The organism is Taibaiella koreensis, from assembly GCF_003545715.1.
GTDB lineage: Bacteria > Bacteroidota > Bacteroidia > Chitinophagales > Chitinophagaceae > Taibaiella > Taibaiella koreensis.
The window spans coordinates 57,672-288,357 of record NZ_QVNU01000001.1 but is presented as its reverse complement, the minus strand read 5'-3'; the positions used below and the strand labels follow the sequence as shown (position 1 = coordinate 288,357).

Below are 230,686 nucleotides of genomic sequence, written 5' to 3'. Positions count from 1 at the left end.
GCAGTGCTGGCCTACCTCGCCAGGCGTTACCTGCAATGGGAAAGCAGGAAAGAAAAGGAACGGTTGCTGGTGCAGCAGAACCTGCTGCAACTGGAACAGCTCGCATTGCAGGGACAAATGAATGCGCACTTTATTTTCAATTGTATTACAGCGATACGGCAGCACTACAATAAAGGCGACCTGGCCAGGGCCAACCGTTTTGTCGATGCCTTCTCTGCGCTCATCCGCACCGCCTTCGAAATGGTGAACCAAACCTTCACTTCCCTGGACAAAGAGTTACGATACCTGGGTCAGTACCTCAGGGTAGAGCAGGAACGCTTCAATCATAGTTTCAGCTTCACCATAAAAACAGAGCTGGCGATACGGGCCTCGCAAGTACCCGTGCCCACCATGCTGCTACAGCCACTTGTAGAAAATGCCATCAAACACGGCGTCAGAAGTCTGCCAGACGGTTTAGGCGCCATACAGATAGGCATTAAGCAGCAGGAGGGATGGATCAGCATTACCATTGAGGACAATGGCCCCGGCCGAAAACGCAACCAGCATATAGATGAGACCGGCCGGCCCATTATTTCGATCACCAGCACCACCGTCAATCAGAAACGTATTGATATTCTAAACCAGCTTTTCGACGGTCTCATCAGCATGCAGACCACCGACATCCCAGACCCGGAAGGCCATATAGCAGGCACCCGGGTTACCTTAACTTACCCCCTTAACATCTATGAACTTACCGTATAACAGCTTTACCGCTATCATTGTGGAAGATGAGATACCAAGCCAGGAATACCTGACAGACCTGCTTGCGACACATTTCCCTGTCATCAAAGTACTTTCGGTCGCAGCATCCGTAAGACAGGCGATCGCCGACATCGACCGGCATAAGCCGGACATTGCCTTCCTCGACATTGCGATCAAAGAGGGCAACAGCTTTGAAGTGCTGGAACAGATCGTGCACAAGCCCGGGCATATTATTTTCACCACAGCCTACGATCAATATGCCATTGATGCTTTCCGCCATCATGCCATGGATTACCTGCTAAAGCCACTGGAAGCCGACAGGGTGATCGAGACTGTACATCGCTGTATAGGCGTATTGAAAAGCCGGCAACAGCAGCAGGGAATTGACCAGCTGCTGCAACATTTCAGACAGCCGGCGCGGCTACCGCGCATACCGGTAAGCACTATGTACGGTATGGAATTTGTCGAGGTAGCAGATATCCTTTATGTGGAGGCCGAAGGCAATTATTCCAAACTGAAGCTAAAAGGCGGCAAAAGCTTCCTGCTTTCCAAAAAAATAGGGGAATTGGAGGAACAGCTAGGAGGACCTGAATTTATCCGCATTCACCATTCTTACCTGGTCAACATTCGTTATATCCGTAAATACTTCAAGGGACGTGGTGGCTATATCACCCTGGACGACGACTCGTCTATTCCGGTAGCCCGGTCTAAAAAAGAGGATTTTTTAAAACGCTTTGACGAAAAAATATAATCTCAAATCCATTTTTCCTCCACAGGCTCTGGCAAACGATAATCTGCCGGGGCCTTTTTAATACAGTAAAACGCCAAATGGTACAAAGGAATGGCGCCACGCGCATGCCCGGGCTTATTTTAGCAGCAGTAAGTGCCTGATTCATTAACCAATAAAACATGTTAACATGAAAAAACAAAAGATCAGACTGGACAAAAAGATCGTCCTTAAGAAATCAATCGTTGCAAACCTGAATAACAACGACCAAAACGGGATCGCAGGCGGAAGTAATGGCTGTCCTTTTGAGGCTACCGGTGTCGCCAGTTGTTCCCCAAACTGCTATTCGCCCGACCCGGCCCAGACGAACAACGGCGGTACTTTATGCGGCGGCTCTATGAACATGACTGTAGACCAGATGGGTTGCATGACCTATGCTGTAAAACCGTTTATATGCCTGTAACCGGATAGCATAGCGCCTCCAAATTGAGAACCAAAGGGTTGTTCTGTTATAGAGCAACCCTTTCTTCGTTTGTTTATCCAAGGCATCCGGAAAATTTTATAGCTGCTCCCAAAGTACCGTACCCGTATGTCAAAGGGTCGCCGGTCGCGACGAGTAGGAGAACCATACCTTGCAGCTGTTGTTGACAGAAGTGTAGTTATAACTTACGAATTAATAAAGGACCGACCAAAAATCGTGGCCGGTCCTTCGTATTGCAGCCGCCTGGGCACTATGCCCGACCGCCACACAAGCTTTTACCATCAACGCTTGCACACCTGGAGCCGTCCCCCGTTCCAACAGTAGGCATATCACAGCCCTTTCCCCTGGTGCATATTGCTAAACTAGTAGCAACAATTGTGGGACACACTACCATAGAACCAACCACGACAATAGTAAGAGACTCATTTTCTCCACCAGTGACCTGCTGTGCATTCAAATTTGTGATCAGGTTTTTCTTGAGTAATAGTCCTCCGACATTTTTTTTCTTCATTAATAAAGGATTAAATAGTGTTTGTGCGCACAATATAAAAAAATTTGTTAGGCTAGTCCTTATTGTTTTAGTTCATAATTTCTCCATAAAAATATAATTAAAAATAATATTGCATTTTTAAAGAAAAAAGGTCCAATTTTGCAATTGAAAATAAAAATAACACTACATTATTATTTATTTTAATTTGTTTGAATTCTTTAATCTTTAACCCCATTTTATGTCCTCATTCCGTTTTGAGTCGATCGAGAATGTTGATGCGCACAGCAAGATGCAGATCAACAGCTACAATGGCAAAAAAGTGACTGCCATTTTTGGTTCCAATGTCTTTACCGGTGCAGCGCTGCGACAATATCTTACCGATGAAGCCTACAAAAGTCTGACCAAATCGATCCAGGGCGGCACCAAGATCGAGCGTAAAATGGCCGAGCAGATTGCCGCAGGTTTGAAAACCTGGGCCGAGGAACGCGGCGCTACCCACTTCTCACACTGGTTCCAGCCACTTACCGGCACCACAGCAGAAAAGCACGATTCCTTTTTTACCCTGAAAGCAGACGGTACGGCGATCGAAACCTTCGACGGCGACGCGCTCATTCAGCAGGAACCAGATGCCTCCAGCTTCCCCAACGGCGGCATCCGCGCTACCTTTGAGGCCCGTGGCTATACCGCCTGGGATCCGGCTTCTCCGGCTTTCATTATCGAAACGGCACAAGGAAAGACCCTCTGCATACCCACTATTTTCATCGCCTACAATGGCGAGTCCCTGGATTACAAAGCGCCATTGCTCAAATCCATAGAAGTGCTGGATAAGGCTTCTGTTGATGTGTGCCATTATTTCGACAAAAATGTATCCAAAGTAACCGCTACCCTTGGCTGGGAACAGGAATATTTCGTGATCGACGAGTCGATCGCCAATGCCCGTCCCGATCTCCTGATGTGTGGCAGAACGCTTATCGGCCACACACCGGCTAAAGGACAGCAGCTCGAGGATCATTACTTCGGCTCTATTCCCGAGCGTGTGTTTGCCTTCATGCAGGATTACGAACAGGAGGCATATAAGCTGGGCATTCCGCTCCGCACCCGCCACAACGAGGTTGCTCCGGCACAGTTTGAATGCGCGCCTATATTTGAAGAGGTGAACATCGCGGTGGACCACAATACCCTGCTGATGGACGTGATGAACAAAGTGGCCAAACGCCATAAGCTGAAAGTGCTGTTCCACGAAAAGCCCTTCGCCGGCGTGAACGGCAGCGGTAAGCACAACAACTGGAGCCTGGCTACCGACACCGGCATCAACCTGCTGGGACCCGGTAAAACGCCACGTACCAATCTGTTGTTCCTCACCTTCTTTGTCAACGCGATCAAGGCTGTACACGACCATGCCGACCTGCTGCGCGCTGCTATCGCCTCGGCCAGCAACGATCATCGTCTGGGCGCCAACGAAGCGCCGCCCGCGATCATGTCGGTATTCATCGGCACTTACCTCACCAGTGTGCTGGACGAAATCGAAGAAAGAGTGAATGGCAAGTTCAGCGAACAGGACGAAGTGATCCTGAAGCTGGATATCCACAAGCACATTCCCGAGCTGATGATGGACAATACCGACCGTAACCGTACCAGTCCCTTCGCCTTTACCGGCAACAAGTTTGAGTTCCGCGCGGTAGGTTCTTCGGCCAATTGCGCCTCTTCTATGTCGACCCTGAACACCATCATGGCTTCCACGCTGAAGAAATTCAAAATCGAGGTAGACGCCAAGATCGAAAAAGGAGAGAAAAAAGAGATAGCGATCCTGCAGGTATTGCGTGATTACATTAAAGCGTCCCGGAATATCCTGTTTGAAGGTGATAACTATAGCGAAGCCTGGGCCAAAGAGGCGGAAAAACGCGGACTGAGCAATTTCAAAACGACACCCGAAGCGCTCGAAGTACTGGTAAAGGAAGATACGCTGAAGCTATTTACCGGCATGGGTATCTATAGCGAGCGCGAGCTGCATGCCCGTTATGAGATCGTAATGGAAGAATATGTAAAAAAAGTGCAGATCGAGGCCCGTATCCTGGGTTATCTCTGTACCAACCATGTATTGCCGGCTGCGATCCAGTACCAGAATGTCTTGATCGAGAATGTACGCGGCCTGAAAGAAGTGGGCCTGAAGCCAGCCTCCTATAAGGCTCAGATGAACCTGCTGGAAGTGGTATCGAATCATATCCAGGAGATCAACGATAACGTGGAGGCTATGATCGGAGAACGCAAAAAAGCCAACAAGATCGAGCATGCCCGCGACCGCGCGTTTGCTTATTGCAACAATGTCAAGACGCTGTTCGAAAAGATCCGCTACCACGCTGATAAACTCGAGCTCATCATTGACGATAAACTTTGGCCCATGCCGAAATACAGGGAACTGCTGTTTTTACGCTAACACACTGTTGCTTCCGTTGAGGACAAACCAGCCCTCAACGTGATTACTTCAAGCATCTCCTCACGAATAGTATAGTAAACCAGAAGGCAGCTGCATGAGCAGCTGCCTTCTTTCATTTGCATTGTTTTAGCAAGTCGGTCCCGTAGTAATGCAGTACAGGCCGGTACAGGGTCCGGTCTGGGTAGCGGGACATTGCACCTCGTACGAGAGGCGGAAGACCTCGATCGTCGTGCAGCGTTGCCAGTCAACTGTTGTCGTCGGCTTGGGGGCTTCCACCAGGTCTCCACCGGCCAGCAGTTGCTGACTGGCGGCATCCAGACTGCCAATAGTGCTTTTGTTCAGGAAGAGCTTGCGGCCCAGTGCCATGGGTTTCTTTTTCATGTGTTTGGTGTTTTAATTGTTTACAATGCCACCAAAATAATCAAAAAAGAACGATGTGTTGCCAAGCTTATACGAAACGTTCGTTTTCTGCGACGGAACGCCGGAATTTTTCTATTATCCGCATTACCGTCTATTGTCGCGGCGGGCATCGCGTCGGCGCTTCAGCCGCTCTTCCCGCAGCATTTTCAGGGTACGCGTAGCGGTTCCGTTTTCGTCCGTATGCCCCTTGCCCGCAGCCATACGCTGCGCGCCATAAATACCGTTGTGCCCGCTGAAATAATAGGCCGTAAAGCAGGCGATCCCATAATACAGGACCGAGCCACCGCCAAACAGCTCCACCGCCATTAAGGTGCAGGCCAGCGGCGTATTGGTGGCTCCGGCAAATACGGCGACAAAGCCCAGGCCTGCCATAAGGTCGACAGGCGCGCCCGTCAATATGCCAAAAGTGTTGCCCAGCGCGGCCCCGATAAAGAACAAGGGTGTCACTTCCCCGCCCTTAAAGCCTGTACCGAGCGTAATGGCCGTGAACAGTAGTTTCCAGAACCAACTCAAAGCAGCTGCGCCGCCGGGATGGAAGCAGCTTTGTATGGTCACGGCCCCGGGATCGGGGTTAGTTACGCCCAGGCCCAGGTAATCTGTACCCAGGAATAAGGTCAGCAGGATAACGGCGGCACCTCCACCCAGGGGAATAAGCCAGGGAACCGGCGCCAGCCGCTGGCTAAGCTCCTTTACCCTGTGTGTCGCTTCCGCAAAAAAGGCGCCCACCAACCCGAAGCAGGCGCCCGCCAGAATGACCTTCAGCAGTAACGGCAGATCGAAAGGAAGAAAGGAAAAGCTATCCGGAAAATGCTCCCGGAATGAAAGCGCGTAAGCAGTATGATGAATGCCCCATATCTGGCAAACCTTGTCGGCCAGCACAGCAGCGATAAGGCAGGGCAGCAAAGCCTTATACTGCATACGGCCTATATAAACCACTTCCAGCGCAAACACGGCGCCAGCTAGCGGCGTTCCAAACACAGCGCCGAAGCCGGCAGCGATGCCCGTGTACAGGACGATGCGCATATCCCCCCGGCTTAACCGTAGCTGCTTGCCCACCCATCCCGATAGACTGCCACCAATTTGCACAGCTGTTCCTTCCCTTCCTGCAGAGCCGCCGAACAGGTGGGTAAGGATCGTTGTCAGCAATACCAGCGGCGCCATCCGGAGCGGTACGCCGCCCCCGGGCTCGTGGATTTCTTCCAGGATAAGGTTGTTGCCGCTTTCGGCATTTTTGCCGGCCAGGCGGTAGAGCCACCAGATCAGCACACCGGCAGCAGGCAGCAAGTAAAGCAGCCAGCCATGAGCATACCGCAACGAAGTAACATAGTCAAGCGCAGCTAAAAAGAGCGCAACTACCGATCCTGTAAAGCCTGCAACGGGCAATGCGATCAGGCTCCAGCGCAGCAAATGCAATACGATCTTGTAATGGGAATAAAAAGGATGATCTTGTCTCATATACCTGCAACAATTTTTAGGGACCATAGTCCCGGTCAATTCCTATTGCAGGCGTCATCATCCCTCAGCGGGCGGTTCAGTAGGTGGAGCACCATCACCTTGATACCACAAAGGTAGGATGGTCTGCCGCATTTACAAAATATACATTCCGGCATACCGGCATTTTCGATTAGGGCTCCTAAATGCATTATCTTTGCGCCTCATCAGTACCGTTACCATTTTGACAAAGATTGAGCTTACGGCCTTTGAGCAGCAACTGTTTGAAAAAATAGCGCATGCGGCGCATCGCATCGGCGTACCGGCCTATGCTATCGGTGGTTTTGTGCGGGACAAGATACTTGGCCGGCCCAGCAAAGATATCGATGTCGTCTGCGTGGGCGACGGCATTGCCCTGGCGCATGAGGTCGCAACCTCGTTCAAGCCCAAACCCAAGGTCAGTTTTTTTAAAACTTACGGTACGGCGCAGCTCAAACTGCCCGGCGTGGAGCTGGAATTTGTGGGCGCGCGGCAGGAATCATACGAAAGAGGTTCCCGCAACCCCAAAGTAAGCACCGGCACGCTGGAGGACGATCAGAACCGGCGCGATTTCACCATCAATGCCATGGCGATCAGCCTTAATGAAACGGATTTCGGCCAGTTGATCGATCCCTTCGAAGGTCTCAGAGATATCGAAGACAAGATCATTCGCACGCCTCTCGCGCCTGACCAAACTTTCAGCGACGATCCGTTACGCATGATGCGGGCCATCCGGTTTGCCACACAGCTGCAGTTTCATATCGAGACCCATTGCTTTGACAGCATACGGCAGCAAGCCGAACGGATCGATATCATTTCCAAAGAACGTATCGCCGACGAGCTGAATAAGATCATGATGAGCGCAAAGCCTTCCACAGGCCTCGACCTGCTGTACCGCAGCGGTCTGCTCGCCCGCATTTTACCGCAGCTTACCGCGCTGGCCGGCACCGAATATGTAGACAATAAAGGTCACAAAGACAATTTTTACCATACCCTGCAAGTGGTCGACAATATTGCCCGGCACACCGATAACCTGTGGCTGCGCTGGGCAGCCTTGTTACACGACATAGGGAAGGCACCGACCAAAAAGTTTGAACCCGGCCACGGGTGGACCTTCCATGGCCACGAGGTGGTAAGCGGCCGGCTGGTACCCAAAATATTCAACAACCTGCGCCTGCCGCTCAACGACAGGATGCAATATGTCAAAAAGCTGATCGAGCTCCACCACAGGCCCGTATCGCTGACAAAAGAGAATATTACTGATTCTGCCATCCGCCGCCTGCTCTTCGATGCGGGCGACGATATCGACGACCTGATGACCTTGTGCGAAGCCGATATTACCTCCAAGAACAAGGAAAAAGTAGTGCGCTACCTGGAAAACTTCGAGCTGGTGCGCGTACGCCTTAAAGAGGTTGAAGAGAAAGATAAGATCAGGAACTGGCAGCCGCCCGTATCGGGCGAGGAGATCATGGCTACCTTCGGTCTTTCGCCTTCCCGCGAAGTGGGCACCATCAAGACGGCCATACGCGAAGCCATACTCGACGGCATTATCCCTAACGAGCATGAAGCCGCACAGCATTTCATGCTGGCGTTTGCGGCCACGCTCAACATTTCTCCGGTTGCCTGAATATCAGGAGAAATTACAGGAAAGCAGGTATGCCCTGCGCTCTCCTTAGTAGGTACATTGCAGGCAGGATAGTATTTTAATGTCTCCCTGCTGTCATCGACCGATGAAACCACCAACTATTGTCACCACAGGACGCGCCCTGCCTTACCTGATAACCGGGTTAATGCTCCTTTACGCCTGCCTGACCGCAAACGCCCAGCCTCCTGCTAAAACAGTCCGGGCATTGGAACACTACGACCGCTATCATGCGCCGGAATCGTTGTACCTCCACCTGGACAAAACCACTTATCTACCGGAAGAGTCGATCTGGTTTACGGCATATTCCCTGGAGCCGGCCGATAGCAACCGGAATACCCTTTTTGTGCTGCTGCAGCATATCGCAACAGACAGCATACTGACTTCTGCAAGATTTGTACTAGAACAAGGGATCGCCAAAGGGCATCTTTACCTGCCGTCCCGCCTGCCGGAGGGCGCCTACCGCCTGATCAGCTATACCAACAACCAGCTTTCCTACCCCGACAAAATACTTTCGGAACGGTGGATCCGCGTCTTGAAGACAAAAGGGCGGGAATGGCAGCTCAAAGAGCGGGACGGTATGCCGGCAACACGCGGCAACAGGCATTTTCAGCTGATCCAGCCGGACCTGAGCACGGCAGCCGGCAAAACATTGCACTACCGCCTGATGCAAGGCAACCGGCTGCGCCAGCAAGGCACCCGCAAAACAACGGCAACGGGCGACCTGATACTTGAATTGCCGGATAGCTTGCTGGAAGAGCCGTTACAGCTAGAAGCTATCCTGAAGACAGGCAAGGAGACCTCTTATCTGAGCACAACAGTAAACCTGCCTATCCCGCTCATCACATGTTATCCCGAGAGCGGCAACCTGCTCGAAGGGCATGATTGTAAGGTGGCCTTCGAGATCGGAGGCAATATTTCTCCGGCGACACCGCAACATGGTGAAGTAAGAGAAAACGGGAAACCGGTTGCCCGCCTGCATTTCATTACCGGTAACAGCGGCAGCTTTCACCTGGCACCTAAATACGGGGCAACCTATACGATCCATACCGATGCGGGCCTGGACTACAAGGTTCAGTTCCCTCCGGTCGGCAAAGAGGGCTATGCACTCCATACCGGCAACAGCACAGCAGGGGATAGCCTCGAGCTGAAGATATATGCGGCCGGTACCGCTAATGATCTTTATGTGGTGCTGCACAACTTCAAGGATATTCTTTACAGCACCGGCATCCGCTTTTCCGGAAGGGAAGGCCGTATGACTATTCCGTTGCAGCACATGGCGCCGGGCCTGGTTGCAGCTACATTGACCGACCTCCAGGGCAACCCGCTCGCGGAGCGCTGTATTTACATACCGCCGGAACAACAGGACCTGGCAATCATAGGCACCGACAGTACGGTATACCAATCCCGCTCGGCAATAAAAATAAAAGTCAGACTAACCGATAACCTGGGATTACCGGCTAAAGGCTACTTTTCTCTTGGCGTCGTCAGCAGCCCGCTTTACGACAGCCTGCTGGCGCCATCGCTACCGGACTATTACTACGCCGGCCGGCATTTTCCTTCGGCCGTATTATCATCCCTCGCAAATTTGGATAACGAACGGCGCGACCTTGCGTTGCTGACTTGTTTCCGGAGCCATTCCTGGTGGCAGGATAATCCGGCAGCCCACACAGCACCCGCCGGCATGGCACAGGGCATCAGCGGTAAAGTCCTTTATGAAATGAGGCCGCCAAAGGTACCGCTGGATTACCTTATCGCCGCCGATACGCAGGTGCGCTTGCGTCGCACCGATTCATCGGGCCATTTTTTCCTGGGCTATGCTGACCTTACCGGCCCTTATGGGTCATTCTTGTACCTTTCGCCTATACAACGAAAAAAATATAGCTATATCCATGGCTTCCGGCTCAGTACAGATGCCGATGCCCTGGAACAGTTTAACCACAATATGGCCGCCCGGGCGCACACTTTCCCGCCTTTACGTGATATGCAGACCAGCCCATTGACCGACCAGGGCTATCGCCTTTACCTGGACAAGATGATCCAATTGCAGGAAGTAGAGATCACCGGCCGGCGGCACTCAGATCCTATTGATGCGCTGAAAGAACAATACAGGATGGTAGGCGACAATATTTTTATTGGCGACTGCGGCAGGGATTATATCTGTATGTTCCATTTCGATGAGAGCCGGGAAGGGCTGAACATTCCCTGGATCAATTGTGCGCACGGAACAGGGCTCCGGCCGGTAGACGGCGAGTATTACTTCTATCCCGGCCCTCCGCTGCCCTACCGAAAAGCAGGCCTGGTCAAATATATCGGCTGCCCCGACACCACCAGGGGCAAGTTCCTGGCGCTGCTCCGGGCTACCTGGCAAGACAGGGCCTTCTACAGCGCAACACCTGAAATGCAGGCTGTGCCTGGTTATATTCCGGTCACTACTTTGCTCTGGGAGCATCTTGTAATGACCGACGACCGGGGCGAAGCCGAGATCCGTTGCTTTGCCAACGATATTTCCGGCCGGTTCCTTATCCACCTGCAGGGCTTTACCAGTCACGGGCCGGTATCGGGCCAACAATATTTTTATGTAAACAATGCCCGATAAATCGCTTACTCACCGGGAGCATGGCTATTTTTTCAGTAACATAAAAAGGAAATCTTATTTTTGCATCCCTGAAAAAATAGAATTTAATTCCAAAAACAATGCGAACAAAGATCAAAGCAATTCTGCACAACGAACAAACGGATTATGAGGTAACCATTAAAGGCTGGGTGCGGTCGTTCCGCAACAACCAGTTCATCGCGCTTAACGATGGCTCTACCCTGAATAATCTGCAGGTCGTAATTGACTTTGAGCATATGGACGAAAGCCTGCTGAAACGCATCACTACCGGCGCATCGCTTGAGATAACGGGTACGGTGATCGCCTCGCAAGGCAAGGGCCAGCGTGTGGAAGTAAAAGCGGCAGCGGTAACCGTATTGGGCGAATGCAGCGGCGAGGAATATCCTTTGCAACTGAAGAACCGCCCCTCGCTGGAGTACCTCCGGGAGATCGCACACCTGCGTTTCCGCACCAATACCTTCGGCGCGGTATTCAGGGTAAGGCATACCCTGGCTTATGCCATCCATAAATTCTACAACGAAAAAGGCTTTGTATACCTGCATACGCCCATTATTACCGCCTCCGACGCCGAAGGCGCCGGCGAAATGTTCCGGGTAAGCACCCTGTCGCCCGAAAATCCGCCGAGGAATGAGGATGGCGGTATCGACTATAAGGAAGATTTCTTCGGAAGGGCTACCAATCTTACCGTAAGCGGGCAATTGGAAGCCGAGCTGGGTGCTATGGCGCTGGGCGAGGTCTATACCTTCGGCCCTACCTTCCGTGCGGAGAATTCGAATACGGCAAGACATTTGGCAGAGTTCTGGATGGTGGAACCTGAAGTAGCCTTCAACGATCTCAACGACAACATGGACCTGGCTGAGGAATTCATCCAGTACATTATCGGTTATGCGCTGGAGCACAACCGGGAAGATCTCGAATTCCTGTCGCAGCGCCTGACTGAAGAGGAGAAAGCCAAACCCCAGGCCGAGCGCAGCGAAATGGGCCTTATCGAGAAATTGGAGTTTGTGCTGAACAATAAATTTGAGCGGATCACCTATACCGAGGCGATCGATATCCTGCTGCAATCCAAACCGTACAAGAAAAAACAATTTCAGTACGACATACAGTGGGGCACCGATCTGCAGAGCGAGCATGAGCGCTACCTGGTGGAAAAACATTTCAAGAAGCCGGTAATCGTCACCAATTATCCTAAAGACATCAAGTCTTTCTACATGCGCCTCAACGACGACGGAAAAACCGTAGCTGCTATGGACATCCTGGCGCCGGGCATCGGTGAGATCGTCGGTGGCTCACAAAGGGAAGAAAGACTCGATAAGCTGCAGCAGCGCATGGAGGAGATGCATATCCCCAAAGAAGAAATGTACTGGTACCTCGATAGCCGCCGTTTTGGCACCGCGCCGCATGCCGGCTTCGGACTGGGTTTTGAGCGAATGGTGCTTTTCGTTACGGGCATGACCAATATAAGAGATGTGATCCCTTTCCCCCGCACGCCGAAGAACGCCGATTTCTAAAGCGATGTACGACTTTACTTATTGCTACCGGGAAAATCTTGCAGAAGGTTTTCCCGGTATGTTTTATAGCAAGTGCACGGCCTACATCAATTTGAATCCTTTGCCTTGCAGCACGGAGATATTGATTTCGAGCAGCACGCCGTGCCGTCCATAACCGGGAAACAATGTTTTATCACGAAGGAGGAAATTGTGCAGATAGTATAGCCGCAACAAGCCTGTGGCCAGGGAGAAACCCGCTTTGGGCGTGAGCATGATGGCCGATTGCCTGAAATCGGTGAGCAGACCTGCATCCAGCCCTACATTGAAGCAAAGCAGTTCTTCATGATCGATGGGGAACAGCGAGGCCTGGAGGTCCAGTTTAGGCATCACCATCGTATGCCGCCCGATATAAGTCATCACGCTGATGTTGGCATCATAGTAGTGCGACTTCGACTTATCGGGAATGTAGCTGTAGCCGATCAAGCCTATGTCGACCAGAAAATTCCGGGACATACCCAGCCCCAACTTAGGCAACAGCTGGAAGCCGGCGCTCGAAGCCGGCTTGACATTTGTAGTATCAGGAACCACGGTTTTCGCGCTATCCCGCTGCTCCTGTGCCGGAGCCGGGATACCGGAAAGTAAACCTAAGGCAAGTAACGTTCCGAACAAAAGGCGCATAAACAGCATTATAATACCGATGACAAACAAGAAGCCGAAAAGTTGCCCCGCCTTAAAGCCACACCGATAAAATATATTTGCTCTTCAAAATACTCCTATATGCCCCTGCTCAACTATAATGGCGTGATCTGCTCCGACGAGGAGCTCCTGATCACCGTCCGGAACCGCGCCTTGCGGTATGGAGAAGGCCTCATCGAAACCATGCTCTGGCAGGATGGCAACATAAGGCGCTTGCAGCTGCATGAAAAAAGAGCCGCGGATAGCCTGGCGCTGCTTGGCTTTCCTGCCATCGAACCGGAGGTATGGCATAAGGCATTGCACCGGACGCTGCTCGCTCATCAGGACGTTAAGACGGGCATTCTCAGGACCCAATTTTTCCGGGACGACTCTTTACAAACATTACAATATATGATCGAGCTACTGCCTTTACCAACTGCTCACGGCGCATGGCCCGAAAGAGGGCTGTACACCGGCATTTGCAGAACGGCCGTCAAGGCCTCCGATCAGATATCACATTTAAAAACGACATCGCGGCTCTGCTATATTGTTGCCGGCAGGGAAGCGGCACAACAGGGATGGGACGATGCGTTCCTCTTGAATCCCGCAGGCCGTATCGCCGAGAGTACGATCTCAAATATATGGATCATTAAAGACGGCGCTGCGATCACACCTCCTTTGAGCGAAGGTTGCATTGCCGGGGTATTCCGCACCGCCTTGCTGAAAAACGAAAGCATTGGCGGCATAACCTTAAGGCAAGGTATGCTCACGGAACAGGACTTACAGGAGGCAGATGAAATATTCCTGACCAATACCATACGGGGCATACAACCGGTAAGCCGGTTTAACGGCCGGGAATATTCCAGCACGCTCACCCGTAATCTTTTTGAACAATCTGACGCTGCCCTATGAAAACAGCTGTATTCTGGTTCCGGCGCGACCTGCGCCTGGACGATAACGCCGGCCTTTATCACGCTTTAAAGGGCGACCTTTCCGTACTCCCCATATTTATCTTCGACACTGCGATCTTAGATGAGCTGGAAGAAAAAGCAGACAAGAGGGTCGTATTTATTCATGAGCAGATCCTGGCACTGGACAGACAGTTGCAAAAATGGGGGTCGGCAATGCAGGTATTTCACGGCACGCCTGTAGAAGCATTCCAGGAGCTGATCAAAGCTCACGATATTGCTGCGGTATACACCAACAGGGACTATGAGCCCTATGCTACCCAGCGGGACAGCACCATCGCCGGCCTTTTAAAAAAAGAGGGTATTTCTTTTCATACATTTAAAGACCAGGTCATTTTTGACCGCTCTGAGGTGGTCAAGGACGATGGTACGTCTTATACCGTCTTTACGCCCTATAGTAAGAAATGGCTGGCGCGGCTGGAAGACGATCACCTGAAACCCTATCCCATTCAAAAGTACAAGCATAACTTTTTCCCTTCAAAGAAGACCGTGATACCGTCGTTGAAGCAACTGGGATTCGTTGCCGGCAAAGAGCCGTTCCCATCCTCCACACCCGACGAAGCACTGATCAGGCATTATGATAAAACCCGCGACATTCCTACTATTGAAGGCACCACCAGGTTGGGCATCCACCTGCGTTTCGGCACCATCAGCATCAGGGTACTGGCCAGTCATGCAAGACAATGGAACGATACGTTTCTTAAAGAACTGATCTGGCGCGAGTTTTTCATGATGATCCTGTGGCATTTTCCACGAGTGGTCAATACTGCCTTCCGCGAAGAGTACGACCGCATTGTATGGCGCAATAAGGAGACGGAGTTCGAGCGCTGGTGTAGGGGGCAAACCGGGTATCCTATCGTCGATGCCGGAATGCGCCAGCTCAATGCTACAGGTTTTATGCATAACCGCGTACGTATGGTCGCCGCCAGCTTTCTTACCAAGCATCTGCTTATCGACTGGCGTTGGGGGGAGGCTTATTTTGCCCAAAAGCTACTCGATTACGACCTCGCCGCCAACAATGGCAACTGGCAATGGTCGGCCGGCTGCGGCTGCGACGCTGCGCCTTATTTTCGTATCTTCAACCCGCAAAGGCAAACCGAAAAGTTCGATCCTGACGGCAAGTACCTGGCGCAATGGGTTCCCGAATGGGGCAGCGATGCTTACCCGGAACCCATGGTAGACCATGCTACCGCCCGGGACCGTTGCCTTGCAGCTTACAAAAAGGCTTTGCAGCGATAAACCTATACCCGTTTATATTTATGAAAGACCTGATCCTGCTTCATGGCGCGCTGGGCCACACACAGCAGTTTGACCCTTATCTAAGCGTATTGCAGCAACATTTCCACGTGCATACCTTCCTTTTTGCCGGCCACGGCGGTAGTGCTATACCCGGACGAGACCTGTGCATGACCGATTATATTGATCAGTTGGAGCAATTTTGCAAGGAAAAACAATTGCAAACCTTTGACGTATTTGGTTACAGCATGGGCGGCTATGTGGCGCTTGGCTACGCCCTGCGTCATCCGGGACAAATTACTTCCCTGCTTACCCTGGCTACAAAGTTGCAATGGACCGTTGAAGGCGCCACCCGGGAAAGTCAGATGCTACAGCCGGACAAGATCGCGGAGAAAGTACCGAAGTATGCGGCGCAGCTCGCCGCGTGGCATGGTGAGGAGGAATGGAAAGTATTGCTACCTGCTATTGCTGGTATGATGAATGATCTTGGTGCGCACCCTTTGCTGGGCAGCCATAATTATCCGGATATACAAACCAGGGTACAACTGATGGTGGGTGATAAAGATGCGATGGTAAGCCGTGAAGAAACGATGGAAGCCACCGGATTGATCCCAGGCGCCCGCCTCGCCATACTGCCCGATACCAAACATCCATTGGAACAGGTACGCCCCGGCTTGCTCCTAGCCCTGATGAAAGATTTCTGGAACCTGTAGCTGAAGAAAGTGTCATAAAAGCATCAAGCCTGTTTACATTAGCGAGGCATTATGTAAACAGGCTTGAGATATCATTTCCTTTCAAAGGATGTAGTACAGAAAAAGCGCGAACGAGCTAACGGTACGGCTGGCCGGCAATCCAGCCTACGATGGATTTACGGTTACCCGAAGTGACCGGTAACACCCTATGAATGGCATAGGAAGGAAAGATAATAGCAGTTCCTTTGGTCTTCGGTGCGCTCACGGCGTTATGATTGATCATGAACTGCAGATCGCCGCCTTCATACTCTTCGGGATCGGAAAGCTGCACGGTAATGCTGAGCTTACGATTGGAAACGTCGCCGGCGCCATAGTCCATATGCCATTCAAAGAAATCCTTCTCGCCATAACTGGCCAGCTGCAATTGCGTCTGGAAACCGGTAATGTCGAATTTAAAACGGTTGGTATTGACCTGCAGGCAGGCGGTAGCCAGCTTATCGTAGATCCAGTCTGTTTCCTTCCCGGTATTGATAAACATAACCCTTGACTTGCGCAGATCCTCGTTGTGGTGATTGTCGCCCGACTTATTGACGCCGGCGGCTATGATCTGCTCCTCATCCCAGAGCTGCCGTATCTTTTCCACTTCCGCATCGGTGAAATAGTTGGTGAGCCATACATAATCGACCAGGTCATTATTGAAATCTTTTCTTTTGATATTCTGTACCTGCCGGAAAGGTTTGATCACTGCCATGGTATATTCTCGCTTGGGTTGATGACTAAATTTTCAAGGTGGAAATTAAAACAAAAAAACAAAAGCATCGTTATCATCCCTGGCTTACTGCAGGATCATCAGCTTGGCATAGGCCAGCATGATCTTTTTGTCGCCACCACCACCGGGAAAGTTGATGGTCGCTATACGGTTGTGTGCGCCGCCTTCCAGCCTCTTAATCGTACCAACACCAAATTTCTGGTGTTCTACGCGCGTGCCCTCTTCCATATCTTCCGGATCACTCGACACAAAATTGGCGGAAGGAATATGCGTGGTCACTTGTGCCTGGGCCTGTTTTTGCGCCATCACGCGGGCGGCATCGCTGGTACCGGTTTGGGCCCCGCGCACCGGCTGCTGCTGTGTTTTCTCCCTGGGGTTAAAGGTGCGCTGCTGTGCGCTTGCGTTACGGGCTACAGCACCAGTGCGGGCGCCGGCCAGTCCGGCAAAGCTCCTGTCCATATACTCCTGTGGCACCTCGTCGATAAAACGGCTCGGCTCGTTCTGCACGAGTGAACCGAACCGGTAGCGGCTATTGGCAAAGCTAAGCCACAGACGATGCTTTGCCCTGGTGATCACTACGTAAAACAGGCGGCGTTCCTCTTCCAGGTCTTCCCGGTCGTAAAGGCTCATTGCCGAAGGGAAAATATTCTCTTCCAGGCCTACAGCAAACACACAAGGGAATTCAAGCCCTTTAGCAGCATGTATGGTCATCAGCTTCACCACGTCCTGGTCCTCTTCGCCGTTCTTATCCGCATCGGTCAGCAGCGTGATATTCTGCAGGTAAGTGCCGAGGCTTTTGTCAGTCAATTCACCTTCCTCATCGGGTGTTTCGGTATATTCCTTGATCGCGTTCAACAGCTCCTGTACGTTCTCGTAACGGGCAAGGCCTTCAACCGACTTATCATTATACAGCTCTTTTACCAGATTGGTATGCTTTCCTACGGCAAAGGCCACTTCATAGGCATCAGACTTGGAGAGCGTGGACTGAAAGCTCCTGATCATGATCACGAATTGTTCGATCGCAGCAGCAGCAGCGCCTTTCAGGCCTGCCAGCTGGGGCTGCTGCAGCGCTTCCCATAGCGTAATATCTCTTTCGTTGGCGACAATAATGGTGCGCTCAAGGCTGGTTTTACCAATGCCCCTTACTGGGTAGTTGATAATCCTTTTCAGGGCTTCCTCATCCTGTGGATTCACCACCACACGCAGGTAGGCGATAAAATCCTTGATCTCCTTACGCTGGTAAAACGACAGACCGCCGAAAATGCGGTAAGGAATATTGAGCCGGCGCAGGCTTTCCTCGAAAGAGCGGCTCTGCGCATTGGTCCGGTACAGGATCGCAAAATCCTTATTGTAATAATGGTTCCGCAGTTTTTGCTCGGCAATAGCATCGGCCACAAAACGGCCCTCGTCATTATCCGTAAGCGTGCGTACGAGCTTCAGCTTTTCACCTTCACCATTATCTGTCCACAGGTTCTTGGGGATCTGGTTCTTGTTAAGCCCGATCACTTTGTTGGCTACATTGAGGATATTCTGTGTGCTGCGGTAATTCTGTTCGAGCTTCACCACCTTAGCGCCTTCGTAATCCTTCTGGAATTTCAGGATGTTCTCGATCGTCGCGCCGCGGAACGAATAAATACTCTGCGCATCATCGCCTACCACGCAAATATTTTCGTGCACAGCGCCCAGCATCTTGATGATCTGGTACTGTGCGATATTGGTATCCTGGTACTCGTCGATAAGAATGTAGCGGAACTTATGCTGGTATTTGGCCAGCACATCGGGATGCTTCACCAGCAGTTCATACATTTTGAACAGCAGGTCGTCAAAGTCCATAGCGCCGTTGCGGAAGCACCGGGCGGCATACTGTGCATATAGCTGTCCCAGCAGGGGCCGTCCGCTGCGGGCATCTTCCTGCTGGATAAAATGGTCCTGCATGTATTCTATCGGCCCCATCAGGTTGTTCTTCGCTGCAGAAATGCGACCGTACACATACTGTGGCTTATAGAGCTTATCATCCAGGTTATTTTCATTGATCACGCTCTTCAGCAGGCTCTTGGCATCGTCCGAATCGTAGATCGTAAAGCTGTTGGGATAGCCTATCTTATGCGCTTCGGCACGCAGGATACGGGCAAATACGGAGTGGAAAGTACCGATATACAGGTTCCGGGCCTCATTGTTGCCCAGTATTTTCTCGATACGCTCCTTCATCTCGGCGGCAGCCTTATTGGTAAAAGTAAGCGCCAGTATGTTGAATGCATCTACCCCCTGCTTCATCAGGTGAGCAATGCGGGTGGTGAGCACTTTCGTCTTGCCGCTGCCCGCGCCGGCCACGATCATCAGCGGGCCTTCCATATGCGACGCAGCTTCCCTTTGCTTGTCATTCAGTTCTTTTAAATAATCCTGCATAGTGCGCGAAGTTACGTAGGAAATTCTGCATCAGCAGGGCGGGTTATCCCCATATAGAGAACACACATATCGATTTAAAGCCATACAAATACAATGCGTTCAGCATACCTAACTTTACTGCAAAAATACCGGTGCCCCATCCCGGAATAAACCAAATCGGATGACACAAAAGAGAACAGCCCGGCAACTGATCGGGCAATGGGTAGCGGCTTTCAACCGCGCCGATGCAGATACCCTGGAAAGCCTTTATGCCGAACATGCAGTTAACCATCAGATGCCCCATGAGCCGGTGAACGGCAAAGCGGCCATAGGCCGGATGTTTCGCGACGAGTTTGCCGCAGCGCCGGATATGCATTGCATACCCTTACAGATCATTGAAGAAGACGACTGGGCCGTGCTGGAATGGCGCGATCCGAAAGGTTTTGGCGGCTGCGGCTTTTTTGAAGTGAAAGAAGGTCTTATCCATACCCAAAGGGGTTATTGGGACAAGCTCACCTTTAACAAGCTGTACCATTTATAAATACGTTCAAAAAAACAGAGGCCGTCGCGCGACGGCCTCTGTTTTTAAAGGATAATATAAGCTTTCCGGAATAGCTTAAGCAGGTTCTCCTTCATGATCGCTATCAGAAGGATAGGCCATCGTTACTTCATCAGAATCGGTCGGATATTTTCCGGTTGTAAATTCGTCGCTGTCCGAAGGATGCTTCAGGGTCACATAAGGATTATCGCCGCCCTGCAGCGTTTCTTTTTTTACCTGGCTCTCCAGGAAAAGGGAAAAGAAAGGCTTGCCACTTTGTTGCTTCTTCATATAAAGTCGATTTAAGGGTAGAACACAAATTTAGCGAGGGCCACTGCAGAAAACATGCAGTGACCTTCCTTAGCCCCAGATGCTTCAGATTACAAAATTTGATCCTAATTTCGGGCCGTAACCGGCCTTGCCAGCTTGCACCAAAACCATTCCGGATGAATAAGCTTCTCTTTCTTTTCCTGCTGCTCCTTGCGCAGCATACCTTTGCCCAGAACACGGCCACTACCCGCCCCTTTACTATTGGCGTGATCGACTCACTGCCATCAAAGCTGCTTGGCGAAACACGCACCCTCAACATTTACCTGCCTGCAGGCTATGGCCAGGATCCCAAGGTTACCTACCCGGTGATCTACCTTCTTGACGGCGGCGCCGACGAGGATTTCATCCATATCGCCGGCCTGGTACAGTATTTCAACTTCCCCTGGATCAACCGCTTCCCCGAATCGATCGTCGTTGGTATTGCCAATACCAACCGCAAGCGCGACTTCACCTATGCCGTTCCCAACCTGGATTTCCTGAAACCAATGGGTTTCGATAAATCTACCTTCCCTGCTTACGGCGGCTCTGCCACCTTTATTAATTTTATCGAAAAGGAGCTGCAGCCCTATATCGCCGGCCATTACCACATTGCTCCCGGTAAAACCCTCATTGGCCAATCCCTGGGCGGCCTGCTCGCTACAGAGATCCTGCTCAAAAAGACCAGCCTGTTTGATACCTATATTCTCATAAGCCCCAGTCTTTGGTGGGGCAATGAATCGTTGCTGCGGCAGAAACCGCAAGCCGGCAAGCCCAAAGTGTACCTGGCCATCGGCAACGAAGGCACGCCTATGGTGCCCGATGCCAAACAGCTGGCTGCCTGGCTGAAACAGAACAACATTCCTGTCGTATTCGATTACCTGGGCAACGAAGACCATGCTACTATAGGTCACCAGGCCGTTATGAACGCCTTCAGGCAACTGTATCCCGCACCTAAACAATAGCCTTCATCATGCGATGGATCATTCTTTTGCTCAGCCTTTTTAATGGCTTGTTCATGCTTGGCGATGGCATATATGTCCTATGCAACGGCAAATATATAGGCCCGGAAAAGCCGGGCCCCTGGGCCTTATTGTTCTATCGCCTGCATATCGATGTATTCCGGCTGGGGCCGCTGTTCATTGTTTACGGATTACTGTGGCTGCTGTTCGTATACAGCTTTGGACGCAAAAAAAGCCGGGCATACCCGATGGGCATCGTCGTGGCCCTGTCTACGCTATGGTACCTGCCTGTGGGCGCCCTATTTTCGCTTATCGTGCTGATCCTGCTCCTGCTTCTCAGGAAAAGGAGCAGGATATAGTCGCAGGCTGTACCTTTGTTACAGTTAATCTATGCCGCTATACCATACCCTTCAGATCGGCGCATTCCATACCCTTCATTGCGACGACTACCTCATCAGTGAACATATCGGTCATCAAAAGCTGCTCTGCGCCGTCATGGACGGCTGCACTATGGGCGAGGACAGCTATTTTGCCGCCACCCTCACCGGTAAGCTGCTCCGCAAGATTGCCAGGGAACGTTTTTTCCTGGAGCCACATCTGCCCGCGACGGCCGTTTCCACCGAAGACCTGCTCCGGCAGGTATTGCAGGAGCTGTTTGCCGCATTGCGCCAACTAAAGAACCAACTGCTGCTCGACACACGCGAGCTGCTCACCACGCTCATCCTGCTGATTGCGGATAAAGCTTCGCAAACCGGAGCGGTCCTGGTACTGGGTGATGGTGTCGTCGGCATCAATGGCCATACTTATGTGTTTGACCAGGACAACCGCCCCGATTACCTCGGCTTTCATCTTGATGAAGATTTTGATCAGTGGTATGCCCGCCAGGAACAAAAGATAAGCTTCGATACAATGGAAGACATCGGCATCGCCAGCGACGGCATTTTATTGTTCCGGCAGCTTAAGGCCGGCTATTGGCCCGCTGCCGATCCGGTAGCTTACCTGCTGCAGGACCGGGACCTGTCTGAAAAAGAGGATATGCTTGAGCTGAAGCTGAAAAAGCTGGAGCATGGCTTTGGTCTGCAGCCTACCGACGATCTGGCGATCATCAGGCTCATCAATGCTTAAAGCGCTCCTTGTCGGGCAGCAACCCCATATTGTCGCAATCACACCCGCAGGAACGATACGCGGCGGATTACTTTTGTATGGTCAAACCATTCCAAAATCTAAAAAGCAAAAAAACATGAACGTCTTCGGAAACAGTACGCAAAAGATCGCCACCTTTTTATGGTTCAACAACGAGGCCGAAGAGGCCATGAATTTCTATACCAGCCTGTTCGACAATTCCAGGATCGTTTCTGTAAAACGCACGGGCGACCAGGTGCTGGCCGGCACCTTTGAGCTGGCAGGGCAGCAATTTATCGCGCTCAACGGCGGCCCGCAATTTCCCTTTACCGAGGCCGTATCCCTGTTCGTCAAATGCGACAGCCAGGAAGAAGTGGATTTCTTCTGGAACAAGCTGACTGCCGATGGCGGCCAGGAAAGCCGTTGCGGCTGGCTGAAGGATAAATTCGGCTTGTCGTGGCAGATCGTGCCCACGCGCATGGGCGAGCTGCTGGGCGATCCCGATCCTGCCAGGGCCGGCAGGGCCATGGAGGCTATGATGCAGATGGGTAAACTCGACATTGCCGAACTGGAAAAGGCGGCTAACGAAGCATAATCCCTACTATCTGTTAAACAGGGTACCTTGTCGCCGGAAACGGCCGGCCAGGGCACCCTGTTTTGGCATTATGGAATTTTCTCTATTTTTATTCTAAATTCAACATCATATGGGTATCGGTTCCTGGATCATTTTCGGCCTGCTGGCCGGTTTTATTGCCAAGCTGATCATGCCGGGCAAAAATCCGCAGGGTTGCATCATTACCATCATCCTGGGTGTGCTGGGCGCTATGGTGGGCGGTTTTATCGGCACCCGCATCGGCTGGGGTACGGTAAGGGGTTTCGACCTGCGCAGCTTCGGACTGGCCGTAGGCGGCGCCTTATTGTTGCTTTTCGTCTACCAGGGCTTCCGCAGCAAATAGACGCTGATCGCGCCATAAGTGAAAACCGTTTCCTTTTTGCCCAAAAAGGATTAATTTTGCAGTAACAATTGTCTTTAAGATGAAAGAAAATAACAATCTCCGGATTATTATCCTTTGTGCTGCATTGATCCTGATCGCGGCGATTTCCCGTATCATCAATGCAGAAACCCATTGGTACAATTTCGGTCCTTTGGTGGCGATCAGCCTTTTCAGCGGTGCTATCCTGAAAAACAAGACGGCGGCTTACCTGATGCCATTGGCTGCCTATTTTCTTTCTGACCTTTACTTGCAGCTGGTACACCACAATGGTTTTTATGGTATCAGTCAGTTCTTTGTGTACGGCGGCATGGTGCTGGTTGTTTTCCTGGGTACCCTGATGAAAAAGGTCAATGCGCTTAAGGTGCTGGGCTTTTCGATCAGCGGTTCTCTACTGTTCTGGGTTATTTCCAATTTCGGTGTATTCCTGAGCGGTTATTATGGCCCCGGCTTCAGCGGCTTATCCGCTACTTACCTGGCTGCTATTCCTTTCTACAACAAGGACGGCGTGAGCACGGAACTGTTTTTTAATGCCCTGATTGGCGACCTTATTTTCAGCGGTCTTTTGTTTGGCGCCTATGCCCTTCTGAAGAACAAAGTAGCTGCTCCCAGGGCTATTGCCGGTTAATTTATCTATTACAATTGAGTACCTTATAACAACGACGCAGATTGTTTTCCCTGAAAATGATCTGCGTTATGCTTAAAAGGCCTGTCGTGGCCTGTAAATGATCCATAGTGAAATCAGTAGCGTTCCATACACTAGGCTGTAAGCTGAACTTTTCCGAAACCTCCACATTAAGCAGAACGCTGGAGGCGGAAGGTTTTTTAAAGAAAGAATTTGAAGAGGAAGCCGATGTATACGTCATCAACACCTGCTCGGTAACCGAAAATGCCGATAAAGAATGCCGGCAACTGGTGCGCCGTATCCAGCGCCGGGCACCGGAATCACTGGTAGTGATCACGGGCTGCTATGCCCAGCTCAAACCCCAGGAGATTGCCTCAATACCCGGTGTAGACCTGGTATTGGGCGCAGCGGAAAAATTCAATATCGCAGAACACCTGCGCGAGCTCTCCAAAGGGGACAGCGCTAAGATATGCAGCTGCGAGATCGAAGATGTGGAGGGCTTTCATGCCTCCTACTCCGTCAACGACCGTACCCGTACTTTCCTGAAGGTACAGGACGGCTGCGATTACAACTGCAGCTTCTGCACCATACCCCTTGCCCGCGGGCATAGCCGCAGCGACAGCATCGAAGGTGTGCTGGAAAATATAAAGGAGCTATCACAGGCAGGCACCCGCGAGGTCGTATTGACCGGCATTAACCTGGGCGACTTTGGCAAAGGCACCCATGGTGGCAAAAAACGCGAGGAGACTTTCTTTGAGCTAATACAAGAGCTGGACGCCGCCGAAGGCATAGACCGTTACCGCATTTCTTCCATAGAGCCCAATCTCCTGAGCAACGAGATCATCGATTTCGTGGCGCAGAGCAAACGATTCATGCCCCATTTCCACATTCCACTACAGAGCGGTAGCAACGAAATATTGGGACAGATGCGCCGCCGCTACCGCCGCGAACTGTACGCCGATCGCATAGCCCATATCAAAGCGCTGATGCCGCATTGCTGCATCGGTGTGGATGTGATCGTAGGTTTCCCTGGTGAGACGGAGGAACTATTCCGGGAAACTTTCGATTTCCTGCACGAGCTCGATGTTTCCTATTTTCACGTCTTTACCTATTCCGAAAGAGCCAACACACTGGCTATAGATATGCCCGGCGCGGTGCCCATGCATTTGCGCCACGAGCGTAACAAGATGCTACGCAACCTTTCCTATCAGAAAATGCAGTATTTCACAGAGCAGCAATTGGGCAACAAACGGAAAGTACTGTTTGAAAGCGCCGAGAAAAGCGGCATGATGGAAGGCTTTACCGACAACTATATCAAGGTCAAAACGCCTTTTCGCGAGGAGTGGGTGAATGAGATCGTGGATTGGGAGCTGAAGTAGTTGGCAATTGTTGAGTTGGCAGTTGGGGAGTTGGCAGTTTATGAGTTGGCAATTTATGAGTTGGCAGTTGACAGTCCAGAAATCGCTTTACTGACTATTGCTTTTTGTCAATTGCCAACTATTTTTTTGCCAACTATTCCTTGACAACTAGCCTTTGGCGTTCAGACTACTTTGGCGTTCAGACCGACGAGATCGTTAACGCGCTCTTTCCTGTAAATCGCTCTTTGCCAATTGCCAACTATTTTTTGCCAACTAATAGCCTTTGTCGTTCTGACCGCTTTCGTGCTCAGACCGACGAAACCGCTTTCATGTTCCGACCGGCGGGATCATCAACGCTTTCCGACCGGCAGTTTCCATCACCTTATTTGAACACCTGGTACACCAGCAAGGCCGCCAGGTAAGCCATACCGGTCATATAGGCCAGTTGCACCAGGGGCCATTTCCAGCTTCTTGTTTCCCTTTTTACGATAGCGATCGTGCTCATGCATTGCATGGCAAAGGCGTAAAAGATCATCAGGGAAAGGCCGGTGGCCAATGTGTACACTTTGGTGCCATCGGGCCGGCGCGCATTGGCCATTTTCTGTCGTAGCGGTACGCTGGTCTCATCGGCGCTACCCACACTGTACAAAGTAGCCATGGTACCCACAAATACTTCTCTTGCCGCAAAAGAGGAGATGAGCGCGATCCCCATTTTCCAATCATAGCCCAGGGGCCTGATCGCCGGCTCAATCGCTTTGCCCAGCATACCGGCATAGGATTGCTCCAGCTTATCTGTTGCTTTCTGCTCTTCCTGCTCCACGCTGAGCTTACCGCCATGGGCCAGGCCAAGCGCAGCATAGCGCTCTTCAACAACTTTCATTTTACCGGAAGGGCCGTAGGTCGCCAGCGCCCACAGTACCAGTGCGATCACCAGGATCACCTTACCGGCATCGGTCACGAAGATCCGGGCTTTCTCGTACATGGTAATCAGCGCGTTCTTCCAACGCGGCGCCCGGTATACCGGCAGCTCCATTAAAAAAATGCTGTGTTCGCGGTTCTTCATGATCAGGCTCATTACTTTCGCTACGATGAGCGCCATAAAGAAACCCAGCAGGTACAATCCCATCATGACCAGGGCCTGCAGCTTGAACACACCCAGCAACATCGTATCGGGGATCACCAGGGCAATCAGGATCACATAGATCGGTAACCGGGCCGAGCAGCTCATCAGCGGCGTGACCAATATTGTAATGAGGCGTTCCTTACGGTTCTCGATAGTACGCGCGGCCATTACCGCCGGTATCGCGCAGGCCATACCACTGATGAGCGGCATTACAGAGCGGCCGTTGAGACCGGCTGAGCGCATCAGGCGATCGGTAAGGAAGCTGATGCGGGCCATATAGCCGCTGTCTTCCAGCAAGGTGATAATACCGAAGAGCAAAGCGATCTGTGGCACAAATACCGCAATGCCACCGATGCCGGCGATAAGCCCGTTGACCAGCAGATCGCTCCACCAGGCTTCCGGCAGCCATTTGGCCATACTGCCCTGCAGCCAGGCAAACCCACCTTCGATCCAGCCCATGGGAAATTCGGCCAGCCAGAATACGCACTGGAACATGAGGAACAGGATCACCAGCAGGATCACATTGCCCCATACGCGATGCAGCAATACTTTATCCAGCCGCTCGGTGAATAGCTGCTTCTTGAGCGGGCTCTCCTCTACTACTGTACGCTGCATGATACGGCCGATGCGCTCGTAACGCAGCATCACTTCTTCGGCCTGTATTTTCCCTTTATGAAATTCGTGCTGGCTAAGCGTCAAGCGTATCTGCGCCTGCTGCCCGTTATTGAGAAATTCTATTTTATCTACACCGAAGGCGAGGTGTAGTGCGCCGTAATCGCTCTCCACACCGGACAGCTCTTTTACTGCCTTAATGGCCCTGGTCGCCAATGTCGCTACGGGTACAAAGTCGTTCTGTGGCTGGAAGGCACTTTGCTGTACTTGTGCAATTACTTTTTTCAGATGTGTCAGCCCTTTATTTTTCCGGGGATTGACTACTACCACCGGCACCCCCATTTCCCGTTCCAGCCCCTTGACATCTATAGTCGTGCCCCTTTGCCGCGCAAGATCCATCATGGTGAGCACGATAATGACCGGTAGCTTGAGGTCGATGATCTGGGAGCAAAAAAGCAGGTTACGTTTCAGGTTGGAAGCATCGGCCACTACCAATGTCAGATCAGGACGGTCTTTCCCGGCAGGATTCAGCAACACTTCATAAGCAACATATTCATCCGCACTTTTGGGATAAAGGCTGTAGGTACCCGGGAGATCGATAATACGGGCCTGTAGCTCCGGTGCAATGAGTGCCCGGCCGGTCTTCTTATCTACGGTAACGCCAGGAAAGTTGCCGACCTTCTGATTCAGGCCCGTGAGGGCATTGAACAAAGAACTTTTCCCGCTGTTGGGATTTCCGGCTAATGCTATCTTATACGTTCCTGTCATGAAGATGTGGGGCGCAAAGGTACTAAATAGATGAGGCCAAAACCCGGCAACGATACAGAAATGACAATTGTGTGATAAAAGCCGGTGGTCCCGGCAATAAAACCATTATACGGTGACCGACCAAGCAAAATCGGCTTCGATACCGCCGTGGAGATCGATTTGCACCGAAGGCTCTTCGCGCAGGAATTCCATTTTCATGACAGCTCCTTTGCCCTCGACTTGCATGTCGCGTATGGGCATATGCCGTATAAAATCGACAGCGCCCAGGCCATAGCGCTTGAAAGCGGCCTCCTTTGCCGCCCAGGCCAGGGTAATGCGCGCGGCATGGTTGTTGCAGAGCGCCTGCTCTTCCGGCGACAGGAATTTGTATTGGATGCGTACGATCTTTTCCTGTAGCGTTTGCACGTCGATACCTACTGCCTGCGGCGCAACAGCTACGCCCACAAAGGGAAACGAATGGGATATGGAAAAACAAGGGCCGTTACCAGGGAAATAAGGCTTCCCCAGGTGGCTTACCTCGATATGATCCAATGACATTTCCGGCAGGAGATACTGCAGGAGAAAGCGGCCAGCCAGGTGTTCCAGGCGGCGCACAGCGCTTTTTTTATCGGTTTGCAGACCCGTCTGCGCTTCAAAAAAGGATTCCGGCTCTTCGACCTTCCAAATGGCGACCCGGGTATTTTTCCCAGGCTGCCATTCCTGATACATGGGCATGCGCAAAGATACTATATTGCCGTCTCATGGCGACTGCAACAGGATGAAACAGCACACCCGTATAGGCGGCAGGCTATCAATTTCTTCTCTTATCCTATCATAATATGTTTTGTTGCGGAAAATTTGCATTCCGTACCTTCGCAGTTCAAATACTATAATTATGTTGAAAACCGGAAGCACTATCGTAAGCATATATACCGAAATGACGCCTAACCCGGAGACCATGAAGTTTGTGGCCAATAAGCTCCTTTATCCCGGCAAAAGCATCGACTTTCCCGAGGAAAAAGACGCCACACCTTCGCCCCTGGCCCAGGAGCTCTTCGGCTTTCCTTTCGTACGTGGTGTCTTTATCGCCAGCAATTTTGTAACGCTGACAAAAACACAGGAAACCCTTTGGGAAGAGGTGATCCCTTCGATCCGCCAATTCCTTAAAAATTACCTGGAAGAAGGTAAAGCAGTGATCAACGAAGAGCTGGTACCCATCAAAGAACCGGACTATGCGGTGAGCGCCGATGATAAGGAAGTAGTTGAACGCATTAAGGAAATGCTGGAAAATTATGTGAAGCCCGCAGTAGAGATGGACGGCGGTGCGATCAGTTTCCGCGGTTACGACGACGGAGTGGTAAAGCTGATGCTGCAAGGTAGCTGCTCGGGCTGTCCTTCGTCTATGATCACGCTGAAGTCGGGTATTGAAGGTATGATGAAAAGGATGATCCCTGAAGTGAAGGAAGTAGTAGCTGAAGCCGAATAAGCACAACAATCTGACAAAACGATAATAGAAAAAGAAGGTTCCCGTTTACGCGGGAACCTTCTTTTATTCTGCCGCTACTTTAGCGGCCCACATCATCTCAAATACTTTTTGCTTCAACCCGGCTACATCATCGACGGCAAAGCCGTCTACCGGGACCTCGGGCAGGAAGATCGCCCGGTTGACGCCGGGCCGCCACTGCCAGAAGCCGCTGTAATGCCAGCGCTTGACGGCGTCGGGGAAGACTACGGGCAGAATGGGCGTACGGGTACGCAAGGCCAGCCGGAAAGCCCCGTCGTAGAAGGACTTAAGGGGATCGGTAGTTTCATTAAAGGTTCCTTCGGGAAAAATAAAGATGCTGCCTTCCCGCTGCAGGGTACGGCGCAGCATATGTACGCTCCTGAATTTACTTTGCGCATCGCTGCGGTCAACCAGCACTGCCATTTGCTTATACAGGAATCCAAAAAGCGGGATACGGGCCAGCTCTATTTTGGCCAGGGGCCGCACAAAGAAAGGAATGCTGCGAAAGATGAGCGGCGTATCGATATAAGAAGCGTGATTGGCTACTACTATATACGGCTTACCTTTTACCGGCTTCTGCTTATAGATCCGCCGTACCGGCATGCCAATGAGGAAAAACCACACATAGCTCCATCCCCGGATCAGCTGCCATATAGCTTTCCGGCCCCAGCCTCCGAAAAGACTAAGCAATAAGAAGAAAGGGAATAAGCACAGGAAAAGGGCGACAAACCAGAGCATCGCCCAGATCACATAAAGATAACGCATGCCTCAGCTTTACTTTTAAGCGCCGGCGCCAGGCATCCAGCCGCGGCCCAGGGCTTCGCGGAAAGGCCAGGGGATCGTAGCGAGGATCAGGATAAGGGCGATAAGGAAACACCAAAAGGCCTTATTGAATTTTTTCTGATCGCTTGCAGCCTTCTTGGTGGCCGAATAACCGATATGTACCAGGATAACGCTGATGAGCATGCCAATAAGGTGTTCCACAGCAAAGAAACGCAGGGCCTTATCGTGCATCACTATGCCCATATCATTGTTCTTAAGGCTGGCAAAACCCCATACCGGACTGCTAAAATACAAGTACAGGCCTATCAGCAGCTGCAGGTCCATAGTGATCAGGAAGAACAGTGCCGGGCGTTTGTCGGCAGCGGTGAAGGCTTTGCCGCCTTTCCGGCCCGACGCCATTTTAACGATCGCCCATATGGCTACGATCAATACGATCCAGCGCAGAATAGCGTGCAGGTGTAACATTCCGGTATGCATAAGCCAATGCGTTTTAGAAATTTGAAAGGGGTATTTACAAAATCAGCATAAAAAGTATGCGTACATCCTCTTTATGCTGAAATTGATATAAGTCAAAAAAGATTATCCTACCAGGGCTTCATACGCTTTGGCATCCAGCAATGCAGCAACATCGGCGGGATTGCTTACCTGCATTTTGATCATCCATCCGGCGCCATAGGGATCCTGGTTCACCGATTCCGGCGCACCGCTCAACCCGCTGTTCACCTCGGTGATCTTACCGCTTACCGGCAGGTAAAGGTCGGATACGGTCTTTACAGCTTCTACTGAACCGAATACGTCGCCTGCATTCAGCGACTGGCCTACCGTTTCGATCTCTACGTAAACGATATCGCCCAGCTCGCGCTGTGCAAATTCAGTAACGCCTACGGTAGCGACATCTCCTTCGAGCAGCACCCATTCGTGTTCTTTGGTGTATTTCAGATTTTCAGGAAAATTCATTTCGGTTCAATTTTTATGAGGCGAAAATAAGTGAAAAAAATAACAAAGCGACAAAATCGTCTCTTCAAAATATTACGCATCCACACTCCTGCGCAGCTCTTTGGTAGAGGTGAGCCTGCTGATGGTAAGCCCTTGCACGATGATGGAAAACAGAACAATAAAATAGGTGATCGCCAGGAACAGATTCTTGTTCAGGTCGTCGTCGATCGACAATGCCAACGCAATCGATACGCCGCCGCGCAGGCCGCCCCACACCAGGATGGTGATCGTCTTACGGTCAAACTTGTTGCTGCGGAAAGGGATGATCTTTGAGGGTATCCAGATAGAAAAAAAGCGCGCCGCCAGTACAATGGCAATGCAGAACAAACCGATCTTCCAATACAAGGTAAGATCGGGGATCACCAGCAGTTCGAAGCCAATAATGAGGAACAGCAGGGCATTGAGCACCTCGTCGATGAGCTCCCAGAACTTATCCAGGTAATCTTTGGACACCTCGCTCATGGCCTTGGTACGGCCGTAGTTACCCACCACAAGGCCCGCCGCTACCATGGCCAGCGGTCCCGACATGTGCAAACCATGCACGATAAGATAGCCGCCCATAACGATCGCTAGCGTAATGAGCACATCGACTTTGTAGTTATCAATCCGCTTCATCATGCTCGATCCCAGGAAGCCCAGGAGCAAACCGATGGCCAGCCCGCCCAGGGCCTCTTTGGCGAGCAACAGCGATATACTGACGAAAGACAGGTCCACCTCTTTACCCTGTGCTACCTGCAGTAAGGTAACAAACACTACCACGGCAACGCCGTCGTTGAACAGCGACTCCCCCGCAACTTTGGTCTCCAGCGTTTTGGGTACGCCGGCCTGCTTCAATATGCCTAACACAGCCACCGGATCCGTAGGCGAGATCAGGGCGCCGAATACCAGGCACTGGATCAGCGGCACTTCGAAGTGCAGCCAATGTAAGGCATAATAAGACAGAACACCGACAAAGAAGGTGGAGATGATCACACTTACGGTAGAGAAGACCACCACCGGTATCCGCTGTTCTTTAAGGTCGCTCATATTGATGTGAATGGCGCCGGCAAACAGCAGGAAGTTGAGCATAGCGCCCATCAGGATATCTGCAAAATCGAAATCGTTGAGCAGGCGGGACAGGCGGTCGAAGGTATGGGGAAAAATATTATTGGTTGCAAAGAGGCCGATAGATACCATCAATGCGATGAGCATGATGCCAATAGTTGCAGGGAGCTTCAGAAAGCGGGCATTGATGTAGGCAAAAATAGCGGAGAGCACAATAAGCACAGAGAAAGAATAGTATAGTTCCATAAGTCAAAAAGCCGGTTTAGTAAACAATGCGATCTGGCCGAAGATACGGAATCTATATCTTTGTTTCCATGAACGAACCAGGAACGGCACCCGCCATTGAGCTCATTAACGTGTCTAAAAGCTACGACAGGCCTGTATTGCACAATATTAACCTGACGATCCCCCAGGGACAAGTGACCGGCTACATTGGCGCCAATGGCGCTGGAAAATCCACTACAGTAAAGATCCTCACCGGCCTCATTACCGCTTATGAGGGGCAGGTTAATATTATGGGCAAAGACTTCCGGCAGCATACGCAGGAGCAGAAAGCGCTCATAGGTTATATACCCGAGAACGCCGTGCTGTACGAAATGCTGACGCCTGTAGAATACCTTCAGTTTATCGGCGGCTTGTACAATATGCAGGAAGCGGTGATCGAAGACCGCGGACGCCGCATGCTGGATATGTTTGGCCTGTCTGATGCGCTGCACCAACGTATGGACGGCTTTTCCAAAGGCATGAAGCAAAAGGTGCTTATCACCTCAGCGCTGCTGCACGACCCGCAGATCATACTCATGGACGAACCCCTGTCGGGCCTGGACGCCAATGCGGTGATCCTGCTGAAGGAGATCATCGGCGGCCTCAAGAAAGCCGGGAAGACGATCCTTTACTGTTCTCACATTATGGATGTGGTCGAAAAAGTATCGGACAGGATCGTGCTCATCCGCGACGGGTATATTATGGCAGACGGCACCATGAGCGAGCTGCGTGCGCAAGCCGGTACCGAAAGCCTGGAAGATATCTTTGCGCTGCTCACCGGCCGCGATCGCAGTCACGACCATGGCAGCGATTTTATTTCGATCTTTAACAAAGAAGGAGGGATCAAATAAATGGACCGTATTTTCCTGTCGCTGATAAGCATACTGGCTCCTTTATGGCGCCTGGCCGGCGCCGACAGCCGGCAACTGCTGCATATCCTGAGGCTGAAGACGACCCTGTCCAACCGGGCGCCGGTATCGTTGCGGTCGGGGAGCAAAAAACAGTACAATTTTCCGCCCCTGGTACGGTCATTGCTGAACATGCTGCTGCCGGCCTTGCTGGGCATTACCTATGTTCCCATGCTGCTGCTGGTCCCCGACAAAGAGGTGGGCCTGCTGCTGGTAACCTTTTCTTATTTCCTGTTTGCGACACTACTGCTGGTAATGACCTTTTCCAGCCAGCTTACCGACACCGCCGATAATGTGATCCTGCTGCCCCGGCCGGTCAACAGCAGGACCATGATCCTGTACCGTCTGCTGTTCATGGCGTACAAGTTCCTGGCAAGCGCTATCCCGCTATCATTCGCGCCGGCTATTGCGCTCGGCATCAGGGACGGCTGGATGCGGGGCTTATATTACCTCGCGCTCACGCTGCCGGGCCTTACGATCGTCTTTGCAGCCATACAGCTGTTGCTCATTGTAGTGCTGCGATTTGTTTCGGGACAACGGTTCAAAAAACTGGTTTATTGGTTGCAGATCATCTTTATCGGCTGGGTCTACCTTTGCATGCAACGCTCATTTCTTGACAAGCTGGAGCGTACCGACCTGTCGGTCGTGTTGCAGCATACGACATTATTGTCATGGATGCCGCAATACTGGATCACCGAGGCCTGGATGCATACAGCGCCCTGGTGGATGTACCTGGCGCTTTGGGGCGGCCCCGTCATCTGCTTCCTTTTCATCGTCAGAATACTGGCGCCTAAGTTTTCGGAGCGCCTGAGCGAAATGGGATCAGGTTTCGAAACTGCCTCCAGGAGCAGCATCAGAAAAGCCCGGCGGGCAACAGGACAGAAGAGCTATTTGTTGCTGAAGCATCCGGCTGCCAAAGCCGGATTCCAGTTTGTGCGTAAGTTTACCGGCCGGGTTACCGAATACAAAATGATGGTGCTGCCCGCCTATGCTTACGTTATTTTCACCGCTTTTCCCCTGCTCTCCGATATTTGGAAATTGCTGAGCACCGGAGCGGGCCACATTAAGGCAAGCAGGTGTCTCTTCCCGGTATATATGTTGATGTATCCCATTACCACGGCGCTGATGAACCTCAAAGCCTCACCTCAATATAAAGCAGCCTGGGTATATGAAGTGGCGCCGGGATCGTACAGAGGCTACGTAAGGCAGGGGGCAGGTTGGGGTTTATTTACCCGGTACTACATCCCGGCCTTCCTGATCTGGTCGGTGATTTTGCTGGCGGCCACCAAAGGGGCGCTCTGGAGCGACCTCGTGCTTACCGGCTGTACCTGTACAGCCATTTATCTGCTGCAGGTTTTATTACTCTTCAAAGAAATGCCCGCTTCGATACCCGCAGAGGACCTTAAGGCGCAGAAGAGCCAGCGCTTTTTCGTCACGCTGCTTATAATGCTCCTGAGTGTGGTTGCCGGCATGGTACATGCTTTCCTCATCGTCCCGCTGTACTGGTGGATCCATTTGCTCCTCGCTGCCATGAGCCTGGCTGCGGCCTGGTTGCTATGGGACAAAATCGCCAGGAAAGCATAGAGATGCAACCCAAACACATTCAAAATGTTACCATAATACATAAACACGCTCAATGGTTGAATAGCACCCGGCTAATGGTGCATATTATTTATTCTTTGTAGCTTTGCGGCGCAAAACTATGCATATGCAAATACAGGTAATGAAGTCGAAGCTGCACCGGGTGGTCGTAACGGAAGCGGATCTGAATTACATCGGCAGCGTGACCATTGATGAGGACCTGATGGATGCCGCTAACTTTATCGAGCATGAAAAGGTACAGATCGTCAACCTGAATAATGGTGAACGATTGGAGACCTATATTATCAAAGGCATAAGAGGCAGCGGCAAGATATGCCTGAATGGTCCGGCGGCGCGTAAGGTGAGTCCCGGAGATATGGTGATCATCATCTCTTATGCGTTGATGGATTTTGAGGAAGCCAAATCATTCAAGCCTACGGTGATCTTCCCGAAAGAAGGCAACAAATTGTAATTTAACCCCCCTCTTGTGGAAATCAGAAATTGAAATTTGATTTTTGATTTTTGATTTCCATTTTATTACCGTCTCAACCGGTACCTTTACGCTTAACCCTCCAGCATAATAATGACCAAAAAGACCGTATCGACCACATTGCAGCTGATCATTTTCCTGGGACTGGGCATAGGATTGATCGTATGGCGGTACAATGCCATGAACGAGGAGGAGAAAGAGGCAATGTTCGCTGCCTTTCGACATGTGCGCTGGGGATATGCGCTGCCGATCTTTATTATCGGCTTTCTTTCCCATTTTTTCAGAGCGCTTCGCTGGAAGCTGATCCTGCAACCATTGGATATTTATCCTTCTACGGCCAACACTACCTTTTCGGTGCTGATCGGCTACCTGGCCAATACCCTGGTACCTCGCCTGGGAGAGGTGGCCAAGTGCACTGTTCTCGCCAAATATGAAAAGGTCCCGGCCGATAAGCTCGTAGGCACCATTATAGCCGAACGGGCTTTCGATATGGTATGCCTTATCGCGATCGTGCTGCTGACCCTGGGCGTGCAATACGATGTGATCTACCCCATAGCCAGAGACCTTTACCTGAAGCTGTTCACGGATGCCGGCGGCCAATTCATCTGGGCGCGGATACTGATCGCATTGGGTGTATTATTGGCCGGCATTATCGTACTTGTCCTGCTCTACCGTAAGATCAAAAATTCCAAGATAGGGCATGTCATTAAGGGCATCGGCGAAGGCCTGAAGGCTATCGCACTGGTGCGGAAAAAAGGATTATTCCTGCTGTACACCTTGCTGATCTGGACTTGCTATACCGGTGCGATCGTGGTCGGCTACCAGGCCCTGCCCGAAACAGAAAGCCTGCCGCTGCTATCGGGCCTCGCTGTTATTTCCTTTGGCAGCGTGGGCATGATCGCTACCCCGGGCGGCATCGGCGCTTATCCTGTCATTGTAGCGCAGGTACTGATGCTGTACGGCCTCAGCGAAGGCATAGGCCTGGCCTATGGCTGGGTGAGCTGGGCCGCGCAAACGGCCATCGTACTAGTGCTGGGTATGATCGCTTTGATCGCCCTACCTTTATACAATCGCAAACAACATGAAGCTGTCCAAGAAAGAGTCCGTACAAGCTAAGATCATGAGTCGTGAGGACCTGGCGCACCTTTGCGCAGGCTGGCGGGTCAAGGGCTATAAGATCGTATTTACCAACGGCTGCTTTGATGTGCTCCACCAGGGCCATATACAGCTGCTGCTGGCGGCGGCGGAAGAGGGCAATAAGCTGGTGCTGGGATTGAATACCGATGCCTCTGTAAAGCGGCTAAAAGGTGAAGACCGCCCGCTCAACGACGAGCATTCCCGTGCGCTGGTCATGGCAGCACAATTGTTCGTCGATGCTGTTTGCCTGTTTGATGAAGACACGCCGCTTCAGCTGATTGAAGCGATCCGTCCCGACGTGATCGTAAAAGGCGGCGATTATACCCCCGAAACGGTAGTGGGTAACGATTTTGTTACTGGTTACGGCGGACGTACTGTCATTGTTCCTACGCTGGAAGGCTTTTCCACAACTTCCCTCATCAACAGGATGAAGCAATAAGCAGATCGGCTATTTCAATGTTACCCCGCCCCGATTTATCTTATATTTGTAATTGAATGACCACCGAAAAACTATCTATTCCGCAGGTGTACGCCTGGCTGGCGGAGATATCCGATCCTGAAATACCTGCCGTGTCCATCCTGGACCTGGGTATTGTACGGGACGTGATCCTTGTCGATGATGGCCGGGAAGTTTCGGTGACTATAACCCCCACCTACAGCGGCTGCCCGGCAATGGATATCATCAGCATGCAGATACGGATGGCCCTGTTGGGGCGCGGTGTAGCCAAAGTGACTGTAGAATTGCAGCTGGCGCCTGCCTGGACTACCGACTGGATCACTGAGGAAGGTAAGGCCAAAATGCTGGCTTACGGCATCGCTCCTCCCCAGCGCCGTGCACAGGAGGCTTTGGACTTGTTTGAAGAAGAAGAGATCGAATGTCCCCGTTGTCATTCTCATCATACCGAAATGGTTAGCCAGTTTGGTGCTACCAGCTGTAAGTCCATGTATCGCTGCCTGGATTGCAAAGAGCCTTTTGAGCATTTCAAATGCCATTAGAAGTCTTATATTTTTCTGATTCCTTTAGAAATCCTGCCTTAAACAAAGGGTTGACCGAAAAATAACATACCACATTTCACAATTTATTAATCCTTTATTACGTTTGCAGCCCAAATCATAATCCATGTTTTTGCGCCACTGGCTGCTCTCCCTGTCCGCCCTTTTTATCTTTTCTTTTTCTTCTGCTCAAAATAAAGCCGCCATTTATGTGGTAGCACACCCCGACGATTGGCAGCTGTTTATGGGCAATGACGCCTATAGCGACATACAGGATACCAGCAACCGGGTCATCTTTATCCTCACTACTTCGGGTGATGCCACCGCCAACCGCCCTAAAGCCAATCTTCGCCTTGCCCGCTCGCGCGAAAGAGGTGTGCTGAATTCAGTACGTTTCAGTGCCGATATGAAGACGGTAGTTGACTCCGCCTGTCAGACCCGTCATGTTACGATCAATGGCCACGACATGCTTTGCTATCCCTACAAACATGTACGCACTTATTTCCTTCGTCTTCCCGATGGTTGCTTCAGCTCGGGCTATATGGGGCAAAGCCTGGAATACCTGCACGACGGCCGCATCGACCGCATCACGGCCCTGGACAGCTCTACTACGTATGAGGGCTGGCATGACCTCGTGCATACCATCAGGGCCATTATGGAAAAAGAGACAGCCGGCTATTCCAATATCACGCTGAGCTACCAGGATCACGATAAAACGATCAACCTGCGGGACCATCCTGACCACACCTTCAGCGGATTGGCTGCGGCTCAGGCGGGCGCTACGCTTCCCTTGCTACAGCATACCGGTTACCTGGACTATTGCATCGTCGATAAACCGGCCAATATAGGCGCAGAGGATATCGCCGTAAAAGCTGCCGTATTCGCGTTGGCCGATTTCGGTATTACGGAGCAGGGCGACGGCAGTTCGTTTAACCGGGCCCATCTCGCTTTCCTGACCCGCACCTATTCCCGTAAATTGCCCATGGTCGACTCCGCAGGCAACCCTAATTTCAGCAATCGTATTACGATATATCCCAACCCCGCGAGTGGCAGCACGGTCCAGATCCGCTATACCTTAAGCGCCCCGGAAGTGATTCAGCTGACACTGACTGATATAAACGGTAATTCCCGCTGGAGCAATGTCAATATCCCTTCGCTGACCGGTGACAACGAATACACCATCCCTCTGACCGGCATCGCCCCCGGCATCTATTTCGTATCGCTGCACACCGCTGCCGGCACCGAGCTGGTCAAGCTAATACGGTTTTGATATAAGCTGAAGCAATCTACTCTCTATAAGCCTGGCAAGGCATTCCTGCTCCTGAGCTATCGAAAGGCACAAGCGCAGTGACGTGCTTCGACAAGTTCAGTAACCGTGTTGGTAAACAAACCAATCTCACGTTTCTAATATTCAGGCATCCCGACAAACGGAAATGAACTATCGAAGGGTTGGTCTTGTTTTCACATGGGCCGCCCTGTTCATTGTCGCATGCGCCCCCTCATTTTGCCCTATTGGCACAGCAGGATACAGAGAGAGAGCAGCGATCTTTGTGAAGCAAAACAAACGTTATGAACAGAGCGTTTCAATGGGTCGGCAATAACCGACGACAGATATGGGACATATCGGCGCTTACCGGCCAGGTGGCTCCAATGATAGGTGGGCCACTTGAATCCGTACAAAACTAAATCAGATCTCTCCAACATTAAAATCGATATATTATGGAAGCGTTATTGCAGCAATCGGTCCGGAATACGTTCAATGACCTTACCGGCCTCCTCTCGGGTCTCGACCAGGAACAAATCGATCGCCTGCCTACACAGGGCTGGTCGGCAGGACAGGTAACCGAACATATTATCAAAGCTTCGTCAGGCATGAGCGGCTTGTTTAACGGCCCTTGTGAACCCGCCCGGCGGCAACCGGACGAACAAGTACAGCCCTTGCGCGAACTTTTTCTTAACCGGGACATAAAAATGCAATCACCCGATTTTATCCTGCCTACAGACAAAGACCATCCCAAAGAAAGAATAATCGCTTCACTGAAGGACATCAGCCTTGAGCTCGACGGACTAGCCGGCAGTATGGATCTCGACTGGGTCTGCAGTCAACCGGAATTCCCGGGCTTCGGACAGCTTACGCGGCGGGAGTGGCTCAATTTTGTGCTATTCCACACACAGCGGCACACCGAACAGATAAGGGATATTGTACAACAACCGGCCTGATGATGAACCAGCAAAAAGGAACGAAGCGCACCTGCCCGCAAGGCCACGTCTACTATAAAAGCAGCGATTGTCCCACTTGTCCTGTATGTGAGCGCGAAAGCCGTCCGGAGGAAGGATTCCTGGCTTTGCTGGGCGCACCTGCGCGCAGGGCATTGGAACACGCGGATATTACAAGCCTGAAGAAATTGGCAACGTATACACAGAAAGCAATACTGAAGCTGCATGGCATGGGACCGGCCAGCATACCTGCTTTGAAGAAAGCATTACAGGACGCAGGACTGGATTTCAAACCAGCGGATTAAGAAGAGCATATCCTTTAGCAAAACACTTTCCAAAATAAATGTCATCCGGTTAACCGCAAAGACCGCCAAGCTATGCGCGAAGGACGCAAAGAAGATGGTGTAACATGCTAAATCGAGAAACATTTCCTCATTAGGAAATACGCCGCCGGCGAACAGGTACCGTCCTTATTCACCAAGCGACATCGGGTTGAGAAGATAAAAAATGACCTCTTATAATAACCTACCATTCTTTAATTCTAAAACGAAACGATTATGACACCTAAAATGATATGGGCCAACCTGACGGTAAGCGACCTGGACCGGACCACCCGGTTTTATACACAACTCGGGTTCAGGTCCAACGGCTCTTCCAAAGACCTGACTAGCTTTTTCTTCGGAGAGAACAATCTCATCATACACTTTTTTCTGAAGGAGGTGCTGCAAACGAATATGAAGATCGAAATAGCCGATGCACAAAAAGCAAGCGAAGTGATGTTCTCCCTTTCAACCGATAGCAGAGAGCAGGTGGATAGCTGGGCAAAAGAAGTAGAAGCAGCCGGCGGCCAGATCATTTCCCCACCGGAAGCTTTTGGCGGAAGCTTTTATGGCTTCACCTTTGCCGATCCGGATGGCCATAAGTTCAATGTCCTGCTCATGTAAGGTCCTGAAGGAACGGCGGAGAGCGATGACCGGTAGTTATGCCTTGCAAGCAATCGGAAGCGAGCCTCGACTGTACGACATCTTCTATGATAATAAAATGCTCCGGCGCCAAGCACCGGAGCATTTATATATTGATACCGCGAAGATTAAAGCTCAATACAAACATTTTTGGGTTCGGTAAAGAAGCGCAGGGCCTCCCAGCCGCCTTCACGGCCCACACCGCTGTTTTTGAAGCCGCCAAAGGGAGTGCGCAGATCGCGCAGCAACCAGCAGTTGACCCATATGATGCCGCTATGCACCATGGCAGCCACGCGATGAGCGCGCGTTACGTTTTCGGTCCAGATGGTAGCGGCCAGACCGTAGTCGCTGGCATTGGCCAGGCGTAACGCTTCCTCTTCCGTTTTGAAAGATTGCAGGGTCACAACAGGGCCGAATATTTCTTCCATATTAGTGCGGCTATCGGGGCCAAGACCTTCAATAATGGTGGGCTCGATAAAATAGCCATTGGCACAGCGCCCTTCGGGCTCAACCGCCTTGCCGCCCAGCAGTATGGTTCCACCTTCCTCGCGGGCCAGCGCTATACAGCCCAGCACTTTATCAAAATGAAGCTTGCTCACTATTGCACCTTGCTTTGATGTGGGTTCCAGCGGATCGCCGGGATGCAGGGCCCGTACTTTTTCGACAAACTCCGATTTGAATTTTTCATAAATGCTTTCTTCTACCAGGATACGGCTGCCGCAAAGACATATCTGCCCCTGGTTGGCGAATGAAGACTGCAACGTAGTCCGCATCATCTTTTCCCAGTCACAATCGGCGAAGATGATATTGGGATTCTTTCCGCCCAGCTCCAGCGACAGCTTCTTGAACATAGGCGCCGCTGTGGCCGCAATGTCTTTGCCGGCACGGGTGCTGCCGGTAAACGATATCGCTTTGATGCCGGGATGGGCTACAATAGCCGATCCGCAGCGGGGACCACCGCCATGAACGATATTGAGCACACCGGCCGGCAGCCCGGCTTGCTGTGCGATCTCGCAAAGCAGGTAAGCTGTCATAGGTGTTACTTCGGAAGGCTTGGCCACCACACAATTGCCTGCCGCCAGGGCTGGCGCTATTTTCCAGGTAAACAAGTAGAGCGGCAGGTTCCAGGGAGAGATGCAACCCACTACACCAATAGGGCTGCGTAGCGTATAGTTGATTGCCTTATCCTGCATGCTGTGGCTTTCCGAGGCAAAATGCATCAATCCGGTAGCAAAGAACCGGAAATTGTCGGAGGCCCTGGGAATATCTACTTTCTTGCTGAGCCAAAGCGGCTTGCCGTTATCATTCGTTTCTGCCAGGGCAAAGTCGTCGAGGTTAGTCTCGATCAGTTCGGCTATACGGTTGAGTATCTTAAACCGGAATTCGGGTGTAGCAGTGCTCCAGGCAGGAAAAGCCTTTTGCGCAGCGTCAACAGCCAGTTGCACGTCCTCTTCATCGCTATCCGGGGTTTGGCTGTATACCTCACCTGTAGCGGGATTGACGTTGTCCATGAATTGTCCTTTTTCAGGATCGCAAAATTCACCGCCTATATAGTTGAGTATCTGTTTGGGTGCTGCTATTTTCATGGTACAAAGATAAAATACAAAAGGGAGGAAAAAACCATCCCTTTTGCATTTGTCTTCAGGGCAGGGCATATAGGAGCCGCTGTGCCAAGAGATGGCCGGCAACGGGGCAGCCGGGCCACCGCTAGTTCTGGGCTGGTTTGGGGGAGAATAAGATCGGGAACACAGGCAGGGGACGGACCGGCGCATTGGCGCGTCGTACGGTTGCAGTGAGTGCGGCACTGCTCCGGCTATCCAACAAAGGTCGGGTATATCGTACACCTCAGTCTGGCCGGTTCCGTCAGCTGCTGTTTACTGTTTATGGGTTAGTTTCAGGCACGGTGTCAGCAAATCGTTCCTGATGATAACCATTTTAAGCGTACAGCTGGTTGGCCGTACCGGAATGAATGCGATTATTGTGTTGCCGGAAGGCAGCTACCAACATTAAAACGGTAGGATGTGCGTGTAGTTGTCGTTTCATCATGCAGGTTCAGGGTTTAAAACGGGTAATACAAAGTTGGCAAGAAAGAGCTTATTCTGCAATAGGGATTCCTGCGGTAATCTATGGGTATATATACCTATTCCCGGCCGGTTCTCCCGTACCTGTTTATACTTTATTCTATTCCGTTCTTGATAGCATATTTTACCAATCCTATAGTCGATTTGCAATTGGTTTTTTCCAGCAGGTGCGCCCGGTGATTATCTACTGTTTTCTTGCTGATGAACAGCTGTGCTGCAATTTCCTCACTGGTATGCTCCTTGACGATGAGCGCCAGTATTTCCTTCTCACGCTGTGAAAGATGGTCCAACGCCTCCTCTTGCTGCTTTTCCTTCTGATACTGCCCGTAGATGATCGGTAAGATATCCTGGGTAAAATAAGTGCCACCATCGGAGATGCGATGCAGGGCCTTGAGGAACTCCGTCTTACCGGTATTTTTCAGGATATAGCCATCTGCTTCGGCAGCGACCGCTTCTTTTACGACTGAGACACTATTGTACATCGACACGATCAGCACCTTGATACCGGGATAGCTTTGCTTCACCCTACGGCAAAGCGCCACACCCGATAGCAGAGGCATGTTGACATCGGTAATCAGCAAGCGGAATTGGCCGGAGGTAGCGGTGATCAGATCCCAGGCCTGCTCCCCGTCATTGGCCTCGGCCGCAATATGGTACTGTGGCTCTGAAACCAGCATACTCTTGAGCCCGTCGATCACCAGCTGGTGGTCATCGGCAATCAGGATCGGCATTCTTTCTTCGTCGTGCATAAGGGTATGACAATGGTTATTTGTGTTCCGTTTGTTTGCTCCGATTGAATGGCCATGCGGCCATTCAGCAGCTGTACCCGGGCCCGGATATTCTTCCAGCCCAGCCCACGGGCATCTTTCAACATATTAGTATCGAACCCGATTCCGTTATCTGCCACAATAAGCATCAGCGTATCTTCTTTCTGCGTCAGGCTTAACTGTATCTGTTTGGCCCGGGCATGCTTCAGCATATTGGCCAGCAGCTCCTGTACGATGCGATAAAGAGAAAGAGCAAATGGCTTGTCCCATTCCTGGCTCCCTATATCGTCAGGGAGATCCAGCTTTATCCGTGTTTCGCCGGCCTCATTGATCTTCCGGCACAGCTCTTCCAAAGCATTGGCAATACCAAAATCCAGCTCTTCGGGTATGAGGTTATGCGAAATATGCCGCACCTCCTGTATGGTACGATCGACGATGGCCAGTGTGTTTGCGGTAGCTGCCTGCTCATCCGGCGGCGCCTGGTAGTGTATATTGGAAACATTCATCTTTACCACTGATAACATTTGCCCAATGCTGTCGTGCAGATCTCTGGCAATACGCATCCGTTCCCTTTGCTCGGCCTCCAGCATAGAGCGAAACCGTTCCTTTTGCTGGCCGGCCTTATAGCGCTGAACATAGATGAGGCCGCCGGCGCCGATGAGCACAATAAGGCCTGATAGACTGAACAAGGTTACCTGGGCCCTATCGCGCTGGTGCTGGATGACGAGGTTCTGACGTGTGATCTCCCTTTCCTTTTTGTCCGTTTCGTACCAGGCCTCCCGGTCGGCCAGCTCCTCTTCCAGGTTCTTCCTGTAAACGGAATCTTTTATTGCCAGGTGCTCTTCATAGGTACGGGCCAGCTTTTCATAATCCTTACTCCGGGCGTAGATCGTTTCGAAGGAGGTATAGATCATCGGCAACTTGGCGCGGATATCGTACCTGCGGGCAATCATCATCGCTTCGTTAGCAGCGGCAAGGGCCTCATTGGTACGGCCCATACTCGCATAAATATTGGAGAGAATGCACAGGTCGGAAAGTACATAATAAGGGTCCTTCAGCATTTTACGCAGTGTAATGGTCTGTTTCAGCAAGGTTATCGCTTCCGGGTACCGGCCTTCCGCCATAACGATGTTGGCTTTGATCACCAGGGAATTGGCCTCAGAGGTAAAATCCTCATATTGCATTGAGAAGGCGAGGGCTTCTTCTACATAGCGATGCGCCGAATCGCTTATGCTCAGGGCGCCGTAGCAGGAAGCCAGGTTGCTGTATACCGGGCAAAAGTTGTTGGCGCGCGCCAGCCGTCGCGGCACAGCGAGCGCTTTGCGAAACCATTTGATCGCCTCTTCATACTGCACCATTTCCATATACACCCAGCCTATGCCATTCAAGGCCCTGATCTGCAAGGCCTCACTCCGGCTTCTTTCGGCCTGGCTCAATACGGTAAAGAAATCATCAAGCGCCAGCTTAAGATCATTCTTACGCAAATGAATACTCCCGTGCAGCAACCCGAAGATCATCTGCAGCCGTACCGGGATCCTGCCCCCGAAACCGGCAAGGGCCCTTAACCCTTTGTCAACAACCGCCTGGGCCGAATCGGTCTTGCCCATACGCAAGTAATAATACGCTCTGGCCTCTCCGATCTCCAGCGCTGCCTCAGGCGTATGCGGCCGGATGCCATCCGCCTGGGCGACGTAGCTATACAAAGTATCCAGGTTAAGCGAACGTTGCGACTGAAGCGCTTCCAGCAGCATCTGCTTTTTAAGAGCAGGAGCAGCAGCACTGTAGATTTTACTACGCATACTGTCTATAGCCCTGGTTTGAGAAAAGATGGCTGTTACCGGCAGGCAGAGCAATATGACGAGCAGGCATCCTTTCATAGGGCTCCAATTAGGTTTAATGGCTTCCTATAAAAGTATAAAAACAAAGTACAATTTAAAATACCCGTCTACAGTGATTTTAAGGGACAGAATATACCTAAAAAGGGGACATTATGTACCTAAAAAAAGCCGGTGAGAACACCGGCTGCGGCAAAAAAACCTTGCGATATGGTTCTTGCCTGAGACTACTACCCTCTTTAGGAATTGCCGCTTGCGGCCCTGTTCTTTTCTTCCTCCGCACCGCCACCACGCTTTCGCACCGGTGAAACGGTATTTTTCCCGAAACGATAAATAAAAGCGATATTGGCTACCCGTGTCTCCCGTTCCGCTACGAAATCTTCGCGATAGCCGGTATAAACCGAAGTCGCCCTGGGATAACCCGTAAAAAATATATCCTGGATATTGAGCTTGATCGTGGCCCGTTTCCTCAGCAGATGCTTCTGAATACCTGCATTCAGCATCCATAAAGGTTGCACATCCATATAACCATATATCTGTCGTGCCTGGTAAAAAAAGCCCAGCTCGGCAGAGAAGTCACCCGGCAACAGGAAAGTATTGTTGGTGTTCAGGTCGAAGGTAGGGCTGCCGTTACGCAAGGGCGTGTTGGCAATATTACCCTCGTAAAGGGCGTAATAAATATTAAAATTGGTCACGTTGCTCCACCAGCGGGTAAGCTGAAAAGGATAGGCTCCGCTTAATCCCACGAAGGTCATCTGCCTCAGGTTCTTATTGGTTTGCACCGTAACAGAATCTTCCGTTTCGCTAGGTTGGATTACCTCGGTGATCACCCCTTTATTGATACCGAACGTAAAGGTGGTTACAAAGCGTTGATTGAAGGTATGCGACAGCTCGACAGAGTAGAACGAGGCCGGCTGCAGATAAGGATAGCCCTCCCGGTAGGTCGTTTTATCGATAAAGTATTTAAAGGGATTCAGCTGCTGGTAATTAGGTCTTTCGATCCTGCGGCTGAAGGTAATGCCCAGGTCATGCTTTGCGTGGAGGTGATACTGTAGCGCCAGGCTGGGGAACAACTGCGTATAGCTGGTATCATATTGCTGGCTTGTGGTGCGCTGCTCCCATTGCGCATTGGTATTTTCCACCCTCAGCCCCAGCTGCATACTCCATTTAGACCAGTCTTTACTGGCATTCACATAACCGGCATTGATATTTTCCTGGTATATAAAATGATTGCTCCTTTTGGTATCCAATGTATAGTCGCCGTTGACCATCTCATAGAAAAGCGGTTCATTGTCGGCTTGCGCAAAGCTGGCTTTCAGCCCGGCTTCCAATCGCAGCCCATGATCCAGGGGATGAACATAGTCGGCTTTAAGCGACTGGATGCGAGTTACGCCTTCCAGGTCGCTCTTGAGATAATAGTCGGGTTGATAAACGCTGCCATCGGGATTGCGGTAAGTAGTTACAAAGTACTGGTTGCTCTGGTTTTCAAAAGCGGCGTAATCTGCATCAATGCTCAGCTCCCTGCCGCTGCTGTCGAAACTATGGCGCAGGTTGATGTTGGCAGCATAGTTGTAATAAAAATTGGTATGCCGTCCGGTCGTATTGAAATTGTACAGCAGCCTGTTGCTACCATCCAGGGCCTGCGAAACATTGTCGGCCTTGGGATCAAAGCTGTTGCTGCTGAAGCTTAACGCCGCACCCACCGTAGTCTGGGGACCTATACTATAGTCAACTCCGGCACTGGCGATATGGTTGCTGAAATTATACAAAGAATAGTTATCCTGGTTGTAGCGGAATAGCTGGCGACTATCGCCGGTGGTGTCCAGGAATTTGCGGTCCAGCATCAGGTGATTGAACCAGTAACGGTAGGCATAATTATAGTTGGCATACACATTCAGCTTTTTGTTGCGGTAGTTGAGATTAATTCCTGCACCGTATTTGGGATATTGACCTTGCCCGTAACTCAAGGTAGCCGTCCCGTTCAGGCCCAGCCGTTTGTCCTTCTTTGTTTTGATATTGATGATGCCGCCGCTGCCCGCCGCATCAAACCGTGCGCCGGGATTGGCGATGATCTCGATCTTATCTACCGAACCGGCAGGCATGGCACGCAACACCGTAGCCAGATCGGCGCCTTGCATGGGAGAAGGCTTACCATCGATCCATATCACAACACCAACCTTCCCCTTCAAGGATATATTGTCGTTGTTGTCCACATTAACACCGGGCGAACGTTGCAGCACATCCATAACGGAAGAACCGGCGCTAACGATGCTGTTCTCTACATTGACCACAATTTTATCTGCTCTTACCTCTATAAAGGGTTTCTGGGCCTGTATCGTGACTTCCCGGAGCTGACCGCCTTGCTCTTTCAGCAGGATATCGGGCAAGATAAGGTTTGCTTGTAGCATTACAGGTGTCGATGTATAGGGCTCAAAACCTACGGAGGAAGCCTTTACGGTATAAGTGCCTTGAGGCAGCGCTTCCAGGATGAACCCGCCGCCGGCATCGGAAATAGCCGTCCTGAGCAGAACCGTATCACGAAAGAGCATCAGCGAAGCACCGGGCAAAGGCTCGCCCTTTGTGTCTTTGAGCTTGCCGGAAAGGGAGCAGGTGGACTGCGCAAAGGAAACGCTACCGCATAAAGAAAAGAGACAGCTAAGGAGTAGGGTTAATTTCATAGGGAGCGGTTTAGGGTCTAAAGGTAAGCGGAAGCGACTTCCACTACCATAACCCCAACCGGGTGAAATGCTTTACCATAGCGCTTTTCGACGTCACCCCAAAGGGGTGATTTTCATAATCGCCTTATAAAAAAGCCCGGCTGTTCGGCCGGGCGTTCCAATTATTTTTCGCTTTTTTCTGTTTATAGTTCCACTTCCTTCACCTGATCCGATATCCGCAGTCTTCCGGCTGTCTTTGCCTTGATCTCATCGAGGCTCACACCCGGCGCATACTCCGTACACAGGAAGCCCTCCGGCGTGATCTCAAACACACCCAGGTCTGTCACAACTTTCTTCACACACTTCAGACCGGTAATGGGCAGTGTACACTCCGCCAGTAATTTGGAATTGCCTGCCTTGTCGGTATGCTGCATCGCAACGATAATATTCTTGGCAGACGCGACAAGATCCATTGCACCGCCCATGCCTTTCACCATCTTACCCGGCACCTTCCAGTTGGCGATATCGCCATTATCGGCTATTTCCATGGCGCCCAGCACCGTAATATCTACTTTACCCGCCCTGATCATACCAAAGCTTAATGCGCTATCGAAATAGCTACCGCCGGTACGCAGGGTTACCGTTTGCTTTCCTGCATTGATAAGGTCGGCGTCTACTTCCTCTTCAGTAGGAAAAGGACCTATGCCCAGCATGCCATTTTCGCTTTGCAGCTCGATCTCGATATCTTCCGGTACAAAATTCGCCACCAATGTAGGAATACCAATGCCCAGGTTGACATACATTCCATCTTTCAGTTCCCTGGATATCCTTTTTGCGATCTGATTTTTATCTAGAGCCATATAATCTGTTTACAGCATTGTAATTTTTATGCCGCACAAAGTAAGGAAATTTCCCCCAATTGCTTTTCACCGCAACAATTTAATATTAGGCATATACCGTTCAAAAAAATTTGCTTTCCTTGTCCAAATGCTTATATTGTGTTTTCAATTGCTCATCACTTAAAACATTCCTACTTCATGCTGGTAATAGGTGTATTGAAAGAGCCCGAATACGACCCGCGCGTATCGCTCGTACCGGATATAGCAGCAATTTTTGTCAAAAATAAGCTTACCGTACTTACAGAATATGGCGCCGGCGCCAGGGCCTTTTATGCTGACCAGCAATACGAGCAGGCAGGCGCGCAGCTGGCCGACAGGGCTGCAATTCTTTCCCGCGCCGACATCCTGCTGAGCATTAATGAACCGGCAGCGCAGGAGATCGCGGCGTTACGCGCAGGCTGTATTCTGCTGGGCGTTTATCAACCTCTGTTTGCGGCAGCAAAGATGAAGGATTGGGCAGCAAAAGGTCTTACCGTCTTCAGTATGGACACCTTGCCCCGTACCACCAGGGCCCAGGCCATGGATGTGCTCAGCTCCCAGGCCAATATTGCCGGCTATAAGGCCGTGCTACTGGCCGCCAATGTTTATCCACGCTACTTTCCTATGTTCATGACCGCTGCCGGGAGCATCCCTCCCGCCAAGGTACTGATATTGGGCGCCGGAGTAGCCGGTCTGCAAGCCATTGCTACAGCCCGGAGATTGGGCGCTGTGGTTGAGGTGTTTGATACCCGGCCGGCAGTTAAAGAAGAAGTGATGAGCCTGGGCGCGAAGTTTGTGGAAGTGGAAGGCGCAGCGGATGCGAGTAAAGCCGGTGGCTACGCAGTAGAACAATCGGATGATTTCAAGCAAAAGCAAAAGGCCAAAATTGCCGAGCATGCGGCGAAAGCAGACGTGATCATTACAACGGCGCAGATACCTGGCAGAACAGCTCCCATACTGATCACCAAAGAAATGATCGCGGCCATGAAAGGCGGTTCTGTGATCATTGATCTCGCGGCCGTAACCGGTGGCAATACGGAATATACCAAAAACAATGAAACCGTAACCGAACACGGGGTTACCATTATCGGACATTCCGCCTTACATACAACTGCTCCGGCAGATGCGAGCAAGCTGTACAGTAAAAACATCCAGAATTTTATGAAGCTGATCCTAGATAATGAAGGGCAGCTGAACCTGAATTTCCAGGACGACCTGGTGCAGGGCTGCTGCATTACCCACGATGGCAAGATCGTCAACGAAAGGGTAGCCCAGCTGATTGCCGGATAAATTGCCTCATTTAAGATTAAACATTCACTTATATGGATCAGATCATTGCTTTCTTTAGTGAACATTATGACAAGATCACCATCGTGATCCTTTCTATTTTCCTGGGTGTGGAGATCATCGGCCGGGTGCCGTCGGTGCTGCATACACCGCTGATGAGTGGGGCCAACGCCATACATGGCGTGGTCGTGATTGGCGCCATTATTATTATGGGACAGGCCGAAGCCGACAATTACCTGGCGCTCGTCCTTGGGTTCCTCGCCGTAGTGCTGGGCACATTAAATGTAGTGGGCGGCTTTGTGGTTACCGACAGGATGCTGGAGATGTTCCGGAAAAAGAAAACGAGATAACTCGTAGGTATTAGACACTAGACACTAGACATTAGACATTAGACATTAGACGTTAGATATTAGACATTAGACATTAGACATTAGACATTAGATATTAGACGTTAGATATCAAATTGGATATAGCAGACCCGTCTTTATCTTAATTGTAATTGGAACAGATAATTATAATTTTTGCGTTCTTCTTCTATTTCCCAATTACGAATCACGGTTCATATTTACTTTGTTTTTGATTTTTGCATTTTGATTTTTTCATTGCGTTAATGAGAATTTATCTTTCAAACATAGGTCTTTAAATCCCGGACTAGAAACATGAATGCCCTTCTTTTACTTTCCTACCTGGTTGGCTCTGTTACCTTCATCATAGGCCTGAAGATGCTGTCGCATCCCGACTCTGCACGCAAAGGCAACCTGGTGGCGGCTTTCGGTATGACCATGGCGATCATTGCCACTATATTCCTGTACCATGGCGATTCGGGTCAGCCCTTGCGCAACTATGGCTGGATCTTTGGAGGATTAGCCATAGGTACTGTTTTGGGCACGCTTGCGGCAAAGAAAGTAAAGATGACGGCTATGCCCGAAATGGTGAGCCTGTTCAATGGTATGGGCGGCGCCTGCGCCATGCTCATTTCCGTAGTGGAATTCAATCACCTGCTGCATGGCGGCACAGAAAACATCGGGAAAGGCATCTTGCTGATCATTATCCTGGGCCTGATTATCGGCACCGTATCTTTTGCCGGCAGTATTATCGCCTGGGGCAAGCTCAACGGCGGCATCAAGGACCGCCGTATTCCCGGCGGACAGGTACTGAATTTCATCTTACTGGGCGGTATTGTTGTTCTGGCAATCTTATTGCTCCTGGGAGGCGGAATTAACCCTCATATGCTATTCTACGCGACACTAGTGCTGGCCGCCTTATACGGTATCCTTTTCGTGATGCCGATCGGTGGCGCCGATATGCCGGTGGTGATCTCCCTGCTCAACTCCTTCACCGGTGTAGCAGCGGCCTGTGGCGGCTTCCTGTACGATAACCCCGTAATGCTGACCGGCGGTATCCTTGTAGGATCGGCGGGTACCATTCTCACTATTATGATGTGTAAGGCAATGAACCGTTCGTTGAAGAATGTGCTCATCGGGGCTATGGGCGGCAATAAGACGGCAAGTGCCGGCGACAGCAAAGAGCAAGGTAATTATAAAGAAATATCCATAAACGACTCAGCTGTATTGATGGCCTATGCCCGCAAGGTATTCATCATACCTGGCTATGGCCTTGCCGTAGCGCAGGCGCAGCACGCGTGTCATGAGTTGGAGAAGCTGCTGGAAGAAAAAGGCGTCGAAGTAAAATATGGTATCCACCCGGTAGCAGGCCGTATGCCCGGGCATATGAACGTATTGCTGGCCGAGGCCGATGTGCCCTATGAAAAGTTGATGGAAATGGAAGAAGCCAACCAGGAATTTCCGACAACCAATGTCGTGCTCATCCTGGGCGCCAACGACGTGGTAAACCCTGCTGCCAAAGAAGATCCTTCAAGCCCCATATACGGCATGCCTATTCTCGAGGTAGAGCAAGCCGAGCACATTATCGTCAACAAACGCAGTATGAAGCCCGGCTATGCGGGGATCGAGAACGATCTGTTTTTCAAGCCCAAGACCTCGATGCTGTTTGGTGATGCTAAAAAAGTGCTCCAGGAGCTGATCAGCGAACTGAAGAACCTGTAACCGGGGCATAGTGAAAAGATCGCGGCTACTGATTTTCCTCCACAAGCTTAAAGCCGAAGCCGCGGATATTGACGATAGAGAGGGCCGGGTCGTGCTTTAGGTATTTGCGCAGCTTGGCAATGTACACGTCCATGGTACGGCTATGAAAAAAACTATCGTCGCCCCATAGCTGCAACAATATTTCCTTGCGGGGCATCAGTGAATTCTTGTAGGCGATGAGCGCATTGAGCAGCTCCGATTCCTTGAACGACAACTTAAATGTTTCCTCATCTGAACGCAGTATCTGGGTGACGGGACTAAAGCTGTATTTACCGATCTGGTAATGTTCCGATGTTTGGGTCGTCGCCGGCTGGCTGTTGCGCCGCAGCAACTCTTTAATACGCAACATCAGCTCTTCGAGGCTGAACGGTTTTTTCAGGTAATCGTTGCCCCCTACTTCAAATCCTCTTACCACATCATCTGTTTCCGAACGGGCTGTAAGAAAAAGCAAGGGAATATCTTTCGATAAAGTACGTATCATTTCGGCCAGTACAAATCCATTGATAGCGGGCATCATTACATCCAGGATGCATAGATCGGGCTGCCTGCTGCAAAACAGGTCATAGGCTTCCTGCCCGTCCTTTGCCCACAACACCTCAAAGGACTTGCGTTCCAGGGCTTCCTTGACCAGCTTGCCCAGTATTACCTCATCTTCTGCCAGCAATATTGTCGCCATATGTTTTAATCATTTTCGGGTAAGGTAATTGTAAATGTAGTGCCTCTCTTCAGCTCGCTGTCCATCACGATATCGCCATGATGCAGCCTCACAATAGCGCAGGCATAGCTGAGGCCCAGGCCATAGCCTTTGATCTCATGCTCATCGCCGGTAGGCACCCTGAAAAACTTATCGAAGATGCGGTCCTGGTACTGCTCCGGAATTCCCTTTCCGTTATCCTTTACCTGCAGGTACATTTTACCATTGCGCCTACCGGCAATGACCTCGATATTGAGCCGCGGCTTGTTCTTGTCGGCGTATTTGATCGCATTCTCCAGCAGATTTTGCAACACGCTGCTCAGTTGTTGTTTGTCGGCATCAAACTCCAGGGTCTCCGGGTATATTGCAATACGGAAATGAGCCTGGTTGGCCTCGGCCAACGGCCTTACCGAATGCATCACGGTATCGACCCATTCCTTGACTTCAAAGGTTTGCCTGCTGATCTTGATCTGTGTTCTTTCGAAGGCCGACATCCGCAGTACCTTATCGATGAGCCCCGACAACCGTCCTAGCTCATTGCCCGCTATGCTGAAATATTCATCCTTCACTTCATCCGAAACGGTAACCGAATGGTCCTGGAGCAATTCCAACGCTACGGAGATAGAAGCAATAGGCGTCTTCAGCTCATGCGTCATATTGTTCATGAAGTCGGTCCGTATCTCCGCCTCCTTCTTTTGCTTATAGAACAAAGCTACCATGTAGGAAAAGGAAAAGGCGCATACACCGATGAAGCAAAGTGAGAGCACCAGCACTACCCACATACCTTTGAGGAGGTAAAAGCCAGCCTTGGGAAACGCCAGCTGCATACGGCCTTCCAGCCTGGGGCCGAGTGTTACCGGTATCGCCGAGGTCAGTTCTGTTTTTAACCCTGACCGCTCAAAGTTTTCCCTGGTACCAGTATGGGCAACGATCCCGCCGTTGCCATCGACAAGCGCCAGTTCGAAAGGCGCATCAAGTCCCAATTGCCTCAGGCTTTGTTCCAGCTGCTCTTTATAACCAGAGAGGGTGTAGCTTTTGTGGTCGGCATTGTCCACATCAAATACCTCTTTAATGCGCTGCTTGATCTCGGCCCTGCCTGCGATCAGTGTTTCGGGCAGGATATTGCTCACTGAATGATGCTCCATGCCCCGCAGCACTATGGTGTCCTTATCCGTACCTTTCGGATCCAGCTTATCCAGCATATCCGTAGCCAATGATTGTATGGACCGGTTCAGACTTGCATTGACACCTGTCCTGATATGGGTCTGCAGCATCACGGCGTTGGCGGCGCTTAGCAGCTTTTCCTCCTGCTCCTCATAAGCCCGGAACAACCAGAAGACCTGCAAGGCGACAATGCCCAGCAGCGCAATACACGTAATCCAGACCAGCCGGGTAAGCTTCAGTTGCATCCAATACAGTTTTCAACCAACCAAAGATACCTGAATGTCAATCCTTTTTCATATGGCTTAGCACTAATTAACAAAAGAGTCCAGATTTTTGTCTGGTTTATGCTCCAGGTTATTTTTTTTTGCTAAAAATTTAACCGACATGAAGAAAATAATATCCGGATTACTGCTGGTTGCTGCCGGGCATGCAGCAACAGCACAAATCGGACAAGGCGGCGTGCCCCTTACGCCGCGCCAGGCAGATCGTTATGTGCCTACATCGCAATATGCCTTACCAGACTGGCAGACAACCTTGAAAAAGGCGGAACTGGAAGAGACGGCCGGAAAGCCGCGACCTTATCTCGTTGGTTTATTCACTCCCTCCGACATATCCTTTCCCGGATCGGGCACATTGCTTACGCAGGATGACGGCAGCATCATCTGGCAGGCGCAGATCAGCATCGCCGGCGCGCCCGCCATCGGCCTGTACTACGATAAATTTGAGCTACCCAAAGGTGTAAAATACTATGTGACCAATGCCGCTAAAACCCAGATGCTGGGGGCCTATACTGCCGACAACAATGCTCCTTCAGGGTACTTTGCCAATGAAGCTGTACAAGGCAACATAGTCAACCTGCAGATGGAGATCGAGCCTGGCGTCGACCTCAACAACATTCGTTTTCACATCGACCGGTCGGCTGTTTACTTCAGGAATATTGCTTACCTGGCCGGCTTTGCTATTGATCCCGGTCAATTGCACGAGATCGACCAGGTCGACAACCAGCTTGCCGGCAGGTCTTCGGCCTGTATGATCAATGCCGTCTGTCCCCTGGGCGCCAACTACCAGATACAACGCAAAGCCATCTTGCAGACCGTAATACCCATAGGCAACCAGGGCGTCGGGCTCTGCAGCGCTACTATGGTTAATAATACGGGCAATACAACCGCCAGTTGCAAGCACTACGTCCTTACGGCGACGCATTGTGACCAGGAGAATAGCACCGCCTCTTCCCATTTTGACCAACTGCTCTTGCGCTTCAATTTTGAGCAGCCTACCTGTACCGGCACGGCCATACCCGAATCCAATACCCTTACCGGCGCCAATTTCGTTGCCAGGGCCAATTATAACGCCTCAGCTTCTGCCAACGATATCAAAGGCGACTTCTTGCTGCTGGAGCTGAGGAGCAACCTGCCTTCAGGCTGGAATGTAAACCTGGCCGGCTGGAACAATAACCCCAATCTTCCCTCTACCGTAGCTGCCCCAAAAAAATATATCGGTTTTCATCATCCCAACGGCGATGTTAAAAAAGTATCTTCCGCACAAAGCATAGAATCCACGCCTTTGCAGCCCAGCGCTCCGGAAGATACCCATTGGGCCATGCAGCTCGATTCGGGCCTGGTGTCCTCCGGCTCTTCGGGTAGCGGACTCTTCGACGGCGACGGTTACCTGGTGGGTATTGCTTCTGTAGCCGGCGACTACGGCGTACCGGCCAATTGTAAGAAAAATGCCGCCGGCGTAGCAGTGACCGGTACAGCCAATGTGATCTTCTACAGCAAGTTTGCCTACGATTGGGATTATACCGTCGACGGCAGCGCCACCAATCGCAAGCTGAAGCCCTGGCTCGATCCTGTCAATACCGGCGCCGTAAGGCTCGAACCGGTAAAATCGGATTGCTCTTCCCTGGGCACCAATCCACCGCCTATGGGTATCGGTGGTACAGGCGAAACATTGAGCAGCGCGATCGGCATTTATCCCAATCCCAGCCGGGATGGTAAGGTAACTGTTCAGATCAACCTGCCTGCTGCTGTCGATATGACCATGGATCTTTATGAGGTGAATGGTAAAAAAATACGTAGCTACCAGCTCAAACAGGTGCGTTCGGGCCTGTACCCGCTCAACCTCGACGGGCTCAGCAATGGCATATACCTGCTGCAATGCTCCGATGGCCAATCGCTGACTGGCAAAAAGATCATGATCGCGCGCTAAACCGTCTGAAAATATCATTTTAAAGAGGTTGCTCCATTTATGGGGCAACCTCTTTTTTATTAGTGGCTACGCAGAGCCGGTTCGGGCAGCATTGCCGGTGAACAAAAAAACGCCCAGGTTGTTAAAACAGATATGAAAAAGCTATATAGTTTATTTTTCATCGCCTTTATCACTACCTCATTTTGCCAGGCACAGCAGCGGCAGCAGGTAGTGCTTACTGCAGAAGATTCGGTACGCAACCTGATCGAGGCGCTGCCGGAAGTGAGGGAAAAAGATCATGTATATGATTCCCTGACCAACAGAAGGCAAAACATTATTATCCGGATCACGCCTCCCGATTCGGCGGTGGCCATGTACCATGTGGAGGCCGGCTACCAGGGCAATAACCGTTTCCAGCCTCATTTCTACTTTTACGTAGACCTCGCCAATAACATGATCTATATCGAAGATCTGGAGCGTGGCGACCGTACCACGCTCGAGGAATGGCGCGCCAGGCGCAGCCGGGCGAAAGACCAAAAATAGTTTCCCACGTTATGCACACCCTGTGTAAATCTTCGATGCATTTTTCTTTTTTTCAGAACCATCTTTGTACAAGTGTTAGGTTGATTTGTTTTCACATCGTTTTTGATGAAAACGTCTCATTAAAAGGGAAGTCCGGTGCAGTGCCGGCGCTGTCCCCGCAGCTGTAAGTAGCTCCTGAACGGGATGATCGTTTTGCATAGGCCACTGATATTTTTTAGAACGGGAAGGCGCAAAAAGAAAGAACTACAAGCCAGAAGACCTGCCTCAACACTCACATCAATCATTTTTGCTTTCGGAGGAAAAGCGGTGCTTTGTCGTCTTCCTGTCTTTGGTTTAAAAAACAGGAACGTTTTGCCGACCCCGCGATTTTCCAGAAGCTTATAGCCGGTTAAAAAAAATCAATGCAAATGCAGATCGAACCTATACTCGAAGACAATAAAGACCGTTTTGTCATTTTTCCTATCAAGCACGATGATATCTGGCAATTTTACAAGAAGGCGGAAGCCAGCTTCTGGACAGCAGAAGAAGTAGACCTGTCGCCCGACCTCAACGACTGGAACAATAAGCTCAATGCCGATGAACGCTATTTCATTTCGCATATCCTGGCCTTTTTCGCGGCCAGCGATGGCATTGTAAACGAAAACCTGGCCATTAACTTCCTGCAGGAGGTACAATATCCCGAAGCCCGCTGTTTCTACGGCTTTCAGATCATGATCGAGAATATCCACTCGGAAATGTATTCCCTGCTTATCGATACCTATATCAAAGACGCCCCGGAAAAGGACCGCCTCCTGCGCGCTGTGGACACGATCCCCTGCGTACAGAAGAAAGCCGAATGGGCCCTGCGCTGGATACAGCAGGGTACCTTTGCCGAGCGCCTGATCGCCTTTGCTGCCGTGGAAGGCATCTTCTTCTCCGGTAGCTTCTGCTCTATCTTCTGGCTGAAAAAACGCGGCCTTATGCCTGGTCTCACTTTCTCCAACGAACTCATTAGCCGGGACGAAGGCCTGCATTGCGATTTTGCCTGCCTGCTGTACCAAAGCCACATCATCAATCCGCTGCCCGAAGCCACGGTGAAAGATATCATCCGGAATGCCGTTGAGATAGAAAAAGAGTTTGTAAGCGATGCGCTCCCGGTAAGGCTTATCGGTATGAACGCAGAGCTTATGTGCCAGTATATTGAATTTGTGGCCGACCGGCTGCTCCTTGCACTCGGTTGCTCCAAGATATGGAATGCCGTTAATCCTTTTGACTTCATGGAGCTGATCTCCCTGCAAGGCAAAACCAATTTCTTTGAACGGCGCGTGGGCGAATACCAAAAAAGTGGTGTGGCCAACAAAGACAAAGGCTCCGCTTCTTTTTCCCTGGATGAAGATTTTTGATGCTTATGTTAAAGTATTAGGTATTGCGTATTAGGTATTAGGTATTGAGTACTGTGTACTATGAAAGATGTATTCCATACCTTATCTAAAACAAAAAGTCTATGCATCAGTACAAGAAATTAGATGTATGGCAAAATGCCGTTGATTTTGCCGTTGAGATTTACCTAATTACCAAAAATTCCCCATCAGAAGAAAAATTTGGACTAACGACACAATTAAGACGGGCAGCTATTTCGGTAGCTTCCAACATTGCAGAAGGAGCATGCAGGAATACAGCAAAGGAATTTTATCATTTTCTGGGCATTTCTTCCGGTTCAATTGCCGAAGTGGAAACCCAGCTAATCATCGCCAGCCGCTTAGGTATGATACCAGAAGAAGCATCGAATAACTTATCGGAGAAGGCAACTGCGATACTGAACAAATTATGGAAACTAAAAGTATCCCTGACCTAATACCTAATACCTAACAAACCCTATCCAAAAACCCCAATCGACTAAAATACCTCCAATATATGTTTGTAATTAAACGCAGCGGCAAGCCGGAAGCCGTACACTTCGACAAGATCACCTCCCGGATCATGAAACTGAGCTATGGCCTCCAGGTGAGCTCCGACGATATTATCGAGATCGCGAAAAAGGTGATCCAGGGTATTTATAATAACGTCACGACCACCGAGCTGGACAACCTCGCTGCGGAAACTTCAGCATCGTTCACGACGCTGCATCCCGACTTTGCCGTGCTGGCCGCCCGTATTGCTGTAAGCAACCTCCATAAAAACACCCGGAAATCATTTTCCGAGGTAGCCGACATCCTGTATAACTATATCGATCCGAAAACAAACGAAAAAGCACCGCTGTACTCCGATGAAGTGTATGAGATCGTGAAGGAGAATGCCGACCGGATCGACTCCGCTGTCATTTACGAAAGAGATTACCACTTCGATTATTTCGGCTTCAAGACCCTCGAGCGCTCTTACCTGCTGCGCACCGATGGCCAGATCACGGAACGCCCCCAGCATATGTTTATGCGTGTTGCTATCGGCATCCATAAGAACGATATCGACGCCGCTATCGAGACATACAACCTGATGAGTGAAAAGTGGTTTGTGCATGCCACACCGACTTTGTTTAACGCAGGCACCCCTAAGGCGCAGATGTCTTCCTGCTTCCTGCTGAGCATGAAAGAGGATAGTATCGACGGCATTTTTGAAACATTGAAACGTTGTGCGGTGATCTCACAGAGCGCCGGCGGCATTGGCCTCAACATCCACAATATCCGCGCTACCGGCAGCTATATCAAAGGTACCAACGGCGTGAGCAATGGTATTATCCCCATGCTGCGCGTATTCAACGATACCGCTCGTTATGTAGACCAGGGCGGTGGCAAGCGTAAAGGCGCCTTTGCCATTTACCTGGAGACCTGGCATGCCGATATCCTCGACTTCCTCGAGCTGCGTAAGAACCATGGCAAAGAAGAAATGCGCGCCAGGGACCTTTTCCCTGCCCTGTGGGTTTCCGACCTGTTTATGAGGCGTGTGGAAGAGAATGGCGAGTGGGCCCTTTTCTGCCCCAATGAAGCGCAAGGCCTGGAAGAGTTGTACGGCTCCGCCTTTGAAGAACGCTATATCCAATATGAGCAAGAAGGTCGAGCCAGGAAAACCCTGCCCGCCCGTGAGCTTTGGAACGCCATACTGGAAGCGCAGATCGAGACCGGAACCCCTTATATCCTGTATAAGGATGCTGCCAACCAGAAGTCCAACCAGAAGAACCTGGGTACCATCAAATGCTCCAATCTCTGCACCGAGATCATCGAGTATACAGCGCCCGACGAAGTAGCGGTATGTAACCTGGCTTCGATCTCCCTGCCCCGCTTTGTCGATGGCAAATCCTTCGACTTTAAAAAGCTGTACGAGATCGCTAAGATCGTAACCCGGAACCTGAACAAGGTGATCGATGGCAATTACTATCCTTTGGCCGAGGCCGAAAACTCCAACAAGCGCCACCGACCCGTCGGTATTGGTGTACAGGGCCTGGCAGATGCCTTTATGCTATTGCGCCTGCCTTTTGAAAGTGATGAAGCCGCGCTGCTGAACCGTGATATTTTTGAGACCATCTATTTCGGCGCTATGGAAGCGTCTATGGAACTGGCTAAGGAAGACGGCGCTTATGAAACGTTCAAAGGCTCTCCGCTGAGTGAAGGTCAATTCCAGTTTGACCTGTGGAATGTAACGCCTACTGACCGCTGGGATTGGGAAGGTCTGCGTAAGGATGTCATGCAATACGGTGTACGCAACTCCCTGCTGCTGGCGCCTATGCCTACCGCTTCCACCTCGCAGATCCTGGGCAACAACGAGTGCTTTGAACCTTATACCAGCAATGTTTATAACCGCCGCGTGCTCTCCGGTGAATTTGCCGTAGTGAACAAGCACCTGCTGAAAGACCTGATCGGTCTTGGCTTATGGAACGACAGCATGAAGAACAGGCTGATCGCCGAGAACGGCTCTGTACAAAACATCGCCGAAGTGCCCCAGGAACTGAAAGATATTTACAAAACCGTTTGGGAGATCAAGCAACGTTCTATTATCGATATGGCTGCCGACAGGGGCGCTTACATCTGCCAGTCGCAGTCGCTGAACCTGTTTGTAGACCAGCCCAATTTTGCCAAACTGACCTCTATGCATTTCCACGCATGGCGCAGGGGCCTCAAGACCGGTATGTATTACCTGCGTACCAAAGCAGCAGCCGACGCGATCAAGTTTACCGTCGACGTAGCCGCCTTAAACCGTCCGCAGGTAGAAGCCCAGGCCCAGCAGCAAAGCGACATCGCTTGCTCGCTCGACAACCGCGACGAGTGCCTGGCTTGCGGAAGCTGAGTTTTTTGATTTGTTATAAGGACGACCTAAGGTCATCCGAAAGTCCCCGGCCATGTACCGGGGACTTTCTTTTTGCCAGACAGAACAGCAGCGACGATATGGAAGCGGCTCAGGTTTGCTGCAGCTCTTTTTTAAAGGAAGCCAATATGGCTTTCAGTCGATGATCGTAGCCAGCGGCAACGTCTATACCGGCAACCGTTATAGAATGGGCAAAAGTCATAAAGTCAGCGGGATGCTCGCGCCGCTTGCCAGACTGTATATCCACTGGAATGAATCTTGTCCAGAGCAATGATTTCAGCTGTGCCCGCGCAGCATCCGTCATCATCATCTCCACCAGCAGACTATTGGCGTCTGCACCGATAAGCATGCTGCTGATGCATACCCGCTCACGGTAGGCGGCGGGCTTCAGATAGCTGACCTGGTGACCACCGACAACCCAACTGAGCCCCTTTTTGTAGTGATCAGCCAGGTTCAGCTGGTAAGCCTGCTCCAGGTGTTCCTCGCGGGCATGCAAAAAATAATCGAGGTAGCGTGCATTGTTCAGGTGACCAAAAGGATCACAATCGGCAAAGCGGATAACATAAGCGGAAGAAGGATGCTTATCCATAAGAAATAATTTAAAAAAGACCGATCGGTCTAATATTGAATAAAAAAAATTACACCATAAAACGTTGCTTTACTTCCCGTCCTAAATGCTTCAACAGCTTGTTCAGGACACCTGGCTGGTCAGAAAGCTTGCTCATCATAATACCGCCTTCGATAATACTGTAGATGAGCATCGCCTCTTCTTCTGCATGCAACCGGTTATCGAATTCGCCGGTGTCGATCCCCTTTTGAATGATATACTGCAGCGATTGCAGCATTTCCTGCATAGCAGCTGCCGCCTTCCGTTTAAGAAAGGGCAGCTGATCGTCTGTCTCCACTGCGGTATTGAGCACAGGGCAACCGCCGGGGAAGAGGGAGTTGACCGTATAGTTATGATAAAACTTAAATATTGCCTGCAACTTGCCGGCAGCAGTCCTTTCGGCCATCACCCTGGCCCTTACCGCTGTCAGCACCATCTGGTAGGAATAGTCGAAGGCGGCCGCGGCGATATCGTCTTTGCTTTCAAAATTACCGTAGATCCCACCTTTGGCCAGACCGGTTGCTTCCAGGATGTCGCTCATCGAGGTGCCGGCATAGCCTTTACGGTTAAATACCGGTGCAGCACGTTCGATGATCAATTGTCTTGTCCGTTCTGATTTGGTCAGCATGGACACAAATATAAACCGATCGGTCTTATTTTCAAAAAAATATTGGGCGTTGAGTATTGGGTATTGAGATTTGAGTATTGAGATTTGGACCTTGGAGTTTAATATTTGAAATTGCCGACTACCCGATTGCCCATTGCGCACCAGACAGATAACCGCAAAGGGCGCTAAGCTGTGCGCAAAGAGCACAAAGAATCAGCGTGAAATGCCTCGCTTAGAAGCATTTTCCCGCTAAAGGGACATGCCGGTAGCCAACAACCGACCTTGATCATTTGCACCTTTCGGATCAGTGTCTTCAATTGTTCAAAGGTACTGAGATGCTTCGGTGGCGCCCGCAGACCTCGGCATGACAATGCGATGTTTTTGCTTAGTATCCGATCTCGTAAGCGCTCCATTGCCATCCTGATACAGTCATTAGAAAATGACATGCTGGTAACCCAACGTTAAACTGCTCCTTTAACCTTCGACTTCGCTCAGGGTGACCATCGATATAAAGCATTTGTGTTGTGGTGTTCCTCCTCGAACTTGCGATCAAATTTTTGTCAGGCTGAGCGGAGTCGAAGCCCGGCAAAAATTTCTGCAAAAAATTACTGCCTCTTAAATAGTTATCATTAGCATCCGACGCTTGCGCAGCTTGCGATTGAAGGACCTCTTTCTGTTGAGAAAGGACATTGGCATACTTTAAATGAACGCTATTTCTTTAACTTAAGAGTTTGCCTTCGCAGGACGAAATTTTGAAATATTGTAGATAACTTCTTTCTTAAAAAACGACATTGGTCTTTGACTTTTGATTTTTGAATTTTGATTTTTATCACCCACATTGTTTTCGCTTTCTTCCTATATTTGCCCCGTTGCTCCGGCAATACAGTTCTTATTTTTTTTCTCATAGCCTGGTGCCCTTTGGTAAAGCAATTACCTGAAGGACTTAAAAAGGAACCGTGTGTAATTCACGGGCTGTCGCGCAACTGTAATCCCAAAAGGAGAGCCAGATACTTGCCTGCTATGTTATGGTTCATGCTTTCGCGATCTGAAGCTATGGCGCCGACGAAAATAAAGCCAGGCATACGCCTGTCCGCAGGCGTTGTTCCCGCTGTTGCTTTTTCCGTCTTCCCCATGCTCCGCTTCGCAAAGCTTATTACAGCAAGTTCATCATTTTTTAAACGCAATAGCAGCACCATGTTGCAATCGCATTACCTGCCGTTAACCTGTTACGCCTAACCACTTACCTTTGCATCAGTATGCCTTGTCATGAAACCAAATCCTGCCCGCGCTGCAATGCTCCCTTCGAATGTAAGGTGGGCACTGTAAACGAGTGCCAATGCAGCGGTATCAGCTTCAACGAGGCGGAAAAAGACTATATCGCGCAAAGCTATGCCGATTGCCTCTGCCGTAAGTGCCTGCTGGAGATCCGGCATGAAATGCGGGTAAAGGCCTTTAATGAAAAAGTAAACCAGATTATTCCTCCTATACAAAAGCAATGACCTTAGAACAACGTATCCAGGACTCAGAAACCCGTATTTTCAAAGCCGTTTTCCCCAACAATACCAATCATTACGACACCCTGTTCGGCGGTACCGCTATGCAGCTGATGGATGAGGTGGCTTTTATCGCCGCTACACGGTTTACCCGTAAAAAGGTGGTGACTGTATCTTCAGATAAGATTGATTTTAAAATGCCGATCCCCGGCGGTACCATTATCGAGCTGATTGGCCGCGTAACCTATATTGGCACCACCAGCCTCAAGGTGAAGGTGGATATCTTTATCGAGGAAATGTATTCGACAACCCGCGAAAAAGCGATCACCGGCACATTCACTTTCGTCGCCATAGACGAAAACAAACGGCCGGTGAGCATTGCCTGACAAGGCAGGTATATCTAGAAATCGAAGTTGATCCTGGCACGGATGCCCAGGTCGGAGATATAAGGATGATCCAGGTAAGACAAGCGTTTTACCAGGTCGACCCGGAACAGGTTGAGGATATTTTCAACCCCTACACTGACCTCCATATAGGGCTCTTTCTCGAGCGAATAAGTTGTGGTGCGGCCATACTGGTCTACCGGGAAGCGGAACAGGGTTGGATCGTTCGTGGGGCGGTTCTCAGCCCGTACGCCGCCATACAGCAGCTTGAAAGTTGCTACCTCACGCAGCTTCAGCTTCTTGAACAAGGGTATCTTGTTAAAGATGAAGCCATACATGTGATAGTCGATATTCAGGTTTACGTAGCGGTCGCTTACAAACTCAAGGAAGTTCATCAGCGAGTAAGCCTGCAGCTGGTAAGCATAGGTCTGGTTAGCTTTGGCTATATCCAGCAACGGATAAGGCACCTTGCCAAAGATATAGCCGCCGCCCACGATCACATCGGCAAGTCCGAGCTGAGAGAGATAGAACCGCTTATAGATATTTCCCCTGATGGCCTGGTAGTTGTATTCGCCACCCAGGAAGCCTTTCACACCGGCATTGAACCGCACCGTAATGATCGGATAAGGATTGGGAATAGGCGTACGGTACAGCTTGCGCTGGAAGAATTGCTCATGCGGCGCCCAGCGCCATTCCACGCCGAATTCTGAATTGCGGAACGACCGTACGGTATCCTTCAGCGCCGCATCGGAATAAATGAAGTCAAGACCGCCGGCAGCCTCCTGCTTCTGGTTCTTGTACTGCGCCCTTACACTCATGTGATCGCCGAACTCGTACACGTATTCCAGGCGCAGGATGTCGTTGTACATCCACTTATCGTTGATTCCGCGTTTGAAGGAAAGCAGCAGGTTGTCTTCCTGCACAAATTGCAGGTCCTGGCCGGGAATGCTCGTTTCCCGCTGGAAGCTGGCCCTGAAATAACTCAGCGGATAGGTATAAATACTTTTGTTGTTGATTGAATAGGTACCGCCGAGGTAAAATTTCCAGCGTTCGTCTTTGAAGCCGTAGGCGCCATAAGCCTCGGTGTAAAAACGCTTGCTGAACTGCGTTGTGGTACGGCCGCCAAAACGCAGCCGGAAACCTTCGACCGGATTAAAGCTGTAAAAGGTACTCAACGGACCTATTTCCACGGGACCGTTCACATTATAGCCAGCCAGGAAAGTAGTACCGATCCACATCAGTGTCTTGAACGACTTCATGTTGTTCAGGCTATCCATATTGCGGTACGTATTCGCTTCCACAGCCGTAAGCGAATCGGGGCGGTTCTGCAGCCAGTAATCGTTGGTATGGTTAAGCGAGCTGTCGGCCCTTACTGTTTCCTGTCCTTTGAATACGCTATCTGCAATACGATCGGTCATATTGAAGTTTCGGATCGTAACGGAGCGCTCGCCAAAAAGGCCTTTCTTGCCTTGGAACAGGCCAAAATTCACCAGCAGATTGCTTTTGGAAGGGTGGTAGCGGCCGTCGGCGCTGCGTTCAAAATCCAGTGTAAGATCCAGGCTGGTAACCCAGTTGAGGTTCACATCTTTGCTCACACCCAATACCGCTTTCTGTACCGCATAGTTGCCATCGAGCGTGATATACAGCTTACCCTGGAAGAGCAGATCGTTCTTGTTGCGGGGGAACAGGGACAGCTCTACCAGCTTGATCCCGTCGGCAGAAACGGTATCGGTGATATAGAATTTGTAAAAGGTAGGCGACATGTCGGCAATGGGACTCAGGAACGAGTTCGTCACCACATACACATTGTTCTCGTAAAGGTCCACATCCTGGTACAGGTGCTTCAGGTAAGTGGTAATACTTTCATTATTGATGTAACGCTCGTCGAAATTGATCCGCTTGGTCGCCGTTACGATCACCTTTTTCTTTTCCGGGCTTTTACGGAAATATTTCTGGGAGATATTTTCTTCGAGATAAACCGGGAGCAATGCCTTGCCGGCGATCTTGGTGGTATCGACATTGTCGAGTACAAACTTATATTTCCGGAACAAGAAGTTCTTCTTGATCGCTTCGGGCGTGTTGTTGATGGCCACCTGCATCTTTTCATACTCCTGGTAAGAAACGTAATCGTAATGTTCCATACGGTTCTGCTTCTTATGCTCAATCACCCTGCGAATCAGCTCTACTGCGGGGTTGTTCTTATTGCGGTATTTTTCCTTTTTCGGTTTGATCACCACCTCATCCAGGGTCTTGTTGCTTTCTTTGAGCGATATATTGATCGTCTGCGTCTGGCCGATGGCTATCTCACGGGTCTCGGTAAGATAGCCCAGGAAAGTAAATTGTATTTTGCCGGCCTGTTCGGTGGTCTGCAGCTCGTAATTGCCCTGCACATCGGTAGTCGTGCCGGAGGTAGTTCCTTTGATCGCCACACTCACGAACGGCATCGGATCGCCTGAAACAGCATCCTTTACCGTACCCCGTACTATGGTTTGCGCCCAGCCCGGTACCTGTACGGCAATAAGCAGTACCAATACCAGCCCCAGCCATCTACTTATTTTAAGCCCCATGCTCCTGCTGCTTTCTGAAAACGAAAAATTTCTGAAGTACATAATTATAACCTATGCCTACGAGTAAGGATATGATGATCTTGGATATCCAGTCCTCTAGTTTGATGATTTCGGTGAACACGTACACTCCGCCGGCATTAAGCAGGAGATTACCGGCCCATACGACAATGTATTTTAACGCCTGCCAGCCTGCCTTGTTTGTCTTAGACGAAAAAACCCAGTTCCTGCCTAGCAAGAAATTGGTAATTCCGCCACAGATATTGCCGATCACGCTGGCGGCAAAGAACCACCCGAGTAGTTGCTTGCAGATAAAAGTGACCCCAAAATCGACTCCCGTTGCTATCAGGGAGGAGGCCTGTGCTTTTAAAAAAGTACGCATTCCCGAGATAACCGGTTGTCCGGGATGTTTAAAAACAACAATTATTAAAAAGAACGACGATGACCTGCAGGATGATATTGGCATACACGCCAGCCAACACATCGTCGAGCATCACACCCCAACCGCCTTTGAATGCTTCCATCCTGCGGATAAACAGCGGCTTGGCGATATCAAAAAAGCGGAACAGGACAAAGCCGATGAGCAGCCACCGCCAATCCACAGGGATAAACAGCACACTGATGAACATACCGGCCACTTCGTCGATCACGACACGGTAGCTGTCTTTGCCCCAGTCTTTCTCGACTACATTGCCGGCCCATACGCCCAGCAGGGTAGTGGCCACGGTAAGCGCTATTTGCCATGCCCATAAGGCGCCATGGTCACGGAACAGGAGCCACCATATAAATGCAGCAAAGGCGGCAGCAACAGTACCACCGCCTTTGCGTATATATCCTATTCCAAAAATAGATGCGATCCATTTCATTGATGAAGCGGGTTGTGCTATCACCTTGGTTACAGCGCCTCTACCAGGTCCTGGTAGTAGTCGAGGCCCAGGTGCGTGATGAGGTCTTCACCCATAATGTGACGCAGCGTATTCTGCAGCTTGATCAATTGCTTGAAAATGTCATGTTCCGGCTTCAGGCCTTCGGCGGTCTGCGGCGACTTGAAGTAGAATGACAGCCATTCCTGGATACCGCTCATATTGGCGCGCTGGGCCAGGTCCATGAACAGGGCCAGGTCAAGCACAATAGGCGCTGCCAGGATAGAATCGCGGCACAGGAAGTTGATCTTGATCTGCATAGGATAACCCATCCATCCGAAGATGTCGATGTTGTCCCAGCTTTCCTTATTGTCGCCGTGAGGGGGATAATAGTTGATGCGCACCTTGTGGTACAGCTCGCCATACAATTCGGGATTCTGCTCCGGCTGGAAAATTTCTTCCAGTACGCTCAGCTTGGATACCTCTTTGGTCTTGAAGTTGTCGGGATCGTCCAGCACCAGGCCGTCGCGGTTACCCAGGATATTGCTGGAGAACCAGCCGTTCACGCCCAGGGCGCGTGCCGCCAGACCGGGAGCCACGATGGTCTTCATCAGGGTCTGCCCGGTTTTGAAGTCTTTACCGGCAATAGCCACATTCAGCTCTTTGGACAGCTCTACCAGGGCGGGAATATCACAGGAGAGATTGGGAGCGCCATTGGCAAAAGGAACGCCCATCTTGATCGCAGCATAGGCATAGACCATGCTGGGTGCGATACGCGGGTCATCGTTCTTCATGGCTTCTTCAAACAAGGCGATATCGTTATGGATATCAGTTGGCTCGATATATTTCTCGGTAGAAGCACACCAAACCATCACCAGGCGTTCGCAATTGTTCTGCTCCTTAAAGTTGCGGATATCTTCCATCAAAGCCAGGGCCCAGTTGTATTTGGTATCCTTTGCCTTGATATGGGTGCCATCCAGGTTTTTCACGTATTCATGGTCGAATACCGCCGGCATCGGCTTGATCTGCTCCAGCTCAGCTTTGATCGCATCCAGCTGGTGCTGCTGCAATACTTTGGCATTCGAAGCGGCTTCATAAACATTATCATTGTATACGTCCCATCCGCCAAAAACGATGTCTTCCAGACCTGCCAGGGGTACAAAGTCTTTGATCTTGGGATAACGGTTCTCGGTACGCTTGCCCAGGCGGATATTACCCAGCTGGGTCAGGGAGCCAATCGGCTTGGCAATACCTTTTTTTGTCGCTTCCACACCGGCAATAAAGGTAGTGGCTACAGCGCCCATACCGGGTATCAGCACACCCAGCTTACCTTTTGCTGCTTCGATTTGATAATCCATTGTATTCTGTTTTGTATGTAAAATTGTAGAAATGCTTGACTAAAATGCAACTTAATGCCGCAAAGATAGTAACAATTAAGTAATTTAAACAAACGTTTAATTAATTTTTTCAATTGGTTCATTTTCGTTCGTTGCCAGTCTCAACGATTTCATTGGCTCACAACCATTTCTGCTCACGATACCAGGCCAGGCTTTGCGTCAATCCCTCCTCAAGGAAGTACCGGGGTATATAACCCAGGTGGGCCCGCGCTTTTTCAATGCTCACATTCCAGTTCGGCGCCGTGATCTCGCCTACCCGCTCCGGATACAGCAGGGGCAACCGGGCGCTGTTGCGGTACAACCGCTCTATAAGGACAGCCAGGGCTCTCACTACCCCTACAGGCACATAGAACCGGAAGGTCTTGCGATCCAGTATTTTTTTAATGATCTGCGCGACTTCTTCCCTGGCATATACGTTTCCGTCGCTGATATTGCAGGTGATACCAGGCTCCGTTTCTTGCGACAGTACATCAAGGCAAAGGTTCACCAGGTCGGTCACATAAACAAAGCTCAGCCATTGGCAGCGCCGTCCTATATAAGGCTCCCAGCCCTTCGACAGGCTGCGTAGCATCACAAAAAAATCCTTTTCGCGGGGTCCGTACACGACAGTAGGCCTCAGGGTCACCAGGGGCAACTCTTTTATTTCCGACAGGTATTGCTCGGCCAGCAACTTGCTGCGGCCGTAAGCCGTAATGGGTTCCGATAGCTTCTCTTCCGTAATGGGTACCGGGCTATCATACGCTACAGGGCCAACGACGGCCAGGCTGCTGAGGAAAACAAATTTTTTCAAAGGAATGCCCGACTGCAGCGCCGCAAGCGCCAGGTTGCGGGTCAGTTCGGCATTGATACGGTTAAACGCTTCCTGATCCCTGGCGCGTATGGCGCCTGCCAGATGAATGATATAGTCGTATTGCCCCGCCACCAGCTCTTGCCGCAAAGCGGCAATATCGTTGAAATCGGGATAAATGTAGCGCACCGGGAAGCCTTCCAGGTGGCTTACCTGGCTGCTCCTGCGTATAGCGGCCACCACTTCAAAGCCCCTGGCCACTGCTTGGGCGACCAGGTGATAGCCAATGAAGCCGGAGGCTCCGGTCAGGAAGATTTTGCCCTGTTTTGCCAATCGTTTTCTGTTTGGTTTCTCTTCTTACGGCACAAGCGCCCTGCCGGGAACGGCCATTAAGACAATTGCTTATCAAAAATCCGGTAGGTTTTATACCGCACGCCATGCATATGCTCTATCGCCCTATTCATAAGATCGTTATGCTCCAGCATCCAGGAGGCTTCGGCCATGTTGAATCCTTTTTCCCTACCCTTCTTCATAATGGTCGCATAGAAGCAGGCCTCGATCCCCATTTTACGATAGGGTTCCAGTACGCCCAAGGCCAGGATACGCAGCGCATTGATCTTTTTACGGCCCAAGAGGAAGTGGAATACACCAGTGGGAAACAGGCGGCCTCTTTTGATCTTCTTCAGCACCTGGTTAATATCGGGCAGGCAAAGCGCTATACCCACCACTTCGCCATTGTGCTCGGCAGCCAGGCAAAAGTCGGTATCGGCAATCAGCTTCATGTCTTTTCCCATAAAGTCGAATTCCGCCTTGGTCATCGGTACAAAGCCCATATTCTTGTCCCAGGCAGCATTATAGACTTTGCCAAACTGCTCCAGCTCCCGCTTAAAGTTATGCTTGAGGTCGAAAGGACGAATGGTAATGCCTTTAGTTGCCAAACGTGCCGTCAAGGCTTCCTGCAGGCGCACCGGCTTGTCGCCCAGGTCGGTATCGTACAGGGCATAGGCCACCAGATCCACCTGCTTGGCGAGCCCGTATTGCTCCAGCAATTTTTTATAGTAGGGCGGGTTATACGGCATCAGGATCATGGGCGCGCTGTCGAAACCGTCTACCAGCAGGCCACAAGCCTCGTTGGTAGAGGGGTTGACCGGTCCTATCATCGTAGAGAGCCCCTGGTCGCGCAGCCAGCCTTCAGCCGCCTGCAGCAAGGCATTGGCCACCTCCTGATCGTCGACGCAATCGAAGAAGCCGAAAAAACCGTCGTTGCTTTTATTGAAGGTGTTGTGGTTACCGTTAAAAATAGCTGCTACGCGTCCCGACAGCTTGCCATCTTTGTAGGCCAGGAACAGCTGCATGCGTCCATGCTCAAAGAAGGGGTGCTTGGCAGGATTCAGCAGGTCGCGCTGGGCCATAAAAAGCTCCGGCACGTAGTACGGATCGTCCCGGTGCAGATCGTGGGGAAAATCAATAAAGACCCTTAGGTCCTTTCCTTTGGATGGGATGGCAGCTACTTTGATCATAGGGTGCGTATGGTAAGCGCGTTAATCAATGGTTGGTTAATTGGTATGGTTGCAGACCGGGACGGTCCTAAAAAAACAGAACGCCGTCATGGATCATTTCAGCGTTCTGTTCTTAATTATCATCATCTGCAAAGCAGCAAATTATACTCTTTCTTTTACCGTAGCAATATTCAGCTCCTTGGCCAGCTTGGTAAGCTTACCCAGCGCTTCTTCGATCTGGGCAAAAGTATGGGTGGCCATCAGTGAGAAGCGGATCAGGGTGCTGTCGGGCGGTACGGCAGGCGATACCACGGGGTTTACAAACACGCCTTGTTCCTGCAGACCACAGGTAAGGTTAAAGGTCTTGATATTGTCCCGCACGTAAATGGGGATGATGGGTGTTTCTGTAGGACCAAGGTCAAAGCCTTCGTCCAGCAGCAGCTTGGTAGCATAGTGGGTATTGGCCCACAACCGCTCGATACGCTCGGGCTCCGACTCGATAATATCGAGTGCTGCCAGTACGCTGGCGGCGGAAGCCGGCGTCATGCTGGCACTGAAGATCAGGGAACGGGCGTGATGCTTCAGGAATTCGATCACAGCCTTATCGGCAGCCAGGAAGCCGCCGAGAGAAGCCAGCGATTTGCTGAAAGTACCGGAAATAATATCGACTCTGTCGGTAAGGCCGAAGTGCGATGCCGTACCGGCGCCTTTTTCACCAATGACACCGAAGCTATGCGCATCATCCAGCATAATGCTGGCGCCAAATTCATCGGCGATATCGACCATTTCGGGTAGCTTCACGATATCCCCTTCCATGCTAAAAATACCATCTACTACGATCAGCTTTACCGCATCTTCCGGAAGCTGGCTCAGCTTCTTGCGCAGGTCGGCCATATCGTTATGGGCGTATTTGATGACTTTGGAGAAGGAAAGACGGCTACCGTCGATAATAGAAGCGTGATCGTATTCGTCGAGGATCAGGTAATCGTTGCGGCCGGTGAGGCAGGAAAGGGCGCCCAGGTTGACCTGGAAGCCGGTACTGAATATAACAGCGGCCTCTTTGCCTACATAGGCAGCCAGGCGGCGTTCAAGCTCTTCGTGTATATCGAGTGTTCCGTTGAGAAAGCGGGAGCCGGCACATCCTGTACCGTATTTGCGGGTGGCTGCGATCGCTGCCTCGGTTATTTTGGGGTGATTGGTCAAACCCAGATAAGAGTTGGAACCGAACATTAACACCCTTTTACCGTTAATATAAACTTCTGTGTCCTGTCCCGAGGATATTGGTCTGAAATAAGGGTAGATACCTTGCTCACGAGCTTGCGCCGGTGCGGTATACTTTGCTGCTTTCTGTTGTAACCGTTTCTGCATGTAAGGCCAATTGAAGGTGCTAAATTAATATAAATTTAATTTAGTGTTCCCTTTTTGTTTTGGGAAGTAGGGCCGGCGTTTTTTCCATTTTCTACACCAATACATTAGGTGCCGGTTTCCCAAAACTAATTAAAAAATTAAGTACAAAAATAAATTAAACACTTGTTTAAAGGCAAAAAAGCGCATTAAGAATTTACTAAACGGAAGTTAATGAAGAAAATTTAATGCTTTTGAATTCCATTTCTTTCCTATGCTTCCGTCCTTTCCATGTAAAAATTACCAATCTTTTCTTCTATATAATTTCTTCTCTGCCAATCGCTTCTTCATTTCCAACCGCTTTTCAAGCACCGCTTTAGAGGGCTTTGAGGCCAGCCGCTTTTTAGGCTTCTGTATACTCTGGTTGACCAGGAGCAACATTTTTTCCACAGCCCTTCTTTTATTGGCGAGCTGGGTACGCGCCTCGCTCGATCTTACCATAAGCCAATCTTCACCGTTGATCCTGGCAGCCAGCTTTTCGCGGATCATCATTTGCTGCTCCGGTGTAAAGAAAGCAGTGCTGCCGATCTCCCAAAGCGCCTCCGCCATGGTCTCCACCTTGTTCACGTTCTGGCCGCCTTTCCCGCCGCTGCGGGCCGTACGGAAAGCTATTTCCTTCGAAAAATCGATCATGACCCTCTCTATTAATAGGCAAAAGCCACCAGACTCCGGTAGCTTTTGCACTGTTTTGTTTCTTTTTTTCGAGGACCAGAACGGATAGCTACTGTCCAAAACAAGCTAATCGTCAAGCGATTAAGCTTTCATTGTCTTGGCATACTTGTTGCGTTCGATCTCGTCCAGTAAGATTTTACGTAGACGGATGCTCTGCGGTGTTACCTCAATGCATTCGTCCTGTTGGATGTATTCCATACATTCTTCCAGGCTCATCTGAATTTTTGGTGCAATATTGGCGGCACCATCTGTTCCGCTCGCACGCATATTGGTCAGTTTTTTGCCTTCCACCACGTTTACCACCAGGTCGCCTGGCTTGATATGCTCGGCAACAATCTGGCCGGCGTATACTTCTTCACCCGGATCGATGAAGAAAGAGCCACGATCCTGCAGCTTATCCAGGGAATACCCGGTACTGGAACCGCCTTGTTTGGCGATCAGCACACCGTTGTTACGACCGGGAATAGCGCCTTTCCAGGGCTTATAGGATGCAAAATTATGCGCCATTACCGCTTCACCCGCTGTAGCGGTCAGCATTTGCGAACGCAGGCCGATCAGACCGCGGGAAGGCATATCGAATTCGAGGTGCTGCATTTCGCCCTTAGACTCCATGATCAGCATTTCGCCTTTACGTATCGTTACCAGGTTGATCACTTTGCTGGCAAATTCTTCCGGTACATCTACCACAAGGGTTTCAAACGGCTCGCATTTCTGTCCGTCAATCTCTTTGGTAATTACCTGCGGTTGTCCGACAGTCAGCTCATAACCTTCGCGACGCATAGTTTCCACCAATACGGAAAGGTGAAGGATGCCACGGCCGTAGACCAGGAATTTATCTGCATCGTCGGTATCCTTTACACGAAGGGCCAGGTTTTTTTCCAGCTCCTTGGTCAAACGGTCGCGCAGGTTACGGCTGGTAACGAATTTACCTTCACGGCCGAAGAAAGGTGAGTTGTTGATGCTGAACTGCATGTTCATCGTGGGCTCGTCAATATGGATAACGGCCAATGGCTCGGGGTTTTCGAAATCGGCAATAGTCTCACCGATCTGGAAATCTTCGATACCCACCACAGCGCAAATATCGCCGGCAGCTACTTCAGATACTTTTTTCTTGCCCATACCTTCGAAAGTATAGAGCTCCTTTACTTTATTACGCACCATGCTGCCGTCCAGCTTGCACAGTTGTATATTTTGACCTTCTTTGATGGTACCGCGGGCTACACGGCCTACTGCGATACGGCCCAGGAACGAAGAGTAATCGAGGGAAGTGATCTGCATTTGCAGGTTGCCCTCTGTTACTACCGGCTCGGGTACTTTTTCCAGCACAGCGTCCAGTACGGCATTAATATTGTCGGTGGGCGTGAGGGAGGTATTGTACCAGCCTTGCTTGGCCGAGCCGTACAGGGTGGGAAAATCGAGCTGCTCTTCGGTAGCATCGAGCTGGAAGAACAGGTCAAATACTTTATCGTGCACTTCATCGGGGCGGCAGTTGGGCTTATCCACCTTGTTGATCACCACGATGGGGCGCAGGCCCAGGCCCAGCGCTTTTTGCAATACGAAACGGGTTTGCGGCATGGGGCCTTCAAAGGCGTCGACCAGCAGCAGCACACCATCCGCCATTTTAAGCACGCGTTCCACTTCGCCACCGAAGTCGGCGTGGCCTGGAGTATCGATCACATTGATCTTTACTCCTTTATAAGTTACCGAAATATTTTTGCTCAGAATGGTGATGCCCCGCTCACGTTCCAGGTCATTGCTGTCCATGATCAGCTCACCGGTTTCCTGGTTGTCGCGGAATACCTGTGTGGCATGAATGATCTTGTCTACCAATGTTGTTTTGCCGTGGTCAACGTGGGCGATGATGGCAATGTTGCGAATGTTCATATGTGCAAAATAAAACAGAGAAGAGACATTCCCGGCTGTGCCGGGTGTTAAGATGTCTTTACTTTTTTCCTCTTGTATTGTATCTAAAAAGTGCGCAAAGGTAAGGAAAATAGTTGAGAGCATTACGAATTATACTATTGTGGCATCTGCAAAAACACAATCAGCTAACCGTCATCGCGATCCGGACAAAAACGCATAATATGCATATTTTATCTCGCCATAGTTCGTTTTACATAAGCTGACTACGCTGATATAGGAAACATTGGTCAAATTCGTCTTGATAACGGTTGCGGGACCCATCGAAGCGCCCATTTATAGCTATCCCCTCGATGTGCTCAAGGATCGGAGATTATTTTGTTTCCTACATCGGGAATAGTCAGTAAGAATTATTGATCGCCTTCTTTTTTAATACCCTTAAATAAGGCAAACAAGGCCATAGCATGCCCATGGCCCAGCGCATAATCCTCTTTAAGCCATTGCACGATCTCCCCTGCTTTGATACTGGCGGCCAGCTTGCCGGCCTTCAGGAAGCCCTTTTGCTCGGCCAGCTGCTTAAAATTGGAAGGGCTCTTGCCCGTCTTGGCCTGTATGTTGTCGAGATAAGCTTGAAAAGACATGATCTGTAATATTTTTAAGGATGAATGGATTGCTGTACAAAAATACCGGCCTCCGGTGAGCATTACCGCGGCTTATGGCGACAAATAAAGGGGCTGATACGTCAATATAGAGAGACCGGAAAATGGATAAACACGTGTAAAAACTTGATACCTTTGCGCCCATGTTACCCAATCCGGAGAAGATACGCGCGTATGCCGTTCAAACCATACAAAGCGAGATCGCTGCCCTGCAGCGCATGAACGATTTTATCGACGGTGATTTTGTACAGGCCGTAACGCTGATGCATGAAGCCAAGGGACGCGTGGTGATCACCGGCATCGGCAAAAGCGCCATTATCGCGCAAAAGATCGTTGCCACTATGAACTCGACCGGAACGCCGGCTCTGTTCATGCATGCAGCCGATGCCATCCATGGCGACCTGGGTATGATACAGCCCGACGACGTGGTGATCGTGATCTCCAAAAGCGGTGAAAGCCCCGAGATCAAGGCCCTCCTGCCTTTTGTAAAAAACTTTGGCAATAAAGTGATCGCCATCTGTGGCAATAAGGATAGCTACCTGGCCACACATGCCGACTATTTTATCAATACAACCATCGATGCGGAAGCCTGCCCCAACAACCTGGCACCAACCACCAGCACTACAGCGCAGCTGGTGATGGGCGATGCCCTGGCGGTAAGCCTGCTGCAGCTGAAAGGCTTCAGCGACCGCGATTTTGCCCGTTTTCATCCCGGCGGCGCGCTGGGCAAACGGCTTTACCTTACTGTGCAGGACCTGAGCAGCCGCAACGCGCAGCCCAAAGTAACTGCAGACGCGTCGCTCAGGGAAGTCATTATCGAGATATCGGGCAAGTTCCTCGGCGCCACAGCGGTTATGGAAGATGAGCAGCTCATCGGGGTGATCACCGATGGCGATCTCCGCCGTATGCTCGAAAACAATACCGATACTTCACAGCTTACCGCTAAGGATATTTGTACGCGGAATCCCAAAAGCATCGAGGACAGCGAACTGGCGGTACAAGCACTGGAGCTGATGCGACAGCATGATATAACCCAACTGATCGTAACGCACGATGGCAGCTACGCCGGTATGGTACACCTGCACGACCTGGTACGCGAAGGCTTAATCTAGGCTGTTGTCTCAAAAAAACAAGGCCGCAAATAAGTCGCAATAAAAGCTATAAAAATTAAAGGCAAATAAATATTTCATTTTCACAAACGGCATTAAACCTTTGGGAAAATAATCGTTCCAATATGTGGTTCGATTATGCAAATTGGTTCAAATGAGGGCCCGGCAATCTTTTGCCGGGTTTCTTTTTGCCCGCTTTTCCCACGGTCTTTTGCCGGCTGTGCTTTTAGTACAAAGCAGCGCCGCCAAACCAGGAGATAGTTCTTATTTTTGCGCGAACAGATTGCGTGCCGTTGTCTATAGAAACGATTTTAGATACACCTGTCGAATTCCTGAAGGGCATAGGGCCGTTCAGGGGCGAGCTCCTGCGCAAAGAGCTGGACATCCATACTTTTGGCGACCTGCTGCAGCACTTTCCCCTGCGTTACCTCGACAGCGCCCGGGTACAGCATATCGGCGACCTGTCGCCCGAACAGGACTATGTGCAGCTGAGAGGGGCCATCATAAACCTGAGCGAAGAGGGCCGGTCTTTTAAGAAGCGGCTTTCAGCCACCCTGTATGATAAAACAGGCCGGGTAGAACTTATCTGGTTTCAGGGCATCAGCTATGTACAGAAAAGCATACAGCCCAACGCTACCTATAGTGTCTTTGGCAAGCTCACTTATTTTAACGGTCTTCCTACCATCAGCCATCCCGAGGTCGAGCTATACCAGCCCAATGCCCAGGAGATAGCCGGTATGCAGCCGGTATACTCCACCACCGAGAAGCTGAAGGCCAAAGGTCTGAGCAACCGGGCGTTCGCTAAAGTGCTTCAAGGCCTGTGGGAGCGCCTTTCCCCAAAAGACATTCCCGAGATATTGCCCGAAGCCCTGCGACAGCAGTACCAGCTGCTACCCCGCTTCGAAGCCTATCGTCAGATCCATTTCCCGGCCAGCGAAGCCCATCGCCGCCATGCCGAACGCCGCCTGAAATGGGAGGAATTGCTGGTGACCCAGCTACGCATCCTGCGGCTGAAGCTGAACCACCACCAGCAAGCCGGTTTTGTATTTCCTACAGTGGGCGATCATTTCAACCATTTCTTTGAACGGCATCTTCCTTTTGCCCTTACCGGAGCACAAAAAAGAGTGCTTCGGGAAATCAGGCAGGATACCTTTTCCGGCAAGCAGATGAACCGGCTGGTCCAGGGCGATGTAGGCAGCGGCAAAACGATAGTGGCCCTAATGGCCATGCTGCTGGCGCTCGACAACGGTTTCCAGGCCAGCCTGATGGCGCCTACCGAGATACTGGCCCAGCAACATTATCAGGGCATTAAAGAGCTGCTGGAACCCATGCAGATCCCTGTGGCGCTGCTCACAGGTTCGGTAAAGGGCAAGGAACGCAAGCAGGTGCTGGAAGGCCTGGCCAAGGGATTGATCCCGGTAGTGATCGGCACGCATGCACTGGTAGAGGACAGCGTCCGCTTCCACAACCTGGGCCTGGCGGTGATCGACGAGCAGCACCGCTTCGGCGTAACGCAACGCGCCAAGCTGTGGACCAAGAACGAACGGCCGCCCCATGTGCTGGTGATGACGGCCACGCCTATTCCCCGTACCCTGGCGATGACGGTATACGGCGACCTGGACGTATCGGTAATCGATGAGCTGCCGCCTGGCCGTAAACCCATCGAAACGATCCACCGCAGCGAGAACTTCAGGCCCAAAGTGATGCAGTTCCTGAAGCATGAGATCGAAAAGGGCCGCCAGGTATATATTGTGTATCCGTTGATCGAAGAATCGGAAAAGCTGGACTATGAAAGCCTGACAGCCGGCTATGAGCAGGTACGGGCCTGGTTTCCCGATCCGCAATACCGGGTGGCTATGGTACATGGCCGGCAGCCGCTGGATGAAAGGGGACGCAATATGGAACGCTTTGTGAACGGACACGCACACATATTGGTTGCTACTACAGTGATCGAAGTAGGTGTGAATGTGCCCAATGCCTCGGTAATGGTGATCGAGAGCGCCGAGCGGTTTGGCCTGTCCCAGCTACACCAGTTGCGGGGCCGTGTGGGCCGCGGCAGCGAGAAAAGCTATTGCATCCTGCTTACCGGCCACGAGCTGAGCAAAGAAAGCCGGCAGCGCATGCACATTATGACGCAGACCAACGACGGCTTCCTGATCGCGGAAGAGGACCTGAAAATGCGCGGCCCCGGCGATATTTATGGCACCAGACAAAGCGGTGCGCTGGACTTCAAGATCGCCGACATTATCCATGATGCCGACATTATGGAAGAAACCAAGGTCGCCGCGCAGGAGATCCTGTCGGCCGATCCCCACCTGGAGCTGCCGCAGCACCAGCAGCTGAAAACGGATATCCACAAAAGCCGGAATCAACAGGTGCAGCAGTGGAGCAAGATCAGCTAAGCACTTTTTTCCCGCAAAGCAATAAACCGGTTCATACCATTTCATTCGGGCAGAGCCTTCGGTAGCAACATAGCATCTTTCGATCAGGACCCAAAACATTTCATTGTAGCGGCATAACATGCGAGGCCGCTGCAGGGAAATACCAAAAATATTTTGGCCCGATAGTTGTTCTTTTCAAAAATATCAATTTACTTTGTCTTTCAAAGTGCTTTTATGGACACTGAACAAAAAGAGACATCCCTGGAAACCCTGCAGGAGATCCGCAATATTATGGAACGTTCGTCCCGGTTCCTGTCGCTCAGCGGCTGGAGCGGGATATGGGCCGGCATGGTGGCGTTGGCGGGATCGGGTCTTGCCTATCTCTTGTTAGAGCAGTATAATAGCTATGGAATACGGGCAGGTAACTATAGCGAGCGTTATACCGAAGGTCCTGTTGTCGCTTATCCCTTTGATCTACTGGGTCTGGGCATTGCGATCTTCATCGTTGCCTTCCTGGGTGGCTTTTATTTTACTTATCGTAAGAACCGGAAGGCAGGCATCAAAATGTGGAATACTGCCTCACGCAAGATGGTGATCAATCTCGCCATTCCTCTGGCTGCCGGCGCCTTGATGACGCTGGCGTTTATCGCGCAGGGCGATTGGATCTATATTGCCCCTGGCTGCCTTGTGTTCTATGGCCTTGCCTTGATCAACGGCAGCAAGTATACGGTATCCGACATCAAGTACCTGGGGCTTACCGAGGTGATCCTGGGTTGTGCAGGATTATTTCTTTCGCCCGGATATGGGCTTTATCTTTGGGCTTTTGGTTTTGGCGTGCTGCACATTGTCTATGGCATTATCATGTGGCGGAAATATGATCAGTAAATGAGGAAAGAACTCGAACAGCTCAACAAGGTATTCGACAGCCGGCTCCGTATCGGCATCATGAGCGCCCTGATGGTGAATGAAGACATCAACTTCAACGACCTTAAGGCGCTGGTCGATGCTACAGACGGCAACCTGGCCACGCACCTGAAGACCCTTGAAGAGCATAAGTATATCAAGGTGGAAAAAGGATTTATCGGTCGCAAGACCAATACCGTGTATTCGATTACCCGCGCCGGCGAAAAAGCATTCCGCCAGCACCTCGATGCGCTCGAAAAGATCATTAAAACCATCAATTAGCCTACTGCACCAGCCCGGTATTTAAGATTCCCGGTGATTGTGCAGTTTTATTTTTCTCTTTTCACTTTGAAAAACAAAGCACTTTTACATGAATACAAAATGGGTACCTGTCACTGCTATCAGCGTTACCTGCTATCTCCTGTTTGCCTTGGCCGGCATCAACTTATTGCATCAGGGCGCCGGCGCCACGGGTATACTGGTGCTGGTAGCAGGCATACCCGGTGGTATGATCTGCTTCCTGATTGCACGATGGCTGCAAAGGACCGTGAGCCGGCTACGGAAGAACCGTCCAGGGGATTGGGCCGTTTTGTCGGCGGGAATCACCTACCTGGCTATATTCCTGGGTTTTCTGGCCTTCATTGCGACACTGATTGTGCTGCTTGCAGGGAGCGCAATGGAAAACCTCCGGTTTTGATCCTGGCATGACTTATTTCTCCCTATAATCCGCAAAACATGTTTACACCATGAAAGCAAGATGTACAGCAGGAATTGCAATCGCGGCCGCCTGCTTCCTCCTGTTTATGATCGGCAGCCTTATTCTTATGGGGCGGGATACCGGGCTGGCCGGTATGCTGGTAGTACCGGCCGGGATTGCCGGTGCCATCTGTTGCTTCCTGCTCGTACTGCTGTTGCAAGGCGCCGGACGCTGGTTACGACAATACTTGCCCGGCACATGGTCCCTGGTTATGGCCGGTGCCACCATACTGGCCATTTTTCTGGGCATCGCCGGCACCATTGCCATCCTGTACTACCTGGTTGCGGGATACTGCATGAGCGGCTTACAGCTGTAGGCCGCCCGGAATCAGAACACCTTCTTCATACTTCTAAAAACATACTTCTTATGAAAATACAGCTTAACCACATCCGTAAACGGCTATTGGTATATCTCGCGCATGAGGTTGCTCTCCCCTATTTCAAACTGGTCCGGAAGGGCTATCATTTCCCTTATTCGCTGAAGCAATTACAGCACTTGCCCGATGGCACCGTGGGCAGGGCATTGTATCGCTTTTTCAACGATAACGACATCCATCTGCTGCCCCATTATGAGAAGCACGATATCAAGCATGTAGTGCTGGGCTATCCGCCAACAGAAGAAGGCGAAGTAAGTCTGCAATGCTTTATGCTGGCCAATGGCCGTATTACGGCGCCGGTACTGTTCAGCGTGGCGGTAGGCCTGCTCATCATGCCCGATAAGTGGCGCAGCTTCCGGCAGGCCTGGAACAGGGGAAGACAAACGCCTTCATTGAACCGGCTCAATTGGTTTGACCTGGTACCGCAACAACTACAGGAAGTACGCCATGAACTCTTCAGCGCAAAAGCCCAGGATTTATGAAAAGACTGTTTGATATATTGTTTTCCCTGATCGCACTGGCTGTTTTTTTCCTACCCGCTATTATCATTGCGGCTATACTGCTGTTGAAAGAACGTCATGCTGTTTTCTTCCTGCAGCAAAGGACCGGCAGAAACAAGAAAACCTTCCGCATATTCAAGTTCCGCACGATGACCCGGCAGGTCCCTACGGCAACGGGCAGGCTACTGCGCAAGACCGGCCTGGACGAGTTGCCGCAATTTATTAATGTGCTCAAAGGCGATATGAGCATCGTTGGCCCCAGGGCTTTAACCCCGGAAGATATTGAACGACTCCGGTGGCACGATACCTATCATGCCCTCCGATGGCAGGTGAAGCCGGGTATTACCGGCTACGCCCAGCTGTATGGCGGCCAGCACCGCAAAACATCCTGGTTCTGGGACCGGTACTATATCAGGAACCATAACGTCGTCGCCGATGCCGGCGTGGTTGTCGTATCCTTCTTGATGAATGTATTCGGGAAGACCAGGGTGCGCCGCATCCTTTTCCAAAAAAACAACCTGAAGTAACATGAAAGTCAAAATGATATTGCCCGCGCTTACCGAAGCGGAAAGCCCTTTCTGGCGGCCCATTAAGTATTCCCTGTTTCCTCCATTGGGTCTGGCCACGCTTGCCGCCTACCTGTCGCCCGATGATGAAGTAGACCTGCAGGACCAGCATGTGGAAACGTTGTACCTGGAAGATGAGCCGGACCTTGTGGTGATCCAGGTATATATTACCAATGCTTACCGGGCTTACCGCATTGCCGATCATTACAGGAGCCGGGGCGCTTATGTGATCCTGGGTGGCCTGCACGTGACCTCGTTGCCCGATGAGGCTGCAGAACATGCGGATACCATTTTCCTGGGACCGGGAGAGGAAACCTTTCCGCGCTTTTTGAAGGATTTCAGGAATAAAATACCGCAGAAGCGCTACAGCTCTGCGATAAGAACACTGGAGCATATACCCCCGTTACGACGCGACCTCATCAAAAGGAACCGTTACCTCGTGCCGAATTCTATTGTGGTCACCAGGGGATGCCCCCATCATTGCAACTTCTGCTATAAGGACGCTTTTTTTGAAGGGGGTAAAAGCTTTTATACCCAGGCTGTAGACGATGCTCTGTCCGAGATTGACCGTCTTGAAGGCAGACACCTCTATTTTCTTGACGACCACCTGTTGGGCAATACCCGCTTTGCCTCAGCGCTTTTTGAAGGCATGAAAGGCATGAACCGGGTATTCCAGGCTGCAGGTACGGTCGATTCCATATTGCGGGGCGACCTGATCGAGAAAGCAGCCGCAGCCGGGCTTCGAAGCCTGTTCGTGGGTTTCGAGACGTTTTCACCCACCAACCTGAAACAAAGCAATAAGAAGCAGAATCTTGCCAAGGATTACCGGGAAGCCGTGAACAGGCTCCATTCGCTGGGTATTATGATCAACGGGAGCTTTGTGTTTGGCCTGGACGATGACGACAGCGATGTATTTAAAAGAACGGTGGACTGGGGCGTCAACAATGCGATCACTACGGCCACTTATCATATCCTGACACCCTACCCGGGCACACGCCTGTACAAAGACATGGAGCAACAGGGACGCATACTGACGTACGACTGGGATCAATATGATACGCGGAATGTCGTGTACCAAACCGCCAGGATTGATGCGGCAACATTAAAAAAGGGATATGACTGGGCTTACAGATCCTTTTACAGCTGGAGCAATATCGTTAAAGCCAGCCTGCAGCACGATACACACAAGCACAAGCTGAAACACTTCTTTTATGCCGGCGGCTGGAAAAAATTTGAAGCGGTATGGAATTTCCTGATCAAGACCCGCAACCTGAACAATATGCTGCCCGTTCTGGAATCAGTCCTGGCCAAAGTAAAGAAAGGAACCGGCCGACAGGAACATCCGGTAGCGACGCAGCAACAGGACACCTCGGCGGCAGCCTGTTCAACCGGTCTGGCAAAACAACTTTAAACGTACAGGGCTGTTAACAGGAGGTACTATTGACAGAACGCATGAGATCGGTTTATAAGCTCCTTCACAGCTTCCATTATGCCTTCCAGGGCTTGTCTACCCTGGTCCGTTCAGAAAGGAATATACAGCTGCATTTGCTGGCGACAGTGGTGATACTCTTACTGGGCTGGCTAAAAGGGCTTACCTATATGCGCTGGTGGCTGCTGCTGTTGGCGATCGCATTGGTATGGATCACGGAGGCGCTCAATACTGCACTGGAACGGCTTTGTAATAAGGTGAGCACGGAACGCCATCCCCTGATCAAAGAAGTAAAGGACATTGGTGCGGCGGCAGTACTCATCGCAGCGCTGTTTGCCTTGCTTACCGGCATCATCGTCTTCTTCTTTCCCCTACACTAGGCCACTTGCTGGTAATAGCTCCTCATGAATCTGCTGAAAGCTTTGCTCTTCAGCAATACACTGCGGAAAAGTGCGATTCCGATGGTAGCGCAAAGAATGCCTACCAGAACATCGATCAGATAATGGTGATCGGTGTATAGCGCCGCAAACCAGGTACCCAGGCAAACGATGGTGAGGAATATTTTCCAGCCCGTAGCCACATTCTTCCTATACGCATAATATACGGAAACCAATGCATACGCCGCATGCAGCGAGGGCATGGCGGCAAATACGTTGGAGCTCTTGGCATATAGCCCATGGAAGATCTGCACACCAAAGAAATGATCGAAACCTGCCAGGCCGGCGACATTGCCCGGGGTAGCCGGGTTGAATACCATTCCGTGCTCGTGGATATACCATGGCGGCGCGGCAGGATAGCCGTAATAGCCTATGAATCCTACGAAATTGGTCAGCAGGAAGGTAAGACAGAATTCGATGGCCGCTTTACGGTCTTTAAAGAACAGGTAGCCGGCAAATGAGATAGGCACCGGCATCCAGCAGAGATAGAAAAAACCGTTCAGTACATCGAGCAAGGTGCTGCGGTTTAATGCCCAAAATTCGTTGATGGTATGTATGGTCCCCCGGTAATTGAACCCGAAATACTCTTTTTCCAAAGCGTACAGATCGCCCACATGCACCGTATTGAAGCGGTAATTGGGGAAAGCCTTCATATAGTCGAAGATCACCCAAAAAACGATGAACGGCATCAGGGTAAGCAGGAAGTTGCGCGTCTTCTTGGAAACGGTGTACAGCACGAAGAACAAGCCGGAAATAAAGATCTGCTCGGGCCGGAAACCGATCAGGAAACAGGAAAGGATCAGGTACGCGACGCTGATACCTCCCGCAAGCAGCAACCGCCGGTGTACGGGCATAGGATTGATGCGGGAAATATTGGTTATTGTAGTCGAACTCATTAGCTTTTCTTCTTCGGGAAGCCGGAACTGAGCACCTTATCCCACAGTTCGGAACTCACGCCAAAGCCTTTGCTTGAATCGGAGTAGTGATGCAGCATATGGTGCTTCTTGATCTTTTTCCAGACCTCACCTTTAAAATTGAAATGATGAAGGGCATAGTGCATGGTATCGTAGATGATATAGCCCAGCACAAATGCAGAAAAGAAGGGATAGAGGTATACAGATGGCAAAAAGGCATATAAAGCAAAATAGACGCCGAACGCCAGCGGAATGCTCACCGATGGCGGCATAACAAGCCTTTTCATATCATTGGGATAATCGTGGTGTACCCCATGGAAAATGAAATGCAGGCGGAGGGCCCATTTGGGCTTTGGTACATAGTGGAATATCCAGCGATGCAGCACATATTCAAACAGTGTCCAGGAGATTAGCCCCACTGCGAACATGCCAAGGAATACCAGCCCGGGCGTATGCGCAACAAACAGACCCAGGTAAGCGAATACCAGCACTACCGGGATATACAGGATCATAGGCACAGTCCAGTGGACCTTCGAGAAGGTCTCCAGGAAATTGCTTTTGAACATACGTATGGATTCGGGAGAGTTGGAAACGTAATTCTTTTTCATTGTCTTGTTTTTTTCTCGACGGGAACCGGGCAATCGTTATTGCTTAGGGGGCTTCCATTTGGGGTTTATTCTTTTGATCACCTCTTTTCCGCTCGCCACTTCAGTCCCTTTGAACTCCACGTATTTTACATTAGGCGACCAGAAAGTGCCACCGGGATCAATACGGATATACAATCTTCTCAGTACAACCATTTTCCCGTCGAGCTCTACATAAGTATGATAGATGCCGGCGGAAGACTTCATCAGGTAAAAGGGAATCTTGTCGTATGCAGCGAAGAGCAACTTGAATTTTTCATCAGCGATCTTCGACGTTTTGACACCGTAGGCAAATTTACGCTGAATATATGATAATTCCTGTGTCCCGCCACCGTCTGCATACCTTATCCAGTATACATGGATGGGATTATCTTCGTTTAGCTCGCCGTTCTTCAGGTTTAGCTCATACATGATCGTATTGGTATTGGGCGTACGCTGCACATAGAACTGGGTTTTGGCCGTGAATTTGGGCACGGGAAAAGTATCTACCGCCTCAGTAAAGGTCGCCCGGCCATCGTCGATACGGGCATGCGTGGCAGTGGGCAGGCCAAGCAGCGCAGCACCTAACAACAGCACAGCGGCCATGTTAGCGGAGGAAATTTTTTTCGCTTTTTCTGCGTCGATCTTATCCAGGGCCTTTTTGGCATCAACAAGTCGCTTGAACGCAGTGATATTGGTTAAAACAGCCATTATTGCTATAGGGATTGTAAAAATGCTCATTAACTCGAATACATGAAACCGGATACCCGGTATGAATACTTTGCCGTCGCCCTCTACGAAGGCGCCTGCCACGCCGGTGGTAATGGCCGACAGGGCGATCAGGATCACCCGCTCGGGCCGCTGCATCAAGCCGCCCTTATTTTCAATGCCCAGCCCTTCGCTGCGGGCCCGGGTATAGCTTACCATCATCGAGCCGATCATGGCGATGAAGGCAAAGAGCGAACTGAGAAAATAGTGGTGGGAGATAAGGTAGTAGCAAATGCCAAGGAAAAGGATAAGCTCGCTGTAGCGGTCCAGTACCGAGTCGTACAAGGCGCCAAAGGTCGAAGACATTTTGCCCAGCCGTGCTACTTGTCCGTCCAGCATATCGAAAAGACCGGCAAACAGGATGAGGCCGCCGGCCCAGCCTACGTAACCCAGCTCGCCACGGTTCCCTTTTTCGGCGCCGATGATAAAGATCACCGCCACACCCACATTCAGCAACAACCCTATAGTCGTTACTGCATTGGGCGTAAGCCCCAGCCGGATCAGAAAACGTACAAAAGGATTGATAACCTTATAAATTCCCTTTTGCGCTTTTTCCCTGAAAGAAACATCACTCATACACCAGTTAGTTGTCACTTGTTTTCAGATGCAAAATTAACCAATTCCAGAAATTAAACAAACGTTTAATTAAATTTTCTTTGGTTACGCTTGCTCATTGCGGCCAGGCTTGCGCCAAAATCGCGGGCAAAGGTCGTAATTGTTCACAGAAATACGCACCAAAATATTATTGAGAATATTTATAACAGGTCAGAAAGATTCCTTTGGTTGTTCCCGGATGCCCGCAGGCAGGGTTTTGCAGGCCCTGCAAGCTGAAAAAGAAATGCGGATATTCATTTAATCCGTAACTTTCCCCGCAAATGATGAAGTGGAAAGATCTCAGAACGCGCGTGCGTTATTATGGGCAGTATTTTCCGTTAACCCTTAATGCCTTTGTAGTCGCCCTGGCGCTTTGGCTGTGTTTCAGGATCGTAAGGCCCACAGAGCCGGTAAAAGGAGAGGAAGTGTCTTCTTTTAAGCCCCTGATCCAGTTGATGGGCAAAACGGCGCTATGGTTCATCGTAGCGCTGATCGGTTTTTCTGTCCTTACCACTTTCCTTTGCTGGCTGCACTACCTGCTGCTGCGCCGGCATAACCGGTACCAGCTGGAGTTTGATTTCAAACCGGACGGGCAGCATAAAGGTTTATGGATAGAGACCCTGCTGCGAAAAGCCCGGCGCCCCTTCCTCGGCTTCATCAAGGGCAGGCTTTTTTACGACGATCGCAGGCTGACGGATAAGTTCCCCATGGCCTCCGACAAGCGAAAGGCACGGCAATTCTGGCGCGAGGGCGTATCGGGCAAAAGCAGGATATTGCTTCCCGACATTAAAGAATATGCGATCAATGGCGGCGCCGTCTACTTCGAGGATATGCTGCAACTGTTCTCTCTCCCCGTCATCCAAAGGGTTAAAGGTCATTTTTACCAGGCGCCCGGCCAGGTGTCTTTGCATGAACAGGAGGCCTTGCCCCGCAGGGCCGAACAGACAGAAACCCGGATCGACCAGTTGCGAAAGGTTGAAGGAGAATACCTCAATTATAAGGGCTTTGAAGGCGGCGACGATGTACGGCGTATCGTATGGAAGGTCTATGCAAAGAGCCGTGAGCTCGTGGTAAGGGTTCCGGAAATATTTGATCCGTATGCTTCTCATATCTATTTCTATGCCAGCTTTCATACCAATCTGAAAACCGCCCAGCGTCACAACGATTTTGCCGCGGAGATGCTGAATTACTATAAGGAACGCGTGTGGACGGCCTACGAGATCCTGGCCGGCAAGGAATGGGAAGTAAAGTACCTGCCCGACCAGCAGCTGCAGATACCGGAACAGCTCAATGGAGCGGCTTTTGTACAAAGGGTGATCAGCAACAGCACCTGGCATAAGGACCGCGAGTTGACCAGCTACTTTGAGCCCCGTTATGGTTCGGTGCTTTGCATTTCTTCTTTCAACGATCCTTCGGAAGTAGCGCAACTGCTCGACCAATGCAGCGCCGAGACGGTAGTTTATTATGTAAAGCTTTCCGATACGTTCCGCAGCTTTCTTCCCTGGACCTGGCTGAAGCGGCTTTTCCTGCTGCGACCGGAAGACCGCCTGAAGCGTATCAGGGGACGCTGGCTGCTCAGTCCGCTCCGCCTGCAGTTGATCCGGCGCGAGAAGGAGATCGAAAAGGCATTGCAGAACAGCAATGTCACCGTAGGCAATATTTAAATCTCTCCCTGCTTAACCTTATTTGCTAAGCCAGGCGGTTGCGCTTCCTGAGCTCAGCGGTCATGCGCTGTGTTCCCGGCAGATATACTATCGTTTTGCCCCTGTCTACTGTTATGCTATCCGGCCACTCACCCGGTCGCCAAGTATGCCAGGTCGTCTGCAGATAACCGGCATTATACGGCTGTACAAAGGGGAGCATCATGCATAAAATAATTTATGATTTATCACCAGGTAATTGTATTTTGGGAAATGGCATTTCTTTAGCCTTGATTACCAATAAACCAATTGCATTGTTTTTAGCTAACCTCAAAACATGATGATGATGACCAAATTATTTACACGGTACACTTTCCTAAACCAACTATTCAGGCAAACTTCCTGTGGCATTACGAGGACATTTCAGGGTTTGTTTATTTTGCTTGCGTTACTGAGCATTCAGGGTAACGTATCGGCCCAGACGTATTGCGCGGTCACGAGCAATACCAATACCGGCATTTATTATATCGCCAGCGTAACCACTACCGGCGGCTCTACCAACATCAACAATACCGGCACGGTAGCCTCTACCAATGGCTATGCCGACTATACCAGCATGGTCGTCACCTCGATCGCCGGGGGGAGCTTCACGGTCAACGCCAGCTCCGACGCGTTATTTACCTATAAATGGGCGATATGGATCGATTGGAACCACGATGGCGACTTCGACGATACGGGGGAAACAGTGTATTCACTTTTAACCACCACCGGTGTTTCGACAATCACCGCACCAGTTACTGTTCCTGCTGCCGCGACTACCGGCAATACCAGGATGCGGGTAAGGATCCTCCGGGATTGGGCTACCGATCCGCTGCTCCCCTGTACCAATAATCTGTATGGAGAAGTAGAAGACTATACTGTAAATGTGCTGCCTTCTACCTGCAGCGGTACACCGGCCGGTGGTACCGCCAATGCTGCCGCTGCTACCGTAGCCTGTAATGCGACCACATCGTTAAGTCTTACAGGCAGCACTTCCGGGGCCGGCATCACCTATCAATGGCAATACAATAGCAGCGGCACCTGGGTTAACTTCGGCGCCAACACTGCTACACAGACCACACCTCCGATAACACAACCGACACAATTCCGCTGCCGGATCACCTGTACCAATCCCGGCGGCAGCAGTAGCAATTCAGCTCCGGTTACCGTAAGTGTAACGGCCATAGCCGTCAACCTGGGCAACGATACCACCATTTGTCCCGGTGTCACCTACACCCTTGATGCCGGCAATACCGGTGCTACCTATGCCTGGAATACCGGCGCTGCGACCAAAACGATCAATGTAAATACCGCCGGCACTTATTCTGTGTCGGTAACACTGCCCAGCGGCTGCAGTGGTTCCGACGCCATTACCATTACTCCCGGCGTGGTCCCGGTAAATGTGCTTCCCGCCACGACCGATCTGTGCGCAGGTGAAACCGCAACGCTGAACGCGGGCAATGCCGGCAGCACCTACAGCTGGACGCCAGGCAGCGCCACTACGCAAACGATCAATACGACCACCGGCGGTATCTATACCGCAAGTATAAAAAGTGTGCATGGCTGCGTTATCCACAGCAGCACCAATGTGGTGATAAGGCCACTGCCTGTACTGGACCTTGGCAACGATACGGCGATCTGTAAAGGGGATGTGATCCCGGTAGATGCCGGTAATCCCGGCTATAGCTATACCTGGAACACAGGCGCAACCACACGGGTAATCTCCGCTACCGATTCGGGCGATTATACCGTGACCGTGACTACGCCTTATTCTTGTGTGGCTACCGACAGCAAACATATCGCTTACCTTCCCTCGCCCGTTGTGGAAGGCTTCAATTTTGTTCCTTTATTTTATGAAGACCTGGGAAAGGTAAAATTTGCGGCGCTCCGTCCGCGGGATGTACAAGCCTATGAATGGGATTTTGGCGACGGCAGCCCGCACAGTACAGACCCTGAGCCGCTGCATGTGTATTCGGGCACCAGCTATTATAACGTAACGCTGAAAGTATTCAACGGCTGCGGCGATTTCTCGATCAGCCAGGTGATTAATGTGGACCTGGCCACCGGCATTGTTACCCTTAGCGCAACGCAGGCCGATATGATACTCTACCCCAACCCGGCAAAAGACCAGGTTATCATTGACAACAGGAGCAAGGACATACAGATGCAACAGGTTACCGTATTCAATATATTGGGCGCCGTGGTATACGACCATAAGGCAAGCGAAGGCCGGCAGCATCAATTGTCCGTATCCGGTATGGCCCCGGGCATGTATACGGTACGTATTCTTACCGATAAAGGCTTCGTGATCCGTAAATTTGAAATCGTGAAGTAGTTCTTTTTCTCATTGCAGAAATAAAAAGTAGCCCCTTGGGGCTACTTTTTTTATGGTGACAAATAAATACCACATAATGATGTAGGTAAAAAAAATAATTGTATATTTACAATTCACCTATTCCGTCGCATTGAAAAAATCCTTACTATTCAACAGGAGCAAAAACGTCCGGATGGCGCAGGGAACCGCGTTCAACACCCTTGGCGCTATGATCGACGATCGTAAAGCTGCTGGTAGTCGGCAGCACCAATTGCCCGTATCCGGCATGGCCGCAGGCCTGTACACAATACGTATCTCTACTGATAAAGGCTTTGTAATACGGAAGCTTGAAGTTTTACCCTAAAAGAAGACCGGCCCCTCACCCACGCAGACGCCATAACAAGCGACCTGCATCACCACAAAACCGGCTACAACCGCACCGCACCAAAAAAGCGTTGCTCCTTACCGGGCAACGCTTCCTTTTATTTTGTGTTTACAGCCTGTTACATTCAGAGCTCCAGCAAGGCTTTCACAGGATCTTTACCAATAAGCAACAACTCGGGGCTCTCCAGCAACTCTTTCACCCTTACCAGGAAGCCTACCGACTCGCGGCCGTCGATGATACGGTGATCGTAGCTAAGGGCCACATACATCATAGGACGTATTTCGACTTTGCCATTGATCGCCATGGGACGATCCTGGATCTTGTGCATACCCAGAATGGCCGATTGCGGGATATTTATGATAGGTGTGCTCATGAGGGAGCCGAATACCCCACCATTGGTAATGGTGAAGGTACCTCCTGTCATTTCTTCAATGGTAAGCTTGTTGTCGCGGGCTTTACCGGCCAGCTCCATTACCTTCTGCTCGATCTCGAACATGCCCAGGCTCTCGGCATTGCGGATTACCGGCACCACGAGACCTTTGGGGGCCGACACGGCAATGGAAATATCGCAATATTCGTGGTAGATAATGGATTCGCCGTCGATATAGGCATTCACAGCGGGCCATTCCTGCAAAGCGATACAAACGGCCTTGGTGAAGAAGGACATGAAGCCCAGGTTCACCCCATGTGTTTCCTTAAATTTATCTTTGTATACCTTCCGGATGTCCATGATACGGGTCATGTCGATCTCGTTGAAGGTGGTGAGCATCGCTGTGGTGTTTTTGGCTTCCACCAGGCGGCGGGAAACGGTTTTCCGCAGGTTGCTCATTTTTTCGGGGCGGTTCTCACGGCTGAACAGGGGCTTGCCGGGTGTGCGTCCCGGGTTTTCCAGGGCTGCCAACACATCGCCTTTCATAATACGACCATGCGAACCTGTGCCTTTTACCGTATCGGGCTTCACATTTTTATCGCTCATGATCGCGTTGGCTACGGGAGAAGCCTTGACAGCCGGATCGGCGGCGGGCTTAGCCGCCGGGGCGGGTGTCTCCTGCTTTGGCGCTTCGGCCTTTTTTTCTTCCGCTTTGGGCGCTTCAGCCTTGGGCGCCGCGGCGGCGGGCCTTTCGGCAGCATCATCGATTTTGCAGGCAATGTCGCCAATATTCAGGGTATCTCCCTCTTTAGCAACTGTTTGTAATATACCTGCCTGCTCGGCATTCAGCTCGAACGTAGCCTTTTCTGATTCCAGCTCGCAGATGATCTCATCGCGCTCTACCCAATCGCCGTCATTTTTGATCCATTTTACCAGGGTTACTTCGCTGATGGACTCGCCAACGGGGGGCACTTTTATTTCAATCATGGAATGAAAAATATGATTAGCTAATTTTGTGTCTCTGAAGAAAAAAGAGCATTTTCTATTGGGCTGCTAAATTAGGAAACCGTGTTCACTTCACAAAAGTTATTGCAAAATAGCTGCTTTATACTACGATCTATTGCGTTTTGTCATGATACCGGCTTTGGTTCCCGTCAAGGCAGGGCCCCGCAATCCTAAAAAATATTTTATCGTTTTGAAAATGTTCTTTATCTTTGCGGACCAATTGCAAAAGTCAAAAGGCATTCTTTTGACTTTTTGTTTTGAGCTCTTTTAGATACACGGGTATGGTGCAACGGTAGCATACGGGTCTCCAAAACCTTTGATCTGGGTTCGAATCCTAGTACCCGTGCATATTTTTTTTGATGCAAAAATTGATTTAAATTGTTAAATTTGATTTTTGCATTTTTAATTTATAACATTTTATGAGCAAATTCGGAACTTACATACAGGAGTCTTATGACGAGCTGGTCCATAAAGTAAGCTGGCCTTCCTGGAATGAATTGCAGCAAACCACGCTTATTGTCCTGGCTTCTCTGGCGATCATTACCTTACTGGTATTGGGCATGGATGCCGCTTCCAAATTCATCCTGAAGGACCTGATCTACAACATGGCCGGTAAATAAGCCGCCAGGTAGCTATTCACACCGGACTTAAGCAATTAAATTAGAGAAATGAGTGATGTAAATACGCCTCAGGCTGTCGAGCAGGAAACCAAATGGTACGTGCTTCGCATTGTGAGCGGAAAAGAGAGAAAAGTAAAAGAGCACCTTGACAAAGAGGTGAAGATCAACGGATGGGGTAATGTCATCCTGCAGATACTCTGCCCCGTGGAAAAAGTGTTCAAAGTGCAGAACGGCAAGAAGGTATTGCGTGAAAAAACCCTGTTTCCCGGCTATATCATGCTGGAAGCAGTAGAAGGCAAGCTGAACGACACGATGATCCAGGGCATTACCGGCGTAACCAGTGTAATCCACTTCCTAGGCAAAGAGCATCCCATAGCCCTGCGTAAAACCGAGGTGAACAAGATGTTTGGCAAGCTGGACGAAGTTTCAGAACAGGGTATCGGCTATGCAGAACCTTATATCGTAGGAGAGACCATTAAGATCATCGACGGTCCGTTCAACGACTTCAATGGCACCATCGAAGAAGTAAACGAAGAGAAAAAGAAGCTGAAGATCGTGGTTAAGATCTTCGGACGCGCTACACCGGTAGAGCTCAACTATTCTCAGGTAGAAAAGATCGCTTAATTTATTTTTACCAGATAATGAAAAGCCAGGTTGCTCAACCTGGCTTTTTCGCGTTTATACATGCCCCAGGCGAGTAATTTCCGTCTTCCTCCCTGCAGTCCGCTTAAAACAATCGCTATAAGGCCATTTCTTATACATTGTTTTTCAATACGATGACCAACCGTTAAATATTGGTTACTGTCTATCCTTAGAGCAAGTCTTCCGGAAGCTATTTCTTGCTACGATCAGCATATCAACGTAAAGGCCATACCCGAAAAGCCTTCAACAAAGTAGGGACCAAACAAAATCCAAACTATGACAAAATTAAACCTGTTTGCGGGGCTTTTCGCCCTGCAGGGACTTGTTGCTGTAACGGCGCCTGCCCAAACCTACCTCTTTAAAGTAGGCGATGCCAGTGCCAAATTGCAGGTGGCCGACCACATTGGCGGGGAAGAGCTCGGTACCATTTATGAAGAAAATACCGTCGAAACCTATAACCTGGATTTCAACGGGAAACACCTGATAGGAGCAATCAGCTTTCAAAGTCCTGCAAACAATATCGTATACACCAGCCATCATGGGCTCACAAACACCTCTGACTATCTCCGTCAGCTGAAAGGATATGAACCGTTTATATCGGGACAAAATGGCGTTAATGTACTGGCGGAAAGAGTAAACGATAAAGGCGACGTAAAAGCTGCAGTTTTTCTTCACTATGACGAAAACGGAAAGATCATCAAACCGGTCCAGTTGCCATCGCTCCCTCCGGGATACAGCTTCCTCCGCATTTTCGATATGATCGAGTACATCGACCTATCCCAGGGGCCCAAACGCATTCTTTGCTTGCTGGAGTACGAAAACACGCCGTTTATTGCGGAGCTGCTGTACGTTGCCGACAGCGCCTTTTACCGGGTACGGCGGTATAAAATGGTACATCCGCCCAAGTCGTACCAATCCGTTCATTATGTCCGTGCTTATCATTTTAATCGCTCCACTATCGGTAATCCGTCTTTCTACGGCCTGATGAATGATGGCAAGGTTACCTCAGCATTTTGCTATTACGAACCCGTCGATTCGCCGCACCTGGCCATATTTGAACGTTATGATCTCTCTTCTGTCCACGGGATCAAAGGCGTTACCGGCGTGCAGATGAGCGGTGATTACGGACAAAACGGCGTCACCCACCGCATTGAAATGGCCTTCACCGATGAAGAAGGTGGCATTTGCATCCAGCAGAGAGATACCTTGGTGACAACACAATGGCAAAGGTTTTACCAATTTCCCGACAAAGTGGAATTCCGGCTGGCATCGGGCAGGGACGGTATGGCAACCAAACGTGGGCCCGGCCTGGTGCCCGAGATCGATGGCTATGAAAGAGGATATTTCCTTGGTGCGGAAATGCCCACTGGCGAACCGGATAAAGCCAGGGTAGCAGCGTTACATTATGATGGTAACACCGGCGCCCTTAAGCAAAGCAGGGTCTATGACATTTCCGGCAAAAGCGTTTTTAAAGACGGCGGCTTTCCGAGCACCAGCTATGACCCGGGACGCATAGAAATGGGAGCGTACATCCACAACTACACCTTCATAGCCGATGAGCAGGAGGAGGCCAATACCTTCCGCCGGGGTACCGGCAATTCCATGATTGTTAGTTCGGCTAAGTTCTTTTGCAGCGAGCCTCATAAAATCCTCCCGGCATCCAATAAGCGGCTGAACATAACCAAAGAGACCGTATACGTAGATACGCCTGGCCTATTCGATGTGAAGCCTATCGAACTGGATCCATATGAAGTCGCCGTAACGGTGACACTGGAATGTGCTAAAGAAACCGGAGTAGCTCCTGAAAAAGGTATTGCCGACCCTACGCCATCCAGCAGTGCCTTGCAGATGGATGCGGCAAGAATGCAGGTAAGCGCCAAGGGCAAAAACATCGCAGCGATACAGATCCTGTCTATCGACGGCAGAACACTTGTACAGGAAGCCAACCTTTCGACCAACCGTTACGAGCATGCCTTCAGCACTTTGCTTGTTCCGGGTATTTACGTGGTCCGCATCAGCTATACCGATCATACTACAGAAGCCAAAAAAGTCAGCATTTACTAGAGAAAGATTACGGAGTAAGTATGGATACAAAAAGAGGCCAGGCTATTATGCCTGGCTCTTTACTTTTAAAGAATTGCTTGTACTGTATTAAAGCTTATACCGGAAGCCGGCATAAATGCTCCGGCCCATACCCGGTCCCCAGATGACAGAACCGTCGAAATTGTGCCCAAAGGGATTATCGGCGCCGGTGATGAGGTCGTGCTGCATATAGCCGGTCAGGTTCTCCCCGCCGAGATAGACTTCCAGATTTCCTTCTTTCCAGCTTTTGCTGATCTGCGCATTCATTTGCACAAAGGAGGGCGAATCACCTTCCGGCTGTTCACCATGATCGTTTCCAAAGCGTACCGGCAAGCGTTTAGGGCCTATCCACTGCACCGTATAATCGAGCTTCCAGTTGTTGCCGGTTTCGTAGCCCAGGTTAAGAAATGCCCTGTGCGCCGCCACCAGGGGCTTTAGCTTTTGCACCCCATCGTAGGTGCTGCGTACATTATAGTAGCGATAAGCCAGCCGCACGTCGAGCTTACGGATAGGCTCATAGTCCAGCTGCGCCTGGAAGCTGTGTGCAAAAGAGCGGCCATCGAGGTTGTAGAAACGGACCTCGCCCGGCTTTTCAATATCCACCACTACCTGGTTGGTAAAATCGGTATAATAGTAGTCGGTGCTGAAGGAGCCGTCACGATAGTTGAGCATGAATTTCTGAGTAAAATTGACACCCATATTCCAGGCCACTTCCGGGTTGAGCCCGTAAGGCTTACCAGGCGCATTGCCCGACAGGATGTAACTACGGCTGCTGGCCATATAGCCGAGGTTCTCGGCAAAGACATTGGCCGTACGCTGGGCGCGGCCAACAGAGGCCCTGAACACGCTATTCTCAGCCGGAGCATAGCGCACATGCAGCCTCGGTGTTACAAACGTGCCGAAGATATTGTGGTGATCGGCGCGCAGGCCGGCAACCAGGCCAAACCGGTTAAGATAATTATAGCTATACTCAACAAAAGCGCCGGGCACATACTCACTGCGGTTGTAAGGCGTTCCTATGAAGCTTTCCTTATAGTTGTCGGCGACAAAGCTGGCGCCTCCCTTGATGATATGATTCGTATTGCCGATGATGGTCTGGTAGATATAGTTGGCATAAAAGCTTTGCTGACGGCCGTTATAGGCCCTGCTGCCATAGCTGCTTTGCTGATCATGATACACGCCCGACAATTGCAGCCCCATGCTCTTCCATACTTTTTCGGGAAATACCTTCCCTATCTTGGCCCATCCCTCGACACGCCTGATCTTTTGCCGATATCCCCAGGGGTTGCCGTCTATCTGTTCCATCCCCTTTTTGTAACCCTTCTGCCCCCCGGTATTGTCCAGGTACACGCCTTTAACGCCGCCCTGGACTTCGAAGCCCGATTTATCGAAGAAGAACCACCTGTTGGAGCCGACGAAAGTTTGCCCCAGGGGCTGATCCAGGAAGCCGTCCTTGTTCTGATCTACCTTGGCCCAGTCGCTGCGGCCATGCAGCAGCAGGTTAGTGCTCAGGCTCTCACTAAAACGTTTGCTCAGCACCAGGTTACCCTCGGTACGTCCCTGCGAGTTTTGGTAACCATTCAGGAACAGGGTAGGTTCTTTTTCGGCAAAAGGCTTTCGCCATTCGACATTGATCTGTCCCGTAGTACCCTCGTAACCATTCACTACGCTACCGGCGCCTTTGCTAAGCTGCATGCTCTCTACCCAGGCACCAGGCGTAAAGGTAAGCCCTGTAATGGCCGCCAGGCCCCGGATATCCGGTATATTCTCACGGGTAAAGGAGGTATAGCTACCTGCCAGACCCAGCATCTGGATCTGCTTATAGCCGCTTACGGCATCTGTAAAGCCTACATCGACCGAAGGGGTGGTCTCAAAGCTTTCGCTCAGGTTGCAGCAGGCTGCCTTCATCAATTCACGCGAACCGATCTTTTCCACCTTGGCCGTACTCAACAGACTGATCTCCGTGCTTTTTCTACGGCTTTCCACCTTTACTTCACCCAGCGCCCTGGCAGGCTTCAGCCGCAACACGGCGCCGCTTGAGAGGTCTGCCACCGTTAGGGTATCATTCCCGTAGCCCACATAGCTGATCACTACATGACCTACCGTATCGGGAACGGAGAGCTCAAAATGACCATCAGCATCCGATACCGTTGCGTGACCTGTATACAGCGCGCGGATCACTGCGCCGGGAAGTGCTTCCCTGCCCTGTTCATCATATATTTTCCCGGACAATTGCTTGAGTGGGGCATCCTGCGCCGATGCCCATGAAGGGACAAGCCATATTGCGGAAAGCATACTATATATTGCCTGACGCGAAATCCTGCGCCAGGCCTTTATCGTTATGCCTGTCATTAATGTTCGGCCGCAGCTTCTTCTTTATAGGCGCAGCATTGGGGAAGATTGCTATAGTCTGCTTCGGTAGCCTTTACCTCACCGGCATCATGCCCGGCCTTGGCTATATGCTCTTCAATCTGGTGCAAGGTCGTTTTGGAGGGACGGTAGGTAACGGTAAGCTCTTTGGTGCCTTTATCCCATTCGGCGCGCTTTACGCCGGAAATGTAGGCCGCGTTTTCAATACGTTTTTTGCATTGACCGCAAGTGCCGCTTACCTTGATCTTTTCTGTAGTAATATCTTTTTTATCCTGGGCCGAGGCAAAGCTGAGCGAGGCTATGAGAAGGGCAAAAATGCCAAAAATGCGTTTCATTTTTTCTTAAAATTACGGATTAAATAATGAGTGTGCTGTAAACAAATGGAATGCCTTTGCGATAGGCGTGTCCGGCACCTCAGCCGTAATAAGTGAAACGGGAGTGTAATTTATAGAGCGGAATATCCTGCCATCGGCCCGGCGGGGCATTGGCCCGGTATGCCATAACAGGCACTGCTTGCGGCAATGTCGCCATAACAGGCGCCGGAGGCTGGGGCAAGAGGGCAAGCTGAAAAGAAGAAAGCTGCAGGAATATGCCCTGAACTGTATTCTGGTCCTGGCCTATCTTTAACGTGATCGTTTTATCCTGGCAGCAGTCATCCTTGCCTGTCGCCAGCATAGCTTTATGCGCCTTCGCGGCAGACTTTTGCGGGCTGCAGCAACAGGAAGCTTTTTCTGATTCATTGACCGTAACGGAGGCCAGCTTACTGCCACAAAAATGCAGTTGCACCATCGTGCCGGAGACGGCAACGAGATACAGCAACAACAACGGTATGGCGATCAGCTTCTTCATCAGTCGCAGCAAAGCTACGTATTATCTGTATAAGTGGTGTTAACAGGGCGTAAAAGCAGATGAGCCGGGCATTCGTACCATTATTCCCGGCACTGGTGTAAAAAAAGAGAGGGTTGGGCCTATTCTTTTACAACCGTTAAGGCCACATACTATCTTTACATCATGAGCAATATCTACAGACCAATGATCGCCCTTGCCGCCGCCCTGCTGTTTGCCCGGCCCATGCAGGCACAATCTTTTAACCAGGCCAAAATGGACAGCCTGTTCCAGGTACTGGAAAACAAGCATAAAGCCATGGGCAGTATTTGTATCCGCCACGACGGCAAAGAAGTTTACCGGCGCAGCATAGGCTATAGCTTTACCGACCAGCAAAAGAAGGCCGGTGCTGCTACAAAATACCGCATCGGTTCCATCAGCAAAATGTTCACTGCAACCATGATACTGCAGCTGATCGAAGAGAAAAAGCTCACGCTCGGCACACCGCTTAAAAATTTCTTTCCACAAGTACCCAACGCTGAAAAAATCACTGTAGAACAACTGCTGCAGCACCATAGCGGCATTCACAACTTTACAGATGACGATGCTTACGGCAACTATATGGAACAGCCGAAGACGGAACCCGAAATGCTGGACATTATTGCCAAAGGTGGCAGCGATTTTGAACCCGGCAGCAAAGGCGAGTACAGCAACGCCAATTATGTACTGCTGGGCTACATGATAGCGCACATAACCCGGAAACCTTATGCTACAGCGCTGCAGGAAAGAATATGCAGCAAAGCCGGCCTGAAGAGCACCTATATCGGCGGCAAGGCCGATGCGGCAAAAGAGGAAAGCCGTTCTTACCAATATAACGAGGAGTGGAAAGTGATGCCAGAGACCGACATGAGCATACCCGGAGGAGCCGGCGCTATTGTGTCCACGCCATGTGAGCTGGACCAGTTTATAGAAGCCTTGTTTGCCGGTAAGCTGATCAAAATCTCCAGCCTGGAGCTGATGAAAACGATAAAAGATGGCTATGGCCTGGGCATGTTCACTTTTCCCTTCGACGATAAAAAGGCCTATGGCCACAACGGTGGGATCGACGGGTTCAGCTCCCTGCTTGGCTATATACCGGCAGACAAAATGACTATTGCCTATTGCGGCAATGGCCAGGGCGGCTACAGTACCAACGACATTATGCTGGGTGCGCTCAGTATTTACTACAACAAGCCTTATGCTATTCCAACATTCAATACCTTAACACTAACTGCCGAACAGCTGGACCAATATACCGGAACATACGGCAGCAAGCAGCTGCCGCTTAAGATCACGATCGGGAAAGAAGGCGCCTCATTGACCGCCCAGGCCACCGGGCAGAGCGCTTTCCGGCTGGATGCCGTTGCCCCGGATCAATTCAAATTTGATGCGGCCGGCATTGTGCTGGAGTTTAGCCCAAAGCAAAAGGAAATGACCCTGAAACAGGGCGGCGGGACATTTTTGTTTACCAGGGAGTAAACCAAGCCTAATGGCACAACGCTAAAGGCCAAACGCAAAGAGGCTGTCTAAAAGGGTTTTAAGCCTGACAAAAAATCACTACTTTAGACAGCCTCTTTATCTCATTTCGAATACCGCTTTCGTGGATTGCGGCTGGTATGAAAATGGAAACGATCAGTAGCTCCTCGCTTCTTTTCCTGATCCTATAGATAATGAGATAGGGGAAAAATAGGAATGCCTATTTCCCAATAGTTCTTTTTCTGTTCAGGATAACGTTCGGGAAATTGTGAGATAGCAGCAATTTGTTTGTACACTTCCTCCCTGAATCTGTCGCCGAGCCCAGGCTGCCGGTCTTCGTACCATTGCCATGCTTTTAAAAATTCCTGACGGGCTTTTGCAGCAAGCAGAATGGTAAAACTCATCGATGCACACGTTTCTTTTTCAATTGTGCAATAGAGGTGTCTATATCAGACAAAGTAAAACCCTTCTCTCCACCACTTTCCCAGGCTGTATACCTCCGATCCAGTTCCTCCATTAAAATGTTATCCTTCCACCATTCCTTTTCTTCAACAATATCGTCCTCCAGCATCATATAGATCGCCCTGATTTTTTTTTCATCTGCAACTCTTATATAATCGTAGAGCTGCTCTCTGATGGCCGCTGTGTTCATACCTATCTGTGATTATTCTACAAAGTAACGAATTTATCGTTACAGGATTATCAAAATCAAAATACCTAAAAACAATCCGGGAGCGGCTTTCTTACACAGTAGCCATGTGCTTTTTTCCCGTCATCCGCAAAAAGCGCAGCGACAGGAAAAGGGCCGAAAGGGTAAGGCCGGTAATGAAGCCCAGCCATATGCCCGAAGCGCCCATATTAAAGGTGAAAGCCAGCAGGCAACCCACTGGTATTCCTACTACCCAATAAGCAACGGCAATAAGGATAGTAGGTGTTTTCACATCCTTGATGCCGCGCAGCAGACCGGCTGCTATCGCCTGCGTGCTGTCGGAGATCTGGAATATAGCTGCAAAAAGCAGCAGCATCGAAGCCATTTCCACCACAACCTTTTCATCGTTGAAGGCGAAGGGCAGCACATTCCGTAAGGAAATAAAACTGATCGCACAAAAAAGGCCATACATTAATGCCATGATGAGCGTGCTTTTGCCAATCGCATTGATGTGCGCCCAACTGTTGCGCCCAAAAGCATTGCTGGTGCGTATCGAACCGCCCTGAGCCAGCCCCATCGATACCATAAAGGTAAAGGAGGCACAAACCAGCGCGATCTGGTGCGCTGCCTGCGCTACCGGGCTTATGGTACCGATAAGAATACCGGATACGGCAAAGGCGCCGGCCTCCATACCCACCTGGAGGCTGCTGGGAATGCCGATATGCAGCAGCTCTTTAATCGTCTTCCATTTCAGCTTCCATTGGTTGCTACGTACCGCAATATACCTGCGGAAGGTCTTGTGCGTAAAAATAACGGTACCCATCACCAGGAAGATCAGGGTACGCGTGATGAGCGTACCCCAACCGGCGCCTACCAGCTCCAACCGGGGTGCCCCCAGGTTACCGAAGATCAACAGCCAGTTGATGAATACGTTAATGGGAAGCGCCAGCACCGACAACAGCATGGCTGTACGTGTAAATTCCAGCCCGTCGGTAAATTGCTTCAGTGTCATGAAAAGGATCATGGGAATAACAGACCAGCCCATCAACTGCAGAAAAGGAACAGCCAGGCGGCCTACCTCTGGGTCCTGCCCCAGGTGAAACAGCACATTCTTGCCCAGTTCCAGCGCCAGTGAGATAACCAGCGCCGAAGCAGCACACAGCCAGAAACCATTGTACAGGTAATGCGATACTTGCTGCCCGTCGCGGCGGCCATGCGCCATCGATACCATTTGGGACACGGCAATGGTGATGCCGATGCCGATCACAAAAGGAATATTGAGCACGCTCATCACCAAAGCTGCAGCAGCCAGCTCTTTGTAGCCGACACGGCCTACCATAGCACTGTCGATAATGTGGAGCGCCATTTGCGCCAGCTCGCCAAATATGATGGGTAGCGCCAGCCTGATCGTTTTACCTGCTTCTTCGCGTAACATAGCCTGTTCAATAAAATGGATAACCAATAATGCCGGGGGAGAAAAACCGGAACCGCGATTGCTTTCCGGTTACTCTTTAAAAAAGGGGCTGCAAATATAAGAAAGTACGGCCACTATGCCTTTTATTAAGAATCCGGTATTTTATTTTTGCTTTATTGATCAATAGTTTATTCTTATTTGCTTCCAAAAAGGAAATAGTTTAACTGTTCACATACGAATAACTAAATTTCACTGGAATTATCTCTTAATGAAGCTTAAACTAACAGATATTTGCCAAGTCAAAAGGCCTTTGTTCAAAACACTACTCATGCATCGCCGTCCATTATTGCTTATGCTATTTCTTGCGTTCCTGGCTACCGGTACGGTGCAGGCCCAGGGTAGCTATACGATCTCCGGTATCGTAAAGGATAACGTTAACGAAACGCTCATCGGCGCTTCTGTTTCCCTGAAGAATGGTAAGGACTCAGCCATTGCCGGTACTTCGGTCGACCTTGACGGTCATTTTGCGCTCGCCGATGTCCCTTCGGGTCCTTACCGGCTCACGATCTCGTACCTAGGCTACGACGATTACAATAAGGAGGTCAATGTGCTGGATGCAGAGGTCAATCTCGGCATTATTAAGATGTCGGTATCCCAATCAACCAAGCTCAACGAGGTTAAGATCGTGGAACGGATACCGCCGGTACAACAGAAAGAAGATACTACCCAATTCAATGCAGGTTCCTATAAAGTCAATCCCGATGCTACCGCGGAAGACCTGATCCGCAAGATGCCGGGCATGGACCTGAGCACGGGCAAACCGCAGGCACAAGGAGAGCAGGTAGCCAAAGTGCTGGTCGATGGCAAGCCTTTCTTCGGCGATGACCCGACCTCCTCACTCCGTAACCTGCCGGCAGAAGTGATCGACAAGATCCAGGTATATGATGAAAAAAGCGACCAGTCGCAGTTTACAGGCTTCGATGATGGCAATACTTCAAAAACCATCAATATCATTACCAAGGCCAACCGCCGCCAGGGCGTTTTTGGCAAGGTATATGCCGGCGGTGGCAGCGACGGGGTTACCGACAACGACGCCAGCCGGGACTTTAAGTATAATGCCGGTGGTAACATCAATTTCTTTGAGGGTAACCGCAGGATCAGCCTGATAGGCCAGACCAATAACATCAACATCCAGAACTTCTCGCCCCAGGATCTGCTGGGTATATCGGGAGGCAGCGGTGGTCGCGGCTTCGGTGGTGGCGGAGGCATGGGCCGTGGCGGCAGCGGCGGTGGCGGTATGATGGGTGGCGGCAACAATGCCTTTAACGTAGGCACCCAGAACGGCATCTCGAAAACCAATGCCATAGGCCTTAATTATTCCGACAAATGGGGCAAAAAGATCGATGTGACTGCCAGCTATTTCTTCAACAATAGCGACAACGTGACCACGCAGGATATCGAGCGCGGCAACTATGTGACACCCCAACTGCTGGGACAGACCTATCACGAAAGCAACTCATCCCATACGGTGAATAACAACCACCGGTTCAATATGCGGTTCAACTATACGATCGATTCGTCCAATTCGATACTCTTCGTGCCGTCCCTGTCGTTCCAAAGCAATAACAGCAGCTCCTTCCAGGATATCAAAACGCTTGACAGGAATTCGGATATGCTCAATTCATCAAACAACACGTACAACAGCGACCTGTCGGGCTACAATATGAACGGCTTATTCCTGTATCGCCATAAGTTTAAGAAAAAGGGCAGGACCCTCTCGCTCTTTGCCAACGGCGGCTACAACCGCAGCGATGGTAACAGTAACTTATATGCGCCGGTCACCAATACCGACACCAGCTATGTGCTCAACCAGAAAGCCGATTACCTGAAGAATGGCTGGAACATCAACTCCAACCTGAACTATACCGAGCCCTTGTCCCGCAAGAGCTTCCTTCAGATCCAATATGGCCTCAACTACCAGCAGAGCAAGTCGGACAAGCGTACCTATAATTTTTCCGATATCACCAACGATTATACCGATCCCGACACCCTGCTGAGCAATACCTTTAATACCGACTATCTCACACATAGGGGTGGCCTCACCTACCGCTATTCCGATACGTCGTTTAACTTCAACGTAGGCGTCGACTTCCAGAATGCCAACCTGGACAACCAACGGATACTGCCTTATAACAGCAACCTGCAGCGCAGCTTCAATACCATTATGCCCTCGGCACGGCTCCAATATAATTTTGACAAGAAGAAGAATCTCCGACTGTTTTACCGCACGTCGACCACAGCGCCATCTGTAGACCAGCTGCAGAATGTGATCAACAATACCAATCCTGTACAGCAATCTACCGGTAACCCCGACCTAGTGCAAAGCTACCAGCACATGCTGATGATGCGGTATAGCGCTACCAATACCAAGCTTGGCAGCACCTTCTTCGCCATGCTGTCGGGAACCGCGACGCAGCACTACATCGCCAACAGCACCATTATTGCCGGCGCGCCCATGCAATTGGAAAACGGTGTAAAGCTGGGTGTCGGCGATCAGTTTACCCGGCCGGTCAATATGGATGGCTATTACAACCTGCGCAGCTTTGTTACCTATGGCTTGCCCGTGACAGCGCTTAAATCCAACCTGAACGTTAATGCCAGCGCTACCTATACCCGCACTCCCGGCATCATCAACGAGCAAAAGAACTACGCCGGCAACACGGCATTGGGGCTTGGATTGGTGATCAGCAGCAACATCAGCGAAAAGATCGACTTTACCCTGTCCAGCAACAGCAATTATAATATCGTCAACAATACGCTGCTGACCGCATCGAATAACCGCTTCTTTAACCAGGCCAGCCGGCTCTCGATCAACTATATTTTCTGGAAAGGTATCGTGTTCAATACGGAGCTTAACCACCAGTATTATACAGGACTCTCGGCGGGCTTCAACCAGAACTTCCTGCTCTGGAACATGAGCCTTGCCAAAAAACTGTTCAAGAAGCAACAAGGCGAGATCAAGTTGTCTGTATATGACCTCCTGAAGCAGAACAACAGCATCGTACCTACCGTAACCGAAAGCTATACCCAGTACACGCAGACCAATGTACTGCGCCAGTACTTCCTGCTGACATTCACCTACAACCTGCGCTTCTTCAAAGGTGGCGCCTCGATGAAGGATGTGGAAAACAGCGACCGGAACCGCCGCGGCGACTTTCCCGGCCCCGGACCGGGTATGATGGACGGACCACCGCCGGGCGTACCACCCATGATGCCTCCTCCGGGCGGTATGCGCTAATAGAAATACAAAATACCAAGAGCTGTCTTCTGTCACCGGAGGCAGCTCTTTTTTATTAAAACCAGGCCTCGGCATGCCTGCAGCGCTTTTCCGCAACCAGTAAAAAGTACCACAAAACGAAGCCCCGCTACCACTGCAGCTATTACAGGCATTGTATCTTTGCATTATGAAAAAGGACAACAGGATACCAGTCTACGATCTGTGCTCGCTACAGGAGCAGCAGCGGCAGGACGATTTCCTGATAGAGCCTTTCGCGGCGTACCTGAAACGTCATCCCAATCTTTTTATTCCACACCGGCACAACTTCTATCACCTGGTACTTTTTACCGCCGGTAGCGGTAGTCATACCATCGACTTTGAACAGTTTGCGGTAAGCAAGGGGCAGCTGTACTTTATGGTGCCCGGCCAGGTGCATAGCTGGCAGTTTCGCGATGATGTCGATGGTTACGTTATCAATTTTTCGGAAGCCTTCTTCCCTGTGCCGGCCGGACAGGCTTCACCACTCGAGGGCTTTTCTTTCCTTGAAGGCGTGGCAGCGCAATCGGTGATACAGTTGGACCCCGGGGCGGTAAAAAAGTCTGTGCAACTGATGAAGGAAATGCTGCTGGAAAGAAAAATAAAAGACAGGTGGCAAACAGAGCGCTTGCGCCTCCTGTTGCTCGAGCTGTTTATTCTTACCGCAAGGAACAGTCCGCACCAGGAACGCACGGCCGGCCCTGGCAGCGATATTACCCTGAGACAATTCCGCAAGCTGGTCGAACAGCATTATGCCAGCATGCACCTGCCCAAGGACTATGCTGCGCAGCTATACATTACGCCCAATCACCTCAATGCTTTGTGCAACGAGCTCCTGGGCAAACCGGCAGGCGAGGTGATCCGCGACAGGATATTGCTCGAAGCCAAGCGCCTGCTCGTTAACGCCTCAGTCCACATCAACGAGATCGCATGGCAGCTTCATTTTGCCGACAACTCTTATTTTACCAAGTTCTTTAAAAAGCAAACAGGGATCACGCCAGAAGCATTCCGGAAAGCGCTGGCCAATCCTTTGCCTAAAGCCTCCGCTATATGAACATTCCAGATTCCGCCCGCAAACCCGGGCTTCTATTAAGCGTCCTGGGCAATAAATGCCCCCGTTGCCGCAAAGGCAACCTTTTTACCCATGCCAATCCTTACCGGCTCAGCAAGGTAACCAAAATGCCGGAGCATTGCCCGGTATGCGGCCAGGCTACCGAAGTCGAAGTCGGCTTTTATTACGGCACCGGCTTTGTGAGCTATGGTCTTTCGGTACTGTTCAGCATTATCTCCTTCCTGCTTTGGATCGGCACTGTGGGCATTTCCTTGCACGACAACCGCATTTTCTGGTGGCTGGGTAGCAACATCGTTGCTACAATACTGATACAACCTGTTCTTATGCGACTTTCCCGTTCGATATGGATCGCCTTCTTCGTGAAATATGAAGGTACCCCGGAACGGCAGGCAAAAGTACAGGCGGCCTAAATGCTACAGGCAAAACACTAGCCATTACTTCCAGCAAAAACCATTTATTTTTTCAGGCTATTATTATTTGCTCCTGCAAATAACTGGCTATAAAAAATAAATGGTTTTCTTTTTTTCTTACTCCGAAAAAGAGCATGTTTTCACTGATACCTACCCAGTGCAAATCAAATATCTTCACAGGACTAATCATCAAAAACCAAACAGTAAAAACCAAACAATTATGCGCAAAACCTTCCTGTCCCTAGTCGTACTGACCCTCCTGTCCCTCTGCGGCTTCAAAGCTGCCGCTCAGCATTCCGCGTGCGACCTTTGGGTCGAGAACAACTCGGCTGCAACATTGACGAACATCAGCTTTACTTCTCCTATCGACATGGTGTCTTTCAGCAATATCGCTGCATCCGGCGGCACTCAGGCAGGTATATTGCATTATGTGATCCAGGATGATGTTACCGTAGCCTTGTTTTTCAGCAACCCACCGGTAGGCGCCAAGGCCGCTATCTACAACAGCAGCTCCAGCACACCCGATGGCGTGATCAGCATACAACCCGGCCTTAATATTTTCCAGCTGAACGGGCCTATCGCATCGGGGGCGATATGGGTACGCATTAACTAGCCAGGCATTTTCGACCCATAAAAAAAGGGTATCTCTGCTGCAACCGGGAGATACCCTTTTCTTTTCTTCGGCTTAATTCAACCTGAAGGAGACAGGCAGCGAATAATAGACCTTTACATTATGACCGTTTTGCCGCCCGGGCTTCCAACGGGGCATGGCATTGACCACCCTTAAGGCTTCCTTTTCACAGCCGCCGCCGATACCCCGCAATACGGTAGCCTGCTCAATTTTTCCATCGATACCTACCACAAAACGGATCAGCACCTTTCCCTGTATCTCATCGGCCCGCGCTGCCGCCGGGTACGACAGGTTCTTTTGCAAATAGGCCATCAAGGCTTTGACACCGCCGGGAAATTCCGGCATTTCGTCCACGATGGTCTGCGGCGGCTCATTACCGGCATCACCACCGGCGCTATGGCCCGTCCGGTCGCCGCTGCCTGCAGGCCCTTCGGGCTTATCGACCGTTGCAGCAGGATTATCCCCGCCGTTACCGGGATTGGTAACCGGTCCCGCAACAGCATGGTCAAGCGTTTCGGGCGTAGGCGGCTCCATATCAGGCTTTACCAAATGATTAGGTACAATTTCCGGAGTTACGCTCCGTACTGTATTGGCTACTGAAGGCGCAACCGAAGCCTTATGCTCCGGCGGTTTGGGCGCCTCGGTTGTTTTGGGTATATCCAGCGAATGGATCTCTACGTCCCGTACCACTGTAGATCCGGCAAGTGGTACGGGTTTCGTCTTACCTAGCAATACGGGGATACCGATCCCCAGCAACAGTAGCAGACAGGTAATTCCCAATGCTTTCAGGGCGCGGCTATTGTAGTGCTTACGCAATTCATAGCCGCCATATTGCTTATTGCGATGAGCAAAGATGAGATCGAGATAATCGGCCCTGAGAATGTTTTCGCTTTTCATAAGATAGTCGTTTATCTTACTGAAGCAGCTTTACAAAATTTCCATAAAACACCCAGGCCGCCCGTTGCAACGGGCGGCCTGGTAATTGCGTTGATATTTTTGATTACCGGCAGACGAAAATCCCCGGCAATAGATGGACTAGCTATAGTACCGGGCCAACTCAAGATAACGCACGAGATAGTCGGCGATACCCTGCTCCAGCGTAAAGAAAGGTTGATCGTAACCGGCTTCACGCAGCTTGCTCATATCGGCCTCAGTATAGTACTGATAATTCTCGCGGATATCTTCGGGTGTATCGATATATTCAATTTTACCGGGAATATTCAAGACGGAGAATAGGGTATTGGCAAGGTCGTTAAAGGTACGGGCCACCCCGGTGCCCAGGTTATAGATCCCGTTCTGAGGACGTTGCTTCATGAGCCATACCATTACGGACAACAAGTCTTTTACGTAGATAAAATCACGCAGCTGAGCGCCATCCTTATACTCCGGGTTATGGGAGCGGAACAGGCGGATATAACCTCTGTCCTTGATCTGCTGATAAGCATGGAACATCACGGAAGCCATGCGACCCTTATGATATTCATTGGGGCCGTAAACGTTGAAAAATTTAAGCCCTGCCCAGAAAGGCGGCCGGTGCTTTTGCTCAAGCGCCCAGATATCGAATTCGTTTTTGGAAATACCGTAAGCATTGAGCGGCTTCAGCTTGGGGATCAACGCTTCGTCATCTTTATATCCCTGCTCTCCTTTGCCATAAGTTGCCGCCGACGAAGCATAGACCAGGGGCACATGGTGCGCCACACAATATTCCCATATACCTTTTGAATATTCCAGGTTCAGCGTGCGGAACACCTCATAGTCGGGATCGGTAGTATCGGTGCGTGCGCCAAGATGAAAGACGGCCTTAATCTTGTCAGGATGGGTTTTCAGCCATTCTGCAAATTGCTCGCGATGTACCTTGTACAGGTATTTGCTATCCCTGAGGTTAAATACTTTCTTTTCGTCGGAAAAATCATCGACCAGCACCAGCTGCTCAAAGCCAAGGTGATTGAGATGCGCCACCAGGCAACTGCCAATGAACCCTGCTGCGCCGGTAATGGCAATTACATCTTCTGTTCCCATAGATCGGTTGTATGGGTGAATTAATGGTGCGCTTCTTCGTGAGCAGGTTTTTCTGCCGGCGCTTCATGCGTTCCCTGGGCGCTGTCATGACCTTCTGCTGCAGGTGCAGCCTGTTCGGTGGCGCCATGCGCGGGCGCCTGTGCCTCCTTACCGGCTTCATGACCTTCGTCGTGGGCGCCGGCGCCATCATGCTGTTCCGTAGCTGCGCCATGACCACCATGACCTTCGCTGTTGCTTTCGGCTTGTACGAAATTAATAGCGGCAATAATAAGGCCGGCAAATATCAGCACTGCCCATAATGCAGAAGCGCTTGAGATATTGGGTTTTTCAGCTTGTACTGGATGCGACATATGCTTTTAATTCTTTTAAAACGAGGTAGCAAAAGTAGCCCTTTTTAGGAAATGTAGTAACGCGACAGGTCTATTTTATTTGCCTGGAGAACAAATAAAGCGCGACAATACCAAAAATAACATTGGGTATCCACATAGCGATCAGCGGATTCAAACCGGCATTGGTCGAAAAGGTTTGTGCAAACTGCATGAACAACATATATAAGGCACTCATCACAATGCCCATAGCCAGGTGAAACCCGCTTCCACCCCTTACTTTGCGCGAAGCGATGCAAGCGCCGATAATGGTAAGGATAAAGCCTGCAAAAGGCTGGGCTGTGCGTTTATGCAGCTCTATCAGGTAATAATTGACGCTCTCACGCCCCCGTTGCCGCTCCCGTTCAGTATAGCGGAGCAATTCAGGCGTTGTGAGCGCTTCCTTATTGCGGTCATCGTCATCCAGGTCTTCAGGGGAGAATGGAAATTTCCGGCGCAGCTCCGGTTTTACTACCAGCGTTTCCTTCAGACCGTCATTGGTACGGATCTGAACATTGGTCAATCGCCATTCCTTTTTTGCACTATCGTAATACGCCCGGTCAGCCATGATCTTTTCCTTCAGCAAAGTGCCCTCAACCGTTTCCACGGCCAGGCGACGGCCAAAACCATCGTTGAAATTGTAGCCTTCGATATACACATAGGTATGCGGATTGAGCCGCAGGTGGACATTATTATCCGTCGACACTTTCTTGGGCCAGATGTATTTGATATGAAATTCCGTGATATTCTTATTGGCCTCGGGCACTACCCAGTGATTGGCCAGCAGAGAAAGGATGCCGAGCAGGAAGCTACCGATGACATAGGGGCGCAGAAAACGCTGGAACGATACGCCTGCAGCCAATGTAGCGATCACTTCCGTCTTGTAAGCCATTTTCGAAGTAAAGAAAATGGTCGAAATGAAAATGAACAGTGGAAACAGGAGGGCCGTAATGTGCGGCACAAAGTTTATGAAATAAAACACGACAGCTCCTGTTGGCGCTTTATTTTCCACAAAGTAGTCGATCTTCTGGGAGTAATCGATTACACAAGCAATTATCGCCAGTATCATAATGGCGAAGAAGAAGGTCGAGAGGAACTTCTTCAGGATAAACAGGTCGAGTATTTTAATATATCGCTTGAGCAATGGGAAATGTTTCGGCTGTAGGCAACAACCGGGGTTACAATCTTCTCTTGACTACTTCCAGCATTTGCCTGCGCCAGGCGCCGAAGTCGCCGTCGATAATATGCTGCCGCGCCTGCTTTACCAGCTGCAGGTAGAACGAAAGGTTCTGCAAGCTGGCCAGCTGCAGGCCCAGTATTTCACTGGCAACGAACAAGTGCCGCAGGTAAGCTCTTGTATAGACCGTACTGGGTCCCTCTTCCAGCCCCGGGTCAATGGGTGAAAAATCATCGGCCCAACGCTTGTTTTTAATATTGACTACCCCTTCGGTAGTAAACAACATGCCGTTACGTCCATTACGCGTTGGCATCACGCAATCGAACATATCGACCCCCAGTCCTATGCACTCGAGTATATTCCAGGGCGTACCTACACCCATTAAATAACGTGGTTTTTCCCGGGGCAGTATGTCGCATACCAGCGCGCACATTTCGTACATGTCCTGCTCGGGCTCCCCTACCGACAAGCCGCCGATCGCATTGCCGTCGGCTTCCATGCCGGCCGCAAACTCGGCCGATTGCGTTCTGAGATCCTTATAGGTGCTGCCCTGCACAATGGGAAACAAACTTTGGTTATAGCCATACCTGGGCTCCGTTTCGTTGAAGCGCTTCATACAACGGGCCAGCCAGCGGTGGGTGAGCTCCATCGATTGCTGCGCATACCGGTAATCGCAGGGATAAGGCGTGCATTCGTCAAAGGCCATGACGATATCGGCGCCGATGCTCCGCTGGATGTCCATTACGTTTTCGGGCGTAAACAGGTGCCGCGAACCGTCGATATGGGATTGAAACAGGGCGCCCTCCTCCTTTAGCTTCCGGTTGGCGGAAAGTGAAAATACCTGGTAACCGCCGCTATCGGTAAGGATAGGCTTGTTCCAGCCGTTGAAACGGTGCAGGCCACCTGCCTGTTCCAGTATTCCGGTACCGGGACGCAGGTACAGGTGATAGGTATTTCCCAGGATGATCTGGGCTTTTACATCGTGCACCAGTTGTTCCTGCATTACGGCCTTTACGGTGCCCACTGTGCCCACCGGCATAAAGATCGGCGTTTCGATGGTTCCATGATCGGTGTGCAGCAGGCCTGCCCGCGCGCCGGTTTCGGGATCCCGGGCAATAAGTTCAAATTCCATGCGGCTGCGAAATTAAGCATATTCTTCAAGACCAGTTTGTCCTACGCACAACATCTCCTTTACATCTTACGCACAGCGTTTAAAATAATTTAAACTTATCTTTGCCTCATCCGGAATTGCCGGCTGTAGCCGGCCCGATTGCAGACTGTATTTCAAATCGCTTAATGAAAGATCAACTTCAGAAAATAAAGCTACGCGACTGGACAGAACCCCAGGCACACTCCAGCTGGCAGCTTTTTAAAATAATGGCCGAATTTGTAGAGGGATTTGAGAAGCTGGCCAAAATAGGACCTTGCATTTCCATATTCGGCTCGGCCCGTACCCAACCCGGCCACCACTATTATGAGCTGGCGGTGGAAGTAGCACAAAAGCTTTCCAAAGAAGGCTTTGGTATCATCAGCGGCGGTGGCCCCGGCATTATGGAAGCCGCCAATAAAGGCGCTAACCTTGCCGGCGGCAAATCCGTAGGCCTCAATATCGACCTTCCCTTCGAGCAACATTTCAATCCGTATATCGATAGCGATAAAAACCTCAACTTCGATTACTTTTTTGTGCGCAAGGTCATGTTTACCAAATACGCCCAGGGCTTTGTAATGATGCCCGGCGGCTGGGGAACTATGGACGAGTTCTTTGAGGTAGCAACACTGATCCAGACACGGAAATTCACCCAGACACCCCTGGTTTGTATGGGAACGGATTACTGGGGCGGCCTTTTCGAATGGATGAAAAAGGTGATGCTTGAACAAGAGAGCAATATCAGCCCCGGCGATCTCGACCTGGTCAAGATATACGATACCGCCGATGAAGTAGTCAACTATATTGGTGAGTTCTATACACACAATAAGCTGAAACCGAATTTTTAAGACGCCTTATCCGGGTGTAGCCGGAAACCTGTTTGAAGCCATCTGTATACCGTTAATCCTTAAACAGCTCAGCCATGCAGCACATCATTACACCCGATCCGATCAATTTCTACGCAGAGCAGTATACCACACCTGAAGATACGGTGCAGGCCTCGCTGAACCGGGAAACCCACGCGCAGGTAAAGGGCGCGCAAATGATATCGGGCCATCTCCAGGGCACAGTGCTGCAAATGCTCAGCCACATGATAGCGCCTACACAAGTGCTGGAGCTGGGTACCTATACAGGCTACTCTGCTATTTCGCTGGCCAGGGGGCTCAAGCCAGGTGGTAAGCTGCACACGATCGATATAGATCCTTACCTGCAGGATATGCGCAACAAATACTGGAACGAAGCCAACTTACAAGACCGCATCGTGCAGCATATAGGCGAGGCCGCCACCCTGATCCCCAAGATCAAAGGCGATTTTGACCTGGTATTTATTGATGCTGATAAAAAAAATTACAGTCATTACTTTGACCTGCTGATCGACCGTATACCAGCCGGTGGTTTTATGATTGCCGACAATGTGCTGTTTCACGGGGAGGTGATCCTTCCCAAAGACCAGCAGAGCAATACAGCAGGCCACATTCACGAATTCAACAAGAAGATTGCGGCCGACGACCGCGTGGAACAGGTAATTATGCCCGTTCGCGATGGCCTTATGCTGATCCGTAAAAAATAAACCGACACTTTCAACTGAGCCTTCCATCAGCTTCAGCGAAGCGCCTCATGGCCATTTTTCAAAACAGAAAAATCTTATGATCCGCAAGTATCTATTCTTTATTGCTTTAAGCGCCTGCACCTTCACCGGCTTTGCCCAGAAATCGTATAACGAGCAGGTGCAGGACTATATCGCTCAATATAAATCGCTGGCCATAACCGAGCAGCAACGGACCGGGATACCGGCGTCCATTACACTGGCGCAGGGTATCTTTGAAACGGCTGCGGGCAGCAGCGAACTATGCCAGAATGCCAGTAACCATTTTGGCATTAAGTGCAAAAACACCTGGACGGGAGAAACCTATACGTATACCGACGACGCCAAGGACGAATGTTTCCGGAAATATGTCTCGGCCGTCCATTCCTACAAGGATCATTCCGATTTCCTGAAGAACAACAAGCGGTATAGCTCGCTATTCGACTTGTCGCCTACCGACTATGCTGCCTGGGCCTACGGCCTGAAGCGTTGCGGCTATGCGACCAACCCGCAATATGCCAAAAAGCTGATCAAAACCATCGAGGACTTCAGGCTGCAGGAATACACTTATGCTGCGCTCAACAACAATAACGACGATGAGATATTGCTGGCATCGGCAAAGGAAATACCACTACCCCGCAAAAGCGCAAGGACGCCAGGCGAGCATATCCCCGCTGACGATGGCTACGGCCCGGGTGCCAGCGCCGCAGAGCAAAGCGATGAGCTTTACGTAGAGAAAGCCAGCTACCAGGAGCAGGCCTCGGGCAATGTGACCGACTATTACCGGGTAACTACAAAAAATAACATCAAGGGTTTTTATGGTAAGAAAGGCGATATGCTGCTGGAATATGCGATCAAGAACAAGATACGCTATGCCAAGCTGCTTGAGCTGAACGACCTGCCCGATGCACCGCTGGAAGCCGACATGTTCGTCTATCTCGAACGCAAGGCCAAAACCGCGCAAAATCCGACCCATACAATGGAAGATGGGGAAACCCTGATCCAGGTAGCGCAGCAGGAAGGTATCCAGCTGCAGCAGCTACGGTTGCTGAACCATCTTGAAAAAGGCGAGGAGCCCGTCTCCGGCACGGTCCTTAATCTGCAAACCACTTCAGAGAGCAAGCCTGAGTTATACACTGCCGGCGTCACCCGCAAAAACACGTACAAACCTACCAAGAGTCCCAGGCTCAGCAACGACGATGGCTTTGTTCCTGCCGGCAAGAAACCCGAATCCGTACCGGAGGTGAACATAGGCGATGAACCCGAAACCACTACCGCCGAAGCACAAGCTGCCGCCAACAACGACAGGGTAAACATCGCCAATGAGCGGCCCGTCGAAGAGACCATTGCCGAAGAACGCCGCAATCAGGCCCCCGCAAAAGACGAAAGCAAGATGACCCCGCTCGAGAAGCTGAAGGCGCATATGGATAAGACCGTTTATGCCAATCGTGACTTTGAGCCTAAAACCTCGGGCCATTATGAGGAAACCGCTGCCGGCACTGAAGAAGCCGTTACGGTACCCGCCCGAAACAACACCCGGACCGTCGAAACAGCCCGGCGTGCGACGAAGGAAGAGCAGAAAACTGCAGGTCAGAAGAAAGGCAGGGAGCAAGTAAAGCCAAAAGCAAAGGCCAAAGCCAAAAGCCATACCGTAAGGAAAGGGGAAAGCTTATTTGAGATCGCACAGAAATATGATCTCAGCGTTTCTGAGCTGCAAAAGATGAACAAGCAATTGCATGGCAACAAAAAGATCCAGCCGGGCATGAAGCTCAAAGTAGCCAAATAGTGCTGCGGCCAAACGATTAGTAATGCTGCCGGGGCGACCAGGCAGCATTTTTTATCGGCACGATTTAATCACGAAAAAGAGGAAAGTCTACATCTGCGCCGCTACCAGGCCAATGCCGGTTAGCAGCAACAAGCCGGCCCTTATGGCCAGCGCCTTGTAAAAGGGGGAAGGTTGCAACAGGTGCTTACCCAGACTAAGCGCCCCTACCGGCACCGTGAAGAACATGCCCAGGCACCAGAAAAAAGCAGCCAGCCGCCAATAGTTCAGCACGAACAAAATACCTATTAAGGCAATGCCAAAAACAACGCCTCCGGCTATGGCCAGGAACCGGCGAAAGGCTTGTTCCCGTTGCCGCGACAACGGCGACAGGGTATCTGGCAAACCGGAAGATGTATCAAAACGCAGCCCCGCAAACACAAGATAGAAGAGTGCCAGCAAGCCAAAGGCCGCAGTGGAAAACCATTCGCTGCCCGGCACTGAAGAGACACGCAGCACAAGACTGAGCAAGGCCAGCAGTACCAAAGCGATTTCCGTTTTCTTTATCATTTCCCAGATTGGTTGGGATAGCGACAAGGCTCCCGGCTTTAAAATTACGGTGTTGCTGCGGAAATAAGGAAGCATATTTTACAGCACCCTGAACAGAACGCATCAAAGAGTAGCAACAAGGCGCTTAAGGCACAATCGTCACATCGCCTTTAACGGTATCCTTGGTCCCATCGATAAACTCCACGCGAATGTAATAGTAATAGGTGCCCGGTTCTGCGCGCTTGTCTTTATTATAGTAATAGCCGTTCCAGCTAGCCTTGCGGGTTCCTTCTGCCAGGTATACCAATTGTCCCCAACGGTTGAATATCTTAAAGCTTTTGACCACATAGCCGCTCTTATTCACAAACTTCGGCTCAAACACATCGTTGAGCCCGTCGCCATTGGGAGAAAAGGCATTGGGCATAATGAATACCGGGATCAATGAGTCGGCCTTAATATAGAGCACGGCTGTATCCACGCAGCCTAGCGCGCTGGTCCCGATCACTTTTACCGTATCCGATTGCTGTATGAGAATGCTATGGTCTTTCCCGAATTGCCTGGGAAACACATTTTGCGGATACCAGGCGTTGATGCTGTAATCGGGCACATTGGCCGAGGTGGTAAACAATACATAGTCGCCTTTTACAGGCTCCGGCGGATCGGCCGTTACCGAAAGCTCAAAGTGCTCGACATAGATATTGTAGATATGAAGGAAACTATCGCAGCCCTGCTGACTGCGGAACGTATCGATCACGGTTGCATCTTCCAGGTATGTTTTACCCCTGAAGATCACGGTATCACAATCGCCTACCGTCTCTTCGAACCGGTCCGGCTCGCGGTAGACCTTTATATTGGTTACATTGTAAATACTGTCGCAGCCGCCCTGCCCCCGTATCGTATCGCGCAGCACGGTGCTTTGCGTATAGGTAACACCTTTATAGACCAAGGACCCGCAACCGATGGTATCCAGCGTGTGGGTCACGCTGTTGTCGGGAAAAACATTCAGTACCAACGAGGCCGGCAGGGCCAGGGGATTATCGCATAGGTCCAGCAGCGTATTACCGTCGCTGCCGGTCCTGGCCTGCAGGCTATATACGCCGCCGGCAAGCGCCGGGCTGAAGGTCAGGCGTATCCTATCGGTATAACCCTGGTTGCTGGCATTGCAATTGATCCCCTCAGCCGCGCTGATCGTGGCCCCTGGTATCGCAAAATCGCTGCCGTTGAGCGCAATTGAGGAACACTTGATCGCTTCAGACAGCTGCACAATGGCTTCGGTCGCAGTAAAGCAGGAAGAGCTCACACTTACCATACGGGGCGGGATCTGATCGTTGAACACGGCAGTAGAGCCCGAAAAATCAATACGAAAACCAGAGCTAGGTGTTCCGCCGGCGCCGAAATTGTTGATCATGATCAGGAATACTTCACCGGCAACGGCATCTATCCGCCTGCAGTAAGGATTACCGGAAAAACCGGCAGGTACGGAGATAAGGGTAGAGGTATTGTTCAGGCCGGTAATCCCGTTGTTAGGCGGCGCCCCGCCTATAGGAACATTGTTGTTGAAATTGCAGCGGATCACGTTTGCCGAGGATACTGCACTGCAGGGCGTGGTGCCCAAAGACAGCATGGCCCAGTCGTAATCATCCAGCGACATTACCGGGGTAATGGTAAAAACGATAGTTCCGGGAGCGGTTACCTTTAGCTTGAGCCACATCGCATTATCTTCGCCGGCGCCGGGTGGCGACCCTCCGGGTGAGTTACAAGGCGTATTGGGTAGATCGAAGACAAGGCCATGTCCCTGATAGCTATAAGGACTGTAAAAACCATTTCCGCAAATTTCCAGCGCACCGCAGGCGTCCTGTTCGGGACGGTTGGGGGGCAACAGCTGCGCGTTGGCGTCAAACACGCCGAAGACAAAAAGGATCAGTAAGCCGGACCAGTACTTCATAAATAATTACGAGCAAACACGCTCTCCTGTAACGTATAATAATGCCTTTATAGTATACTGTCTATCCGGGAATCAAGTAGCCTGTACCAATTGGTGGGCGACAACTTTGTCGATGGGCAAGCTGAGCAAACCAGGCAGATCTTCTGTCAGGGGAAGAAAATAAAAATGTTCCTGCCCGTTATGATAGGGCAAAGATAAGGCATTCACCGGCGCAACAAGGTAGTAAATGCTGATCACCTGCGATTGATCCCAGGCCGAAGGCTGAAAGAAATCTGTGGTATAAAAGTGTGCCTTGACATGAATCGCCTGCCCCATTTCTTCCTGCCATTCCCGTTTCAGGCCGTCGAGAGTGCCTTCTCCCCACTCCAGGCCTCCCCCCGGAAATTTAATGATCTTTTGTCCCCTGATCAGCTCTTCGCTGACCAATACTTGTCCCCGATCTAACCAGAGGCCATATACACGCACATTAAAATGCTTCATAGTTTATACTATCTATATTGAACAAGGCCCCTTCTTTCCGGAAGGGGCCTTTAAAACAAATTTATTGCGGAAACATTATCCTTTGCGCTTGCGTTTACCGAAGTGGTTGCCACCGGGATCGTTATTGAAACCAGGGCTACCCAGGCGATCCATTACGCAGCGGAAACCTACTTTGCTGCTGGTATGGCTGGCCTGCATGAAACGGCGGGTACCAGGCGACAGCCAGTAAGCGCGGTCGTTCCAGGAAGCGCCTTTGATTACACGGCTATCGTTGTTAATCAATGAAGTCTTACCATATTCATAAACATAGCCGGAAGTGGAATCGCCATCTTCAGCGCCGCGGGCATCATAACCTACATAATCGCGATCGTAACGGCCTATCAGATCAGTAGAATCAATATGTACTTTTACCATATTACCCAAGCTGTCTTTCTCGCTTAAGGTACCATCGGCTTCCATTGTATTTTTATAGAACTGGTTACCACGGAAAGGATTGAGGTCATTTACATCCTGATGCGAAGTAGCACGATATACATCCAGTACCCATTCGCTCACATTACCGGCCATATTGTACAGGCCAAAGGCGTTGGCGCCATAGGAGTAAACGGGAGCGGGCCGGTCTGCATTATCGTTCAAACCGCCGGCAACGCCCATCGCATCACCGCTGCTACGCTTGTAGTTGGCGAGATATTCGCCACGATAGGTTCCACGGTTCTGGTAACGGGGACTGCGCACATCGCTCCAGGGATATACTTTACGATCGGTAATGGCTTCTTCGCCGCGACGGCGTTTGGTACGGGGAGCAGGGTTTTTATCGATCAGGCCATAGGCTGCATATTCCCATTCTGCTTCTGTAGGCAGGCGGTAATTGGGAAGCAGGTAGCCATCAGCATAGGCTGTGTTTCTTCTACCGGCGCCATTGGGATCCAGGTCACGTTTCTGGCCACGGCCGGGTGTTCCCAGGTATTGTCCGTTGGTATAGGTTTCGGAGTTGAAGACATCCTCGTTCACCTGGTTCTGATTCTTCTTCAGCATACCGTTTTTGATGAGGATCATTTCGTTTACCCTGTCCGAACGCCATTTGCAATAAGCATTGGCCTGGTACCAGTTTACACCCACTACGGGGTAAAAATTATAAGCGGCGTGACGGAAATAGTTGGTTACCAGCGGCTCATTGAAAGCCAGAGCTTCGCGCCAGGCAGCAGTATCGGGTAAGGCCTTGCTTACTTCTTCGGGATAATCCGCTCCGTAAGAACGCTGCAGCCAGTATATATATTCGCGGTAATGCACGTTAGCCACCTCTGTTTCATCCATATAAAAAGAAGAAACCGTTACATCGCGGGGAATGTTATTACGCTCATAAGTGACGTCCTCTTCAGTCTGCCCCATGGTAAAGCGTCCACCCTCAACAGGTACCAGACCTGGTCCTGTCTGCTGGCCGGGGTAGTTGGCTACATCGAATCCACCCAGACGGGGGTCGTTGTAGTTCCATCCGGTCTTATCCGAAACGCCCTTCGTTTTGGATGAACAGGCCGGAAAGATGGTCGCTGTTCCGACGCACAACATACTCAAGCCTAATAGTGTTCTTTTCATAATAAAAAAACAGTGTGTTTTGCTGTAAAAAACAATTGCAATGTAAAATTCCCTGCAACGATAAAGATTAACTTGTATAAAATGAGTTACAATGATAGAATATTCTTTTTGAAAAGCAAAGCCATTTCAAAAATTTCTTTGATTTTTTTTTGAACAAAAAGGAAAAGCGCCATAGCTGGCGCTTTCCTTCAAAACAACTGGAAATTTCAAAATATTTAACGGCCACGGGGAGCGCTTCTTTCCACGCTTTGCGGTTCGGCGCGCTCTACACTTCTTTGCGGTTGCTGAGCCCGTTGCTGCTGCATTTGCTGTTGTTGTTGCGCCCGTTGCTGCTGCATCTGCTGTTGTTGCTGAACCCGTTGTTGCTGCATCTGCTGTTGTTGCGCCCGTTGTTGTTGCATCTGCTGCATCTGTTGCTGCTGTGCCCGCTGTTGCTGCTGCATTTGTTGTTGCTGTGCCCTTTGCTGCTGCATCTGTAATTGCTGATCTCTTTGCGCCTGCTGTTGAGCAGCCCGCTGCTGCTGCACCTGTTGATCACGCTGTACCTGCTGCATCTGGAGCTGCTGATCTCTTTGCGCCTGCTGCTGTGCAGCCCGTTGCTGCTGCATCTGCTGATCGCGCTGTTGTTGCACGGCTCTTTGCTGTTGCGCCTGCTGCATCTGGAGCTGCTGATTCCTTTGGGTTTGCTGTGCCGCTCTTTGTTGCTGCATTTGCTGGTCACGCTGTACTTGCTGCAACTGGGGCTGCTGACTCCTCTGGGTTTGCTGCGCCGCTCTTTGCTGCTGCAATTGCTGACCGTTTTGTAATTGCTGGCGGGCAGCAGGATTGGCTACTCTTGCCGGCGGACGGCCACCTCCTGCATTGGTGATCACCGAACGCTCCACATTTTTCACCTGCCTGGGCGCTGCCATTTCCTGGCTGTTGCGCGCTACTGCCTTAATAGCAGGGCGATATACACTTACCTGGCTGCCACTCACCTGGGTAGCGCCGGCACGGGTACGGTTATTAACGCTGTAGACCGGTACCCGCTGGCGGGTATACGCTTCCACATCGCTGCGCCTCGGACCGGAAATATAGGTAGAGCGGCTGCGATTATCAACGTAGGTATTGTTGATTATGGTCGTATTGTTGATAATATTAACCGTGCGACGGGGAGAATAATACCGGGAATAATTGCGTGAATAGATATTGCCGCAAGGGATGAAAGTCCACCAGGGCGTAGGTATGTCGTAGCCGGAGCCGAAAGAAATATTGATGCTGATGCCGGGCCCCATCGGCGCCCATCCGTAATAGCCGCCGCCCTGCCGCCAGTTTACCCATGCGGGGCCCCATTGCCTGCCGGGGATCCAGATCCAGCCGTACATGCTGCTCTGCGCCCAACGGCCATAGTGGAACGGCGCCCAGCCCCAGGCATAATCAGACATCCACATATTGCCGTAGTCGGTCATTACCCAATAGCCATTGGAATAATAGGGTCTGAAATCGTTACCGACATTCGGTGTCCATACATACCCGTATTGAGGGTCGTTCATCCATTGGCCATAGGGAGAAAGATCGTCGTAAAACTCCTGGTAATCGCCGTAATCACCATAATTGTCTTGGTTATAGTCCTGAGCGTTATAGTCCTGAGCATTAACTTTCGAAACGGTCAATCCTGTCGTCGTTACCATCAGAACAGCAAAAATGAGAGCAGGAATCCATCCGCCTGTCCGGTTGCTGAGCATTTTCATAGCTATGTCATTTAAAAATAATCTGAACATGATACTTACTATAGACCTTAGACAGGTCCATTCGTTTAGTAAAGGACGGTAAAGTTTAGCCAAAAAAATGTTATCGTCCATTTATTTTATTCCCCAACACATTGATCCAGTGCTTTCAACAAAATAACACAAGCTTGTTTTATTTCGGCTTCCGAGATGACCAGCGGTGGCACCAGGCGAATGCAATCGGGGGCAAACAGGAACCAGTCGGTAAAGACCCCCAATTCCCCCGGCGTGTTCAGGCAATAGCCGATTACCGCTTTCACCTGCTCATAGCTTTCGAGCGCTACAGCCAGCATGAGGCCGCAGCTTCTGACCGCCTTAATAGCCTTATGCTGCAACAGGGAACGGAATAACTGCTCTTTGGCCGCAACGCTTTCGACCATCTGCTCTGCCAGCAGCGCTTCCAGGGCGGCCTTACCGGCCGCACAACTCACTGGGTGCCCTCCGAAGGTGGTAATGTGCCCCAGCACTGGCTTATCGGCCAGAGCCTGCATCTTATCGTGGGAAGAGATGAAAGCGCCCAATGGCATGCCGCCGCCCAGCGCTTTACCTAATAACAGGATATCGGGAATAATATTGTATTGCGTAAAAGCCCATAACGTACCGGTACGGCCAAAACCTGCCTGTATTTCGTCCAGCACCAGGAGGGCGCCGGTCTCATCGCAACGTTGCCGCAGCGCCAGCATCCAACCAGGGTCGGGAGCCACCACGCCCGCCTCTGCCTGCACCGTCTCCAGTATAATACATGCCGTATGCACTGTAATCTGTTGCAGGTCTTCCCGGTTATTATAACGGATATGCCTGATGCCCGGCAGCAGGGGCCTGTAAGCGCTGCGCCAGTATTCGTCGCCCAGCAGGCTCAACGCGCCCTGAGTGGACCCATGATAGCTGTTGTGACAAGCGACGATCTCTGCACGGCCTGTAAGCCGCTTTGCCAGCTTCATAGCGCCTTCTACGGCTTCGGCCCCGGAATTGGTAAAGTAGACACAATCGAGGGAAGGCGGCAAATGTCCGGCCAGTAAGGCGGCATATTGCACCTGCGGGCTTTGTACCGCTTCTCCATAAACCATTACATGCAGGTATTCGGCGGCCTGGGCCTGGATGGCGGCCACCACTGCGGGATGACAGTGCCCCACGTTGCACACGCTGATGCCCCCGATAAGGTCGATAAAGGTTTTGCCGGTATCGTTGTACAACAAAGCACCCTTCGCACGGCTGACCGGGAAGGCCATCGGCTCGGTAGAGGTAGGCGCGAGGTGCTGCTGGAATAATTGTCTTTCGGTCATATATTCAAAAAAGTGCCGGTCATTAAAGGGTTAAATGGGCAAAGAGGGAACTCGCCTTTTCCAGGCTTTCGGGCTTGCCTACATCGATCAGCAGGTCGCCGGTATGGTCCCAGCCCCTGATCTGCCCCGAAGAGCAAAGGTCGAGGTAGACGTCGACCAGGGAGAATTTGTCCTTTTGCCGTATATGCTGCAGCAGTGCGGGGCTCATGGCGTGTATACCAGAAAAGGCATAGGAAGACCATGACGGCTCCCGGACTCCGGCAGGCAGGCGCACTTCGCCGGTCTGTACATTTTCCCAGCCTTTCAGCTCCAATTGTTCGTCGAAGAGGAAATAACGGGAAGAGCTGCGTTGCTGCACCGCAAGGGTAGCCCAGCAGGGATGCTCGCGATGATGGGCGATCAGCTTGCCGATATCGGTATTGGTAAGGATATCGACATTCATGACCAGAAATACCGGTTCCTGCTCCAGGAACGGCGCCGCCTTCATCAGTCCGCCGCCGGTTTCCAGCACAGCATCGGTCTCATCGGATATTTCTATACGGCTGCCGAAACCCTTTTCAGCTTCCAGCACATCGATGATCTGCTGCGCAAAATGATGCACATTGATCACGACATCGTAGATGCCGAAACGCTGCAGGTTGCGGATATTCCATTCCAGCAGGCTACGGCCGTTCACCGGCGCCAGCGCCTTGGGATGATGATCGGTAAAGGGTTTCAGACGGGTGCCCAGCCCCGCGGATAAGAGTAAAGCTTTCATGCATTATGACTCAGTGGCTGCAAAGTAAGCAATGATTTCCCGAACGGCAATGCAGCAGGCCGCTATAAACAATTCCCAACGGCTCCTGTTGTAATCCCTCTTTTTCTTAATTTTGAATTCTTTAGAAAAGCCAAAGGCTTTCCATACCCAAATCAACGCTTATGAGTGAATATCGCCTGGGAGGATTCCAGATTCTCCCCCCGGTCATTAAAAATCTGATCATCATCAATGTTCTTGTCTTTGCTGCTACCTATGTCTTCAGGAAAGCCGGCATTATCGATCTTGATTATTATCTGGCACTTTTTCATTGGCGTTCTCCGTTCTTCAAACCCTGGCAATTGGTAACTCACCTTTTCATGCATGGTAACCTGACCCACCTCTTATTTAATATGTTTGCGCTTTGGATGTTTGGCAACTTGATAGAAAATACCCTTGGGGCGAAACGCTTTCTGATCTTTTACTTCGTATGTGGTCTTGGCGCAGCTATATGTCATATGCTTGTGTTCAGCTGGGAAAACGTTTCCGCAATTAACTGGTATGCTCACTTAAGCGACCCAGACAAACAAACCATTATGACGCAATTTATCAATTCAAATAGAGAATCTGTTTACGCACCGGCAGCACCTATGTTTATACCTATGCTGGGCGCCTCAGGCGCCATTTTCGGTGTGCTTTTTGCATTCGGCTACCTGTTCCCTAACATGATGATCTATATTTCTTTCATCTTCCCGCTCAAAGCCAAATACTTTGTCGCTATATATGCCGTTATTGAACTGTTCTCCGGATTCCGCAACAGCCCTGTCGATCAGGTAGCTCACTTCGCTCATCTTGGCGGTATGCTGTTCGCCTTCCTTCTGCTGCGGGCCTGGAAGTTGTCCAGCCGCAATATGTGGCGTTATTAGCGGGTACAAAGCGATCGTTAAATTGGCTTTGAGGCAACTGTTTTAACCGAATTATTGTTAATTTGCTGGGGAATTGCCCCGGTGCTATATGAAAACAGTGTTTACCAGACAGCGTAGAAATTTGATGTCCAATTATGGGCAAAATGCATTGATCCAGTTGATTATTGCCAATGCTGTCACCTTTGTGCTCGCCTATGCCATGTATGTTATCGTACTGGTGCTGAGCCCCAACCAGCAGATCGAAATCAATCATATCGCACAAAAGGTCACCTTTCACAATGTGATCAGTCCCAATATTGGCTTGCAGCCGTTCCAAGCCTTCCTGCACAAACCCTGGACGCTGCTGACCTATGTATGGGCGCATGCCAGCTTCTTTACCCTGCTCAGCAATATGCTGTGGCTGTATTGCTTTGGCTCGGTGATCCAGTCGCTGGTGGGCTACCGGGAAATTATCCCTTTGTTTATTTTCAGCTATATCCTGGGCGGCTGCCTGTACCTGGCCGCTACTGTTATATGGCCCGGGCTCATCTATACAGGACCGGCGCTGGGCGCTACTCCGGCCATTATGGGGTTTGCTTTCGGCGCCATTACGCTGACGCCGAAGTTCCGCTTCTACCTGGGCGACCGCTTTTCTATTCCGCTATGGGCGATGCTGGCCATCTACCTGGTGCTCAACCTTATGAATTACGCGCCCAACCGCTACGACATGATGATCCTTGCCGCAGGCGGCGGTCTTACAGGTTTTGCCTATATACGCCTGCTGCGCACCGGCAGCAAACCGGGCGCCTGGCTATACCAATCCGGCAGCCGCATACAAGGCTGGTTCACGCCCGATGAGTTCAATGCCGAAAAGCACCAGAAGAAGCGATTGGAAACCTTTCGCCAGATCCAGCAGAAGACACGCAGCCGTGAAGAGTCGATAGACCTGCTGCTGGACAAGATCAACCAGAAAGGCTATGATTCGCTCACGGCAGAAGAAAAAGAGCAGCTGATGAAGGCCAGTAAAGACAATTGACAATATGCAGTAAGGCTTTGATCGCAGTCGTTTTTACACCTTTCACCCCGACACCGTTTTGAAAAAAACCGCCGTTCTTTCCCGTATCGCCCGAAGCACACTCCTGATACTGAACATTGGTGCGGTAGTGTGGCTGCTGCTGTGCAAATGGGCTTCTTTATCCGACGTTGCGGGTAGGCCCAGCCTGCTTAGCCTACTTAGCTTTTCCTGTTTTTTTGCCGTAATAGCCAATCTTCTTCTTATCCTGGCCTGGCTGTTTACCCGGAAAAAGATACGGATCCTGCTTTCGCTAATACCGCTTATTCTTTGCTGGACACTGATCCGTCCTCTTTTCGGACTGAATTACTTTGGCAACAAGCCCGTTTCGGTAACCAATGACCTGGGACTGAAAATAATGACCTGGAACGTGCATATGTTCGACCTGGGCGAGTGGACAAAAGATAAGGCTGCTAAAGTAAAAATACTGAAGCTGATCAAAGAAGAGAACCCCGATATCCTTTGCCTGCAGGAGTTCTACTGGGAAGACCAGGACCGTTCCCAACCCTATACAGAGATCCTGCAGCAGCTGGGTTATCCGTTTGTCGCCTTTTCTGAAGAAAACAAAATGCACAAAGGCTTTATCACCAGCGCAGCCGGCAAAAACGAGCTGATCAATATCGGCCATGCCATATTTTCCAAATACCCTTTGCGCAACCAGCAACGCTATCCCCTGTTCAGGCAAACCTATAACATGCTGGGAGTCGAAGTAGTGATCGACAGCAGTAATATTTTCAACCTTAACGTAGTACACCTTACCTCTGTGGGCTTCGGGCGGAAGGAAATGGAATACATTTCGGAGGTAAAGAACAACGGAATAGATGCCCAGGACGAAAGCCAATCCAAATCGCTCCTGCGCAAGCTGCGTGATGCTGCCGCCAACCGAGCGCTGCTGGCCAACAGGATAGATTCGCTGAAAAGACGCATGGATTATCCCCAGATCATTTGCGGAGATTTCAACGATGTTCCCGGCTCCTATGCTTATACCAAGGTGAAAGGAAAGCTTTCCGATGCCTTTACGGCCAAAGGCGCCGGCCTGGGCCGCACCTACCGCCATATTTTCCCCACACTGCGCATCGATTACATTTTTTACGATCCTGCCATGCTGAAGATCGAGGGCTATGAAAGGCCCGATGTTGATCTGTCGGACCACTACCCGGTCATTGCCAGCTTCTCTCTCCGGAAGACAAAAAAAGTATAAGGCTTACCGCGTCACTGCCAAACCTTTTTGATTATCAAAAATATATATTCGAAAAGCACCCAACGAGCGCAGAACAGGCTTCGTCTATACTATTAACAAAAGGAAAAATTAAATTTTCGCAGACGAAAGTTGAATTATCTTTTGAAGAAAGAACTATATTTGCCACCTTCTTATAGACAACGCTTATAGGCATATTATCTACACTTTTTATTTTAATCAATTCCCCCAGGCGTAAGCACACACGCTGTTATTGTTTAAATCTTTTTGTAGACAAACTTATATGAATAGCCTGAAGCAGCACTCAGACCAGGACCTGGTACATTTATTCCGTAACGGAAGCGAAGCAGCAATAACAGAGTTGGTTTACCGGTATCAAAGCAATGTGTACACCTCTATCTACCTGATGGTAAAGGATAAATACATTGCCGAAGACCTGTTCCAGGATACCTTCCTGAAGATCGTGAACAATATCCGGAACAATAAATATTCGGAGCAGGGCAAATTCCTGCCCTGGGCCCTGCGCATCGCCCACAATCTCTGCATCGATCATTTCCGGAAGGTAAAGCAGCAGGTTAAGATCACCCTGGCCGATGGTTCCGATTTTTTTGCACTGCTCCCCCTGAAAGAAGAGCATGTGGAAGAACGGATCATCCGTCGTCAATCCGAGCACAATGTCCAGCAGATCATCGACCATTTGCCCGAAGAGCAAAAGGAGGTGGTGATCATGCGGGTATACGGCGAGATGAGCTTTAAGGAGATATCAGACATTACCGGCGTGAGTATCAATACAGCCCTGGGCCGTATGCGCTATGCCCTTATCAACCTGCGTAAGATGATCAATGAATATAAAATGGTGCTGCGTTGAACCGCAGCCTGGCCGGCTTTAGATAAAGCAAATAGCCTGCAACACACATTGCAGGCTATTTGCTTTATTGCCGGAGAAACAACCCGGAACGATTATTTTACTTCTTCGTAGTCGATATAGTCGCCGTCGACCCTTTTGGTCTGCCGTGCCTGCCCTTGCTGCATCTCGTCCATCTTTTTTCGCATGTCGGTCATATGCTGGTGTGTCATCCGGGTCATTTTCATGATAGGCAGGATAAAGCGCATCAGGAAACGAAGTACCAGGAATAAAACGACCAGGAAAAGAACAATTCTGACAATCATAACCCAAAGGTACGGCAATCGGGAAGGATTTATCTGCCAGACCACCGTTTTAACATAAACCTTATAGGAAGCTGTAGCTGGCCCTGATCCCGAAGCTGAACAGGCTCATCTCCACCTTTTCTCTCGTGATCACCTCATAGGCATAATTTTTATACTCAAGCGTAGCATAGCCCGCCTGCTGTGTATAAATGGGGAATACAGCCTGTATACCTATTGCAAAATGATTGAGGAAATCGGAAGTGGTCTTGTACCAGCGCAGGCCTACATAAACATTGCCGGTAAGGCTGCCCCAGGTATTGGGCTGTCCGTAAGTAGCCGACTCGGTATTGTAATACTGGTAGGTATAACGATTCTTGGGATCGGTGACCTTACCTTCACCTTTTGCGATCGAATCATTGCTTTGTCCCAGGTAAGCATGCAAGCCTACCCCGCCGCGCAGCTCAACCAGGTATACCTTTTTAAAAGGGCCGAAGAGATAGCCCAGATCGAGCTGCGGCATCACATAGGCCGACCCGTGTTTCACTGTGGTATACTTGCTGTACTTTGAGCTGAGTACGGGCGTAAAATTATCGGTGAGGCTATCAAAGGTCTTACCATATTTATAAGCATAGGAGCTGTAGCCAAAGACCACCGATCCCCTGACCGAAAACCGCTGCCCCAGCCCCATCTGGATAAAGCCGCCGAAAGAAGGATTCATACTTATCGCACCTTTGGCCGTATGCGAATAGCCATCGCCTTTCTTCACCATAGGCGCGCTGGAATTAAGGGAAAGCGAGGTTAGTATCCCTGCTTTGATACCATTGGCAGCGGCATCGTCGTAGTCAAATACACTTTGCGCCCGCGCAGCAGTAAACAGGATACATCCCAGCAGGGCCAGTAAAGTAGTCTTTCTCATTAAGTGGCTGTGTTACTCAAATATAGACCACCGGGAAAACAAAAAGTACTACTTTATTATATATATTTACAGCTTATTCAAAATTATCTACCGGTCACGCCAGCTGCTGCTCAGAAGCTATAGCGGTAGTGTACATTTTTTGATAAACGCCTTTCAGATCGAGCAGCTGCTCATGATCACCCTGCTCGATGATTTGCCCTTTGTCCAGGACGATGATCTGGTCGGCTTTGCGTATGGTCGACAACCGGTGGGCGATAACAATTGCCGTACGGCCCGAGATCAGCTTTTCAATGGCCTGCTGGATCAGTATCTCCGATTCGGTATCGACTGAGGCGGTGGCCTCGTCGAGGATAAGAATGGCAGGATCGTAGAGCAGCGCGCGGGCAAAGGAGAGCAGCTGGCGCTGTCCCTGCGAAAGCATATTGCCCCGCTCCCTTACGTTGAAATGGTAATCGCCGGGCAACCTCATGATGAAATCGTGTATGCCCAGCAACCGGCAGGTCTCTTTTACCCGCTCCAGCGATATACTATCGTTGCGCAGGGTGATGTTTTCGTAAATGGAGCCGGAAAACAGAAATACATCCTGCAGCACGATGCCGATGCGGCTGCGCAACGACTCGATACGATATTCCCCAAGCTCGTGGCCATCGATCAGGATCCGTCCCGATCTGATCTCGTACAGCCGGTTAAGAATGCTGATGATCGAGGTTTTCCCGGCGCCGGTATGTCCTACCAGGGCAATGGTATCGCCGGGAGCGGCTTCGAAAGAGATCCCACGCAATACGGGCACATCCTTTTTGTATTCGAAGTGAACGTTTTCAAAAGTTACCCGGCCTTTGATCTCTGTGGGTGCATAGGTACCGTTGTCATGCAGGTATTCTTCGCTGTCCAGCACGCCCAGCACGCGTTCTCCTGCTACCATACCCATTTGCAGCGTATTGAACTTATCGGCCAGCATACGCAGGGGACGGAAAAGCAGGTTAAGATACATGATAAAGGCAATGATCACGCCCTGGGTCACATGATAATCCAGCATGCGGGAAGCACCCGACCATACCAGCATACCCATCGACATGGCCAGGATGATCTCGACTATGGGAAAGAATACGGAATAGGCAAAAATGGCTTTGATATTGGCATTGCGGTGATCTTTATTGATCTCCGTGAATTTCTTCACCTCCCTGTTCTCCGCGGCGAACACCTGCACCACGTACATACCTGTAATATGTTCCTGTACAAAGGCATTGAGCCGGGCCACCGCATTACGTACCTGGTGAAAGGACTTATTCACGCTTTCCTTGAAAAAATACGTGGCAATGATCAGCAGCGGGAAGGCCGCAAGACTAATGAGCGTAAGCTTCCAGTCGGTGTAGAACATAACGCTGATGATCGCTACAATCGTCAGCACATCGGCGATGATCGAAATGAGGCCCTCGGAAAAAATGTCATTGATCGCTTCGATATCGTTGACGGTACGTGTGGTCAGGGTACCGATTGCCGTATTATCGAAATAAGAGAGATTCTGATGAATGATCTTCTGAAATACTTTTTGCCGCATATCGTTCACCACAGTTTGTCCCAGCCAGTTGGTGATGTACATAAAAATAAAACGCAGCAAAGTTTCTGCAAGCAGGATACCAAGCTGGATCACCGTGATCCAGATAAGGCTCCGCAACAGTCCGTTCACAACATAGTGATCCACGGAAAGCTGGATGAGATAAGGCCGCACGGGTGCCAGGGCCGCCAGAACAATGGCGAGGGTAATGCTGCTGAACAACCGTGCCTTATAGGGACGCGCGAAAGAGAAAATCCGCTTTAATGTATTGAAACCGCCGTTCTTCTTAGAATCCAAGATTATTTTTTTAAATTGCTACAGGTAATCGCTAAACGTTTGCCAATATTGCAAAGCCTGTTTTAGGACTACTTTGCATTTGATATTTTCGCAAAATTCCGGGCAAAGTTACGTGGATTTCGGGCATGGAACAGGCCGGCAATAGCGGGATTAATTCAATCTATAATCCAAGGAATAAGGTTAATTTTGCCTGGGCTTTCCCCCCCGTTCAAAATAGTTCCGGCATATTTTAAAAATGGCAGCTCCCAAAACAAAGAAAAATAATACTTCTTCGAAAAAAACCGCTTCAACAGGCAAGGATACGAAAACAGCAGCGACGCAAAAGCGGAATATCCGGCTTGCAGCGGGCTTTATCTGTCTCCTTATCGGTTGCTTTTTCACTTTATCGATCATCAGCTATTGCCTCACCTGGCAACAGGATCAGAATCACCTGATCTCTACCAAAGGCATTGTCAATTTCCTGTTCCACGACAAATCGCCGGTGGAAAACTGGTGCGGGCGACTGGGTGCAGCAGCCGCGCACTTGCTGGTGTATCGTGGCGTAGGCATTGCTGCACTGCTGTTTACGGTATGGTTAAGCGCCTGGGGCATCAATCTGGTGTATGGCCGTAAAGTGATTCCCACCATGAAATGGGTGCGCTGGATGGCCTTAGGCTTTTTATTCATCTGCCCCCTGCTTTCCTTCGCCTTTCCCAATAGCGCTTTCCCCCTGGGCGGCGCGCTGGGCAACGGGCTTGTCGACTGGAGCAACGGCTTCCTGGGCAAGGCCGGCAGTCTGTTCCTGCTCATCACCGTATTCTGCTTCTTTGCCTTCATTGTATTCCAATGGGACATCAAACCTTTGCTGCAACGGGCGAGAAACCTGATCCCTGCACGCCGCGTTGATGTGGCCGATGTGCCTTTCACCGGCAACGGACAGCAGCCGGCAACAACTGTACAGCAGCCCGCCCCGGCTACAGTGGCCGGTTTTGAAGAAGAAGGAGAAGAAGAGCAGCCACCTGCCGCGAGCAACATCGGCAGCAATAAGTTGAAGACCGACGACCGTGAAGACATAGCCATCGAAGAGGAGGAAGAAGCAGATGTGCCATTTGAAATGACCATCATTGAAAAACCGGAAGAGCATACCACTGCTCCTAAGCGGGAAAAAGACGGCATCCACCTGGAACTTCCCCAGGAAGCTTTGTACGTGAACAATGAACCGGAGCCCGATATAACAGAAGATGCAGATGCTTATGGGGAGGAGTTATATGAAGACGAGGAAGAAAGCACAGAGGAAGAGCAACCGGCAGAGATGGACTTCGAGATCAGGACAGTAGAAGAAGTTTCCGCCGTTCCCGCACATGGCGCGCACATTACCGTGCAAAGCGGTGAGCCTTACGACCCCGCCCTGGATCTCCCTAACTTCAAATTCCCAACACTGGACCTGCTCGAAGATATTGAACAGGGCGCTATATCGCTTGACAGGGAAGAGCTGGAAAAGAATAAGAACCAGATCATCAATACGCTGCGCAGCTTCGGCATCGAAATCCAGCGCATTACCGCTACGGTAGGGCCTACCGTTACCCTATATGAGATCGTACCGGCTGAGGGCGTTCGTATTTCCAAGATCCGCAATCTGGAAGACGATATCGCCCTTAACCTGGCTGCCCTCGGCATCCGTATTATTGCACCCATACCAGGCAAAGGTACCATCGGTATAGAGGTGCCCAATACCAACAAGCAGATCGTATCGATGCGCACGCTCCTGTCCAGCGAAAAGTTTGTCAACAACAAGATGAGCCTGCCGATCGCACTTGGTAAAAAGATCGACAACGAAAATTACATTGTAGACCTGGCTACCATGCCGCACTTGCTCATGGCGGGCGCTACAGGCCAGGGTAAATCGGTAGGGATCAACGCCATACTGGTATCGCTGCTCTATAAAAAACACCCTTCGCAGCTGAAATTCGTGATGGTCGACCCTAAGAAAGTAGAGCTTTCCATCTACCGGCTGATCGAAAAACATTACCTGGCCATGCTGCCCAACGAGGAAGAGCCTATCATTACCGATACCAAAAAGGTGATCAATACGGTGAACGCGCTTTGTATCGAGATGGACAACCGCTACGAGCTGCTTAAAGACGCCGGCGCCAGGAATATTAAGGAATACAACGATAAATTCATCCGCAGGCGGCTCAACCCCAACAACGGCCACAAATATCTCCCGTTCATAGTGCTGGTGATCGATGAGTTTGCCGACCTCATCATGACGGCCGGCAAAGAGGTAGAGATGCCGATCGCCCGCCTGGCCCAGCTGGCGCGTGCCGTGGGCATCCATATCATTATCGCCACCCAACGCCCTTCGGTGAATGTGATCACCGGTATTATCAAAGCCAACTTCCCTGCCCGTATCGCCTTCAAAGTATCGGCCAAGGTCGATAGCCGCACTATCCTGGATGCGGGCGGCGCCGAGCAATTGATCGGCCGCGGCGATATGCTGGTATCGCATGGCAGCGAGTTGCTGCGCCTCCAGTGCGCCTTTGTAGACACACCGGAAGTAGAGCGTATCGTGGAATTCATAGGTAACCAGGCCGGCTATCCCTCCGCATTTGAGCTGCCCGAGTATGAAGGCGCCGAAGACGAGCAAAAAGAAAGGGAAATGGTTGATCTCAGCAAGCGGGATAAGATGTTTGAAGACTGTGCCCGCCTGGTAGTCAATTCACAGAGTGGCTCGACCTCTATGCTGCAACGGAAGTTTAACCTGGGCTACAACCGTGCCGGCCGTATTATGGATCAGCTGGAAGCGGCGCAGATCGTAGGGCCGGCTTCAGGCAGCAAACCCCGTGATGTGCTCATCACCACGGAATACGAGTTGGACAAACACCTGGAAGAGCTGTTTTAATCAATCTGACCAGGCTTATTCAATATGGAGCAGTAGCGCCCTTTGATCATCATCATATAACCGTTTATCAACTTTTCTCATAGGAAAGGGTAACAAAGCAATAACTTTACTTTATGTCCTATCCCTATGAGTAAGTTTATTACCGCCTTACCTTTTATTATTTTCTTCGCCGGCCTTGCCCAGCTCCTGCTGGCATTGGGCAGTATCGCTATTCCCTTTGTGTTGGACTGGAAACGGGAAATGCGTAAGGTCAACGCGCTTACCCGCAATATCTTTTATACCTATTCTGTCTACATTTTCGGTACCAATGTATGGCTGGGGATCACCAGTATGGCCATGCCGGCCTTGCTCTGTGACCGTTCTCCGCTATCGGTTGCGGTAACCCTATTCACCGCTTTGTACTGGTGGGGCCGGGTCATGATACAATTTCGTTTCGGCAAAGCGGAAGGCCGGCCCGCAGGAACTGTTTTTGTATTGGCGGAACTGTTGCTGTGGCTACTCTTTTTGCTGCTTTCGTTGGTATACACGTTGGCTGCCCTGTACAACCTAAACGTCCTGTGATGATGTGGCTACTCCTGCTCCTTTTCACGCTATGCGCCGGCTATGGCTGCACACAGACGGGAAGCCGGAAGCTGGTGCGAACGCTGATCTGGCTGCTACCGGCGGGCGATGTGATCGCAGGTTATAGCCTTACGCATGCTTACCGGCCCGGCTACCGCATGCTCATCCTTATCGTGTTGTTGTTTGCGGGCATGAAAGCCGTGACTACCGTATACCGGTATCCCGGCAAAGGCAGGCTGACCGGGCTGCAATGGCTTGCCTTTGCGCTGGGTTGGCCCGGCATGGATCCTCAGCCCTTTGAACTGTTGGGAAAACGGAATAAGGTAAATACAGACAGGAGCCTTTTATACTTGGGGATCGCATCCTTTTTTGCCGGCATCGTGCTACTCTATCTGCTGGCCTTATTGTTGCAGCATCAGCTTGCAGCGCCCTACCTCATCTGCCTTTTTTCTTTTCTACCCTTTATCCTGATCTTTCATATCGGACTTTGTAATATCGGCGTTGTGGTCTGGGGCTATGCCGGTGTTGACCTCATACCGCTGATGGAGGCACCCTGGCGCTCGGAGAACCTGGGCGCCTTTTGGGGCCGGCGCTGGAATACGGCTTTCATACAAATGACGCGCACGACACTGTTCATCCCTTTTGCACGTAGGAAACAACCAGTCGCGGCATTATTGATCGCATTCCTTATGTCAGGTATTTTTCACGAAATAGCGCTTACCTTACCGGTTGGCGCGGGTTTCGGCCGTCCGCTACTCTATTTTATGCTGCAAGCCTTGCTGGTATTGATCGAGCGCCGCTATGGCAGTAGCCATAGACCAACCGGGCTGCTTTACACCTGGCTTTCCCTGCTACTGCCCTTTCCTCTGCTGCTACCACCGGCATTTCTAAAGGAAGTGATACAACCATTGTTGCTTAGCCTACCGGTATAAGCATAAAATAAGCTATCTTGCAGCAACATCAATTGCCTTTGCCGGCTATACAGTGTGCCGGCAGGCAACCGGATCGCGCATGAAAGCTTACTTACCGCTATTTCTACTGGGCCTGGGATTATCGCTTACCGTGAAGGCACAGCAAAACTATCCCCAGGATTATTTTCGCAATCCGCTGGACATACCCATACTGCTGGCTGGCAATTTTGGCGAATGCCGTCCCAATCATTTCCATACCGGGCTTGATCTGAAGACCAACGAGAAGGAAAATTTGAAAGTGTATGCCGCTGCTGACGGTTACGTATCCCGTATTTCGATTTCCTGGTCGGGCTATGGCAATGCCCTTTACATCACGCATCCCAATGGCTATACCACCTTGTATGGTCATCTCAACGATTTTTACCCGGAATTGCAACGCTACCTGCGGCAGCAGCAATATGAACGGGAAAGCTGGAATGGCGACCTGTACCTGCAGCCGGGACAGTTCCCGGTAAAAAAAGGTCAGCTCATCGCCTACTCCGGTACCACGGGCGGCAGTACCGGCCCTCACCTGCATTTTGAGATCAGGGATACCCGTACGGAGCATGTGTTGAATGCAGCCTTATTTGGCCTGCCGATTAAGGACGGCAAGGCTCCTGTACCCAAAAGCGTGGCCTTGTATAGCAGCGGTAGCATTTACGAGCAGCAACCCGTTCTTTATCCGCTGTTAAAAAACGGGGACGACTATATGCTGCCTGGCATTACGGCAACAGACGCACAAGTGCGCCTGGGTGTGCTGGCTGATGATTTTATGGAAGGCAGCCCCAATCCACTGGGGGTGTACAGCATGAAGCTATACCTCGACGATGCGCTGCAGGCTTCCTGGGTGCTGGACGACATCAATTTTGACGAGAACCGCTATGTCAATGCCTTTGCCGACTACCGGCTCAAGGAAGACAAAAAGGGATGGTACCAAACCTTGTTCCGGATTCCCGGTAACCACATCGCCAACTACACTTTTCTAAATGATGCAGATGGTGCGCTGGACCTTAGCGACGGTCAGCCTCATGCGCTCCATATCGAGCTCCGCGATGCCGCAGGCAATACGACGCACATAAGGGGACACATTACCGGTGGCAAAGCTAAACCGGCCATGACCTGCAAAAGTTGGAAAGCAGGCCAGCCCTATGAGCTGAAGACCAATACGCTTTCCTTTAAGGCCGGAGCAGATGCCCTTTACGACGACATCTGTTTCCGCTACAGCGAGCAGGCTTCGCCCAAGAGCTATTCGTCCGTAGTACAGCTACAGGAAACCCGGATACCGCTGCATAGCAACACCAAATTGTCCGTCCGGCTAAACCGGATGCTACCCTTCAGCCTGAGCGGCAAGCTGGTTTTCATTCATCGCATCAAGGCAGCGGCCTTGCCGGGCAACAATCCCCAGGATGCGGCAGCGGCCAGCTTTGAGCAGGGCTGGGCCAAAGCCGATGTGCGTACTTTTGGCAATTACGTAGTGGGCATAGACACGGTGGCGCCGCTTATTGTCCCCCTCCCAAAAGGTACGGTATTGACCAGGGCGAAGCAGATCCGTTTCCGGGTTACCGACAACATGACCTCGGTTCAGCAATTCAGGGCAGAGCTGGATGGCCGCTGGCTGTGCTTTGTGCGGGCAGGAAATGTATATACGTATACCTTCGACGAGCATTGCCCGCCCGGAAAGCACAACCTTGTTATCACTGCAGGTGATGAGAATAACAATTCCAGGAAGTATACCTTTACCTTTACACGTTGACCATTAGGCAACTATCCCAGATCAAATCCTATTTCGCGTGCAGCAGAACAAGATCATCCTGAAACTATTGAGACCCGGCAAACAAAAAGGACGCATGTACGGCTCCTGGATCGCCTTATGCATCGGTATGCTGCTGCTGTTTGCCGCGGCACTGGCCTGGTTCGATTTCAGGGCAATCCTTTCGGGGAAAAGCAGGGAAGACACTATGGCTGCCTATCTTGTGATCGGCAAACAGGTGACCAACGAAAGCATGGCCCGAACCCCGGAAGAAAACCTGTTTTCCGGAAAAGAGATCGACGAGCTGAAACAGATCAAAGGCGTAAACGAGGTGGGTCCGCTCACTTCAAACAGCTACCCGGTAGCAGCGAGCATGGGGGGCCACCTGAATTTCTACACCGAGATGTTCCTGGGCGCCGTCGAGGACAAATACCTGGACGTGCTGCCCGAAGACTGGGCCTGGCAGCCGGGACAGCCTACGCTGCCCATTATTATGTCCAGCGATTTCCTCAATTTATACAATTACGGATTTGCGCTGAGCCAGGGCCTGCCACAGCTGTCGCAAACCTCGATCAAGGCGCTGCCCTTCGAGATATCGATTGCAAGGGGCCAGGAAAAATACCGGGCCCGCATTGTAGGTTTTACCGACAGGATCAGCTCGGTGCTGGTGCCGCGTAGCTTTATGGAAGAAATGAACCGGAAATATGGTCACAAGGCTACGCCCGATCCTTCGCGTCTGGTGCTCAAAGTACAGGACCCTTCGGACAAAGCCTTTGTAAACTTCCTCAAGTCCAAAAACTATACGACCAACGAGGAACAGCTGCGCTGGAACCGTGTGCGTACCATAGTGCAGGCCATCGTGAGCGCTGTGGGCGGGGTAGCGCTCATTGTAGTGGGCATGGCCGTCCTCTCTTTCATCCTTTTCGTAGAGATCACTGTGCAACGTGCCGCCGGCCATATCCGGTTGATGAAGCAACTGGGCTATGCGCCGCGTATGCTGCGAGGTATCCTGAATCGTTTTTTCCTACCCTGGATCAGCTCGGCCGTAGTCGTGGCCTCTTTAATTACATTTGGCATTCAATGCTTTATGGTGCAATGGCTGAATACCATGGACCTGCAGATCCACATGGCAGATGCCTGGATCATTGGTGCGCTTATGCTCCTTATGCTGCTGGTGCTGACCCTGCTGCTCCTGCGCTCATCGAAAAATATGCTTCGACGCATATAGGCGGCGCACAACCCATCGCCTTCTCTTACCGGGAAACACTACCCTTTCGTTAATAACGGATAGCTGCCCCACCTTTGCCTTGCCGGAATCTGTCTTTTTTGGTGTATTTTTGGTAGCTTTTTCGCTATACTACAGAATGGTATTTTACGTTATATAGAGCCCGGCTGCGGGATTATTATCCTAAATTTTTCAGAATGAAAAAATTTTTCTTGTGTGTTTGGTTATTGGGTGCCGTTCCTTTCTGCCTGTCGGCACAGCAAAAAGAAGTGAGTGTTTCCCATCATGTGGTCAATAATTACAATGCGGACCACGGTATGATCTCGGAGAAGATCGCGCTGAAGTACAAAAGCACACCGGGAGTACGATTGATCAATATACAAACCGAGCCGGCAATTGCGGTACCGGCCGGAGCCAGGAAGGCCAACAGCTTCGAGCCGGATATTACCACCAGCCTGGAGCGCAAGCAAATGGTCGCCTACGTAGAGATACCCGCTTACAGGATTACCGGCGGCCACGCCGAACGCCTCGTAGCCTTCGACCTGGAGGTGACTGAAACCGACGACGGCTCGGGCAGCATTGTACAGAAACCGACAGACATACCCCACTCTATACTGGCCACAGGCACCTGGTACAAGATCGCGGTGCCATCCAGAGGCGTCTACAAGATCGACTATAATTTCCTGCAAAGTATGGGGATCAATCCGGGGAACATCAACCCTGCCAATATCCGCGTTTACGGAAATGGCGGCACTGTATTACCGGAAAAGGTAACGAACGACCAGCCGGATGACCTGATCGAGAATGCCGTACTGGTGCAGAGCGCCGGCAGCAGCTTTGGGGCCAATGACTATATCCTTTTCTATGCCAATGGACCTACCCTTTGGACCAAAGATTCCCTGAACCAAAGCTTTGAACATACAACCAATTACTACGAGAACCAGAGTTATTATTTCCTGAATTTCGATCTCGGTCCCGGAAAGCGTATTGCCAGCGAGGCCGCCACAGCGCCTGTGTCGCTCAACGTTTCCACCCTGGACGATTATTACCTGGTTGATGCCGATAGTGTCAACCTGGGATCGATAGGAAAGATCTGGTGGGGCTATAAAATGAATACCATAGGTATTACCAATCCATCGCAAACTATAAATGTGAACCTCGGCGCTGCTGTTGGGAAAATAGCCATTAAAACGAATGTCGGCAACATCAACACAGCAGCGGGCAATAGCCTATCCATGAGCTTTAACAATGTGCCGGTAAAGAACTTTAGCCTGGGGCTCGCTCCTGACGACTATGTCCTTGTTTCCAGCGTGACATCTGTTGATTCTGTAAATGCTCCCGGGGCCAGTGGCTCCGTGCCGCTAAGGTTCCAGTATTTCCCCAGTGGTACCGGCGCCGCCTATATCGATTATGTACGCTTCAACTATCGCAGGCAACCTGTGTATGCCGGCCCTCAATTTGCTTTCCGTTCCTGGCAAAGCACTGCTGTAGCGGCAGGCGACAACGTTTCTTATACGCTGCAAAGCGCCCCGGCCAACCTGACTGTATGGGACATTACAAACCCGCTTTCCCCGGTTAGCCTGCAGGGTAGCGCCAGCGGCGGCAGCTATACTTTTTCCCGCGCAGGAAAAAGCCTTAAGGAATTCATTGCTTTCGATGGCAGCCAGTTTGGCACACCGGTGTCCAAAGGCAGCGTCGCCAACCAGGACCTGCACGGCATGGGACAAGTCGACTTTCTCATCGTTACACCACCGCTGTTCAAGACAGCCGCTGATGACCTGGCCAACTTTCACCGGGCAAAAGAAGGCCTTTCTGTTGCCGTGGTATTGCTGGACCAGATCTATAACGAATTCTCCTCCGGCGGACAAGACATCGGCGGCATCAGGAACTTTATACGCATGTTCTACAACCGTGCCCCCAGTAGCGGAAGCGGCATGATCCAGAACGTGCTTTTCATGGGGGCGGCGTCGTACGACTATAAAAACCGGCTGGGCTTCAACACTAATTTTACCCCTACCTACGAGACCTACCTCAGCACGGTAGGCACTTCGGCTTATTCTTCCGATGATTTTTATGCCCTGTTGGACGAGAACGACGATATAAACGGGGGTAGCAGCTCGCTGCACGGCGTCGATGTGGGCACGGGAAGGATCCCGGCCTATACGGCCCAGGAAGCCGAAGATTATGTCAACAAGGTAAAACATTATACCAGTCCTGCTTCCTTTGGGCCCTGGAAGAATGTGGTGAGCTATGTTGCCGACGATCATGACAATAATGCCACAGAGAAGAATGATGTAATGAACCACCTGGACGATTGCGAACAAGTAAACAAATATTTCTACGATTCGGCCTACGTGTACAATGTCTACAAGATCTATTGCGATGCGCTCAGCGAGATCAGTACACCTGCCGGCCCCCGCTATCCTTCAGCCAATAAGGCAATAGACGACCAGATTGCCAACGGCACGTTCCTGGCCAACTATACCGGCCACGGCAGCCCCGAGCGGTGGGCGCATGAAGCCATCCTTACCTCCGAAGATTACAGCGGCTGGAAAAACAAGGACAAACTCCCTGTAATGATCACTGCGACATGCGATTTCGGCCGGTTTGACGATCCCGGACAACGCTCTGCCGGCGCTAAGCTTACCATTAGCCCCGACAACGGCGCCATCGCTATGATCACCACCACGCAGGTGGTTTTTCCCGACGCTAACAGGGGGCTTAATAAAGCGTATACCGGTGCACAGTTCAGCAGGGATGCAAACGGGCAATGGCGCACACTGGGTGAAGCGCTGCGGGTAGGCAAGAACAGGTACACCGTAGACCCGATAAATAACCATAAATATGCCGTGCTCGGGGACCCGGCGCTCCGGATGGCCATGCCCGTACATAAGGTGGTAACCGGAAAGTTGCAAATGGAATATAATGGCAGCACTTTTGATACCGATACGATCAAAGCCCTGGGACGATATGTGATCAGCGGTACCGTCAGGGATCAAAATAACAACGTGCTGACCAATTTTAACGGTCCGGTATATGTAACCATCTATGACAAAATGCGCCGGGTACAAACCGTGAACCCAGATCCCAATGCAACTCCTAGTTTTCCCCTCCAGACCAATATTGTAGCAAAGGTGCAGGGAACAGTAGCCAATGGCAATTTTTCCGCCAGCTTCATCGCACCCAAGGATATCAATTATGCCTACGGCAAGGGTAAGATCAGCTATTATGCCAACAACGACGTAACAGATGCGGCCGGCGTCGACAGCGCACTCACTATCGGCGGCTACAACGACAAAGCCGGCGACGATAATGATGCTCCTATCGTACAACCCTTTATAGACGATGATAAATTCAGGAACGGCGGTGTTACAGGCCCTAACCCTACCCTGTTTGTAAAATTATACGACGACAACGGGTTCAACATCTCCGGAAGCTCTATCGGACATGATATGGTGGCCATACTGGATGACGATGTGCAAAACCCGATGTCGATCAGCAGCTACTTTACCACGGAAGCCAATGATTACCGGCAAGGTTATATCCGCAATTTCCAGCTGAAGAATCTCCCCGAGGGCATGCATACGATCAAAGTGAAGGCCTGGGATGTTTATAACAATTCGGGAGAAGGAACGGTCGTATTTGAGGTAAAAAATAAAGACAAGGGCTTTATCAGCGACCTCTACAATTACCCTAACCCCATGACCAATATTACACATTTCGTATTGCAGCATAACCTGGAAGACGAGAACATGGATATCACATTGTCGATCTATACGGCCGCCGGCCGGCTGGTGAAGGTGATCAAGCAAAACCTGACCACCGCGGGTAACCGCACCGAGATTACCTGGGATGGCCTGGGAGAAGGCGGCATCCCGCTGTCGAAAGGCGTTTATTTTTACCGTCTGGACGCTAAAACCGCCAAAGGAATTTCGGCTAAAGCATACCAAAAACTGGTCTTGCTCCGTTAATATCTGGTATTGCCCTATGACCGGGCATAAATTTTGCCCGGTCATTTATTACAATATTAATCTCCGGTCTGGATATTTACCCTATCTTTGCAGCCTGTTATTAACAAAACAAAATTTGCTCAATTTAAAAACTCTTCTGGAAAAGCCTATTGCAGCGACACTTCTACATTAAATCTATATTATTAACTAACAAGAAGACGAATGGCTAAACGCTTTGCTATTGTCGGGCTGACGATGTTGACCGGCTTAATAGGTACCCAAACTTTTGCACAATCCAAGACCGGCGTAGATGGAAGAGTAGGTGCGATCACCACCGCAGTTCCCTTTTTACGTATTTCACCCGATGCCCGCAGCGGCGCTATGGGCGATGTCGGTATTGCTATATCTCCCGATGCCAACTCACAATACTGGAACGTAGCCAAGCTGGCTATGAGTCCTAAGGATGCGGGCATTTCGGTAACCTATACCCCCTGGCTGAAGGACCTGGTTCCCGATGTGTTCCTGGGTTATCTTTCTGCCTATAAAAAATTCGGACAGAATAGTAACCAGGCCATCAGCGCCTCGCTTCGCTATTTCAATCTGGGTAATATCGACTATACCACCTTCGATGCCCAGCCTGCCGGTAGCGGTAAACCCAGGGAGTTTTCATTTGACCTGGGCTACTCCATCCGCCTCTCCAATAATCTTTCGGTAGGTGCGACTATGCGCTATATCAGTTCCAATATCGCAGCTGGCGCCCCCAATGAGGCCGGTGCTTATAGCCCCGGTAAAGCCTTTGCCGTAGACGCGGGTATTTTCTACACCTCAACCAAAGAGATGACAGAAGACCGCAGCGGTACCTTCAGCGCCGGCGCAGTGTTGTCCAATGTGGGTTCCAAGATCAGCTATTCACAAAATCAGCGCGATTTCCTGCCCATCAACCTTGGCCTGGGTGTTGCCTATACCTACAAGATCGACGCTTACAATAAAGTAACCGCCGCGCTTGACCTGAATAAGGCCTTGGTTCCCGCTCCCCGCTATTATAAAGATGTAAGCGGCGTCGATTCGGGCGGCTATATCCCCAACGACGGTGTGGTATCCGGTATGCTGGGCTCCTTCACCAAGGCGCCTCCCGGCTATGGCACTACCATTTCTGTGGGTGGTGAATACTGGTACCAGGATCAATTTGCCGTACGTGCCGGTTATTTCTATGAGAACAAGAACAACGGAGACCGCCAATACTTTACCTGCGGTCTGGGTGTACGCTATAGCGTATTCGGGCTTAACTTCTCCTACCTGGTACCTTCGGGTTCCGGCGTAGCGCGCAACCCGCTGTCCAATACCCTGCGTTTCTCACTGTTGTTTGATTTTGACAAAGCCTTTTTCCAGAAAAAGCAAAGCTAACCATACTAAGGTGATAGGCTTGGGACAAAATTCAATTGGCTGTTTTCGTACCGGATAGTCTATCACCTTACCAAACGCTCCCCTAAAGGGAATTACATTTTGATAAAAGCCGTTTTTACATTTGTCCGGTAAAAACGGCTTTTTTATTTTTGCTCATACATACACCACATATTTTATCCAAACGCAACAATTATCATCATGCAATTACGTATTGGAAACGGGATCGACTTTCACCGCCTGCAGGAAGGCATACCCTTCTGGCTGGGCGGCATTCAACTGGAACACCATAAAGGCGCCGTAGGCCACTCTGACGCCGATGTATTGCTGCACGCCATCTGTGATGCTTTGCTGGGAGCTGTAGGATTGGGAGACATCGGTACACACTTTCCCGATACCGATGCCAGGTACAAAGGCATCGACAGCAAGGTACTGTTACGCAGAAGTTACAATATGGTCAAAGAAAAAGGATACTGGCTGGTCAACATCGACAGCACCGTATGCCTGCAGGAGCCCAAGATCAAACCTCATATCCCCAAAATGATCGACGCTATTGCCACTACCCTGGGCATTCCCCGCGCCGACGTATCCATCAAGGCGACCACTACAGAGCAGCTAGGCTTTGTGGGCAGAGAAGAAGGCGTGATGGCGTATGCCAGCGTACTGCTCAACAAGCATTGATAAGGCCCTAAACCGGCACAGGCAGTGGATTGAAGTACCGGATCACACTTGTATTATCCTTTTGCCTCTTCGTGATGGTGCTCGTGCGCATGCAGACCGGCGATACCACCGCTTACCGCAAATTTCATGGCCTCCGCCGCATTCATGCCCTCCACCGGCCTTATCGTGCTGCTGTCCACCACGATTACCCAGCCGGATATGGCATAGGAATGCGGAAGGTACACTGCGACCTTGCCCGTCATTCCCAGCTCGTCCAGTTCCTGACGGGTAAGGAACCCGATGCGCCAGATCTCGGGCTGCTCGCTGGTACGCACCCATACGGGGCTATTGAACTTTTTCTTGTCGCCCACAAATGAATCCATTACATCCTTGACAGAAGAATAGATATGCTTGATACCTGGCGTATGCTCCAGCAGGTAGCTGAAGCCTTCCACGATCCAGCGCCCGAAGAAGAAACGGGTACCGGCATAGCCTACCAGGGTAATAAAGGCCACCACGATAACAAAGCCCACACCCGGCGCCCATTCCGACACATAAGGGATCAGCCGGTCCAGGCTGGTGAATACAAAATAGATTGCATAAGCAGTAACGCCTATAGGCCCCAGGATGACCAATCCCTGCAGAAATGAACGGAATACGAATCCGGCGATACGGCGCATGGTGTAAGGTATTTAGAATATAACGATAGGAAATTGCTTCACCAGATGTCTTAAGTATTTATTACTTTTGACGATTATTTCTAGCTAGAATATTGAGATGGCAAAATTAACTTCTTTTCGCTGGTCGGACAACCCCGAGCCGCATAAAGCACGTACCAAGGAGATCATCCAGAAACATCCCGAGATCAGGAACCTTATCGGCAGGAACCCCTACACGCTCCTGGTCATTTTGCTATGTGTGGGTATACAGGTAGTCCTTTCCTATTTTACCAAAGACATGCCCTGGTGGGCCATTTTCGTAGTAGCTTACCTGGTGGGCGCGTTTGCCTGCCACACGCTTTATGTATGCGTGCACGAATGCTCCCACAACCTGCTATTCAAGAACCGCACGCTGAATACAATATCAAGCCTTATCGCTAACCTGCCGCAGGTATTTCCAAGCTCTATCTCGTTCACCAAATATCACCTGAAGCACCATTCGTTCCAGGGTGTGGAAGCAGTAGACGCCGATATGCCTTTCCGCTGGGAGGCCAAACTGATCAACAATGCGCCGGTAGGCAAAGCGCTGTGGCTGCTTTTTTATCCGGTATTCCAGGCCCTGCGCCCATTGCGCCTGACCAAAGAGATCAAAATATTTGACGCCTGGACCGTAGTGAACTGGATCATCCAGATCGTGTTTATGGCAGCGATAGTCTATTTCTTCGGCGCCAAAGGCACTGTTTACCTGGTAGCCAGTTTCTTCTTTTCCATCGGCCTGCATCCCTTAGGCGCGCGTTGGGTACAGGAACATTTTCTTACCCATGGCGACCAGGAGACCAAAAGCTATTACGGCCCACTCAATACGGTAAACCTGAACGTAGGCTATCACAACGAGCACCACGATTTCCCCTCTGTCCCCTGGAACAAGCTGCCCAAGATCCGCAAATTTGCCGGACATTACTACAATACCCTGGGCTACCATACCTCTTATACCGTATTGCTGTTCCAGTTCCTGTTCGACAAGAAAATATCGGTGTACTCCCGTATGGCCCGCGACAACAGGGGTAAGAAAAAAGCAGAAAAAACAACACAGGCAGTAAGCGAGCAAGAATAGCTCCGCCTCTATAAAACATAATCCGAAGGGTTGTCCGTACGATGGGCAGCCCTTCTTTTTTTAGTGGTCACAACCCAACCGTCATTGAGACCACTAAAATGATCTGACCGGCATGACCTGCCAGATCATCCTTTTTCCCAACGGCCGCTCTTATGCTGCAAAGCAGAACATGCATGCCACCAATTAACGGGCTTATTGTGTGAAGCGGCCCGCAGGAGCACGTCGATTCATCATAGATTTGAGCCACAATCGCTTCTTGCAAGAGCAACAACCCAAACATTGCGTGACGCTGAAAGCTCCCTATGGCGGTCAAGACAGGGGAACAACCTTTAAACACCAAAATTTATGAAAAAGAAACAAATGCTGCTTAAAAAGCTGGACCTGAACAAGAATGCGATCACTGCCCTGGACATGCCTGAAACAAAGCAGGTAGCCGGCGGCGCCACCGCAGGCATTTCCGTTTGCTCGCCCTGCCCCACCCGGAATCCTGTGACCGTATGCGGCAACTGCCCTACCGGGCCGCAAAATTGCCCTACCAGCGGCTGCGCCTGATGATATCTTCCCGGTCTTTCTTTGGACAAGGCCCTTAGGCGGAAGACCATACGTAAAAAAGCGGCCTGTGTTGTCACCGGCCGCTCGTTCTTATTGTCAGTTATTATACTAGAAGGTATACCTTAAGCCCAGCTGCATCCCCCAGGTGCTTCCCGTTGAGAACAGGTTGCGGAAGGGATCGGAAGGCAGCACCGTTTTGCCTGCCTGATCCTTCACTGTGATCATCTGGAAAGAAGGCGTATTGGAGGGAATATAATCCTTGTCCGAAGTAGGCTTACCATTGGCATCTACTACATTAAGCAGCGGGAAGTTGTAGTCGGAGCCTCCGCTCAGCTGTTTGTACAGTCCCCATTTCTTATTCAGCAGGTTGCCCACATTGATCATGTCCAGACTCAGCTGCAGGGTATGCTTACGGTTGTTTTTACCGGTCGACACAAATACATCCTGCAGCAAGCGGAAGTCGAAGCGGTTGATCCAGGGCATCAGGCCGTTATTACGCGCTACATAACCGCCTTTGCTGTCGGAAAGCGCCTTGCTGTTGGCGACAAACTGGTCGTAAGCCTGCCGTTGCTGCGCTGCCGTGAAGGTTGTATTTCCCTTGCTGTCTTTGATGTCTATAAAATTAAGATCAGCCGAATTATTGGGCACGTATAGCAGGTCAAGGCTCACGCCGTCGGCATTGATATCACCGTTGTACGTATAGGCAAAGCGTCCCTGGTTTGATCCCTGGTAAAACAGAGAGAAGGTAGTGGCCAGGTGATTGAGATATTCCACGCGATAGGACAATGTACCTACGATGCGATGCGGAACGGCATATTGCGACCAACCCATCAGCAACTCATTGGGATCATTAACCGCATAGTTGTTGCTCCATGCAGAACCAGCTGCAGAACCCGGGTTGCCCGAAATATCCTTGGCATTGGTATAAGTATAGAACAGGCTACCGGCAAAGCCATGGAAAGGATTGAGGGTAACGCCTATTGAAGAGGTAAAGGAGTAGCCTTTGCCGGTATTGCTCAGCACAGGGATTACCGTTCCGGTGGCAGAATTGTAGGTAGCATTTTTACTGCTTCCCCAATAGTCGCGGTGGTCTCCCGAATAATCGAGCTGCTGCGTGGCTTCCTTACGATTGGCATTGAACTGGTACACGGCATTGATGTCTTTGCTGTAGATCACGTCGATGGTAGCCACCAGCGGCAGGCCGGGCAGCTTATAATCGGCGCCGACATTGGAACGCCATATCTGCGGCATCTTGAAATCGGGATCAACAAGGGCTACGCTGCCCGGGGCTCTGGTACCCGGTTTTTTGGGGAAATTTTCGGGAAGACGGTCAATCCAATAGTTGGGATCTTTTTCCAGATGGGTGATCTTGCCCAGGGTTGCATTGTCTACGGGCTCAAAAGTATTTTGAAGCACGCCCGCGTTGGTAGGCATATTCGTCAGCCATACAAAAGGGATATTGCCGGTAAAGATACCGCTACCGCCTCTAAGCTGCAGGGTCTTATCGCCCAGCACATCAAAGTTCACACCCACCCTGGGAGAGAACAGGGGCTTGGATTTGGGCCAGGAAGCGGTTGTATAGTTGGTGCGTTGTCCGTTTTTGTTCAACAGGGCGAGGGTATCGACCACAGGGTTGGCCGGCGGATTGTCCAGGTAAATGGGCAGGTCGGCACGCACACCGATGGTAACATTTACTCTTTCGCTGGCGGCGATCTTGTCTTGTATATAAGCGCCGCCAAGACCAAACTTAACCTTGGCGTAGCCATCGCTGCCGTCAAAGGGATAGGTAGTGGCAAACACATCGGGGGCGCCGCCGCTCAGGAATTTGGCCAGGGAATTGTAACGGTAGTAAGAAGTACCCTCACGCAGGTAGCTGTTGGCATAGCTCATGGTCTGGAAGCTTAAGCCTGCCGTAAAGGTATGCCGGCCTGTGATATAGGTGAAGTTGTCGGTAAAATTGAAATTGTGATTGATCACATCGTTGTTGTACGAGAACAGCTCGGTGCCAAAACTCATGTAATTCTTACCGCCTTCCCATATATCGACGAAGGGAAAAATGCTGCCAGGCGTTTCACGGGTATCCTGGACGCGGCTGTAAGTGGCCAGGAATTGGTTGCTGATGCGGGAGCTGAAAGTACTGTTGAGCTCGGCTGCAAAAGAATAAACGGTATTCTTAAACGAGTAGTTAGCATTTTCAAAAGAGATGGACTCACTACTGATACGGTTGGCGCCGGAGCGGGGATTGGGACCGGAGTTACCGTTGGTACCCTGATCGTTGGTACCGTTCATCTGGTTGTAACGTAACGAAAGCTTATGCTTGTCGCTGATGTTCCAATCGAGGCGCAGCAGCGCTTTGATGTTCTTATTGGTATAGTTGTTGGCATATCCTTCGTAAGCGCCGGGATCATAACCGTAATTGGACCTTAGATAGCTGCTTACGGCATCCAGATCGCTGGCATTTACACGGGTCACATTGCCGCCGTAGCTCAATCCGGGGCGCTGGGCCAGCCAGGTATTGCCGGCAGACTGCCTGTTTTCGTACTCGAAATTGGCAAAGAAGAAAAGCTTGTTTTTAATAATCGGACCGCCCAGGCGTGCACCAACGATCTTATTCGAAACGCGTGTTACTTCATCCAGCTTTTGATCGCCGACATTTAAACCCGTAAAGCTTTTAGGCCGGAGAAACCCATAAACGGATCCGCTCAGCTCGTTGGTACCGCTGCGGGTAACCGCATTGATACCGGCGCCGGTAAAGCCACTCTGGCGCACATCGTAGGGCGCCACATTCACTTGTATCTCGTCGATCGCGTCCAGAGAGATGGGTTGGTTACCACCGCCGGGCAGCGGATCTGAGCTCAGACCAAAACCGTTGTTGAAATTGGCACCGTCGATCTGGATATTGTTATAACGGCCATCCCTGCCGGCAAAACCGCCGCTGCTGCCAGCGGGGCTAATGTTGCCGCTGGATTGCGGGGTGAGGCGGGTAAGATCGGTGAGGCTCCTGTTAACGTTAGGCAGGCGGGCAATAGATCGGGAATTGATATTGGTTGCAGCGCCGGTACGGTCGCCATTCAGGATCGCGCTTTTGTTGCCTACGATCTGCACCTCTTTGATCTCTTCTCCTTCAGATTCTTTCAAAGCCCTGTTCAGCACATAGCTGTCGCCCAGGGCAAGCTCGATACCTTCCACTTTTTGTGGCGCCATGCCTATATAGCTGATCTCGACAGAATAAGGACCACCCGGGCGCATGCCTTGTATCACAAAGTTACCATCGGCCTGGGTCATGGTACCGTAGGTAGTACCCGAAGGTACATGGGTTGCCTTGATGGCTGCACCCGGAAGCCCCTTATTTTCACTATCCTTAATAAAACCGCTAAGGCCCGCGGTCGTTACCTGTGCTCCGGCTATCCAGGCACTCCACAGGAGCAATAAAGTAAACACTGAACGTAAAGTAATTCGCATAAAACAGATATTGTTGATTATGCTGCAAAATTCTCCCGTTCATATTAAGGCTATATTACCTCAGGCATTAAGATATTGTTTAACTATTGTGAAAGAAACGTGTAATTTGGTTTTGAAAACCTGTTTTTAACCTGGAATTGCTTATAGCTTCACGAGTGCGCTACCTGTGTTTGCAAGGATAACAAAGGCAATCCGGCGCCGCAAACATTATTGAGCTGTTCTGTGAGATATTGGATCAGCCGGGGTGCATGACGTTCGTCCTTTTGGTGCACAAAGAAGTAACACTTTTCAAGACCCGCATTCATCCATTGCTTTATCCGCGTCACCCAGTGATCGATGCGATGATAATCTGTTGCATGCAGCGCATTGCCGATAAAGCGGATATAACATTCAGGCTTGCTCAGCTGCATATGGAGCGCCTCGCGCCTGGCAGCAGCATCGGTAATCACCGTTCCTCTTTTTTTCTGTTTCAGGAACTGCAAAAGTTTCTGGTCGTAGCTCCCCGATGTGTACCATGCTTCGTGGCGCAGCTCCAGGAACAAGTCGATCGCAGGTGGTATGGCGTCTATAAACGTTTCCAGCGTTTCTCTGTCCTGCGGGAGCAATTGCGGATGCGGCATCAGGAAAAGCGGGCCCAGGTTTTTCCCAAAGACCGAAACCAGGTCCAGGAACTCCGATAGCTGTGCCTGTACATTGCGCAGTCGCCGTACGTGGGTGATATACTGTGTCAGTTTGGGACAGAATAAAAAGCCGGGCGGGACCGCTTTCTTCCATTGCAGCACCTGCTCGCGGCTGTGCAGGTTATAGTAAAACCCGCTGAACTCGATCGTATTGAAAATACGGGCATAATGCCGGAGCATATCCTGCTCGCCTACGTCGGGCCTGTAAATGGTTCCCACCCAATCCTTTCTTCCCCATTTGGCACACCCGATATAAAAACGGGTTTTCCCTTTTCCCTTGGCCAATATCGCCTGATTCATTTCGGGATCCGGAGGCAGGCTACAATCCATGTGCTCCAGTTCCTGTTCGGTTACTTTTCCAAATTCCATTGCCGGGTGGGTTGTTTTAAGTTTGGTAACGGCAATATTTATTTTTTCCACAAAAAACATCCCGGATCATACGCAGCAGGCTCAGCTGGCTTTGGCGCGATTGCTTTATGGCAAGCAAAAAAGCACGGGATGTAACAGTAAGACAAAGAAAGTATCTAGGGGTACTAACGCATTGCTGAATTAAAATAGTGTCGGGTAATAAAAAAAATCCTGTGTTTCAATTTGACATCCACCCTTTAAAGGTAAGGCATTTCGTATTAGGGAAAGACAGCAGCCGATCCCGGGGTCTTACCGCTGCCACCAGGACCATTTAAGACCTAAGGTTGCCCAGCGGCCCGGCATTGGTACAGCGCCTGCTTCAATGTACTGCACATTGGCGAGGTTGGTCACATCGGCATAAATGCTGAAGCGACGATGTACGTACGCGATGCGCATATCGATCAGGCCGTAGTCCTTATAGCTGACCCTTTGCTGGTAACGGGCGGCAAAAGTTACGGTAAGCACATGAAAAAATTCAGCATTGATATTAGCGCATAGCTGGTGCCGCAGGTGTTCCAACGCATATTGCGACAATACCGGCGTTGCCTCGTTGGCTGTAGCATCGGCGCTGATGGATGCATCGAGGTAAGTATAGGACAGGCCTGTGATGAGAGCAACGGGCGCCGCCGCCGCATCGTCGCTGCGCCAGCGATAATCGGCCGACAAAGTTATGCCGCGGGTATTGATCTGGCTGAAGTTGCGCGGCTGCCAGGGAGCGGTAACCGTATCCTTGACCCAATCGATAAAGCCGTCGGTATGACGTGTAAAATAGCTCAGAGAAGCGTTGAGTCTCCGGTCGTTGTATTTTACACCGCCTTCCACATTATAGGCATATTCGGGACGCAGCTGGTCGTTACCGATATTTTGCGGTCCCTTATAGTACCAATCGGTGTAAGTAGGCAGCCGCTGCCCTGCGCCGGCATTGGCAAAGAGCCGCCAGCCGCCATAGAAACGGTAGCCCGCATCGATACCCGGCAGCACACGCCAGCCGAATTCGGAGTTATAATTGGCATAGGCGCCTACGTTTACCAGCAGATTCTTTACCTTATTGAAGCTGTATTCGCCGAAGAAGCCATAGTTGCTGCGCTGCCAGTTGCCCAGGCTGCTGCTGTTAATACGTTCGTTCCGGAGCTCCAGCCCCAGGCCAAACGTGCCGATGTCGGTATCAAAAGTATTATTGAGCTCGGCGTCGATCACATGCGTTTCATGCCGGTTATGATATACCTCTGGTTTTTGCCTGATGTAGATATAGTCATCATGGTTATAGCGATAGCTGATACGAGGCTTAATGGTCCAGTAGGGATTGACGGCTATGGTAGCGCCGACACCCAGCAAGCCAGTCTCGACCTTTTCTTTCGCCTCTTTATCGCCCGGCGCGGAATAAAAGCCATTGGCCCCGAAATCGTTGCCCGTAAAGCCTCCCAGGAATTGCAGCGCACTGTGCTCACCCAGTTCGATATTGTTCTGATAAAAGGCTTTGTTATTGTAGAACGCAGTATTGTAACGGTAACCTGTGGCTTGCTCCCGGCTGAGCGCAATATAATGCTGCGCCTTTTCCCCGGCCAGGCTGCCCGTTACTTGTATCCCGTAGCCGCCATACAGCTTATTATCGGTGGTATCGCGGTTGAAGCTGCTCCCTGCATAGACATTGGCGGTAATGCCCGTGCGTTCCGGCTTTTTGGTAATGATATTGATCGCGCCGTTGAGGGCATTTACCCCGTAGACGCGTGCGGCCGGTCCGCGCAGCACCTCGATGCGGTCAATGGCTTCCAGCGGCAAGGGAATATTCATCATATTGTGACCGGTCTGGGGATCACTGATCTTAATGCCATTGATCAGGACCAGCGTCTCATCAAAGGTGCCGCCGTCGATACCAATATCGCTTTGCACGCCCCAGGGGCCGCGCTGGCGCACGTCTACACCGGAAACGTAGCTCAACAACTCATTCACCGATTTTACGGGCAGGGTACGGATCAGGTTCTGGTCCAGGATGCGAATGTTGCGGTTTTGCTCCGCAAAGGGTATTTGCAGGCGGTTCTCCTGAATGGTGATCTCGTTAAGAGGCTGGATATAATATTTACGATCGCTGCCGGTATCGGCATGACCGGTAGAGAAAAGCTCATCGTCTTCTCCCATGACGGGATTGATATATTGGGGTTCGTCTTCTTCGGTCTTAATAGGGGTCTGGGCCCAGGCCGGCCCGGAAGCGAGCAGCGCAAGGATCAGGGGAAAAGTAATGTGTAATCGCATAATGGTCATTTGGGGCAAAGGTAACACAGCCCGCTTATTCTCAAAAGCGCTGCCAGCAAGGCTTAGCAATATCAACCGGTCATCCGTGGCAGTTTGTATGCGCTTGCCTATATTTAGGTAGTAGTACTAACATTATTTACCAGCCGAATGCTGATGTCAAAATAAAATGAAACCGGCGCTTCCCATTTCGTTAGTATTACTAACTTTGTATGACACCACCGCCATTGACAAATCATTAACAATCATGTCGCAACCAGTATTTGCGGAGAGCGATGCTACCGCACGCATTGTCACCGGCCTCGAACGCATTGGTCATTTAATGGAGCAACTGCTTAAAATGCAGGCAATGGAACATGGCCTAAGTCCGCTGCAGGTCAATATTCTTATCCATATCCATTTCAGGGAAAAAGCCTGCACCCTCAATCAATTGGCCGTTGCGTTTGACCTCAGCAAGGCTACCCTTAGTGTAGCGCTAAGGTCTATGGAGCAAAAAAAGCTGATCCACCGGAAAACGATGCCCGGCGATAAGCGCAGCCGGCTTATCGGGCTTACGGAATGGGGGCGTCGCCTGGCACATGTGGCAGGTTTCTACCCCGAACCTTTGCGTCGTATTGTAGCGCCCATGGCCCTTACCGACAAGCAGCGCCTGCTGCATTATATCGAAGGTATTGTACACCGCCTGGAGGCAGCTGAAGACATGAGCGATACTGCCGGCTGAAGACATCGCTCTTTTGTGCGAAGGCGATCCAAAAGGCTAATGAGGTTGCTGAATCATGACATCAATGCCGGATGGACTACCCAATACAAAAGGAGCTGCCCGTACTTTGGGGGCAGCTCCTTTGCATCACACATCGCCTGCACTACCATATCTTATTCCTCGAATTCTTGAATTCTTTAGGCCTTACGATGGTGAATATTCTTGAGATGTTGAAGCCGAAATGGATATCACCCTTTTCCCACTGGCCGGTGGTTTGTCCCACCACTGTTCTTTCTGTAATGCCAGTAGAATTGGTGAACATGAGCTGGAATACGTGACCCCCGGTTTCAATATCGAAACCGAGCGTGAGCGAATTGCGGGTACCTCTCATTTTATCGCCGATCAGCATGTAATATTCGCCGGTAAAGGCGATCCTGTTGGTCAGCTTGATCCGTCCACCCAGGCCCATAGCGAAGATATCGTTGGGCTCATCGCGGAACTGTACGAAATTATAGTGCACATGGGTGGGCATCAGCTGCAACGAGAGCCAGTTGGAAAATTTACGGGCAATGAGTAGCTGATTGACATAAGCCACGCGGTTGCTGAATGGATAATCGGCGCCCTCGGGTTGCTCCAGCAGCTTTACATCCTGGGCCGACATGGCGCCCATATAGCTTACACTTACGGGCATACCGTCATTCTCCGTTTGTCGCAACAGCTTTACTTTCACAAATCCATCTACATCTTTCATAAAGGTACTACGCCCGATACCGACCATAAGCCAGTCGGTAACGCCGTAATCAAACCCGATGCGCGTGGTAGCATTGTCCAGGCCAAAAAATTCCTTAATACCTGCGTTGAGCTGACCAAAGCGGTGATTGATCCGGAGATCGAGGATACCTTTGCCTACGTTCTCTATGCTGTGCCCGTTAGCAATACGCGTCGTTTTAAAGGTAGCAGTCGTGTATTCTTTTTTGGGTGCGCCGGATTCATCGGCGAGCATGGCCATCAGGTCGTCCCCGTCGTGCGATGAAGTATCGTGCTCCTGCGCCGTCAACATAAGCGGACATAGCTGCAGCATGAGTAAAAGAGAAAAAAGCGTAGTGGTTCGTTTCATATACGGTCAAATGATTGTTTGTTGGGATATTGGAAATGGCCATTACCACCGGGATGGCAATAGCCGTCCGGAAATTATTTGGCTTCTTTCAACACGCTGTCAACTGTGATCTCGATCTTGGATGCGATCTTGGATGCGCTCACCGAGGGGATCTTGATACCGAAATCGGCAGGCGCCACCATAAACTTGGACTTTATGGTAGCCGTACCCGACTTCACCACTATCGTACCTGTAGCCGGCACATCTTTCGTTACACCGTGCATGGTGAGCTTACCGGTGGTCTTTACATTATAGGTACCATCTTTACTGAAGTTAACATCGGCGGCATTGGTGATCTTGCCTTTGTATTCTGCTTTGGGATACTTGCTACTTTCCATATAGTTCTCATTAAAGTGCTCCTGCATCAGGGCTTTATCGAACTTAAAGCTTTTGATAGGCACAATAAAGGCCACGTCGCCACTTTTGGCATCGATCACACTGGCTGCTTCATTGTTGAACGCTTCAATATTCTCAACCGAGGTGGAGGAAAAGAAGGATACCTTGCCGGTGCGGGTCATCCATTTCTGGGCATGGCCCAGGCTTGCCGTAAGGCACAACATCGCTACAATTGCTGCTGCTTTATTCATGTCGTATTAATTTTTGTTTATGTAAGGCAAAAATGCAGGGTTTTAATTATTGGGTGCGCCGCTGTTTACCCATTTAACGATCTTGGCTATGCTGCAATCGTCGAGCTTAGGCATTCCCTTGGGCATTGGTGATGCTTGTCCATTATGGGTAATGGCAGAAACGAGCTTGCCTGAATTGGCAACGGCAGCCACACCACTGTAGTGAAAGAGATCGATACCGGTGACGCTGGCATCAAAATGACAGCCGGAGGTCGCGCAGCGCGCATCGATAATAGGCTTGATCGTGCCGCTGAAAGTAACATTGGTCGTATCGCAGCCACCGCTGCTGCTTCCGCCGCCCGAAGGGTACATATCTTCTGCATTGTCTTTATAGCAGCTGGCAAATCCGGTAAGGATCACGATGGATGCGAGTATCAGTTTTTTCATGCTTGTATCTTGTTTGCTTATGAGATCAGTTGTTGGGTGCACCATTCCGGATCCAGTTCCGGATCAGCGTTATACGTTCGGGCGACAGCCGCGGATTGGGCGTTTTGGGCATGCGGTCTTCCTCATCGTCGTCGGTAATGGCATCGTATAGTTTGGTATCACCGGGATTGCCCGGCGTAAATTTCTTGGCCGTGATGGTTTCGTAGCTTATAAAAATAAAGCCTTCGTTATTGGTGGTCTGGTTGTGGCAGCCACTGCAATAGGTAAGGAATATCGGCAGGATATCCGTCTTAAAGCTTGGATTCTCGGGATCGGCAGCGGGCCCGGGCCCTGCGGGAGGTTGGCCGGGATCTGGGTTGGCGGGCTGGGGCGATGGGCTGTGCGTACATCCCAGCGCCAGGGCCAGGGTCAGGAAGGCCAATCCGGTCATGATCTTTCTATTCATTGCTTCAAGGGGTTTAGGGTACAATACAATCACTAAGCAGCACCACCAGGGTATAGCCGTTGCAGAATCCTTTAATCGTCATTTTATCGCCAACAGATGCCTTTACACCGTCTTCCCGCATGGTGCATTGCACCCCCGACAACGGGTCGCTGCCTGCCAATACGATCACCGTATTGCCATCCTGGTTCCTGCTTACCTCGCTTACCGTTCCGCTTACTGCGAGCACCTGGTTCAGATAGGCAGCGTTGGCTTTTTGCTCGTTACCGGCAAACGCTTCAGACAAAACCCCTGCGGTCACTGCCATAGCCTGCCGGTCTTCCGCTTTCTCATGCGGCTTGTTCCACAGGTAGAGACCGGCGCCCACGCCGGCCGCCACAAGGATCAAGAGGACAATGAGGATCTTTTTCATAGGCAAGCGATCAGAAAACAAATGTATCCGATCGCTTTGCCGGAGAAAAGCGTAATACTATGAACCGGGAAAAAGGAGTAACGAAGCGGGAATCCGGCGACGGTTTACAGCTCTCCGGCGAGCCATTGCTTAAAGTGGGCCGAGCGCTCGGAGCTGACTACCGGTTGCTCGGTAGCCTGTGGCTTAAGGGTCACGATCACCCTGGCCTTGGAATAGGTCTTCATCTCAGAGATCGCTTCGAGGCTGATGAGAAACTGGCGGTTGATACGAAAAAAACGGGAGGGATCAAGCATTGCCTCAAGCGCATCCAGGTTGTAGTCGACGGGAAGATTGCGCCCATCGTGGTTGCGGGCGAAGGTTGCCCTGTTCTCGCTGAAGAAATAAGATATTTCTTCTACGTTCAGGGTTTTGATATGCTCACCAAAACGGATGAGGAAACGCTTCTTGTATTCCTGCCGGCTTCCGGGCGCAGCCGCAACAGCCTGCGGCGACCCCGTCTTAAACATATCCCTGAACTGTTTCAGCTTGGCAAATGCCCGTTGCAGATCTTCCCTCTTGACGGGCTTCAGCAGGTAATCGACGCTGGATACCCTGAAGGCGTCGATAGCATACTGGTCGTAGGCTGTGGTAAAGATGATAGGACAGTCCAGCCTTACGCTCTCCATCAGATCGAAGGCCGAGCCGTCGGCCAGGTGAATATCCATAAAGACTACATCGGGCACACTATTGACGGCCAGCCAGCTACGGGTAGCGGCAACACTGTCCAGCTGCTCCGCAATATCTGCAAGTGGCGCCATCTCCTGGATCAGCTTGCTGAGCCGGCTGTAGGCGGGCACTTCATCTTCTATGATTAATATTCTCATATCCTGTACCTTAAAGCTACAGCTTTTTCTACAGCAAGGGCAGCCGGACGATCCAATAGTTGCCCTCCTGGCCGAAATATACCTTTTTCTGGGTAAGCAGGGTATAACGGTTACTGATATTGGCAAGGCCTATGCCCGATTGCGGCTCTTTCTTGATCTTGGGATGTATCTCGTTTCTTACCGTCAGCTCGTCCTCCGTAGCGCTTATCTCGACAACAAGCGGGAGCGATGCCGACACGACGTTGTGCTTGATCGCATTCTCTACCAACAGTTGCAGCGCCATAGGCGGTATCTTCCGCCGGGTCTTCAGTGCTTCCGGAATTTCCTGCCGGAACTGCAATGCCTGGCCAAAGCGGCTTTCCTGTATGTAGAGATAGGCCGACAGCAGCCGTAGCTCTTCGCCAAGGGTAATCAGCTCTCTGTTGTGGTAGGTGAGCATATTACGATACAGATCCGACAATTGCTCGGTATAGCGCACGGCGCTCTCCGGGCTTTCTTCGATAAGATTGGTCAGGGTATTCAGGCTATTGAACAGGAAATGAGGATTGACCTGTCCCTTCAGATGCTCGTAATCAAACAGGATCCGCTCCTGCTCAAGCAAGGCAAGGCGTTGCATTTTACGGTCACGGAAACGGATCAATGCATACACGACAGCGATCAGCGTAATGCCGGCGATCACCAGGAACCAGGGGCGCCGCCATAATGGTGCAGCGATGGTAAATGTATAGGCCGCCTCGCTGGCATTGTCAAAACCACCGTTGAGCGAAGCCTCTACTCTGAAAGTAAATGTGCCGGAGGGTAATTTGGGAAAAGTGGCTACCGGATCGTTGGTATACACCCAGTTGTCGCTATAGCCTTCGAGGCGGAAACGGTAGTTGAGCCGCTCGGGATTGGTATAGCTGATGCCGTCGAAATAAAAGCTCAGGTAATTCTCATCAGGGCCGAAAGCCGTTTGTCCTTCAGGAACGGCTTTCAGGTTATTGCTGACCCGGAGAATATGTACATCCGGTCGTATATCATACACTGTACTTTGGTTCTTGAAGACCAGCATTCCTTTTTCGAATGGAACATAAACATTGCCGGCGGTATCCCTGGCGCTGCAATTGAGCACACGCGAGGTGCTGTCCATTCCCATCCCGTGCCGGCTGTTGAAATGCCTGAAGAAGCGGCTACCGGGGTACCAGAGATCGATGCAACGCTGGTAAACGGCTATCACCTGCCCTGTAGCATTGGCATTAACGGTCGACAGATTCACATCGATATCCTGCACCTCCTTTCTCCTGATGTTTTCCCATTGCCCACCGGTGTACCGGAACAAGTCTTTGTACAGGGTCCCTGCCCATATGGCGCCCGCGGCGTCCTCTGTAAGGGTATAGGCCACCGTACTGTTGGCGCTTTTGAATATGTTCCAATGCTGGTATTCCCCGTTGTGCAACAGGCATACGCCGGCGCCATCGGTAGCCATCCACAGGCGCTGACGGCTGTCGGGATAAAGCTGGTAGATATAGTCGCTGCCGATCCCGGCTATCTTATCGTGTGTGCGCACGGGGCGCAGCCCTCCGGGAAGCATTTCAAATTCCCGCACACCATTCAGGCCCGATACCCACAGGGTTTTATCCGATATGGCAATGCTCAGCACATTTTCCGTACCTGGCTCAACCGGCACCTTTTCAAAACTTTCGCTGCCGCCCTCTTTACGCCAGAGGCCGTCGCCCGAAGTTCCCATCCACAAAGTATTATCGCGATCGCAGAACAAGGCGCTAACCGGCTCAATGGCATGAAATACTTTTCGCGGCATTTTGATCTCATCGCCCAGATCGATGCAATACAGGTCATTTTTCAATGCCAGCCACAGCAGGTTGTCCCGGTCGCAGCACATAGCGGAGACCTCGGTAAGACTATAAGGCGTACTGAGGGAAAAATAATCCAGGAACTCGGCTGTAACCAGGCTGATGCCCTTTGTTGTCGCGCACCAGATGTTACCTGATTTATCCAATACAAGATCGTTGATCTTTTTATCAGGATGTGCAAAGGAATTGACCCGCGCCGAGTCGTTTCCCAACCTGGTAAGCTCCAGCAGATAGCCCTCATCGGTAGCAACCCAAAGGCGCTTGCCGGGTACCGGAAGAATATCGTTTACCTGGCCCCATTGCCAGCCGCCGGCCACTTTAAGCCTGCGGCACTGCGCCGCTTTGCTGTCGAACAAAGACAGACCACCCTGTTGTGCACCAATCCAATATTGCCCTGCCTCTCCTGTAGCGGCGATCACCCTTACGATATTGTCCTGCAATCCTTGATCGGAAGAATAGGTCCTGATCCTGGGCGCCCCGCCTTCGAAGCTAAGGGTATTGATCCCCTGATCGGTACCCACCAGCAAATGCTGCTCGTCCCGGAATACCAGCTGGTAAACAAAATCGTCGCTGAGGCCGGCGCTTCTCCCGAGCAGGCTGGCCTTTCCTTGTTGTATATGAACAAGACCCGCTTCCGTACCCAACCAAAGACTTCCGTCCCCGCGGGGGCAAATGTCCGTAACGGCAGCTTCGGGTTTGTATTGCTGCGGAAGATATTCAGCTATGGAATCATAGGTAGCCAGGTAGCCGATGCGTCCATCCTTATAGCCTACCCATACTTTGCCTTTGTCGTGAGCCAGCGCCGTTACCGGAGCCTGCATCCTGCTTTTGGTGGACTTAAAGGTCGTACCATTATAGCGAAACAGCCCTTGTCCGGTTCCTACCAGCAGATAGCCCCTGTCGTCGATCAGCAATACGTTGGCTTTAAGCGGCGTCCGGTTCTCATTGAGCCAGATGTCCTGCATAAAAGGACGCTGCGCTGTTGCTGCCAGGGCAGCACAGCATAAGGTCAACAAGAGCAGGACTCGGGTAATGGTCATTTCACTTGAGGTTGCAGTATGGCCTCTACAGCCACTTTTATCTCGGGGGATAGCTTGTCATTCACTACCCTGGGAATTTTAATGTTATGGTCGGTCAGCAACACGGCAAAATCGCTTTTGGCCAATATCCGGGCCTTTTTTACGGTGAGCTGTACTTTGATAATTCGTTCCTGTTCCACACCATGGATCATCAGCTTACCCTTGGCCCTGACCTCAGCACTACCTTCTTTTTCAAAATCGACATCCTCGATGATCTTGCCTTTGAAAGTAGCTGCCGGATAAACATTGCTCTCCATATAGTTTTCGTTGAAATGTCCCCGTTGCAAAGGATTGTTGAATCCTACAAAAGAAGAAATATCGAGCTTGAAGGCAAATGTTTTGTGGCGCAGGTCGAGAAATCCTTTCAGCTTTTTGGATGAAGCGCTGATCAACTCTTTGGGCGCTTCGGAAAAGAAATGGATCTCCCCGGCCTTTACCTCATAAATATCGGTCTGACCATAGCCGGCCAGGGGCAGGCATAGCATAAGGCAGCTTAAAATACGCAGTATAGCTGATCGGTTCATACGGAATTTGATGCTTAAATATAAGAAAGCCATCCGAATTAGATGGCTTTTCTTCCCTAAACAAACAAATCAACGTACAACTTCTTATCGATCAACGGTAAACTTACTAACGTAGTGTTTGCCGTCCTGGTTGATGTTCACAAAATAAAGGCCTTTCACCAGGGCGCTCACGTCGAGGCGTGCAGTTCCGCCATTGGTCGTGGCTTGCAGCAACTGCCGTCCGTTAACATCTGTAACGGTAACGATTGCCGGTCTGGTAGTGCTCTTTTGCGCTACCTGAAGCACATTACTGGCAGGATTGGGATAGATATCGAAAAGTGCACTAACGATCTCTCTGTCGGCGATACCGGCAGGTGCATTAACCGTAAATGTTCCCACCATACCTAAGGACGCATGCGGCGTACATACATAAGCATAATTGCCGGCCACTGATGGTACGTAAATAAAGGTGTTGCTTGACGGTGTGAGCGGGGCGTTCCAGGGTGCCGCTCCCGAGGGAATGGTAGTGCTGGTAGTGGTATGATCCATACCGCTTGCATAGACAAACTTAAGGGTGTCGCCCAGCGTGATGGTTACATTGGCCGGGTTAAAGACCAGGCCTGCCGCACTGATCGTAACGGTAGCCGCCTTTGCCGCGCCTACGGTCAGCAGCATAGCAGCCAGTAAAAATAGCTTTTGCTTCATAAAATCTGGTTGTAATGAGGTTAATTGGTTAGTATGATTTGCATGCAAGGTAACGAGTCAAATAGCCCAATCCTCATCAACAGGTCCTACGCCGGAAAACCACACGCTGAAGCGGGAATATTCAGGATTGAAGGATTATGGCCTGAGCCGCGCCCTTCTCCGGATAAAAAAAACAGGTAGCTAAAAAACCAACGGAGCCTCTGAGCATTGTATAAATGTTTAATGGTCTCCATAACGCTTCCGAATACAAAAGGGGCTGTCCTTACTTTTTGGACAGCCCCTTCCGGTAAAAATGTTTGTTCCTTTATTGCAATGCAACCTTGTGTGTTGTACGGGCGCCGGTATGTTCATCCAGCACCTGGATCAGGTAGTTGCCGCGCGCAAAGCCACCGGTATTGATCTCCGTACGGCCTTGGATGGTACCGTCCCATACACGCTGCCCTACGGCATTGTACATTACCGCTTTTAATGCATTGCCATTTTGCTTCTTGGTCAGCACATGGATCTTATCTGTAGCAGGATTGGGATAGAAGGCAAGGCTTTCGGCCAGCTGGACTTCCTCGATACCATTAGGATCGCCGTCGATGGCGATCAACCCCTGCCCCACATCGAAAAATACATTACCAGCGCCTTTTACCTTCACCCGTCCGGCTTCTGTCTTCAGATTGGGCGCCTTCACCTTATAGCTTCCGTTATTGGGAACATTTGCGGCCAGCTGATAGGGGAAGGTCGCACCATTGTCCAGGGAAAGATAGATATTCACCTCTTTGCATTTGACAGGATCGGCATCGGTGCCCGCTACCGACCAGGTCACTTCCACTTTCTCACCGGGAGGCCAGCTCACATCCGAACTGGGCGAAGTCACCCTGAAGTCGCTGGCGCCTCCGGCCACTTTAAGTCTTAAAACGCTATCAATGAAATTGAAGGTACCCCAGCCCTGGAATACGTTGCGGGCGGTAAGCTTGAAGCGTACGGTCCTTTCAACGCGGGGCAGACGCTCTCCGGCTGCTGTATAAGCTCCGGACAGTATGTTGGCCATGCTCGGGTAAGTCCTCAGTCTTGAAGTATCGGGGGCAAATGAGCGCATAATAGGGCCATCTGTGGCATTACCGTTGGCCGATTCAGTACCCTCGAAGTTACCCAGATCGTACTGCTCCCAGGAATAACGGATGCGTTCTGAAGAGTAAGGCGCTGTAGCGATGGGCGCCAGCAGCTCAAAAGGAGTATTCCCCGGAATACTGTAGCTATCTACAACAGCAGGCAGCGATACCACTGGTACCAGCGCATTCTGCCGCTCACCACAAGTGGATCCCTGTGCAACCAGGAAGGTGTTGATCTCGTTGAAGCTGCTTACATGGAAATAATCGGCGCCGGAGCCGGTATTGTTGGGCGTGCAGCCACCGGAATAAGACATTACGGAATTACCTGCACCAGGCTCATAGGCAGTAGTGGCATTACCATTGCCGGAACAGGACCCTGTACCCGCGCTGAAAGTATGATTGGAACCATACTGGTGTCCCATTTCGTGAAGGATAACATGGATATCGTCGGGGCCGGAAGAGGTGCTGGTACCGCTGGCCTTGCCGCCGCCACATACAGCAGCCAGTTGCGCCAGGCCACCGCCTGCCGTACACACGATATGACCGATATCGAAATTGGCAGCGCCAATCACATTGGTAATATTATTCTGCGCCTCGCCGATCAGGCAGTTTAACGCAGTGTTACAATTATATGGATCTGTGGTCGGGTCCACATACAGCACCTGGTCGTTGGTAGATACCAGCTTCATCGATACGGACAGTTCCCTTTCATAAAACCCGTTGACGCGGTTGACGGTAGTGATGATCTTACTAAGCACCTGCGGCACCGTGGCTGTAGGTCCTACGGCGCTCAATGCATATTCACCGGTACAGGACATCGCCAGGCGATAGAAACGTTTTACGCTTCCATTGGTCCGGGCTACGATCTTGCCCTCATCGTGGCCACCCACAATTACCGGAGTACCCTGGTCGGATGGCCCGAAGGCCTGACCTACGCGACAAGGCGCGCTGGGTACACCCGTGGGGGTATAATCTTTCTCCCGGAAAACGATATAGTAACCGTCGGCTGCGTTGCTATACGGATCGATTATATAGGCATTGTCGCCGTCGAACACATAGCCTGTAAACCCGAAGAGGGTCCACTCCAGCTTTGCCGTTACATTAGGATCATCAACTGCTTCGGCGGTAAAGGTCTGTATGTCAGGATAACGGTCGGCCAGGCCTTGCTCCATGGCCGGCGTTTTCCATACACGGAAGCTCCGCGAGGTATTGCCGGGATCGGGTAGTTGAATCTGCCTGCCCAGCTCATAGCTGTCCCCCAGCCCGAACAAGAACTGGTGCATGCCATCCTGGTTGAGCGTAAAAATCGTGTACTCCTTGGGGGCAACTGCCATCGGCAGGCGTGAAGGAGCGGTCTTTCCGTCGAATTTGCGCCAGTATTGATCGCTTCCGTAGCTTTGGGCGAAGGTCAGCATCATCAATGTCGCCGTCAGCCCCGTGAATAAATTTTTCTTCATGTTTATTGTGCTTATACCACCGTTTTTTTACGCTTAATTATTGTGGCAGATTCAATCACCAAGATAGTATTTTCCTGATAAAAAGTTGGGATATGAATCCTTTTTTTTACTTGTCAAGGAATTGGTCGAGGTCCCTGCGCTGTACTTTGGTCGGTCTTCCTACCTTGCTCTGCCGCTTACCGGTATAGAAGCTGGAACCCTGGCTACCCCCCGAATCCAGGTCTTCGGGCGGCGTAAGGTCCTTGTAAAACTGTTGTGCTTCCGAATAGGCTTTCCGCGTATGTAGCAGGCCGGTAACCTCAATCACCCATTTGCGCTCCTGCGCCCTGATCTCATATTCTTCGCCTACATGAACATGTTTCGAGGCCTTCACCGAAGTACCATTCATTTTTACTCGTCCGCTGTCGCAGGCGTCTGAAGCCTGGCCTCTTGTTTTGAATACCCTGATTGACCAGAGGTATTTGTCAATTCTCAGCTTTTCATTTTCCATTTTCCGTATAGTTTAATACACGCCCGGCGCTCACAAGTACCAGGCATAAGGCGTCAGGGTTCCAGCCGCCAGTCTATGGGCTGCTTCCCTTGTTGCTCCAGCAGCTTATTGGTCTTGCTAAAAGGCCTGGACCCAAAAAAGCCGGCCGTAGCAGAGAAGGGCGAGGGATGCGCCGCTTTGAGCACGAAGTGTTTGCTGGTATCCACCAGCGCTTCTTTTTGCTGGGCAAACTTGCCCCAAAGCAGGAATACCACTCCTTCTTTTTCTTCCGAGACTTTGCGGATCACGGCATCGGTAAATTGCTCCCAGCCTATTTTGCTGTGCGACATAGGCTTGCCGGCTTCCACCGTAAGTGAGGCGTTCAGCATCAGCAGACCCTGTTGTGCCCAATGCTCCAGGAAACCATGTCCCGGTGGGTCGATATCGAGATCGGCCTTCAACTCTTTGTACATATTTACGAGCGATGGCGGCACCGTAACGCCTTTGCGTACCGAAAAGCATAGCCCGTGCGCCTGCCCGGCCCCATGGTAGGGATCCTGTCCTAGCAGCACTGCCTTTACATTGTCGAAAGGCGTAAGGCTAAAGGCGCTAAATATCTCGGGGCCCGGAGGATAGATGATCTTACCCGCCGCCTTTTCCTCCTTCAGGAAATGGGCAATACCCTTAAAATAGTCTTTTTCAAATTCAGGGGCCAATACCCTGGCCCAGCTGGGGTCTATTTTTACATTCATGGATTCCGTTTCTGTTGCTATAATTCCGAAGGCCTGATGTCAATCACCTTCATCTGTATACTCTTGTTCCCGTTCCAGTCATTCTCATCTACCGTGTAGATGATATCGAAGGGCTGACCCGAAGCTACCACATCAAATTTACCAGCCATTCCAAAGCCGATGCCGGAAAGCACACAATCGGGCCCCTGGCTCACCACAAAGCGGATATGCATCTCCTTTACCACACGGCTATAGCCCTTATGATCTGCTACGCAGCGGCTCAGGAATACCGGGCGCAGATTGGTTGGTCCGAAGGGCTCAAACTGGCTTATGATATTGTAAAGGCCCGGTGTAATGTCTTTGAGCCGCACTTCTGCGTCTATCTCGATCTCCGGCTGCAGCGAGCCTGGCAGGATCGTTTCGCTGACCACCTGCTCAAACCGCCGGCTAAAGGCTTCCAGGTTCTCAGGTTGCAGGGTCATGCCCGCAGCGAAATAGTGCCCGCCGTAATTTTCCAGCAGATCGCCGCATTGGTGGATCGCTTCATAGATATTAAAACCAGTTACCGACCGGGCCGAACCCGTAACCTTACCATTCGATTCGGTCAGTACGATGGTGGGGCGGTAATAATGATCGATAAGCCGGGAGGCTACGATACCCACCACTCCTTTATGCCAGTGCGGGCGGAACAGAACAGTCGAGCGGCTGCCCGCCATGGCAATATCCTGCTGCAGAATGCCAAGGGCCTCGTCCGTCATGCTTTTGTCCACCTCTTTACGATCGAAATTATCGGCATGCAGAATCTCGGCCAATGCGCGTGAACGTTGCGGATCCTCCTCGATAAACAGCTCTATGGCTTTGCGCGCATCGTCCATACGGCCGGCGGCATTGATCCTTGGCGCCACAATGAAAACAAGATCGGATATGGTGAAGGAGCGGTTCATGCCCGCAATATCCTTGATGGTCCGCAGCGCCAGGCAGGGGTTATTGTTGGCCCGGACCATACCGTAGTAGGCCAATACACGGTTCTCACCATCCATAGGTACGATATCGGCGGCAATGCTGGTGGCCACAAGGTCCAGGTAACGCTCCGTCGCCTCATCGGGGAGGTCTGCCCGCGCGGCCAGCGCGCAAATAAGCTTGTAACCGATACCACAGCCACTCAGCTCCTTGTAAGGATAAGCACAGTCCGATTGTTTAGGGTTAAGGATCGCTACTGCTGCGGGCAGCTGATCTTCGTCGGGTGTATGGTGATCACAAACAATAATTTCGATACCGCGAGTAGCCGCGTAGGCTATTTTATCAGCCGATTTGATCCCGCAATCCAGCGTGATCATCAGCTGCACCCCTTCTGTGGCCGCAAAGTCGATCCCGGCCGAAGAAATGCCATATCCCTCGCGATAACGGTGCGGCACATAGTAAGTGATATCAATGTCAGGGTTATTTTTTTTCAGGAACGAATAAACAACAGCGACAGCGGTGGTACCATCGACATCGTAGTCGCCATATACCATGATCTTTTCCTTGTGTTCGATGGCCTTTTCAATCCGCGCTACAGCCTCCGGCATGCCTTTCATCAGGAAAGGATCGTGCAGGCGCGCCATCGAAGGTCTAAAAAACGCCTTAGCGCTGTCGTAGCCGAGAATGCCTCTTAAAGCCAGCAGCCGGCACAGTGCAGGATGGATCCGGAGATCTTTTTCTATTTGGGCAGCAACCGTTTCATCGACTTGTTTTAATTTCCATGTTTTCGTCATAGCGTTGATATCAAATCCTGCCGGTTACGGTTGGGTTGTGTTTTTCAAGAGGAGGGGAATGCGCTGCCGGAAGATTTAACCACCGTTCATTACCCCGTTGATGGGCGCCTGTCCATCCTGGAGCTTCAATACCGGTATGGCGTCTTTTACATAGCGGTAAACGTCGTTTTCAAGCCGCAGGCCATCCATTTGCCCAGTGGGTATGAAAGTGCTTTTGCGGTTGGGGTCGGCGATCTCGGAGCTGATACGGCTGAAGAGGATCATCTTTTTGGCATCATCGTAATTAAGATAGATCTGGGCATCTTTTTTATACTCCAGGATCAGGCGGCTTAGCTGCACCAATTGCTGCCCCCGATCGTCGGGCACTACAAATACCGGTGCGCCAAACAAGGGACCACGGGCGTCGAAGGAGAGCACGTCGATCAGCTTTTTGTTGCTGCTTAAACCGGCGGAGTTGAAGCCGAAGAGCAGGTATACCTTTTGTCCGGCAATATTCTGGCTGAGGATCTTATAATATTCGCAGCCATACCAGTGATCGCTGTTGAGTGTAGTTGTGGCCCCGTCTTTGTCCAGGTTGGCCGAAAAGTCCTTAAGCGGGTAAAAAACCTGTGTTTCGCCTGCCATTTGTATGGCGCCGTAGTAACGGCGCACATTTTCCGAAGGTGCGACGAGCCAGTTGAAGATGCGGAAACTTTTATCGTCGGCATTCAGAATATGGATCTTGCCTGCCAGGCGTGAGAAAGGATAGTCAAAAGAACCCGGCGTTTCAAAGGCTGCACGTAGCTTTTTCGTAAACCGGATACAAAAATCGATACGATCGTCGGGTACGGGCGCCTGTATCATGGAATCGGCCAGCACTACCAGCGAATCTTCCAGCCGCCCCAGCATTTCCTGGTCTTCTTTCGATAGCGGTGGCGTCCCCTTGTGGGCAAAAGCGGCCGGTCCGGCCAGGATTACGGATAAGAATAAAAGAACATAGAAAAACTTTCCTTTCTGCATCACCGCTAAGGATTTAAATCAACAAAAATAGTATGAAGGGTAAAGTTAAGGTAAATATCTTATCTCCGGAAGGCTCCGTTTGGCATTCCCCGCTTTCATTATCGCCCATCGTCAATATAAGATAACGCCCGTTCCAGCAATTCATCCCTGCCAGCTCTTATCCCCCCGATAGTAGGGTGGACCGGGATATCTATCTTGACACCGAGGCGTTGGGATTCTGTCCCATCGGGGTATAGAACACCGATCCCTGAAATCAGTGTAAAAATGCCACCCGGCAATCGTATTTCAGATACGTTCCCGTCTGCACCAGCGCTGGTTTCGCCTATTACGGCTGCGCCAGGCACTGTAGAAAGGGCCATAGTGGTAAACTCTGCCTGGCTTTGAGTATAGGAGTTGACCAGGATAGCGATACGGCCTTTGTAAGTCTCTTTGTCATCCCCGCCATTGGCGGTTGAATCACCGTACAAAAAGGCTCCGGGATGTGCAAAATCCACTCCCGTAAATTTCGCAAAAACAGAGGCTGATGGTTTTAGCCAGGCGCCATAATTATAAGCCATAGGAGCTGTCGGATAGCTACGTAGATCGATCACAATCCCTTTGGTTTGCCCCAAAGCTTTGCGTATAGTATCGATGCTTGTACTTCTAAGTTGTGCCGGAAATATATAACCAATATCGGGCCGTAGCAGTTCATGACTGGTCTTCACTCTATACTGCGGCCTGTCCTGTGCTCTTATTGCTTCGGAATATGGAAGCCGCATTACCTTTACTTTCCTGCGCTCTTGCTTTCCCTGCAAGCTTAATATAGCCGTACTATCATTACTTCTCAGAAGAAAGCCTCCACCCGCACTCATTGCAAACAACTGAGTACCGAAATTGGACGCCGCAGTATAAGGCAGGTACTTTTGCACCAGCCGGGCAACCGGGACCCCGTCGATCTTTTCGACAATATCGCCTACGGCTACCTGTTGCTTCACGCCGTCAGCATCGCCATAATATCCGATCACAACCAGTTTATTTTCCACGAACGTTGTGCGTATTGGCAGGATCATCTTTCCTTTCAGGGAATCCAGTGTAGGATTCTTTCCCCATATGTTGGCATGGGTATCATGTATACGGGCGATCAGCTTTAGACAGGCTAAGGTATAGCTGCCCAGATCGGAAGACTGTGCAAATGTCCGTATCTCATCGGCCAGTACGGCGTTCCAGTCTTTACCTATAAGATGTCGATTCGGGAAAAAATATTGTATAATTGACCAGTAGCGGTACAGGGATAGCAAACGCAAGCCGGCATCAGGACAGGGTTCTGCGAGATAATTCACTTCATGCGTAAAAACCGGATTATTGACATAGTCTCCCTGATCGACATAATAATGTTTTGAGGCGACGATATGATTGTCACGGATAAAGGCCAGCTTCCGGACCAGAGAGGCTGGAAAACAGCCTGGCATGAATAGGTAGCCGTAGTCAGCATCAACCTTTAGCGTTGCAGCAGCCTTGCCAATACAGTCATTACAAGATGCTACCGGACCCAGGCCATCGACCCATTGTTCCATGATTTTGTACGCTGCCGCAGCATCGGGTGCCCGCAAGATGCCCGGCAGCACTTTGAATAGCTCCGAATCCCAGTTAAAATTACCTTCGGCGATAGCCGGATGATAGTATTTCAAAAAACCCCAGAGCATACCTAGTTGCGTAAGCAGTCTGACATGCTTCCTGTCGGTTGGGATGTTGGTTATCCCGGACATTTGAAAAGCCGTAGTATCTTGCCATATCTCCGCCTTCAAAACGCGTTTAAGAGGGGCGTTTTCAATCAGTCGTTTGTCCAGATACAGCTGCAGATGGTCGACCCACATTTTCCCGCTGCCGGTAAGTTCAGCCCCCAGGTTAATAGCGACGGCTTTCCGTGAATTGTAAGGCAACCTGATCTCGTATTGTGTCCAGCCGGTATTGCCTGTAACACCCCGTCCACTCATGTCATCGAATTCCCTGGCGCCGCCTTTATTATCAACCCTCATCCATAACCTCGCATCTCCCCCACTTACATTCTCCGACCTCAGATATCCAGTAAGCGTAAGCGTATCGCCTTCATACAGCGGAGCAATGGTACAGGAGATTCCCGCGTAATCACCTTCTCCTCCTGCTTTGGTGATCGACAGGGATACACTGCCCTCTTGCCTGATCTTTTGATCAACAACCACTCGGCAATCTTTTCCATAACGTTCCCAGCGTCCAGGAAAGCTATCAGCATTTAGTTGTTCAAACCCTCCATTGATATGTATTGCGGTATCCTGCGCGCTGCACGTAAGGGTTGAAAAAAGGAACAAGCCGGCGACAATGCCTATCCAATGGGGTTCCGCAAGCCAGGGTATAAAGCTATGTTTCACTGAAGTCCAGATTTTAAGCCAGGCCGAACTTATATAAATTATTTCACCCATCAAAAATCCATCAACAAGTCTCGACCCAGATACGTTAGACTACAGGTACAAACGGGAAATACTTAGAAGTATATTTCCTGCTTTTATTTAGGTTTGCCGGCTGGAACCAAATGCACCACGGTAAAATAGCCGATTGTGCCCGCAACCATTTATACTTTACACCGAACTGATGACTGGCAGAACGAACGAGCGCATTTTTACAGAACTCCTGTTACAATGGCATTTTGAAGAGAATAACCGGGTGCTCCCTTGGAAGCAGGAGCAGGATGCCTACAAAATATGGCTCTCGGAGGTGATCCTGCAGCAGACCAGGGCCGACCAGGCGCTACCTTATTACGAACGCTTTACCGCTAAGTATCCTAACGTACACCTGCTGGCCAATGCCTCCGAAGACGAGGTATTCCGGCTGTGGCAGGGCCTTGGCTACTATAACCGCTGCCGCAATCTGCTGCACACGGCGCGCATGATCAGCAGGGAATATGATGGCCGCTTTCCCGATACTTACGAGCAAATACTGGCCCTGAAAGGTATCGGAGGCTATACAGCCGCTGCTATCGCCTCTTTTGCTTTCGGACTGCCTTATGCTGTGCTGGATGGCAATGTGTATCGTGTGCTGTCCCGTTATTTCGGCATCGATACGCCTATCGACAGCCCTGCCGGAAAGCAGGAATTCCAGGCGTTGGCTACCCGCCTGTTGCCGGCCGGCCAACCGGCGGCATTCAACCAGGCGATCATGGATTTCGGCGCCTCGGTATGCTCCCCCAAAGCGCCTGCCTGCACCGCCTGTCCATTGGCGCAAGATTGCTTTGCACGGAACAAGGACATGGTGAGCCAGCTTCCGGTCAAGGCCAAAAAACTAAAAATAAAGGAACGGCACCTGCATTATCTTGTTTTACATACCGGCCAGGAGGTTTACCTGCAGCAGCGTAAGGCCAAGGACATATGGCAGAACCTCTACGAATTCCTTCTTATCGAGTCGCCGCTCCCTTATACGGAAACGGAAACCTGGGCTATGCTGCAACCCTACCATCCGGCGCCGGCCGAAAGCGTGTTCCGGAACCGTCAGCGGCTTACGCATCAACTGATCGTTAGCGATTTCTACCTCATTTCCGTCGATGCCAAGCCCGGGCATCTGACCAATGGTCTTTGGGTTCCCAATGAGCACCTCAAGAATTATGCGTTCCCAAAAACAATTCTTTCTTTTTTTAACAGAAAAAAGTATTTTTAGATTCCCATCCTGAAAACGAGGGTCATTGATAACAGATAAATTGATTTAACATGAGAGGTGTCAACAAAGTAACATTGGTCGGAAACCTGGGACGTGACCCCGACATACAGTATATCGAAGGCGAGATACCGGTTGCAAAATTCCCACTGGCTACCACTGAAATGCGAAAGGAAAGAAATGGCAATGTAGTATCGGAGACGGAATGGCACACGGTTGTTTTATGGAGGGGCCTGGCAGAACTGGCCGGTAAGTACCTGCACAAAGGCAGCCTGGTATACATTGAAGGCCGGCTGCGGACAAGGACCTGGGAAGACAAAGACAAGAACCGCCGCTTTCAGACGGAGATCGTAGGTGAGAACCTGGTGATGTTGGAAAAGCGAAGGGATGGTGATCATGACAATACGCAGCAAGAAACAGTCAAAACCTCTTCAGCTTCAGACAATATTGATTTTGGATTTTCAAAAGATGAGAACGATATCGAAGGAAACACTACACTTCCCTTTTAAGTTGTCGCCGCATTAACGGCACAATCTTATATATTTGCCGCGCTATGGCACAAGCTACTGCACCAATCTTATGCACGAATCCTTTTCAGCAATTTTCCTGGATCCGGTAATTTTGCCTGCGACCCATGTTACCGGATTTGTTATCCTGATACTGGTATTGCTGTTCCTGGCGGCTATAGCCGCCGGCGCTGAGGTGGCTTTTTTTACCCTCACCGTCAAAGACATCAATTACCTCAAGACCAGGGAACAGCCCGGATCCCGGCAGGCCATCCAGCTCCTGGACGATCCCGATGTATTGCTATCTACACTAAGGGCCTCCAAGTATACGCTTGCCGTAGCGATCATTATTGCCGCCAATTATATGACCCATATTTTCCTGCCCCCGCTGGAGAATCCTTATTTATCTTTTGTGGTCAACCTGGTAGGCATCACCTTCCTGCTGCTGCTCTTCGGCGAGATATTGCCCAAAGTCTACGCCCGGCAGAACAACGTGCGACTGGCCCTCTTCGCGGCCCCCATCGTAAGGGTGATGTTCAGCATATTCCGTCCCGCAGCCAGCATGTTGACAGACTCCAACGAATACAGCGACAAAAAGAAAGCACGCAAAAAGCTGCTCGATATGGATAGCCGTGAGTTTGAGGAAACGGTAGAGCTGAGCATGGGACATACCGCTACCAAAGAAGAGGTCGACATTTTCAGAGGCATTATGAAATTTGGCAGCATCACGGTAAAGCAGATCATGCATCCCCGCCTCGACATAAGCGCTATGCGTGAAAGCTGGACCTTCCCCAAGGTAAGGGAAAAGATGCTGGCCGCGGGCTATTCCCGCATGCCCGTGTACAAAGCCAATATAGATGAGATCGTGGGCATGGTCTATACCAAAGACTTTCTTCCTTATACCGAGATCGACGATTTTGACTGGCATTCTCTCATCCGGCCGGCTTACTTCATCCATCAGCAAAAGCTGATCGAGGACCTGCTGCACGAGTTTCAGCAAAAGAGAAACCACTTCGCCATTGTTGTTGACGAATTTGGCGGCACATCCGGTATCGTCACCCTTGAAGATATTATGGAAGAGATCATCGGTGATATCCGCGATGAGTTTGACGAGGAGGAAATGAACTATCGCAAGATCGACGACGATAACTATATTTTCGAAGGCAAAATGCTGATCAACGATATGTGCCGCGTCATGGGCCTTTCCTTCGATACCTTCGACGAGGTACGGGGAGAAAGCGATTCGCTTGCCGGTCTGGTTCTGGAAATATCGGGAAAATTCCCCACCGTGAACGAAAGGATCAGCTACAATAATTTTGATTTTACGATCTTATCGATCGATAAGCTGCGCATTGGAAGGGTAAAAGTAGAACGCTCTGCCTGATCCTTCTGCCGTCAATAGAAAGGGGACGATGCTTCATGCGCATCGTCCCCTTTGTTTATCTATCATCTGATATCGGCAATATCAGTTTACTTCAGTTTACAATTGTCGCCCCAGGTAAAGGCTTCACAAGATAACTTGGCTTCCGGTTTACGGGCATCATTGATCTGAAATTCATAAGTTTTGTTGTTGGACGAGTCTGTGCAAACACAGGTCCAGTCCTTTTTACAGGAAGGCAGCACGATGGCTGCTGCAGCCGCAACAGTGATAAGGGTCAATATCTTTTTCATAAGGCATGTTTTACCTGGCAAAGATAGCCTATCTTCAAAAATATCCTATACGTAAAAAAAGACTAAAGACGGGTCTGAAATGGAACCTTAGCCTGAGCTGTAAAAAAAGCTCCGGAAAAAATTCCCCGGAGCCTTTTGATATCCTATTATGACAACTGAATCCTACAGCGTCTTCTTGCCACGGATATCACCCTTTTTCTTTTTGGCCTTATCCATCCACAGCAGCAATGCAGGCTGCAACGTAAGGTTGAAGATCATGGCCAGGAAGAGGGTGAGGGAAGTAAGATAGCCCAATGATTTGGTACCGTCAAACTCAGAAACGGCAAATACAGCAAAGCCGGCCATCAGGATAAGCGAAGTAAAGATGATGCTGAGACCGGTATCGTGAATGCTGCGCCGGACCGTTTGCTCGATGTCTTCATTATGCGTGGCCAGCTCCTGCTTGAAGTTGACCAGGAACCGGATGGTCACGTCGACTGTGATACCTAAGGCCACGCTGAACACCAATACGGTGGAAGGTTTCAGCGGTACATTCAGCCAGCCCATGATCCCGGCTGTAATGAGCAGCGGTACGATATTCGTTACCACGGCGATAAGTACAATACGCCAGTTGCGGAACAGCACGATCATACATACCAGGATCATGGCGAAAGCCCATATAAGACTATCGCGAAGGCTATTGATGATAAACTTGCTGCCTTCCAGGAAGGTGATGCTGGTACCGGTAAACGTAAGCTTGTACTGAGCGGTATCGAACAGCTGCTCGGCCTGTGGCTTGATTTTGTCGAGGAGCTTGGGCATCTCCACCGAGCCAATATCGGCCACGTTCACACTGATCCGCACATTCTGGATATTCGTATCTACAAAAGAATTCAGCAACTTGCTCATGGGATTGGGATTGTTGTTGTCCCGCTTACGCAGCATGCTGACAAGGTAAGGTTTCAACGCGCTGAACTCAAACTGGTCGGGCAAGCGGTATTCCTCTACTGCCCCACCCGAGAAGCCCTGGCGTGCAAACTTTATTCCTTTGATCAGGGTAAGTCCGCCGCCGATCTCGGGGCGGCTTTCCAGCATATTGGTAAGGGAGTCAAGCTTTTCCCAGGTCTCCAGCGAACCGAGGGCGCCGAATTTCTTTTTGGTATCGACGATGATCTCCAGTGGCATTACACCTTTGAAATTCTTTTCAAAGAATTTAAGGTCGGTATAAATCTTATCGGAGTGCGGCAAGTCGTCGACAATATGACCTACTGCTTTCAGCCGCAGCATACCTATAACAGATACCCCGCAAATGGCTATGGTAAACAGGTACAGCAGGCGGCGGTTGTGGAATACGAGCGTGCTTAGCGAATCCAGTAATTTGTTCATCCACTTGCTTTCGAGATAGCTTGTATGGCGGGTATTGGGCGCGGGCAGGAAACTGTAGACGGCCGGTATGAACACAAGGGATATAAAGAAAAGCCCCAGGATATTGATACCCGATACCAGGCCAAATTCTTTCAGGATCACGCTTTTGGTGAAGAAGAAGACGCCGAAGCCGATGGCCGCAGTAAGATTGGTAAACAAGGTCACGATACCCATTTTACCCACCATATTGCGCAGCGAAGGAATTTTGCTGTTCAGCTGTGCATATTCGGTATGGTACTTATTGAGGAAGTAAACGCAGTTGGGAATACCAATCACCACAACAAGGGGGGGAATTACCCCGGTAAGGATCGTGATCTTATAGCCCAGTAAAGCCAGGGTACCGAACGACCAGATGACGCCTATCGCCACTACGATCATCGAGGTAAGCACCGCGAGAATGGAACGGAAGAAAATGAGTAGAATAACGGCTGTAAGCGCAAAAGACAGCATCAGGAATACCCGCAGTTCATGCTGCACCTTGTTGGCCATTTGCGTACGGATATGGGGCAAGCCGGAATAATGTACCTCCAGGCGGTGCTTCTTGCCAAAGGCATCGCCCAGGGCTATGATCTCGTTGATCACACGGGTACGGTCTTTGGAAGCCAGGGTCTGTTTATTGATCCGGATGGCCATCACATAAGCATTGGTCTTATCGTTGTACAAAAGACCTTTGTAGAAAGGCAGGCTTTTGAACAGACCTTCCAGGCTATCTATTGCAGCAGGATCGGGATTGTCGGGAAATATCCGCAGCACATTCAATTTTTTGACGCTATCCTGCACCAGGGTGACGGCTGCCGGTATGCCCAGCACATTCTCCACTGACTTAACCTTACCGATGTCGCGCGACAGGGCAACATAATCCATGAATATTTCCGGCTTGAAAAGATCGGCTGTCTGCACACCGACCATCATGGTATTACCGTCTTCGCCAAACATGTTCCTGAATCTCTGATAATCCTGATACTTAGGATTGTCGGTAGGGATCGCGTTGGTGAAATCATAGCTCAGTTCCACCTTGGAAGCATAGTAGCCCATAACTCCGGTAACGGCAAACAATAAAACCAGCAACAGAATGCGGAAACGAAGTACAAAATCAGCGATGCGATGCCACATAGAGGGAGATAAATTTGAATGACAAAAATCACTTGCCATTACAAGATATTGATAGATAAATAATTAACAATTCAATTGATGACAATCTATGATAAGAAAAGTTCAAATGGGTGCGCAAAAGTACGCAATGAAATGCTTTTTGAAGGCATTTGATTTGTTACGGCGCCAATAAAGTAAATATAAGCCACTGTGGCTCATCTACATAAAAAATTACCCACAATATGATACTGTGGGTAATTAGACTGTTAAAATTTCAATCGTTTAAAAACAGAAACGGATCAAGCGCCATTTATTGCGGCAGAAGCGGCCACCTTAGCAGCCACCATAAGGAAGCGTACACTGCACACAAAAGGAAACCTGGTTGGTCTGCAGGCAGGAAGTGGCCTGGGTATCGTAACAAACAAAATACACCGAAGGACACTGGTAGGTTTGCTGGCAGGGTGAAGAAACGGAAGGCTGGCAACCGCCTACTACTTTTTGCTCTTCTGTTTCATTGAGTGCTACAACTGTTTCTTTGTACAGCGAAAGTTTCTTGAATGCAACTTTTTTCTTTTTCATAGTTTTTGACGTTTAGTTTAGCTCAAATATATGAAAAAGAAAAACAAATATCTATTGCTTAAAATATAAATTTTCCGGCGATACTCAGGACCGCCTTAATGGCTTTAGCAGGTATTCCAATCCGTTCAATTTGATCTCGTACATAGTTTGGAGCAATACTCCCAGCTTTCCTTTTGGAAAACCGTTACGGACAAACCAGAGCAGGTAAGGCTCGGGCAGATCGGCAATGAGCCGGTCTTTGTATTTGCCGAAAGGCATTTTGAAGGTAACTAGCTCAGTCAGTAGTTCGGGGTTCACAGCAATTCATTTTGAGTAAAGCACCAAAGATACGCAGCGGCCCAGCTTCAATGCAAAAAAACGGGCGATCGTTACCGACCGTCCGTTTTTTTTAAATTTCAATTTTAAATTTTGAATTTTGAATTGGAATACTGCTAGAACCAGCTACCGATAAAGGCTTCGTTCACGTCGTTACGTTTTGCCAGTCTGGCCCTGCGACGACGGACATCCCTGCGATGCTTGATGGCCGAATAGATCATCATAGGAATAAACAGGAAGATCAATGGCGGAATTCCCATGAACGATACCCATTTACCGCCGAAATGGCGACGCATAGGACGTTTCAGGCGCTCATAGATCAGGTACATGCTCGGCACCATGATGAGCGTCATGAAGAAGGCAAAAGTAAGACCGAATATAATGGTCCAGGACAGCGGCTTCCAGAACATCACGTTATCGCCGCCAAAGAATATCCTTGGGTTCAGCTCGGAGAACAGGGTGATAAAGTTGATGTTGAAACCTACCGCCAGCGGGATCAGCGCCAGGATAGCGGCCAAAGCAGTCAGCATTACCGGGATGATCCTCGTTTTACCAGCCTGTATCACCGCTTCTCTTGTTTTAAGGCCACGCCCCCTCAGCTCATCGGCAAATTCGATCACCAGGATACCATTCTTGATTACGATACCAGCCAGACCCAGGATACCTACGCCCGTCATTACAATCGACACCTGCATACCTGAGAACGCAAAACCCAGAAGCACCCCGATCACACTGAACACGATCTCGGTAAGGATGATCACCGATTTTCCTACAGAGTTGAACTGAATTACGAGGATGAGCAGGATCATCATGAGGGCGATCACCAAAGCTTTTCCAAGGAAAGCGCCGGTCTCGGCCTGTTGCTCTCCTTCGCCGGTCTGACTGATGGTCACACCTTCCGTTTTACCAAACGCCTTGATGTCTTTGGCCAGCTGCACGTTCACCTCAGTGGGCGTATAGCCCTGCAGTACGTTAGACCTCAGCGTAATTACCCTTTTCTGGTTCTTGCGCTTTACACTACCCAATGTGCTGGTATAGTCGATCTTTACCAGGGAGCCAATGGGTACGCTTTTCACAGCGCCGCCCGAGGCCATGTCCTGGAAGGTGACATTCATATTCAGCAGGTCTACCAGGTTTTTCCGCTGCATATATTCGTTGCGCAACTGAATTTTATATTCATCCTCACCTTCCTTCACTTTCGATACCTCTTTACCGAACAGAGCCGTCCGCAATTGGGCGCCTATCTGGGCAGAAGAAATACCTTCGATAAGGGCACGCTCACGATCCACGGTAATAGATATCTCGGGGTTGTTGAGGTCAATGTCCATCTTCAGATCTTCCACACCGGGTACTTTCAGGGAATCGAGGTAGTTTTTCAAGCCCACCGCCGTTTTGATCATATCGTCGATGTCTTCGCTCGCTACCTCTATATTGATAGGGGGGTCAGTAGGGGGACCGTTCTGTTCCTTATCTACGGAAAGCTCGGCGCCGGGAATACCTTTGATCGCCTGGCGGATCTGTTGCAGGTAAGGACCTGTTTTGCCGCCATGCCGCTTTTCGTATTCTACGAAGGATATCTGGATGCGTCCCAGCTCGGGGCGCGTGCTACGGTCGCCGCTCGCCGGATCGGAGGCCCCGATGGCCACGTTGGCTATCACACTTTCCACCATCGGGTTTTTCTTACCGTTCTCTATACCCAGCACTTTGTTCACCTTGGTCTCCAGCGTACGGGTCAGAGAATCGGTATATTCCACAGCAGTACCTACCGGCAACTTAAGATAAACATAGATCTGGTTGGGTTCTCCCTCGGGGAAGAATACCGGCGATTTGCCTATAGAACCGAATATGAAAAAGGACAGGAAGAACAGGCCCACAGCACCCAACAGCAGGTGAACCGGCCGCCAGCCTTTAAGCGCCCAGCGCAACAGGCTTTCGTAGTGTCCCATGATCCAGGGCAGCACCCTGTTCTGGAAACTGTGGATAGCATCGTCCAGCACATATTTATTCAACGCTACCAGGAAGGCAAAGAAGAGCAATAGATTACCTACGAAGAAGTAGAACGAGTAGGGCTTGCCAGGTTCTGCTTCAAGCGAATTGGCCACATGATGCACTTCGGGTGTCGCAGCCTTGATCATAAAGCCAAATACCAGCATCAGCACACCAATGATTACCGGTATAAGGAAGGCTCTCTTTTTAAAGATGGCAGATTTTGGTTGCTTCTTATGTTCTCCTTCGGGATGGTTCATGAAATCCACGGCAAACACAGGGTTCATGATAAAGGCCACGATAAGGGATGCCGCCAGTGTAAAGATCAGCATGGTAGGCAGGTAGATCATGAACTTACCAATGATACCCGGCCAGAACAATAGCGGGAAGAAAGGCGCCAGGGTGGTGAGGGTACCGGCCAGAACGGGCACAAATACTTCGCCGGCAGCCATCATAGCCGATCGCTCAGAGTTCATTTTGCCTTTTCCTTCGGTAAAGATACGGTGGGTGTTCTCGATCACCACAATCGCATCGTCCACAATGATACCCAACCCGAACAACAGGGCAAACAAAACCATGAAGTTGAGCGTAACGTGTGTCCCTACGATCATATCGGCTCCCGGAAGGCATACAAAGGCCACAAACATACTAAGCGGCACCGACAGCGCCACGAAGAAGGCGTTGGTGACGCCCATGAAGAACATAAGGATGAGCAATACCAGCAGGAAGCCGATCACGATAGAGTTTACCAGGTCGTTGAACGAGGTCCTGGTCGACTTGCTCATATCGCCGGTAACCACCACGTGAAGATCGGGCGGAAACTGGCTTGCTTTCATTTCCAGCACTGCTTTCTTTACGGCATCGGAAGTCTCGATCAGGTTCTCGCCCGAGCGCTTGATGATATTCAGTGTAACTACGTTTTTACCATCCAGACGGGCAAAGCTTTCATGTTCCTTGATCGTATCTTTGATATCGGCAATATCCTTCAGGTATATGGCCGCGCCTTTGGTATTACGCACCACTACCTTCGCAAGATCATCAGCCGTTTTTACCTGACCTTTCAGCTGCAGGGTCCGCTTCATATTGCCTACTTGCAGCAGACCGCCGGTAACATCCATATTCTCCCGGGCAACGGCGTTCTCGATATTATCGAAGGTAATGCCAGCGGCCAGCATGCGCTGGTTGTCTACATTAATCTGGAATTCACGCTCCGGCGCACCTACAATGTCGACGCGATTGATTTGTGGCAGCGATTCCAGCCGGTCCTGTATATCGTCGGCGTACTTTTTCAGGCGCACCATATCGTAATCCCCGCTCACGTTCACGTACATGATCGGCTGATCGGAGAAGCTTACTTCCAGCACAGTAGGTTCCTGGGTAAGGTCGGTGGGCAGGTCTTGCTTGGCTTTGTCTACCGCATCCTTTACTTTCTGCAGCGCGACATCCACTTTTACATTGGCGTCAAACTCCACCATGATGGCAGAAAAGTCCTGCAGGGAGGTACTTGTGGTTTTGGTGATCTTGGCCCCGGTAATACCCTTGATCTGCTTTTCGATAGGTTGGGTAACCAGGTTCTCCATATCCTTGGGGGAGTTACCCACGTTGATCGTCTGCACATAGATGGTGGGAATAACGATATCCGGAAACTGCTCCTTGGGCAATGTCATGAACTGGAATATCCCCATCAGCGTGATGATGATCATCAACAGGTAAATGGACGATTTATTTTTTACGGACCAGCTCGTAGGTTTAAATTCCTTGAACTTTCCGGTGAAGTTTTCTAAAGCACTCATAAGTTTTATGATTTAGCTAGTCCGCATAGCTACCCGGCATTGCGGCCGGTGTAGCGGTAGCGTAATGAGGAATAAAGCCGTACGCTTACTTTTGGGATGTTGTGATCCGCTGGCCGTCGTAAACACTCTGGAAGCCCTCTGTGATCAACTTGTCGCCGGTGTTCAGACCACCTTTAATCTCCAGTTGGTCGCCATATAACTCTCCTATCTCAACCTGCCTCTTTTGGGCCGTCAGCTTCCCGTTCTCTTCCACGGCTACCAGCACAAACTTGCCTTTGTCATCAGTCTGCAACGTATTTACCGGGATTGTTATCGCATCGGGCTTGCTGTAATCCATGATGCGGATCATTGCCAGCTGATTGGCCCTAAGCTTCTTGTCGGAGGGTATCTTGCCTTCAACATAGAAAGAACGGGTTACGGGATCGATCACCTTACCCGATACATTCACCTTGGTGGTAATGGTCTCGTTGTTGGATTCGGGCAGAGTAGCCACAAGCGTGCTGCCTACCTTTACGCGATCGGCATAGTTTTCCGGCACATTCACGGTAAGCTTCAGATCATTGTTATTGACTACCTGTATCTGCTGACCACCGTTAAAGAACTCGCCAACTTTTACATTGATCACGTTTACGGTACCATCTATTTCTGAAACGATGCTTGTTGTATTCAGCTGTTCCTGGGCCAACCTGATATTGGCCTGCGCGGCATTATACTGGCTCTGGAGCGCCTCCATATTGGTTTTAGCATTCAGCACCTGGATCTCGGTGCCGATATTCTGCTTCCATAGGTTCTGCTGACGCTCATAAATGCTCTTAGCCTGATCCAGCTGGGCTTTTACACCGCCCAGCTGCTGCTGCGCAGCGGCCAGGCTCTGGCTCAATACAGCTCCATCCAACTTCAATATGGTCTGGCCCTTTTTCACATAGTCGCCCTGCTTCACATAAATGGCCTTTACAAAACCACCCTGGCCACGAGGGGCAATGTAAGCCACATTGTAGGCGTCCACTTTGCCCTGCAGATCGATATAATGATCGAAGGTGCCCTGCCCGATTGCCTGGAGAGATACCAGCTTTGCATTGGCATTAGCAGCAGATGGGTCCAGCTTATCGATCTCGTCCTGGAGCTTTGATATTTTATCGGCCAGGGATTTCTGGTCCGCCTTTAGCTTTTCCATGTCGGCTTTCTTTTTAGCCAGTGCGCTGTTGTCCTGCTTGCCACCGCCGCAAGCCGCAAGCGTCAAAAGGAAAGAAGCAGTAAAAGCCAGTTTCAGAATCTGTCGCATATAATTTGATTTGTTGTTCAAGACTGTTTTAGAAGATTTATAATTTACCGATCGCCTTCAGATAATCGACCTTGGCTACGATGGCGTCATACAATGCGCTGATGTAATTGGACTGTGCTGTTTTCAGATCTGTCTGCGCCGTATTGATCTCAGTTTGCGAGCCGGTACCGACTTCATATTTTTTCTTGGTCTGGTTGTATACCGTTTCGGCGAGCGCCATATTCTTCTTCTGGTAATCCATGATCGAGATCGAGCTCCTGAAGGTATTCTGAGCCGTTTGCACGTCATTGTCGATGGTCATCTTCAGGTTCTCGATCTGGTTGTCGGTCTGCCTTACGGCCAGCTGTGCCTGCCGGATCTTGGCATTGGTACCAAATCCTTTGAAGATGGGGATCGATAAACGAAGGCCGATATAGGAGGCTTCAAACCATTCTCCTGTGAAACGGAAGTCATTCTCCATGTTCATCCGGTTGTAGTTAAATGCCGCACTTAAAGTAGGTATCTTGCTGTACTGGTAACGCTTTACATTAAACTGGTTCAGCTTTTGAGACAGTTTCAGGTACTGATAATCCCTGCGGTCTTCGTAGCTATAGGTGGCGCCTTGCAAGGCATCTGAGCGTATCTCCTCATCGCTGAGGCTGTCGGTCAGCACCAGCTGGTCTTTTACGGGAATGCCCAGCAGTATCTTGAGGCCATTATAGCCATTGGCCACCGATACCTGTACTTTTTCTTTTTCTGTATGCAGGTTGGTCAGCTGCACATCGTTTTTGTCCACATCCAGCTTTTCGGCAAATCCGTTCTCATACATGATCTGCGCATCGTGCTTCAGCTTTTCGATAAGCCCTATATTGGCATCGATCAGGGCAATTTGCGTTTTGCTCAGCACCAGCTGGTAATAGACCTTATAAACATTGGCTCTTATCGTCTCATCTGTGATCTCCGCATTTTTCTGCTTCCATTGCAGGGATGTCTTACGTGCCTGCAGCCCGATAAACACCTGGCCGTCGAACAGTATCTGGGATACATCAAACGAGCCGGTGGTCACATATTTGGTACCGAAAGTGATGGGAACGAAGGTACCCGCCGGCTGGTTAAAGAATTCGCCGGGCAGGAGCTGGGTCTGCAGCTTCAGGTTATCGGTAAAGTTACCGGTGGCCGATACCTGCGGATAGGCCGCGGAAGCAACTTCCCGGTTCATCTGTTGCTGGATCTGCACATCGATGAGCGCGTTTTTGACCTGCACGTTGTTTTTGGCTGCATATTCAAGCGCCTGCTTCAGCGACAGCTCGTGCCGCGCCGGCGATGCCGGCTGCGCCTGTGCGGCCAGGCCGGGCAGGGTTAAGCCCAGGGCGGCGACCAATACTTTTAGGGATTCTTTCATTATTGCTGTAGTTTCAAATAAAAGCTGAAAATTGATTCCGTTGACACTTCAACTATACTTTCAAAAGTTCCAGCTTGTCGGCTGTTTCCTTGATGGTATTGATCGTGTTCAGTTTGTCTTCCGATTTAAATGCAGAAAATATCTCCTCCTCCACTTTCTTGACAATATCCTTGATCTGCTGCGCCACAAATGTTCCGGTATCTGTAGTGCGCAATATATTTTTCCGCTTATCTGCCTTATCCTGGTTTACCGACACCAATCCTTTCTTTTCGAGGGTTACTACTGTGCGCTGCACCGACGACTTGTCGCGGTGTACAATATCGGCAACTTCCTGCTGGGACACACTTCCGCAATTATAAATACACATCAGTATTGGCAATTGCTCCATCTTCACCGGCACCGATGCTTCGTGTATAAGGCCGTTGGCAACCCGGAACATAACACTGTGTATCCTGTGCATCTGAAAGATGAGCGTGTCGTGCATTTCAGCAAAGAAATTGTCCCAATGCATCGACTCCATCTCACATTTCTTTTTCATTTGCATGATTCCTGCGTAACTAGATTTAAAAAAAAATAAATTTTTCATTAGCATTGTAGATAGGACAACTATCAGTAAAAATACCCTCACTTAGATCATTCTCAGTCTACAAGCTTGTAATCGAGGGGCAAAGGTAAAATCCAGTTGATATATCAACCAAAAACGAATTTTGGAATTTGGATTTATTTAACACTGCAAAAATAGACACCGAAATATCAAATGGAAAACATTATTAAGCCAACATTCGGCATTCTTCGATGAACGCTCGTTTTTTTTCGGTGAATGACGAACGGAAGCTATTGGGGGGACATGCTACCGGTCTTACTCATCACGCTCTTATTTCTTATCCTTTTTCAATTGCGCATGGATCCTGGGAAATTCATTTTCCAAGGCTTTAAGAAAAGCAATGGTGTAAGCCAGGTTCTCGGCAAATTCATCTTTTTTCTTACGCAGCTTACGGATATCTTCTAGGATCAGCCGGGTTTCCCTGTATTTCTTCACTACTGTTTCTGGAGCAAACATACGTTCCAGCGTCACTTTGAAATAACGCTTGCGGGCGCCCGATTTGGTCTTCTCAGTAATGATCTCCATGGCAGAAAGTATCTTGATAGCACCCGATATGGCACTTTTGCTTACACCAAAATACTGAACCAGCTCTTCGAAAGTTGCTTCGCCCTCGGGATGCAGGAACAGGTAACCCATTACACGTGATGCGACCGGCGAAAAGCCCTGCTTCTCATAATAATGGCCATATTCCTCTATCTTTTCCCTGTATTGTTCCATAAAACCGGCGCAAAGCTAATTCAACTTTTTGGTTCAAAACAAAAAGAACTAAAATATTTTTTAATAGGACAAAAAATGCCCCGAAATTGAATTTTGAAAAACAGATTTCCCTTTCTATCTTCGCCCTCCGACTGACACATGACCAGACATAAGGTATATAAGAATATGAAACGTTTTACCAATCCAAGGTAATCCCGGTATTGTATTGTGTACCCCAAACAAGATACAGGAGGCTTACCGGAATGGTAAGCCTCCTTTTTTTAATTGCAAAAAAAAGCTACCGGATGAGCAAACTCAGCAAGCTTGCGGAATCATTAATCGGTTCCGAAATCGTAAAACTCGGTAACGAGATCAACAACAGGATTCGCAATGGCGAAAAGATCTATAACTATACTATCGGTGACTTTAATCCGGCTATTTTTCCTATTCCCGAACTACTGGAAGATGGTATCGTAGAAGCTTATCGTGCCGGGCTGACCAATTATCCTCCGGCCGATGGTATCCTGGCCCTCCGGGAGGCAGTATGCGACTTTATTGCGCATTATGAAGGCATCCGCTATGAGCCTAATGAGATCCAGATCGCCAGCGGTGGCCGTCCTCTCATCTATTCGCTGTTCAGCACCATTGTAGATCCCGGTGACAAGGTAATTTACGCTGTGCCTTCGTGGAACAATAATCACTATACCCACCTGAACCACGGCACACCCTGCGAGATCACAGCGCTACCCGAAAATGACTTCATGCCTACCGCTGAAGAAATTGCGCCTCACATAAAAGGGGCCGCGCTGCTTTGTCTTTGCACGCCGCAAAATCCCACCGGGACCACCCTCAGCAAGGAAGCCCTGGAAAAAATATGTGACCTGGTGCTGGCGGAGAACCGCAGCCGGGGCGCCGATGAAAAAAAGCTTTACGTACTCTTTGACCAGATGTATTTCACGCTCACCTACGGCGACACCCGTCATTATCACCCCGTGGCGCTGCGCCCTGATATGAAGGACTATACCATCTCTATAGATGGCATCTCCAAAGCCTTTGCCGCTACCGGTGTGCGCGTGGGCTGGGCTATGGGACCAGTTCCCGTTATCGCCAAAATGAAGGCGTTGTTAAGCCATATCGGCGCCTGGGCTCCTATTGCCGAGCAAAAGGCTACTGCCGACTTCCTGGCCAATACCGAAGATGTGGATGAATTCCTGGAATACTTCAAAGAAGAGCTGGAAACCCGGCTTTGGAAGATCTACAGGGGTTTTGAAGCCCTGAAGCAACGCGGCCATGCCGTTGAAGCGATCGCTCCCCAGGCCGCCATTTACCTTACCGTGAAAATCGATCTTAAAGGCAGGGAAGCCAATGGCAAGTTGCTGGCTACCCAGGAAGATGTTACCCAGTATATCCTGAGCGAAGCCGGCCTGGCGATTGTTCCTTTCCACTGCTTTGGCGCCGACAAGGAATCGCCCTGGTACCGTATCAGTGTGGGCACCTGCAGGCTGGAAGAGCTCGACGACGTCTTCGAAAAGCTGGAACAGGCGTTGCTTGCAGTGGCATAAGCTTCCTGCTTGTCCGTTATGATCCCGGGGCCACTCCCGGCCAAAAACGTTTATTCATCACTGTCTATACAATATAATACATGCAGGTTTACAAATTCGGCGGCGCTTCGATAGCGACGCCCGAACGGATGCAGGCGCTCCTGCCTATCATTGCCTACGGCGGCAAGCCGCTCGTCGTAGTAGTTTCGGCATATGGCAAAACGACCAATGCCCTCGAAGCGGTTGTGAAAGAAGCACTGGAAGGCCGCCGCGAAGCGGCACTCGAAAAGCTGGCCGCGCTCGAAACAGCACATAATGATTATGCCAAAGCGCTACTCAGCCCAGCCGGCTACGATGCCATGAAACAGCGGCTCAATGAGTACTATACCGAAATGCATTGGGCCATCGACGATGCCGGCATACAGCATCACGATTATGTTTACGACCAGATCGTATGCATCGGCGAAATATTGTCTACCTCTATTTTCAGCGCCTATCTTAACGAACAGGGCTATACCAACCGATGGATCGACGCCCGGGACCTGATACGTACCGACGATACTTACCGCGATCCCCTGGTGGACCTCGACTTTTCCCGAAACCAGATACAAAAGCATGTGTTGCCCGCGTTGAAAGAAACCGGCATCGTCATCACGCAAGGCTTTATCGGTAGTACAGCCGACAATAACTCTACCACACTTGGCCGCGAAGGTTCGGATTATACCGCAGCATTACTGGCTGCGATGTTACCGGCACAGTCGGTAAGCATATGGAAAGATGTGGAAGGCTTGCTGAATGCCGATCCTAAGCTGTTTCCGAATACGGTGAGGATAGAAGAGATCACCTATCATGAGGTGATCGAAATGGCCTACTACGGTGCGCAGGTGATCCACCCCAAAACGATCAAACCGCTACAAAATGCCAATATCCCATTATATGTAAAATGCTTCCTGGACACCAAACTCAAGGGTACCGTGATCCAGAACACTACCGATGCCTTCGTCTACCCTCCACTGATCGTACTGAAAAAAGACCAGATACTGCTACAGGTCACCAGCCGTGACTTCTCGTTCATTACCGAAGAGAACCTGCGCAACTTGTATGATATTTTTCATGCCCAGCATGTCAAGATCAATCTCATACAAAACGCTGCCATCAGCCTTGTGGTATGCGTCGACAACCGGGAAGATAAGATCCGCTTGCTGGTGGAAGCGCTGGAAAAGGACTACAAAGTATTAAAGAATGACGATGTACAGTTGCTGACCATCAGGCATTATACGCCTTCTATCCTCGAGGAGCTGACCAAGGGACGTGTGCTGCTCCTGGAACAGAAGACCAGGAATACCGTCCAGGTAGTGGTGAAATAATCCCCCTGCCTGCCTAACTCTTATAGGGTTTGAAACCCTATAAGAGTTAGGCAGGAAATACGTAATTTAGTACTATTCAGAAACCTTAAATCCTTAATTGTATGCAAGAAGAGCAAAAGAAAGAAGAGGGATTCTTCGATAAGCTGAAGGATACCCTTAACGACCTCAAAGACAAAGCCGGCGAAACCTGGGAAAAAGTAGAAGACAAAGCCGAGCAAGTATGGGACAAGGTAGAAGACGTCGCTGAAGATGCCTGGCATACGGCCAAAGAAAAAGCATCGGAACTAAAAGACAAGATGACCGATAAATTCGACGAGCTGACGGATAAAGATAAAAAGGAGCCGCCAAAAACAGCCTGAGATATTTTTTTACCGTTCACTCTTATAGGGTTCCAAACCCTATAAGAGTGAACGGTTATCAAGAACGATAATAAGCCACCACAGCCTCCCCCGCGCGCTCCCCGTCCATAGCTGCAGAAATAATGCCACCGGCATAGCCTGCGCCTTCTGCGCAGGGGAACAGTCCTTTGACCTGCACATGCTGCAGCGTATCTTTATCCCTGGGAATACGCACCGGCGATGAGGTCCGGGATTCCGTCGCCGTTACAATAGCGGCATCGGTATAATAGCCTTTCATTTTTTTCCCAAAAGAGACAAAGCCTTTGCTTAGCGACTGGTATACTTCGTCGGGCAATACCTCATGCAGCAAGACGCTGGTAACACCGGGCAGGTAAGAGCAATCGGGCAGTGTAGCAGAACGTTTCCGGCCGACAACATCCGTCATCCGCTGCGCCGGGGCCTTCAGCAAGCCCCCGCCGGCTATCCAGGCTTTTTGTTCTACCATTTGCTGGAAGTGCATACCGGCCAGGGGACCCGTAAATCCATAACGGGCAAAGTCTGCTTCATCGACGGCGACCACCATGCCTGAATTGGCATAGGGATTATCCCTTTTTGATGGCGACCATCCATTGACCACCAGCTCGCCCTCATCGGTCGATGCGGGCGCAATAATGCCACCAGGACACATACAAAAAGAGAATACGCCACGGCCCAGCTCCTGGCTTACCAGCGAATAGGCTGCAGGGCCCACCATATCGCCGAATACCATGGGATCGCAACCGTATTGAATATCGTTGATAAGCGCCTGTGGATGCTCGATACGTACGCCCAAGGCGAATGGCTTGGCCTCTATATGGATCTTGCGTCGGTGCAGCAATTGAAAAACATCGCGCGCCGAATGTCCGGTTGCCAGGATGAGCGCACGGGCCCTGATCTGTTGTCCGTCGTTTACCACAGCGCCCTTCAGCGTATCCCCATCCAGTATAAGGTCGGTGAGCCGGGTGTTAAACAACACCTGTCCGCCACAGGCCTCTATCGCTTCGCGCATCGCTACAATGATGCCCGGCAGCTTATTGGTGCCAATGTGCGGATGTGCTTCGTATAGTATTTTTTCCTCGGCGCCGAAGTAGCGGAACCATTGCAGGCTACGCAGTATATTGCCTCTTTTGGTAGCGCGGGTGTATAATTTGCCGTCGCTATACGTGCCGGCGCCGCCTTCACCGAAACAATAATTGGAGTCGGGATTAACAATGCCTTGCTTGTTCATGGCTGCCAGGTCGCGGCGCCGGTTGCGCACATCCTTTCCCCGTTCGATAATAATGGGACACAGGCCGCTTTCGACTAGCTTCAGGGCAGCATACAATCCTGCCGGACCGGCGCCGGCCACGATCACCGGCTCCTTCCCGCTCACTTGCTGCAGCTGATGCGTGAAAGCAAATGCATCTTTAAAAGGTTCTTCAACGAATACATTGACCAGCAGCTGCATCATGATCTGGCTGCCACGGGCATCGACCGAACGGCGCAGCACCTGTACGGCATTGATCCTTTCCGGCTTAATATTGAGCTTTTGCGCGGCGTGGCGCCGCAATAAGGTGTCCTGCGCTGCATCGTTAGGACTGAGACGAAGTGTGATTTCCTGAGGCATTCTATTTAGGAATGAAAACGATCAATACGGCTGCAAAAATACGGTTATTCCCGTACGCTCCGCCGGCATGGCGCCTGGCGCATACAATTCCCATTCCGGCATTCCCAACTATCCCTTATTTTTGCTGCTCACCTTTTCGAATATGTCGACCTTATATTTATACAATTCCTATAACCGCCAGAAAGAGGAATTCGTGCCGATCACACCGGGACATGTGGGTCTGTACGTCTGCGGCCCTACCGTGAGCGGCGAATCGCACCTGGGTCATGCCAGGCCTTATATCACCTTCGACGTGGTGAACCGCTACCTGCAGCACCTGGGCTATAAGGTGCGCTATGTGCGTAACATTACCGATGCCGGGCATTTTGAAGAAGAAGGACGTGAAGCCGAAGATAAGGTTGCGAAAAAAGCATTGCTTGAAATGCTCGAGCCTATGGAGCTGGTACACAAGTATACCAGCCTCTACCATTGGGGCATGCGTAAGTTCAACAACCTGGAGCCTTCGATAGAACCCACTGCCACCGGGCATATTATTGAGCAGATCAACATGATCGAGGACATTATTGCCAAAGGCTTTGCCTACGAGGTAAATGGTTCTGTGTACTTCGACGTTAAAAAATATGCCGCGCAATATCCCTATGGCAAGCTTTCGGGCCGTGTGATAGACGACCTGCTGGAAACCACCCGTGAGCTGGAAGGACAGGAAGAGAAAAGAGACCGGGCCGATTTTGCGCTGTGGAAAAAAGCGCCGCCGGAGCACATCATGCGCTGGAAAAGCCCGTGGGGTGAGGGTTTCCCGGGATGGCACATCGAGTGTTCCGCCATGAGCAGCAAGTACCTGGGCCAACGCTTCGATATACATGGCGGCGGCATGGACCTGCAATTTCCGCACCATGAAAGCGAGATTGCGCAAAGCACCATTGCCCATGGCTGCGCACCGGTAAACTACTGGATACATAACAATATGATCACGATCGATGGCAAAAAAATGGGTAAAGCCTATAATAATGTCATCAAGCTTACCGAGCTCTTCAGCGGCGATCATCCCATGCTGGAGCAAGCTTATCACCCGATGGTGATCCGCTTCTATATCCTGCAGACCCACTACCGCAGCACCCTTGATTTTTCAAATGATGCACTGAAGGCTTCGGAAAAAGCATTGCGCCGGCTCTGGGAAGCCTATGAGGTATTGCAGAAGCTGCCCCTGACCGATAACGCATCGGCTAGCGATGCCGAGCTGGAGCAAAAGATACTGGATTTCTGCCAGGCCTGTGCCGATGACATGAACGATGATTTCAATACGGCAAAGGTGATCGCCAACTTGTTTGAGTTGGCTCCTGTGATCAATGGCATCAAAGGCGGACAGATCAGAGCAGACGCTATCAGCCAATCGGCACAACAACTGATGCTGGATACCTTCCACACTTACCTGGAAAGCATCCTGGGCCTGCAGCCCTTGCAACAGAACGACGACAGCAAGCTGGACAGCGTATTGCAGCTGGTGATCGAAATGCGCCGCGAAGCCCGGGCCCGTAAAGACTATGCAGCCTCCGATAAGATCAGGGATATGCTGGCCGCCGCCGGTATACAGCTCAAAGACGAAAAAGACGGCGCTGTAAGCTATTCTATAGATTAAACCTGGCGAAGAAATAAAGCGTATACAAAAGGATGAGGTCGTAAAAAGCTTCAGCCTTTTTTTTGCTTAACTGCATATACTTAAAAAAATGTCCTTTCAAAAGAACGAGCAAACCATAACCGGCAGCCATCATAAGCCTATCCTGCTCGACATCACGCTCAATCCCGCCGCAGACAAGCGTCCTGTGATCCTGTATGCGCACGGATTCAACGGCTTCAAGGACTGGGGCAACTTTGACCTGATCGCCCGGCAGTTTGTCAACGCAGGCTTTACTTTTGTCAAGTTCAATTTTTCCCATAACGGCACCACCCCGGAGCAGCCATTGGATTTCGCCGATCTGGAAGCCTTTGCGGAAAACAATTATACCAAAGAGCTTTACGATCTTGAAAAAGTGATCGACTGGATCGGAAGCGACCAGAATCCTTTTGCCGCTTATATCGATCATGAGCAACTGGGCTTAATCGGGCATAGTATGGGCGGCGGCATCAGCATCCTGAAAGCAGCCGAAGACCGCAGGATCCAAGCCCTGGCCACCTGGGCGGCCATCGACGAATGCAAAACACCCTGGACCCATTGGCCACAGGACAAGCTGGAGAACTGGAAGGATGAAGGCGTAGCCTACTATTTTAACGGCAGGACCCAACAGCAGATGCCAATGCACTACCAGCTATACGAGGATTTTCAGCAGCACAGCGATAGGCTTGATATCATTAATGCCGCGGGAAAGATCGCCATTCCCTGGCTCATTTGTCACGGACTGTCCGACACCAGCGTCAGCGTAGAAAGTGCCTACAGCCTGCACCGGGCCTGCCCGCAGGCTACCTTGTTCACCCCGGACTCGGACCATGTCTTCGGCCGCAAACATCCCTGGCAGGGCGACACCTTACCCGACGCCATGCAGGAAGTGCTCCTACGGAACATTGCCTTCTTTCTATCTGTATTCAAAAAATGATACTGCACAGCCACCGGACCTATATGACTTCTCTTTCTGAAGAGGCAACCAGGAAAGCGCTGACTAAGATAGCGCAAGGACTGTTCAATCCTTACCGGCTGGACTGGCCTATACAGGACGAGCAGCTGCGCTTTCGCCTGCGATCACGTTGGTCCGTGGCAGAAGGCGTCTTCGATACCCTGGCTGGTACAGGACAATTGACAGTCAGCTATAAACCCAAAGGATATCCACTGCTGATCAACAGTGTTTTTGCTGCGCTATTCCTGATCGCTACATTTCAGACCAAACGGTTCACTGTTAATGGTCATCCGGTAAGCTATGGTACCGGGATAATGATCACTTGCGCCGTGATCCTGGCTTTCACTGCCCTCCACTTGCTGATCCACTGGTGGCAGGTCACCCAAATAAGGGAAAGTGTCGAAACGGCGCTGAAGCTGAAATCGTGATCAAGATGATTGCCGCTCAAGCACGCCTTTTGTGAAGGCCTGCACCAGGTAGCTAAGCAATTTACCCGTAAAAACATCGTGCTGTCCATCGGCCCTTTCCACCACACCCTCGGGCAAGTGCACATAACGGGCATTGGCATGCAAGCCGCACTGGTACAGGTATTGTAGTGCGTGTTGCGTCGTAATACCTACCGGCGTAGCAGCGCTGCTGAGTACATGCTGTATACAATCCAGGTCGAGCTCCACACCGAAGGGCGCATCGCTGACAAAATCAAGCGCCTGGTGCAGGCTTTCTTCCCAGCCGGTTTTCCCACGCAGGAACATATCTTCCCAAAACAAAGGCAGCAGATCTGGATTACTATTCAGCTCGGCGACGACGGGCTGGCTGTTATAGGCTTCATGCAGGCCCAGCATGGCGTAGCGGATCAGGAAGTGCTCCTGGTGCGCATAACGGAACCCATTACCGCTATGTCGCCCCTCCATAACCCTGTAATCGGAATGGGCATCCAGGTTGATCGCATTCAATGGTTTTCCCAGGGCCAGCGCCGTACCTTTAAGCAGGGGATAGGCATTGTTGTGCCCTCCGCCAACCACTACCGGTATTTTACCGGCAGCTACGATCTTATGGATCAGAGGATGCACCTCGGCATCAATATGTGCCGTATAGCTTCGCAGCTGCTCTATACTAGCACTGCTGCAATTGACCAGCCAGCCGCTAAAATCATATTCACCCAGCAGCAGGAAATCCTCCCCCCTGAAGGCGGCCGTCTGTTGAATATGCATAAAGCTTTTCAAAAAGCCGGGCCACGCGGTATGCGCGCCACCGACGCCGCCATTGGCCCTTACGCCGATGTCTTCGGGCAGCCCCAGGATCACAAATCTTGCCGGCGATTGCACCAGCGCCTCATCGACGAGACAACCCGGCAAGGCCAGGCCTACCGTTTCGCCAAGCCTGGTCTCCCCTTCGCGGGGGGTAACCAGTATTTGCCGTTCGTCTTCATGGTAAATACGAAGTTGGACCATTGAAAGATATTGGTATTTTACAGCACAAACTTAGCAAGCCTGAGCGAAAATTTTATTCTGCTATAGAAAAACCTGAAGTGCCGGCTTATCCAATGCGGGCAAAAAGGAGTAATTTTGCCTTAGAATCATATTTAAAATATAGAATATTATGTATCCAGCAGAACTCGTTAACCCCATGAAAGCCCAGCTGACGCAAAGCGGCTTTCAGGAACTGCTCACTCCCGAACAAGTAGATAGCACAATACCGCAACAAGGCACTACCTTGCTGGTGATCAACTCAGTATGCGGTTGCAGCGCCGGTACTGCCCGTCCCGGCGTGTTGGAATCGCTCCAGGGTGAAGGCAAGAAACCGGACCACGCCGTGACTTCCTTTGCCGGCTTCGACCTCGATGCTGTAAAGCAGGCTCGTACCTACCTGCTGCCCTATCCGCCGTCCTCACCTGCCATAGCGCTGTTCAAGGATGGTCAGTTAGTGCACATGATCGAACGCCACATGATCGAAGGCCGCTCTGCTGCTATGATCTCGGCCAACCTGAAGCAAGCTTACGAAGAGTACTGCTAAGCATAACGTACTTCCAGACAAAGAGCTACCCTATACGGTAGCTCTTTTTTCATGCCTTTTAAACCTGGTAATGCCTTTGTAAAATAATCTTCACCCGGTTATTATCTTTTGCTAAACCTTACCAAAAAATAATCGTTAATATTTTTGTGGCATGTATTTTGATAAAAACACTTGTGTACTTTGCTGAAGTACGCTTTTGTTCCTTTTAAACACTTACTCCAAAAAAAGAATGCTTATGAATTGGAAACACACCGCAATGACCCTTACGCTTGTAGCTGGACTGGCTGCAGGCATGACCTCTTGCAAATCGCAGGAAAAGAAAGACGCTGAAGCAAAGGCTAAGATCGAAGCCGCGGCTCCCGGCGTTACCGTGGTAGTAAAAGACGGCGTAGCTACCTTGAGCGGTGAAATGGCCGACGAGGCTGCTAAAACAGCCGCCGAAGAAGCCGCTAAAAAAGTAGAAGGCGTTAAGTCTGTAGTCAACCAGACTACAGTAGCACCGCCACCTGCGCCCGCTCCTGCTCCCGTAGTAGTCAACCCCGACGATTCGCTGACCAGCGCCGCAACCGCAGCAATCCAGGAATATCCTGGTGTAACGGTAACCGTAAAAGATGGTGTAGTGACCCTGAACGGTGAGATCAAGAAAGCCGACCTGCCCAAGCTGATGCAGAAAGTGAACGAGATCAAACCCAAGAAGGTAGAGAACAAAATGACCGTTAAATAATTACTTCTCTTTAAATTCAAAAAAGAACACTATGGCATTGCAAGATAAATATGCGGAGCTGATCAATACCGCCAACGCAAGCGGCGCTTCCAACCTCCAGGTACGCGAACAGGACAATGTTCTTTACATCGATGGCGAGGTGCCCACAGGCGAGGTTAAAGACAAGCTGTGGAATGTTTATGACAAGATCGATCCCGACTTCCGTTCCGGCGATGTGGTAATGAACATCAATGTATCGCCCGCCGCTGCAGCCACTCAGCTGAAAGTAACCACGCAGAGCTCTAACCTGAATATCCGTAAAGGCCCCGGCACCGACCAGCCAATCCTGGGTAAAGCAGCACATGAGTCTATCGTGACCCTGCTGAGCAAGTATAACGATGCCTGGTACCTGATTCGCACCAATGACGGCATAGAAGGCTATTCTTCGGCCGAATACCTGACGGCGCTCTAAGTACCTTCTTATATAACAGGCAGGCCATCCCATATCGGATGGCCTGTTTTTTTGTACTTAGGATAAATTTTGCCCCCGGCGGTTCACCCTATACAGAATATTTTTCTTCCCGGCATAGTATGCACGGAAAGATCGTGTGTCTAATGGATACCATGCATTTCAGCTGCATTGTTTTCTGTTTATAATAACGGGCTACCTTTCCAGGAAGCCCGTTCGCTTTTACATTCATCGGGATGAATGATCAGAAGATCGATCCCTCTTTTTCTTTTGCTTCCCTTACCTGGTCCAGCGCGTCTGGTATCACATCGCTGATGATCGTAATAAAAGAATCCTTGCGTGCATTTCCGAGCGCAAATTCGATCGCTTCTTTTTCCTTGGGGATCACATGAATGGGTACCTGCTGGTTAATGTTACGGATGCCTTTTTCGATCAGTCCGATGATCTCCTTTTCGGTGCGCCCACGCAGGTTCTTGTCCTGGCGGATAATGATCTCGTCAAACATTTTGGCGGCCTCTTCGCCCAGTTCTATCGTATCCTCGTCGCGCCGGTCGCCCACACCCGCTACTATTCCCACTTTATGCGAAGCGTTTACCTGCGACACGAACTTGCCGATCGCCTGCATGCCATGTGTATTATGGGCATAATCAAGCATCACGGTAAAGTCGTTGAACTTAAAGATATTCATACGACCTGGAGTCAATGCCGGCGAAGGCACGAAGGTCTGTAATGCCAGCCGTATATTCTCGATCGAAACCTCCGATACATAGGCTGCCAGGATCGCGCCCAGCGCATTGGCAATATTGAACTCCGCCGTTCCGGCAAAGGTGATGGGTACATTTCCTGCTTTTTCCACCCGTATTTTCCAGCCTCCTTTGAGGATCGTCAGGTAGCCCTCTTCGTATACCGCGCCCAGACCACCTTTCTTACAGTGATCCAGCACCCGGTTGCTGTTCTCGTTGAGTGAAAACAGGGCGATGTGGCAATCCAGCTCCTTCCGCATGCCATAGACCAGGTCATCGTCGGCATTCAGGATAGCGTAGCCTGAAGGGAATACCGTTTTGGGTACTACCGCTTTCACCCGCGCCAGCTTCTCGATCGTATCGATGCCACCAAGGCCTAGGTGATCGCCCGCGACATTGGTCACCACGGCTACATTACAATTATAAAAGCCCAGGCCGGCTCTCAGGATACCACCCCGCGCACATTCCAGCACAGCAACTTCTACAGTAGGATCTTTGAGGATAAACTCGGCAGAGACCGGCCCGGTGCAATCTCCGGATTGCATCAGCTGGTTCTGGATATAGATACCATCGGTGGTCGTAAAGCCCACGGTCGCGCCGGTTTGCTTCACAATATGCGCGATAAGCCGGGTCGTGGTCGTTTTACCATTGGTGCCGGAGATGGCAATAATCGGTATACGCGCCGACTTTCCGGGAGGGAACAACATATCGATCACCGGCTCGGCCACGTTGCGCGGCAACCCGTCGGAGGGGTCTAGGTGCATACGAAAACCCGGGGCCGCATTGACTTCCAGCACAGCGCCGCCATTTTCCGTAAGCGGTGTCGTAAGGTCGGGCGCCATTACATCCACACCGCAGATATCGAGGCCGATGATACGGGCAATACGTTCAAACAGGATGATATTGCTGGGATGCACCTGGTCGGTAAGGTCGGTGCTGGTACCGCCGGTGCTCAGGTTGGCTGTTGGTTTCAGCCAAAGGCTCTCTCCTTTGGGCAGCACGCTGTCCAGGCTAAGGTCTTTATCTTTCAGTATATTTTCCGTTTGTCCGTCTACTACGATATTGGTCAGCACCTTTTCGTGGCCGAAGCCCCTGCGCGGATCGCTATTCACGATATCGATCAGCTCTTTAATCGTGCTTTTCCCATCGCCGGTCACGGCAGCGGGGGTACGGCGCGCAGCTGCCACAAACTTATAATTGATCACCAATGCCCGGTGATCAAAACCGGTAATGAACTTTTCGCAGATCACGGCACGTGAGTACTTTTGCGCGATCGCCATCCCTTCCTTTAGCTCCTCCCAGGTCTTCAGGTTCGTCGTGGCGCCTTTACCATGGTTGCCATTAAGCGGCTTGGTCACGAGCGGATAGCCGATACGTTTCACCGTCTTTTCCAGGTCTTCCTCATCGTAGACGATCAATCCTTTCGGAACAGGGATCTGGGCGGCTTCCAGCAAATTCTTGGTATCTTCTTTATCGCAGGCCAGCTCTACCGCAATGGAGCTGGTGGTGCTGGCTACCGTAGCCTGTATCCGTTGCTGTTTTTTCCCATAGCCCAGCTGTACCAGTGAGTGGCGGTTCAGTCTTATCCAGGGTATTTTCCGCCGCGCTGCTTCTTCTACTATAGACCCGGTGCTGGGCCCCAGCCGTTCTTCCTCGCGCAGCTCACGCAGCTTTTGTATATCACTGTCCAGGTCGTAAGTTTTGCCTGCAATCAATGCTTCGGCGATCGCTACAGAGGCCTTTGCGGCATAAATGCCTGCTTTCGCCTCATAATAAGAAAACACCACGTGATAGACGCCGCGCTTGTCGCTTTCCCTCGTTCTGCCGAAGCCGACATCCATACCGGCAAGGGTCTGGATCTCCAGGGCGATATGCTCGATCACATGCCCCATCCAGGTGCCTTCCTTCACCCTTATGAAAAAGCCGCCTTCAACACCTTCACTGCAGCGATGTGTATACAGCGAAGGTATCAGCTGCTGCAGCCGCTCAGGGAAGCCCTCGATCTTATTGGTGGGCCTTTCTTCCATTTCCTGCAGGTCGAGCAGCATTACGATCAGGTGGTGCCGTTTGGTAGACCAGTAGTTAGGTCCCTTCATTACTTTTATGTCCAGTATCTCCATGAAAACAATCCGGTTTAATTTTTTTTACATAAAATAGGAATGACTCAGTTAAAGTATGGTTTTATTTTTTCAATTAAAAAAAATTTTGTTCATAAATCAAAAAAACTGTTGCCGGGCGCGTGCTACAACGGAAAAGGTTGTTAAAAAGTTGAATATTCCGTAAATTTATAAAGAGCAGCGCCCCGCACAGAATAGCTTTACTTTTGCGCTGAAAAAATAACCTAACCAGATACATGATCCGGAACGAGAAACTGTTTCTTGAACGATACCAACAATTGAACAGGCAGCAGAAAGAGGCGGTAGATACAATAGAGGGACCCGTAATGGTCATAGCAGGACCGGGTACCGGTAAAACGGAGATCCTCGCTATGCGTATAGCCAACCTGCTGAGAAGTGATGCTCAGGTAAAACCTTTCGAAATTCTTTGCCTTACCTATACCGACGAAGGCAGCGTGGCCATGCGCAAAAGGCTGCTGCAGATCATCGGGGAAGATGCCCATCGTGTACACATTTATACTTTTCACGCATTCTGTAACAACCTTATTCAAAGCAATGCCGAGTATTTCGGTATCCGTGATCTGCAGCCCATCAGCGAACTCGAGCGTATAGCGCTGCTGCATAGCCTGCTGGAAGACCTGCCGGAAGGGCATACGCTGCGGCGTTTGAAGGGCAATATCTATTACGATGCCCGCAACCTGCAGTCCCTCTTCGACCTGATGAAATCGGAAAGCTGGACGCCCGAAATGGTCACGGAAGCCGCCGGGGAATACCTGGCTGGCCTTCCTGAACGGGAGGAATTTGTATACAAAAGAGCCAATGCCAAGCAAGGTATTAAGGTAGGGGATCTTAAGATGAAAGAGATCGCCCGGGAAACAGCGCGTATGGAGCGTACGATCGCCTCTGCCAAGCTATTTGACCAATACCAGGCCCGTATGCAGGCTATGGGCCGCTACGACTTCAGCGACATGATCCTTTGGGTGCTCAGGGCGTTTAAAGAGAACGAACATTTCCTGCGCAATTACCAGGAACGGTTCCAGTATGTACTGGTCGATGAGTTCCAGGATACCAGCGGTGCCCAAAGCGAGCTGCTCACCTTGCTGATGGATTTCTGGAACAGCCCTAATCTCTTTATTGTGGGAGATGATGACCAGAGTATCTTCGAATTCCAGGGCGCACGCCTGCAAAACATTGTCGACTTCTACGACCGCTACGAAGCGGATATCAAAGTGATCGTCCTCAAAGAGAATTACCGTTCTACCCAGGCGATACTCGACAAGTCGGGACGGCTCATCAATTACAACAAAGAGCGGCTCATTGTCAAGCTGCAGCGGCTTCAGCTGGATAAGAACATCATTGCCGCCAACACCCGTTTCAGCAGGGAGGAACGGGTCGAGCCCGTGATCAGGGCTTATCATAACATCCTGCACGAGGAGGCCGATATCGTGGAACAGATAGCGCAGCTGCAGCGCGACGGCGTAGACCTGAGCCAGGTGGCCGTTCTCTACTCTCAACACAAACAGGCCGGCAATATCATCGACCTCATGGAGCGCAAAGGCATTTCTTATTGGGTGAAGCGACCCGTCAATGTGCTCGACCTGCCGTTGATCCAACACCTGCTAGGCATCTTGCGCTATATTGATACTGAGCAGCGCAAACCCTTTAGCGGCGAGCAGTTCCTGTTTGAGACGCTTCACATCCCGCACCTGGGTATTTCGGCCATCGATCTCGCTCATTTAAGCTTGTATAAACAAGGAAAGGAAAGCAAGCACAAGCAGTGGCGCATGCTGCTGCAGGACGCATTCCTGCTGCATTCGCTGGAGCTGAACACTGCAGCGGCGCTGGTGAGAACCGGCACTGCCCTGGAAGCCTGGATACAGCAATCCAAGAACCTGACCATAGCCATGCTGCTGGAAAAGATATTGTACGACACCGGTATTATGGCGCAGGTGCTGCAAAGCGAGCAGCAGATATGGGAAATGCAGGTACTGCACACCTTCTTCAATTTTGTAAAGGAAGAATGCACACGGCAACCCCGGCTGACGATTGCCGGCTTCCTGCAGATGATCGACCAGATGCAGCTCGAAGACATCAGCGTACCGGTACAAAAGATCATACGCCAGGAAAACGGCGTGCGCTTCTATACCGCTTTCAGCGCCAAGGGGCACGAGTTTGAATACGTGTTCCTGGTTGGCTGCACCAAAAATTTCTGGGAAAAGAAAAAGGGCGGCGGCCGTGGATTCAATTTGCCCGACACGCTTACCCATACCAACGACAACGAAGAAGGCAGCAGTGCTGAAGAGGTAATGCGCCGCGTATTTTTTGTCGCACTTACCCGTGCCCGCAAATACCTGCAGGTCTCTTATGCCGTAAAAGACAATGCCGGCAAGGACCTGGAGGCCTCTCAATTTGTGGATGAGCTGGGAACGGAAGAAAGACAGGCTGCGGAAAAGCAGGTGGCTTTCCTTAGCGACGAGCAGGTGATCGCCCACCTGCAGTGGGCTTTTGTACCGCCACCACCGGTGCGTATCGACCTGGCACGGAAAGAGCTGCTGGACAGCCGGCTGGAACGTTTTGAGCTCAGCGCATCGGCGCTGAACAAATACCTGCGCTGCCCCGTGGCCTTCTATTACGAGACCATATTGCAGGTCCCGGTCGCCAAGAATGATGCTATGGCTTTTGGTACCGCAATACACTACGCCCTGGAAAAGCTGTTCAAAAAAATGCTGGCAGCACCGGATAAAAGCTTCCCGCCCAGGGAAGAGGTGATCGCTGACTTTGAGCGCATGCTCTGGCGCAACGAAGACGCCTTTACAGAAGTACAGTATAAACGCCGGAAGGAATTGGGACAGCAGCTCCTTGCCGATTATTACGACCGGTATATCCATACCTTCAATAAAGTAGTGGCTATCGAAATGATGCTGGGCAATATGGAAGTAGGCGGTGTACCCGTAAAGGGCAAGCTGGATAAGATCGAGTTCACGGGCAGCGCCTGCACCGTAGTCGATTATAAGACCGGCAACCCGGAATATAGTAAGAAGAAAGAATTGCTCCCGCCCAATGAAGGCAATCCCAATGGTGGCGATTACTGGCGGCAGATGGTATTCTACAAGCTGCTGCTCGACAACCACCCGATGGCGCGCTCCAGCGGCTGGCGTATGGAGGCCGGCCTATTCGATTACGTGGAAAAGAACGATGCCGGCGACTATGTACGCTATACCGTGCCCATTGCTGAGACCGACCAGACTACCGTGCGGCAACAGATTAAAACAGCCTACACACAGATTATGAACCATGAATTTGACCGGGGCTGCGAACAGGAAGATTGTCCCTGGTGTACTTTCGTAAAGACCCACAAGCTCATCAAGCCGGCCATTAATGAAGAAGTGCTGTAAACACATACGGGGCGCTTTTCGCGCCCCGTATGTGTTTCAAAAAGATAATCGCTTAACCCGCACCGTGCAGGCGCACCTTCAGGTTATGCATTTTATTGTTCAGCTTCAGCTGGCAGGCCAGGCGCGAGTTGGGTAGCAGGTCGGGCAAGGTATCCAGCATCGCATATTCGTCGTCGCTCATCTCCGACAGGCTATCTTCACCTTCCAGCACATCTACGCAGCAGGTAGCACACAAGGCCATACCACCGCAGGTGGCCAGTACATCGTACTCACTGGCTACCAACAGTTCCATCAGGCTCAGGCTCATATCGGTAGGTGCTTCGAGCGGATTGACCGTACCGTTGCGGTCTTCCACAAAAATAGTAATCGTATTTTCCATAAAATTCAGGGCCGGCTAACAGACCGGAGCCGGGCTGCAAAGCTATAAAATTTTGCGCTTAAGGCCTATGCTATGCCTCTATCCTGCAATAGACCGGCCTGTAGTGCTTTTATCACTGTGGTAAATTAATTCGGGGTTCGTAGAGATTGCCTTATTTTTACGATCAGCTAAACCAACCATATGAAAAGTATAACCGTTTTTTGCGCCTCTAGTCCCGGCTTTGATGCCATCTATCACAGTACTGCTTTTGCATTGGGCCAGCTGCTGGCCGAAAAGGGCATCGGCGTTGTTTACGGTGGCGCCAAAGTAGGCCTTATGGGAGCAGTCGCCAATGGCGCCCTGCATGCCAACGGAAAGGTGACGGGCGTACTACCGCATTTTCTCCGGACCAAAGAGATTTCTCACGAGGAGCTTACCGAACTGGTTATGGTGGAGAGCATGCACGAGCGTAAAACGAAGATGAATGAACTCTGCGATGGCGTCATTGCCCTGCCTGGTGGCTTTGGCACACTGGAAGAGCTTTTCGAGATGCTGACCTGGGGCCAGCTGGGCCTGCACCGTAAGCCCATAGGCTTGCTGAACGTAAACGGCTTTTACGACAGCCTGATATCCCTGCTGGAACATATGACTGAGAGCGGCCTGCTCAAGGAGGTCAATCGCCGCATGCTGCTGGTGAGCGATAATGCTGAAGACCTGCTACAGCAGATGGAACAGTACGAGGCGCCGGAAGTAGGCAAATGGCTTTCGGAAGAAACGACCTGAGTATACAGAACTGATACAAACAATAAAGCCCGCCTTCAATAGGCGGGCTTTATCTATTTCTTTTGAAATCCTAGAACTCGTTAATACCATTCACGGTAGTGTACTTCATCGTGTACTTCACACCGGGATTGATGTACTTGTACGCGCTATGGCTCATCAATGCCGCTTCGTGAAAGCCGCAGAGGATCAGCTTCAGCTTGTTCTTATACGTGTTGATATCGCCAATGGCCCATATACCGGGGATATTGGTAGAATAATCTTCGGTATTGACCTCGATGGCATTCTTGTCGATGTTGAGGTTCCAGCCTTCGATCGGTCCCAGCTTGGGGCTGAGGCCAAACAAGGGAATCAGGTAGTCTGTCTCGATGGTCTTTTGCTCTTTGGTCTTGCTATCTTCCATCGATACGCTGTGCAGGCGTCCGTTGCCATGTACCTGCGTCAGGTTGGCATTCAGCACCAGGTCGATCTTTCCTTCCTCAGCCAGCTGCATTACTTTGTTTACCGAATCGGGGGCACCGCGGAAGCTTTCGCTACGGTGTACCAGCACTACCTTCCGGGCAATACCGGCCAGGTGTATGGTCCAGTCGAGCGCACTGTCGCCACCGCCGGCCAGCACCATGTGCTTATCCCGATAGGTCTCGGGCTCCAGGATCATATAATTCACTCCCTTACCATTTTCAAAGGCTTCCAGACCTTCCACGGCGGGCTTGCGGGGCTCGAAGCAGCCCAGGCCGCCGGCGATTACCACGGCCTTTGCTTCGATCTGCGTGCCCATATTGGTGGTGAGCACAAAATCGGCTTCGCCACGCTTTTCGAGGCCTTCAATCCTTTCACCAAGGGTATAGCCGGGATGGAAAGGGGAAATCTGCTCTTTCAGGTTGTCGATCAGCTCCTGTGCCAGTACAGAAGGGTAACCGGGAATATCGTAAATCGGTTTTTTGGGATAAATCTCCGAAAGCTGGCCCCCGATCTGTGGCAAATAATCGATCAGGTGGCAGCGCATCTTCAGCAGCCCTGCTTCAAACACGGCAAATAAACCCACGGGGCCTGCGCCGATAATGGCTATATCAGTCTGTATCATTTTTCGAATTTGGCGGCAAAATTAAGCAATCGTTACGATATGGCTGCAATAATGATATAAGGGTTTTTGATCTTAAGCCCTGTAGCAGCGAATAATTACAAATCTGTGACAGAGCAGACAAAAAGAATATCGTGACCGGAACACAGGAAAAAATGGCGCCGGATCGAAACGATTTTCGGGCATAAGCGGCTATGTCCCGATCCTTTGAATGACGCCGCGGCAAAGCTTTTTCCACCGGCCCGGAAACTAATGCGCAGACAGGCCGCGTATCCCGTTCATAATTATAGTTTTTTTAGGAAAACTCTTGGCAAAACCGGTTTATTTTTCGCACTTTTGCATGATACTTTACAGACAAGTAAATTTTCACCTCTTTTCATAATATCGAGTTCCGATCAATAATGGGATTGTTTAATTTTTTAACGCAAGAAATTGCGATAGATCTTGGCACAGCCAATACTTTAATTATTCATAACGACCAGGTTGTAGTTGACGAGCCTTCTATCGTTGCTAAAAACAGGACCAGTAATAAAATCGTGGCTGTAGGGAAAAAGGCCATGATGATGCACGAAAAAACGCACGATGATCTAAAGACCATACGCCCGCTGAAAGATGGGGTAATTGCCGACTTCGACGCCGCAGAAGGTATGCTGCGCGAAATGATCAAAATGGTCTACCCCAAAAAGCCTTTATTCCCACCCAGCTGGCGCATGGTGATCTGTATCCCCTCCAGCATTACCGAGGTGGAGAAACGTGCTGTGCGCGATAGTGCCGAGCAGGCCGGGGCCAAGGAAGTGTATATGATACATGAGCCTATGGCCGCAGCCCTGGGTATCGGCATTGATGTAGAAGAGCCCACCGGCAATATGATCATCGACATCGGTGGTGGTACCACCGGTATCTCTGTAATCTCCCTCGCCGGTATCGTATGCGATCAGAGCATCCGTATCGCGGGCGACGAGTTCACTACCGACATTATGGAGGCGATGCGCCGTTACCACAGCCTGAATATAGGCGAACGTACTGCTGAGCAGATCAAGATCCACGTGGGTTCGGCCCTGAAGGAGCTGGACAATGCCCCGGACGATATTGCCGTAAACGGACGCGACCTGGTAACCGGTATTCCCAAGCAGATCCAGGTATCGTACCAGGAAGTAGCCGAAGCACTGGACAAATCCATCTTCAAAATAGAAGAAGCGATCCTGAAGGCCCTGGAAAGCACACCGCCCGAACTGGCATCGGATATCTACCGCCGTGGCTTATACCTTACCGGCGGCGGCGCCCTGCTGCGCGGGCTGGATAAACGTATTTCCCAAAAGATCAAGCTGCCGGTGCATGTGGCCGAAGATCCGCTGCGCGCCGTAGTGCGCGGCACGGGCATGTCGCTTAAGAACATCAATCGCTTCACCTTCCTGATGAAATAACCTGCAAAGCCCGCACAACGGGCTTTGCACTTCTGATACCTGTTTGCCCGCGCCATCATGCGTAATTTTATTCTTCTTATACGCCGATTCTGGAATATCATTCTCTTCCTCATCCTGGAAGCAGTAAGTTTTTCCATGATCTCCAAAACCCGTAACATGCAGGGCATGGACATCGTGAGCTCGTCCAATGCTGTAGTCGGCTATGTATACAAGAAGCAAAATGACGTGGTTTACTATTTTCAGCTCCGGAGGCTCAACGACAGTCTGCTGAACGAAAATACCCGGCTGCGGAATCAGCTGGTACAATACACCGGCGCCGATACCTTCCGCGATATGATTGCCCACATTCCGGTCACGATTAAAGACACGACACGCCGCGACAGCAGTGGCGTTGCCCTGGCGCCTACCGGCGCTGTCAAGGTGATCCGCTACGCCGACTACCGCTACATCCCCGCCAGGGTGATCAACAATTCGATCTCGGGCGACCGGATCAACTATATCACGATCAACCGGGGCACAGCCGATGGCATCCGTAAAGAAATGGCTGTGGTTACCGGCAACGGCATTGTAGGCCGGATCAATAACGTATCGCAGCACCTCGCCACCGTTGTCTCCGTGCTGAGCGACCGCAAGGTAAGCACCAAGCTGAACGATGGCACTTCGGGCTTTTTTACGATATGGAACCCGGGCTCTCCCGAGTATGTAGTGACAGAGAAAGTGCCGCTTTATGTAAAGGTGAAAAGGGGCGATAGCGTGTTCACTACCGGCTATTCCTTCTTCCCCGAAAACGTATTGATCGGTACGGTGACAAAAGTCGATACCATAAAGGCCACCAATGCAAAGAACCTGAAAGTAAGGCTGTCGACCAATTTCAGGAACCTGCAGTATGTATATGTGGTTGAGGATAAGATAAGCTCCGAACGCAAAGAGCTGGAAGCAAAAAACAAACAGAATTAATCCGCATCTTGATCTTTAGGGCATATGAGCATTTACCTTCGCAACGTCTTCCGGTTTATCTTACTTGTACTGATTCAGGTACTGCTGCTGAATAAGATTCCGCTGCGCTGGTGGTCCAATCCCGGTGGCTTGCCGCCGTATACGCCCTATATCTATCCGCTGTTCATCCTGCTGCTGCCTTTATCTACGCCGGTACCCTTCCTGCTGATCGTCAGCTTTACGATGGGCATTACCATCGATGCCTTTATGGATACCGGCGGCATGCATGCTGCCGCCTGCGTGCTGATGGCTTTTTTCCGCACCAACGTATTGACCCTGCTGTTACCCAAGCGGATCGCAGAATACCAGAATATGTCGCCCAATACGAAGTCTATGGGCTGGACACCTTTCATGACCTATGCAGCCATCCTCCTGGCATTGCACCATGTATTCTTTTACATTATCGAGATATGGAGCTTCCACAGCATTGGCTATATGCTGATGAAAATATTGATCTCCCTGCTCACCAGCCTGGTGTTTGTAGCGCTGTACTCATTGTTCTTCTCATCCTCTATCGGCACTGTTTACTACGATAAGTAATTCCGGATTGGCAAAAAAAATGACGGAACAAAGATTACTGTCTCCGTTCCGTCATATTGGTGAGCCCCTTGCTAGTATTCATCTTCATTGAAAAAGAAGTCTTCCTGAGTAGGGTAATCAGGCCATATATCTTCTACGCCTTCGTACATCTCGCCTTCATCTTCCAGCTCCTGCAGGTTCTCTACTACTTCCAGCGGTGCACCTGAGCGGATGGCGTAATCGATCAGTTCGTCTTTTGTCGCGGGCCAGGGCGCATCTTCCAGGTGTGAGGCCAATTCAAGTGTCCAAAACATATCTTAAATTATTTTATTCGAAATTGAATTTGTGCAAATGTAAGGTTTCCGTTTCAATTATGAACAACCGGAAAAACATAAGGTCGTTTTATTTTTGTTATCTCTCTTTCCTTTAATTTCTCTAAACGCAAGTTAGGATCGAATAGTTTTCCAAAGGTTTAATTTCCTCAAAAATAAATGCAGCACCGCCAGTCAACCGATGCGGGCATCTGCGCGATTGGATTTAATGTGGTACATTTGTGGGCCTTCGATCTGACACGGGTTTCATGAAAATAAGCGGCTTTACTTACGTTCGTAACGGCTTCCGGTACGGTTATCCTTTTATCCCTTCTATATGTTCGCTCCTCCCTCTGGTAGATGAGCTGATTGTAGTAGTGGGCGACTCGGAAGATGGTACGCGGGACGCTGTTGCCGCCCTTAATGAACCGAAGATCCGGATTATTGATACCATATGGGACGAAGCTTTGCGCGAGAATGGCAAGGTCTTTGCGCAACAATCGAACCTGGGCCTCGACCAGGTGAGTGGCGACTGGGCCATACACCTGCAGGTAGACGAAGTGCTGCACGAGCAGGACCACGCCCGGTTGCTGCAGCAGATAAAGCATGCCGACCAGGATCCCGCCGTAGAAGGACTGCTTTTCCCTTTTTATCATTTCTGGGGCGACTTCAACCATATTCGCAACACACGCAAGACGCATCCCTTCGAGATAAGAGCATTCAAAAACACAGGCGGCTACATCCGCTCCTATAAAGATTCGCAAGGCTTTCGCAAATATCCCTCGCAGGCGGCGTATGAGCAGGGGGCAGAAGGTGAAAAGCTCCGGGTGGTCAACTGCGGCGTACCGGTATTCCACTATTCCTATTCGCGCAACCCGTCGCTGATGAAGAAGAAAGCCGAATACTTCAGCCGCTTCTGGCACGACGATGCCTGGGTGGCCCGGCACAGTAAAGAAACGCCTTTCGACTTTAACGAAGTGGACCGGCTGGAATATTTCGACAAGCCGCATCCTGTGTATATGAAAGAGGTCATCGCTGCAAAAGACTGGACATTTCAATACGACCCATCCCGTTCCAACATGAGCTTCAAAGACCGCATTATGTTTGTGCTGAACCGGTGGACCGGCAAGCGACTGTTTGAATTTGAAAATTATAAACTGATCCGAAACTGATACCTATGCTCAGCGCCCGGCAACTTTCCAAAAAATACGGACAACTTACTGTGCTCAGCAATGTAACGCTGGACATCGGCAAAGGAGAATTCGTGGCCATTGCCGGACCATCGGGCGCCGGAAAGAGCACTCTCCTGCACCTGCTGGGTGCGCTGGATTTTCCCGATACAGGCCAGGTTAAGCTGATGGACCAGGAGCTGTTCCGCCTATCCCGCAAAAAGCAGGCGGCTTTCCGCAACAAGCATATGGGCTTTGTATTCCAGTTTCACCACCTGCTTCCCGAATTTACCGCGCTTGAAAATGTATGCATGCCGCTTTGGATCGACCGGCAACCCAAGGATGAGGCTATCGAAGCCGCCAAAAAGATATTGAAAACGGTGGGCCTGTCCCATCGTATGGACCATAAACCCTCCGAACTGTCGGGAGGAGAGCAGCAACGGGTCGCGATTGCACGCGCAATCGTGCACCAGCCTTCCGTGATCTTTGCCGATGAACCTTCCGGCAACCTGGATACGGCCAATGCCAAGGCCATACACCAGCTCTTTTTTGAGCTGCGGGACTTGTATCAACAGACTTTTGTTATTGTCACCCACAACGAAGAGCTGGCCGCAATGGCCGATCGTACCTTCATGATGAAGGATGGGCAACTGGAATCTGAACGCATTCGCGGGAACTAAAAGGGATTCAGCAAAAAAAACCATCCATTATCAGGATATACGGGCTGCCCGCTGTGGCAGCTCTTTTTGCTTTTTATACAAGAAATTATTTTCTACCTGATCAATATGGCTACCATAGGGTTGTCAGCAAGAGGGAAGACATTTGCTTTATCAAACTTTATTAACCTCAAAAATCAAATCCCAATGAACCCCACACAAATGTTAAGAGGCTTTGCGACCATCAATTATTTTGCCGCTGATCATGAGGCTGCCAAAGAATGGTATACCCTCTTATTAGGCATGCCGCCTTATTTCGAGCGACCAGGCTATGTCGAATTCCGCATTGGCGATTACCAGCACGAGCTGGGTATTATAGATAGCAAATATGCCCCGCATCCGATGCCGGGCGCAGGCGTGATCCAGTACTGGCATGTCGACGACCTGCCTGGTACATTCGAACGGTTGTTGTCGCTTGGCGCCACCGAACACGAAGGCATCAAAGAACGCGGTCCCGGCTTTATTACGGCCTCAGTGAAAGACCCTTTCGGCAATGTGCTGGGTATTATGTACAATCGGCATTACCTGGAAGTATGGGATCAACGGAGTAAAGCATCATAAGCATTCTGCCGGGATACGAGCGGGGAAGCACATCGGGGAAAATGCTTAGGTAAAAAACAGGGTTTTCCTGTATTGCCACCCTATGTAGACTGCTGTATCTTGCATGGAACTTAAAACATCAATTATGAAAAAGAAGTGCCTGACGACAAGACTGTCTTTAAACAAAAAGATCATTTCTGCACTTAACCAAGGCGACAAAGGACTTATCGTAGGCGGCAATGTAACACCGCCAACACGCATTACCCTCGTTTCGGTCTATGTCGACTGCCCTGTATCATTCGACTGCGTAAAAGAAACCCATCAAAAAACAGGCTGCCAGGAGCTCACTGTGATAACCATACACAATCCCGGCTGCAATGTACCAGCCTGATGGCAAGCGGCGAACGTAAATTCGATACATAAAAGTACGAAGGCGGATGCTGTTGCATCCGCCTTCGTACTAAATTAAATTTTTCCTGTCTAATAATTGATAACCTGTCTTACAGTTCGTTTTGAGGTTGGCTATCCCCGGCTTTCTGCGCAAGGATCTGCTTTTTACCTTCATCAGCCGATACCGCTTCGATCTTTACTTTAGCAGTGCCTCTGCGTATAAATCTCAGGTCCTGGGCGGCTACTTCTGCCAGGTCGATCATACGGCTCTGGTGGCCCATGCGGTCGTTCACCTTCACATATACGATCTTGCCGTTTGACTGATTGGTCACTTTTACGTAAGTGCCCAATTTAAAGTGATTGCTGGCAGCCGTATATTTATCATTATCGAAGACTTCGCCGGTAGCTGTCTTTCTTCCTTCAAACTTGTTGTGGTAGAAGCTGGCAACGCCGGTCTTCTGTTCTGTCTTTATTTCCTTTTTCTCTGCAACCGGCTGCAGGGGCAGCGCTTGTTGCTGGATTGGCAAAGCAAAAGTAAGCCAGGACCAAAGTACGAAATCAAAACCCATTACACATAAACATTTGGTACGGGGGCAAAAGTAGCACAATACGGGAAAAATCCGCCCCAAAAAATGTTAATATTTGTTTTGAGGCTTCCGGGCCCGGGTAAATTTATGGGGTTCGGAACCATAGTCTTTTTTCTCATAACCGCCCTTACGATAGCTGTCGCGCGGCTTTCCGTATCCTGATCCGCCACTGAAACCGGGTTTGTTATCGGCTTCCTCGACCCGCACTTTCCTATTGTTAAATTTACGTTGCCCCAGGGATTCCGCGATAAATTCTACGGCGTCAGCCGGCACATTAAAGAAGCTGCTCAATTCCCTAACCGTCACCCGGCTTACCATACCAGGCTCGATATCAGTCATTTCCGCAACAAACTGGATCAAAGAGTCGACCGAAGCGCCATCTTTGGTGCCGATATTGATGAACAATCGTACACTACCGCTGCGATTGCTGGTCTCCCTTTCTACACGACGGTCGGTATAACCGGCATTCAGATCGGGCGCATTCTCATAATCCTTAATGGTATCTTTCAGCTGCAGCCACAGCAGACGGTTGATCAGCTCATCCTTATCCATGGCTTCAAACTTCTCGTGGATGCTCTTCTTATAAATCTCGCCAAAGCCATGCTCGGGTTGCGCCTCTTCGATCTTGTCGAGAAAGTGGAACAGGCGCTTACGTACTACTTCGGCCCCATCGGGGATATCGCTCTTATGGAAGCGTGTCTTGGCCATACGCTCTACCTGGCGTATACGACCAATCTCCCTCGAGGTCACCAGCGACATACATACGCCGGATTTGCCGGCACGGCCTGTACGGCCACTGCGGTGGGTATACACTTCAGGATCTTCCGGCAGCTCATAATTGATCACATGGGTAATGTCGTTCACGTCGATGCCACGGGCGGCTACATCGGTAGCTACGATAGCCTGGAACTGGCGACGTTTGAAGCGCTCCATTACCTTAGTACGCATTTTCTGGTCCATATCGCCATGCAGGGCGCTTACATGATAGCCTTCCCGCATTAGCTTTTCCGATACATCCTGGGCATCCTGTTTGGTGCGGGTAAAAATGATGCCGTAAATATCCGGCGCAAAGTCGAGAATGCGGCGCAAAGCATCGAAACGCTGGTGGGCATGGGTCACAAAATACTGGTGATCAATATTTTCATTACCCGCATTTTCCTTGGCCACGGCTACTTCCTTGGGCGCCTTCATATAACGCTTGGAAATACGGCGCACATCGGCATTCATGGTAGCGGAGAACAACCAGGTGCTTTCGCGCACCGGCGTATTCTTCAGGATAAAGTCGATATCGTCGCGGAAACCCATGTTCAGCATTTCATCGGCTTCGTCCAGCACGATCATCTTCACCTCTTCCAGGTTGACGGCATTGCGCTCCAGCAGGTCGATCAAACGGCCTGGGGTAGCTACTACCACCTGTACATTACCGCGCTTCAGCTCCCTGATCTGGGTGCCTATAGGCGTACCACCATAAACAGCCAGCGTATGGATACCGCGGCTGAATTTGCTGTATTTTACAAATTCTTCCTGGATCTGCATGCACAGCTCACGCGTGGGGCTCAGCACCAAAGCCTGTACCCCCTGGTCATTCGGGTCTATTTTATGCAGCAAAGGCAAGCCAAAAGCAGCCGTTTTACCGGTGCCAGTCTGAGCCAAAGCAATAATATCGGTCGTTTCCTGTACGAGCAGAGGTATAGCTTGCTGCTGGATGGGGCTTGGTGTCGTAAACCCTAAAGCCTGCACCGCCTGCACAAGCTCTTCTTTCAATCCAAATTCTTGGAATGTTGTCATACTCTTCAAATGTCCTTTTTAAAAAACAAGGCGCGAAGGTACGATTATATTATGGGAAACGGACAATTAATATAGATACAATCATTAATTTAACAATAGCCGCCCTTTGTAGCCCGCCTGCAAACCAAGGGGAAACCCAAAGCGGTCCCGGCATTTCCCGGGACCGCCTCTATACGGTAAAGATAAGCTTCATTGCGCTAACCTCTTACACTCACCGAGACATGCCTGTCTTGAATACGATCCTCTTCCGGCGCTTCGGCAGGGAACCGGGCAAACTGGGAGCCGTAGCCTTCGGCGCCGTCGATCTGCCCACCTACGCCCGCAGCTTCCAGGGCTTTCTTCACAGCAGCGGCGCGCTCACCGGAGAGCTTTACATTGACCTGCTCGTTACCGGTTTTATCGGTGTAGCCACCGATCTTCAGCTTGGCCTGTGGGAATGCCTTGAGAATAGCAGCGAGATTATTGATCTGGACCTGGCTTCCGGGTGTAATAGTGGCGCTGCCCGTTTCAAAATTGAGGTTATCGAAATCGAACCAGATCTTCTTCAACGAATCGGCGCCCAATGATTTGTAATCGGATTGGAGAAAAGTGACCAGCTGGTCTTCAATGCCACCTTTATAGGCATCCAGCCCGGTACCATCGGGGAGCTGTACTTTTACCGGCTCCCGCTTTGTAGTCGTTATCGATTCGGTAGTAACCGCCCGGCTTGCCGTAGCGATGGTATCGGTTGTGAGCGGGGCATTATCGGTCTTCCGGCAACCTTTTTGCCCCAATAGGTACCATAATCCGAGTCCGGCTACTGCCAGCAGCAGGATCCATAGCCAGCCACCGCCACCCTTTTTCCTGTCAGAACCGGTATAGTTGTTGCTCACCCAGCCCGATCCAGGCTCCGTAGCGCCCCGGAGACCCGCGATGGAGAAGCCTGCCGGGAAATGGCGCCATATCTGCTCTTTTAACCCGATAAGGTATGCCCAGAACCCATGGTCGCCAGATTTGCCCTCGGCTCTGGCCTGATCGGCCGCAAGGCTCAATATAGGAGGCGCCGACGCACCAAGCAAAGATTCGGCCGATACTCCTTTCAGCCCCGAATAGTCGGCGATAAGCTGCGCCGCCTCATGGGTCTTGCCGTCGAATAAGCGATGCAGCAATACCGAAGACTGATATCGCCAGGTATCTCCGCCGGTACCGGTGGCCTGCTCCAGCAATGCCAGGATGCCGCGCCGGGCCGACAGGTTGTCCGCTTCGTGCAACAGGTCGCTTAAGCCGGCGCCACGGGCTTCCTGACCTTTGGCAAAAAGCGCCGCGAGAATCGTAGGCACCAGGGCATCGGCGGCCTTTGTGACGCCGGCTTCGCTTTCGCCCAACAAAACGGCGGTACGGCTGATGAGATCGGGGCTGAACAGGCTCCTGGCCAATTCAATAAAATTAACTGCCATAATTTAGGTGTATTTAGATAGTGAAAAAGCTGAGTAGAAAACACACCACATTGAAAACACTACCTGATCTGGTTGGTGGTCGCGAAGATAAAGCAATATTCATAATTTATGCATTAACTTTCTTTTATTTCTTTACGTGGCCTGTACACCCGCCTCATGACACAGCAAGAATAGTATAGTACATTTGACCCTTGTCTGTGTTAAGCCGCACAGCTATCCGCTATGAAGCCATTGCTCGAATGCGTACCCAATTTCAGCGAAGGAAATGACCTGAACGTTATCGACCGGATCCGCGAGGCCATCGTTGCCGTTCCCGGACAAAAGCTACTGCATATCGATCCCAGCCCGTCGGCCAATCGCACGGTATTTACCTTTGCCGGGCAACCCGAAGCCGTTGCCGAAGCAGCTTTCCGCGCCATAGAAACCGCCGGCCGGCTGATTGATATGCGCCGGCAGCAGGGCGCCCATCCCCGTATCGGTGCCACCGATGTATGTCCCCTGATCCCCTTGGGCGGTCTTGAGACCGCGGTTGCCCTCAGCCTGGCAGAACAGTTGGGTCAAAGGGTAGGCGATGAGCTGGATATTCCTGTATACCTGTACGAGCAGTCGGCTAAGACCGATTACCGGCGCGCGCTGCCCGACATCAGGAAAGGTGGATACGAAGGATTGCAGGCCAAAATGAAGCAGGCCGAATGGCAACCCGATTACGGTCCATCGACGCCACAGGGCTGGGGGCAGATATCCCGTACGGGTGCCACGGTTATTGGCGCACGCAATGTTCTGGTTGCTTTCAATATTTCGCTCGATACCCGCGACGCCGGTATTGCCGCAGATATTGCCCGGCAGATGCGCAGCCGTAACAAGGGGCTACTGCCCATGCTGCGCGCGATCGGATGGTATATGGCCGATTTTGACTGTGCCCAGGTATCGATGAACCTGCTTGACTACCGTATTACCTCCCCGTTAACCGTGTGGGATACCTGTAAGGCGCTGGCGGCGGCCTATGGCGTGGTACCTACCGGGTGTGAAGTGGTAGGCCTCATTCCGGAAGCCTGTGTGCTGGAGGCCGGGGCAGCTGCATTGGGAAAAGCGATAGCAGAAACCAGCCGGGAACAGGTGGTCGCAGCCGGGATCGGGTACCTGAAGCTTGATGGCGTAAAGCCCTTTGCTCCCCGGGAAAAAATACTGGAATACGTGCTGGAAGGTGTGGGATTGTTCTAACCAGCGCTTGCTGCTATACGTTCGATCACCTCAGTAGTGTAATAATGTACGCCGGGTGCGCTGTCAAGCGACTGCCGGACCATCGCGGCCGCTACATGCTTCACATCGATACTGCGATATTTGCGGAGGCTACCCCGCATCAGCGGCTGCAAAACACTGAAAAGCGCTAAGCCGATCCGCTCCGAAAAGCGGCGCTCTTCGCGCGGCCCGTCCAGGAAAGAAGGACGATAAATGTGCACCGCCTGAAAAGGCAGGGCGGCAATGTCCCGGTCGGTCTCGCCCTTCATCTTCAGGTAGAAATTGGATGCCTGCACGCCTGCTCCTATGGCAGATATAAGGTGAAACTGCGCTATACCATTGGCCTGAGCTATGCGGGCCATAGCCAGGGGATAATCGTGATCGATCTGGTAATACCGCCTTTTGTCCGGCGTCTTCTTCCGGGTGCTGCCCAAGCAGGAAAAAAATACGTCTCCCTTTATCGCATCAGCATATTGCTCTATACGGTCGAAGTCGACGATCACCTCTTTTACTTTGGCATGAATAAAACCCGAAGGCCTGCGTACCAGCAATATGACCTGGTGAAAGGCTTTACTGGCGCAAAGCTGAAGTAGCAGCGCTCCTCCGACTAACCCCGAACTACCTGCAATAACGGCTGCTTTTGACATAATAATACTTCTGTTATATCAAAATTAACTGATAGCCGGCGAGGAAGTTGTTAAACGGATCGCTATTAACATGCCGTTATCCGGCATCGCAGGGACGAAGAGCAGAACGGCTCAATATTGCCGCCGCAGGGCGCGGCGATAGTGCAGCATGGCCTTCTGCCCGATATATATAGTACCGTGCAGGGCACACATTACTAATGCAAAGGCCAGGAATTTCATACCGATCGTTTACGCAAAAGAACAAATCGTGTATTAACGGCCGGTTAAGTATTACACTGTTTGCACAAAGTTAATACGGGCTTATCCTTCGTTTCACGGCACCTTCATGTAATGCTAACGGGCTCGTCATTTATTGTTGGCAATAGTATCCCATCTTTGTAAAGCATTTCTGCCTTGCTTTACATATTTCCGCCCGCCAAACACAAAAGCATAAGGCAAACCCACTTCCTTTATCCCATTGAAACCACTGTGGAGCTGTCCCCGAGCAGGAGACGGCTCTGCTATTTGTGTAAACGCCGCATTGTGCGGCCAGAGCTGCTGTTCCGGTGCTGTACACCCCTGGCGGTGGTCCCTGTTTCCTTTCCTGAGCTTTTCCATTACCTTCGCCCTCATATTACGCTTACCATGAATCCACTGCTATTGCTGATACAGCTGCTCAAGCCCCTGCTTTATCCCTTTTCGCTCCTTTATGGAGCGATCATGTGGCTACGCAACAAGCTCTACGACGCCGGTCTCATCTCATCTATACAGTTCAGCGTACCGGTGATCTCGGTGGGGAACCTATCGACAGGCGGCACGGGCAAAACGCCGCATATCGAATACCTCATCCGCCTGCTTCAATATGAATACAGGGTGGCGACCATGAGCCGGGGCTATAAGCGCAGTACCACCGGCTTCTACCTGGCCGGCCCGCAAACCGACGCCCGCAGCATTGGCGACGAGCCCTTGCAGTTCTACCGCAAATTTCCCGAGATCGTGGTAAGCGTGTGTGAAGATCGTATGACAGGTATACCCCGGCTATTGGGAGAAAAGCCCGAAGTAGAGGTGGTTTTACTGGACGATGCTTTTCAGCACCGCTCGGTACGCCCCGGCCTCAACATGCTCATTATCGATTTTGCCAAACCTTTTTATAAGGACTTCATCCTGCCTTTCGGCAGCCTGAGAGAAAGCCGCAAAGCTTACCGGCGGGCCGATATCATTATTGTATCGAAATGTCCGCCGCACCTGGCCGGCGGCATACAACAGGAAATGATTGCTCGGATCAAACCCCTGGCGCACCAGCAGGTCTTTTTTTCGGCTATCGCCTACGACACTCCCGTTGATTTTTTCACCGGTGAGCCCCTGCCCCTCGCCGCCGGCGCCCATGTGGTGATGGTGAGTGGCATCGCCAAGCCGGAATCGATGCTGGAGCATTTAAAAAGCGCAGCAGCCGAAGTGCACCTGCTACGCTACCCCGACCATCACTATTTTACCGATGCGAACCTGGAGGAAATGCGCCAGACCTGCAACAATTGGGCTGTGACACAGAAGGTGATTGTAACTACGGAAAAAGATGCTACCCGGCTGGCCATGCATGCCGACACACTGAGACAATGGCAAATACCGGTGGCCGTGCTACCCATCAGGGTTCAGTTGCTGCAGGATGCGCCGGCATTCGATGTGCGCGTACGGGACTATATCATTAAAGAAAAAGAAGACATGATCGAAGGTTAAAAATCATTTTTGAAAAACGAACTTACTGTTTATCTTTGCACCGTTCAATTTTTAAAAGAGTTCACGATATGCCCAAGAAATTACCTGCAACCGGCAAACAAGTAGGCGGTTGGTTCCTCCACTTAGTTGTATTTGCTATTGTTAATATTGTGCTGTGGTATATCTGCTATGCAGGCGCCACTGGTTGGGTATATCCCTGGCCTATCTGGATCACTTCTGCCTGGGGCTTGCTGATGATCGGTCATGCCTGTATGGTTTGGGCCAATTACGAAGACAAAGGCCTTGACAATTGGAAAAGGCAGGCCGTTAACGGATAAATATGTTTTTCGTGTTATAAGGAACAGTCGCACAGATTTGTGTGGCTGTTTTTATTTCTCCCTATATCCGGAGGCCGGGAGATGGAAAGGATTTTATTATATTTGAGGTATCTGCCACTATCATTATGAATATCCTGTTTTGCTCTCATCCATTGGCGCCTGCACTGGTCGATCCCGACTATGAGGATGAGTGGCGTGCGGCGCTGGACAATGGGTTTAAACCTCATTTGTTTCCTTTCGAAATATTAGTTGCTGAGAAGGATCCATCCGCCGCTATCCGGAATATCCCCCCTTCCGGAACAATGGTAACCTTGCTGTACAGGGGTTGGATGCTGAAGCCCTGGCAATATACATTGCTTTACCAGACATTGCTTCAAAAGAATTACCAGCTCATCAACAGTCCGGTCGCCTACCAAACCTGTCATTACCTGCCCGATAGCTACCCTTTTATTGAAGCCTATACCCCTAAAACGGTATGGGTCCGTGCCGAAAACGGGGCCATAGACTATGAGCAGGTATTCGGGGCCATCGCTGTCTTTGGCCAAGCGCCGCTGATGATAAAAGACTATGTCAAGTCTCAGAAACACTATTGGGATACAGCCTGCTTCATTCCAGATGCATCGGACCGGGAAAAGGTAAAGACTGTAGTTGCCAACTTTTTGCGCCTGCAAGGCGACGACCTGAACGAAGGCATCGTACTTAGAGCATTTGTCGCCTTGAAAGACCTTACTATCCATTCCGTCAGCAGTATGCCGCTAACACAGGAATACCGGCTCTTCTTTTTTAATGGCCAATTGCTGGGTTGTTTTGATTATTGGGAAGAAGGTACTTATCCCGAAGCGCCGCAACCACCATTGGCCTTATTCGAAACAATAGCGCAAACGATAAAGAGCAACTTTTTCTCCATGGATATTGCCCAAACAACATCCGGCGAATGGCTGATCATTGAGCTGGGTGACGGGCAGGTAGCCGGTCTTCCCGGGAAAGCGGACCGGTACTTATTTTACAATGCGCTACACAAATACTGGCGCAATGCCATTCCTTTATGACAGACGCCAGACCCATACACACCGATTTTCAGCCGCTGCTGGATCTCAAAAGCAAAGCCGTCATCGACCTGTTCACCGACCTGCGCTGCTATGTGCTTGCGCTGCACCCCGACAGCATTGAGCTGCTATACCATACCCATGCGCTTACGGCTGTCTTCTCGCTTTCTGAAAAGCTTTCCGACGCCTTTTGCATGCTCCCTATCTATACCAATCATCTCAACCTGGGCTTCAACAAAGGCACGCTGCTCAGCGATCCGCATGGCTTGCTCACCGGAACAGGCAACCTGATACGGCACATCACTGTTGCACAACCTAAAGACTACAGGAACCCCAAGGTCAAAGCACTGATCCTGGAAGCCATACGGCAAGCCCGCGAGGACATGGGCAAACCGCCGAAGGCAACAGGCAAGACCATTTCGAAGATTAAAATCTCCTGAACCTTTTTACCCCTTTATGAAATTCATCTTTGGACTCGCCATCGTCCTTAGTACGGCTGTTATAAAGAAATAACAAGCGCCCGACGCCATGCTTTTATAGGAAAATGCCCTGGCATCTTACCGGCGCCATGGCATTTTCCCGTGAAAAGGTTTAGTCTTCGATTTGCGCGTGCGTGCTGATGGCAATACGGTTCCAGGCATTGATCGTAACAATTGCCATAATGAGCGCTGCGATCTGGTCTTCATCAAAAAACTGAAGTGCCTTTTGATACAATTCATCGCTCAATCCATGCTGGTGAATCAGGGTAATTTCCTCTGTAATTGCGAGTACGGTTTGCTCTTCTTCAGTAAAGAACCGGGTTGCCTCTCTCCAGGCACTGGTCAGAAAAATACGCTGCAGCGTTTCTCCGTTATCTATAGCCTCCTTCGTATGCATATTGATGCAATAAGCACAACCGTTAATCTGGGAAGCACGGATCTTGATCAGGTCTTTTAATGTCTTTGATATGGTGGTTTGCGTAAGATAGGCATCTAAAGGAAGCATGGCTCTGAACGCCTTTATTTGTTCGACATTGTTGATCTGGATACGTTTTTGCATTTTTATCAGATTTAGATTTGAAATTGTTTTAGCTGGAAAGACCGTCGGGCAATCGTTTCGCGTTACTTTTCTGGCTTGCCAACAAGAATGCAGCAGCGCTTCCTATCCAAACCGAATAGTCAAGCGGTGCTTTTACCCCTAAAGAAATACTCATGGACAAAGCAAATACCAGCAGCAGTATCCCTGTAGCGATTGCTGTCCACTTTAATTTAAAGCCGGATAGGAGCAGAAGGGACAAAGCGACCTCCATAAAAGTGGCCGCATAAGCAGAAAAAGCACTTAGATACGCAGGCAGAAAAAAAGTAAGTGTAGCGGTGTATTGTTCGAAATGCTGCCAGGTTCCCCAGGTTGCCTGAGCACCCCAGAAACCCAGCCTGTCTGCTACCGCCGAAAGCATGGTAAAAGCGAGCGCGATTCTTAAAAAGAGCTGCGGCAGCCGTATGGATCTAATGGACATGGTTCCTTTTTTTGGTTGATAGCACAAAGTTGAGCACTGATCATCGAAAAAAAATTAAACTAGTTCAAGAAGCGCCTGCTTTTGATGATGAATCAGGGCAGGATATCAAATGGAATAACAATTCTGAAAAACCAAAGGGGCAATATCTGAGCCTCGATTTTGTTTCCATGATACGCTACTCCTTTACACCCTTGAACAGCGACCAGACCCGTTTCCATAGCAGTTTTACAGTAACCTTACTCAGCTACTGCAATAGCGACAGAAAATAAAGCGTCAATTGCTTTTTTTTGCAATCTTCAGAGATAAAACAGGGATCGCTTAGTTATTTCAAGAAAAATAATAGCACGGTTTACAGTTCCCTATATGGGTTGGTTCCCTGTATGGGTGGTTATAGCGCCTCTATATTCTTATAGAGGCCTCTTCTTTTTTCCTAAACCCAGGGGCCTTTGTTATCATTCAGACCGCTGGCGCGTTCTGAACGGTGGCTAAATGAATATGAAATGTTTATACCATGGCCCTTCTTGCTCCTATGGTGCCAGCTCTGTATGGAAAAAGCCGCTCTTTCGGGCGGCTCCTCTCGTATCAATGATTGGTCATTAATCCAGTGGGGATTCATCATCTGCCGGCTCGTCTGCCTCCGGCTTTGCCTCATCTGTAGGCTCGTCGCCGGTTGTATCCGGTAAGTCCTGGCTCGGGCTTTCTTCAGCAGCCGCGTCCTCGCTTGTATCGGCAACCCCCAGCTTCAGCTCGCCGTTATTGTCGACGATCATCTGGCGGTTGGCATGCTCCTCCGGCAGGGCTTCTGCGCCGTCGGTTGGCATTACGATATCTATATTGGCGATCTCCTTCAACTCGGGCAGGTCGCCGGGCGAGTTAACGCCGAGATAATCCATAAAGTTCTTGGTGGTTGCATACAGGAGCGGCTTACCCACTGCCTGCTCATTACGGCCTGCAATCACGATCAGCTCTTTTTCCAGGAGCTTTTGTATGGAGTAGTCGGAACTTACACCTCTTATGAATTCGATCTCCGATTTGGTGATCGGCTGCTTGTACGAGATTATGGCCAGCGTCTCCATGGCGGCCGAGGAGAGTTTCTTAATGTATTTATCCCCGTTGAGCTGCAGTACGGTCTGATGGTATGTTTTCTTAGTCAGAAACTGGTATCCGCCGCCGGTTTCCCTCAGTTCGAAAGGAAAGTAATCTGTATCGTATTTTTCCTTTACCGCTTCCAGGCAAACGGCGATCTTATCGCTCTCCAGCTGCTCTTCCATCACATTGCCCAGCAATTCAATCATTTCCATTTGCGGCAAGGGACGTTCGCTGGCAAAGATCAGCGCTTCCACATGCGGCATTAATTGTTCCATTTCCATAGGTATATCCGGTAATTCTTCCCCGAAAATACTATTGCCCGAGCATCTTCTCTCAAAAAGAAATGCACAGGTGTGGACAAATTGTTTCGCTTATAAAGCCTCAAACAACTGGTTATAAAGACTATAGCCTTTTCAACGCCTAAGGCCGCTATCAATAATGTTTATAACCTGTGCATTTTACCATATCATAATGTTAGGATAAAAACTAGATAAGGTAATTATAGTTAACTTTAATAAACATTTTTTACATAAAAAGGCAATTTATGCGATGGAGAACATTTAAGGGAGACACGATCACCCTGCCGATCAAATCCGCAGTAGAACAGGCCATTGTAAGAGAAACCAATGCCGGTTACAAGCTGAAAGTATGCATTGGCACCGATTCCCAGGTGCACGGCGCTAATACCGATTTTGCAACAGTAATTGTTTTCCTGCGCGAAAAACATGGTGGGTTCATGTTTATTCAAAATGACCGGACCTCCCATCCTTACTCCCTGAAGGAGCGTATGCTGGTAGAGGTGGCCCGGAGCATCGAGATCGCTTACGAGCTCTGCGACCTTTTCAACAAGTATGATGTCGATATGGAGGTTCATGCCGATATCAACACCAATCCGCAATTCAAGAGCAACGAAGCACTCAGGGAGGCCACAGGCTATATCCTGGGTATGGGGTTTGCCTTCAAGGCCAAGCCTGAAGCCTTTGCCAGCAGCAGCTGCGCCGACAAGGTGATCAACTGACCGTAAGGCAGAACCGCCCTGATCATTCTTTTCCCCTTTTTTCCCGGAGCCGCCTGCCGGGACGGATATTGCTCCCTTATTCCATAGATCATTTTGCCATAAAAAAACTGCAACCTTCACGCGAAGCGATCAGATTGCAGTTATCCTGGCACTAAAAATAAATGTAGCTATAATTTACGGTTGTCCTTAATCTTCGTCAGAAGATTCGGTAATGCCTGTTGCATGCTCTTTTACGGTCTGCATAAATTCCTTTGCCGGTTTGAAGGCAGGAATAAAATGCTCGGGAATTTCTACGGCAACATTCTTTTTGATATTACGGCCTATTTTAGCCGCTCTCTTCTTCACAATAAAGCTTCCGAATCCTCTAACATATACCGCCTCTCCATCTGTAAGTGAAGTCTTCACTTCTTTAAAAAAGGTTTCCAGGGTGACCAGAACATCAACTTTTGGAATGCCGGTTTTATCGGCGATACGGGCAACCATGTCTGCCTTTCTCATAAACTTAAAAGTGTTTTTTTGATTCGTTATTTAGTGTGGTGTCATTCAAACATTATCTTTTGATACACCGGGAAATAAGTCCTGATTTTCCGATACACCAAACATACAATACATAAACGCCAAAACCATAAAATGGTGGTGCAAACTTTTGTTAAAGAGGCGATTATTGGTTTGGTTTAAGAATTATTTTAATTTAGCTTAACTTATTTTTTATGTGCCTGTCGTACATAAAGCCTTAAATAACTGCATTCTTCGTGCAAAGATTTAAATGCATTCGTTTGGGCATAATTCTGTGTGAGTTGACTAAAATAAGGGCTTTTGAGCGTATACAGATAATAGTCGTCGTTGGCCGCCGGATCCCAGATATTCTTGTTGGCTATTGTTACATTTTTCTGCCAGCATTTCGACAGCATAAAGAGGCATTTTGCCTTCAGCTCAGGGTCGTTCGAACGGTCAAATGCCTGCTGGTAATAAAGGGTCGCTTTTTCGGCCGTGTAGTAGTTGCGATATTCGGGCAACAGGTGCGCCCGGGTCGTATCGGCATAATAAGCCAGCCCGTCGGAGCCGCTGCGGTAATACATGCTGGCCCTCCAGCTCAGTCCGTAATAGGTCATGCTATACAGACCGTTGGCATAGCGGTACAGCTGCTTGGCATCGGCATTCCCTTTTTCCGTTTGTTCCTTCAATTGCTGCATGTCTTTTGCAAACTGGTATTTATCGGAAACGGTAGTGGTATCTGCAGGTTCCTGAGTGTCGATCCAGCGTTCGGCGAAGGGATCGGGAAAACGGAAAGACTTCATCGCAGCGGCCGGCACATTCTTCATCATATCGGCAGCCTGGGCAAAATCGAGCTGGCGCAGGTAGCGGGTGCCAAGATATAGCTCCAGCGCACCTTGCTCATATGGCGGATTTTTCACCAGAAAGCTTTCGTAGGCTGTTTTTTGCGCCGTTTTGATCCATTGCTTCAGCGCAATCACCCTGGCCGTGGTCACCTGTTCCAGTTCGGCCGATGAACCGGGATCGACGTATACCGGCTGGCTGCTACGTTCCTGATCTATCCAACCGCTGTAATAGCCACCCTTGCCATCGGGACCGGTAGTACCTTTAGCGATACAGAGCAAGGCCTTGATGGTGTCCTGCTGCCGCATATAGACATTGGGCAACACCGTGGTCATGAGGTTGCGGTAGCTGGTCCAGAACCGGAAATCTTTGCGCGACATTTGTTCCAGCCATTGTAAAGAGGGTAATATTTTGGCTTCAGTGGCCGCATCGAGCTTGTTGTTTTTATTGATGGTCAATAGCAATTTCTCCACTTCCAGCATATTCTTCATACGGCCCGATGGGTTAAGGGCGCTTGCTTTACCAATCCAATCTTCGCAGCTTTTCCAGTCTTGCTGAATGAAATAGAGGTAAGCTACCGACAAAGGCCAGAAGGCCCTGTCTGCCACTTTATTCTCGGTATAGACCCGGTCGCCAAAGCGTACCAGTTCCCGGAGCTGGCGCTCATATCCTTTAAATACTTCTGCTTCCCGCGCCGAACGTTCGCTTTCGTAGGCAGGGGTATTGTAGTAATAATTGCTGTACGTATAATAGCTATTATTGAAGCCGCTCTGGCTTCTTAATTTGGGGTCGAGCAAGTAGATCTCAAGCTTATTGATCTCACGCGTCATCACCACGTCCAATCCTTTTACTTTCGGGTCGAGCTGATAGGCTTCCTGCATCAGGGGTAATCCATCTTCGTATTGGTGCAGGGCATCCATTATTGCGATTACCGCTTTCTCACTGTTGTTTTTGCACAGCGCGAGCACACGGCTCCGGTCGGCGCCTGGGCCTTTTTCATTTTCGCCATGTGGTCTGAAGCACCAGTCGTAGCTTACGTAGTTGCCCTGTTTATTATCGTCGGTGCCTTCGAAGGCACGGGAATAGAGATAGGCGGCCGTATTGTAGTCACCGGTTTTATAAGCTGCCCCGGCTTTAAGACTCAGGCAACGATAATACATAATATTCGGCGCCGTCTTATCTCCTACAAGCTCCTGGTACAAGCTGGCAGTACGGGTATAATCGCCGCTGTAAAAAGCCATACGCAGCACCTGGTAAGCGTAGCGCCATTGAAAGAATTCCTTTTTAGCTACTTTCCATAGTTGCAGACCGCCTTTGATATTGCTGTTCATAGCAGCTGTGTTCCTGGGCGCCGCATCCCAGTCGGAGCTCCGGGCAGCGTTTGTTTCGCATTTCTTGGCAAACATCAGGTAGCCCAGCGCCTCGAGATCCTTACCGGCCAGGAACCATTGCGTCATCCCGTTGCGCTGTACCGAATCGGGTAGCTGCAGGGCATTGCCCTTTTCGATATGGTAATAAAGGTTGCTGAGCTGGTTGTAGCTGTACCTGTAGATAAAATCATGCGCATCCTTAAGCTTGAACTTGTCCTGCCCGAAGCCGACCCATTCCTTCAGGTTCTCATCCTCGTTCAGGTCGGGCGAGGCGTCGTAGTTCCAGTCGTCGTAGTACTGGTAGCCCGTCACGAAGTAAAAGGGCATATAGGCCGGGCTGCCGGCAAGATTGTTGTGAAAGAAGGTGGTATAATAGTCATAAGGGTCTTCGCCGCCACCACAAGCTGTAACAATCTGCTCAAACAATAATGCGCTAAGGCCTGCAACAAGAGCAAATGCCGAAAGGAGTAGTCGTTTCATAAGGTTTATTTAAGTGAGTCACAGCAAAGCTTGACCAGGGGTATTTGTATTGTGCCGATCCGGATTTGATGTCGTTTAAAAAATGAACGGAGCATTTGGTATTTGCCAGTGCAAAAATTACCAGCATCTACCTCGTCATCGCTTTGCCGCATCCCTTCGCAGCTAAAGCAAAGTTCGATAAAAGCAAAGCATTCATCCTGGTCATTATAAAACAGGATCGCATTGTGTGGGGCATAACAGCCGGTCATGGTCCGGGGTGGCATTAAATCGCGCTTACGATAGCCATAGCCATAAAGAATAGCGGCAAGGCTGTCGATCTGCCCTTCGTTAAGCACGACGGATTCTTCAATGACGCCCTTCCTGGTTTCATTTTCCCCGGCCGGTACATGCACATAGTCATAGCCGTAGTCGCGCAAGTCCAGCGAATCGACGGGGAATAGCGGCGTTCCCGGTGTAAGAAAAGAAACGAGTACCACACGGCTGGCTTTATGGAATGGGTATTTTTTCAGCCGCTTCGCCAAGGGTACAGGCCTGCACACACACTCGTAGTCTTTCCTGTCTGTCGACACGGGCGGTGGCTCTGGTATATCCCGTCGCCGGTTCCACTTGTGTTGTCCTGCTACCGGGAGATTATACACTACCGAAGAGAAAATTAAAACCAGTGCCAGCAAATATTTCCCGGGCATATGTCGTTAAGGGTTTACCTGGTGATCAGGATCATCAAGCGGCAATCATATTTGCCGTACTTTTGCGAACACAAAAATAAAACAATTAACAAGTATGCCCGGTTTCGAATTTTTCGGTGAAGAAGAAAGAAAAGAGGTGAACGAGGTCCTGGAAACAGGAATTTTGATGCGCTACGGATTTGATGCGCAGCGCAAAGGCAAATGGAAGGCCAAAGAGCTGGAACAAGCGCTTTGCGATAAGCTGCAGGTACCTTATGCTCAGCTGACCTCTTCGGGCACCACAGCGCTCACTACTGTGATGGCTGCGCTGGGCCTGGGCGCCGGCGATGAAATCATCATGCCTACTTTCACTTTCGTCGCCAGCTTTGAATCTGTATTTTCTGTGGGTGCGATACCCGTGCTGGTCGATATCGACGATACGCTCACCCTGGATCCGGCAGCTGTGGAAGCGGCCATCACTCCAAGGACGAAAGCCGTGATGCCTGTGCACATGTGCGGCGCCATGGCCGACCTGGATGCGCTGAAAGCGATCTGCGACAAGCATAACCTTATCCTGCTGGAAGATGCCTGCCAGTCTTTCGGCGGCAGCTACAAAGGAAAGGCGCTGGGTACAATCGGCCATGCGGGCACTTTCTCCTTCGATTTTGTAAAAACCATTACCTGCGCCGAAGGTGGCGGCATTGTAACCCATAGCAAAGAGGTATACACCAAATCGGATGCCTACAGCGATCATGGCCACGATCACCTGGGCGTAGACCGCGGCGCCGACCTGCATCCGCACTTCGGGTACAATTTCCGTATTTCCGAGCTGCATGCCGCAGTAGGCCTGGCGCAGCTGCGCAAGCTCGACCAGTTTCTCGCGATCCAGCGCAAAACAAAGAAGATACTGAAAGATGCCCTGGCAACATTGCCCGGAATCACTTTCCGTCGCCTGCCCGACCCGGATGGCGACAGCGCTACGTTCCTGGGCTTTTTCCTGCCCGAAGCAGCACAGGCGCAACAGGCTTCGGCCAACCTGAAAGCCGCGGGTATCGTCAACTTTTACTATTTCGACAACAACTGGCATTATATCCGCAAGTGGGATCATTTCAAGGAGGGCAAAACACTCAACCGTTTCCACCCGCAATTGGAAGCGGCCATGGCGGGATATGCTACACGGGAGTTCCCCGTCTCCGATGCGTTGATCAGCCGCTGCATCTGCACCCCCATCAATCTTTCCTGGACTGATGAGGAAGTAACTGAAAGAGCAGAAAAGCTGGTACAAGCGGTAAAAGCTGCTTTATAAAACAATAAGACAGCCCGATCAAAACGCCGCCGGGCAGATGAACCCAGAGTAAAGAAGAGAATCATATGGCATTAACCTTAAAGAAAAGTCTGGGGCAGCATTTTCTGCATGATGAGAACATGTGCCAAAAGATCGTGGCGCAGGTCGACCGGCACCCGGACCTGAAGCTGCTGGAAATAGGTCCCGGCGGCGGCGCCATCAGCAAGTACCTGCTCAAATGGGACGATACCGATTACAAAGCGATCGAGGTCGATGATGAAAAGGTGGCCTACCTGCCCAAGGCATTTCCGGCCTTCGCCGGTAAGCTGATCCATATGGATTTCCTCCAGGCGCCGGTGCCCTTCGAGGGCGGGTTCTCGATCATCGGCAATTTCCCCTACAATATATCGTCACAGATCCTGTTCCGTATACTGGATTGGGAGAGCCAGGTCGACGAAGTAATTGGGATGTTCCAGAAAGAAGTGGCCCAGCGGGTAGCTGCGCGCGAAGGCAGTAAGACCTATGGTATTCTAAGTGTGTTGATACAGGCTTTCTTCACCACGGAATATTTGTTTGACGTGCCACCCGGTTGCTTTACGCCGCCGCCTAAGGTAATGTCGGGCATATTGAAGATGACAAATAGCCGAAATCCTTATGGCATCGAAAATAAAAAGGCCTTTGTACAGATCGTAAAGGCTGCTTTCAACCAGCGACGAAAGATGCTGCGCAATGCGCTCAAGGGCATCTTCCTGCCGGAATACCTGGAGCAGGAACTGTTTACAAAGCGTGCAGAGCAGCTTTCGGTCATAGATTTCGTAGGCTTATATCGTGACTATATAAAACAGAAGGCATGAGCAGGAAGGTATTGATCGTAGCCCCGGTGCATAAGGTATTGATCGACCGGATGGAAGCATTGGGCTATACCTGTGTATTAGGGGAAGAGATCGGCAGGCCGGAGGCATTGGCTACTATCGGCCAATATGAAGGCCTGGTCACATCGACCCGCCTGCAGGTCGACCGGGAGTTTATTGACCGGGCCACACTGCTGAAATGGGTGGGCCGTATGGGCTCCGGCATGGAAGTAATCGACGTGCCTTATGCCAGGGAAAAAGGAATAGCCTGTTTCAGCAGTCCAGAAGGTAATGCCAATGCCGTGGCCGAGCAGGCCCTGGGCATGTTGCTGGCATTGCAGCACCGCATCTTCAGCGCGCATGTGGAAATGCAACAGGGGCTTTGGCTTAGGGAAGAGAACCGCGGGCTGGAGATCGAAGGCCTTACTGCAGGTGTCATAGGCTATGGCCACAACGGCAGCGCCTTTGCCCGCAAGCTTTGCAC

210 protein-coding genes, 1 tRNA gene and 3 riboswitches (2 of these 214 only partly in view) are annotated in these 230,686 nt (G+C 50.5%); of the genes, 109 read left to right on the top strand and 102 right to left on the bottom strand.

All coding sequences use genetic code 11. The features are described 5' to 3' along the window. The 3 genes from DZK30_RS01270 to DZK30_RS01260 all read left to right on the top strand — a co-directional run. On the top strand, positions 1-741 hold the end of the coding sequence (locus DZK30_RS01270; protein WP_118972271.1) for a sensor histidine kinase. It extends 2,196 nt beyond the left edge of the window; 741 of the gene's 2,937 nt are visible here — the last part of the coding sequence; its start codon lies beyond the left edge, outside the window; it ends in the stop codon at positions 739-741. After that, complete coding sequence (locus tag DZK30_RS01265; protein WP_118972270.1) at positions 725-1,492, top strand: LytR/AlgR family response regulator transcription factor; 768 nt, start codon at positions 725-727, stop codon at positions 1,490-1,492. Before DZK30_RS01270 ends, DZK30_RS01265 begins: the two co-directional genes overlap by 17 nt. Positions 1,493-1,658: 166 nt before the next feature. After that, complete coding sequence (locus tag DZK30_RS01260; RefSeq protein ID WP_118972269.1) at positions 1,659-1,931, top strand: class I lanthipeptide; 273 nt, start codon at positions 1,659-1,661, stop codon at positions 1,929-1,931. Positions 1,932-2,199: 268 nt separating this feature from the next. On the opposite strand, the gene DZK30_RS01255 is transcribed toward DZK30_RS01260, so the two are convergent. Beyond that, positions 2,200-2,460 (bottom strand): hypothetical protein, encoded by a 261-nt coding sequence (locus DZK30_RS01255; RefSeq protein WP_118972268.1) that lies wholly within the window; start codon positions 2,458-2,460, stop codon positions 2,200-2,202. Positions 2,461-2,677: 217 nt separating this feature from the next. On the opposite strand from DZK30_RS01255, the gene DZK30_RS01250 reads away from it, so the two are divergent. Beyond that, positions 2,678-4,873 carry a glutamine synthetase III family protein gene (locus DZK30_RS01250; protein WP_118972267.1) on the top strand — a complete coding sequence of 732 codons (2,196 nt, stop codon included), beginning with the start codon at positions 2,678-2,680 and terminating at the stop codon, positions 4,871-4,873. 126 nt (positions 4,874-4,999) lie between these two features. On the opposite strand, the gene DZK30_RS01245 is transcribed toward DZK30_RS01250, so the two are convergent. Together DZK30_RS01245 and DZK30_RS01240 are read right to left on the bottom strand one after the other, a co-directional pair. Further along, a complete protein-coding gene (locus tag DZK30_RS01245) occupies positions 5,000-5,254 on the bottom strand; it encodes a class I lanthipeptide (protein ID WP_118972266.1) in 255 nt (84 codons plus the stop codon). 123 nt (positions 5,255-5,377) lie between these two features. Then, a complete protein-coding gene (locus DZK30_RS01240; RefSeq protein ID WP_118972265.1) occupies positions 5,378-6,748 on the bottom strand; it encodes a voltage-gated chloride channel family protein in 1,371 nt (456 codons plus the stop codon). 41 nt (positions 6,749-6,789) lie between these two features. Continuing rightward, positions 6,790-6,856: riboswitch (Fluoride riboswitch) on the bottom strand. A gap of 85 nt (positions 6,857-6,941) precedes the next feature. Here DZK30_RS01240 and DZK30_RS01235 point away from each other — a divergent pair. The 3 genes from DZK30_RS01235 (at position 6,942) to asnS (ending at position 12,533) form a co-directional block, all read left to right on the top strand. Next, on the top strand, positions 6,942-8,390 hold the full coding sequence (locus DZK30_RS01235; protein WP_240432833.1) for a CCA tRNA nucleotidyltransferase: 1,449 nt from the start codon (positions 6,942-6,944) through the stop codon (positions 8,388-8,390). 103 nt (positions 8,391-8,493) lie between these two features. Further along, positions 8,494-11,004 (top strand): hypothetical protein, encoded by a 2,511-nt coding sequence (locus tag DZK30_RS01230; RefSeq protein ID WP_118972263.1) that lies wholly within the window; start codon positions 8,494-8,496, stop codon positions 11,002-11,004. Between the two features lie 98 nt (positions 11,005-11,102). After that, positions 11,103-12,533 (top strand): asparagine--tRNA ligase, encoded by a 1,431-nt coding sequence (gene asnS / locus DZK30_RS01225; protein ID WP_118972262.1) that lies wholly within the window; start codon positions 11,103-11,105, stop codon positions 12,531-12,533. A gap of 81 nt (positions 12,534-12,614) precedes the next feature. Here the strand turns inward: asnS and DZK30_RS01220 are convergent, their stop codons facing one another. Beyond that, the gene (locus DZK30_RS01220) at positions 12,615-13,190 is read right to left on the bottom strand and encodes a hypothetical protein (RefSeq protein WP_162902742.1); all 576 of its coding nucleotides are present in this window, start codon (positions 13,188-13,190) and stop codon (positions 12,615-12,617) included. Positions 13,191-13,289: 99 nt separating this feature from the next. On the opposite strand from DZK30_RS01220, the gene DZK30_RS01215 reads away from it, so the two are divergent. From DZK30_RS01215 to DZK30_RS01205, 3 genes are read left to right on the top strand one after another with little or no spacing between them, the layout of a single operon-like run. Continuing rightward, entirely contained in the window at positions 13,290-14,099 is an 810-nt protein-coding gene (locus tag DZK30_RS01215) for an aminotransferase class IV (protein ID WP_118972260.1), read from the top strand. Beyond that, positions 14,096-15,394, top strand: a complete 1,299-nt coding sequence (locus tag DZK30_RS01210) for a cryptochrome/photolyase family protein (protein ID WP_118972259.1) — start codon at positions 14,096-14,098, stop codon at positions 15,392-15,394. Before DZK30_RS01215 ends, DZK30_RS01210 begins: the two co-directional genes overlap by 4 nt. 20 nt (positions 15,395-15,414) lie before the next feature. Beyond that, positions 15,415-16,104: an alpha/beta fold hydrolase gene (locus DZK30_RS01205; RefSeq protein ID WP_118972258.1), complete on the top strand. Its 690-nt coding sequence runs from the start codon at positions 15,415-15,417 to the stop codon at positions 16,102-16,104. Positions 16,105-16,219: 115 nt separating this feature from the next. On the opposite strand, the gene DZK30_RS01200 is transcribed toward DZK30_RS01205, so the two are convergent. Together DZK30_RS01200 and DZK30_RS01195 are read right to left on the bottom strand one after the other, a co-directional pair. Continuing rightward, positions 16,220-16,834, bottom strand: a complete 615-nt coding sequence (locus tag DZK30_RS01200) for a 2OG-Fe(II) oxygenase (protein ID WP_118972257.1) — start codon at positions 16,832-16,834, stop codon at positions 16,220-16,222. An 84-nt stretch (positions 16,835-16,918) separates the two neighbouring features. Then, on the bottom strand, positions 16,919-19,258 hold the full coding sequence (locus DZK30_RS01195; protein WP_118972256.1) for an ATP-dependent helicase: 2,340 nt from the start codon (positions 19,256-19,258) through the stop codon (positions 16,919-16,921). A 160-nt stretch (positions 19,259-19,418) separates the two neighbouring features. On the opposite strand from DZK30_RS01195, the gene DZK30_RS01190 reads away from it, so the two are divergent. Then, the gene (locus DZK30_RS01190) at positions 19,419-19,778 is read left to right on the top strand and encodes a nuclear transport factor 2 family protein (protein ID WP_118972255.1); all 360 of its coding nucleotides are present in this window, start codon (positions 19,419-19,421) and stop codon (positions 19,776-19,778) included. Positions 19,779-19,853: 75 nt separating this feature from the next. On the opposite strand, the gene DZK30_RS01185 is transcribed toward DZK30_RS01190, so the two are convergent. Continuing rightward, complete coding sequence (locus DZK30_RS01185) at positions 19,854-20,066, bottom strand: microviridin/marinostatin family tricyclic proteinase inhibitor (protein WP_118972254.1); 213 nt, start codon at positions 20,064-20,066, stop codon at positions 19,854-19,856. Positions 20,067-20,221: 155 nt separating this feature from the next. Here DZK30_RS01185 and DZK30_RS01180 point away from each other — a divergent pair, with 155 nt between their 5' ends. The 7 genes from DZK30_RS01180 to mtaB all read left to right on the top strand — a co-directional run bounded on the left by DZK30_RS01180 (position 20,222) and on the right by mtaB (position 25,161). Then, positions 20,222-21,046 (top strand): alpha/beta hydrolase, encoded by an 825-nt coding sequence (locus DZK30_RS01180; protein ID WP_118972253.1) that lies wholly within the window; start codon positions 20,222-20,224, stop codon positions 21,044-21,046. A gap of 8 nt (positions 21,047-21,054) precedes the next feature. Further along, complete coding sequence (locus DZK30_RS01175) at positions 21,055-21,402, top strand: hypothetical protein (RefSeq protein ID WP_162902741.1); 348 nt, start codon at positions 21,055-21,057, stop codon at positions 21,400-21,402. Between the two features lie 31 nt (positions 21,403-21,433). After that, complete coding sequence (locus DZK30_RS01170; protein ID WP_118972251.1) at positions 21,434-22,168, top strand: protein phosphatase 2C domain-containing protein; 735 nt, start codon at positions 21,434-21,436, stop codon at positions 22,166-22,168. A gap of 115 nt (positions 22,169-22,283) precedes the next feature. Then, positions 22,284-22,760 carry a VOC family protein gene (locus tag DZK30_RS01165; protein WP_118972250.1) on the top strand — a complete coding sequence of 159 codons (477 nt, stop codon included), beginning with the start codon at positions 22,284-22,286 and terminating at the stop codon, positions 22,758-22,760. Positions 22,761-22,869: 109 nt separating this feature from the next. Next, entirely contained in the window at positions 22,870-23,121 is a 252-nt protein-coding gene (locus tag DZK30_RS01160; protein WP_118972249.1) for a GlsB/YeaQ/YmgE family stress response membrane protein, read from the top strand. Between the two features lie 79 nt (positions 23,122-23,200). Next, on the top strand, positions 23,201-23,785 hold the full coding sequence (locus tag DZK30_RS01155; RefSeq protein ID WP_118972248.1) for a DUF6580 family putative transport protein: 585 nt from the start codon (positions 23,201-23,203) through the stop codon (positions 23,783-23,785). Positions 23,786-23,892: 107 nt separating this feature from the next. Continuing rightward, entirely contained in the window at positions 23,893-25,161 is a 1,269-nt protein-coding gene (gene mtaB, locus DZK30_RS01150) for a tRNA (N(6)-L-threonylcarbamoyladenosine(37)-C(2))-methylthiotransferase MtaB (protein ID WP_240432832.1), read from the top strand. A gap of 361 nt (positions 25,162-25,522) precedes the next feature. Here mtaB and feoB read toward each other — a convergent pair whose 3' ends face one another. Together feoB and DZK30_RS01140 are read right to left on the bottom strand one after the other, a co-directional pair. After that, the gene (gene feoB, locus DZK30_RS01145; RefSeq protein WP_118972246.1) at positions 25,523-27,643 is read right to left on the bottom strand and encodes a ferrous iron transport protein B; all 2,121 of its coding nucleotides are present in this window, start codon (positions 27,641-27,643) and stop codon (positions 25,523-25,525) included. A gap of 105 nt (positions 27,644-27,748) precedes the next feature. Beyond that, a complete protein-coding gene (locus tag DZK30_RS01140) occupies positions 27,749-28,357 on the bottom strand; it encodes a 4'-phosphopantetheinyl transferase family protein (protein ID WP_118972245.1) in 609 nt (202 codons plus the stop codon). A gap of 160 nt (positions 28,358-28,517) precedes the next feature. Between DZK30_RS01140 and DZK30_RS01135 the strand changes: the two genes are divergently transcribed. Beyond that, positions 28,518-29,108, top strand: coding sequence for a NifU family protein (locus DZK30_RS01135; RefSeq protein WP_118972244.1), 591 nt, complete (start codon positions 28,518-28,520; stop codon positions 29,106-29,108). A gap of 63 nt (positions 29,109-29,171) precedes the next feature. Here DZK30_RS01135 and DZK30_RS01130 read toward each other — a convergent pair whose 3' ends face one another. The 4 genes from DZK30_RS01130 to DZK30_RS01115 all read right to left on the bottom strand — a co-directional run bounded on the left by DZK30_RS01130 (position 29,172) and on the right by DZK30_RS01115 (position 32,195). Then, positions 29,172-29,891, bottom strand: a complete 720-nt coding sequence (locus DZK30_RS01130) for a lysophospholipid acyltransferase family protein (protein ID WP_118972243.1) — start codon at positions 29,889-29,891, stop codon at positions 29,172-29,174. Between the two features lie 15 nt (positions 29,892-29,906). Beyond that, entirely contained in the window at positions 29,907-30,374 is a 468-nt protein-coding gene (locus DZK30_RS01125) for a hypothetical protein (protein WP_205529342.1), read from the bottom strand. Between the two features lie 114 nt (positions 30,375-30,488). Then, positions 30,489-30,866 carry a glycine cleavage system protein GcvH gene (gcvH, locus tag DZK30_RS01120; RefSeq protein WP_118972241.1) on the bottom strand — a complete coding sequence of 126 codons (378 nt, stop codon included), beginning with the start codon at positions 30,864-30,866 and terminating at the stop codon, positions 30,489-30,491. Between the two features lie 72 nt (positions 30,867-30,938). Then, the gene (locus DZK30_RS01115) at positions 30,939-32,195 is read right to left on the bottom strand and encodes a cation:proton antiporter (protein ID WP_118972240.1); all 1,257 of its coding nucleotides are present in this window, start codon (positions 32,193-32,195) and stop codon (positions 30,939-30,941) included. 68 nt (positions 32,196-32,263) lie between these two features. Here DZK30_RS01115 and DZK30_RS01110 point away from each other — a divergent pair, with 68 nt between their 5' ends. The 10 genes from DZK30_RS01110 (at position 32,264) to DZK30_RS01065 (ending at position 40,483) form a co-directional block, all read left to right on the top strand. Continuing rightward, a complete protein-coding gene (locus tag DZK30_RS01110) occupies positions 32,264-33,064 on the top strand; it encodes an ABC transporter ATP-binding protein (RefSeq protein ID WP_118972239.1) in 801 nt (266 codons plus the stop codon). After that, positions 33,065-34,705 carry a hypothetical protein gene (locus DZK30_RS01105; protein ID WP_118972238.1) on the top strand — a complete coding sequence of 547 codons (1,641 nt, stop codon included), beginning with the start codon at positions 33,065-33,067 and terminating at the stop codon, positions 34,703-34,705. It begins immediately after the preceding gene. A 124-nt stretch (positions 34,706-34,829) separates the two neighbouring features. Beyond that, positions 34,830-35,174 carry an aspartate 1-decarboxylase gene (panD, locus tag DZK30_RS01100; protein ID WP_118973361.1) on the top strand — a complete coding sequence of 115 codons (345 nt, stop codon included), beginning with the start codon at positions 34,830-34,832 and terminating at the stop codon, positions 35,172-35,174. Positions 35,175-35,285: 111 nt separating this feature from the next. Further along, positions 35,286-36,308, top strand: coding sequence for a lysylphosphatidylglycerol synthase transmembrane domain-containing protein (locus tag DZK30_RS01095; protein WP_118972237.1), 1,023 nt, complete (start codon positions 35,286-35,288; stop codon positions 36,306-36,308). Further along, complete coding sequence (gene rfaE2, locus DZK30_RS01090; RefSeq protein WP_118972236.1) at positions 36,274-36,768, top strand: D-glycero-beta-D-manno-heptose 1-phosphate adenylyltransferase; 495 nt, start codon at positions 36,274-36,276, stop codon at positions 36,766-36,768. Before DZK30_RS01095 ends, rfaE2 begins: the two co-directional genes overlap by 35 nt. A 56-nt stretch (positions 36,769-36,824) precedes the next feature. Then, entirely contained in the window at positions 36,825-37,325 is a 501-nt protein-coding gene (gene paaD, locus DZK30_RS01085) for a 1,2-phenylacetyl-CoA epoxidase subunit PaaD (RefSeq protein WP_118972235.1), read from the top strand. A gap of 124 nt (positions 37,326-37,449) precedes the next feature. Then, positions 37,450-38,592: a T9SS type A sorting domain-containing protein gene (locus DZK30_RS01080; RefSeq protein WP_118972234.1), complete on the top strand. Its 1,143-nt coding sequence runs from the start codon at positions 37,450-37,452 to the stop codon at positions 38,590-38,592. Positions 38,593-39,041: 449 nt separating this feature from the next. Further along, a complete protein-coding gene (locus DZK30_RS01075; RefSeq protein WP_118972233.1) occupies positions 39,042-39,542 on the top strand; it encodes a DinB family protein in 501 nt (166 codons plus the stop codon). Next, positions 39,542-39,844: an RNA polymerase alpha subunit C-terminal domain-containing protein gene (locus DZK30_RS01070; RefSeq protein WP_240432831.1), complete on the top strand. Its 303-nt coding sequence runs from the start codon at positions 39,542-39,544 to the stop codon at positions 39,842-39,844. The genes DZK30_RS01075 and DZK30_RS01070 overlap by 1 nt, the downstream gene beginning before the upstream one ends. 252 nt (positions 39,845-40,096) lie before the next feature. After that, entirely contained in the window at positions 40,097-40,483 is a 387-nt protein-coding gene (locus DZK30_RS01065) for a VOC family protein (protein WP_118972231.1), read from the top strand. Between the two features lie 146 nt (positions 40,484-40,629). Here DZK30_RS01065 and DZK30_RS01060 read toward each other — a convergent pair whose 3' ends face one another. From DZK30_RS01060 to DZK30_RS01040, 5 genes are all read right to left on the bottom strand, one after another. Beyond that, positions 40,630-42,087 (bottom strand): aldehyde dehydrogenase, encoded by a 1,458-nt coding sequence (locus DZK30_RS01060; RefSeq protein ID WP_118972230.1) that lies wholly within the window; start codon positions 42,085-42,087, stop codon positions 40,630-40,632. Between the two features lie 590 nt (positions 42,088-42,677). Beyond that, positions 42,678-43,331: a response regulator transcription factor gene (locus DZK30_RS01055; protein WP_118972229.1), complete on the bottom strand. Its 654-nt coding sequence runs from the start codon at positions 43,329-43,331 to the stop codon at positions 42,678-42,680. Continuing rightward, entirely contained in the window at positions 43,301-45,226 is a 1,926-nt protein-coding gene (locus tag DZK30_RS01050) for an ATP-binding protein (protein ID WP_118972228.1), read from the bottom strand. Before DZK30_RS01050 ends, DZK30_RS01055 begins: the two co-directional genes overlap by 31 nt. A 197-nt stretch (positions 45,227-45,423) precedes the next feature. Beyond that, the gene (locus DZK30_RS01045) at positions 45,424-47,862 is read right to left on the bottom strand and encodes a TonB dependent receptor (RefSeq protein WP_118972227.1); all 2,439 of its coding nucleotides are present in this window, start codon (positions 47,860-47,862) and stop codon (positions 45,424-45,426) included. A 182-nt stretch (positions 47,863-48,044) separates the two neighbouring features. Further along, on the bottom strand, positions 48,045-48,701 hold the full coding sequence (locus tag DZK30_RS01040; RefSeq protein WP_118972226.1) for a CoA transferase subunit B: 657 nt from the start codon (positions 48,699-48,701) through the stop codon (positions 48,045-48,047). 177 nt (positions 48,702-48,878) lie between these two features. Between DZK30_RS01040 and DZK30_RS01035 the strand changes: the two genes are divergently transcribed. The 3 genes from DZK30_RS01035 to DZK30_RS01025 all read left to right on the top strand — a co-directional run bounded on the left by DZK30_RS01035 (position 48,879) and on the right by DZK30_RS01025 (position 52,072). Next, positions 48,879-50,009 (top strand): Re/Si-specific NAD(P)(+) transhydrogenase subunit alpha, encoded by a 1,131-nt coding sequence (locus DZK30_RS01035; RefSeq protein ID WP_240432830.1) that lies wholly within the window; start codon positions 48,879-48,881, stop codon positions 50,007-50,009. Between the two features lie 32 nt (positions 50,010-50,041). Next, positions 50,042-50,356: an NAD(P) transhydrogenase subunit alpha gene (locus tag DZK30_RS01030; RefSeq protein ID WP_118972225.1), complete on the top strand. Its 315-nt coding sequence runs from the start codon at positions 50,042-50,044 to the stop codon at positions 50,354-50,356. Between the two features lie 309 nt (positions 50,357-50,665). Then, positions 50,666-52,072, top strand: coding sequence for an NAD(P)(+) transhydrogenase (Re/Si-specific) subunit beta (locus tag DZK30_RS01025; RefSeq protein ID WP_118972224.1), 1,407 nt, complete (start codon positions 50,666-50,668; stop codon positions 52,070-52,072). A gap of 25 nt (positions 52,073-52,097) precedes the next feature. Here the strand turns inward: DZK30_RS01025 and DZK30_RS01020 are convergent, their stop codons facing one another. Together DZK30_RS01020 and DZK30_RS01015 are read right to left on the bottom strand one after the other, a co-directional pair. Further along, entirely contained in the window at positions 52,098-52,787 is a 690-nt protein-coding gene (locus DZK30_RS01020; protein WP_118972223.1) for a response regulator transcription factor, read from the bottom strand. Between the two features lie 5 nt (positions 52,788-52,792). Beyond that, positions 52,793-54,214 (bottom strand): sensor histidine kinase, encoded by a 1,422-nt coding sequence (locus tag DZK30_RS01015; RefSeq protein ID WP_118972222.1) that lies wholly within the window; start codon positions 54,212-54,214, stop codon positions 52,793-52,795. A 139-nt stretch (positions 54,215-54,353) separates the two neighbouring features. On the opposite strand from DZK30_RS01015, the gene DZK30_RS01010 reads away from it, so the two are divergent. The 5 genes from DZK30_RS01010 (at position 54,354) to DZK30_RS00990 (ending at position 60,953) form a co-directional block, all read left to right on the top strand. Then, positions 54,354-56,177 (top strand): T9SS type A sorting domain-containing protein, encoded by a 1,824-nt coding sequence (locus tag DZK30_RS01010; RefSeq protein WP_118972221.1) that lies wholly within the window; start codon positions 54,354-54,356, stop codon positions 56,175-56,177. 132 nt (positions 56,178-56,309) lie between these two features. Next, a complete protein-coding gene (locus tag DZK30_RS01005) occupies positions 56,310-56,699 on the top strand; it encodes a hypothetical protein (RefSeq protein WP_118972220.1) in 390 nt (129 codons plus the stop codon). 63 nt (positions 56,700-56,762) lie between these two features. Further along, positions 56,763-56,978: riboswitch (cobalamin riboswitch) on the top strand. Between the two features lie 128 nt (positions 56,979-57,106). Next, a complete protein-coding gene (locus DZK30_RS01000) occupies positions 57,107-58,081 on the top strand; it encodes a ribonucleoside-diphosphate reductase small subunit (protein ID WP_118973359.1) in 975 nt (324 codons plus the stop codon). 101 nt (positions 58,082-58,182) lie between these two features. Further along, positions 58,183-58,533: a four helix bundle protein gene (locus tag DZK30_RS00995; protein WP_118972219.1), complete on the top strand. Its 351-nt coding sequence runs from the start codon at positions 58,183-58,185 to the stop codon at positions 58,531-58,533. A gap of 59 nt (positions 58,534-58,592) precedes the next feature. Next, positions 58,593-60,953 carry a ribonucleoside-diphosphate reductase subunit alpha gene (locus DZK30_RS00990; RefSeq protein ID WP_118972218.1) on the top strand — a complete coding sequence of 787 codons (2,361 nt, stop codon included), beginning with the start codon at positions 58,593-58,595 and terminating at the stop codon, positions 60,951-60,953. Between the two features lie 109 nt (positions 60,954-61,062). Here DZK30_RS00990 and DZK30_RS00985 read toward each other — a convergent pair whose 3' ends face one another. After that, the gene (locus DZK30_RS00985; protein WP_118972217.1) at positions 61,063-61,560 is read right to left on the bottom strand and encodes an acyl-CoA thioesterase; all 498 of its coding nucleotides are present in this window, start codon (positions 61,558-61,560) and stop codon (positions 61,063-61,065) included. Positions 61,561-61,609: 49 nt separating this feature from the next. Then, positions 61,610-62,206, bottom strand: a complete 597-nt coding sequence (locus DZK30_RS00980; RefSeq protein ID WP_118972216.1) for a TetR/AcrR family transcriptional regulator — start codon at positions 62,204-62,206, stop codon at positions 61,610-61,612. A gap of 870 nt (positions 62,207-63,076) precedes the next feature. Beyond that, a riboswitch (cobalamin riboswitch) is annotated at positions 63,077-63,218 on the top strand. Between the two features lie 223 nt (positions 63,219-63,441). Between DZK30_RS00980 and DZK30_RS00975 the strand changes: the two genes are divergently transcribed. Both DZK30_RS00975 and DZK30_RS00970 read left to right on the top strand, forming a co-directional pair. Further along, a complete protein-coding gene (locus DZK30_RS00975) occupies positions 63,442-63,684 on the top strand; it encodes a cysteine-rich CWC family protein (RefSeq protein WP_118972215.1) in 243 nt (80 codons plus the stop codon). Continuing rightward, complete coding sequence (locus tag DZK30_RS00970) at positions 63,681-64,064, top strand: acyl-CoA thioesterase (protein WP_118972214.1); 384 nt, start codon at positions 63,681-63,683, stop codon at positions 64,062-64,064. The genes DZK30_RS00975 and DZK30_RS00970 overlap by 4 nt, the downstream gene beginning before the upstream one ends. Before the next feature lie 14 nt (positions 64,065-64,078). Here the strand turns inward: DZK30_RS00970 and DZK30_RS00965 are convergent, their stop codons facing one another. The 10 genes from DZK30_RS00965 to DZK30_RS00920 form a co-directional block, all read right to left on the bottom strand. Continuing rightward, positions 64,079-66,628 carry a DUF5686 and carboxypeptidase-like regulatory domain-containing protein gene (locus tag DZK30_RS00965; RefSeq protein ID WP_118972213.1) on the bottom strand — a complete coding sequence of 850 codons (2,550 nt, stop codon included), beginning with the start codon at positions 66,626-66,628 and terminating at the stop codon, positions 64,079-64,081. Then, positions 66,618-67,007 carry a GtrA family protein gene (locus tag DZK30_RS00960; protein ID WP_162902740.1) on the bottom strand — a complete coding sequence of 130 codons (390 nt, stop codon included), beginning with the start codon at positions 67,005-67,007 and terminating at the stop codon, positions 66,618-66,620. Before DZK30_RS00960 ends, DZK30_RS00965 begins: the two co-directional genes overlap by 11 nt. 28 nt (positions 67,008-67,035) lie before the next feature. Then, positions 67,036-67,491 (bottom strand): phosphatidylglycerophosphatase A family protein, encoded by a 456-nt coding sequence (locus DZK30_RS00955; RefSeq protein WP_118972211.1) that lies wholly within the window; start codon positions 67,489-67,491, stop codon positions 67,036-67,038. Between the two features lie 29 nt (positions 67,492-67,520). Beyond that, positions 67,521-68,846: an inositol-3-phosphate synthase gene (locus DZK30_RS00950; RefSeq protein WP_118972210.1), complete on the bottom strand. Its 1,326-nt coding sequence runs from the start codon at positions 68,844-68,846 to the stop codon at positions 67,521-67,523. Positions 68,847-69,003: 157 nt separating this feature from the next. Then, a complete protein-coding gene (locus tag DZK30_RS00945; RefSeq protein WP_118972209.1) occupies positions 69,004-70,005 on the bottom strand; it encodes an NAD-dependent epimerase/dehydratase family protein in 1,002 nt (333 codons plus the stop codon). Between the two features lie 56 nt (positions 70,006-70,061). Further along, a complete protein-coding gene (locus DZK30_RS00940) occupies positions 70,062-71,192 on the bottom strand; it encodes a hypothetical protein (RefSeq protein WP_118972208.1) in 1,131 nt (376 codons plus the stop codon). 141 nt (positions 71,193-71,333) lie between these two features. Continuing rightward, on the bottom strand, positions 71,334-72,539 hold the full coding sequence (spt, locus tag DZK30_RS00935) for a serine palmitoyltransferase (RefSeq protein WP_118972207.1): 1,206 nt from the start codon (positions 72,537-72,539) through the stop codon (positions 71,334-71,336). Between the two features lie 276 nt (positions 72,540-72,815). Then, positions 72,816-73,208, bottom strand: coding sequence for a peptide chain release factor-like protein (locus DZK30_RS00930; RefSeq protein WP_118972206.1), 393 nt, complete (start codon positions 73,206-73,208; stop codon positions 72,816-72,818). Between the two features lie 120 nt (positions 73,209-73,328). Then, a complete protein-coding gene (typA, locus tag DZK30_RS00925) occupies positions 73,329-75,131 on the bottom strand; it encodes a translational GTPase TypA (RefSeq protein WP_118973358.1) in 1,803 nt (600 codons plus the stop codon). 386 nt (positions 75,132-75,517) lie between these two features. Beyond that, on the bottom strand, positions 75,518-75,748 hold the full coding sequence (locus DZK30_RS00920; RefSeq protein WP_118972205.1) for a DUF4287 domain-containing protein: 231 nt from the start codon (positions 75,746-75,748) through the stop codon (positions 75,518-75,520). A gap of 161 nt (positions 75,749-75,909) precedes the next feature. Between DZK30_RS00920 and DZK30_RS00915 the strand changes: the two genes are divergently transcribed. The 10 genes from DZK30_RS00915 (at position 75,910) to DZK30_RS00875 (ending at position 84,167) form a co-directional block, all read left to right on the top strand. Continuing rightward, positions 75,910-76,878 carry a KpsF/GutQ family sugar-phosphate isomerase gene (locus DZK30_RS00915; RefSeq protein WP_162902739.1) on the top strand — a complete coding sequence of 323 codons (969 nt, stop codon included), beginning with the start codon at positions 75,910-75,912 and terminating at the stop codon, positions 76,876-76,878. Positions 76,879-77,168: 290 nt separating this feature from the next. Then, a complete protein-coding gene (gene recG / locus DZK30_RS00910; RefSeq protein ID WP_240432829.1) occupies positions 77,169-79,277 on the top strand; it encodes an ATP-dependent DNA helicase RecG in 2,109 nt (702 codons plus the stop codon). A 213-nt stretch (positions 79,278-79,490) separates the two neighbouring features. Next, complete coding sequence (locus tag DZK30_RS00905; RefSeq protein WP_118972204.1) at positions 79,491-80,141, top strand: hypothetical protein; 651 nt, start codon at positions 79,491-79,493, stop codon at positions 80,139-80,141. Beyond that, on the top strand, positions 80,142-80,441 hold the full coding sequence (locus DZK30_RS00900; RefSeq protein WP_118972203.1) for a winged helix-turn-helix domain-containing protein: 300 nt from the start codon (positions 80,142-80,144) through the stop codon (positions 80,439-80,441). A gap of 88 nt (positions 80,442-80,529) precedes the next feature. Next, positions 80,530-80,856, top strand: a complete 327-nt coding sequence (locus tag DZK30_RS00895; RefSeq protein ID WP_118972202.1) for a hypothetical protein — start codon at positions 80,530-80,532, stop codon at positions 80,854-80,856. Between the two features lie 49 nt (positions 80,857-80,905). After that, positions 80,906-81,232, top strand: a complete 327-nt coding sequence (locus DZK30_RS25600) for a hypothetical protein (protein WP_162902738.1) — start codon at positions 80,906-80,908, stop codon at positions 81,230-81,232. 50 nt (positions 81,233-81,282) lie between these two features. Further along, the gene (locus DZK30_RS25595) at positions 81,283-81,774 is read left to right on the top strand and encodes a Coq4 family protein (RefSeq protein ID WP_162902737.1); all 492 of its coding nucleotides are present in this window, start codon (positions 81,283-81,285) and stop codon (positions 81,772-81,774) included. Continuing rightward, on the top strand, positions 81,771-82,319 hold the full coding sequence (locus tag DZK30_RS00885) for a sugar transferase (RefSeq protein WP_118972200.1): 549 nt from the start codon (positions 81,771-81,773) through the stop codon (positions 82,317-82,319). The genes DZK30_RS25595 and DZK30_RS00885 overlap by 4 nt, the downstream gene beginning before the upstream one ends. A gap of 1 nt (position 82,320) precedes the next feature. Beyond that, a complete protein-coding gene (locus DZK30_RS00880) occupies positions 82,321-83,769 on the top strand; it encodes a B12-binding domain-containing radical SAM protein (RefSeq protein WP_118972199.1) in 1,449 nt (482 codons plus the stop codon). A gap of 41 nt (positions 83,770-83,810) precedes the next feature. Further along, positions 83,811-84,167, top strand: a complete 357-nt coding sequence (locus DZK30_RS00875) for a diacylglycerol kinase family protein (protein ID WP_118972198.1) — start codon at positions 83,811-83,813, stop codon at positions 84,165-84,167. On the opposite strand, the gene DZK30_RS00870 is transcribed toward DZK30_RS00875, so the two are convergent. Genes DZK30_RS00870 through DZK30_RS00860 form a run of 3 tightly spaced genes read right to left on the bottom strand, consistent with a single transcriptional unit; the run spans position 84,164 to position 87,105 of the window. Next, positions 84,164-85,120, bottom strand: a complete 957-nt coding sequence (locus DZK30_RS00870) for a phosphatase PAP2 family protein (RefSeq protein ID WP_240432828.1) — start codon at positions 85,118-85,120, stop codon at positions 84,164-84,166. The two genes, DZK30_RS00875 and DZK30_RS00870, sit on opposite strands and share 4 nt — an antisense overlap. Continuing rightward, the gene (locus DZK30_RS00865) at positions 85,120-85,746 is read right to left on the bottom strand and encodes a sterol desaturase family protein (protein WP_118972196.1); all 627 of its coding nucleotides are present in this window, start codon (positions 85,744-85,746) and stop codon (positions 85,120-85,122) included. Before DZK30_RS00865 ends, DZK30_RS00870 begins: the two co-directional genes overlap by 1 nt. Before the next feature lie 36 nt (positions 85,747-85,782). Beyond that, a complete protein-coding gene (locus DZK30_RS00860; protein ID WP_118972195.1) occupies positions 85,783-87,105 on the bottom strand; it encodes a DUF4833 domain-containing protein in 1,323 nt (440 codons plus the stop codon). 299 nt (positions 87,106-87,404) lie between these two features. Here DZK30_RS00860 and DZK30_RS00855 point away from each other — a divergent pair, with 299 nt between their 5' ends. Continuing rightward, complete coding sequence (locus tag DZK30_RS00855) at positions 87,405-88,787, top strand: DUF58 domain-containing protein (protein ID WP_118972194.1); 1,383 nt, start codon at positions 87,405-87,407, stop codon at positions 88,785-88,787. Positions 88,788-88,812: 25 nt separating this feature from the next. Here the strand turns inward: DZK30_RS00855 and DZK30_RS25590 are convergent, their stop codons facing one another. Beyond that, positions 88,813-88,989 (bottom strand): hypothetical protein, encoded by a 177-nt coding sequence (locus DZK30_RS25590; RefSeq protein ID WP_162902736.1) that lies wholly within the window; start codon positions 88,987-88,989, stop codon positions 88,813-88,815. Between the two features lie 111 nt (positions 88,990-89,100). On the opposite strand from DZK30_RS25590, the gene DZK30_RS00850 reads away from it, so the two are divergent. Both DZK30_RS00850 and DZK30_RS00845 read left to right on the top strand, forming a co-directional pair. Further along, a complete protein-coding gene (locus tag DZK30_RS00850) occupies positions 89,101-91,137 on the top strand; it encodes a GEVED domain-containing protein (RefSeq protein WP_118972193.1) in 2,037 nt (678 codons plus the stop codon). A 172-nt stretch (positions 91,138-91,309) separates the two neighbouring features. Then, on the top strand, positions 91,310-91,480 hold the full coding sequence (locus tag DZK30_RS00845) for a T9SS type A sorting domain-containing protein (RefSeq protein WP_162902734.1): 171 nt from the start codon (positions 91,310-91,312) through the stop codon (positions 91,478-91,480). Positions 91,481-91,625: 145 nt separating this feature from the next. On the opposite strand, the gene odhB is transcribed toward DZK30_RS00845, so the two are convergent. After that, positions 91,626-92,858: a 2-oxoglutarate dehydrogenase complex dihydrolipoyllysine-residue succinyltransferase gene (gene odhB, locus DZK30_RS00840; RefSeq protein ID WP_118972191.1), complete on the bottom strand. Its 1,233-nt coding sequence runs from the start codon at positions 92,856-92,858 to the stop codon at positions 91,626-91,628. A gap of 293 nt (positions 92,859-93,151) precedes the next feature. Between odhB and DZK30_RS00835 the strand changes: the two genes are divergently transcribed. The 4 genes from DZK30_RS00835 (at position 93,152) to DZK30_RS00820 (ending at position 96,202) form a co-directional block, all read left to right on the top strand. Continuing rightward, positions 93,152-93,222 (top strand) — tRNA-Trp (locus DZK30_RS00835). A 73-nt stretch (positions 93,223-93,295) separates the two neighbouring features. Further along, positions 93,296-93,496, top strand: a complete 201-nt coding sequence (gene secE / locus DZK30_RS00830; protein ID WP_118972190.1) for a preprotein translocase subunit SecE — start codon at positions 93,296-93,298, stop codon at positions 93,494-93,496. A 48-nt stretch (positions 93,497-93,544) separates the two neighbouring features. Then, positions 93,545-94,120: a transcription termination/antitermination protein NusG gene (gene nusG / locus DZK30_RS00825; protein ID WP_118972189.1), complete on the top strand. Its 576-nt coding sequence runs from the start codon at positions 93,545-93,547 to the stop codon at positions 94,118-94,120. A 294-nt stretch (positions 94,121-94,414) separates the two neighbouring features. Further along, a complete protein-coding gene (locus DZK30_RS00820; protein ID WP_118972188.1) occupies positions 94,415-96,202 on the top strand; it encodes a T9SS type A sorting domain-containing protein in 1,788 nt (595 codons plus the stop codon). An 87-nt stretch (positions 96,203-96,289) separates the two neighbouring features. On the opposite strand, the gene DZK30_RS00815 is transcribed toward DZK30_RS00820, so the two are convergent. The 3 genes from DZK30_RS00815 to DZK30_RS00805 form a co-directional block, all read right to left on the bottom strand. Continuing rightward, the gene (locus DZK30_RS00815) at positions 96,290-98,515 is read right to left on the bottom strand and encodes a TonB-dependent receptor (RefSeq protein WP_162902733.1); all 2,226 of its coding nucleotides are present in this window, start codon (positions 98,513-98,515) and stop codon (positions 96,290-96,292) included. Positions 98,516-98,571: 56 nt separating this feature from the next. Next, positions 98,572-98,925, bottom strand: coding sequence for a heavy-metal-associated domain-containing protein (locus tag DZK30_RS00810; protein WP_118972186.1), 354 nt, complete (start codon positions 98,923-98,925; stop codon positions 98,572-98,574). A 79-nt stretch (positions 98,926-99,004) separates the two neighbouring features. Continuing rightward, the gene (locus DZK30_RS00805) at positions 99,005-99,439 is read right to left on the bottom strand and encodes an HYC_CC_PP family protein (RefSeq protein ID WP_118972185.1); all 435 of its coding nucleotides are present in this window, start codon (positions 99,437-99,439) and stop codon (positions 99,005-99,007) included. Between the two features lie 162 nt (positions 99,440-99,601). On the opposite strand from DZK30_RS00805, the gene DZK30_RS00800 reads away from it, so the two are divergent. Further along, complete coding sequence (locus DZK30_RS00800; RefSeq protein WP_205529340.1) at positions 99,602-100,933, top strand: serine hydrolase domain-containing protein; 1,332 nt, start codon at positions 99,602-99,604, stop codon at positions 100,931-100,933. A 182-nt stretch (positions 100,934-101,115) separates the two neighbouring features. Here the strand turns inward: DZK30_RS00800 and DZK30_RS00795 are convergent, their stop codons facing one another. The 3 genes from DZK30_RS00795 to DZK30_RS00785 form a co-directional block, all read right to left on the bottom strand. After that, positions 101,116-101,334 carry a type II toxin-antitoxin system RelE/ParE family toxin gene (locus tag DZK30_RS00795; RefSeq protein ID WP_118972183.1) on the bottom strand — a complete coding sequence of 73 codons (219 nt, stop codon included), beginning with the start codon at positions 101,332-101,334 and terminating at the stop codon, positions 101,116-101,118. Then, a complete protein-coding gene (locus DZK30_RS00790; protein WP_118972182.1) occupies positions 101,331-101,582 on the bottom strand; it encodes a hypothetical protein in 252 nt (83 codons plus the stop codon). Before DZK30_RS00790 ends, DZK30_RS00795 begins: the two co-directional genes overlap by 4 nt. 91 nt (positions 101,583-101,673) lie before the next feature. Further along, the gene (locus tag DZK30_RS00785) at positions 101,674-103,014 is read right to left on the bottom strand and encodes an MATE family efflux transporter (RefSeq protein WP_118973355.1); all 1,341 of its coding nucleotides are present in this window, start codon (positions 103,012-103,014) and stop codon (positions 101,674-101,676) included. Between the two features lie 307 nt (positions 103,015-103,321). Here DZK30_RS00785 and DZK30_RS00780 point away from each other — a divergent pair, with 307 nt between their 5' ends. The 4 genes from DZK30_RS00780 to DZK30_RS00765 all read left to right on the top strand — a co-directional run bounded on the left by DZK30_RS00780 (position 103,322) and on the right by DZK30_RS00765 (position 108,401). Further along, positions 103,322-106,291, top strand: a complete 2,970-nt coding sequence (locus tag DZK30_RS00780) for an outer membrane beta-barrel protein (RefSeq protein ID WP_162902732.1) — start codon at positions 103,322-103,324, stop codon at positions 106,289-106,291. Between the two features lie 166 nt (positions 106,292-106,457). Further along, positions 106,458-107,360 (top strand): AraC family transcriptional regulator, encoded by a 903-nt coding sequence (locus DZK30_RS00775; RefSeq protein WP_118972180.1) that lies wholly within the window; start codon positions 106,458-106,460, stop codon positions 107,358-107,360. Next, positions 107,357-107,788 carry a DUF983 domain-containing protein gene (locus DZK30_RS00770; RefSeq protein ID WP_240432827.1) on the top strand — a complete coding sequence of 144 codons (432 nt, stop codon included), beginning with the start codon at positions 107,357-107,359 and terminating at the stop codon, positions 107,786-107,788. The genes DZK30_RS00775 and DZK30_RS00770 overlap by 4 nt, the downstream gene beginning before the upstream one ends. A 220-nt stretch (positions 107,789-108,008) precedes the next feature. Continuing rightward, a complete protein-coding gene (locus tag DZK30_RS00765) occupies positions 108,009-108,401 on the top strand; it encodes a hypothetical protein (RefSeq protein ID WP_162902731.1) in 393 nt (130 codons plus the stop codon). 72 nt (positions 108,402-108,473) lie between these two features. On the opposite strand, the gene DZK30_RS00760 is transcribed toward DZK30_RS00765, so the two are convergent. The 5 genes from DZK30_RS00760 to tgt all read right to left on the bottom strand — a co-directional run bounded on the left by DZK30_RS00760 (position 108,474) and on the right by tgt (position 113,112). After that, positions 108,474-109,316, bottom strand: coding sequence for an energy transducer TonB (locus DZK30_RS00760; protein WP_118972178.1), 843 nt, complete (start codon positions 109,314-109,316; stop codon positions 108,474-108,476). A gap of 138 nt (positions 109,317-109,454) precedes the next feature. Beyond that, positions 109,455-110,438: an ADP-glyceromanno-heptose 6-epimerase gene (rfaD, locus tag DZK30_RS00755; protein ID WP_118972177.1), complete on the bottom strand. Its 984-nt coding sequence runs from the start codon at positions 110,436-110,438 to the stop codon at positions 109,455-109,457. A gap of 20 nt (positions 110,439-110,458) precedes the next feature. After that, on the bottom strand, positions 110,459-110,788 hold the full coding sequence (locus tag DZK30_RS00750; protein ID WP_118972176.1) for a hypothetical protein: 330 nt from the start codon (positions 110,786-110,788) through the stop codon (positions 110,459-110,461). Between the two features lie 70 nt (positions 110,789-110,858). After that, positions 110,859-111,947: an LptF/LptG family permease gene (locus DZK30_RS00745; RefSeq protein ID WP_118972175.1), complete on the bottom strand. Its 1,089-nt coding sequence runs from the start codon at positions 111,945-111,947 to the stop codon at positions 110,859-110,861. A gap of 34 nt (positions 111,948-111,981) precedes the next feature. After that, entirely contained in the window at positions 111,982-113,112 is a 1,131-nt protein-coding gene (gene tgt / locus DZK30_RS00740; RefSeq protein ID WP_118972174.1) for a tRNA guanosine(34) transglycosylase Tgt, read from the bottom strand. Between the two features lie 164 nt (positions 113,113-113,276). Between tgt and DZK30_RS00735 the strand changes: the two genes are divergently transcribed. The 3 genes from DZK30_RS00735 to DZK30_RS00725 all read left to right on the top strand — a co-directional run bounded on the left by DZK30_RS00735 (position 113,277) and on the right by DZK30_RS00725 (position 116,498). Then, positions 113,277-113,975 (top strand): LOG family protein, encoded by a 699-nt coding sequence (locus DZK30_RS00735; protein WP_118972173.1) that lies wholly within the window; start codon positions 113,277-113,279, stop codon positions 113,973-113,975. A 74-nt stretch (positions 113,976-114,049) separates the two neighbouring features. Continuing rightward, on the top strand, positions 114,050-114,697 hold the full coding sequence (locus DZK30_RS00730; RefSeq protein ID WP_118972172.1) for an O-methyltransferase: 648 nt from the start codon (positions 114,050-114,052) through the stop codon (positions 114,695-114,697). A gap of 76 nt (positions 114,698-114,773) precedes the next feature. After that, complete coding sequence (locus DZK30_RS00725) at positions 114,774-116,498, top strand: glucosaminidase domain-containing protein (RefSeq protein ID WP_118972171.1); 1,725 nt, start codon at positions 114,774-114,776, stop codon at positions 116,496-116,498. Between the two features lie 87 nt (positions 116,499-116,585). On the opposite strand, the gene DZK30_RS00720 is transcribed toward DZK30_RS00725, so the two are convergent. The 7 genes from DZK30_RS00720 to DZK30_RS00690 form a co-directional block, all read right to left on the bottom strand. Further along, positions 116,586-117,044 carry a hypothetical protein gene (locus DZK30_RS00720; RefSeq protein WP_162902730.1) on the bottom strand — a complete coding sequence of 153 codons (459 nt, stop codon included), beginning with the start codon at positions 117,042-117,044 and terminating at the stop codon, positions 116,586-116,588. Positions 117,045-117,168: 124 nt separating this feature from the next. Next, positions 117,169-118,968 carry a gliding motility-associated C-terminal domain-containing protein gene (locus DZK30_RS00715; protein ID WP_118972169.1) on the bottom strand — a complete coding sequence of 600 codons (1,800 nt, stop codon included), beginning with the start codon at positions 118,966-118,968 and terminating at the stop codon, positions 117,169-117,171. A gap of 72 nt (positions 118,969-119,040) precedes the next feature. Beyond that, positions 119,041-119,448 (bottom strand): NUDIX domain-containing protein, encoded by a 408-nt coding sequence (locus tag DZK30_RS00710; RefSeq protein WP_118972168.1) that lies wholly within the window; start codon positions 119,446-119,448, stop codon positions 119,041-119,043. A 75-nt stretch (positions 119,449-119,523) separates the two neighbouring features. Then, positions 119,524-121,041 (bottom strand): SUMF1/EgtB/PvdO family nonheme iron enzyme, encoded by a 1,518-nt coding sequence (locus tag DZK30_RS00705; RefSeq protein WP_118972167.1) that lies wholly within the window; start codon positions 121,039-121,041, stop codon positions 119,524-119,526. 215 nt (positions 121,042-121,256) lie between these two features. Then, positions 121,257-122,771, bottom strand: coding sequence for a DUF6600 domain-containing protein (locus tag DZK30_RS00700; protein ID WP_118972166.1), 1,515 nt, complete (start codon positions 122,769-122,771; stop codon positions 121,257-121,259). Positions 122,772-122,887: 116 nt separating this feature from the next. Then, complete coding sequence (locus DZK30_RS00695; RefSeq protein WP_118972165.1) at positions 122,888-124,090, bottom strand: aspartate aminotransferase family protein; 1,203 nt, start codon at positions 124,088-124,090, stop codon at positions 122,888-122,890. Between the two features lie 22 nt (positions 124,091-124,112). Next, positions 124,113-124,847 carry a nucleotidyltransferase family protein gene (locus DZK30_RS00690; protein WP_118972164.1) on the bottom strand — a complete coding sequence of 245 codons (735 nt, stop codon included), beginning with the start codon at positions 124,845-124,847 and terminating at the stop codon, positions 124,113-124,115. 161 nt (positions 124,848-125,008) lie between these two features. Here DZK30_RS00690 and DZK30_RS00685 point away from each other — a divergent pair, with 161 nt between their 5' ends. The 4 genes from DZK30_RS00685 (at position 125,009) to DZK30_RS00670 (ending at position 128,866) form a co-directional block, all read left to right on the top strand. After that, positions 125,009-125,749, top strand: a complete 741-nt coding sequence (locus DZK30_RS00685) for a rhomboid family intramembrane serine protease (RefSeq protein ID WP_118972163.1) — start codon at positions 125,009-125,011, stop codon at positions 125,747-125,749. Positions 125,750-125,837: 88 nt separating this feature from the next. Beyond that, positions 125,838-126,764, top strand: coding sequence for a rhomboid family intramembrane serine protease (locus tag DZK30_RS00680; RefSeq protein WP_118972162.1), 927 nt, complete (start codon positions 125,838-125,840; stop codon positions 126,762-126,764). A 58-nt stretch (positions 126,765-126,822) separates the two neighbouring features. Further along, positions 126,823-128,001: an endonuclease/exonuclease/phosphatase family protein gene (locus DZK30_RS00675; protein ID WP_118972161.1), complete on the top strand. Its 1,179-nt coding sequence runs from the start codon at positions 126,823-126,825 to the stop codon at positions 127,999-128,001. Positions 128,002-128,281: 280 nt separating this feature from the next. Then, a complete protein-coding gene (locus DZK30_RS00670) occupies positions 128,282-128,866 on the top strand; it encodes an RNA polymerase sigma factor (RefSeq protein WP_118972160.1) in 585 nt (194 codons plus the stop codon). 92 nt (positions 128,867-128,958) lie between these two features. On the opposite strand, the gene DZK30_RS25585 is transcribed toward DZK30_RS00670, so the two are convergent. From DZK30_RS25585 to DZK30_RS00660, 3 genes are all read right to left on the bottom strand, one after another. After that, entirely contained in the window at positions 128,959-129,168 is a 210-nt protein-coding gene (locus DZK30_RS25585; RefSeq protein ID WP_162902728.1) for a hypothetical protein, read from the bottom strand. Between the two features lie 61 nt (positions 129,169-129,229). Continuing rightward, a complete protein-coding gene (locus tag DZK30_RS00665; RefSeq protein ID WP_118972159.1) occupies positions 129,230-130,063 on the bottom strand; it encodes a hypothetical protein in 834 nt (277 codons plus the stop codon). A gap of 94 nt (positions 130,064-130,157) precedes the next feature. Further along, positions 130,158-131,915: an ABC transporter ATP-binding protein gene (locus tag DZK30_RS00660; RefSeq protein WP_240432826.1), complete on the bottom strand. Its 1,758-nt coding sequence runs from the start codon at positions 131,913-131,915 to the stop codon at positions 130,158-130,160. A 235-nt stretch (positions 131,916-132,150) separates the two neighbouring features. On the opposite strand from DZK30_RS00660, the gene DZK30_RS00655 reads away from it, so the two are divergent. From DZK30_RS00655 to ispF, 8 genes are all read left to right on the top strand, one after another. Next, positions 132,151-134,796 carry an FtsK/SpoIIIE family DNA translocase gene (locus DZK30_RS00655; RefSeq protein ID WP_118972157.1) on the top strand — a complete coding sequence of 882 codons (2,646 nt, stop codon included), beginning with the start codon at positions 132,151-132,153 and terminating at the stop codon, positions 134,794-134,796. A 126-nt stretch (positions 134,797-134,922) separates the two neighbouring features. Next, positions 134,923-135,357: a hypothetical protein gene (locus DZK30_RS00650; protein WP_118972156.1), complete on the top strand. Its 435-nt coding sequence runs from the start codon at positions 134,923-134,925 to the stop codon at positions 135,355-135,357. After that, positions 135,357-136,289, top strand: coding sequence for an MBOAT family protein (locus DZK30_RS00645; protein ID WP_118972155.1), 933 nt, complete (start codon positions 135,357-135,359; stop codon positions 136,287-136,289). Before DZK30_RS00650 ends, DZK30_RS00645 begins: the two co-directional genes overlap by 1 nt. A gap of 79 nt (positions 136,290-136,368) precedes the next feature. Next, positions 136,369-138,060, top strand: coding sequence for a M23 family metallopeptidase (locus tag DZK30_RS00640; RefSeq protein WP_162902727.1), 1,692 nt, complete (start codon positions 136,369-136,371; stop codon positions 138,058-138,060). 37 nt (positions 138,061-138,097) lie between these two features. Next, on the top strand, positions 138,098-139,285 hold the full coding sequence (locus tag DZK30_RS00635) for a hypothetical protein (RefSeq protein WP_118972153.1): 1,188 nt from the start codon (positions 138,098-138,100) through the stop codon (positions 139,283-139,285). A gap of 194 nt (positions 139,286-139,479) precedes the next feature. Continuing rightward, positions 139,480-143,253, top strand: coding sequence for a type IX secretion system sortase PorU (gene porU / locus DZK30_RS00630; RefSeq protein ID WP_118972152.1), 3,774 nt, complete (start codon positions 139,480-139,482; stop codon positions 143,251-143,253). A 201-nt stretch (positions 143,254-143,454) separates the two neighbouring features. Beyond that, a complete protein-coding gene (porV, locus tag DZK30_RS00625) occupies positions 143,455-144,636 on the top strand; it encodes a type IX secretion system outer membrane channel protein PorV (protein ID WP_162902726.1) in 1,182 nt (393 codons plus the stop codon). A 198-nt stretch (positions 144,637-144,834) separates the two neighbouring features. Then, positions 144,835-145,314, top strand: a complete 480-nt coding sequence (gene ispF / locus DZK30_RS00620) for a 2-C-methyl-D-erythritol 2,4-cyclodiphosphate synthase (RefSeq protein ID WP_118972150.1) — start codon at positions 144,835-144,837, stop codon at positions 145,312-145,314. Between the two features lie 53 nt (positions 145,315-145,367). Here the strand turns inward: ispF and DZK30_RS00615 are convergent, their stop codons facing one another. Beyond that, entirely contained in the window at positions 145,368-145,973 is a 606-nt protein-coding gene (locus DZK30_RS00615; RefSeq protein WP_118972149.1) for a DUF502 domain-containing protein, read from the bottom strand. A 97-nt stretch (positions 145,974-146,070) separates the two neighbouring features. On the opposite strand from DZK30_RS00615, the gene DZK30_RS00610 reads away from it, so the two are divergent. Next, positions 146,071-147,066, top strand: a complete 996-nt coding sequence (locus DZK30_RS00610) for a fatty acid desaturase (protein WP_118972148.1) — start codon at positions 146,071-146,073, stop codon at positions 147,064-147,066. A gap of 345 nt (positions 147,067-147,411) precedes the next feature. Continuing rightward, positions 147,412-147,618: a class I lanthipeptide gene (locus tag DZK30_RS00600; RefSeq protein ID WP_118972146.1), complete on the top strand. Its 207-nt coding sequence runs from the start codon at positions 147,412-147,414 to the stop codon at positions 147,616-147,618. A 108-nt stretch (positions 147,619-147,726) separates the two neighbouring features. On the opposite strand, the gene DZK30_RS00595 is transcribed toward DZK30_RS00600, so the two are convergent. The 3 genes from DZK30_RS00595 to DZK30_RS26480 form a co-directional block, all read right to left on the bottom strand. Continuing rightward, positions 147,727-151,080: a TonB-dependent receptor gene (locus DZK30_RS00595; protein ID WP_118972145.1), complete on the bottom strand. Its 3,354-nt coding sequence runs from the start codon at positions 151,078-151,080 to the stop codon at positions 147,727-147,729. A 149-nt stretch (positions 151,081-151,229) separates the two neighbouring features. Continuing rightward, a complete protein-coding gene (locus DZK30_RS00590; protein WP_162902725.1) occupies positions 151,230-152,129 on the bottom strand; it encodes a DUF72 domain-containing protein in 900 nt (299 codons plus the stop codon). A gap of 288 nt (positions 152,130-152,417) precedes the next feature. Beyond that, positions 152,418-154,418 carry a TonB-dependent receptor plug domain-containing protein gene (locus DZK30_RS26480; RefSeq protein WP_162902724.1) on the bottom strand — a complete coding sequence of 667 codons (2,001 nt, stop codon included), beginning with the start codon at positions 154,416-154,418 and terminating at the stop codon, positions 152,418-152,420. A 244-nt stretch (positions 154,419-154,662) separates the two neighbouring features. Here DZK30_RS26480 and DZK30_RS00580 point away from each other — a divergent pair, with 244 nt between their 5' ends. Continuing rightward, on the top strand, positions 154,663-155,136 hold the full coding sequence (locus DZK30_RS00580; RefSeq protein WP_162902723.1) for a MarR family winged helix-turn-helix transcriptional regulator: 474 nt from the start codon (positions 154,663-154,665) through the stop codon (positions 155,134-155,136). A gap of 142 nt (positions 155,137-155,278) precedes the next feature. Here DZK30_RS00580 and DZK30_RS00575 read toward each other — a convergent pair whose 3' ends face one another. The 15 genes from DZK30_RS00575 to DZK30_RS00505 form a co-directional block, all read right to left on the bottom strand. Continuing rightward, positions 155,279-156,232, bottom strand: a complete 954-nt coding sequence (locus DZK30_RS00575) for a DUF5777 family beta-barrel protein (RefSeq protein WP_205529339.1) — start codon at positions 156,230-156,232, stop codon at positions 155,279-155,281. A 74-nt stretch (positions 156,233-156,306) separates the two neighbouring features. Then, complete coding sequence (locus tag DZK30_RS00570; protein WP_118972142.1) at positions 156,307-156,858, bottom strand: YceI family protein; 552 nt, start codon at positions 156,856-156,858, stop codon at positions 156,307-156,309. A gap of 42 nt (positions 156,859-156,900) precedes the next feature. After that, the gene (locus DZK30_RS00565; RefSeq protein ID WP_118972141.1) at positions 156,901-157,284 is read right to left on the bottom strand and encodes a hypothetical protein; all 384 of its coding nucleotides are present in this window, start codon (positions 157,282-157,284) and stop codon (positions 156,901-156,903) included. A 25-nt stretch (positions 157,285-157,309) separates the two neighbouring features. Further along, entirely contained in the window at positions 157,310-157,729 is a 420-nt protein-coding gene (locus DZK30_RS00560) for a c-type cytochrome domain-containing protein (protein WP_118972140.1), read from the bottom strand. Between the two features lie 13 nt (positions 157,730-157,742). Next, positions 157,743-158,138 (bottom strand): OB-fold protein, encoded by a 396-nt coding sequence (locus DZK30_RS00555; RefSeq protein ID WP_118972139.1) that lies wholly within the window; start codon positions 158,136-158,138, stop codon positions 157,743-157,745. Between the two features lie 104 nt (positions 158,139-158,242). Beyond that, a complete protein-coding gene (locus DZK30_RS00550; RefSeq protein WP_118972138.1) occupies positions 158,243-159,001 on the bottom strand; it encodes a LytR/AlgR family response regulator transcription factor in 759 nt (252 codons plus the stop codon). Between the two features lie 28 nt (positions 159,002-159,029). Then, positions 159,030-161,891, bottom strand: coding sequence for a sensor histidine kinase (locus tag DZK30_RS00545; protein WP_118972137.1), 2,862 nt, complete (start codon positions 161,889-161,891; stop codon positions 159,030-159,032). Then, complete coding sequence (locus DZK30_RS00540) at positions 161,888-162,454, bottom strand: YceI family protein (protein ID WP_205529338.1); 567 nt, start codon at positions 162,452-162,454, stop codon at positions 161,888-161,890. Before DZK30_RS00540 ends, DZK30_RS00545 begins: the two co-directional genes overlap by 4 nt. Before the next feature lie 84 nt (positions 162,455-162,538). Next, on the bottom strand, positions 162,539-163,138 hold the full coding sequence (locus tag DZK30_RS00535) for a T9SS type A sorting domain-containing protein (protein ID WP_118972136.1): 600 nt from the start codon (positions 163,136-163,138) through the stop codon (positions 162,539-162,541). A 304-nt stretch (positions 163,139-163,442) separates the two neighbouring features. Continuing rightward, positions 163,443-165,695 (bottom strand): reprolysin-like metallopeptidase, encoded by a 2,253-nt coding sequence (locus tag DZK30_RS00530; RefSeq protein ID WP_118972135.1) that lies wholly within the window; start codon positions 165,693-165,695, stop codon positions 163,443-163,445. A 106-nt stretch (positions 165,696-165,801) separates the two neighbouring features. Then, positions 165,802-166,185: an RNA-binding S4 domain-containing protein gene (locus DZK30_RS00525; RefSeq protein ID WP_118972134.1), complete on the bottom strand. Its 384-nt coding sequence runs from the start codon at positions 166,183-166,185 to the stop codon at positions 165,802-165,804. 53 nt (positions 166,186-166,238) lie between these two features. Then, a complete protein-coding gene (gene ung / locus DZK30_RS00520; RefSeq protein WP_118972133.1) occupies positions 166,239-166,916 on the bottom strand; it encodes a uracil-DNA glycosylase in 678 nt (225 codons plus the stop codon). Between the two features lie 17 nt (positions 166,917-166,933). Then, complete coding sequence (gene recJ / locus DZK30_RS00515; protein ID WP_118972132.1) at positions 166,934-168,649, bottom strand: single-stranded-DNA-specific exonuclease RecJ; 1,716 nt, start codon at positions 168,647-168,649, stop codon at positions 166,934-166,936. Positions 168,650-168,724: 75 nt separating this feature from the next. Further along, entirely contained in the window at positions 168,725-169,648 is a 924-nt protein-coding gene (locus DZK30_RS00510; protein WP_118972131.1) for a hypothetical protein, read from the bottom strand. A 98-nt stretch (positions 169,649-169,746) separates the two neighbouring features. After that, positions 169,747-171,846 carry a S41 family peptidase gene (locus DZK30_RS00505; protein WP_205529337.1) on the bottom strand — a complete coding sequence of 700 codons (2,100 nt, stop codon included), beginning with the start codon at positions 171,844-171,846 and terminating at the stop codon, positions 169,747-169,749. A gap of 406 nt (positions 171,847-172,252) precedes the next feature. Between DZK30_RS00505 and mutY the strand changes: the two genes are divergently transcribed. The 3 genes from mutY (at position 172,253) to gldE (ending at position 175,198) form a co-directional block, all read left to right on the top strand. Beyond that, positions 172,253-173,311, top strand: coding sequence for an A/G-specific adenine glycosylase (mutY, locus tag DZK30_RS00500; protein WP_118972129.1), 1,059 nt, complete (start codon positions 172,253-172,255; stop codon positions 173,309-173,311). A 50-nt stretch (positions 173,312-173,361) separates the two neighbouring features. Then, positions 173,362-173,817: a single-stranded DNA-binding protein gene (locus DZK30_RS00495; RefSeq protein ID WP_118972128.1), complete on the top strand. Its 456-nt coding sequence runs from the start codon at positions 173,362-173,364 to the stop codon at positions 173,815-173,817. A 70-nt stretch (positions 173,818-173,887) separates the two neighbouring features. Further along, positions 173,888-175,198: a gliding motility-associated protein GldE gene (gldE, locus tag DZK30_RS00490; protein WP_118972127.1), complete on the top strand. Its 1,311-nt coding sequence runs from the start codon at positions 173,888-173,890 to the stop codon at positions 175,196-175,198. An 86-nt stretch (positions 175,199-175,284) separates the two neighbouring features. Here gldE and DZK30_RS00485 read toward each other — a convergent pair whose 3' ends face one another. The 9 genes from DZK30_RS00485 to DZK30_RS00445 all read right to left on the bottom strand — a co-directional run bounded on the left by DZK30_RS00485 (position 175,285) and on the right by DZK30_RS00445 (position 186,638). Next, positions 175,285-175,485 carry a hypothetical protein gene (locus tag DZK30_RS00485; protein WP_118972126.1) on the bottom strand — a complete coding sequence of 67 codons (201 nt, stop codon included), beginning with the start codon at positions 175,483-175,485 and terminating at the stop codon, positions 175,285-175,287. 162 nt (positions 175,486-175,647) lie between these two features. Continuing rightward, positions 175,648-178,002: an efflux RND transporter permease subunit gene (locus tag DZK30_RS00480; RefSeq protein WP_118972125.1), complete on the bottom strand. Its 2,355-nt coding sequence runs from the start codon at positions 178,000-178,002 to the stop codon at positions 175,648-175,650. 312 nt (positions 178,003-178,314) lie between these two features. Further along, positions 178,315-178,560, bottom strand: a complete 246-nt coding sequence (locus DZK30_RS00475; RefSeq protein ID WP_118972124.1) for a class I lanthipeptide — start codon at positions 178,558-178,560, stop codon at positions 178,315-178,317. An 84-nt stretch (positions 178,561-178,644) separates the two neighbouring features. After that, positions 178,645-178,857: a DUF3820 family protein gene (locus DZK30_RS00470; RefSeq protein WP_118972123.1), complete on the bottom strand. Its 213-nt coding sequence runs from the start codon at positions 178,855-178,857 to the stop codon at positions 178,645-178,647. 134 nt (positions 178,858-178,991) lie between these two features. Then, positions 178,992-182,654, bottom strand: a complete 3,663-nt coding sequence (locus DZK30_RS00465) for an efflux RND transporter permease subunit (RefSeq protein WP_118972122.1) — start codon at positions 182,652-182,654, stop codon at positions 178,992-178,994. 85 nt (positions 182,655-182,739) lie between these two features. Continuing rightward, entirely contained in the window at positions 182,740-183,936 is a 1,197-nt protein-coding gene (locus DZK30_RS00460) for an efflux RND transporter periplasmic adaptor subunit (RefSeq protein WP_118973351.1), read from the bottom strand. Positions 183,937-183,973: 37 nt separating this feature from the next. Beyond that, positions 183,974-185,317: a TolC family protein gene (locus DZK30_RS00455; RefSeq protein ID WP_118972121.1), complete on the bottom strand. Its 1,344-nt coding sequence runs from the start codon at positions 185,315-185,317 to the stop codon at positions 183,974-183,976. A 52-nt stretch (positions 185,318-185,369) separates the two neighbouring features. Next, positions 185,370-185,855: a MarR family winged helix-turn-helix transcriptional regulator gene (locus DZK30_RS00450; RefSeq protein WP_162902721.1), complete on the bottom strand. Its 486-nt coding sequence runs from the start codon at positions 185,853-185,855 to the stop codon at positions 185,370-185,372. Positions 185,856-186,191: 336 nt separating this feature from the next. Beyond that, positions 186,192-186,638, bottom strand: coding sequence for a GbsR/MarR family transcriptional regulator (locus DZK30_RS00445; protein ID WP_118972119.1), 447 nt, complete (start codon positions 186,636-186,638; stop codon positions 186,192-186,194). Between the two features lie 284 nt (positions 186,639-186,922). On the opposite strand from DZK30_RS00445, the gene DZK30_RS00440 reads away from it, so the two are divergent. The 3 genes from DZK30_RS00440 (at position 186,923) to DZK30_RS00430 (ending at position 189,884) form a co-directional block, all read left to right on the top strand. Further along, positions 186,923-188,179 carry a pyridoxal phosphate-dependent aminotransferase gene (locus DZK30_RS00440; RefSeq protein ID WP_118973350.1) on the top strand — a complete coding sequence of 419 codons (1,257 nt, stop codon included), beginning with the start codon at positions 186,923-186,925 and terminating at the stop codon, positions 188,177-188,179. 80 nt (positions 188,180-188,259) lie between these two features. Further along, positions 188,260-189,525 carry an aspartate kinase gene (locus DZK30_RS00435; protein ID WP_118972118.1) on the top strand — a complete coding sequence of 422 codons (1,266 nt, stop codon included), beginning with the start codon at positions 188,260-188,262 and terminating at the stop codon, positions 189,523-189,525. Between the two features lie 101 nt (positions 189,526-189,626). Continuing rightward, on the top strand, positions 189,627-189,884 hold the full coding sequence (locus tag DZK30_RS00430) for a YtxH domain-containing protein (protein ID WP_205529336.1): 258 nt from the start codon (positions 189,627-189,629) through the stop codon (positions 189,882-189,884). 58 nt (positions 189,885-189,942) lie between these two features. Here DZK30_RS00430 and DZK30_RS00425 read toward each other — a convergent pair whose 3' ends face one another. Beyond that, a complete protein-coding gene (locus DZK30_RS00425) occupies positions 189,943-191,508 on the bottom strand; it encodes an NAD(P)/FAD-dependent oxidoreductase (RefSeq protein WP_118972117.1) in 1,566 nt (521 codons plus the stop codon). 142 nt (positions 191,509-191,650) lie between these two features. Here DZK30_RS00425 and cysS point away from each other — a divergent pair, with 142 nt between their 5' ends. The 3 genes from cysS to DZK30_RS00410 all read left to right on the top strand — a co-directional run bounded on the left by cysS (position 191,651) and on the right by DZK30_RS00410 (position 194,542). Beyond that, the gene (gene cysS / locus DZK30_RS00420; protein ID WP_118973349.1) at positions 191,651-193,144 is read left to right on the top strand and encodes a cysteine--tRNA ligase; all 1,494 of its coding nucleotides are present in this window, start codon (positions 191,651-191,653) and stop codon (positions 193,142-193,144) included. Between the two features lie 88 nt (positions 193,145-193,232). Continuing rightward, a complete protein-coding gene (locus DZK30_RS00415; RefSeq protein WP_118972116.1) occupies positions 193,233-194,096 on the top strand; it encodes an alpha/beta hydrolase family protein in 864 nt (287 codons plus the stop codon). After that, positions 194,093-194,542, top strand: a complete 450-nt coding sequence (locus DZK30_RS00410; protein WP_118972115.1) for a hypothetical protein — start codon at positions 194,093-194,095, stop codon at positions 194,540-194,542. The genes DZK30_RS00415 and DZK30_RS00410 overlap by 4 nt, the downstream gene beginning before the upstream one ends. On the opposite strand, the gene DZK30_RS00405 is transcribed toward DZK30_RS00410, so the two are convergent. After that, positions 194,543-195,565, bottom strand: coding sequence for a formimidoylglutamase (locus DZK30_RS00405; protein ID WP_118972114.1), 1,023 nt, complete (start codon positions 195,563-195,565; stop codon positions 194,543-194,545). A gap of 148 nt (positions 195,566-195,713) precedes the next feature. Here DZK30_RS00405 and DZK30_RS00400 point away from each other — a divergent pair, with 148 nt between their 5' ends. The 3 genes from DZK30_RS00400 (at position 195,714) to DZK30_RS00390 (ending at position 197,302) form a co-directional block, all read left to right on the top strand. Next, positions 195,714-196,127 carry a BrxA/BrxB family bacilliredoxin gene (locus tag DZK30_RS00400; protein ID WP_118972113.1) on the top strand — a complete coding sequence of 138 codons (414 nt, stop codon included), beginning with the start codon at positions 195,714-195,716 and terminating at the stop codon, positions 196,125-196,127. 235 nt (positions 196,128-196,362) lie between these two features. After that, positions 196,363-196,851, top strand: coding sequence for a BON domain-containing protein (locus DZK30_RS00395; protein WP_240432825.1), 489 nt, complete (start codon positions 196,363-196,365; stop codon positions 196,849-196,851). A gap of 31 nt (positions 196,852-196,882) precedes the next feature. After that, positions 196,883-197,302, top strand: a complete 420-nt coding sequence (locus DZK30_RS00390) for an SH3 domain-containing protein (protein ID WP_118972112.1) — start codon at positions 196,883-196,885, stop codon at positions 197,300-197,302. A gap of 241 nt (positions 197,303-197,543) precedes the next feature. On the opposite strand, the gene cphA is transcribed toward DZK30_RS00390, so the two are convergent. After that, positions 197,544-200,162 carry a cyanophycin synthetase gene (gene cphA / locus DZK30_RS00385; RefSeq protein WP_118972111.1) on the bottom strand — a complete coding sequence of 873 codons (2,619 nt, stop codon included), beginning with the start codon at positions 200,160-200,162 and terminating at the stop codon, positions 197,544-197,546. A gap of 233 nt (positions 200,163-200,395) precedes the next feature. On the opposite strand from cphA, the gene DZK30_RS00380 reads away from it, so the two are divergent. After that, complete coding sequence (locus DZK30_RS00380) at positions 200,396-203,554, top strand: ATP-dependent helicase (protein ID WP_118972110.1); 3,159 nt, start codon at positions 200,396-200,398, stop codon at positions 203,552-203,554. 52 nt (positions 203,555-203,606) lie between these two features. Here DZK30_RS00380 and DZK30_RS00375 read toward each other — a convergent pair whose 3' ends face one another. Continuing rightward, a complete protein-coding gene (locus DZK30_RS00375) occupies positions 203,607-203,933 on the bottom strand; it encodes a 2Fe-2S iron-sulfur cluster-binding protein (RefSeq protein ID WP_118972109.1) in 327 nt (108 codons plus the stop codon). Positions 203,934-204,113: 180 nt separating this feature from the next. Here DZK30_RS00375 and DZK30_RS00370 point away from each other — a divergent pair, with 180 nt between their 5' ends. After that, on the top strand, positions 204,114-204,695 hold the full coding sequence (locus DZK30_RS00370; RefSeq protein ID WP_118972108.1) for an LOG family protein: 582 nt from the start codon (positions 204,114-204,116) through the stop codon (positions 204,693-204,695). A gap of 70 nt (positions 204,696-204,765) precedes the next feature. On the opposite strand, the gene DZK30_RS00365 is transcribed toward DZK30_RS00370, so the two are convergent. Then, positions 204,766-205,776, bottom strand: a complete 1,011-nt coding sequence (locus DZK30_RS00365) for an NAD(P)/FAD-dependent oxidoreductase (RefSeq protein WP_118972107.1) — start codon at positions 205,774-205,776, stop codon at positions 204,766-204,768. A gap of 398 nt (positions 205,777-206,174) precedes the next feature. Here DZK30_RS00365 and DZK30_RS00360 point away from each other — a divergent pair, with 398 nt between their 5' ends. Genes DZK30_RS00360 through DZK30_RS00350 form a run of 3 tightly spaced genes read left to right on the top strand, consistent with a single transcriptional unit; the run spans position 206,175 to position 208,733 of the window. Next, a complete protein-coding gene (locus tag DZK30_RS00360; RefSeq protein ID WP_118950791.1) occupies positions 206,175-207,197 on the top strand; it encodes a rod shape-determining protein in 1,023 nt (340 codons plus the stop codon). Positions 207,198-207,254: 57 nt separating this feature from the next. After that, a complete protein-coding gene (mreC, locus tag DZK30_RS00355; RefSeq protein ID WP_118972106.1) occupies positions 207,255-208,154 on the top strand; it encodes a rod shape-determining protein MreC in 900 nt (299 codons plus the stop codon). Positions 208,155-208,178: 24 nt separating this feature from the next. Continuing rightward, a complete protein-coding gene (locus DZK30_RS00350; protein WP_118972105.1) occupies positions 208,179-208,733 on the top strand; it encodes a rod shape-determining protein MreD in 555 nt (184 codons plus the stop codon). 71 nt (positions 208,734-208,804) lie between these two features. Here DZK30_RS00350 and DZK30_RS00345 read toward each other — a convergent pair whose 3' ends face one another. Continuing rightward, the gene (locus DZK30_RS00345; protein ID WP_106521565.1) at positions 208,805-209,026 is read right to left on the bottom strand and encodes a DUF2795 domain-containing protein; all 222 of its coding nucleotides are present in this window, start codon (positions 209,024-209,026) and stop codon (positions 208,805-208,807) included. A 266-nt stretch (positions 209,027-209,292) separates the two neighbouring features. On the opposite strand from DZK30_RS00345, the gene DZK30_RS00340 reads away from it, so the two are divergent. From DZK30_RS00340 to DZK30_RS00325, 4 genes are all read left to right on the top strand, one after another. Beyond that, a complete protein-coding gene (locus DZK30_RS00340) occupies positions 209,293-210,195 on the top strand; it encodes a glycosyltransferase (protein WP_118972104.1) in 903 nt (300 codons plus the stop codon). A gap of 5 nt (positions 210,196-210,200) precedes the next feature. Further along, entirely contained in the window at positions 210,201-210,872 is a 672-nt protein-coding gene (locus DZK30_RS00335; protein WP_118972103.1) for an ABC transporter ATP-binding protein, read from the top strand. A 183-nt stretch (positions 210,873-211,055) separates the two neighbouring features. Then, positions 211,056-211,469, top strand: coding sequence for a VOC family protein (locus DZK30_RS00330; protein WP_118972102.1), 414 nt, complete (start codon positions 211,056-211,058; stop codon positions 211,467-211,469). A 124-nt stretch (positions 211,470-211,593) separates the two neighbouring features. Next, positions 211,594-211,839, top strand: a complete 246-nt coding sequence (locus DZK30_RS00325; RefSeq protein WP_118972101.1) for a class I lanthipeptide — start codon at positions 211,594-211,596, stop codon at positions 211,837-211,839. 109 nt (positions 211,840-211,948) lie between these two features. Here DZK30_RS00325 and DZK30_RS00320 read toward each other — a convergent pair whose 3' ends face one another. The 3 genes from DZK30_RS00320 to DZK30_RS00310 all read right to left on the bottom strand — a co-directional run bounded on the left by DZK30_RS00320 (position 211,949) and on the right by DZK30_RS00310 (position 215,649). After that, positions 211,949-212,407, bottom strand: a complete 459-nt coding sequence (locus DZK30_RS00320; RefSeq protein ID WP_118972100.1) for a septal ring lytic transglycosylase RlpA family protein — start codon at positions 212,405-212,407, stop codon at positions 211,949-211,951. Positions 212,408-212,473: 66 nt separating this feature from the next. Beyond that, the gene (locus tag DZK30_RS00315) at positions 212,474-214,213 is read right to left on the bottom strand and encodes a DEAD/DEAH box helicase (RefSeq protein WP_118972099.1); all 1,740 of its coding nucleotides are present in this window, start codon (positions 214,211-214,213) and stop codon (positions 212,474-212,476) included. Between the two features lie 197 nt (positions 214,214-214,410). Further along, on the bottom strand, positions 214,411-215,649 hold the full coding sequence (locus DZK30_RS00310) for an OmpA family protein (RefSeq protein ID WP_118972098.1): 1,239 nt from the start codon (positions 215,647-215,649) through the stop codon (positions 214,411-214,413). A gap of 222 nt (positions 215,650-215,871) precedes the next feature. On the opposite strand from DZK30_RS00310, the gene ftcD reads away from it, so the two are divergent. After that, complete coding sequence (ftcD, locus tag DZK30_RS00305) at positions 215,872-216,870, top strand: glutamate formimidoyltransferase (RefSeq protein WP_118972097.1); 999 nt, start codon at positions 215,872-215,874, stop codon at positions 216,868-216,870. Here ftcD and DZK30_RS00300 read toward each other — a convergent pair. Beyond that, complete coding sequence (locus DZK30_RS00300) at positions 216,867-217,535, bottom strand: NAD(P)H-binding protein (RefSeq protein WP_118972096.1); 669 nt, start codon at positions 217,533-217,535, stop codon at positions 216,867-216,869. The genes ftcD and DZK30_RS00300 overlap by 4 nt on opposite strands. 522 nt (positions 217,536-218,057) lie before the next feature. Between DZK30_RS00300 and lpxK the strand changes: the two genes are divergently transcribed. The 4 genes from lpxK (at position 218,058) to DZK30_RS00275 (ending at position 221,051) form a co-directional block, all read left to right on the top strand. Next, positions 218,058-219,248 (top strand): tetraacyldisaccharide 4'-kinase, encoded by a 1,191-nt coding sequence (gene lpxK / locus DZK30_RS00290; RefSeq protein WP_162902720.1) that lies wholly within the window; start codon positions 218,058-218,060, stop codon positions 219,246-219,248. Between the two features lie 68 nt (positions 219,249-219,316). Further along, entirely contained in the window at positions 219,317-219,565 is a 249-nt protein-coding gene (locus DZK30_RS00285) for a 2TM domain-containing protein (protein ID WP_118972093.1), read from the top strand. Between the two features lie 125 nt (positions 219,566-219,690). Further along, complete coding sequence (locus DZK30_RS00280) at positions 219,691-220,614, top strand: ATP-grasp domain-containing protein (RefSeq protein WP_162902719.1); 924 nt, start codon at positions 219,691-219,693, stop codon at positions 220,612-220,614. After that, positions 220,611-221,051, top strand: a complete 441-nt coding sequence (locus DZK30_RS00275) for a DUF1801 domain-containing protein (protein ID WP_118972092.1) — start codon at positions 220,611-220,613, stop codon at positions 221,049-221,051. The genes DZK30_RS00280 and DZK30_RS00275 overlap by 4 nt, the downstream gene beginning before the upstream one ends. A 151-nt stretch (positions 221,052-221,202) precedes the next feature. Here the strand turns inward: DZK30_RS00275 and DZK30_RS00270 are convergent, their stop codons facing one another. The 3 genes from DZK30_RS00270 to scpB all read right to left on the bottom strand — a co-directional run bounded on the left by DZK30_RS00270 (position 221,203) and on the right by scpB (position 223,470). Beyond that, complete coding sequence (locus DZK30_RS00270; RefSeq protein WP_118972091.1) at positions 221,203-221,649, bottom strand: carboxymuconolactone decarboxylase family protein; 447 nt, start codon at positions 221,647-221,649, stop codon at positions 221,203-221,205. A gap of 28 nt (positions 221,650-221,677) precedes the next feature. Beyond that, the gene (locus DZK30_RS00265) at positions 221,678-222,106 is read right to left on the bottom strand and encodes a DoxX family membrane protein (RefSeq protein WP_118972090.1); all 429 of its coding nucleotides are present in this window, start codon (positions 222,104-222,106) and stop codon (positions 221,678-221,680) included. A 596-nt stretch (positions 222,107-222,702) separates the two neighbouring features. Then, positions 222,703-223,470, bottom strand: coding sequence for an SMC-Scp complex subunit ScpB (gene scpB, locus DZK30_RS00260; RefSeq protein WP_118973347.1), 768 nt, complete (start codon positions 223,468-223,470; stop codon positions 222,703-222,705). A gap of 269 nt (positions 223,471-223,739) precedes the next feature. Between scpB and DZK30_RS00255 the strand changes: the two genes are divergently transcribed. Continuing rightward, entirely contained in the window at positions 223,740-224,213 is a 474-nt protein-coding gene (locus DZK30_RS00255) for a ribonuclease H-like YkuK family protein (RefSeq protein ID WP_118972089.1), read from the top strand. Positions 224,214-224,399: 186 nt separating this feature from the next. Here the strand turns inward: DZK30_RS00255 and DZK30_RS00250 are convergent, their stop codons facing one another. From DZK30_RS00250 to DZK30_RS00240, 3 genes are all read right to left on the bottom strand, one after another. After that, positions 224,400-224,711: an HU family DNA-binding protein gene (locus tag DZK30_RS00250; protein WP_118972088.1), complete on the bottom strand. Its 312-nt coding sequence runs from the start codon at positions 224,709-224,711 to the stop codon at positions 224,400-224,402. A gap of 203 nt (positions 224,712-224,914) precedes the next feature. Then, positions 224,915-227,401 carry a hypothetical protein gene (locus tag DZK30_RS00245; protein WP_162902718.1) on the bottom strand — a complete coding sequence of 829 codons (2,487 nt, stop codon included), beginning with the start codon at positions 227,399-227,401 and terminating at the stop codon, positions 224,915-224,917. A 5-nt stretch (positions 227,402-227,406) separates the two neighbouring features. After that, complete coding sequence (locus DZK30_RS00240; RefSeq protein WP_162902717.1) at positions 227,407-228,087, bottom strand: hypothetical protein; 681 nt, start codon at positions 228,085-228,087, stop codon at positions 227,407-227,409. Between the two features lie 94 nt (positions 228,088-228,181). On the opposite strand from DZK30_RS00240, the gene DZK30_RS00235 reads away from it, so the two are divergent. The 3 genes from DZK30_RS00235 to DZK30_RS00225 form a co-directional block, all read left to right on the top strand. Beyond that, complete coding sequence (locus tag DZK30_RS00235; RefSeq protein WP_118972085.1) at positions 228,182-229,372, top strand: DegT/DnrJ/EryC1/StrS family aminotransferase; 1,191 nt, start codon at positions 228,182-228,184, stop codon at positions 229,370-229,372. Positions 229,373-229,437: 65 nt separating this feature from the next. Then, positions 229,438-230,205, top strand: coding sequence for a 16S rRNA (adenine(1518)-N(6)/adenine(1519)-N(6))-dimethyltransferase RsmA (gene rsmA / locus DZK30_RS00230; protein WP_118972084.1), 768 nt, complete (start codon positions 229,438-229,440; stop codon positions 230,203-230,205). Further along, a protein-coding gene (locus DZK30_RS00225; RefSeq protein WP_118972083.1) for an NAD(P)-dependent oxidoreductase crosses the window boundary here: on the top strand, positions 230,202-230,686 show its 5' portion. Its footprint extends 472 nt past the window's final position; the window shows 485 of its 957 coding nt (coding positions 1-485); the start codon lies at positions 230,202-230,204; its stop codon lies off the right edge, out of view. Before rsmA ends, DZK30_RS00225 begins: the two co-directional genes overlap by 4 nt.

Bases quoted from the DNA above. Each gene is read 5' to 3' on its own strand.
- DZK30_RS00285 (WP_118972093.1), top strand. From the start codon at position 219,317: ATGCCCAAGAAATTACCTGCAACCGGCAAACAAGTAGGCGGTTGGTTC.
- DZK30_RS01160 (WP_118972249.1), top strand. From the start codon at position 22,870: ATGGGTATCGGTTCCTGGATCATTTTCGGCCTGCTGGCCGGTTTTATT.
- DZK30_RS00645 (WP_118972155.1), top strand. From the start codon at position 135,357: ATGATGTGGCTACTCCTGCTCCTTTTCACGCTATGCGCCGGCTATGGC.
- porV (WP_162902726.1), top strand. From the start codon at position 143,455: ATGGCTAAACGCTTTGCTATTGTCGGGCTGACGATGTTGACCGGCTTA.
- DZK30_RS00870 (WP_240432828.1), bottom strand. From the start codon at position 85,120: ATGAGTTCGACTACAATAACCAATATTTCCCGCATCAATCCTATGCCC.
- DZK30_RS00685 (WP_118972163.1), top strand. From the start codon at position 125,009: ATGAGTGAATATCGCCTGGGAGGATTCCAGATTCTCCCCCCGGTCATT.
- rsmA (WP_118972084.1), top strand. From the start codon at position 229,438: ATGGCATTAACCTTAAAGAAAAGTCTGGGGCAGCATTTTCTGCATGAT.
- DZK30_RS26480 (WP_162902724.1), bottom strand. From the start codon at position 154,418: ATGCGATTACACATTACTTTTCCCCTGATCCTTGCGCTGCTCGCTTCC.
- DZK30_RS00270 (WP_118972091.1), bottom strand. From the start codon at position 221,649: ATGCAAAAACGTATCCAGATCAACAATGTCGAACAAATAAAGGCGTTC.
- DZK30_RS00665 (WP_118972159.1), bottom strand. From the start codon at position 130,063: ATGAGAAAGACTACTTTACTGGCCCTGCTGGGATGTATCCTGTTTACT.
- DZK30_RS00800 (WP_205529340.1), top strand. From the start codon at position 99,602: ATGAGCAATATCTACAGACCAATGATCGCCCTTGCCGCCGCCCTGCTG.
- ftcD (WP_118972097.1), top strand. From the start codon at position 215,872: ATGAAGCCATTGCTCGAATGCGTACCCAATTTCAGCGAAGGAAATGAC.
- DZK30_RS00765 (WP_162902731.1), top strand. From the start codon at position 108,009: ATGCGCAAAACCTTCCTGTCCCTAGTCGTACTGACCCTCCTGTCCCTC.
- DZK30_RS00710 (WP_118972168.1), bottom strand. From the start codon at position 119,448: ATGAAGCATTTTAATGTGCGTGTATATGGCCTCTGGTTAGATCGGGGA.
- DZK30_RS00380 (WP_118972110.1), top strand. From the start codon at position 200,396: ATGATCCGGAACGAGAAACTGTTTCTTGAACGATACCAACAATTGAAC.
- rfaE2 (WP_118972236.1), top strand. From the start codon at position 36,274: ATGAAGCTGTCCAAGAAAGAGTCCGTACAAGCTAAGATCATGAGTCGT.
- DZK30_RS00480 (WP_118972125.1), bottom strand. From the start codon at position 178,002: ATGTGGCATCGCATCGCTGATTTTGTACTTCGTTTCCGCATTCTGTTG.
- DZK30_RS00320 (WP_118972100.1), bottom strand. From the start codon at position 212,407: ATGGGTTTTGATTTCGTACTTTGGTCCTGGCTTACTTTTGCTTTGCCA.
- DZK30_RS01200 (WP_118972257.1), bottom strand. From the start codon at position 16,834: ATGGCAGTGATCAAACCTTTCCGGCAGGTACAGAATATCAAAAGAAAA.
- DZK30_RS01250 (WP_118972267.1), top strand. From the start codon at position 2,678: ATGTCCTCATTCCGTTTTGAGTCGATCGAGAATGTTGATGCGCACAGC.
- DZK30_RS00885 (WP_118972200.1), top strand. From the start codon at position 81,771: ATGAAAAGACTGTTTGATATATTGTTTTCCCTGATCGCACTGGCTGTT.
- DZK30_RS00915 (WP_162902739.1), top strand. From the start codon at position 75,910: ATGTTACCCAATCCGGAGAAGATACGCGCGTATGCCGTTCAAACCATA.
- DZK30_RS01210 (WP_118972259.1), top strand. From the start codon at position 14,096: ATGAAAACAGCTGTATTCTGGTTCCGGCGCGACCTGCGCCTGGACGAT.
- DZK30_RS00415 (WP_118972116.1), top strand. From the start codon at position 193,233: ATGTCCTTTCAAAAGAACGAGCAAACCATAACCGGCAGCCATCATAAG.
- DZK30_RS00940 (WP_118972208.1), bottom strand. From the start codon at position 71,192: ATGATCAAAGTAGCTGCCATCCCATCCAAAGGAAAGGACCTAAGGGTC.
- DZK30_RS01075 (WP_118972233.1), top strand. From the start codon at position 39,042: ATGGAAGCGTTATTGCAGCAATCGGTCCGGAATACGTTCAATGACCTT.
- DZK30_RS25585 (WP_162902728.1), bottom strand. From the start codon at position 129,168: ATGATTGTCAGAATTGTTCTTTTCCTGGTCGTTTTATTCCTGGTACTT.
- DZK30_RS00875 (WP_118972198.1), top strand. From the start codon at position 83,811: ATGAGATCGGTTTATAAGCTCCTTCACAGCTTCCATTATGCCTTCCAG.
- DZK30_RS00720 (WP_162902730.1), bottom strand. From the start codon at position 117,044: ATGATAAAGAAAACGGAAATCGCTTTGGTACTGCTGGCCTTGCTCAGT.
- porU (WP_118972152.1), top strand. From the start codon at position 139,480: ATGAAAAAATTTTTCTTGTGTGTTTGGTTATTGGGTGCCGTTCCTTTC.
- DZK30_RS00595 (WP_118972145.1), bottom strand. From the start codon at position 151,080: ATGCGAATTACTTTACGTTCAGTGTTTACTTTATTGCTCCTGTGGAGT.
- DZK30_RS00530 (WP_118972135.1), bottom strand. From the start codon at position 165,695: ATGAAGAAAAATTTATTCACGGGGCTGACGGCGACATTGATGATGCTG.
- DZK30_RS00650 (WP_118972156.1), top strand. From the start codon at position 134,923: ATGAGTAAGTTTATTACCGCCTTACCTTTTATTATTTTCTTCGCCGGC.
- DZK30_RS01245 (WP_118972266.1), bottom strand. From the start codon at position 5,254: ATGAAAAAGAAACCCATGGCACTGGGCCGCAAGCTCTTCCTGAACAAA.
- DZK30_RS00360 (WP_118950791.1), top strand. From the start codon at position 206,175: ATGGGATTGTTTAATTTTTTAACGCAAGAAATTGCGATAGATCTTGGC.
- DZK30_RS00240 (WP_162902717.1), bottom strand. From the start codon at position 228,087: ATGCCCGGGAAATATTTGCTGGCACTGGTTTTAATTTTCTCTTCGGTA.
- cysS (WP_118973349.1), top strand. From the start codon at position 191,651: ATGTCGACCTTATATTTATACAATTCCTATAACCGCCAGAAAGAGGAA.
- DZK30_RS01040 (WP_118972226.1), bottom strand. From the start codon at position 48,701: ATGGCTCTAGATAAAAATCAGATCGCAAAAAGGATATCCAGGGAACTG.
- ung (WP_118972133.1), bottom strand. From the start codon at position 166,916: ATGAATGTAAAAATAGACCCCAGCTGGGCCAGGGTATTGGCCCCTGAA.
- DZK30_RS01265 (WP_118972270.1), top strand. From the start codon at position 725: ATGAACTTACCGTATAACAGCTTTACCGCTATCATTGTGGAAGATGAG.
- DZK30_RS00960 (WP_162902740.1), bottom strand. From the start codon at position 67,007: ATGCGTACTTTTTTAAAAGCACAGGCCTCCTCCCTGATAGCAACGGGA.
- DZK30_RS00560 (WP_118972140.1), bottom strand. From the start codon at position 157,729: ATGAATAGAAAGATCATGACCGGATTGGCCTTCCTGACCCTGGCCCTG.
- DZK30_RS01045 (WP_118972227.1), bottom strand. From the start codon at position 47,862: ATGAAATTAACCCTACTCCTTAGCTGTCTCTTTTCTTTATGCGGTAGC.
- DZK30_RS00540 (WP_205529338.1), bottom strand. From the start codon at position 162,454: ATGAACCGATCAGCTATACTGCGTATTTTAAGCTGCCTTATGCTATGC.
- DZK30_RS01125 (WP_205529342.1), bottom strand. From the start codon at position 30,374: ATGTTACACCTGCACGCTATTCTGCGCTGGATCGTATTGATCGTAGCC.
- DZK30_RS01130 (WP_118972243.1), bottom strand. From the start codon at position 29,891: ATGCGTTATCTTTATGTGATCTGGGCGATGCTCTGGTTTGTCGCCCTT.
- DZK30_RS00345 (WP_106521565.1), bottom strand. From the start codon at position 209,026: ATGTTTTGGACACTTGAATTGGCCTCACACCTGGAAGATGCGCCCTGG.
- DZK30_RS00335 (WP_118972103.1), top strand. From the start codon at position 210,201: ATGCTCAGCGCCCGGCAACTTTCCAAAAAATACGGACAACTTACTGTG.
- DZK30_RS00275 (WP_118972092.1), top strand. From the start codon at position 220,611: ATGACAGACGCCAGACCCATACACACCGATTTTCAGCCGCTGCTGGAT.
- DZK30_RS00440 (WP_118973350.1), top strand. From the start codon at position 186,923: ATGAGCAAACTCAGCAAGCTTGCGGAATCATTAATCGGTTCCGAAATC.
- DZK30_RS00400 (WP_118972113.1), top strand. From the start codon at position 195,714: ATGTATCCAGCAGAACTCGTTAACCCCATGAAAGCCCAGCTGACGCAA.
- DZK30_RS00730 (WP_118972172.1), top strand. From the start codon at position 114,050: ATGCAGCACATCATTACACCCGATCCGATCAATTTCTACGCAGAGCAG.
- DZK30_RS01140 (WP_118972245.1), bottom strand. From the start codon at position 28,357: ATGCCCATGTATCAGGAATGGCAGCCTGGGAAAAATACCCGGGTCGCC.
- DZK30_RS01080 (WP_118972234.1), top strand. From the start codon at position 37,450: ATGTTTTTGCGCCACTGGCTGCTCTCCCTGTCCGCCCTTTTTATCTTT.
- DZK30_RS00610 (WP_118972148.1), top strand. From the start codon at position 146,071: ATGGCAAAATTAACTTCTTTTCGCTGGTCGGACAACCCCGAGCCGCAT.
- DZK30_RS00425 (WP_118972117.1), bottom strand. From the start codon at position 191,508: ATGCCTCAGGAAATCACACTTCGTCTCAGTCCTAACGATGCAGCGCAG.
- DZK30_RS00895 (WP_118972202.1), top strand. From the start codon at position 80,530: ATGAATACAAAATGGGTACCTGTCACTGCTATCAGCGTTACCTGCTAT.
- cphA (WP_118972111.1), bottom strand. From the start codon at position 200,162: ATGGAGATACTGGACATAAAAGTAATGAAGGGACCTAACTACTGGTCT.
- DZK30_RS00810 (WP_118972186.1), bottom strand. From the start codon at position 98,925: ATGAAACGCATTTTTGGCATTTTTGCCCTTCTCATAGCCTCGCTCAGC.
- DZK30_RS01010 (WP_118972221.1), top strand. From the start codon at position 54,354: ATGAAGAAAATAATATCCGGATTACTGCTGGTTGCTGCCGGGCATGCA.
- DZK30_RS00640 (WP_162902727.1), top strand. From the start codon at position 136,369: ATGAAAGCTTACTTACCGCTATTTCTACTGGGCCTGGGATTATCGCTT.
- DZK30_RS00795 (WP_118972183.1), bottom strand. From the start codon at position 101,334: ATGAGTTTTACCATTCTGCTTGCTGCAAAAGCCCGTCAGGAATTTTTA.
- DZK30_RS01115 (WP_118972240.1), bottom strand. From the start codon at position 32,195: ATGGAACTATACTATTCTTTCTCTGTGCTTATTGTGCTCTCCGCTATT.
- DZK30_RS01180 (WP_118972253.1), top strand. From the start codon at position 20,222: ATGAATAAGCTTCTCTTTCTTTTCCTGCTGCTCCTTGCGCAGCATACC.
- DZK30_RS00860 (WP_118972195.1), bottom strand. From the start codon at position 87,105: ATGAGTGATGTTTCTTTCAGGGAAAAAGCGCAAAAGGGAATTTATAAG.
- DZK30_RS00855 (WP_118972194.1), top strand. From the start codon at position 87,405: ATGATGAAGTGGAAAGATCTCAGAACGCGCGTGCGTTATTATGGGCAG.
- DZK30_RS01060 (WP_118972230.1), bottom strand. From the start codon at position 42,087: ATGAAAATAGCAGCACCCAAACAGATACTCAACTATATAGGCGGTGAA.
- DZK30_RS00725 (WP_118972171.1), top strand. From the start codon at position 114,774: ATGATCCGCAAGTATCTATTCTTTATTGCTTTAAGCGCCTGCACCTTC.
- DZK30_RS00430 (WP_205529336.1), top strand. From the start codon at position 189,627: ATGCAAGAAGAGCAAAAGAAAGAAGAGGGATTCTTCGATAAGCTGAAG.
- DZK30_RS00475 (WP_118972124.1), bottom strand. From the start codon at position 178,560: ATGAAAAAGAAAAAAGTTGCATTCAAGAAACTTTCGCTGTACAAAGAA.
- DZK30_RS00405 (WP_118972114.1), bottom strand. From the start codon at position 195,565: ATGGTCCAACTTCGTATTTACCATGAAGACGAACGGCAAATACTGGTT.
- DZK30_RS00820 (WP_118972188.1), top strand. From the start codon at position 94,415: ATGACAAAATTAAACCTGTTTGCGGGGCTTTTCGCCCTGCAGGGACTT.
- DZK30_RS01015 (WP_118972222.1), bottom strand. From the start codon at position 54,214: ATGCAACTGAAGCTTACCCGGCTGGTCTGGATTACGTGTATTGCGCTG.
- DZK30_RS00325 (WP_118972101.1), top strand. From the start codon at position 211,594: ATGAAAAAGAAGTGCCTGACGACAAGACTGTCTTTAAACAAAAAGATC.
- DZK30_RS00655 (WP_118972157.1), top strand. From the start codon at position 132,151: ATGGCAGCTCCCAAAACAAAGAAAAATAATACTTCTTCGAAAAAAACC.
- DZK30_RS00805 (WP_118972185.1), bottom strand. From the start codon at position 99,439: ATGAAGAAGCTGATCGCCATACCGTTGTTGTTGCTGTATCTCGTTGCC.
- DZK30_RS00565 (WP_118972141.1), bottom strand. From the start codon at position 157,284: ATGAAAAAACTGATACTCGCATCCATCGTGATCCTTACCGGATTTGCC.
- DZK30_RS01055 (WP_118972229.1), bottom strand. From the start codon at position 43,331: ATGCACGACGAAGAAAGAATGCCGATCCTGATTGCCGATGACCACCAG.
- DZK30_RS01190 (WP_118972255.1), top strand. From the start codon at position 19,419: ATGACACAAAAGAGAACAGCCCGGCAACTGATCGGGCAATGGGTAGCG.
- DZK30_RS00315 (WP_118972099.1), bottom strand. From the start codon at position 214,213: ATGACAACATTCCAAGAATTTGGATTGAAAGAAGAGCTTGTGCAGGCG.
- DZK30_RS00865 (WP_118972196.1), bottom strand. From the start codon at position 85,746: ATGAAAAAGAATTACGTTTCCAACTCTCCCGAATCCATACGTATGTTC.
- feoB (WP_118972246.1), bottom strand. From the start codon at position 27,643: ATGACAGGAACGTATAAGATAGCATTAGCCGGAAATCCCAACAGCGGG.
- DZK30_RS00265 (WP_118972090.1), bottom strand. From the start codon at position 222,106: ATGTCCATTAGATCCATACGGCTGCCGCAGCTCTTTTTAAGAATCGCG.
- DZK30_RS00435 (WP_118972118.1), top strand. From the start codon at position 188,260: ATGCAGGTTTACAAATTCGGCGGCGCTTCGATAGCGACGCCCGAACGG.
- DZK30_RS01205 (WP_118972258.1), top strand. From the start codon at position 15,415: ATGAAAGACCTGATCCTGCTTCATGGCGCGCTGGGCCACACACAGCAG.
- secE (WP_118972190.1), top strand. From the start codon at position 93,296: ATGAGCAAATTCGGAACTTACATACAGGAGTCTTATGACGAGCTGGTC.
- DZK30_RS01005 (WP_118972220.1), top strand. From the start codon at position 56,310: ATGAAAAAGCTATATAGTTTATTTTTCATCGCCTTTATCACTACCTCA.
- DZK30_RS00570 (WP_118972142.1), bottom strand. From the start codon at position 156,858: ATGAATAAAGCAGCAGCAATTGTAGCGATGTTGTGCCTTACGGCAAGC.
- DZK30_RS01220 (WP_162902742.1), bottom strand. From the start codon at position 13,190: ATGCGCCTTTTGTTCGGAACGTTACTTGCCTTAGGTTTACTTTCCGGT.
- DZK30_RS00975 (WP_118972215.1), top strand. From the start codon at position 63,442: ATGCCTTGTCATGAAACCAAATCCTGCCCGCGCTGCAATGCTCCCTTC.
- DZK30_RS01240 (WP_118972265.1), bottom strand. From the start codon at position 6,748: ATGAGACAAGATCATCCTTTTTATTCCCATTACAAGATCGTATTGCAT.
- DZK30_RS00375 (WP_118972109.1), bottom strand. From the start codon at position 203,933: ATGGAAAATACGATTACTATTTTTGTGGAAGACCGCAACGGTACGGTC.
- DZK30_RS00615 (WP_118972149.1), bottom strand. From the start codon at position 145,973: ATGCGCCGTATCGCCGGATTCGTATTCCGTTCATTTCTGCAGGGATTG.
- DZK30_RS00790 (WP_118972182.1), bottom strand. From the start codon at position 101,582: ATGAACACAGCGGCCATCAGAGAGCAGCTCTACGATTATATAAGAGTT.
- asnS (WP_118972262.1), top strand. From the start codon at position 11,103: ATGCGAACAAAGATCAAAGCAATTCTGCACAACGAACAAACGGATTAT.
- spt (WP_118972207.1), bottom strand. From the start codon at position 72,539: ATGCAGAAACGGTTACAACAGAAAGCAGCAAAGTATACCGCACCGGCG.
- DZK30_RS00760 (WP_118972178.1), bottom strand. From the start codon at position 109,316: ATGAAAAGCGAAAACATTCTCAGGGCCGATTATCTCGATCTCATCTTT.
- DZK30_RS00460 (WP_118973351.1), bottom strand. From the start codon at position 183,936: ATGCGACAGATTCTGAAACTGGCTTTTACTGCTTCTTTCCTTTTGACG.
- DZK30_RS01155 (WP_118972248.1), top strand. From the start codon at position 23,201: ATGAAAGAAAATAACAATCTCCGGATTATTATCCTTTGTGCTGCATTG.
- DZK30_RS01260 (WP_118972269.1), top strand. From the start codon at position 1,659: ATGAAAAAACAAAAGATCAGACTGGACAAAAAGATCGTCCTTAAGAAA.
- DZK30_RS00695 (WP_118972165.1), bottom strand. From the start codon at position 124,090: ATGACCGAAAGACAATTATTCCAGCAGCACCTCGCGCCTACCTCTACC.
- DZK30_RS00510 (WP_118972131.1), bottom strand. From the start codon at position 169,648: ATGCAGAAAGGAAAGTTTTTCTATGTTCTTTTATTCTTATCCGTAATC.
- DZK30_RS00690 (WP_118972164.1), bottom strand. From the start codon at position 124,847: ATGAAAGCTTTACTCTTATCCGCGGGGCTGGGCACCCGTCTGAAACCC.
- DZK30_RS00450 (WP_162902721.1), bottom strand. From the start codon at position 185,855: ATGAAAAAGAAATGTGAGATGGAGTCGATGCATTGGGACAATTTCTTT.
- DZK30_RS25590 (WP_162902736.1), bottom strand. From the start codon at position 88,989: ATGATGCTCCCCTTTGTACAGCCGTATAATGCCGGTTATCTGCAGACG.
- DZK30_RS00850 (WP_118972193.1), top strand. From the start codon at position 89,101: ATGATGATGATGACCAAATTATTTACACGGTACACTTTCCTAAACCAA.
- ispF (WP_118972150.1), top strand. From the start codon at position 144,835: ATGCAATTACGTATTGGAAACGGGATCGACTTTCACCGCCTGCAGGAA.
- gldE (WP_118972127.1), top strand. From the start codon at position 173,888: ATGCACGAATCCTTTTCAGCAATTTTCCTGGATCCGGTAATTTTGCCT.
- DZK30_RS00880 (WP_118972199.1), top strand. From the start codon at position 82,321: ATGAAAGTCAAAATGATATTGCCCGCGCTTACCGAAGCGGAAAGCCCT.
- DZK30_RS00600 (WP_118972146.1), top strand. From the start codon at position 147,412: ATGAAAAAGAAACAAATGCTGCTTAAAAAGCTGGACCTGAACAAGAAT.
- nusG (WP_118972189.1), top strand. From the start codon at position 93,545: ATGAGTGATGTAAATACGCCTCAGGCTGTCGAGCAGGAAACCAAATGG.
- DZK30_RS00310 (WP_118972098.1), bottom strand. From the start codon at position 215,649: ATGGCAGTTAATTTTATTGAATTGGCCAGGAGCCTGTTCAGCCCCGAT.
- DZK30_RS00535 (WP_118972136.1), bottom strand. From the start codon at position 163,138: ATGAAGCAAAAGCTATTTTTACTGGCTGCTATGCTGCTGACCGTAGGC.
- DZK30_RS00330 (WP_118972102.1), top strand. From the start codon at position 211,056: ATGAACCCCACACAAATGTTAAGAGGCTTTGCGACCATCAATTATTTT.
- DZK30_RS01095 (WP_118972237.1), top strand. From the start codon at position 35,286: ATGACCAAAAAGACCGTATCGACCACATTGCAGCTGATCATTTTCCTG.
- DZK30_RS01135 (WP_118972244.1), top strand. From the start codon at position 28,518: ATGTTGAAAACCGGAAGCACTATCGTAAGCATATATACCGAAATGACG.
- DZK30_RS00445 (WP_118972119.1), bottom strand. From the start codon at position 186,638: ATGGAACAATACAGGGAAAAGATAGAGGAATATGGCCATTATTATGAG.
- DZK30_RS00390 (WP_118972112.1), top strand. From the start codon at position 196,883: ATGGCATTGCAAGATAAATATGCGGAGCTGATCAATACCGCCAACGCA.
- DZK30_RS00465 (WP_118972122.1), bottom strand. From the start codon at position 182,654: ATGAGTGCTTTAGAAAACTTCACCGGAAAGTTCAAGGAATTTAAACCT.
- DZK30_RS00280 (WP_162902719.1), top strand. From the start codon at position 219,691: ATGAATATCCTGTTTTGCTCTCATCCATTGGCGCCTGCACTGGTCGAT.
- DZK30_RS00590 (WP_162902725.1), bottom strand. From the start codon at position 152,129: ATGGAATTTGGAAAAGTAACCGAACAGGAACTGGAGCACATGGATTGT.
- DZK30_RS00365 (WP_118972107.1), bottom strand. From the start codon at position 205,776: ATGATACAGACTGATATAGCCATTATCGGCGCAGGCCCCGTGGGTTTA.
- DZK30_RS00980 (WP_118972216.1), bottom strand. From the start codon at position 62,206: ATGCTGACCAAATCAGAACGGACAAGACAATTGATCATCGAACGTGCT.
- DZK30_RS01185 (WP_118972254.1), bottom strand. From the start codon at position 20,066: ATGAAGAAGCAACAAAGTGGCAAGCCTTTCTTTTCCCTTTTCCTGGAG.
- DZK30_RS00680 (WP_118972162.1), top strand. From the start codon at position 125,838: ATGAAAACAGTGTTTACCAGACAGCGTAGAAATTTGATGTCCAATTAT.
- DZK30_RS00340 (WP_118972104.1), top strand. From the start codon at position 209,293: ATGAAAATAAGCGGCTTTACTTACGTTCGTAACGGCTTCCGGTACGGT.
- DZK30_RS00950 (WP_118972210.1), bottom strand. From the start codon at position 68,846: ATGGATTATCAAATCGAAGCAGCAAAAGGTAAGCTGGGTGTGCTGATA.
- DZK30_RS00350 (WP_118972105.1), top strand. From the start codon at position 208,179: ATGAGCATTTACCTTCGCAACGTCTTCCGGTTTATCTTACTTGTACTG.
- DZK30_RS00250 (WP_118972088.1), bottom strand. From the start codon at position 224,711: ATGAGAAAGGCAGACATGGTTGCCCGTATCGCCGATAAAACCGGCATT.
- DZK30_RS00580 (WP_162902723.1), top strand. From the start codon at position 154,663: ATGTCGCAACCAGTATTTGCGGAGAGCGATGCTACCGCACGCATTGTC.
- DZK30_RS00995 (WP_118972219.1), top strand. From the start codon at position 58,183: ATGCATCAGTACAAGAAATTAGATGTATGGCAAAATGCCGTTGATTTT.
- DZK30_RS01025 (WP_118972224.1), top strand. From the start codon at position 50,666: ATGAATGCCCTTCTTTTACTTTCCTACCTGGTTGGCTCTGTTACCTTC.
- DZK30_RS00985 (WP_118972217.1), bottom strand. From the start codon at position 61,560: ATGGATAAGCATCCTTCTTCCGCTTATGTTATCCGCTTTGCCGATTGT.
- DZK30_RS00845 (WP_162902734.1), top strand. From the start codon at position 91,310: ATGGCGCAGGGAACCGCGTTCAACACCCTTGGCGCTATGATCGACGAT.
- DZK30_RS00780 (WP_162902732.1), top strand. From the start codon at position 103,322: ATGCATCGCCGTCCATTATTGCTTATGCTATTTCTTGCGTTCCTGGCT.
- DZK30_RS00965 (WP_118972213.1), bottom strand. From the start codon at position 66,628: ATGGGGCTTAAAATAAGTAGATGGCTGGGGCTGGTATTGGTACTGCTT.
- DZK30_RS01065 (WP_118972231.1), top strand. From the start codon at position 40,097: ATGACACCTAAAATGATATGGGCCAACCTGACGGTAAGCGACCTGGAC.
- DZK30_RS00955 (WP_118972211.1), bottom strand. From the start codon at position 67,491: ATGAAATGGATCGCATCTATTTTTGGAATAGGATATATACGCAAAGGC.
- DZK30_RS00815 (WP_162902733.1), bottom strand. From the start codon at position 98,515: ATGCTTTCCGCAATATGGCTTGTCCCTTCATGGGCATCGGCGCAGGAT.
- DZK30_RS00770 (WP_240432827.1), top strand. From the start codon at position 107,357: ATGAACATTCCAGATTCCGCCCGCAAACCCGGGCTTCTATTAAGCGTC.
- DZK30_RS01110 (WP_118972239.1), top strand. From the start codon at position 32,264: ATGAACGAACCAGGAACGGCACCCGCCATTGAGCTCATTAACGTGTCT.
- DZK30_RS00705 (WP_118972167.1), bottom strand. From the start codon at position 121,041: ATGAAAAGAACACTATTAGGCTTGAGTATGTTGTGCGTCGGAACAGCG.
- DZK30_RS00735 (WP_118972173.1), top strand. From the start codon at position 113,277: ATGAAAGATCAACTTCAGAAAATAAAGCTACGCGACTGGACAGAACCC.
- DZK30_RS00900 (WP_118972203.1), top strand. From the start codon at position 80,142: ATGAGGAAAGAACTCGAACAGCTCAACAAGGTATTCGACAGCCGGCTC.
- DZK30_RS01035 (WP_240432830.1), top strand. From the start codon at position 48,879: ATGCTGGTAATAGGTGTATTGAAAGAGCCCGAATACGACCCGCGCGTA.
- DZK30_RS01030 (WP_118972225.1), top strand. From the start codon at position 50,042: ATGGATCAGATCATTGCTTTCTTTAGTGAACATTATGACAAGATCACC.
- DZK30_RS00370 (WP_118972108.1), top strand. From the start codon at position 204,114: ATGAAAAGTATAACCGTTTTTTGCGCCTCTAGTCCCGGCTTTGATGCC.
- DZK30_RS00715 (WP_118972169.1), bottom strand. From the start codon at position 118,968: ATGAAGTACTGGTCCGGCTTACTGATCCTTTTTGTCTTCGGCGTGTTT.
- DZK30_RS25595 (WP_162902737.1), top strand. From the start codon at position 81,283: ATGAAAATACAGCTTAACCACATCCGTAAACGGCTATTGGTATATCTC.
- typA (WP_118973358.1), bottom strand. From the start codon at position 75,131: ATGAACATTCGCAACATTGCCATCATCGCCCACGTTGACCACGGCAAA.
- DZK30_RS00670 (WP_118972160.1), top strand. From the start codon at position 128,282: ATGAATAGCCTGAAGCAGCACTCAGACCAGGACCTGGTACATTTATTC.
- DZK30_RS00700 (WP_118972166.1), bottom strand. From the start codon at position 122,771: ATGAAAATGCTCAGCAACCGGACAGGCGGATGGATTCCTGCTCTCATT.
- DZK30_RS00455 (WP_118972121.1), bottom strand. From the start codon at position 185,317: ATGAAAGAATCCCTAAAAGTATTGGTCGCCGCCCTGGGCTTAACCCTG.
- DZK30_RS00545 (WP_118972137.1), bottom strand. From the start codon at position 161,891: ATGACCATTACCCGAGTCCTGCTCTTGTTGACCTTATGCTGTGCTGCC.
- DZK30_RS01165 (WP_118972250.1), top strand. From the start codon at position 22,284: ATGAACGTCTTCGGAAACAGTACGCAAAAGATCGCCACCTTTTTATGG.
- DZK30_RS00750 (WP_118972176.1), bottom strand. From the start codon at position 110,788: ATGTCGCATCCAGTACAAGCTGAAAAACCCAATATCTCAAGCGCTTCT.
- DZK30_RS00235 (WP_118972085.1), top strand. From the start codon at position 228,182: ATGCCCGGTTTCGAATTTTTCGGTGAAGAAGAAAGAAAAGAGGTGAAC.
- scpB (WP_118973347.1), bottom strand. From the start codon at position 223,470: ATGGAACAATTAATGCCGCATGTGGAAGCGCTGATCTTTGCCAGCGAA.
- DZK30_RS01215 (WP_118972260.1), top strand. From the start codon at position 13,290: ATGCCCCTGCTCAACTATAATGGCGTGATCTGCTCCGACGAGGAGCTC.
- DZK30_RS00550 (WP_118972138.1), bottom strand. From the start codon at position 159,001: ATGAGAATATTAATCATAGAAGATGAAGTGCCCGCCTACAGCCGGCTC.
- recJ (WP_118972132.1), bottom strand. From the start codon at position 168,649: ATGACGAAAACATGGAAATTAAAACAAGTCGATGAAACGGTTGCTGCC.
- DZK30_RS01230 (WP_118972263.1), top strand. From the start codon at position 8,494: ATGAAACCACCAACTATTGTCACCACAGGACGCGCCCTGCCTTACCTG.
- DZK30_RS00255 (WP_118972089.1), top strand. From the start codon at position 223,740: ATGCGATGGAGAACATTTAAGGGAGACACGATCACCCTGCCGATCAAA.
- DZK30_RS00775 (WP_118972180.1), top strand. From the start codon at position 106,458: ATGAAAAAGGACAACAGGATACCAGTCTACGATCTGTGCTCGCTACAG.
- mutY (WP_118972129.1), top strand. From the start codon at position 172,253: ATGACTGGCAGAACGAACGAGCGCATTTTTACAGAACTCCTGTTACAA.
- DZK30_RS01105 (WP_118972238.1), top strand. From the start codon at position 33,065: ATGGACCGTATTTTCCTGTCGCTGATAAGCATACTGGCTCCTTTATGG.
- DZK30_RS01175 (WP_162902741.1), top strand. From the start codon at position 21,055: ATGCGATGGATCATTCTTTTGCTCAGCCTTTTTAATGGCTTGTTCATG.
- DZK30_RS01050 (WP_118972228.1), bottom strand. From the start codon at position 45,226: ATGAAAGGATGCCTGCTCGTCATATTGCTCTGCCTGCCGGTAACAGCC.
- DZK30_RS00555 (WP_118972139.1), bottom strand. From the start codon at position 158,138: ATGAAAAAGATCCTCATTGTCCTCTTGATCCTTGTGGCGGCCGGCGTG.
- paaD (WP_118972235.1), top strand. From the start codon at position 36,825: ATGACCACCGAAAAACTATCTATTCCGCAGGTGTACGCCTGGCTGGCG.
- DZK30_RS00485 (WP_118972126.1), bottom strand. From the start codon at position 175,485: ATGAAAAAGATATTGACCCTTATCACTGTTGCGGCTGCAGCAGCCATC.
- DZK30_RS01070 (WP_240432831.1), top strand. From the start codon at position 39,542: ATGATGAACCAGCAAAAAGGAACGAAGCGCACCTGCCCGCAAGGCCAC.
- DZK30_RS01170 (WP_118972251.1), top strand. From the start codon at position 21,434: ATGCCGCTATACCATACCCTTCAGATCGGCGCATTCCATACCCTTCAT.
- DZK30_RS00990 (WP_118972218.1), top strand. From the start codon at position 58,593: ATGTTTGTAATTAAACGCAGCGGCAAGCCGGAAGCCGTACACTTCGAC.
- rfaD (WP_118972177.1), bottom strand. From the start codon at position 110,438: ATGGGAACAGAAGATGTAATTGCCATTACCGGCGCAGCAGGGTTCATT.
- DZK30_RS00905 (WP_118972204.1), top strand. From the start codon at position 79,491: ATGGACACTGAACAAAAAGAGACATCCCTGGAAACCCTGCAGGAGATC.
- DZK30_RS00395 (WP_240432825.1), top strand. From the start codon at position 196,363: ATGAATTGGAAACACACCGCAATGACCCTTACGCTTGTAGCTGGACTG.
- DZK30_RS00300 (WP_118972096.1), bottom strand. From the start codon at position 217,535: ATGTCAAAAGCAGCCGTTATTGCAGGTAGTTCGGGGTTAGTCGGAGGA.
- DZK30_RS00920 (WP_118972205.1), bottom strand. From the start codon at position 75,748: ATGTCTTTTCAAGCTTATCTCGACAACATACAGGCCAAGACGGGCAAG.
- DZK30_RS00930 (WP_118972206.1), bottom strand. From the start codon at position 73,208: ATGATCGATTTTTCGAAGGAAATAGCTTTCCGTACGGCCCGCAGCGGC.
- DZK30_RS01195 (WP_118972256.1), bottom strand. From the start codon at position 19,258: ATGCAGGATTATTTAAAAGAACTGAATGACAAGCAAAGGGAAGCTGCG.
- DZK30_RS00785 (WP_118973355.1), bottom strand. From the start codon at position 103,014: ATGTTACGCGAAGAAGCAGGTAAAACGATCAGGCTGGCGCTACCCATC.
- panD (WP_118973361.1), top strand. From the start codon at position 34,830: ATGCAAATACAGGTAATGAAGTCGAAGCTGCACCGGGTGGTCGTAACG.
- DZK30_RS00970 (WP_118972214.1), top strand. From the start codon at position 63,681: ATGACCTTAGAACAACGTATCCAGGACTCAGAAACCCGTATTTTCAAA.
- DZK30_RS01020 (WP_118972223.1), bottom strand. From the start codon at position 52,787: ATGGCGACAATATTGCTGGCAGAAGATGAGGTAATACTGGGCAAGCTG.
- DZK30_RS00525 (WP_118972134.1), bottom strand. From the start codon at position 166,185: ATGGAAAATGAAAAGCTGAGAATTGACAAATACCTCTGGTCAATCAGG.
- DZK30_RS00495 (WP_118972128.1), top strand. From the start codon at position 173,362: ATGAGAGGTGTCAACAAAGTAACATTGGTCGGAAACCTGGGACGTGAC.
- DZK30_RS00245 (WP_162902718.1), bottom strand. From the start codon at position 227,401: ATGAAACGACTACTCCTTTCGGCATTTGCTCTTGTTGCAGGCCTTAGC.
- DZK30_RS25600 (WP_162902738.1), top strand. From the start codon at position 80,906: ATGAAAGCAAGATGTACAGCAGGAATTGCAATCGCGGCCGCCTGCTTC.
- odhB (WP_118972191.1), bottom strand. From the start codon at position 92,858: ATGATTGAAATAAAAGTGCCCCCCGTTGGCGAGTCCATCAGCGAAGTA.
- DZK30_RS00575 (WP_205529339.1), bottom strand. From the start codon at position 156,232: ATGAAACGAACCACTACGCTTTTTTCTCTTTTACTCATGCTGCAGCTA.
- tgt (WP_118972174.1), bottom strand. From the start codon at position 113,112: ATGGAATTTGAACTTATTGCCCGGGATCCCGAAACCGGCGCGCGGGCA.
- mreC (WP_118972106.1), top strand. From the start codon at position 207,255: ATGCGTAATTTTATTCTTCTTATACGCCGATTCTGGAATATCATTCTC.
- gcvH (WP_118972241.1), bottom strand. From the start codon at position 30,866: ATGAATTTTCCTGAAAATCTGAAATACACCAAAGAACACGAATGGGTG.
- DZK30_RS01255 (WP_118972268.1), bottom strand. From the start codon at position 2,460: ATGAAGAAAAAAAATGTCGGAGGACTATTACTCAAGAAAAACCTGATC.
- DZK30_RS01000 (WP_118973359.1), top strand. From the start codon at position 57,107: ATGCAGATCGAACCTATACTCGAAGACAATAAAGACCGTTTTGTCATT.
- DZK30_RS00410 (WP_118972115.1), top strand. From the start codon at position 194,093: ATGATACTGCACAGCCACCGGACCTATATGACTTCTCTTTCTGAAGAG.